Raw genomic sequence first — 227899 nt, 5'->3', positions numbered from 1 at the left:
GATTCGTGATGGGGCCGCTGGCCGAGATCGCGCCGGACTGGGAGCATCCGCACGGGGGCAGGGCGGTCGATCTGGCGACGGCTGCGACCGTCGGTCGGGACGCGCGAGCCGTTTGACGCCGTATTGCTGCCCATGTGGCGTTGCACAATCGAGCTCAACACTCTATTTTGTGCGGTTCTGATTGCCGCCCGAGGATTTTGAATGGCCCGCGTAACCGTCGAAGACTGCATCGAAAAGGTGCCGAACCGTTTCGGTCTGGTCCTGCTGGCCGGTCACCGCGCCCGCAACATCGCCAATGGCGCGCCGTTGATGCTGGACCGCGACAACGACAAGAACCCCGTCGTCGCCCTGCGTGAAATCGCCGAGGACAAGGTCGTTCCGGACGACATGACCGAGACCATCATCGTCACCCTGCAGCGTGTCGATGAGCGCACCGAAGCCGAGGACGAGGCCGAGATCGTCGGTCTGCTGGCCGAGCCTCAGCACATGAACATGGCCGAGGCAGAACTGATCCGTGCGCTGCAAAGCGACCGCGACGGTGGCCAGGAGGAACGCTACTGACGGCGGAACCCGCCAACGGTATCACCATCCTGCCGGCGCGGCAGTCCGCCCCGCCGCTGCAAGCTGCCAATCTGAACGACCCGGACGGCACCCGCCCGGTGAAGGAAGCATCCGAGCCCAAGGCCCGGGTGCTTCGTCAATTCGAGCTGGTGGAGGCGGTCCGCGCCTATGATCCCACAGCCGACGAGCAGCTTCTGAACCGCGCCTATGTCTACGCCATGAAGATGCATGGCTCGCAGTTGCGGGCGTCTGGCGACCCTTACTTTGCGCATCCGATTCAGGTCGCAGGTATCCTGACCGATTATCGGCTGGACACGGCCACCATCGTGACAGCCCTTCTGCACGACGTGGTCGAGGACACCTCGGCCACGCGCGACGACATCGCGGCTATGTTCGGCGAGGAGATCGCGGTTCTAGTTGAGGGCGTGACCAAGCTCAGCCGCCTCGAACTTCAGGCCGAGCACACGCGCCAGGCTGAGAACCTGCGCAAATTCATTCTTGCCATCTCTAAGGACGTCCGCGTCCTGCTGGTCAAGCTGGCCGACCGTCTGCACAACATGCGGACACTGAAATACGTCAAGCCTGAAAAGCGCGAGCGGATCAGCCGCGAGACGCTGGAAGTCTACGCGCCGCTGGGCCGGTCGATCGGCATCCACTCCATCGCGTCGGAGCTGGAAGAGCTGGCGTTCGAGCATCTGAACCCGACGGCCCGCACGGCGATCGAGCGGCGGCTCGAGGCGTTGAAGCTGGAGCATGGCCGCGCCATCGAGGGCGTGTCGCGCGAGGTCGAGCGGGTGCTGCAGGAGGGTGGGGTCAAGGCCAAGGTCTATGGCCGCCAGAAGACGCCCTATTCGATCTGGCGCAAGTTGCAGCGCAAGTCGGTGGGTTTTTCCTCCCTGTCCGACATCTATGGCTTCCGCGTGATCGTCGAGGCGGAAGACGACTGTTATCGCGCTCTCGGCATCATCCACCGCGCCTGGCCGATGGTGCCGGAGCGGTTCAAGGATTTCATCTCGACGCCCAAGTCCAACAACTATCGCAGCCTGCACACGACGGTCGTGGGACCGTCCGGCCTCCGGATCGAGATGCAACTGCGCACCGAGGCCATGGACCGGGTGGCCGAGGACGGCGTCGCCGCGCACTGGGCCTACAAGAACAAGTCCTATGGCTTCGACAAGGAGGCCATGGAGGCGGACGGCGGGCGCGACCCGCTGCAGAATCTGCGTCACCTCGTGCAAGTCATAGAGCACGGCGAGGGCGGCGAGGACTGGGTCGAACACGCCAAGCTGGAGATGTATCTCGAGCAGGTCTTCGTCTTCACGCCCAAAGGCTCGCTGATCACCCTGCCGCGTGGCGGGATGGCGCTGGATTTCGCCTATGCCGTCCACACCGAGGTCGGCGACACGGCGGTGGGCGTCAAGATCAACGGCGAGCTGAAGCCCATGCGGACGCAGTTGCAGAATGGCGATGTGGTCGAGATCGTGCGGGGGGCCAAGCGGGAGATCCCCGTCGACTGGCGCTCCCTGACCATCACGGGCCGGGCGCGCTCGGCCATCCGCCGTCATATCCGGACGTCAGAGCGCGGCGAGTTTCAGAAACTGGGCCGCAGTACCTTCGAGCAGACCCTGTCGCGTGCCGGCAAAACGGCGGCCGAGGTATCACTGGCCCCCGTGCGCGAGACATTGGGTTTTGCCAATGACGACGATCTGTTCGAGGCCATCGGTCGCGGACGGCTGTCGGCCGCCAAGGTCGGCGAAACCCTTTTCCCTGCGCTGAAGGGACGGCTGAAGGCCGGACCGGACCGCAGGCGGATCGCCGACGAGCAGGCGCGGTTGTTCGTGCGCGGCGGCGGACTGACGCCGGGCGTCAGCATCCATTTCGGCCACTGTTGCTCGCCCGTGCCCGGCGACCGCATTGTCGGCATTCTGGAGCCAGAAGCAGGACTGACGGTGCATACGATCGACTGCCAGAAACTGGCGGACTTTGCCGACGACGATTCGGTCTGGCAGGACCTGCAATGGACGCCTCAGGCCGAGCAGGGGGCTGTGGCATCGGCGCGCATCCGCGCCACCATCCAGAACGCACCGGGCGTGCTGGGCCAGGTCGCCACCCTGATCGGCGAGGCGGGTGGAAACATCCTGAATCTGGTCATGAGCCACCGCCAGCAGGACTTCTTCGACGTCGACATCGACGTGGAGGTCGAGGACGCCAAACACGCCACCCTGCTGATGGCCGCGCTGCGCGCCAATCCGGCGGTCGATACGGTCGAGCGGGCGCGGGGATAGGCTTGGACGGCGCGGCAACGCTCGCTATGACGATGCCATGAACACCGAAGATGTCCTGAACGAATTCCGCGATGCCGGTGCCCTGCGCGAGGGGCATTTTGTACTGTCATCGGGCCTGCACAGCCCGGTCTTCTTACAGAAGAACCTGGTCTTCATGGACACCGCCCGCTGTGAGCGGCTTTGTAAGGCGCTGGCGGAAAAGATCGTGGCCACAGTCGGCGCGGTCGATGTCGCCATATCTCCGGCCGTAGGCGGGATAATCCCCGGCTATGAGACCGCGCGACACCTGAAGGTGCGCTCGCTCTACGTCGAACGCGAAGGCGGCACGTTCAAACTGCGTCGCGGCTTCACGGTCGAACCGGGCGAGAAGGTGGTGATGGTCGAGGACATCGTCACCACGGGGCTGTCTTCGCGCGAATGTATCGCGGCCATCCAGGCGGCGGGCGGCGAAGTGGTCGCCGCAGCCTGTATCGTCGATCGCTCGGGCGGTCGGGCCGATGTCGGGGTGCCGCTGGTGGCGCTGGCGACGCTGGATGTGCCGGCCTACGCAGCGGATGCCCTGCCGCCCGAACTTGCGGCCTTGCCCATTGAAGATCCGGGTAGTCGGCGGTTGAGCCAATGACCCATACCCTGCGTCTGGGCGTCAATATCGACCATGTGGCCACGGTGCGGAATGCGCGTGGCGGTCTGAATCCCGATCCGGTCCGGGCGGCGCGTGAGGCCTTGGAAGCCGGTGCAGACGGCATTACGGCGCACCTGCGTGAGGATCGTCGCCATATCTCGGATGCCGATATCGACGGCCTGTCGGCCCTGCTCCGAGAACAGGCGCGGCCCCTGAACCTGGAGATGGCTGTCACCCAGGAGATGCTGGCCATCGCCCTGCATCATCGCCCCCACGCCGTCTGCCTGGTGCCGGAAAAGCGCGAGGAGCGCACGACCGAGGGCGGGCTGGACGTCGTCGGTGGCCACAACTGGATCACGCCCTTCGTCGGTCAGCTGAATGAAGCGGGGTGCCGGGTTTCGCTGTTCATCGGGGCCGATCCCGAACAGATTCATGCGGCCCAACGTACGGGAGCCGCCGTCGTCGAGCTGCATACCGGGGCCTTCTGCGACGCCGTGCGCGAGGGTAGGGTCGAGGAGGCACGGGTTGAACTAGAGGCTTTGCAGCATGGGGCAACCCTTGCTGTTCAGCTGGGACTGGAGGTGCATGCCGGGCACGGGATCGACTACGAAACGGTTACCGAGGTCGCGGCCATCCCCGAGATCGCCGAGTTGAACATCGGCCACTTCCTGATTGGAGAGGCGATTTTCGTCGGCTTGGGCCCGGCTATCGACAGGATGCGAGCCCTGATGGACGCCGCACGCGAGCCCGCTGCATGATCATCGGTGTTGGCGCAGACCTGTCGGACATTCGTCGCATCCAGGCGTCGCTGGACAGGTTTGGCGACCGGTTCAAGCAGCGCTGCTTTACCGAGCACGAACGCGCCAGATCGGACCGCAAGCCGGACCCGGCCTGGAGCTATGCCAAGCGGTTCGCGGCCAAGGAGGCCTGTGCCAAGGCGCTGGGCACCGGCATGCGGGCGGATGTTTACTGGCGCGACATGGGGGTGGTGAACCTGCGCTCGGGCCAGCCGACGCTGGCCCTGACCGGCCATGCCGCCGAGCACCTGCATCGCTTGATGCCCCCCGGGCATGAGCCGCGCATTCACCTGACGCTGAGTGACGAACACCCCTATGCACTCGCCTTCGTGGTGATCGAAGCCTTGCCCGTGGCGTAATCAGCCTATACCGACCGTTCGACTTTGATCCGCGTGCACGCGGCTGGGAATGACTTTCTGATGAGCGACGACACCACGTCCAATGCGCCGGTCACGGACATCAAGCGCACCCCCATCTTCGGCGGCGGCAAGCCGGAGAAGAAGAAGCCGCAGAACGAGGGTCTGGAGATCTTCAAGACCATCTTCTACGCTCTGCTGATCGCCCTGGTCCTGCGGGTCCTGCTGTTCCAGCCCTTCACGATCCCGTCGGCCTCGATGGAGCCCAATCTGTACGAGGGCGACTACATCGTCGTGTCGAAATGGTCCTATGGCTATTCGCGCCATTCGATGCCGTTCAGCCCGGAGATCTTCGAGGGGCGTATCTTCGGCTCGGCTCCGAAGCGAGGCGATATCGCCGTCTTCAAACTGCCGCGCGACAATCGCACCGACTACATCAAGCGCGTTATCGGCCTGCCCGGCGATAGAGTGCAGATGATCGACAACGTTCTGCATATCAACGGCGTGGCGGTTCGCGACGTGGTGGTGTCCGGCAACGAACTGTCGGGCATGTTCGGCCAGCAGGTCATTCAGGCGCGCGAAACCCTGCCCGGCGGCAAGACATTCACCATCCAGGATTTCGGCCCAGGCAACGATCTGGACAACACACCCGCCTTCGAGGTGCCCGCCGGCCACTACTTCATGATGGGCGACAACCGCGACAACTCGATCGACAGTCGGGTCGAACAGACCCAGGGCGTGGGCATGGTCCCGGAAGAGAATCTGGTCGGCAAGGCCGAGATCATCCTGCTGTCGTGGGAGCCCGGGGCCTCGCTGTGGAACCCGGTCAGCTGGTTCTCCAACATCCGCCCCAGCCGGTTCTTCCGCGTCCTCGACTGATGGCCGACCGTCGCGCAGAGGCGGTGCGCGCGCTGTTGGTGGCCTTGGGCCATAACTTTCGTGATCCGCGGCTGCTCGACCTCGCCCTGACCCACGCCAGCGTGGGGGAGGGGGCCGAGCGTGACGCGCGGGGTCGCCTGTTCGCCGACAATCAACGGCTGGAGTTCCTGGGGGACCGGGTGCTGGGCCTGCTGGTCGCCGACCGGCTGATGCGCGATTTCCCCAATGCAAACGAAGGCGAGATGTCGTCGCGTCTGCATGCGCTTGTCGACAAGGCCGCCTGTGCTCGCGCCGCGGACGCCCTCGGTGTCGGTCCCGCCATGCGACTGTCGCCGGGCGAGGCCAAGCAAGGCGGTCGGCGTCGCGAGGGCGTTCTGGGCGATGCGATGGAGGCCATTCTGGCGGCTGCCTGGCTGGATGGCGGCATGGAGGCCGCGCAGGCCGTGTTCGATCGCGCCTGGGCTGCCGAACTGGCGGCGCCGCCTGTGCGCTCGGTCAGCAATCCCAAATCGGCACTGCAGGAGTGGGCGCTGGGTCAGGCCAAGGCCCTGCCCACCTACCGTATCCTCGAACGGACAGGCTCCGACCACGCCCCGACCTTTACGGTCGAGGTGAACGTCGACGGCTATGCGCCCTTGACCGCACAGGGCCGTTCGCGTCAGGACGCAGAGAAGACGGCCGCCATCGGCCTGTTGCAACGTGAAGGCGTCATTTGACCGATCCCCAGGACACCCGTGTGAACACCCGTGCAGGCTTTGCCGCCATCATCGGCGCGCCCAATGCCGGCAAGTCCACTCTGGTCAATCGCCTGACCGGGACCAAGGTGTCGATTGTCACCCAAAAGGTCCAGACCACCCGCTTCCCTGTGCGCGGCATCGCCATTGAGGGCGACGCTCAGATCGTGCTGGTCGATACCCCTGGCATCTTCACGCCGCGCCGCAGGCTGGACCGGGCCATGGTCGCTTCGGCTTGGGGCGGGGCCTCGGACGCCGACGTGGTCATCCACCTGATCGATGCCGCCTCGCACATCGCTTCGGAAGGCAAGGAAGGCCAGGCGGCCGACCGGCGCTCGGCCGAGGACACCGAGACCATCATCGCCAATCTGAAGGCGTCCGACACCCAGGTCATTCTGGCCCTGAACAAGATCGACGGCATGCGCCGCGATACGCTGCTGGCGCTGTCACACCAGATGTTCGAGACTGGCGTCTATTCGGAGGTCTATATGATCTCGGCCCTGAGCGGCGACGGGGTCGATGACCTGAAGCAGCGGCTGGCCCGCGCCATGCCTGTAGGGCCGTGGCTCTATCCCGAGGACCAGTCCGCCGACGTGCCGATGCGCGTTCTGGCCGCCGAGATCACGCGCGAGAAGGTCTATCTACGCGTTCACGAGGAACTGCCCTATTCGGCGGCTGTCGAGACGACGTCCTTCGAGGACAAGGCGGACGGCTCGGCGCGGATCGAGCAGACCATCTATGTCGAGCGCGAGAGCCAGCGGCCCATCGTGCTGGGCAAGGGGGGGCAGACCCTGAAATGGATCGGCCAGAAGTCGCGCGAGGAGCTGACCGAGCTGCTGGATCGGCCGGTTCACCTGTTCCTGACCGTCAAGGTCGATCCGAAGTGGCAGGACAGCCGCGCCCTGTACGCCCAGTTCGGGCTGGATTTCGACGTCTGATCTCTTGTTCCATGTCCCCAGACATTCCGGTGGCCATCCGCGCCTGACCATTGCGGTCATCAGTGCCGTACTGATCGCCTCGGCAGGCCTGATCGGCTGGTTCAGCGTGCGTCCCAATGCCGAGGCTTCTGCGGTAGCCGAAGCATCTGCACTGTCGCGTCCGCCGCTGGTCGTGATCGAGAGCCTGCCGCAACTCAAGGCGCATCTGGATCGCTGGGGCGCGAACGAGCAGTTCACGGGCGCTGTCCTGGTGGCGCGAGGTGACGAAATCCTGTTTCGGCAAGCCTATGGCTTGGCCAATCGCGAAACGGGCGAGCCTTTGAAGCTGGATTCCCGCTACCGCCTCGCTTCGGTCAGCAAGCAGTTTACCGCTGCCGCCATCCTGCGTCTTCAGGACGAGGGCAAGTTGTCCGTCGATGATCCGCTGTGTCGCTGGATCGAGGACTGCCCTGCCGCGTGGGCTCCCATTCGGCTCAGCCATTTGCTGTCGCACACCTCCGGCATTCCCGACCTGATGGCCCGGCCCGGCTGGGGCAACCGACGTGTGACCCCGGCGACCACCCAGGAATTGACCGAGGACTCCAAGCGTTTCAGCCTCAGCTTCGCCCCCGGCACCAAGGTCGGCTACAACAATGCGGCCTATAACCTGCTGGGCGTCGTGGTCGAGAAGGCCAGTGGCCAACCCCTGCACGACTATTTGCGCACCGCCTTCTTCGACCCTCTGGGCATGGAGGACACGGGCTATGACGACGACCAGTCGGAAGTCGTCATGGGCTATGCCAACCTGGTCGGCGGAATCGCCCCCCAGCCCAATGCCAACCTCAGCATCATCTTCGCCGCTGGTGCGCTGTACTCGACGCTCGATGACCTGCTGGTCTGGGAGAAGGCGTTGCATCAGGGCGATCTGCTGACGCCTGCCAGCTATGCCCAGATGATCGCCGATCACGCCCCCGCCGATACGCCCGATGAGCGGGGACGCCCGCACCGTGCCTGGGGCTATGGCGTATTCTCGAACAGCATCGGCCGACGCGTCAGCCCGGGCTTTGCAGACCGCCAGATCTATCACACCGGCAGTTGGTCGGGCTTCCGCAACCTGATGACCCACCAGCCCGATCAGGACGTGACGGTGATCGTCCTGTCCAACAACTATCATCAGCGCGACGCCGTCTTCCTGATCTCCCAGAAGGCCATGGCCGAGGCCTTGGGCTACCCGTTTCCCACCGCGATGGCCCGTTAGCGGGAACGCGGCGGGTCCGCAGGGGTTGGATCAGGGCAAACCGGAGCCCTGCCATGAAAGCCGTCGTCCTAAACTGCACGCTGAAGCCGTCTCCCCAGACCTCCAGCACCGAGGCCTTGGCGAACGTCGTCATCGCCGAACTCGAAAAGGGCGGGGCCGAGGTCGAGATGATCCGGCTGGTCGATCTAGACATCAAGCCCGGCGTCAGCGCCGATGAAGGCAAGGGCGACGAATGGCCGTCCATCGACGAGAGGCTCAAGGCCGCAGATATCGTGATCTTTGCGACCCCGACCTGGCTGGGCCAGATGTCCAGTGTCTGCCTGCGTGCGCTGGAGCGGATGGATGCCTGGTTTGGCGAGACTGACGACAGTGGACGCCCCGTGGCCTTCGGCAAGGTCGCCGGCGTCGTGGTGACCGGCAATGAGGACGGGGCCCACAACATCGTTGCCACGGTCTGTCAGGGACTGATCGACATGGGTTTCACCATTCCGGGGCAGAGCTGGACTTACTGGCACCTGGGCCCCGGCCCCGGACCAGACTATGTCGAGACGGATCAGGGGCACGAATATTCTGACCGCGTAGGCCGCAACGCCGCACGCAATCTGCTGGCCGTGGCCAAGGTGCTAAAGCCGACGACCTATCCGGTTCCGGAAAGCGGGGAGCAGGGCTAGGCTGGTCGCTTCCTGCCGGAGCGCCACCCATGATGAACCTGTTCGCCGTCCTGTCGATCCTGTCCGCGTCGCCGGAGACGGATGTCGAGGCGGTCATCGACCGCATGCATCAAGCGGCATCTAGAGCCGACGGACAGGACTACTTCAATCAGTTCACCCCTGAGGCCCGCTTCATCGGCACCGACGCGACCGAGCGTTGGTCCCTGACCGCCTTCCGCGCCTATGCGGAGCCGTATTTCGCAAGGGGACGAGGCTGGACCTATGTGCCACGCGAGCGGACGGTGACTATAGCGCCCATCGGATGCCGCTGCGTCGCCTGGTTCGACGAGATTCTGGACAATGCGAGCTATGGCCAGGTGCGCGGTTCCGGGGTGTTGCGCCTTACGGACGACGGCTGGAAGATCGAGCAATATGTCCTTAGCTTCGCCGTACCGAATGACCGCGCCGACGCTGTCGTGGCGACGATCAAGGCTGAGGAATAGCTGCAGCGTACGAGAACGTATGGCCAACACCGGCACGACCGGCTAACGACCGGCATGGATTTCACCGACGATGCCTTCGTTCTGTCAGCGCGCGCGCATGGCGATACGGGTGTAGTCGTCGAACTGCTGACGCTGGATCATGGTCGCCGTGCGGCCTATGTCGCGGGCGGGGCGTCACGCAAGATGAAGCCGTTCCTGCAGCCCGGCGCGCGGGTTTCGGCCGATTACCGAGCCCGGACGTCCGACCACCTGGGCTCGGCGCGGCTGGAGCCGGTGGGAGAGGGGCCCAGCGCCCTGTTTGACGACCCGATGGCCCTGACGGGCCTCGCCGCCGCCGCATCTGTTGCGCAAGGAGCTCTGCCGGATAGAGAACCGCATCCAGGGGCCTTCATGGCGTTCGAGGCCCTGATGGGAGCGTTCGTCCTTCCCGATGTCTGGCCCGCCATTTTCGTCCGTTTCGAGGCCGGGTTGCTAGAGGACCTGGGCTTTGGGTTGGACCTGTCCCGATGCGCCGTCACCGGAGATATGGACGACCTGATCTGGGTCAGCCCGCGGACGGGTCGCGCCGTCAGCCGAAATGCCGGCGCACCCTATGCCGACAAACTACTGGTCTTGCCGCCCTTCATGCTGGGGGCGCAGGCCAGGCTGGGTGAAGGCGATGTCGGGGCGGGCCTGGCCCTGACCGGCCATTTCCTGGAACAGTTCGTCTTTCACCCCCAGAACCGGCCTATTCCGCCTGCACGGGTGTGGATGATCGACAAGCTGGGCGAGGCGGGACGACTTTAGGCGCTAGACTCAGGCGCTGGGATTACCGATTCGGACGCCATGACCATTCATACCCCGCCGCCTGAGGGCGGCCGCATCATCGACGAGCCGATGAGCGAGGCGCTGAGCCGTCGCTATTTGGCCTATGCGCTGTCGACCATTACCAACCGCGCCCTGCCGGACGTGCGGGACGGCTTCAAGCCTGTGCATCGGCGCATAATGTACGCCATGCAGCAGATGCGCCTGAACCCCCAGGCGGCTGCACGCAAATGCGCCAAGGTCGTCGGGGAGGTTATGGGCGGCTATCACCCCCATGGCGATGCCTCCATCTATGACGCCCTGGTGCGTCTGGCCCAGGATTTCTCTCAGCGCTACCCACTAGTCGATGGCCAGGGAAACTTCGGCAACATCGACGGCGATAACGCCGCAGCCATGCGCTACACCGAGTGCAAGCTGACGCCCGCCGCCGTCTTGCTTATGGAGGGGATCGAGCAGGACTCGGTCGACTTCAAGGCCACCTATGACGATCAGGACGAGGAGCCGGTCGTCCTGCCCGCGGGTTTCCCGAACCTGTTGGCCAACGGCTCGTCCGGCATCGCCGTCGGCATGGCGACGTCCATTCCGCCGCATAACGTCGGTGAGTTGATCGACGCCTGCCAGCTGTTGCTGGAGCGGCCGGACGCCACCACGGCGGAACTGGCGACCATCGTGCCGGGACCGGACTTTCCGACCGGGGGCGTCGCGGTCGAAGGGCATGCCTCAATCCTCGACGCCTATGAGACCGGTCGCGGCGGCGTGCGTTTGCGGGCGCGGTGGGAGCGGGTGCCGCTGGATCGTGGTGGCTATCAGATCGTGGTCACCGAGATGCCGTATCAAGTCGGCAAGTCCAAGCTGGTCGCCGATCTGGCCGATCTGATCGAGCACAAGAAGGCCCCTCTGCTGGGCGACGTGCGCGACGAGTCCGCCGAGGACATCCGCCTGGTGCTGGAGCCCAAGTCGCGGACGGTCGAGGCCGACGTCCTGATGGAGAGCCTCTTCAAGCTTTCCGATCTGGAGGTGCGCTTCCCGATCAACATGAATGTGCTGGACGCCACGGGCACGCCGGGCGTGCTGGGACTGAAGGCCTGTCTACAGGCGTTTCTGGAGCACAGGCGCGAGGTTCTGGTGCGCCGGGCCCACTGGCGCATTGAACGGGTCGAGAAGCGGCTGCATCTGCTGGAAGGCCTGCGGATCGTCTTCCTGAACCTGGACGAGGTCATCCGCATCGTCCGCGAGGAGGAGCAGCCCAAGGCCGTGCTGATCGCCCGGTTCGGCCTGACGGAGCTTCAGGCCGACTTCATCCTCGACACCCGTCTGCGACAGCTGGCGCGGATCGAAGAGATGACGATCGAGAATGAATTCAAGACTTTGATGGAAGAACTTGCGGCACTGAAGTCGCTGTCAACAACGCCTGCCAAGCAATGGAAGCAGGTCGGTAAGGACCTGGAGGCCGTGCGCAAGGCCATGGTCTCGCCACGCCGCACCACAATCGCCGAGGCCGTAGACAGTTCGGCCTTCGCCGCCGCGGTCGAGGCCTACATCCCGCGCGAGGCCATCACGGTCATCCTGTCCGAGCGCGGCTGGATCCGGGCCGCCAAGGGCAAGGTGGAGGATCCGTCGGAGCTGAAGTTCAAGGAGGGCGACAGTCTGGCCTGGCTGGTGCCTGCCTTCACGACCGACAAGCTGCTGGTCGCGGCGTCGGACGGGCGCATCTTCACGATCGGTGCCGACAAACTGGCGTCGGGGCGCGGGCATGGCGAGCCGCTACGCCTGATGATCGATCTGGACGAAAAGGCCGAGATCGTGGCCCTGTTAGCCCATCAACCGGGCGGCAAGCTGCTGGTCGCGTCGCGTGCGGGGTATGGGTTCATCGCCCCGGAAGACGAACTGCTGGCCCAGAAACGCGGCGGCAAACAGGTGCTGAACGGCGACCTGAAGGCCGTACTTCGCGTCACCGGAGATCACATCGCCACCATCGGTGACAACATCAAGGCGCTGATCTTCCCTGTCGCCGAACTTCCGGAAATGGGCCGGGGCAAGGGGGTCAAGCTGCAGTCCTACAAACAGGGCGGGCTGGTGGATGTGACCGTCTTCGACGGCGCACATGGCCCCGAATGGGTTGATGGCGGCGCTCGGCGCCGGAACTGGCCCGACTGGAAGGATTGGCTGGGCAAACGCGCTGGAGCAGGGCGGCAGGGACCGAGGGGGCTCAGGAAGTTCCGCTAGAGCGGCTTACGCCGATTTCATTTCCGATGGCGCGGGTCTGTTGACATACTCTGGCATGGCCCACTCCGGGCCGGGTTGGAGATGTCCATGCTCATCACCCTGATCGTCATCGCCGTCATCGTGGCCGTGGTGCTTTTCGTCGTCGTCGGCGCCTACAACAAGCTGGTCGCGCTGGATCAGCGCGCCGACCAGTCGTTCGCCGATATCGACGTGCAGCTGAAGCAGCGTCAGGACCTGATCCCCAATCTGGTGGAAACGGTGAAAGGTTATGCCACGCACGAGGCCGGGACCCTGGCGGCTGTGACCCAGGCCCGCGCCGCCGCCGCCGGGGCCACCTCGGTCAACGACAAGGTCCAGGCCGAGAACATGCTGACAGGCGCTCTGGGCCGTCTGTTCGCCGTGTCCGAGGCCTATCCCGACCTCAAGGCCAACGCCAACTTCCAGCAGTTGCAGGCCGAACTGTCGGACATCGAGAACAAGCTCGCCGCCGCTCGCCGGTTCTTCAACAATGCCGTGGCCGAGTTCAACGCCGTGCGCCGCCAGTTCCCGACCGTCCTGTTCGCGGGCATGGTCGGCTATGGAGCGGACAAGCCCTTTGTCGACGTGGGAGAGGCCGATCGTGCCGCCATGACTGCCGCGCCGCCGTCGGTGAAGTTCTAGGCCTCACCCCATGACCGCCGTCGGTCTTCAGACCCACATCTGGGCGAACAATACGCGCTCGGTGATCCTGCTGGCAGGCTTTCCCGTGCTGATGGTCGGCATCCTGTATGGGCTCCAGCTCATGCTGATGGGGTTTGGCATCCTCCCTAACTCCGGAGGCTCGCTGAGCGCGGACATGGCGTTGGCGGCGAGCTGGCTGACAACGACCATCCCGCTGGCCATCGTCTTCTCCGCCATCTGGTTCGCTATCGCCTGGTTCGGCAATCAGGCGATGATCGACGCCATGACAGGGGCCCGCAAGGTTGATCGGCGGTCTGAGCCTGAGCTCTATAACTTGCTGGAAAATCTGTCGATCTCTCGCGGTATGCAGACCCCGACGCTGCGCATCATCGAAGTGGACGGATTGAATGCCTACGCCAGCGGCCTGAACGAAGGCCGTTACAGTGTCACCGTCACGCGCGGGCTGATGCAGGCGCTGGACCGCGACGAACTGGAGGCCGTGCTGGCCCACGAGCTGACGCATGTCATCAACAAGGACGTGCGGACCATGGTGATCGCCTCGATCTTTGCCGGCATCATCAGCGTGGTGGCCGAACTGGTGCTGCGCAGTCTGTTTTATTCACGCGGAGGCGGGCGGCGCGACAACAAGAATGCCATGCCGCTGATCCTGATTGGTCTGGTCATAGCTGCGGTCGGCTATGGGCTGGCCATCGTCATTCGCATGAGCCTGTCACGCACTCGGGAATATGTGGCCGATGCCGGGGCGGTCGAGCTGACCAAAAACCCCGACGCCATGATCGGAGCGCTGCGCAAGATCGAGGGACGGTCGTCTCTGCCGGGCCCTGACGAGGTTCAGCAGATGTTTCTGGACAACCAGCCGAACGGCAAGGGTCTGGAGGGCCTGTTTGCCACCCATCCCCCCATCGCCAAGCGGATCGAGGCCTTGATCAGGTTTGGGGGAGGGCGCGATCCTGGCCCGTGGCGAGAGCCCGCCTCTGTACCGCTGATGCCGCCTTATCCAACGTCGGTACCCTCGGCAGGCTGAACGATCCGCTCCCAGCCCAGACGGGTCAGTTTCTCCATTGGACGGAAGTCGGCCTTGTAGTCCATCTTGCGCGACCCTTGGACCCAGTAGCCCAGATAGACGAAGGGCAGGTTGACCGCCGCCGCCTGACGCACATGATCCAGTATGGCGAACCGGCCCAGGCTGCGTGCTGCGAGAGCTGGGTCGAAGAAGCTGTAAACCATCGAAAGTCCATCACTCAGCAAGTCCGTCAGACAAACGCCGACGAGCTGCCCCGGGCCGTCATCCAACGAAGCCCGGCGATACTCGATCAGGTGGGTGCGGACAGCGGTGTCCTCGATCATGGCGACATAATCCAGCCAGCCCATACCAGCCATGCCGCCCTCGGGATGGCGATTGTTCAGGTAGCGGCGCAACAGATCGAACTGCTCCGTCGTCGCCTCGGCCTCGACCAGATCGCGTGATAGATCTTCGTTCCGACGCAGGATGCGCCTCTGGGAGCGGGAGAACGCGAACTCCGGCACGGGCAGCCGCACCGAGACGCAGGCATCGCAGGCCTCGCAAGCCGGTCGGTAGGCAATATTCTGACTGCGCCTGAAACCCGCCTGCGTCAGCTCGTCGTTGACGTGTGCCCCCTCGCTGAAGGGCAGATTGGCGAACACCTTCCGCTCCGTCTTGCCCGGCAGATAAGGGCAGGGCGCGACCGAGGTCATGTAGAACCGGAGTTGTCGCTGCGGGACGAACTGGGTCAACGGCTCAGGTCCGTGTTTGTCGGCACGTTGAAGATAGGCGACGCAACATGGTTGATATCTGGCCCCGCACGGTCGTTCTGCGCAAGGGTCATATCCGCCTACAGGCTGGTATCAGACGGCAAAACGGGTGCTTCGCGCAACAGAACAATGGCGATGCGCCGGTTGCCAGCCAGCGAAGGATCATCGGGATATAGCGGATCGGAACCGGCCTTGCCCGACACCTGGTACACGCGATCCGAATCGACACCCGCGCTCTGCAGGACCAGCCTTGATGCGTTGGCGCGCTCGGAAGACAGCGACCAGTCACCTGGTGCACTGGCCCGGCTGGAACCCGCCTGGGCCGACGTATGGCCGGTCACGGAGATGCGGTTCGGCAACTGGTTGATCACGCGCGACACGGCTCTCAGCAGGAGCTGGGCTCTGGCATTGGGCCGTGCCGAGTTGTTGTCGAACATGGATCGACCCTCCTGGTCGACCAGCTGGATGCGCAGTCCCTCAGGAGTCTGGTCGATGATCAGCTGTTTCGACAGCTCGGCCAGTTCAGGCATCGACTGCATGGCCTGGCGCAGCGATTCGGCGGCGGAGGCGAACTGGGCGGCTTCGCGGCGCGCGATCTCTTCGCGCAGAGCCTCTTCGCTGGCAGCGGCCAGGTTTGAACTCTGACCTGCGTCCTGCGGCGCGTTATCAGGAGCTTCAGGGGCCAGTTCGGTGATGACCGAGTTGCTGCCCGAGCTCTTGGCACCATCATCACCCAAGGCCGTGCCGCCCAAGATGCCGCCCGAGCCCGACGTTGTCTGGGACACGCTGGCAGGTGCGAAATATTCGGCAATACCGCGCTTCTGCTCCGGATCGGTCGTGTTGATCAGCCACATCAGCAGGAAGAAGGCCATCATCGCTGTCACAAAGTCGGCATAGGCGACCTTCCAGGCCCCGCCATGGTGACCTCCGGCGATCACCTTCTTGACCTTCTTGATCATGATTGGGCGGTCGTTCAGAGCCATCGAATCCGGTGCCTTAACGCTGTTCGTTAGCCACACCATCGCGGGCGCGCGTTAAGAACCGGTTTGCAAATGATACGGGCAAGCGACCATGCGGCACCAAAGTCATTGCCGACGCACTTTGGGTCGCCTAGTCGTCGAAGTGTGACCGACCTCATCAGCCCCACCTTCGATACGCCCGCCTATCGCAAGGCCCTGGGCGGCTTTGCCACCGGCGTCTGCGTCGTGACAGCCCATACGGGGGAGGGGCCCTATGGCATCACTGTCAACTCCTTTACCTCCGTTTCTTTGGCACCGCCGCTGATCCTGTGGTGTCTGGACCGGAAGTCGGAGCGGCACGACGCCTTTGCAGCGGCCGACCGTTTCGCGGTGCATGTACTGCCGATCGAGGATCGCGACATGTCCGACCGGTTCGCCTGGGGCGTTTGCCGTCTGTCGGCCGAGGAGTTCGACAGCTCCAGCAACGAGCCCCCACGCCTTCGAAATGCCCTGACGCGGCTGGACTGCGACGTCCACGCCCGCATCGTCATGGGCGATCACCTGACCATTGTTGGAGCCGTGCGAACCTTCGAGACCCGCCCAGGTGATGCGCTGACCTATTATCGGGGCCGGTATGGCGAAGCCCGGGAGCCGCTGGCGTGAAGATCGGATTTGCAGGACTAGGGGTTATGGGCGGGCCGATGGCACGCCATCTGGTTCATGCAGGACATAAGGTTTCGGCCTTCAACCGCTCGATTGATAAGGCATCGGCTTGGGCAAAGCTCGCAGGCGGCGCCGTCGCAAACACAGTCCAAGCTGCAGCGGAAGGTGCGGAGGTGTTCATCCTTTGCGTCGGCAACGACGACGACGTTCGTCAGGTCGTGTCACAGGCCTTGACGCATCTACAGCCGGGCGCGGTCATCATTGATCACACGACGACGTCCGCCGTCGTCGCGCGCGAGATGTCGGATGCGGCTTCGTCCTCTGGTCGTCACTTCATCGACGCTCCGGTTTCCGGTGGCCAGGCCGGTGCCGAAAATGGCCAGCTCAGTGTCATGGCGGGGGGCGATACCGAAGCCCTGGCGCGTGTCGAGCCAATCCTGAAAACCTATTCGAAAGCTATCAAGCGCATGGGCCCGCCTGGGTCCGGTCAGCTCGCCAAGATGGTCAACCAGATTGCCATCGCCGGCGTCGTCCAGGGCTTGGCAGAGGCTGTGCATTTTGCCCATTGCGCTGGCCTGGACACCGACGCGGTCTATGACGCCATTTCCAAGGGTGCGGCCCAGTCCTGGCAGATGGACAATCGCTGGAAGACGATGACGCGCGGCGAGTTCGATTTCGGCTTCGCGGTCGACTGGATGCGCAAGGATCTGGGGCTTGTGCTGGATGAAGCCCGGGCCAACGGTGCGCGGCTCGACATGACGTCTCTGGTCGATAGCTATTACGCAGAGGTTCAGGCCATGGGCGGCGCACGCTGGGATACGTCGAGCCTGGCGGCAAGGCTCCAAAAGCCCAGCAGCGATTAACGGCAGATCGAAAGCACCAACTCAATATTTCACATAATATATCTTAGGCGATAAACGCATCCCGCAGCAGAGTGGCGCTCAGCACCCTTCCGTTGCCCCTTCACGCTTGCGCCGGTCTACATGCGCCAGTCTAGATGTGGATCACGCGTCCATAGGCATCCAGCGCGGCTTCGTGCATGGCCTCCGACATCGTCGGGTGCGGATAGACGATGCCGTGGACGTCTTCCTCGGTCGCCTCCATAGCGATGGCCGTGACATAGCCCTGGATCATCTCGGTGACCTCTGCCCCGATCATGTGGGCCCCGATCAGCGCACCCGTCTTGGCATCGAAGATGGTTTTGACAAAGCCGTCGGTGTCGCCGGACGCGATCGCCTTGCCGTTAACCTTGAACGGAAACCGACCAATCTTGACCCCGCGCTTGGCTTCACGCGCGCCTTGCTCGGTGATCCCGACCGAGGCGACCTGCGGCTGGGCATAAGTGCACCCCGCGATGGGCGAGTTGACGTTCGGTGATTTGAATCCGGCAATGTGCTCGGCGGCATGGATGCCTTCGTGCGACGCCTTGTGCGCCAGCCAGGGGGCCCCGGCGCAGTCGCCGATGGCATACAGCCCCTTCACATTCGTCTGGCAGTGGCCGTCGATGGTGATGTGGCCGCGGTCCATGTTGACGCCCAGCGCCTCCAGACCGATGCCGTCAGTGTTGGCGGTGATGCCGACGGCAGAGATGCAGACCTCGGCCTCCAGCTTCTCGGCCTTGCCGCCCGCCTCAATGGCGACCTGGACGCTCTGCCCGCCCTTCGAGACCTTGGTAACCTTGCAGCCGGTACGGAACTTCATGCCGCGCTTCTCAAAGGACTTCTGCGCGGCCTTGGAAACCTCTTCGTCTTCGACCGGCATGATGCGGTCCACCGCCTCCACAACAGTAACGTCCGCACCCAAAGCTCTGTAGAAGCTGCCGAATTCAATGCCGATGGCGCCCGAGCCGATGACCACGATCGATTTGGGCATCGCCTTTGGGGCCATGGCTTCGCGGTAGGCCCAGATGCGGTCGCCGTCGGCTTCCAGGCCAATCTGCGGGATGGCCTTGGCGCGAGCGCCGACGGCCAGCATCACCGCCTTGGCCTCGACCGTTCGCGAACCGCCGGCCTTCAGGTCAATCACGACCTTGGGGGCCACAGTCCCCTTCTCAAGTTTGGCCGAGCCCTCGATGACCTCGATCTTGTTTTTCTTCATCAGGAAGCCGACACCGCTGTTCAGCTGCTTGGCCACGCCGCGCGACCGCGCGATGATGGCGTCGAAGTCAAAGCCAACCTTGTCAGCGGACAGGCCATAGTCCTTCAGATGGCTCAGGCTTTCGTATTTCTCGCCCGACTTGAGCAGCGCCTTGGTCGGGATACAGCCCCAGTTCAGGCAGATGCCGCCCAGGTTCTCGCGCTCGACGATGGCGACCTTCTGGCCCAACTGGCTGGCGCGGATGGCGGCTACATAGCCGCCGGGGCCGGAACCGATGACGATGAGGTCGAACTCTTGAGCCATAATCAGATCAGCTTTTCGATGTCGGCCGCGATGGCCGAAGGTTCAGTCTGCGGGGCATAGCGGGCGACCACCCTGCCCTCCCGGTCGGTCAGGAATTTCGTGAAGTTCCACTTGATGGCCTTCGAGCCCAGGAACCCCTTCTTCTGCTCGGTCAGCCAGGCATAAAGCGGGTGGCGGTTGGGGCCATTGACCTCGACCTTGTCGAACAGCGGAAACGACACGTCAAAGTTCGTCGAGCAGAAGGTGGCGATCTCGTCGGCCATGCCGGGCTCCTGCTGGCCGAACTGGTTGCAGGGAAAGCCCAGCACTTCAAAAGGCTGGTCCGCGAACTGCCGGTGCAGATTCTCCAGCCCCTTGTACTGGCCGGCGAAACCGCATTTCGAGGCTGTGTTGACGATCAACAGGGACTGGCCGCGGAATGTCTCGAGCGGCCGCTCGGTCCCGTCTATGGCAGTTGCGGCGAAGTCGTAGACCGAGGTCATACCCCCTCCCCTAGGCCAGCATGGTGACGGGGTCTTCGATCATCGGCTTGAAGGCCTGCAGGAAGCGCGCGCCGGTCGCACCGTCCACCACACGATGATCGCAGGTCAGGGTGACGGTCATGACCGTAGCGACGGCCAACTGGCCATTCTTGACGACGGGGCGCTGTTCCCCTGCCCCCACGCTCATGATCGCGCCCTGGGGCTCGTTGATGATCGAGCTGAAAGACTTGATGCCGAACATGCCTAGGTTGGAGACGCTGAACGTGCCGCCCTGGAACTCTTCGGGCTTTAGCTTGCGGTCGCGGGCGCGCTTGGCCAGGTCCTTGGACTCGGTCGCGATCTGCGACAGCGACTTGGTCTCGGCCTTGCGGATGATCGGGGTAATCAGGCCGCCGTCGATCGCCACCGCCATCGCCACATCGGCGTTGTGGTGCATGGCGATGCCCTCAGGCGAATAGCTGGCGTTTGCTTCCGGCACAGCCTTCAGGGCCATCGCGGCGGCCTTGATGACGAAGTCGTTGACCGAGACCTTGATGCCCTGCGGTTCCAGCATGGCGTTGACCCTGGCCCGGGCAGCCAGCAGGGCGTCGATCTCGACATCGATGAACAGCGGGAAATGCGGCACCTGCTGGATGCTGTCGACCATGCGCCGGGCGATAGCCTTCTTCATGCCGTCCAGCGGGATCAGGTCGTAGCTGCCGTCCGGAATGCCCATCTGGGCCAGAGGCTGGACCGGCCGCGAGGCAATGCCCGAACCTGTCGCAGCGGCGGCAGGAGCGGGTTTTGCCCCGCCCTTGCCCGCAGCCTCGACATCGCGCTTGACGATGCGGCCGTGGGGTCCGGTGCCCTTGATCGCCGACAGTTCGACACCCGCTTGGGCGGCCAGGCGACGGGCCAAAGGTGACGCAAACAGCCGTCCGCCGTCAGCTGCCTTGGCAGGTGCCGCTTTTGGTGATTCCGCAGCAGCGGCAGGCGATGCTTCTGACTTGGCTGTCGCAGGTTTCGGGGCTTCAGCGGCTTTCGGCGCTTCGGCCTTGGGTGCATCAGACTTCGCCGCCGGAGCCGCCGCGCCGTCTTCGTCCTTCAGCCGTGCGATCGGCGTATTGACCTTCACGCCTTCGGAGCCTTCGGCCACCAGGATCTCGGTGATCTCGCCCTCATCGACAGCCTCGACCTCCATGGTCGCCTTGTCTGTCTCGATCTCGGCGATGACGTCGCCGGCCTTGACCGTGTCGCCGACCTTGACGTGCCACTTGGCGAGTACGCCCTCTTCCATGGTGGGCGACAGGGCGGGCATCAGGATGTCGGTCATTGCACTGATCCCTTGGTCTCGGGCCCCTTGCTCACGGGTTCGGCGACGGTCTGGACATTGTCCGCCTTAACCACGTCGCTAAGGCCCTGGAGGATACGAGCATAGGCCTCGCGCTCGTTGTGGCCGTGTCGGACGGCATAGCCGTGGGCCATGTGGCGTGCCGCGATGGCCAGCATCTCGCCGAACTTGTGCGGATCGTTGAAGGCGGGCTTCACCGACATGACGGGCTCATTCTTCGACCACCACATGCGGATGATTTCGATGGCGTCCGGGTCACTGGCAACGCTGTCAGGCGTGGTCAGCAGGAACTCAGGGGCCTCGCTCATGCCATCACCGCCTTCACGGCCGCGACGATCTTGTCGGTGCCGGGCAGTGACAGGGCTTCCAGATTGGCGGCATAGGGCAGCGGCACATCCTCCTGATGCACCCTTAGCGGTGGCGCATCGAGGTAGTCGAAGGCGTGTTCGATCACCCGGGCCACGACCTCGGCGCCGACGCCCATGGGCCCCCAGCCTTCCTCGGCCGAGACCAGGCGGCTGGTTTTCTTCACGCTCTCGACGATGGTCTCGTGGTCCAGCGGCCGCAGGGTGCGCAGGTCGATGACCTCGCAGTCTACCCCCTCCTCAGCCAGCTTCTCGGCGGCGGCCAGCGCAAAACCGACCATGCGGGCGTGGGCGGTGATGGTGACGTCCTTGCCCTCGCGGCGGACCTTGGCCTTGCCGATGGGAACCAGGTAATCCTCGACGTCAGGCACATCGAACTCGATGCCGTACATCATCTCGTGTTCCAGGAAGACGACAGGGTTCGGATCGCGGATGGCCGATTTCAGCAACCCCTTGGCATCGGCGGCGTCATAGGGCGCGACGACCTTCAGGCCGGGGACATTGGCGTACCAGGCGGAGTAATCCTGGCTGTGCTGGGCACCCACGCGGCTGGCCGCACCGTTCGGCCCGCGGAAGACGATAGGCGCGCGGATCTGGCCGCCCGACATGTACAGCGTCTTGGCGGCCGAGTTGATGATGTGGTCGATGGCCTGCATGGCGAAGTTGAAGGTCATGAACTCGACGATCGGCTTCAAGCCCGCCATGGCCGCGCCGACGCCCAGACCGGCAAAGCCATGCTCGGTGATGGGGGTATCGACGACGCGCTGCTCGCCGAACTCCTGCAACAGTTCGCGGCTGACCTTGTAGGCACCTTGGTACTGAGCGACTTCCTCGCCGATCAGGAAGACCTTGTCGTCACGGCGCATTTCCTCGGCCATGGCGTCGCGCAGGGCGTCGCGCACGGTCGTCTTGACCAGCTTGGCACCCTGGGGAATTTCCGGGTCGCGCAGCTCGACCTTGGGCGTCGCGGTCTGGGGCGGAGCCTTTTCGGGATCGCCGGACTTGGCTTCGTCCGCCTCAGGCTTGGCGACAGGGGCCTGAGCCGAGGCAGCATCCTCTGCCGGTTTCGATGCCGGAGCCGCTGCACCGTCCTCGCCTGCCAGGCGCGCGATCGGGGTGTTGACCTTCACGTTCTCGGAGCCTTCGGCCACGAGGATTTCCAGCACTTCCCCCTCGTCGACGGCCTCGACCTCCATGGTCGCCTTGTCGGTTTCGATCTCGGCGATGACGTCACCGGCCTTGACCGTGTCGCCCGCCTTGATGTGCCACTTGGTCAGCGTGCCCTCTTCCATCGTGGGCGACAGCGCCGGCATGAGAATGTCGGTCACTGGGCGGTCTCCATGTAGACGTCGGTATATAGCTCGCTCGGGTCCGGCTCCGGGCTTTCCTGCGCGAACTGGACGGCCTCGGCGACGATGGCCTTGATCTCGGCGTCGATGGCCTTGATCTCGTCTTCAGTGGCCTTGGCGTCGGCCAGCAGCATCTTGATGTGGTCGATCGGGTCGCGGGTTTTCTTGACCTCATCGACCTCTTCCTTGGTGCGGTATTTGGCCGGATCGCTCATGGAGTGACCACGATAGCGATAGGTCTTCACCTCCAGGATGAAGGGGCCACCACCCTCGCGGGCACGTTTGACCGCCTTGGCCACAGCATCACGCACGGCCAGTACATCCATGCCGTCGACCTGCTCGCCGGGGATGCCGAAGCTGGCTCCGCGCTCGCTGAGCTGTGTTGTGGAGGACGAGCGTTCGATGCTGGTCCCCATGGCGTACTGGTTGTTCTCGATGATGTAGATGGCCGGCAGCTTCCACAGCTGGGCCATGTTGAAGCTTTCATAGACCTGGCCTTGGTTGGCCGCGCCGTCGCCGAAATAGATGAAGGCGACCGAGTCATCGCCTCGGTACTTGCCCGAGAAGGCCAGGCCGGTGCCCAGCGCGACCTGTGCCCCCACGATGCCATGCCCGCCATAGAAGCCGGTCGGCACGTCGAACATGTGCATCGAGCCGCCCTTGCCTTTGGAGGACCCACCGATGCGGCCGGTCAGCTCGGCCATGACCTCCTTCGGGTCCATGCCCGCTGCCAGCATGTGGCCGTGGTCACGGTAGCCGGTGATGATCTTGTCGTGGCCCTGTTTGACGCTTTCCTGAACGCCGACGGCCACGGCCTCCTGACCGATGTACAGGTGGCAGAAGCCGCCGATCAGACCCATGCCGTACAGCTGCCCGGCCCGCTCCTCGAAACGGCGGATCAGCACCATCTCGCGATAGAACCGAAGCAGGTCCTCCTTGGAGGCTGTCGGCGTGTTGGGCAGCGTCTTCGGCGCAGTCTTGGCCGCGGGGGCTTTCGCCATCCGATATCTCCCGGCTGGACCTCGCCCCACGGTGGGTGTGGAGGTCTCTTGTCGTTACGTTAAGGGGCTTTAGCAGCCTTCGTTCCCGTAACGCAAAGTCGCCCGGCGGCGCTGTAACAATAGTTCAAGTGGGCGTGACGGCGGGCTTGGAGGCGGCGTCCGCAGGCTGTGGCGCAGAGACGCGGATCACATAGTCGCGCGGGTCCGCAAACCCCAGAACCGCCCTCGCCCGCTCTTCCAGCAGGTCGCGCGACAGGGTGTCGGTGCGCAGGTACTGGACCCGCACCTCCAGGTCGCGACGCTGCTCCATCACCTCGGCCAGTTGCACCTGGCGCTGGCTCAGCAGAGCGTCCCGCTCATGTCCATTCAGCAAGCCGCGCGACCCGGTCAGGGCCTGAACACCCAGATAGGCGATCAGAAACAACAGGACGGCAGACGGCAGGTACGGCTTCATACGCTCTGGCATTCGGGCCGCTCCTTCTGAGCGTGGGCACACGGTTGATCGTGTGTGACCGAAAATGCCTAACAAACCGTAGCTTGGCCGTAACTTCTGCCTATCGATTCAGCAGCATGCCGTCGCCGAAATAGACGCCCTGGTCGCCTAGCATCTCTTCGATGCGCAGGAGTTGGTTGTACTTCGCCGTGCGGTCCGAGCGGGCCAGCGAGCCGGTCTTGATCTGCCCGCAGTTGGTAGCGACGGCCAGGTCGGCGATGGTCGAATCCTCGGTCTCACCCGAGCGGTGGCTCATCACCGCTGTGTACCCCGCGCGGTGGGCCATATCGACGGCATCCAGCGTCTCCGACAGGGTGCCGATCTGGTTGACCTTGACCAGGATGGAGTTGGCCAGGCCTTCGCCGATGCCTGCGGCCAAGCGCGCCGGATTGGTCACGAACAGGTCGTCGCCCACGATCTGGACGCGGTCGCCCAGACGATCCGTCAGCAGCTTCCAGCCGTCGAAGTCGTCCTCGGCACAGCCGTCCTCGATCGAAACGATCGGGAAGCGTTGGCACAGGTCGGCCAGGTAGTTGACCATGGCGTCGGCCTCGAAGGTCTTGCCTTCGCCCGCCATGACGTATTTGCCGTCCTTGAAGAATTCGGTGGCCGCGACATCCAGCGCCAGATGGAAGTCTTCGCCCGCCAGATAGCCGGCGGCCTGACCGGCGCGGGTGATGAAGCTCAGCGCCTCCTCGGCCGAGGCCAGGTTGGGCGCGAAACCGCCCTCATCCCCGACATTGGTATTGTGGCCTGCGTCTTTCAGCTGGGTTTTCAGGGCATGGAAGATTTCAGAGCCCATGCGCAGGGCCTCGGAAAAGCTCTCGGCTCCGGTCGGCAGGATCATGAACTCCTGGATGTCGATCGGATTGTCGGCATGGGCACCGCCGTTGATGATGTTCATCATCGGCGTCGGCAGGACGCGGGCCGAGACGCCGCCCAGATAGCGATACAGCGGCAGGCCCGAGGAGATGGCGCTGGCCTTGGCGCAGGCCAGGGACACGCCGAGGATGGCATTGGCCCCAAGCCGACCCTTGTTGTTTGTCCCGTCTAGAGCGATCAGGGCCTCGTCGATGCGGCGCTGGTCCTCGGCGTCCATGCCGGACAGGGCGTCGAAAATCTCGCCATTGACGGCATCCACGGCCTTGCCGACGCCCTTGCCGCCCCACAGCGACTTGTCGCCGTCACGCAGCTCGACCGCCTCGTGCGCACCCGTGGAGGCTCCAGAGGGCACGGCCGCACGGCCAAAGCTGCCGTCGTCCAGGATAACATCCACCTCCACCGTCGGATTGCCACGGCTGTCGAGGATTTGGCGGGCAACGATGTCGGCGATGTCAGTCATGGGTCAGGCTCTGCTGTCAGGAATGTCGCCGGGGTTTAGCGCAAGCCCCGGCGATACGCCAACCATCCCGGCATCAGGCCAGGGTCAGGCGCAACCCTCGACATACTGGATGCTCGGCCCACCCGCAGCGACGAAGTTCACTTTTCCGTCGTTGCCGACGTGATAGCTGATCCCGCGGGCGGCTGGATTTTGAATGTACCCCTCACCGCCTCCGCTGGCCCAGGCGGTGATGTATTCGGCGGGAGCGGCGCTGTATTTGTGCGGGCTGGCGGTTGCCGCATCCCCATAGGCCGTCTTGATCGCCGCCGCATCGTCGCCGATGCCGAATCCGCGGTCGGTCTTTACCGTCGCGCCGCGGTTCAGCCAGACGCTGGTCACCACATTATTTTCGACCATGACCATCATGCCGGTCGGGGCCTGTTCGGGGTGGAACAGGTCGCAGGCTGTAGGGTCCGGGCCCCCGACCGCATTGGGCGATGAGTCGGGTCCGACGGCGGCCTCGACCTCGGCGCGGGTCATGCCGACCCGGATGTTGCCCCAGCCTTCCGGCGTCAGGGCGTTGGCATCGACGACCGGCGCGGGCGCGTCAGGCGCAGCCACGGGCGACGGCACGATTTCGGTGGCGGCCTTCTCCGGCTCGGGTGAATTGCAGGCGGCCAGGGCCAGGACCGAGGCGGTCACCAGGATGGAACGGATCATAGGCGGTCTCCCGTGGAAGTTCAGAAGACATCAAAGCACGAAAACGGCGCGCGGATGACCGCGCGCCGTGAATTCCGTCTGCCGTCCCGCTGATTCGCCAGCAAGACGCCTGAACCGAAGACCTAGTCTTCCTTGGGCGTCAGAACCTGACGACCGCGATAGGTGCCGGTCTTCAGGTCGATGTGGTGCGAGCGACGCAGTTCGCCCGTGTCCTTGTCTTCCGTATAGGCATTGGTGCCCAGGGCGTCATGCGAGCGACGCATGTTGCGACGCGAGGGCGATACTTTGCGCTTCGGAACAGCCATGTCCGTCTCAATCTTCTAGGTCGGCGCTACAGGAGCGCGAAAACAACAGCGGCGGCCCGAGTGGAGCCGCCAGCGAGGGCGGGCTTATGCCTCAACCCGTCGGGGAGTTCAAGCCTTGCGATGCAATGCCCAGGCTGACCGCGTCAAGGCGTAGAACAGACTGTCGACCCAGACCCCGCCCACCTGCATCGTTCGCTCCGCGCTGCCCGTCCTGACGAACTCCATTCGCTCCAGCAGCCGGATTGACGCCGCATTGGCCGGATCGACATCGGCGGTAATCTGATCGAACGGATGGTGGGCGAACAGATGGTCGATCGCAGCCACCAGGGCCTCGCTGGCCAGACCCTGACCCCAGTGGGCAGGATGCAGGATGTAGCCGATCTCCGGCGGGGCCCAGAAGCCGACCTTGCCGATCACCTCGCCGTCGCGCTCGATGATGAAATCTGGGTGCTCGGGGCCGTTGGCAATCATCGCCGCCAGCCAGGCTTCGCTTTCTTCCAGCGTCTGGTGCGGAGGTGTGGCCCACCAGCGCATGGCGGCTGTATCGGACAGCACGGCGTGGATGCCAGCCAGATCGGTTGGCTGGGCGGTCCTCAGCTTCAGTCTGGGCGTGGCGATTTCCATCTGGCGCGGATTGCCTAGATTATATGTCCAAGGTCAAGCTTGTGGCGTCAGGTCTCGCGCCAAGACCACAAAAGCCAGATCGTCTCGCCTCGGCAGGCCAAAACGCGGATCAGTGGCCGGAAACGGTCGCGTCTCTCCCGTCGGCTGGTAGCCGCACCGCGCGTACCAGGCGATCAGTTCCGTCCGCTGAACGATGACGGTCATCTCCATGCGCGTCGCCTTGAAGGTCGAGCGGGCTTCTGCCTCCGCCGCCGTGATCAGCCTTCGGCCGATGCCACCCCCTTGCCGCTCCGGATCGACGGACAGCATCCCCAGATAGGCCAGGCTGTTTCCCTTACCGTTGACCTGGACACAGCCCACCAGTTCGCCCTGCTGTTCGGCGATCAGGACGACGTGGTCCGGCGCATCTATCATGGCTGACAGGGCTAGACCGTCGATCCGCTGTCCGTCCAGCAGGTCGGCTTCGTGCGTCCAACCCTTGCGCGCGCTGTCACCGCGATAGGCGGCATGCACAAAGGGTTGTAGACTCGCGACGTCGTCCTGTGTGGCGGTTCGGAAAACGAACTCGCTCATGCGTCCAGCATGTCCGCGACCGCCTCGCCTATGGCCAGCGAGCTGGTCAGGCCGGGGCTTTCGATACCGAACAGGGCCACCAGCCCGTCCAGCCCATGGTCGTCGCGCCCTCGCAGCTGAAAGTCCGGCTGCGGCTGGCCAGGCCCATGCAGCTTGGGACGGATGCCGGCATAGTCGGGCGTCAGCGCCCCCTCCGGCAGGCCGGGCCAGAAGCGGCGGATGTAATGCGCGAACTCGTCCGCCTTGGCCGGATCGACCGAATAGTCCTCGGTCTCGACATAGGCGAGATCGGGTCCGAAGACCGCCTGCCCGCCCAGATCCTTGCGATAGTGGGTGCCCAGAGCACCGGGGATCGGCGGCGGATAGATCAGTCGCCCGAAGGGGGCCTTGCCGGTCAGGCGGAAATAGACGCCCTTGCCGAAATGGCCCTTGGGGATCTTATCGGCGGGAAATCCGTCGATCCGAGAGGCTACGCCTTGCGCCTGCAACCCCGGCGCGGTGACCAGCAGGCGCGTCGTCAGGGTCGCCCCGGCCTCGCCTCCAGCGGTGATCGTGAAGCCACCGCCGGGCAGCGCCTCGGCGCGCTCGAACGGTGTGTTGACGACGACCGAGCCGCCCGCATCCTCGATCTCACCGACCAGGGCGAGCATATAGTCGTGGCTGGCGAACAGGCCGCTCTCGGGCGACAGAATGGCGGCATGGGCATTGAGCCCCGGCTCCAGCGCTCGTGCCTGAGCTCCAGTCAGATGTTCCAGACCCTCGACGCCATTGGCGGTGGCCTGCTGGAAGATGGCTTCGATCCGCTCAACCTCGGCCTCTTCAGTTGCCACGACCAGCTTGCCGCATTTTCGATAGTCGATCTTGCGGCTGTCCAGAAAGCCATAGAGCGCCCGCCTGCCCTCGACGCAGAACCGCGCCTTCAGCGTGCCGGTCGGATAGTAGAGCCCGCCGTGGATGACCTCGCTGTTTCGCGACGAAACCCCTTGGCCGATGTGGCCTTCCTTCTCCAGCACCAGAACCGCCAAGCCCCGCTTCGCCAGCGCGCGCCCGCAGGCCAGACCGACCGCACCGGCACCGACCACGGTGGCGTCGAAGTCAAAGCTCACGGCTTTGGCGCATAAAGCTGGGCGGCCCGCACCTCGAAACAGCGCATCAACGATCCGACCGCGCGGTCGAAGTTGGCGTGGAGCATGGCATCCAGCAGCCGGGTCTTGAAGGCGAAGTCGATCATGAACTCGACCCGCGTTCCTTCCGGATCAGGGTGAAAGCTCCAACGGTTGTTCAGATGCCTGAATGGCCCCCGGATCAGCCCGACCTCGACGACATGCGCACTGCGATCATGCCGAACCCAGGTCGAAAACCGCTCCCGCAGGAATGAGAACCCCACCGCCGCCTCGGCATCCAGCAGATCGACACCTGGGGTTTCCTCACGCGGGTTCCAGACCCGCATGCTGTTCACCCAGGGCACGAAGTCAGGATAGGCGCGCACGTCCGCCACCAGGGCCGCGAGTTGTTCGGGCGCATAGGGCAGGATGCGGGTGACGCGGTGGACGGCCAAGCGCGGCTCAGCGTCCGGTCTGGGCCAGGCGAGCCGCCCTTAACCGTGCGAAATCATCGCCCGCATGGTGCGAGCTGCGTGTCAGCGGACTGGACGATACCATCAGGAAGCCCTTGGCCCGGGCGATCGCCTCATAGGCCTTGAACTCTTCGGGCGTCACGAACCGGTCGATGGCGGCGTGCTTGCGCGTCGGCTGCAGGTACTGGCCGATGGTGATGAAGTCGACGCCGGCGGAGCGCATGTCGTCCATCACCTGCATGACCTCCTCCTTGGTCTCGCCCAGACCGACCATGATGCCGGACTTGGTGAACTGGTTGGGGTCGCGCTCCTTGACCATCTGCAGCAGGCGCAGGCTGTGGAAATAGCGGGCACCGGGCCGGATCTTCAGATAGAGCCGCGGCACGGTCTCCAGGTTGTGGTTGAACACGTCCGGGCTCGCATCGATCATGACCTCAGCCGCGCCATCCTTGCGCAGGAAGTCGGGGGTCAGGATCTCGATCGTCGTGTTCGGAGCCTGAATGCGGATCTGGCGCACCACTTCGGCGAAGTGGGCCGCACCGCCGTCGGAGACATCATCCCGGTCGACCGAGGTGATCACGACGTGGTTCAGGCCCAGCTGCGCCACCGCCAGCCCGACCTTGCCCGGTTCTTCCGGATCGAGCGGCTGGGGCAGGCCCGTCTTGACGTTGCAGAAGGCGCAGGCCCGCGTGCAAGTGTCGCCCATAATCATCAGGGTGGCGTGCTTCTGGCTCCAGCACTCGCCGATGTTGGGACAGGCCGCCTCCTCGCAGACTGTGACGAGGCCCTTGTCCTTCACGATGGCCTTGGTGGCATTGTATTGGCCCGAGCCGGGGGCCTTGACCCTAAGCCAGTCGGGCTTTTTCAGCACAGCCGTCTCCGGCCTGTTCTGCTTTTCCGGGTGACGCAGTTCAGACGGCGTTTTCCTGAGAGTGTCGATCAGGGTGACCAAGGGCGTCGCGGCTCCGTCGCTGGGCAAGACCGCTATGTCGTCGTTCCGGGCACGGAAGGCAAGGTCGGCTCAGGCCTCACGCTGGGTAACATATCTTTTCAAGCCCGCCTCTCCCCTCTAGTTTGCGCGGCTTGATACCAAGGCTGCGGGACCAACCGCATCCGCACGGAGGTTAGTTCTTGCGCGTACCCCTGGACCCCAAGCTTGCCGAACAGTCGCTGTTCGACGCCCTGATCGCCGCCCGCGACACCTATGGCGACAAGGAGATTCTGGAGGATCAGGACCGCAATCCCCTGACCTATACGGGCGTCATCCGCGCGGCCTTCGTGTTGGGGCGCAAGATTGCGGCGATGACCAACCCATCAGAACGGGTCGCTATCATGCTGCCGTCCAGCGTAGGCGGCGTGGTCACCTTCTTCGCCCTGCATGCCTATGGCCGCCAGCCGGTCATGCTGAACTTCACGGCCGGGGAGCTGAACCTGAAGGCCGCGCTGAAGGCCGCGGGCGTCAGAAAGATACTGACCGCCAAACGCTTCATCGATCAGGCCAAGCTGGACGATCTGGTCGCGGATCTGGGGACAGTGGCCGAGATCGTGTGGCTGGACGATGTGCGTAAATCCATCGGCCTGCCCGACAAGCTGTTCGGCCTGATGGCGGGGCTGATGCCGCGCCGGTTCCTGGTCAAGACCGCGCCGTCTTCGCCCGGCGTGGTGCTGTTTACCTCCGGCAGCTTCGGCGCGCCAAAGGGCGTAGTGCTGAGCCAGTGGAATCTGGTGGCCAACTCCCGCCAGGTGAACCAGCACATTCCGCTCGACCCGGATTGGGTCATGTTCAACCCCCTGCCGACATTCCACTGTTTCGGACTGACCGGAGGCGTGCTGCTGCCGCTGTTCCAAGGGCTCAAGGCGTTCCAGTATCCCTCGCCACTGCACGCCAAGCAGATCGTCGAACTGCTGCCGCAGGTGAAGGCCTCGATCCTGTTCGCCACCGACACCTTCCTGAACCAGTATGCCCGCGTGGCCGGGCCGGACGATTTCTCCACACTGAAGTTCATCGTCGCCGGGGCCGAACGGGTCCGCGACGAGACCCACCATCTTTTCAACACCCGCTTCCACGGCCTGAAACTGCTGGAAGGCTATGGCGCGACCGAGACCTCACCCGTGGCCGCCGTAAACCATCCCGATCGCAACCGCCCCGGCACCGTGGGTCAGATCATGCCGGGAATGAGCTGGCGTCTGGACCAGGTGCCCGGGATTACCGAGGGCGGTCGTCTGTATCTGCGCGGGCCAAACGTCATGAGCGGTTATCTGTCGGCCACTGACCCGCAGGTGATCGAACCACTGGACGGCGGATGGCATGACACCGGAGACATCGTCTCGCTGGACGACGAGGGCTATATTGCCATCCTCGGTCGGGTGAAGCGGTTTGCCAAGATCGGCGGGGAGATGGTGTCCCTGATGGCTGTCGAAGGCTTGGCCTCGGCTGTCTGGCCCGACAATCGGCACGCGGTCGTCTCCATTCCCGACAGCCGCAAGGGCGAGAAGCTGGTTCTGGTCACCGACCGGATGGACGCCGACGTTTCCCGCCTGACCGAATGGGCCCGCGAGCATGGTGCGCCGGAACTGGCCGTGCCCAAGAAGATCATGAGGGTGGCTGAAGTCCCCGTGCTGGGCACCGGCAAGACCGACTATGTCGCCATCCAGCAGATGGCCGAACTGGAAAAGGCTGCCTGAGGCTTCACCTCCGGAACACCCCGACGAGTTCTACATGGGTCGACCACAAGAACTGGTCGATCGGTGTGACGCGCTCCAGCCTGAACCCAGCTTCGATCAGCACCCGCGCATCGCGGGCAAAGGTTGCCGGATTGCAGGACACCCCTACGACGACGCAGGCATCGGTCCGTCCGATCTGACCGGTCTGTTCAAGCGCCCCCGCACGCGGGGGATCCATAACGATGGCTTCGATGCCTTTCAGATCGAAAGGCGACAGGGGGCGCCGGAACAAATCGCGGGCTTCGGCCCGGATGGTCTTCAGTCCTTGGGCAGTGCCGATTCCGGCCTTCAGGGCAGCGATGGAGGCCGCAGACGAATCCGCCGCGAATACGCTGGCCACTTCTGCCAGAGGGAAGGTGAAGGTGCCTGCGCCGCAAAACAGGTCCGCGACCTTCTTCGCGCCCTTCACCGCCTCAACGGCCCGCCGCACCATCTCGACCTCGGCCGACGGCGCGGCTTGCAGGAATCCGCCGGGCGGCAGCGGCACGCTGGCCCGGCCGAACGTCACGCGCGGCTGCCGCTCCATCATCAGCACCTCGCCATCCAGGCTCAGCCGCGCCAGACCCGCCCGCGACGCCGCGGCAATCGCCAGGGCGCGCGTGTCACCTGTCAGGCCGCCCGACTTCTTTTCGACCCCTGTCACATCGACATCCAGACCCGTGTCGGTCAGCGTCACATGCAGGGTCGGAGCCGATTTCGGGTGCCCCAGGAAGGGCGCGGCCACCTCGCGCAACGAAGGCAGGGCCATCGTCAGGCGCGGGTCCGACACCGGACAGTCCGTCAGTTCGACCAGCCGCCACGACCGCCGCGCCTTGAACCCCAGCAGCACCCGCCCGTCTTCGGCTCGCCGGGCATGCAGGGCCAGCCGCCGTCGACTGGCCGGAGGCACAGCGACCGTCGCCTCGACCTCGGTTTCGATTCCGTCACGCGCCAAGGTCGCCACAACCAGTTCGCGCTTCCACGCCAGATAGGGCGCATTGGCCCAGTGCTGCATCGGCGCGACGCCGCATTCGGCATAGGTCTCGGAATGGATCGGCTGGCGGTCCATGCTGGCCTGGATCAGGTCGAACCGATCCATCCGGCCGCCATGGACGGCACCGGTAACCACTTCGCCAGGCAAGGCCCCCGGCACGAAGACTGGACCATCCGTCGTCTCGGCAATGCCGTCGCCCTGATGGCCCACGCGTGCAATCGTCAAAGTCTGCGTCATGGACCGCTTCTAGCGGCTTATCGCAGCCTAGCGAAACATGAACGAAGATGAACGCCGCGCTCAATCGCCGTTCAGCTTCGCAGGGCTAAACCTCGATGCAACAGACAGCCGGTCCAGCCGTTGGGCCCGTTATCCGTTAACGATTTCAGGAATACGCCGATGTCCGCTCTGTCCGCCAAGACCGCCGTTGCCGCAGCCGCCGCTCTTGCCACCGTAGGCTTCAGCGCCCTGCCCGCTTCGGCCCAGAGCTACTATGCCCAGAACTACGGCACGGGCAGCTATAGCCAACCGTATGATTACAACAGCCGCTACTACGGCGACGATCGCTCCAGCTACGATTATTGCCGCAACGATCGCGGCCAGCGTCAGGGCGCGGGCACCTTCATCGGCGGTGCTGCCGGTGCCGTCGCCGGTTCCCAGCTGGCCGCCCGCGGTCGCCGCACCGAGGGCAGCATTCTGGGTGGCGTCGTCGGAGCCGTGATCGGCAATGTCGTCGGTCGCAACTCGGGCAAGAACTGCGAGACCTATCCGTCGAACTATTACGACGACCGGGCCTATTCTGCCCCGGTCTATGACGATCGCTATTCAGACGACCGGTACGAAGACCGCTATTCGGACAACCGCTATGTCCAGGTCTACCCGGCCCCGATGTCCAGCTATGGCTCCAGCTATGGCTACGGGGACGACTACTCCAGCCGCTATTCCACCAGCTACGGCTACGGCAATACCGACCGCGACGGTTGCCGCCTGGCCGAGAGCCGGATCCGCCTTCCTGACGGTCGTTCGGAGACCCGCTATGTGCGGACCTGCCCCGACCAGTCCGGCCGCTATCGCGTCGTCGATTAGTTTTCAGCCCCCCTGTCGATCGACGACGTGACGGGAGCCGCCGGTGGAGCAATCCGCCGGCGGCTTCTTATTTTTAGCGCGCTACCGCTCGGCTCGCGGAGCCTCGCTGCTTGAGCGAGGGCGAGCACCACGGCTGGACTCGGTCGCTTGCTGCGCGACCACTAATGCTTCTTCGCCCAGAGCAGGAACTCGACATTGCCGTCGCCGCCCGTGATCGGGCTTTCCGTCGTCGCCTGAACGGCCCAGCCGACACATTCCAGCCAGTCCGATACTGATGCGAGCGCTGCTGCGTGAGCGTCCGCATCCTTGACCACGCCTTTCTTGCCCCCACCCGGCCCTTCCGCCTCGAACTGCGGCTTGACCAGTGTGATCAGGTCCGCGCGGTCCGCCGCCAGATCCAATGCTGCTGGCAGCACCTTGGCCAGACCGATGAAGCTGGCGTCGCAAACGATCAACTGCGGCGCTTCCAGCACCAATGCGGGAGTCAGGTTACGTGCATCCGTCTGCTCCAAGTTAACGACGCGCGCGTCGGCTGACACACGCGGATGCATCTGGCCCTGCCCCACGTCCACGGCAAAGACTTGGGCGGCCCCCCGTTCCAGACATACCTCAGTGAAACCGCCCGTTGACGCGCCAACGTCCAGCACCACGCGTCCATCCACTGCGACGGGCCACAGGGTCAGCGCATGATCCAGCTTCAACGCCCCGCGGCCAACCCAGCGATGCGCAGGCACCGCCACGATCACCGCGCCATCGTTCACATTCTGAGATGCAGAGCGCGCGGGCACAGCATCGACCGTGACGCCGCCCGCTTCGATGGCAGCCCTGGCCTTGGCCCGGCTTTCGGCCAAGCCACGCGAGACCAGTTCGACGTCCAGACGCGGCATGTTCAGTCTCCTGTAACCCGGCAGCCCGCGCGGGCGTATGCCATCTCGAATGGCCCCGCAACGGTGGGCCGGGAGGGTGCCCCATGATGCTGCGTTTCGTTCTGGCCACGCTGATGGCCCTCGCGCTTACCCCGATCATCGGCAATGCGGAGGCCTGGGCACAGTCAAAGACCTATCCACCGGTCCATGCTGCCGCCGACCGTCTGGCCCTGGGCGGCCATGATCCCGTCGCCTATTTCACGAGAAACCAGCCCGTCGCAGGCGATGCCGCCATCACCCTGGACTGGAATGGGGCGACCTGGCGTTTCGCCACCGCCGAACACCGCGCAATGTTTGAGGCCAACCCTCAGGCCTATGCCCCTCAGTTTGGAGGCTACTGCGCCTGGGCGGCCAGTCAGGGCTATATCGCGCCGGGCGATCCGACAGTCTGGCGCATCGTTGACGGGCGTCTGTATCTGAACTTCAACGACCGCGCCCGCATGCTGTGGGAGCAGGACATTCCCGGGGCTATCGCCAGGGGCGAGGCGAACTGGCCCCGCATCCTGACCGACAACCAGGGCTGAACCGCCTCAGCCCACCGCATCCAGCCGCGCCAGAGCGGCCTGCAACCGCGCCCTGCCCGCCTCGGCCTCGGCCAGTTTCTCGCGCTGCTCGTCGACGACCTCGGGCGCGGCGCGGGCGACGAAGTTGGGGTTGCCCAGCTTCTTGTTGAAATGGCCGATGTCGCTTTCGAACGCCGCGATCTCCTTGTTCAGGCGAGTGCGTTCAGCCTCAAGGTCGATCAGCCCGGCCAGCGACAGCGCCGCGGTCGCCCCGCCAATGACGAAGGTCACGGCCCCTTCAGGTGCCGCCTCCACAGTCGCCACCTCCGACACCCGCGCCAGCGTCAGGATCAGGTCGCGGTGCCGCGCGATCCGCTCGGTCGTCGTCGAATCTGGCGCGACGAAGCTGAGCGGGGGTTTCACCGACGGCGCGATGTTCATCTCCGCTCGCAGTTGGCGCACCTCGGTGACCAGATCGACCAGCCAGCCGATCTCGCCTTGCGCCGCCGTGTCGATGAAGCTGTCCGGCAAATCCGGCCAGGCCGCGCCGATCAGGGTCGCTTCCGACCGCCCCGCGCCCTCGTCCGCCAGCTTGTCCCACAACTCCTCGGTGATGAAGGGCATGACCGGGTGCATCAGCTTCAGCGTCTGGTCCAGGGTCCAGGCCGTCATCGCCCGCGTCTCGGCCTTCGCGGCCTCATCGGTGCCCTGGAACACCGGCTTGGCCAGCTCCAGATACCAGTCGCAGAACACGTTCCAGACGAAGCGATACAGCGCCGAGGCCGCATCGTCGAAACGACCGCCCTCGACAGCCGACGACACCTCGCGCTCGGCCTTGGCCAGTTCGCCGCGAACCCAGCGGTTGATGGTCTGCGCGACCGTCGACGGGTCGAAGCCCTCGACACGGCGTGCTTCGTTCATCTGAGCAAAGCGCGCGGCGTTCCACAGCTTGGTGCCGAAGTTGCGATATCCTTCAATACGTTGGCGACTCAACTTGATGTCGCGCGTCCCCGACAGGATGGCCATGGTAAAGCGCAAGGGGTCGGCCCCCAGCTCGTCGATGATGGTCAGGGGGTCGATGACATTGCCCTTGGACTTGCTCATCTTCTGGCCCTTCTCGTCGCGGACAAGGCCGTTGATGATGACCCGCTTGAACGGCACCTCATCCATGAAGTGCAGGCCCATCATCATCATCCGGGCGACCCAGAAGAAGATGATGTCCGCCGCCGTCACCAGATCGCTGGTCGGGTAGAACCGCTTGAGGTCATTGGTATCCTCGGGCCAGCCCATGGTAGAGAACGGCCACAGGGCCGAACTGAACCATGTGTCCAGAACGTCCTCGTCCTGCGTCAGCACGACCTCGGAATCATAGTCCGACATCGCCTGCTCGCGGGCGTCCTCCTCCGTCTCGGCGACATAGATTTCACCGTTGGGCCCGTACCAGGCGGGGATGCGATGCCCCCACCAGAGCTGGCGTGACACGCACCAAGGCTCAATGTTGCGCATCCATTCGAAGTAGATCTTCTCATAAGACTTGGGCTCGAACACCGTCGCGCCGTTCTCCACCGCCTTGATCGCGGGCTGGGCCAAGGTGTGGGCGTCGACGTACCACTGGTCCGTCAGCCAAGGCTCGATGACCACACCGGACCGGTCGCCGTGCGGAACGACGTGTTTGGTCTTCTCGATCTCGCGTAGCCAGCCATCTTCCTCGGCGCGTGCGACGATGGCCTTGCGAGCGGCGAAACGGTCCAGGCCGACATATTCAGCCGGGACGTCGGTCGTATCGGCGTCGGTGATCCGCCCGAAGCCATCCATGACATTCAGAGCCGCCAGCCCCGCCCGCTTACCGACCCCGAAGTCATTGAAGTCATGCGCCGGCGTGATCTTCACCGCGCCCGAGCCCTTGGTCGGATCGGCGTAGTCGTCGGCCACGATCGGAATCCGCCGCCCGACGATCGGCAAGGTCACGAACTTCCCGACCAGCCCCGCATACCGCTCATCGTCCGGATGCACGGCCACGCCCGTGTCGCCCAGCATGGTCTCGGGCCTAGTCGTCGCCACGACGATGAAGTCGCGGGTCTCCCACTCCGTCGCCCTGCCGTCCTCGTCGAACGCGGCCGGATGCTCATAGGTCACGCCATCCGCCAGCGGATAGGCGAAGTGCCAGTAGTGGCCCTCGACCTCACGCTGTTCGACCTCCAGGTCGCTGATCGCCGTCTGGAAATGCGGGTCCCAGTTGACCAGCCGCTTGTCGCGATAGATCAGGCCTTCCTTGTGCAGTTGCACGAAGACCTTGCGCACCGCCGCGTTCAGCCCCTCGTCCAGGGTAAACCGCTCGCGGCTCCAGTCGCAGCTGGCGCCCAGACGGCGCAGCTGCTGGACTATGGTCCCGCCGCTCTCGGCCTTCCATTCCCAGATCTTCTCGACGAAGGCCTCGCGGCCCATGTCCCGCCGCCCGACATTGCCCGCCGCCGCCAGTTGCCGCTCGACCACCATCTGGGTGGCGATCCCGGCATGGTCCGTGCCGGGCAGCCACAGCACCGCCTTGCCCTTCATCCGGTGATAGCGGGCCAAAATGTCCTGCAGGGTGTTGTTCAGGGCGTGGCCGATGTGCAGCGACCCCGTCACGTTCGGCGGCGGAATGACGATCGAATAGGCCCCGGCGGCGGTGTCCATTCCCGTGGCGGGGCGCGGCGCGAACAGGCCGGACGCCTCCCACATCGCATACAGACGGGGTTCGGCGGCCTTGGGATCGAAGGTCTTATCGAGCATGGCGGATCGTTTCGTACGAAGGCGGGTCAGAAATGTGAAAAGGGCGGCCCCTGCCGGAGCCGCCCCATTCGGTTTAGTCGCGGGTGAGGCGAAGGGCTAGCCGGCGTTGCGCGCGATGCGCTCCACTTCCTTGCGTACCTCGGCCTCGACGATGCCCGGCAGATGGGCGTCGAGCCATTCCTTCAGCATCGGACGCAGCAGGCTGCGCGCCAGTTCGTCGATGGTCGGACCGGCCACGGCGGGCGCATCCTCGCTGGGACGACGGGCCGCATTGGCCAGACCCGCAAAGGCCGAGGCCGCGCTGGCGGCGGCACTGTCACCGACCAGGGTGTTGTAGGCAGGCGCAGGTGTCGGTGCGGGCGCAGGCGCGGGCTCGGGGAAGGCTTCGCTGAGCGGCGTGCTCGGGAACGGATCGGGCTCATCCTCGCCCGACGACACATCCAGATCGCCGATGCTCTCTTCGGCCGGGGCGTCATAGGTCTCGGTCAGCTCCAGCACGTCCTCCTCGACCGGTGCCGGCTCGGGCGCGGGTGCTGCCGCCGCCACCGGTTCGGGTTCGGGGGTGGGCTCAGCAGCCGCCTCGGCTTCCGCTTCCGGCTCGGCCGCCGCGACCGGCGCATCGTCTTCGGAGATGATCCGGCGAATCGACGCCAGGATTTCCTCCATAGTCGGTTCCTGGGCGGGCTGATCAGTCATGGCTTAACCCCAAGGCGCGGCACGGCGCAGTTTTATCGAACGGCGCGCGCATAAGCGTGACCACCGCATGACCTGTCGTCGCATCTCGCCGCGTCATAATCAACGGGCGTTTTTCGCCTGACAGGCGAAGCCTTCTTCTGTGTCCCGATCAGTTTTGCGGTGCGGTCGAGATGATTTCCGACTTCAGCTGGCGGTCGATCGGTGCGTCCTCCGCGTCGTTGGCAGGCACGACCGGCGGCGCGGCGATGCGATCGATCGTCTCGATGATGCCGTCCCACGGCAGAGCCCCGCGATTACGCACGCGGTTGTAGTTGATCTCGGCGTCATAGACTTCGATGGTCGGATCAAGATCCTGACCTTCCAGACGGCCCATGGCCGCCAGCAGCTGGGCCTGGGCGACGTATTCGTTGCGGCGAGCGCTGGCCAGGGTGACCTCTGCGTTGCGCAGCTCCAGCTCCTGGTTCAGCACATCCAGAGTGGTCCGCAGACCCACCTGGGCCTCCTGACGCACACCCTCGGCGGCGACGGTAGCGGCGCGAACCGCTTCGGTACCGGCTTGCAGGCTGGAGCGTGCCGACAGCGACTGGGCAAACGAGGAACTGACCGATTGCAGCACATTGCGGCGCTCGCCCTCGACCTGGATCTGGGCGACATTGGCCCGCTCCAGAGCGGCCGCAACGCGCGACTGGTTCAGGCCGCCGGTGAACAGAGGCACCGAGATCGAGGCCCCGGCCTGAAACGCCGTGCGGTCGGACAGGTTGAAACCCGACAGGTCGTCGGTCGTGCCGCCGTAGGACGCCGTCAGGCGTGCCGACGGCATGTATTCGGCGCGCGCTGCGGCCACATTGGCCTCTGCGGCCTGCAGATTATAGGTCGCAGCCCGGACCGACGGGTTGTCCAGAATGGCCACGTCCAGTGCAGCATCAAAATCTGCCGGGACGCCCGGCAGGACTGGCATGGCCTCAAGCGTGCCCGGAGCTTGCCCGACAACGGCGGCATAGGCTGCACGCGACACCGACAGCTGGGCCCGCGCATTGGCCAGGTCGGCATTGGACTGGGCCAGTCGCGCCTCGGCCTGGGCCACGTCGGTGCGAGTGATCTCGCCGACCTCGAACCGCGCCGAGGCCTCGTCCAGCTGGCGCTGCAGGACGGTCAGGTTCGATTCGCGGATACGCAGGATTTCGACATCGCGCAGCACATCGGCATAGGCCTGGATCACAGAGGTCAGCACCTGCTGCTCAATATCCCTCAGGTTCTCGCGCCCGGCCAGGATGTTGGCCTCTGCGGCGGTGATACCGTGGCCGATGCGCCCGCCTGAATAGATCGTCTGCCCCAGACCGATGCTCAGACCCGCAGTCGCGCTGTCGTCGTTGGACGTGGGCACATTGATGGTCGCGTCCGGAATGCCGTCATTGTTGGTATCGACCTCGCGCGGTCCGCCTCTTGTGCGGCTGAAGCTGTAGCCCGCGTCCGCGCTGACATCGACCGTGGGTCGCAGACCTGCCCTCGCCTGCACGACCGATTCGTCCAAGGCACGCTGACTGGCCCGCTGCGCCAGCAAAGACGGGTTGGTCCGGTAAGCCAGGGCGATGGCCTCCTGCAGCGTATCGGCCCAGGCGGGAGCGCTGATCCCGGTTACGATGGCCACGACGGCGACGGAGGCGAGCGCGCGAGCACGTTTCAACATGACTATTCCTGCCTGACGTCCACGAAACAGCGACGCCTGTGTATCCCACGGGTCTGATGCGAGAAGGATTGCGCCCGCGCCAGTTAAGTTTTTTTCACGCAGCCTCGCGTCAGGTCCGTCGCGTCGATCTCAGAGCGCGAAAGCAGGCTCGGGAATCAGCGCTGCCAGTATCGGCGGCGCGGCATCGAACAGCTCGCGCCTCGAGATGCCGCTTTCCGTCTTCACATAAAGTACCGCCTTGCCCGCAGGCCCCGTCCGCTCAACGACGGCCAGCCGACCGCCGATGCCGAGCGCTTTCAGCCAGGCCTCGGGCCGCCCCGGCACAGCCGCCTCGCAGACGATGACGTCGTAGCCTTCGCCTGACGCTTCCCCGAGCGGGGCCACAACTGCGGCGACACCAACTTCGGACAGGGCGGGTGCCACGACATCCAGTACAGCCTGATCCTCTTCTTGGGCCGAGACGGACAGCCCGACCTGCGCCAGCACGGCCGCCGCATAGGGGGCGGCGACAGCCAGGGCCTTCTCACCGGCTTGGGGAGCTAGCGCCATCAGCAGCTTGGACAGGTCCCTTGCCAGCATCAGCCGCCGACCATTGGCGATCTCGACCTCGACTTCGGCATAGGCGGAAAAGGCGCGGTCGGCGGGCACGAAGCGCTCGCGCGGCACGGCCAGCAGGGCGGCCTGCAAGGTCCGGTCGGTCACGTCGTTCACGCGCACCTGGCTGTCGACCATGATCTTGCGGGCAGAGGAAAAGTCCATGAGGCGTCCGTTCGTGCGCAGAGGGCGTAAATCTGCGGCGCTTATAGGTCTGTCCGTTGCGGCGGACAATCCGATCTGATAGCGAACGCCCCTCGCGATGGCGCGGTCGTTTTCAAACGACGCAATGGCCTGATGGCGGAGTGGTTACGCAGAGGACTGCAAATCCTTGCACCCGGGTTCGATTCCCGGTCAGGCCTCCATCGCGACTTCAAACCCACTCCTTTCCATCAGCGCTCAGCGCGTCAGGTGGTGCAGGGCTATCCCCGCCGCCGTCGCCACGTTCAGCGAATCAAAACCTGCCGCCATGCGGATGCCGACGGACCTGCACTGCGAGATAACGTCCGCAGGCAGCCCCGGCCCTTCCGCCCCCACGACCAGAGCCATGCGTCCTGTCCGCCTCACCTCCGACAGAGCCTCATTGGCCCCACCCGTCATGGCCAGCACTTCGAAACCTGCGGTCTTGAGCATTTCTACCGCAGCCAGCGTGTCCAGCCCCGTGACCATCGGCGTTCGCAGCACCGCGCCGACCGATACACGTATGGCCTTGCGATAGAAGGGATCGCAACAGGTTTGGTCCAGCAGAACGACCGACGCCCCGAAAGCCGCCGCATTCCTGAACAGCCCGCCCATGTTGTCGTGATTGCCGATTCCGCAGGCCATCAACACCACGGCGTCCGGGGCCATCGTCTCCAAAATCATCGGCAGATCTACGAAATCAGGCTTTCGCCCTAGGGCCAGAATACCGCGATGCAGATGGAACCCCGCTACCCCGTCCAGGACCGCCTGCTCCGCCACATAGACCGGCACGTCGCCGTCAATACCCGCCAGAACCTGCCCAAGAGCCTCCACCCGCTTCGAATCAATCAGCAAACTGACCGGCCGACAGAGCGACTGCGGCGATGTCAGCACATTCAGGACCACCTCCCCCTCGGCCACGAACAGTCCCTGCCGCCCTGTCAGGTCGCGTTCGCGTATGTCCAGGAACCCGGAAACACGGGGATCGGCGGGGTCTTCGATACGGATCAGTGCCAAGGTGCGATATTTCCATTGCGTCGTGCCGACGGCCGCTGCTATAGCGCCCGCCTTCCCGAAAGGAAGTTGTTCCGCGGTAGCTCAGTGGTAGAGCAGCCGACTGTTAATCGGCTGGTCGTAGGTTCGAATCCTACCCGCGGAGCCATTCCTTTCGCTTTCCCCAGACATCGCCGTCTTGCTGGATGGCCGGCCAGAAAAAAGCCCGACGCGAGCGCCGGGCTGAAAAAGTTCGGTGATGGTGGGTGTCTCACGAAAACCGGAAGACATTCACCGGTTGAAGGGAATTGGTTAGCCAAAGGTAAACGGCATCACTGCGTGTCAGGCAGCCAGGCGGTTTGCGTGGCACCGCCTTCGGCCCAGATCACGCGCCATCCTTCGCCTGCCCGCTCGCGCCTGGGCATCTGCCCCCCCGCATCGCCCTGCCCCGGCCAAACGAAGATCTGATCACCAATGACGATCTGATCCTCGCCCGCTTCGGGTCCAAGGACGACATTCCAGAAGCCCGCGCCGTCGGGAAAGGCCTGCACAGAAACCTCGCCGACTTTAACCAGCAGGGTCTGGGCCCCTTGCGCGGCCCTTCCGGCCAACCGTCTGGCCTGCCCATCGCTGTCGACAGCTCCAAGCGCGGGCGTACGGTCCAGACGCCGCGTGGGCCCGCCAGCGCGCAACACGGCGATCGGCCCCTGCCCTCCCGAGGGGATCAACAGGGTATCGGGCGAGGTGGCCGCATCTTGGCCGACCTGCGTCTCAGGTTTCAGCCACAGATCCCTCGTTGGAACCTCCATGCCTAAGTCGAACCGACCGTCGTCATTGGCCACCGCCGCATAGGCGGCCCCCGCCTCGCTGCGCAGCACGATTCGCGCGCGGGGCTGGGCCGATCCCGATAGCCTCACCTCGCGCCCTGTGACCTGCACCGTCTCGATCACAGGAGTCTGGTTCCACGCAGAGGTCGGTACGTCGTTCTGCTTTGGCCCGGCACCCCCGTCCGGCGAAGGTGTACAGGCGGTGCCCGAAGCCAGCATCAGGCCCGCCGCTGCCGCTATCGTCACATTCCGGTACATCGCCCGTTTCATCGTGCCGTCCGCGAGGATAGGAGTAGCGCCTCTGTTAGCGCGGCGCGGCCCGCGCTGTCTCCCATAGTTTGCCCGAGGCCCCATGTCGTCTTCCGTCACCATCCAGCCGTTTGACGGCCTCTCCGTCTGCCTGTTCTGCGGCTCGTCAGAGACAGTGCGCCCCGAATACCTCGAGGCGGCCCGGTCCGTCGGTCGCCAGACGGCCGAGGCGGGCTGGCGGCTGGTCTATGGCGGCGGCGGAGTCGGCCTGATGGGGGCTTCAGCCCGCGCCGCGCATGAGGCCGGCGGACGCGTTCTGGGGATCATGCCGGGTTTCCTGCGTAGCCGCGAGCGTCTGTTCGATGATGTGGAGACCCTGGTCGTTACCTCCATGCACGAGCGCAAGACCCTGATGTACGATCAGTCGGACGCCTTCATAGTGGCCCCTGGCGGGGTCGGCACGCTGGAAGAGGCGATCGAGATCCTGTCGTGGAAGCGTCTGGACCTGCACCACAAGCCCGTCATCTTCCTCAATCTGAACGGCTTCTGGGATCCGCTGATGGCCGTCATGCGCCACAGCGTCGAGGAGGGCATGACCCCTGCCTCCTTCCTCCAGGCCTGGGATATCTGCGATACGGTGGAGGCCGCGATGGCGGCGATTGAACAGGCGGGACGGGTCGGCGTCGACACGCCGCACTTGAAACATGATCGTCGATAAGTAATCGTCGATCATCAGAGTTGGTTCGTCCTGTTTCGAAACGCGACTTGACAGTTGCGATTAGAAACTGACACTGACTCCCAGATGGCGTTCATCGCGCCCATATTGTCGGAGAATTCCCATGCGTGCTCTGCTCATCGCCGCCGCCCTTCTGGTGGCCGCCCCTGCCGCTGCCCAGGCTCCCGTATCCAGCGCCGTCCTCGCTGACGCCGCCAAGGCTCCAGCCGGTCGTACCATCATCGACGGTGCCGCCTGGCGCTGCGAAGGCGCGACCTGCACGGCCACGGGCGGTGCCAACCAACCTGCCCCGCGCGCCTGCCGCCGCGTCGCCGCCCGTTTCGGGGCCGTGACGGCCTTTACCTACAAGGGCACCGCCCTGTCGGCCGAACAGATCGCAGCCTGCAACGCCTGATCCGTCGACGCCTCCGAATGCAGAAAGGCCGCCCTCGTCAGAGAGCGGCCTTTTTTACTGCCAGGAGCCCAGATCCTGAGATCAGGCCGTTTCGCCCCGCAGACGCTGGGCGATCCGCTCACGGCCGATAAGGGGAGCCAACGTCGCCATATCCGGCCCGTGCGACTGGCCCGTGATCATCAACCGCAGAGGCATGAACAGGGCCTTGCCTTTGGCTCCGGTCGCCTCCTTCACGGCCGCCGTCCAGGTGGACCATAGGGTCTCGTCCACCGTCTCGGGTAGAACGTTCAGAGCCGCCGCGGCAAAGGCCTCGTCCTCGATCACTGGCGTAACTGGCCCCCGCACGATCTTCGCCATTTCAACGACATCTGCGAAGGTCTGAAGGTTGCCTCTCACCGCGTTCCAGACCGTCTCACCCAGATCGGCATCGATCTCGGCCAGTCTTCGTTGCACCGTGGCATAGTCCATCACGTGCAGAGCCTGGGCGTTCAGCCTGTCCAGATCAGCGGTGTCATAGCGCGCCGGTGACCGGCCCATCTTGGCGAAAGCAAAGCTCTCCCCCAGAGCCTCGACCGAGGCCGCGACTTCCAGCGGGTCCGACGTACCGATCCGGCCCAGGTGGCTGGTGATGGCAATCGGCTCATACCCTTGGTCACGCATGTCGGCGATAGACAGCGAGCCCAGCCGCTTGGACAGGGCTTGGCCGTCAGACCCGACCAGCAAAGGCATGTGCGCAAACCCGGGCACTGGCCCACCCAGTGCCTCGAATATTTCGATCTGCGCGCCCGTATTGGTCACGTGATCCTCGCCTCGGATCACATGGGTAATGGCCATGTCGATATCGTCCACGACCGACGGCAAGGTATACAGGAACAACCCATCCTCACGGATCAGTACGGGGTCGGACATGGAGGCCGTGTCGACCTCCGCATGGCCACGCGAAAGATCTTCCCAGGCGACGCGCCGCCCTTCCAGCTTGAACCGCCAGTGCGGCTTGCGCCCCTCGGCTTCGTAAACGGCCTTTTCAGCCTCCGTCAGATCCAACGACGCCCGGTCGTAGATCGGCGGCAGGCCGCGCGACAGCTGTACCTTGCGCCGACGATCCAGCTCGTCCGAGGTCTCATAGCACGGGTACAGCCGCCCCGACGCCTTCAGCCGAGCTGCCGCCTCTTCATAGCGGTCGAACCGTTTCGACTGATTGTACCGCTCGTCCCAGACCAGCCCCAGCCAGGTCAGGTCGTCCTCGATCCCCTGCTCGAACGCGGGCGTGGACCGTGCCAGATCGGTATCATCGATGCGCAGTACGAACTTGCCACCCTGTCCCTTGGCGAACAGCCAGTTAACTAGCGCCGTGCGGACGTTACCCACATGCAGTTTTCCCGTCGGAGACGGCGCGAAACGGACTTTGACAGTCATGGAGTGGTAAACCTTGAATATGAGGCGCGTAGGTCGCGCCCCGCCCGAGCGAAGTCAAGGCATCGCCGGCGTCAATCACCCGGCCTGTCCTCCCCGAACAACCACAGTATCGCCGCCCGATAGGCGTCCGGCGCATTGGCGGCGTGTGTGCCGCCGGCGATGGGGATGAGGCGCACCTGCCACGGGCGCTCTGCCTTATCCCGGCTCGACCAGGTCTCAATCCAGAGAGCCGCTTCCGCGCGAAGATCTGCCCTGTCTTGCTCACCGCTGGTGACGACGACCCTTAGGTCGTCACGCCCGCCCGGTGCCGCCCTGCCGATGATCGAACCCATGCCGGGCGTCAGGGACGGGTTGCTGGCGATCCGACCCCAAAAGAAGTCGGGGTGAGCCACGGCGGAATAGAGCACCAGATTACCGCCCCGCGACTGGCCGAACAGGATGCGTCGCTTCGGATCGGCATTGAACCGCGCTTCGATGATCGGGATCAGCTCATCCGTCAGGACCGTGTGGAAGGCTTCGGCGCCCGCCTGATCCAGCGGAAGGCCTTCGTCCGGGGACTGGAAGTCTAGACCGCGGCGGTTCACCGAAGCGTCGAAGCCGCCATAGGCAATGCCGACCACCACAGCCTCCGGCAAGCCCTCGTCATAGGTCAGAAACAGGTGGTTTGCCGCCAGAATAGGAAACAGGCTGTCGCCATCCAGCAGATAGACGACCGGATAGGCCGGCCCATCGGGATCATAGTCGGCCGGCAGTCGAACGTAGATGTCGAATCCACGACCAAGGCTCACGGACTCCAGCCGAAAGGCGTCTCCGCGAAGGGCCGCCGGAAAGGCCACCTCTGAGACATGCTGCGCTCTGGCATGTGACGCGGTAGCCAACAGAAGAAGCCCGAACAGGATGCTGATGAGGCCCCGCATCCCGGTCATCGCTCTCAGTCGTCGCGGTGAACGCGCTCGCGGCGTTCGTGGCGTTCCTGGGCCTCGACGGACAGGGTCGCGGTCGGTCTGGCTTCCAGTCGGCCCAGGCTGATGGGCTCGCCGGTCTCCTCGCAATAGCCGTAGGAGCCGTCTTCGATCCGGCGCAGCGCTTCGTCGATCTTGGAGATCAGCTTGCGCTGGCGATCCCGCGTCCGCAGCTCCAGGGCCCGGTCGGAGGCCGACGAAGCCCGGTCCAGAAGGTCAGGATGGTTCTCGGTCTCGGCCTTCAGATTGATAACCGTGCCCTTGGATTCCCGCAGGATATCGTCCTTCCAGGCCAGCAACTTGCCCCGGAAATAGGCCAGCTGGCGATCATTCATGAATGGCTCGGCGTCGGAGGGCCGATACGCGACCTCATCCCCGGCCTTGATAGACGCTATTGCGTTCATCGACCCACGCTTTCAACAGACGCCCCCCTTGGCGCAGGTCTGCCTATAGGGATGCAGGCGAGTCTGGGCAACACGCCTGTTGAAGGCGTGAAGCGGCTACGCTTCAAGATTGCGCAAAGCGTGACAATTCTTCATCACCCGGCGATCGTTTACGCCAAATAGGCGAACAAATCCGGCGACTTATGCTGCGCTGCGGCGTAAATCGGCCTTGGCCAGTTCGACAGCGGCTCTCAGGTCGATCTGGTCCAACAGGCCGTTCAAGCTCTCATCGGCATCCTGCGGGCGATCCTCACGCACGGTACGCGCCAGCCTTTCGAGTGCACTCTCGCCCGCTTCACCTGACAGCATCGCCAGTTTCAGCTCTTCCAGACGATCTAGAATGCCGCTGCCACGCCTTACGGCCCGGCGCCGTCGCTCCATCACATCCTCGACCCCCTGAAGCGCCATCAGGGCCGAGACGTCTCCGACGCCGGCAGGTGCCGCAGTGGCTGCGGTCGCATGGGTCGATCCGGCAGCCCCTGACTGAGGCAGGCTAAACCCGCCGCTGGCGCGGGCGGATCGTGCGCCTTGCGGTGCGGACGGTCCTGACGGGCCGGTGACCTTCATGAAAATGGACTCCGTGACACCCGTGCACTTTCACGGCCCACCGTCACTGTTTGGTTAATGCCCCGGCAGAATCTGCCGCTACGACCCCCGTCTGGCTCGCACCAATCACTGTAATCGTTAGATTTTCATTGTGGCACGACCTTCGCAACACCGTTTACGACAGTTGTTCGCGGGACCTATCACGATGCAGAAAATGCTCGCCTCTCTCTTGGCCGTCGCCGCCGTGGCGGGATTCGCTACATCGGTGCAGGCGCAGTCGCGCATCAAGGACATAGCCGCAGTCGAAGGGGTGCGCTCCAACCAGCTGGTGGGCTACGGCCTTGTTGTCGGCCTGGCCGGCACGGGGGACAGCTTGCGCAACTGCCCCTTCACCCGCCAGTCGCTGGAAGGGATGACCGAGCGCTTGGGCGTCAACATTCGCGGGGCCAACTCCAACTCCAAGAACCTGGCGGCCATCATGGTCACCGCCGAACTGCCGCCCTTCTCCACCCCCGGTGCCCGGATCGACGTCAGCGTCTCGTCCATGTGCGACGCCAAGAGCCTGCTGGGCGGCACGCTTCTGGTCACCAGCCTGCAAGGCGCGGACGGCGAGGTCTATGCCGTCGCCCAAGGCTCCATCCAGACCGGGGCTGTGTCAGGCTCGGGCGCGTCCGGTTCATCAGTATCGCGCGGTGTGCCTACCGCAGGCCGTATCGCCTCCGGAGCCACCGTCGAGCGCGAGACGGGCTTCCAGATGGCCAATATGAATGAGGTCCGGCTGACGCTGCGCAACCCCGACTTCACCACGGCCCAGCGCGTCGCCGCCGCCATCAACGCCACATACCCGGGCACGGCCCTGGCCGAGAACGGCACCGTCATCGCCCTGCGCGCACCAGGCCAGATGGGCATGGCCGGCTTCATCAGCCAGGTTGAAAATCTGCCCATTACGGTCGACAGCCCGGCCAAGGTGATCATCGACGAGGTCAATGGCGTCATCGTCATGGGCGACGCCGTGCGCGTCTCCACTGTTGCGATCGCCCAGGGCAATCTGACCATCTCGGTCCAGGAAAACCCGCAGGTCAGCCAGCCCGACGCCTTCAGCCGCGGCCAGACCGTGGTCACGCCTCAGTCCGACGTCAGTGTCGAGGAAGAACTGGGCCGCGAAATGCGGATCGTCGGGGGCGGCACCTCTCTGGCGACCCTAGTCAACGGCCTGAACGCCCTGGGTGTCAGCCCGCGCGACATGATCAGCATTCTTCAGGCCATCAAGGCCGCCGGGGCGCTGCAAGCCGACATCGAGGTGATGTGAGCATGACCGACCTGACCGTCTCCCCTGCCCTTCTGAACGCCAGCGCGCCCCGCGTGGTCCCGGAGCGCATGCGCCAGACCGCCGAAGACTTCGAGGCCTCCTTCCTGACCCAGATGCTGAAGCCCATGTTCGACAGCCTGTCGACCGAGGCCCCGTTCGGCGGTGGCGAGGCCGAGGGCACCTGGCGCGGTTTTCTGGTCGAGGCCATGGCCAAACAGACGGTCAAGGCCGGCGGCATCGGCCTGACCGACACCATCGTCGCCGAAATGATCAAGATGCAGGAGCAGGCCCAGTGACCGCCGCCGAGACCGCCACGCTCAATGCCACCGCGCGCGTGCGCCAGATGATCGACCTGACGGAGCGCCTGACCGATCGCCTGGCCGAAGAGGCTGCCGCCTTCGAGACGCGCCGCCCGCAGGATGTCGCGGCCACGGTCGGTCAGACCCAGGACCTCGCCAATGCCTATCGTCGCGAGTCGGCACGCATCAAGGCCGTGCCCTCCGAACTGGCCCCTGCGCCCGTCGAAGAGCGCAAGCGATTGATCGCGGCGACCCAGACATTCGAAGCCGTCCTGTCCCGCCATGCCCTGGCGGTCGAGGCCGCTCGCATCGTGTCGGAGGGCCTGGTCAAGACCATCGCTGCCGAAGTCGCCAGTCAGCGCGGATCGCCCGCCGCCTACGGGGCTTCCGGCCGCGCCAGTGCCACCGATGGACGCGCCGTCGCCTACAACGCGCAAGCCTAGCCGCAAGTGGCTGGAAATAATCGGTTAAGCCTGTTCATGGACCATTGTTTTCAGCCCTTGTCCGGTATCTGACCGGTCATGAGTTTCCAATCCCGCCTTCTGGGCCTCGCCTTTGCCGCCGCCGATGTGCTGGTCGAGGTCGATGGCGACGCCAAGGTCACGCTCGCACTCGGGGCCGGCGTCACTGCGGGTGCCGACCCGGGACGGCTCTGGAGCGGCAAGCGCTTCACCGACATTCTGAGCGCCCCCAGCCGACAGCCGGTCGCCAAGGCCTTGCATGCCCTGCAGTCAGGCGGTCGCACATCCGAGCTTCAGATCGTCGTGACCGGGAATGACGGCATGGTCCGCCGCGCCCGCTTTCGGGCGTTCAGCCTTCCGGAACTGGCTCCCGCCGTCTCCTGTTCCCTCACCTGGGATGGCGAGGCCTTCAGTGAGGCCGAGGCTCCGCCAAAAGAGATGCTGACGTCTGAGGGTCTGGTCGATCACACCCGCCAGATCATGGCCGACGATCCCGCCGCCGACATGTCCTTCTCCTTCGTCGAAGTGTCGGGCCTGGATCGCAACAATGCCGAACACAGCCGGGCCGAGGCCCAGATCCAGTCGGTGCTACAGGCGTCGTCGGTCGATGGCGGCAGTGCCGCCCAACTGTCCGAAAAACGCTTCGCCGTTATCCGCCTGACCGGCGACAAGACCGATCTGGCCGCTGAAATCCGTCAGGCTGCCCTGGACGAAGGCGTCGAACTGATGGTGCGCAGCACCGAGGCGACGCTGGCCGGTGGTACCTCCCCCGGCATGGCCCTGCGGGCCCTGCGCATGGCGCTGGAGGACTGCCTCAAGGACGACGGGATTGACGCCGCGGGATCCGGGTTCAGTGAACGCCTCAAGAGCACGATGCGCGAGGCCGACGCCTTCAACACCGTCGTGGAAACCCGCGATTTCTCCCTGCACTACCAGCCCATCGTCGATCTGAAATCCGGGGCCGTCCATCACTTCGAGGCCCTGTCGCGGTTCCGCTCGGGCGGTCCGGCCGCGACCATCAAAATGGCCGAGGAAATGGCCCTGATCCAGGCGTTCGACCTGGCGGTCGCCGAAAAGGCTTTGGCCCAGATGCAGCGCTCGGGCTTCGGCCTGATCAAGGTCGCAATCAATGTGTCCGGCGCGTCCCTGGCCAGCGATTCCTATATTCAGGGCTTGCTCAGCCTGACCGCCAGCAAGCCGGAAATCCGCAAACGCCTGATGGTCGAGGTCACCGAAACAGCCGCCCTCGCCGATCTTGAAGCCGCCGACCGCAGGCTGAAGGCCCTGCGCAAGACCGGCATTCATATCTGCCTCGACGATTTCGGCGTCGGGGCGGCCTCCTTCGATTACCTGAGCCGACTGCCACTCGACACCGTCAAGATCGACGGCAGTTTCGTCCAGAAGGTCTGCGAAACCGAGCGGGCCCAGAAGCTGATCAGCCACCTTGTAGACCTGTGCAACGATCTGAAGATTTCGACCGTGGCCGAGATGATCGAGACCGAGGCCCAGTCCACCAAACTGCGGACCATGGGTGTCACCTATGGCCAGGGCTGGCTCTTCGGCAAGGCGACGGCGGAACCCGTCTTGCGCCTGCCGTCCGGCAAGGGCCCAGCCGCGGCCCGCCGTCAGGGCGAAGTCGTCGGCTGGGGCTGACCCAGGTCCAGTGTTCGGGTTACCCCGATCGCCTCCAGGAAATCCGGATCGTGGCTGACCACGACCAAGGCCCCGTCATAGCCTGACAGCGCCGCCTCGAAGGCCCGGATCGAGTCCAGGTCCAGGTGGTTGGTCGGTTCATCCAAGATCAACAACTGCGGCGGTCGAGGACCGATGACGCAGGCCAAGGCTGCTCGCAGCCGCTCGCCGCCAGACAGGACGCCGATCTGCTTTTGCGCCGTGACATTGCGGAACAGGAAACGGGCTAGCGCCGCCTGGGCTTCGTTTTGCGATGCACGGGGGTTCAGCCGCATCCAGGCCTCAAGCACGGTCTCATCAGAGCGTAGCATGGACGTGTCCTGATCCAGCCAAGCCGTGGGGACCGCTCGGGTGACTGCGCCCTGCGACGGCGGCACTTCGCCCGCCAGCATCTTCAGCAAGGTGGTCTTGCCCGCCCCATTCGGCCCGCTGACGGCCAGACGCTCAGGCCCCGTGATCCGCAGGTTGAGGCTATCCATTATCGGCACGCCGTCCGGCGAATGCCACGACACCCCCTCCAGCACGGCCACCGTCCTGTCGCTGGTCAGGCCCGACGACGGCATCGCAATCGTCAGTTCGCGCAATCGCTCGACCGCCTGCTCCGCCTCAGCCCGGGCAGCATTCGCCTCCGACACTTGCCGCTCGACCAGAAGGCTCAGCCGACCCCTGCTCCGCTCGGCTCGTTCGGCACGGGCATCCAGCAGGATCTTGGGGTCTGAACTGCCAGCCCTCGCCACCTTGTTTGCCCGGTCGCGTCTGGCCTTCCGTTCACGCGCCAGCTGACCCTCGCGCGCGGCACGATCCACATCCCGCGTCGCCGTCTCCAGGGCCTGCACCGCTGCTGCCCGTTCCGCCGCCTTGCGCTCGGCGTAAAGATCATAGTCGCCGCCATAGACGCGCGCTCCCAGCGATGACAGCTCCACGATCCGGTCCATCCGGCGCAGCAAATCGCGGTCATGACTGACCACCAGCACACCACCCGGCCACCGTTCCAGAACACCCGAGACCAAGGCCCGGCCTTCGGCGTCCAGATGATTGGTCGGCTCGTCCAGCACCAGCAGATCAGGCGCATCCAGCAGCAGGGCCGCAAGGCGCAACCGCGTCTGTTCGCCGCCACTCAGCGTCCCAACCCGTCGCGCCATGTCCAGATGTTCCAAGCCGACCTGCACCAAAGCCTCGGTGATCCGCGCCTCCAGACCCCAGTCCGCCGCGTCGAGGTCCTGCGCAGAACCGCGACCCGCCAGTATCCGCGAAAGCACCGCCATCGGCTCTGCGATCGCCAACGCTTCCGCCACCGTTTCTGTCGGGTCCGCCGTCGTGACCTGCGGCAGCCACCCCACGCGCCCCACATGCGAGACGCGCCCCTCGGCCGGATCATCCAGACCGACGACAAGTCGCAGCAGCGTGGTCTTGCCCACACCGTTGCGGCCCACCAGTCCGGTGCGCTCCCGGCCGAAGGCCAGGCTCAGATTGTCGAAAAGCGTATGCCCGTCAGGCGTTCGGGCGGCGACGCGATCCAGCGTCACGAACGCGGATGCGGACAGGCTTGGGTTTGGGCTGGAGCGAGACATAGGCGACCACGAGCGAGGCGACAACGGAAAGGGCGAGACCGATTTCCAAAGCGCTGATCATGATCGTCGAAGCTCCTGCAAAAACACTCAGGTGATGAGGATGGCGGTTCGCGCCGCGTCGCGCAACCCCTGCGTCAACCGCCCGCAGGGGCCATCTGCTCGGCCACCGTCTTGATGATGAAGGCCGACACCGCCTCCGCCCGCGCCGGAGGCTGGGCGACGACGGCGCTGTAAAAGGCGGCGGTCACATCGCACTGCGTCCGTGGCGGTGCGCTCATCAGGCCGGTGCCGAAGAACTGCTGGCCCAGCGCCTCGTCCACCCCACCCGCCACCATGGTCTCATAGATGGCGACGAAATCGGCCTGGCCGGGGTCTTCACGGGTCACGGGCGAGGCCCTCCCTGACTGTCCCGCGACCAGCCGCGCCGTCGCCGCTCGATCGATCAGGGGCTTGGTCCGGGCGTCGGCCTGATATCCGGCCGGCAGACCCGCCATGGCGAACTGGGCACAGGTGTCGACATCGGTCGCCTGCAGATGCTCGATCAGCGCCTTCTCGGCGTGAATCACCTCGACAACGGCACCGCCCGGTGCCGCCGCGACATACGGGGCCTGGCGCAGGCCATAGGCCCGCATTTCGGCCTGCATCGCCTCCAGCACCTCGGCCTCGCTCTCGCCCGCCGCAAGCCGCCCCGCCGCCCGGTCCCGAATCTGGTCGTAGAAGGTCGGATCGGTCTCCTGCAGCGTCTTCAGGACCACGTCCCGCTCGGCGTTGCGATCCACCTCGGCGGCATAGTCCTCTGTCGTCTTGGTGCAGGCCGAAATTGCCAACGCCAGGCTGGACGCAACACTCAACAGAAAAACCAACCTCACCGGTCTCATTCCGCAACCACGGTCAGCAATTCGTCGCCTTCTTTCGTACTGCCCCCAGTCGGCTTCATCCGGGCATTAATGTTGAAGCTCTCGATCTTCCATACCCCATCCTCTTTGAGAAAGACGGTCTGGGCCATCACACTTCGATCAGGGTATTCGTAAACTTGGCCCAGGGCGTAGCGCTGGCCCGACGTTGTCATGTTGGATTGCCATCCCGTCGTCGTCGGCGGGGGTGGCGTTCCCTCGGGAGCGAACGTTCTGAGCATCGGCAGTTGGGCTCTCACGTCTGCCTCCGAATTAGCCGACGACAGACGTGCCACAAGCGCGTCGTCACGACCCTCGACGAGGTCGGCATAGGCATCGCGCGCTTCGGTTGCCAACGCTTCATTGGCTGTCAGTACCGGGGCGGAGCAGGCTGCCGCCAAAAATGCCACCGGCACCATGGCAAGATAAGATAGATTCATCGGCGTCCTCCCATGGCTGAAGCCTAGCGCATTTGATGATCGTATTGGCAACAGCCCCCTCTTGTTCCTATATTGTTCTTGCTGAAATCCGCAAATCGATCCCCATATAGCGCTGTCGCCCTGGACCCAGGCACAGCCTCCCGCGTTCTCTCGGACCTCATGACTGAAAAGCACAATTTCATCCGCGTGCGCGGTGCCCGCGAGCACAATCTCAAGGGCGTGGACGTCGATATCCCGCGTGAGAAACTGGTCGTCATGACCGGCCTATCGGGGTCCGGCAAATCCTCGCTGGCGTTCGACACCATCTATGCCGAGGGTCAGCGGCGCTATGTCGAGAGCCTGTCGGCCTACGCCCGCCAGTTCCTGGAACTGATGGGTAAGCCGGACGTGGACCTGATCGAGGGCCTGTCGCCGGCCATTTCCATCGAACAGAAGACAACGTCCAAGAACCCGCGCTCGACCGTCGGCACGGTGACGGAAATCCACGACTATATGCGCCTGCTCTGGGCCCGCGTTGGTGTGCCCTTTTCCCCCGCCACCGGCCTGCCGATCGAGAGCCAGACCGTGTCGATGATGGTCGACAAGCTGTCGGCCCTGCCCGACGGCGAGCGCATCCTTCTGCTGGCCCCCGTCGTGAGGGGTCGCAAGGGCGAATACCGCAAGGAGATCGCCGAATGGCAACGCTCCGGCTATCAGCGGCTCAAGATCGACGGCGAATTCTACGCCATCGAGGACGCGCCTACGCTGGACAAGAAATTCAAGCACGACATCGACATCGTCGTGGACCGGATCGTCACCAAGGCCGGCCTCGAACTCCGCTATGCCGACAGCATCCAGACGGCCCTGAACCTGGCCGACGGCATCGCCGTGGCCGAATGGGCCACTCCAGCATCGGGCGCGCCCGAGGGCGAAGAACCGCGCCGCCTGCTGTTTTCCGAAAAGTTCGCCTGCCCGGTCTCCGGCTTCACCATCAGCGAGATCGAGCCCCGTCTGTTCTCGTTCAACAATCCGTTCGGGGCCTGTCCCACCTGCGACGGCCTGGGCGTCAAGCTGGCGTTCGACGCCGATCTGGTCATCCCCGACCGCGACAAGAGCCTGCACAAGGGGGCGGTTTCGCCCTGGTCGCGCGGCCCCTCGCCCCTCTACACCCAGACGCTGCAATCGCTGGCCCAGCATTTCGGCTTCTCGATGGACAAGCCCTGGCGCGACCTGCCGGAGAAGGCCCAGGCCGTCATCCTGCGTGGCTCGGGCGGCGAAAAGGTCAAATTCGTCTATGACGACAACGCCCGCAAATACGAGACGGTGAAGGCCTTCGAAGGCGTGCTTCCCAATCTGGAGCGTCGCTGGCGCGAGACCGACAGCGCCTGGGTGCGCGAGGAACTGGGCCGCTATCAGTCCGAAACCCCCTGCGACGCCTGCGGCGGCAAGCGCCTGAAGCCCGAGGCCCTGGCGGTCAAGGTCGGCGGCTCCGACATCGCCGAGATCAGCTGGCTATCGATCTCCAAGGCCTATCTGTGGTTCTCTACCCTTGAAGAAACCCTGACGGACAAGCAGCGCGAGATCGGTCGCCGCATCCTGAAGGAAATCACCGACCGGCTGCGGTTCCTCAACAATGTCGGCCTGGACTATCTCAGCCTGTCGCGCTCCTCCGGCACCCTGTCGGGCGGCGAGAGCCAGCGCATCCGCCTGGCGTCACAGATCGGCTCGGGCCTGACCGGCGTGCTCTACGTCCTCGACGAACCCTCGATCGGCCTGCATCAGCGCGACAACACGCGCCTGCTGGACAGCCTGCGGGGCCTGCGCGACCTGGGCAATTCCGTCCTGGTCGTCGAGCATGACGAGGAGGCGATCATGACCGCCGACTATGTCATCGACATGGGTCCCGCCGCCGGCGTCCACGGCGGCACCATCTGCGCCGAGGGCACGCCGGAAGAGGTTCTGGCCAATCCGAACTCGCTGACCGGCAAATACCTGTCCGGCGAGCGCGAGATCGAGATTCCGGCCGACGGTCGTCGTCCGATCAACCGCAAGAAGATGCTGAAGATCAGTGGCGCGACCGGCAACAATCTGAAGACCGTGACCGGCGAAATTCCCGTCGGCCTGTTCACCTGTGTCACCGGTGTCTCCGGCGGCGGCAAATCGACCTTCACCATCGAGACCCTCTACAAGGCCGCCGCACGCCGCCTGCACAATGCCTCGGACGCCCCCGCCCCCTTCGACCGGATCGAGGGACTGGAGCATTTCGACAAGGTCATCGACATCGACCAGTCGCCGATCGGCCGCACGCCCCGATCCAACCCCGCCACCTACACCGGCGCCTTCGGCCCCATCCGCGACTGGTATGCCGGTTTGCCGGAATCCAAGGCCCGCGGTTACGGCCCCGGCCGCTTCAGCTTCAACGTCAAGGGTGGGCGCTGCGAGGCCTGTCAGGGCGACGGCCTGATCAAGATCGAGATGCACTTCCTGCCCGACGTCTACGTCACCTGCGACGTGTGCAAGGGCAAGCGCTACAACCGCGAGACCTTGGAAATCGTCTTCAAGGGCAAGTCGATCTCCGACGTCCTGGACATGACGGTCGAGGAAGCCGCCCGCTTCTTCAACGCCGTGCCCTCGATCCGCGACAAGATGCTGACGCTGGAGCGGGTCGGCCTGGGCTATGTCCAGGTCGGCCAGTCGGCGACGACCCTGTCCGGCGGCGAGGCTCAGCGGGTCAAGCTGTCCAAGGAGCTCTCGAAACGCGCCACGGGCAAGACCCTGTACATCCTCGACGAACCCACGACCGGCCTGCACTTCGAGGACACGCGCAAGCTGCTGGAGGTGCTTCAGGAACTGGTCGAGAACGGCAACACCATCGTCGTCATCGAGCACAATCTGGATGTGATCAAGGTGGCCGACTACCTGCTCGACTTCGGTCCCGAAGGCGGCGACGGCGGCGGCGAGATCGTTGCGGTCGGCACGCCTGAACAGGTCGCGGCCAATGCCAAGAGCTGGACCGGCAAATACCTCAAGGAGGTGCTGGACCGCCACGAAACCCGCCGCAAGGCGCGCGTGGCGGCCCGCGGCGCTCCGGCTCCCAAGGCAGCGGCCAAAAAGCCGCGCACCAAGGCGAAAGCTGACGCCTAGTCGAAGGTCTCGGCTGTGGCGGGTTGACCCGCCACGCCATAATCCCGCGTCTTGCCGCGCAGCATCAGCACCACCGACCCGACCAGCAGCAGGGCGGTGACAACCACGCTGCCCTCAGGGCCGAAAGCGGCACCCGTGAACCACCACGGCACCTCGGTGCGCGTCGTCAGATCGACGATCAACGGCGGCGTATCGATGGCCTGGCCGGACACTTCCAGCCCGAAGCCCAGTCCCAGCAGCCAGTTCCACGCCGCATGCCAGCCGCACACGCCCCACAGCGAACCCTCGCGCGCGGCGTACAGGCTGATGAAGACGCCGAACAAGGCAATGTTCAGCAGCCCCATGAACAGTTCCTTGGACGGCGGAATGTTGGCCCCATGCATCAGGCCGAACAGCACGGAGTTGATCCCGATCGCCAGCCACAGCCCATGCCGCGACGCGATCAACTGCATCAGCCAGCCGCGAAAGAAGATTTCCTCCGTCGAGCCTTGCACCATGAAGCCCAGCAGCAGCACGACGATCGGCACCAGCGCCGCCCCGACCGCCGCGCTCTGGAACGCCCCGCCCGCCTCGACCGAATAGCCACCCAGGGCCCAGATGATCCCGACCGCCGCCAGCAGGAACCCCAGCCCGATCGCATAGCCGCGCCCGAACCGCTTCAGCCCGTCGGCATTGAACCCGATCGTCGCCAGCGGCCGCCGCTCGAAGAACCAGACCCACAGAAAGACCAGCACGGCCCCGCAGCCAAAGGTCGCGAACAGAATGTAGGCAAGCTGGTCCCAGCGATCCGTCGCCCCGTCAGAGCTGATGAAACCCGTCATCAGCGCCGGGATGATCCCCAGCAACTGCCCGCCGATGATGAACACCAGCGCCAGCACGATCGCAGCCAGCGTCCACGTCCGCCGATGATGCGGATCGCGCGGTGCGTAGAGTTCCAGTCCCTTCATGACGTCCCCCCTGTTCGTCCTGAACAATCAGCCGAAGGTCTCGGCCAGTCCCGTCCCCGTCCGCCCAGCAATGTCGCGGTAGGCCGCCGAGAACGGCGCATAGATCACCGCCACCTGCAGCGCCGAGATGATCGCATTGACGACCACATAGCTCAGGATCGCCGGCCAGGCCTGCTGCAGCATTCCGACCAGATTCAGCCCCTCAACTGTCGCCAGTCTCTCCATTCCGCCCGACATAAGCTGGATCGGCATGAGAACCAGAGAGCCCAGCATGCTGACGACGAAGCTCATCACCCCCGCGATGATCGCCATCCCGATCAGCGGCCAGAAATGACCTTTGGTCAGACTGAATGAGTCGAACAGCACGATCCGCTTCTCGGCCAGCGTCATCGGCACCGCCAGGCTGAGCCGCACGAGCAGCCAGATGAAGGCCGCCCAGGCCACAAGGAAGAAGACCACGACGATCAGCCACAAAACCGGCGTGTTCACGGCGGCGGCACCCAGGGCGAACGTCATGCCCCAGATCAGGCCCATCAGCACGATGAAGATGATGCCCAAGGCCACCGAGACGGCCAGCACCCGCAACTCATCCGCCCCGAACCTCAGATAACCCAGTGCCTTCTGCGTCGGGTAAAGCACCGACCGCGCGATGGCGGCAGACATCACTGCGCTGGACAGCAGACTGACAGGCAACAGGATGCTGAACACCAGGCCGAAGGAGTTCATGATCGGCATGAAGTCGTCGAGCGTCGGCGTGCCCACCGATTCAAGCCGCTCCGCCGCCGCCATCGCACTGGCCAGCGACGGTCCCATCATGGCGAAGGCAACCGCCATCACCGCAACGTAGAACAGCGCCCAGAAGACCAGGCTCATCGGCGCGCGCCTGACCACCCGAAAGCCCTCGAATGCCGCATCGGTCGCTGAAAATGCCATAGGTATCGTCCCCGTTGTCGCCCCAGCCTAGCGAACCCGACCCCGCACCGCTAGAAGCCGCTTCATGACGGTTTCTCCACAATCCATCCATGTCATCGGCGGCGGCCTGGCCGGGTCCGAGGCGGCCTGGCAGATCGCCCAGGCGGGCGTGCCCGTGATCCTGCACGAGATGCGTGGCGTGCCGGGCGTCAAGACCGACGCCCACCACACCGATGGCCTGGCCGAGTTGGTCTGTTCCAACTCCTTCCGCTCCGACGACTGGGAGCACAATGCCGTCGGCCTGCTGCATGCCGAGATGCGCGCCCTCGATTCCATCATCATGGCCTGCGGCGACATCAATCAGGTACCCGCAGGCGGGGCCTTGGCCGTTGACCGCGACGCCTTCTCCCGGGCCGTTACGACAAAACTTCAGGCCCACCCCCTGATCACCATTGTGCGGGAGGAGATCGCCGGCTTGCCGCCCGAGGACTGGGACAATGTCATCGTCGCCACCGGCCCCCTGACCTCCCCCGCCCTGGCCGACGCCATCCTCAAGGCGACCGGCGAGGAATCCCTCAGCTTCTTCGACGCCATCGCCCCAATCGTCCACGCCGACAGCATCGACTTCGACATCGCCTGGCGTCAGTCCCGCTATGACAAGGAAGGCCCGGGCGGAGACGCCGCCGCCTATGTCAACTGCCCGATGAACAAGGCCGAATACGACGCCTTCATCGACGCCCTGCTGAGTGGCCCCAAGGCCGAGTTCAAGGACTGGGAACACGTCCCCTATTTCGACGGCTGCCTGCCCATCGAGGTCATGGCCGAACGGGGCCGCGAGACCCTGCGCCACGGCCCAATGAAGCCCGTCGGCCTGACCAATCCGCGCGACCGGCTGGTCAAGGCCCACGCCATCGTACAACTGCGTCAGGACAATGCGCTGGGCACCCTGTTCAACATGGTCGGCTTCCAGACCAAGCTGAAGCACGGCGCCCAGGCCGAAATCTTCCGCATGATTCCGGGTCTTCAGAACGCCCAGTTCGCGCGGCTGGGCGGCCTGCACCGCAACACCTATCTGAACAGCCCGCACCTGCTGGACCGCCAGTTGCGGCTGAAGGCCATGCCCCGCCTGCGCTTCGCCGGTCAGGTCACGGGCGTGGAAGGCTACGTCGAAAGCGCCGCTATGGGCCTGCTGACCGGCCGCCTCGCCGCCGCCCAGGCCCTGGGCCGCGACCTCGCCCCTCCTCCCGCCGACACCGCCATGGGGGCGCTGGTCGAACACATCACCGGCGGCCATCTGGAGGGCTCGAAGTTCCAGCCCATGAACATCAACTACGGCCTGCTGCCCCCGCTGGAAGCCCCCAAGGTCGACGAGGCCGGCGTGAAGATCCCGCTCAAGGAACGCGGACGCGCCAAGAAGCGGTTGATGAGCATCCGCGCCATGAACAGCCTCAAGGCCTGGCGGGACGCCGCCGCATGACCGCGCCGGACACCGAACTGGATCGCCTGACCGCCCGCCGCGTCACCATTCTGTATCGTCTCGAGATGATCGCACAGGGGGCTCAGCTGACCTACGAAGACGGCACACCCATCGACATGGCGTCGGAGAAGGCGCGACTGGAAGACATCGTCGCCGATCTGGATCGCCGGATCGAGGCTCTGACCCGGACCGTGAACTGATGGCCCGCGTGGGCTCTTCAGGACCCCGCCTGTTCGACCCGGCCAAGGCCCTGATCCGCCGTCAGGTCACCGACCTGTTCAACGATGCGTCCAAGGGCGAGCGGCCGATCCTGCGGCGCGGCGACGCCCTGTTCGCGCCAGACTCGGTCGCCTGGCGCGTCAACGGCGACGTCGTGACCATGATGATCGGCGGCGTCTCGGGCCTGCTGCTGCAGATGCTGCATCCGGCGGTGCTGGCCGGCGTCTGGGACCATTCCAACTTCCGCGCCGACATGCACGGGCGGCTGAGGCGGACGGCCAAGTTCATCGCCGTGACGACCTATGATTCCGCCGAGAATGCCGTCTCCGCCATCGACCGGGTGCGGCGAACCCACGGCCAGGTGCGCGGCGTCCTGCCGTCGGGCGTGCCCTATGACGCCACCGATCCCGCCCTGCTGGCCTGGGTCCACGTCACAGAGGCGACCAGCTTCCTGAATGCCTGGATCCGCTATGCCGAACCGGGCATGACCCCCGCTGATCAGGACCAGTATTTCGTTGAGATGGCGATCGTCGCCGAGCGTCTGGGGGCCGATCCCGTGCCCCGCGACCGCGCCTCGGCCGAAGCCCTGATCCAGTCCATGCGCCCCGCCCTGCTAACCGATGACCGCACGCGCGAAGTGGCCCGGCTGGTGCTGAAGCAGACCATGGGATCGCGAACGACCGACAGCGCCTCGCGCATCATCATGCAGGCGGGCGTGGACCTGCTGCCCGACTGGGCGCGGCGCATGCATGGCCTGCACAGACCGCTGGATTTGCCGATGATTCGCGCCGGAGCCACCACCATGGCCCGCACCCTGCGCTGGGCCTTTGACCAGTCGCCGAACCGCCGCGTCTGGCCTGCAGATGTCATCCACTACCCGGACGCCGCGTCGCACGACCGCAGCCGGTAGACGGCAACCGCCCCCGTCCAGAGCCGTTACATCCTCATCTGAAAACCATGAGGATTCTCGCACCATGAAACTTCCCAAGGGCGCACTCGTCGCCGTCGTCGATGGCGAGAAGCTGGTTCTGTTCAAGAACACGGGTGACGCAGATCAGCCGACCCTGACGGCCCATCCGACCCCGGAAATCCCCGAGCGCCTGTCCGGCGCCCCCGGCCGCCAGTCCAGCGCCGCCAACCCTGACAATGACACCCAGGCCGAGGACGGCTTTGCCTTTGAGGTGGCCGAACTGCTGAACAAGAAGGCCCTCAACGGCCACTTCGACCATCTGGTGGTTATTGCCGCCCCCAAGACCCTAGGGGCCCTGCGCAAGAACTGGCACAAGGAACTGGAAGCCCGCCTGACCGGCGAGATCGCCAAGGATCTGACCAACCAGACGTCCGAACAGATCGCCGACGCCATAGCCAAGGCTTGATCGACCCGCAAACGCCCGGACCGACGGTCCGGGCGTCTTGCCGTCTAGAGACGCCCGCGCAGCATCGCCCAGGTGAGTCGTAACTTCTTCAACGGTTCGGCTTCCGATGGCCTGATGAGGGCGGCGTGGGCGACAGCCGGAAAGCCGTCGGACGGCAGACCCTTCAAGGCCGCGTTCGCGGCACCCAGAGCCGACCTGGCGTCGTCGAGCCTGCCCACCTGCGCCAGTCCCCAGACCCGACCGGCCCCCACGACCTTGTCGTCATGCCCCCACCCGGCCAGCACCCGCACCGCCACCTGCATCGGCCCGACGTAAAAGGCTTCCAGGTCGTGCGGCTCTCCGTGAACCCGGCCGATATGCGCCTCGATCAGAGCATTGAAAGGTTCGCGCTCCAGCCCGTGCCGCCGCACGATGTTCGTCAACGCCTCCAGCACCGGATGGCCCTTGCGCGGCTCGCCCGCAAAGACACCGTCCATCTGATCGGCCCACCAGCGATAGCGCATCTCGGCCAGCAGGGGTTGGGTCACCCGCGTGGGGATGCCCAACAGCTCGGCCTCGAAGGCATAGAGCGTAATCAGGTCCGAGCGTAGCTGAACATCGGCCACGAACCGGCTGGACAGCCAGCGGTCGAGATCGGCGTTGCGGACCTGGGTGTCCAGGTCGACCATCTACGGCCGGCTGGCCATGCCCAGCTTGACCGGCTTGGGCTCATCCAACGACCCGCGCTTGACGCCCCACAGGAGGATGATCGGCGCACCGACATAGATCGACGAATAGGTGCCGATGATGATGCCGGCCATCAGGGCGATGGAGAAGCCGAACAGCGCCTCGCCGCCGAAGAACGCCAGCGCCGCCAGCACCATGACCGCCGTCAGGCCGGTGATGATCGTCCGCGACAGCGTCTCGTTGATCGACAGGTCGATGACCTCGCGCAGCGGCATCGTCTTGTACTTACGCAGGTTCTCACGCAGGCGGTCGAACACCACGACGGTATCGTTCATCGAATAGCCGATGACGGTCAGGATGGCGGCCACCATGTTCAGGCTGAACTCCAGCTTGAACAGCACGATCAGTCCGAACACCAGGATGACGTCGTGGGCCAGGCCCGCGATGGCTCCGAACCCGAACTGCGGCTCGAATCGGAACCAGATGTAGGCGAACATCAGGACAATGGCGGCACCCAGGGCAAACAGGCCGGAGCGGAACAGCTCGCCCGACACCTTGGAGCCCACGACGCTGACGCCGGAATAGGTCACTTCACCCACGGAGGCCGTGATGGCGTTCTCGACGCGCTGAACGACGGCGCTCTGAGGCTCGTCGTCCGGCACCTGGAACCGCAGAATCGCGCTGGACGGATCGTCGATGCCCTGAACCTGGACATCACCCAGCCCCAGCTCGCCGACGGCACCCCGCACCCGCTCCAGATCCAGCACCTGGCTATCGGCGCGGGTCAGCTCCATCGAGGCCCCGCCCCGGAAGTCGATGCCCATGTTCAGGCCGGGGTAAAAGCAGGCAACGATCGAGGCTACGCAGAGCAGAACCGACAGAATGCCGGCTGGCCGCGCATATTTGACGAACTGCAGGTTCGTCTTGCTCGGTAGGAGTTTGATCAAAGGCCATCCACGCATCGCCATCACTCCGCGATCGGCAGTTTTTTGGGTTTGGCGACCTTCAGCCACCAGGCGAGCGCCACCTGCGACACCAGCACTGCCGACAGCATCGAGGTGAACACCCCGATGGTCAGGGTCCAGGCAAAGCCGCGCACGGGGCCGGCCCCGAAGATGAACATGATCAGCGCCGCGACCAGTGTGGTCAGGTTGGCGTCGATGATGGTCCCCATGGCCTTGTTGAAGCCCGCGTCCAGCGAGGCGATGACGGACCGTCCGGACCTCGCCTCGTCACGCATCCGCTCATAAATCAGAACGTTCGCATCCACGGCCACGGCGAAGGTCAGCACCAGACCCGCGATCCCCGGCAGGGTCAGCGTCGCCCCGACCAGCGACATGGCCGCGATGATCAGCAGGCCGTTCAGCAACAGACCCACAACGGAGATGCCGCCGAACAGAAGCCCGTAGGCCCCGATCATGAAGACGACGATGATGATGAAGCCGATCAGGGTGGACAGCCCACCCTTGGCCACGGCATCGGCCCCCAGCTCGGCAGTCACCGTGCGGCGTTCCTCGACGACGAGCGGTGCCGGCAGGGCCCCGCCGTTCAACAGGTTCACGAACAGCGAAGCACTCTCGATCGTATAGTTGCCGGTAATCTGGCCGGTACCGCCCGTGATCGGCGAAATGATCGTCGGGGCCGAGATCACCTGGCCGTCAAGGATGATGGCGAACGGCTTGCCCACATTGGCGGCCGTCGCCTCGCCGAAGCGGCGCGACCCCTGGGCGTCGAAGCGAAAGTCAATGGCGACCTGACGGTTCTGGTCAGAGCCCACCTCGGCCTTGGTCAGGTTCTCGCCCGAGACGAGGATGCGACGCTTGACCAGATAGGCTGCCGGCCCGCCGGGCTCGGCCGCCGGCAACAACTCGGAGTCGGGAGGAACAGCACCCGCCGCGGCTTCGGCCAGGGAGTTCTCGGTATCCACCATCTGGAACGTGAGCTGGGCAGTCTGGCCGACCAGACGTTCCAGCTCGGCTGGATCGCTCTCGCCCGGGGCCTGAACCACGATCCGATCCGCGCCCTGACGGGTGATGGAGATTTCCTTCGTGCCGGTGCTGTCCAGACGACGGCGCACGACCTCGATCGACTGTGACACGGCATCGGCAGCCATGGAGTTCATGGCGGCGTCAGTGAAGGCGTAGGCGATGCGATCGTTGCCCTGCCGCTGGACAGTACGATCCGCCACGGCATTCGGATTGCCGCCGATCAGGGTCCGCATCGCGGTCAGGGCGGCATCCATCTGGGCCGGATTGGTCAGGGTCACGACCACGCCCTGGTCGTTCCGCACCACGCCTGTGATGCCGATGTTGGCCTCACCCAAAACCATGCGCGCGTCCTCGACCATATTGGCCAGGCGCTTCTCGCGCATCGCCGGGACATCGACTTCCAGCAGCAGATACGAGCCGCCCTGAAGGTCCAGCCCCAGGTTCAGCCCGCTGGACGGCACCCAGCCCGGCAGGGCGTCGCGCTGTGCGGGGGTCAGCATGTTCGGATAGGCGAAGGCCAGGCCGAACAGCAGCGAGAGAGCGAGAAGAATGACCTTCCAGCGCGACAGATGGATCATGCGGGCGTTTCCGGCCTGGTCAGGACGATATCAGGACTTGGCGATGGTCTTGGTGTCGTTGGCGGCGATGGCGGTGCGGTTCTCGACCTGGGTGATCATTGAACGGACCACGCGCACGTTCACGCCCTGGGCGATTTCGACCATGACCTCTTCGTTCTCGACCCGGGTGATCTTGCCCTTCATGCCGTTCGACATGATCACGCTGTCACCGCGCTTCAGACCGGCGATCAGCTCGCGGTGCGCCTTCATCTGCTTCTGCTGCGGACGGATCAGCATGAAGTAGAACAGGATGATGACGGGGACGAAGAAGATCAGGGTCCCGAAAGGCCCTTCCAGAATGGCTTGCACGGCGGTCTCCACGAGCGAAAGCGCCGCTCGGGGCGCCTCCATAAAATGAGGCGCGGAACCTAGGGCGCGTCGTCACACTTTGCAACGCGCCACGCGGACCGACAGCCTTGGCGTGCGCTATCGCGGCAACACGGTCAGCGGATCGATGGCGATCGGCTCGTCACCACGCATGCGCCACGTCTCGAAATGAATGGAGGGTCGTCCGTCCCCGGCCGTCGTTCCGACCGTGCCGATCTGCTGACCCGCCCGCACTTGATCGCCCTGCCGCACCGTGGCCGAGCCCAGATGGCCATAGGCCGTGCGCCAGCCACCGGGGTGCGCGACCAGTATGGTCAGCCCCTGCCCTGCCAGATCGTCGCCGACATAGGCCACCTGACCGGCAGCGGAGGCTCCGACCTCGCGCCCGGCGGACGCTCCGATATTGATGCCGTTGTTGCGCTCGCCCATGCCCACAGGGCCGAAGCGCCGCAGGATGTCGCCCCGGACCGGCCAGTCCAGCGACACATCCGCTGTGGTCGAGACCGGCGGCAGGGCCACATTCCCCGACGGCGGCGGCGGCGGCGGCGGAACGCTGCCCGGGTTCGGCACATAGACGCCGCTGGGCGACGGCCCGGTCGCATAGGGATCGCCACCAATGTCGACGGCCGATTCCGGCAGGGTTAGTCGCTGACCCGGCGTGATGGCCGCGCGCGGCCCCAGGCTGTTCAGGTCGATCAGGCTCTGCACCGGCGTCTGGAAGCGCCGCCCGATGCCCGAAATCGTGTCGCCAGGCTGGATCACATACCTGGCTCCGGCCACGGTCGTTCCGCTGCGCGGCGGCGGCGGCGAGGTAAAGCCGCCGTCGGCAGGCCCCGCCGCGGGCTGGCCTGGACGCGGCACATAAACAGGTGCGTCCAGCGCCCCGCCTTCGATCGTCGCGACCGGGGCCGTCGCATTGGGTGCGGGGTCGTTATAGGGATTGCTCGGCCCCCGCACGCCCTCGCCGCTCGGCGCTGGAGCCGTGGGATAGGTCGGATAGGCCGGGCTGGTCGGATAGGGAGCCCGCGACGGCGGCGGCGCGGCGTCGGCATAGATCGAATAGCGCGGCCCGGCCGTCGTACAGGCCGCCAGCGCCAGCATGCCGCCCGCCACGATCAGGACCCGCAAGCCCGTCTTCAATCCCGTCATTCGCCATTTCCCGCTTACTGAAGGCCGATCACCGACCGGCTGCCCGCCACGTCACGGACCATAGCCACAATCCGCACCAAAGTTGGGCGTCGAGGTTAACGAGGGATTACCGCGCTCAAGGAGTGAGCCCCGCGCGGCGAACAATAGCGAGCGAATCGCGCTCAAGCAGTGAGCGACCGCGTCGCGAGCGCTAGCGCAAAAAGGACTGACTTACCCCTCCTTGGCCGTCCCCTCGACCAGAGGCACGAACCGCACCTCACTGAGGCTTTCGCGGCGAAACGAGCCATCTTCCTGGCCGACATAGCGATGCAGCATCTGCACCGAGGTCCGCCCGACCGGACAGACCAGAACTCCGCCCGGCTTCAACTGTTTCAGCAGCTCCGTCGGCTCCCCCGGCGAGGCCGCCGTCACCATGATCCGGTCGAACGGCGCCTGCTGGGGCCAGCCCAAACCGCCGTCGCCATGCAGGGTGATCACATTGTCGATGCCCAATTCCTTCAGCCGCCCCTCGGCCTCGACCAGCAAGCTCTTGTAGCGTTCGACCGAATAGACATAGCGCGCCAGCCGGCTCAGCACCGCGGCCTGATACCCACTGCCCGTGCCGATCTCCAGCACCCGGTGGCGCGGCTGCACGTCCAGCGCCTGGGTCATCAGGCCGACGATGAACGGCTGGCTGATCGTCTGGGCACAGTCGATCGGCAGGGCCTGATCCTCCCACGCCTGATCCAGAAACCGCTCGTGCACGAACACGGCCCGGTCCACCGATTCCATCGCCGCCAGCACGCGCGGGTCCGTCACCCCCTGCTGCCTCAGCCCCAGGATCAGCCGCCCGGCCCTGTCATCGTTCAGCTTCATCATTCCTCCCCCAACGGGGGAGGGGGACCATCCGAAGGATGGTGGAGGGGGGCAGCCACAGCCTTCGGCGGTGCCCCGCCCAGCACACCCTTCAGGTCATGCACGCTGGCCGGATGGGTCAGGTCGATATGAAGCGGCGTGACCGAAATCTTGCCCTCGTCCATGGCCCGCAGGTCGGTGCCCACCGGATGGTCGTGCTTCGTCCCGCGAAAGCTCATCCAGTAATAGTCGCGCCCACGCAGGTCGGTCCTTTTCACCGCATGCATCTCGCCGATGTCGCGGAAGCCCTGGCGCGTCACCTCGACCTCGGACACGGCCTCGGGTGGGCGCGCCGGAAAGTTCAGATTCATCACCACGCCACTGGCCCACGGCCGCTCCAGCAGGCGCGAGATGATGGCCGGCGCAAACGCCTCCGCCGTCTCCCAGTGCGCCGTCACCTCGTCATGGAACCGCTCCAGCGACTGGCTCAACGCGATCGACCGAATGCCGAACGCCATCCCCTGCAAGGCCCCGGCCACCGTCCCGGAATAGGAGCAATCCTCGCCGACGTTGTGCCCGCGATTGACCCCCGACAGCACCAGATCGGGTTTCTCAGGCATCAGGTCGTTGACCGCCAGCACGACACAGTCCGTCGGCGTCCCCGTCACCGCGAACCGCTTCTCGCCCAGTCGGTTGACCCGCAGCGGCTCGGTCAGGGTGATCCCCCGCCCCTTGCCCGACTGCTCGGTCTGCGGCGCACAGACCCACACATCGTCGGACAACATCTGTGCGATGCGCTCCAGACACTCCAGACCCTCGGCCTCGATCCCGTCGTCGTTGGTCAGCAGTATCCTCAAGCGCGCACCGTCGAACCCATCACCGCAGCACCTCGACCCGATCCGCCTGGATCACCACATCGCGGCGGCACAGGTTGGCCACGTCCGACCCCTGCAGGTCGATCAGGGCGCTGTCGCCCCGCTCGGACCAGGCCCGCGTGCGGCCAATGAACTTGACCTTCTGGCCCGAGATGTCGCCCGACGCCCGCTGCAGATTGCGCGGCAGGGCCCCGCTGATGCACGGCGTCGCCCCGCCCGCCAGCAAGCGCGGCTCGGTCTCGTACAGCTGGAACTCCTCGCCCCTGACCCGCACCCAGCCGGTGAACTCGGTCGCCGAGGCATCGACCCAGTTGGGCGGCGGCGCGACATTGTCAGGGCCGGTGGCACAGGCCCCCAGCGTCAAGGCTGAAACGGACAGAACGGCGGCGGCGATCATCGTCTTCATGGCTTACGCTCCCACATGGGTGATGCCACCCATATAGGGCAGCAGGGCCGACGGCACGGCGATCCGCCCGTCCTCCTGCTGATAGTTCTCCATGATGGCGACAAGAGTACGACCGACCGCCAGGCCCGAGCCGTTCAGGGTGTGGACGAACTCGGTCTTCTTCTCGCCCGCCCGCTTGAACCGCGCGTCCATGCGCCGCGCCTGGAAGTCCCCGCAGTTGGAGCAACTGCTGATCTCGCGATAGGTCCCCTGCGACGGCAGCCAGACCTCAAGATCAAAAGTCTTCCTCGCCGAAAAGCCCATATCGCCCTTGCACAGCAGCATGCGCCGATAGGGCAGCTCCAGCTTCTCCAGCACCACCTCGGCACAGCGCACCATCCGCTCGTGCTCGGCCTCGCTGTCCTCGGGCCTTGCGATGGAGACCATCTCCACCTTGTGGAACTGGTGCTGGCGGATCAGCCCGCGCGTATCCCGCCCCGCCGACCCCGCCTCGGCCCGGAAACAGGGCGTCAGGGCCGTCAGGCGCATCGGCTCGGTCAGCTCGTCCTCGGCCAGGATCTGCTCGCGCACGAGATTGGTCAGGGAGACTTCGGCGGTGGGGATGAGGAATGCGGTCTGACCCCCGACGTCCGCTTTCAACTGTCTGCGGGCGTTGATTTCGCGTGCCGTGACGACAAGGTTATCAACTTGGGTACGGACCGCCACCACCGCCGTCTCTGATTCCTCACCGGAAACAGGCCCGAGACTATCCAGCAGCGTGTTGGTCTTGGACGCGGTCTCCATCAGCTCATAAGTCACCTCAGCGACCCCGAGCAGCTCCGCACGAGCCAATTGTGCGGGAGTGACGATCTGGAACAGGTCCTCCTCGAACTTCGGCAACTGCCCCGTCCCGAACATCGCCTCGTCGCGCACCAGATACGGCGGATTGACCTCCAGATAGCCGTGCTCGACCGTCTGCACGTCCAGCATGAACTGGCCGATGGCGCGTTCCAGCCGCGCCAGCCCGCCCTTCAGCACCGCGAACCGCGCCCCCGACATCCGCGCAGCCGCCTCGAAATCCAGCAGGCCCATCGCCTCGCCCAGATCGGCGTGATCCTTGGCGGGGCCACCTTCGCGCGGTGTGCCCCAGCGCGAGATCTCGACATTGCCCGCCTCGTCCTCGCCGTCCGGCACATCGTCCGCCGCCAGCATCTTCTGCGCCGCCAGCAGGTCGCGCAGGGCCTTGCCCGTCTCGGCCTCCACCGCCTCGGACGCCGCGATCTCGCCCTTCAGGCTCTCGACCTCGGCCTTCAGCCGCTCGGCCTCGGCCATGTCCTTCTTCGCCATCGCCGCGCCGATCAGCTTGGACGCCGCATTGCGCTTCGCCAGCGCCTCCTGCCCCGCCGTCTGCGCCGCGCGCAGTTCCCGATCCAGCCGCAGCAGTTCCTCGACCAGCGCCTCCGCGCCCTCCACCCCACGCGACGACCAGCCGCTGACCCAGGCTTGCGGGTTCTCTCGAATGGCCTTGATGTCGTGCATGGTCGTTCAGTCAGTCTGGGGAAGGAGCCGATGCTCTAGCCCCGCAGACGGAGTCGGGCAAATCCGCGCATCATTTCCCGTCGTGCGGCCCTGACGATGGCTCAGATCAGATCACGAAGTCGTAGACGATGTCCGCCAGCGTATGATCCATCGTCCGCGCCGGGGCGTCGCCCGTCGGACAGTTGACCAGCCGCGCCGGAACGCCCGCCACCGTGCATCCCGCCGGAACGGGTTTCAGCACAACGGAGCCAGAAGCCACCTTGGCATGGTCGCCGATCTCGATATTGCCCAGCACCTTGGCCCCGGCCCCCAGCAAAACGCCGCGTCCGATCTTGGGATGGCGATCGCCGCGCTCGGCCCCCGTGCCGCCCAGGGTCACGCCATGCAGCATCGACACCTCGTCGCCGATCACGGCCGTCTCGCCGATGACGATGCCGGTCCCGTGGTCGAAGAACAGCCCGGACCCCAGGGTCGCCGCCGGGTGAATGTCCACCTGGAACAGCTCCGACATCCGGCTCTGCACATGAAAGGCCAGGGTCTCGCGGCCCTGCTGCCACAGCCAGTGCGCCACCCGGTGGGCCTGGATGGCCTGAAAGCCCTTGAAATACAGGAATGGCTGCAAGAGCGAGCGGATCGCGGGATCGCGTTCGGCCACGGCCTGCAGGTCCGCCGCCGCCGCCGCCACAATGGCCGGATCGCCCTCGAAGGCCTCGCGGCACACCTCGCGCACCGACATGGCTCCCATCTCGTCGTCGCCGATCTTGCGGGCAATCTGGAAGCTCAGGGCCGCGGCCAGATCGCCGTGCGCCAGGATGACGGCGTTCAGTTGCGACGCCAGCAGCGGCTCATCGCGCGCCGCCTGCTCGGCTGAGGCACGCAGCATGGCCCAGGTGTCGGGCGACGGGTCACTCGCGGTGACGACTTCCAGCCTGGTCATGTCCGGCTCCTTCAGTGCGCGATCATAGGCCCGACAGCATGGCCTTCGCCAGTTCGGGCGGCAGTTCGCCTTGTCGCGCCATATGGTAGGCTCGCAGGGCTGTCGCTACCGTAAACATATCGCGGACCGCTCCGTTGCCGATTTCGCGCAACAGATCAGCGAACGGCACGCGGGCTACGCGGATGATCTCTGTCGGATCCGGCGCGATCGGCACCGGCGTCAGGCCCCAGGCCAGCCAGGCCATAGCGCGCTCGTCGGTGACGGAGTTGCTCATCTCAGTTCTCAGTGCTTCGTGCCAGTGTGCGGCGTCCAGACCCGCCTCTTCGGCCAGCTCGCGTTTCGCCCCTTCCAGCGGATCCTCGTCGAACGGAGCCCCGCCCTCAGGCATCTCCCACGACCAGTTCATCAAGGCGAAGCGCTGCTGACCCACCAGGGTGATCGTCCCGTCCTCATGGATCGGCAGCACCCCGACCGACATATTCTGCGGCCGCATCACGACATAGTCGGCCTGCAAGCCCGTCGGCGCGGTCGCCTCGTGGCGGGTCAACCGCATCCAGGGGCTTTCGAACATCACGCTCGATCCCGCATCGCGCCACGGCGGCGGACGATCGGCGCCATCATCCCAGGACGGAGTCGGCCGGTCGGCATCGAAGGTTTTTCGGGAGTCGCTCATGAGGCGGGGTATGGCGCCGCCCCGTCCCCGTGCCTAGCTAGACCGCATGACCGATACCGACCTGGGCCACGCCCTGCCCCTCCCCGTCGCCTCCGCAGAGCTGGAGGACCGCCTCGCCCGTCGCCGCTCGGCACCGGCCCAGGCTCTGACGGTTCCCGGCCCGACGCAGGACCAGATCGCACGCATCCTCGAACTGGGGGCCCGCACCCCGGACCACGGCAAGCTGTTTCCCTGGCGGTTCGTCGTCCTGGGCCCGACCAGCCGCGCCACCCTGGCCACCGCCCTCGCCCCGCTCGCCCAGGCACAGCCCCAGCCGGACAAGGCTCGCGCCGTCCTGGGCAAGCTGACCGCCGCGCCCGTCACCATCCTCGTCGTCTCGACCCCGGTCCACAGCCAGAAAGTCCCCGTCTGGGAACAGCAGCTGTCCGCCGGTGCCGTCTGCATGAACCTGGAACACGCCGCCGGTGCCCTGGGCTTCTCCACCAGCTGGATCACCGACTGGTACAGCTATGACGCCGAAGCTCTTGCACTGCTGAGTCTGACCAAGGGCGAACAGGTCGCCGGCTTCATCCACATCGGCACCCTGGCCGAGCCGCCGTTTGAACGCCCCCGCCCCGACCTGTCGGCCAAGGTCGAATACCGCGACTAGGCCCGTACGCCCGCGACATAGCGCCGGTTCAACATCGGCTTGCCCAGCCAGTAACAAAGCTCCGCAGGGCGCTCGATGTCCCAGACGGCCAGATCGGCGACCTTGCCGACTTCGATCGTGCCGATGTCATTCTTCAATCCCAGCGCCTTGGCCGCGATACGCGTGGCACCCGCCAAAGCCTCTTCCGGCGTCAACCGGAACTGGACACAGGCCAGGTTCGGCGCCGCTGTCATCGACGCCACCGGCGACGTCCCCGGATTACAGTCCGTCGCCACGGCCATCTCCACCCCGTGCTGTCGAAACATATCGACCGGTGGCGGCGTCGTCTCGCGCAGCATCAGATAGGCTCCTGGCAGGAGCACCGCGACCACGCCTGCCTGCGCCATCGCCCTCACCCCCGCATCGGTCGTGTGCTCCACGTGGTCGGCGCTGAGTGCTCCGTACGTCGCCGCCAGCGCTGCCCCGCCACCATCCGAAAGCTGATCGGCATGCAGCTTGACCGGCAAACCGAGGGTCCGCGCCTTGTCGAATAGGCGACCGACCTCTCCTTGTGAAAAGGCGATGGGCTCGCAATAGGCATCGACCGCATCGACCAGACCCTCCGCATGGGCGGCGGGAAGTATGTCGTCTATGGCCAGATCGACATAGGCGGCGCGGTCTGCGCGATACTCCGGCGGTACCGCATGCAGGCCCAGATAGCTGGTGCGCACCCGCACCCCTGCCTCGCGCCCGATGCGCCGCGCGACCCGCAGCATCTTCAGCTCGCCCTCTCTGTCCAGCCCGTAGCCCGACTTGATCTCGACCGTCGTCACCCCGGTCGCCTTCAGCCCCTCCAGCCGCGTCAGGGCGCTGGCATAGAGGTCATCCTCCGACGCCGCGCGCGTCGCCGCCACCGACGAGACGATCCCGCCCCCGGCCCGAGCGATCTCCTCGTAGGTCGCGCCGCTCAATCGCTGTTCGAATTCGCCCGAGCGGTCACCGCCGAACACCAGATGCGTGTGGCAGTCGATCAGCCCCGGCGTGACCCAGCGACCGTCGAGGCGATCGATCTGCGCGGCCTGGTGATCCGGCAGATCAGCCCGCGCCCCGACCCAGACGATGCGCCCCTCGCGGATCAGAATGGCCCCGTCCTCAATGGCTCCGTAGGGCTCAGCGTCCGCGACCATCGTGGCAATGCGGCAGTCGGTGATGAGACGGTCCGCAATCATCGCTGCTCGAACCCCGCCAGCAGCTCACAGAACCAGCGCCCCACCGTCAACGATCCCAGATCGCCGATCTCCAGCGAGGGATCGTACTCCGTAAGGTCCACAGCCCTGACCTTGGCACAGGCCCCGATCACGCGCGCCGCCTCGAAGAAGTCCTGCACCGACACTCCGCCCGGCCTCGCCCCCGGTGAAGCCGGCCACTGACTGCGGTCGATCACATCAATGTCGAAATCCACATAGATCGCGTCGCACAGGCCGGACAGTCGCTCCAGTTCTTGAGCCACGATGGTCGCCAGACCCTGCGCCCGGCACTCGCGCACCGTGCGGACCGATATCCCCGCCGCCTTGGCCTTCTCATGCGCCCGACGCGTATTGGCGAAAGGAGCCAGCCCGACCTGGCTGATACCCCGCCCGTCCAGACCGTCCTCCAGCAAAGCCTGCACAGGATTGCCGTTGGTCAGTCCCTGATCCGTGTCCCGCAAGTCGAAATGTGCATCCAGGGTCAACAGGCCGGTCCGCTCCAGACCCAGCCCGTGCACGCCCGGCCGCGTGATGGCGTTGTTGCCGCCGATTATCACAGTCAGCGCCCGGTCCTTCTGAGCTGCCACGGCATCGCGCACGGGACCGAAGGCATCGGCGGGTGAGAGGGCCTTCATCGCCAGATCGCCGATGTCATGGACGTGGGTCGACAACGCCCGCTCCGTCTCGACATCATAGGTCGAGAACCTCGGCAATACCGCCCGAAGCGCCTTGGGGCCCAAGTCGCATCGCCCGGGCGTCAGCGACCGCTCGTTCACACCTGCGCCGATCAGGGCGACAGACGCATCCGGATGATCGCCGATCAGGTCGGCCACGCTGCGCCAGCCCAGCGCCTCTGAGTCTTCCAAGGTCATGGGCGGGCAGCGTAGAGAGACGGCCATGTCGACTCAACAGATGAACACTCGCGTCATCCGCAGCCCGCGCGGCCTCGAGATGACCGCAAAAACCTGGGCCGCAGAGGCTGCCCTGCGCATGCTTATGAACAACCTCGACCCCGAGGTCGCCGAACGGCCCGAGGACCTCGTCGTTTACGGCGGCATCGGCAAGGCGGCCCGCGACTGGGCCAGTTTCGACCGGATCGTGGCTTCTCTGCGCAACCTCGAACCCGACCAGACCCTGCTGGTACAATCCGGTAAGCCCGTCGGCGTCTTCCGCACCCACGCCGACGCCCCCCGCGTCCTGATCGCCAACTCCAATCTGGTGCCCAAATGGGCAACCTGGGAGCATTTCAACGACCTCGATCGCAAGGGGCTGATGATGTACGGCCAGATGACGGCCGGGTCGTGGATCTACATCGGCACCCAGGGCATCGTTCAGGGCACCTATGAGACCTTCATGGAGGCCGCGCGCCAACACTGGGACGGCGACACTTCGGGCAAATGGATCCTGACGGCCGGTCTGGGCGGCATGGGTGGGGCCCAGCCGCTGGCCGCGACCATGGCGGGGGCCTCCTGCCTGGCCATCGAATGCCAGCGCAGCCGGATCGAGATGCGACTGAAGACCCGCTACCTCGACGTCATGGTCGAGACGCTGGACGAGGCCCTGGGCTTGATTGAAGACGCCGGTCGCACGGGAAAACCCATATCCGTCGGTCTGTTGGCCAATGCGGCTGAAGTGCTGCCTGAAATGGTTCGACGCGGCGTCCGCCCCGATCTGGTCACCGATCAGACCAGCGCCCACGACCTGATCAACGGCTATCTGCCCGCTGGATGGACCGTGGCGGAATGGGAGTACAAGCGCGTGTCCGACCCCGCCGCTGTCGAGGCCGCCGCCCGAAAATCCTGCGCCGTCCATGTCCAGGCCATGCTGGATTTCCAGGCGGCGGACATTCCCGTCACCGACTATGGCAACAACATACGCCAAGTCGCCTTCGACGAAGGTGTGGCGGACGCCTTCAACTTCCCCGGCTTCGTCCCCGCCTATATCCGCCCGCTGTTCTGTCGCGGCATCGGCCCGTTCCGCTGGGCCGCCCTGACCGGCGATCCCGACGACATCAAGAAGACCGACGCGGCGATGAAAAAGCTGTTCCCCGACAACGCCGGCCTGCACCGCTGGCTCGACATGGCCGGAGAGCGTATCGCCTTCCAGGGCCTGCCCGCGCGAATCTGCTGGATCGGCTTGGGCGACCGGCACCGCGCGGGCCTGATGTTTAACGAGATGGTTGCCTCGGGCGAACTCAGCGGCCCCATCGTCATCGGCCGCGATCATCTGGACAGCGGTTCGGTCGCCAGCCCCAACCGCGAGACCGAAGCCATGATGGACGGCTCCGACGCCGTGTCCGACTGGCCCCTGCTCAATGCCCTGCTGAACACCGCCTCGGGAGCCAGCTGGGTATCCCTGCACCATGGCGGCGGCGTCGGCATGGGCTACAGCCAGCATTCCGGCGTCGTCATCGTCGCCGACGGCACCCCCGAAGCGGCCGCCCGCCTCGAGCGCGTGCTCTGGAATGACCCCGCCACCGGCGTCATGCGCCACGCCGATGCGGGCTATGAGATCGCCGCCGCCGCCGCCCGTGAACATGGGCTGAACCTGCCAAGCCTGAAAGCCTGATCATGACCGTCATTACCATCGGTTCTGAGCCGCTAACCCTCAGTCAGTTGCGCGCCGTGATTGAAAGCCCGGTCACGGTCGATCTGACCGAGGCTGCCTGGACGGCCGTCGACCGAGGGGCCGCCACAGTTGCCGCCATCCTCGCCGAGGGCCGCACCGTCTATGGCATCAACACCGGCTTTGGCCTGCTGGCCAACACCAGCATCGCGGCCGAAGACCTTGAAACCCTTCAGAAGAACCTGGTCCTCAGCCACGCCTGTGGCGTCGGGCCCCTGCTGGACGATGCTGTGGTTCGCCTGTTGGTGGTGCTCAAGATCGCCAGTCTATCCAAGGGCGCGTCCGGCATCCGGCGCGAGACGCTGGAAACGCTGATCGCCTTGGTCAATGCCGACATCCTGCCCTGCATCCCGTCCAAGGGATCGGTCGGGGCCTCGGGCGACCTGGCGCCGCTGGCCCATATGTCCTGCGTACTGATCGGGGTCGGCGAGGCGCGGGCGGGCGGCGAGACGCTGTTGGCCGAGGCTGCCTTGGCGCAGATCGGCCGCTCGCCCCTGACTCTGGGGCCCAAGGAAGGTCTGGCTCTGTTGAACGGAACGCAGTGTTCGACGGCTCTGGCTCTGACCGGGCTGTTCGCTGCCGAGGCCACCTTCGCCGCCGCCATCGCCGCTGGGGCCCTGTCGGTCGATGCGCTGAAGGGGTCGGACGCGCCGTTCGATGCTCGCATCCACGCCCTGCGTGGCCAGCCGGGCCAGATCGACGTTGCCGCCCGCCTGCGCGCTCTGATGACGGGTTCGGCCATCCGCGACAGCCACCGCGATGACTGTTCCAAGGTGCAGGACCCCTATTCCCTGCGCTGCCAGCCCCAGGTCATGGGGGCGACGCTCGACGTGCTGCGCAATGCCGCCGCGACGCTGGAGCGCGAGGCCAATGCGGTGACCGACAATCCGCTGGTCTTCATCGAGGACGGCGACGTCATATCCGGCGGCAACTTCCACGCCGAACCTATTGCTTATGCAGCGGATCAGATCGCCATGTGCCTGTGCGAGATCGGCAATATCTCGGAGCGTCGCACCGCCATCCTGGTCGACCCCAAGATGAGCGAACTGCCCGCCTTCCTCGTCAAGGAAAGCGGCCTGAACTCCGGCTTCATGATCGCTCAGGTCACCGCCGCCGCCCTGGTTGCCGAGAACCGCATGGTCGCCCATCCCTGCGTCATCGACACCGTCCCGACCAGCGCCAATCAGGAAGACCACGTCTCCATGGCCACCCATGGCGCACGCCGCCTGCTGGACATGGCTGAGAATACCGCCACCGTCGTCGGCATCGAACTTCTGGCGGCGGCGCAAGGGCTAGAGTTCCACCGCCCCCTGGCCTCCTCGCCCGCTCTGGAACAGGTCTTCGCCCTCGTGCGTGAGGCCGCCGCTCCCTATGCCAGCGACCACTATTTCGCGCCGGACATCGCCCGCGCGACCGACGGCGTGCGGGCGGGACGTTACCGGGCCTTCGCCGGCGACCTGCTGCCCTCAGCCTAGTCCTCCAGCGCCGCGGCCTTCAGGGCGGTCAGATTGGCCGACCCAGTGACGAAACAGGTCGTCCTCAACTGGCGGATCAGGATCTGGAAGTGCTCCACGACCGCCTCGGTCGAGACAGTGGCCGCGGCCAGCACGCCCGCCGCCTGACCGACCACATCGGCCCCCAGCCGGATCGCCTTGGCCGCCTCCACGCCGTCGCGGATGCCGCCTGAGCCGATCAGCACCAGGTCCGGACAGGCCGCGCGAACCTGGGCGATCGACCGCGCCGTCGGAATGCCCCAGTCCGCAAACGCCCGCGCATGCGCCTTGTCTGCCGCGTCAGTCGCCCGCTCACCCTCGACCGTCGCCCAGTTCGAGCCCCCAGCCCCAGCCACATCAATAGCCGCCACCCCCATATCGGCCAACCGCTTGGCCGTGGCACCTGAGATCCCCGCCCCCGTCTCCTTGACCACCACGGGCGCATCCAGCGCCTTGACCAGGGCCTCCAGCGCCGCCCCGACGCCCCACCAGTCGCGGTCTCCCTCGGGCTGACAGGCCTCCTGTAGCGGGTTCAGGTGCACGATCAGGGCGTCCGCCGCGATCATGTCCAGCACCCGCCTCGCCTCGTCGACGCCAAAGCCGCGTGTCAGTTGGGCCGCGCCGATATTCGCCAGGATCGGCGTATCCGGGGCCTTCAGCCTCAGGGCCATGTCCAGCCCCGCCCCCGCGCCCTCCAGCGCCGCGCGTTGCGACCCCACCGCCAAGGCGATGCCGAGATGCTGGGCCGCCTCGGCCAGTCGTGCATTGATCGCCTCGGCCCTCGCCGGCCCGCCGGTCATTGAACTGATCAGCAGCGGGGCCTTCAACCGGCGGCCCACGAAGTCGACACCGAGATCGATCTTGCCGTGATCGAGATCTGGCAGGGCCTCGTGCACGAAACGGATATCGCCGAACCCCGCGTCGCGCCCGTGCCGCGCTTTCCCGGCCAGGATCACATCCAGATGTTCGTCCTTGCGGGTGCGGATGGCGTCGTTCTGCATAAATGAACCCTAGCGACGAGCGGTCGCTGTTGGAACCGGAACCGAGCGGGCGTAGTGTCTCGCCATGATCCCCGTCTGGTTCACCCTTCTGACGCTGGCCGTCTTCTTCGCCATGGAGGGTGTGGCCTGGTGGACGCATCGCTACATCATGCACGGCCCGCTGGGCTGGGGCTGGCACCGCGATCACCATGAGCCGCACGACAAGGCCTTCGAGGTGAACGATCTTTATGGAGTGGTCGGCGCTCTGGTCGGGACGGGGCTGTTCGTCATCGCCTGGCTGACCGGCCTCTGGTGGGTCCGCGCCATCGCCCTGGGCGTGACCCTGTACGGCGTCGTCTATGCCTTCGTGCACGACGGCCTGGTGCATCAGCGCTGGCCGTTTCACTGGATGCCCAAGAATGGCTACGCCCGCCGCCTGGTCCAGGCGCACAAGCTGCATCATGCGGTCCAGACGCGTGAGGGGGCCGTTTCCTTCGGCTTCGTCTTCGCACCCGACCCGCACCGCCTCAGCGCCATACTGAAGGCCCGTCGCGCCGCGCGTGCGGCCGACCTGCCGGCCGAGTGATCCTGCCCTCCATTCCCAGAGCCCGGCAAACGGCAATCGGGCTTTCGCTGGCCGGACTGATCGTCTGCGGCTGGGTCGCCCTGCACGTCTGGGGCATCTTCTTGCAGCTCCTGACCTGGCCTGCGGTCATCGCCGCGCCGCTGCTGATCCTGACGCAGAGCTGGCTGGGGGCCGGCATGTTCATCGTCGCCCATGACGCCATGCACGGCTCGCTGGCCCCCGGTCGGCCCCGGCTGAACGCCGCCATCGGCCAGGTCTGCGTCGGGGCCTATGCCGCCTTCTCGTTCCGCCGTCTGAACGTCTGCCACCACCAGCATCACCGCAGCCCGGGCAGCACCGACGATCCCGACTTCCACGCCGGGGAACCCATGCGGTTCGGCCCCTGGTTCTATCGCTTCTTCACCCGCTATTTCGGCTGGCGCGAGTTCGGCATCGTGACGGCGGTTCTCATCGCCTATCTGTTCGTGTTTGGAGCCTCGCCCCTGAACGTCGCCCTGTTCTGGGGCCTGCCCGCCATACTCAGCGCCTTGCAGCTCTTCGTCTTCGGCACATGGCTGCCGCATCGGCATGAGGTGTCAGGCGCGGCTTTCGCCGATCACCACAACGCCCGGACAGTGCCCATGCCGTGGCTGGCCTCGCTGCTGACCTGCTTCCACTTCGGCATGCACCACGAGCATCACCTGTCGCCGAACACTCCCTGGTGGCGACTGCCCGAAGCCCGGCGCGAAGCCCTCAGACTCGCGTCCACAGGGCCGGCCGCGGCGGCGGGGCCTTTCCACGATCCAGCACCTGGGTCCAGATCGCGATAAGCGCACCGCGTCCGAACAGCCACAGCTTCATGGCCCGGCCGACCGATACCCGCTGTTTCCAGACGCCCGGCCCGCCGCGCGCCACCTTGCGGCCAATCTCGCGATAGACCCCGCGCGCCGCCGCGATCGCCATCGACGAGCGGAACGGCAGGCCCCGCAGCCCGTCACGCGCGCTGTCGTAATAGGGCTCGGCCGCCTCCAGCAGGCGGCGCGTGACGGCGTGGACCGCGTCCCGGTTGGCCGGATCGGCCACAGCCTCCGGTGTCGGCTCAACCCCTGCCTCGCGCAACCAGTCGGCCGGCAGATAGACCCGGCCGCCTTGCGCGTCCTCGATCACGTCGCGCGAGATGTTGGTCAGCTGGAACGCCAGCCCCAGATCCTGGGCCCGGCGCAGAACCTCGGCATCGGTCACTCCCATGACCCGCGCCATCATCACGCCCACGACCCCCGCGACATGCCAGCAATAGGCCATGACGTCGTCCATGGTGCGATAGTCGTGATGCTCCACATCCATGCGGAAGCCGTCGATCATGTCGATGGCCCAGCGCTCGGGCAGGCGATGGCGCAGGGCCACCCGCTGAAAGGCCGCAAAGGTCGGGTCCGACATCGGCTCGCCCGTCATGGCGCGGCGCGTCATGTCGTACAGCCGCTCCAGCCGCCGCTTCTGCTCATCGACCGTCAGCTCCTCGTGGCCAAAGCCATGGTCCTGACCGTCGATTTCGTCGTCGCAGGCCCGGCACCAGGCATAAAGCAGCCACGCGTCCTCGCGCACCTCCGGCTCGAACAGCCGCGAGGCGGAGCGGAAGCTCTTGGACCCCTTGACGATCGAGGCCTTGGAGGCGGCGAGGACGGCGTCGGTCATGCGATGGCTTTCGCATCCTCCAGCATCAGGCCCGCCGTCGCCTTGGCCGAGCCGACCACGCCGGGGATACCTGCGCCCGGATGAGTGCCGGCCCCGACGACATACAGATTCGGCACCTTGTCATCGCGGTTGTGCGTCCGGAACCAGGCGCTCTGCGTCAGGATCGGCTCCAGCGAGAAGGCCGAACCCAGATGGGCGTGCAGGTCCTCCTTGAAATCGTCGGGCGTATAGATGCGCGTCGTCACCAGATCGCGCCTCAGGTTTGGGATGTAGCGCTCTTCCAGATAGTCGATGATCTTCTCGCGATACTCCGGCCCCTTGACCGACCAGTCGATGTCGGCGGCGCCCAGATGCGGCACGGGCGACAGGACATAGTGGCTGCTCATGCCCTCCGGCGCCATCGACGTATCGGTCGCGCAAGGCGCGTGCAGATACAGGGAAAAGTCCTCCGGCAGTTTCGGCCCGGCGAAGATTTCGCTGATCAGCTCGCGGTAGCGCGCCCCGAAGCAGATGGTGTGATGCGCCAGCTGAGGCTGCGGCGTCTTCAAGCCGAAATGCAGCACGAACAAGGACATCGAAAACCGCTTGGACTTCAGCGACCTGGCCTTGGCCTTGCCGCGCGGCGTATGGCCCAGCATCTTGTCGTAGGTGTGCACGACATCGGCATTGGACGCGACCATGTCGGCAGGAATGACCTCGCCGCCTTCCAGCCGCACGCCGGTGGCGCGGTCGCCCAGCATCTCGATGCGCTCGACCGGCGCATTCAGGCGGAAGTCACCGCCCAGGTCCTGGAAGAACTTCACCAGCCCGGCGATCAGCGCTCCCGTGCCGCCCCGCGCGAACCAGACCCCGCCGCGTCGCTCCAGCGCATGGATAAGGGCATAGACGCTTGACGTCTTGAAGGGATCACCCCCGACCAGCAGCGTGTGGAAGCTGAACGCCTGACGCAGATGCGGGTCCTCGATATAGCGAGCCACCATGGCATGGACGCTGTTCCAGCTTTCCAGCCGCGCCAGCTCCGGTGCCGCCTTGATCATCGACCAGAAGGACTGGAACGGCACCGCGCCCAGCTTGATGTAGCCTTCCTGGTATAGTTCCTCGGAATACTGGTGAAACTTGTTGTAGCCCTCGACATCCTTCGGATTGAACGCCCCGATCTGGCGCTCCATCGCCGCCTGGTCGTCGTTGTAGTCGAACGACGCCCCGTCTTCCCAGCACAGGCGATAGAAGGGATCGACCGGCATCAGGTCGACATAGTCCTTCAGCTCAGACCCCGTCCCCTCGAACAGTTCCTTCAGGCAGTCCGGATCGGTGATGACGGTCGGACCGGCATCAAAGGTGAAGCCCTCTTCCTTCCAGACGTAGGCGCGGCCACCCGGCTTGTCGCGCTTCTCGACCAGGGTCGTCTGGATGCCCGCGCGTTGCAGCCGGATGGCCAGGGCGACGCCGCCGAAACCGGCTCCGATCACAACGGCCCGACGTGCGACTTGGTCTCTCATGGTCGTGATCCCTGCCCCGACTCGCGAAGCTGCTGCAACGCCTTGCCCACGGGGACAGGCGGTTTTCCCGCAAGCAGGCGCAACTTGTCGAGCGTGGTGTTATGCCCTGCGTAGAAGCGCCGCACGAGACTTTCGGGCAGGCCATAGAAGCGCTGGAAAACGCGCCACCGCTGTTCAGGCTCCGCGGCGCGGAACAGCATGCGGTTCAACAGGCGGTAGAAGGCGCGATCCGCCCAGGTCGCCTTGGAGTGCATTTCGGTCAGGCGACGCAGACCCTCGGAACTCAGATCGTCGCTGGCGGCCACCAGACGCGCCAGTCTGACCGCGTCCGGCAGGGAATAGCCGGTGACCGGATGGAACAGACCCGCCCACAGACCCGCTCGCGCCACGGTCATCTCCTCGGCCCAGAAGGCGTCGATGTCACCATCCAGGGCGATGGGCAGAATACCCTGCTCCTCGCCGACCACCGCCTCGACGGTCCAGCCGCGCGAGCGGATATAGGCGTCGATGCGCCCGCTCAGCGCCTCACGGTCCAGCGCCGGCGTATCGGCATAATAGGTGTCCTCGATCATCACCGTCCGCGCGTCGAACGGCAGCAGATAGACGAAGCGATAGGCCCCGTACTGCCGCACGGTCGCATCCATGATGGTCGGCCGGGTCAGGCCATGCGGTTCGGTCAGGCGAACCGTCCGCCCGACGAAATTCTGCCAGCCCAGATCCAGCGACCGGGTCGGCTTGGGCCCCCGCGCATCGATAACGCCCCGTGCCGTCACCCTGCGTTGATCGGCCAGGGTCACGCCCGTAGTCTCGACCACCACGGCCTCGCCGGTGATCAGCCGGTCCCCCAGCAGCGGAGCCAGGGCGTCATGCAGCCGCTCCGATGTCATGCTGTTGTAAGGCGTCTCCAGCGCGCGCGACCGCGCCGGAAAATAGACTTCATGCCCTTCAGACCAGCGATGCGCCACGGCAGGTGCCAGCCAGGCGCGGTCTTCATCCTCCAGATCGCTGTCGAAAAAGGACCAGGTGTGGTTGCCCCCGATCCGGCCTTCCTGCTCGACGATGGCGACGCGCAGGTCCGGCCGATCCAGCGCCAGCCGCCAGGCGATCAGACCTGCCGCCAGCCCGCCGCCGACCAGGATCAGATCATAGTCGTCGCTGGCATCACCCATGCAGTCGCTCTAGCACGTCATGCGGGGCGATAAAGCGTCAGGGCTTCTTCTCGACCGTCAGGGCATAGCTGCCGGTCTGACCCTGGGCGAACGATCCGGCGCGGATTTCATAGGTGCCGTCAGCAGGAGCCTTCCATTCCAGCTTGGCATGGGTGTCCGACAGGCTGTCGTCGTCAGACCCCAGAACCTCGAACTCGCCGTCCTCCTGATCGCGCCCGACGAAGACCACGCTGTCGAACTCGTTGGACACCATGGTCAGGACCAGCTCCTCGTCCTCCTTCAGCGTCACGCGATAGGCGTCGTAGAAGCTGTTGTCGGCGGCGGTGGCATCGGTCTCGGTCAGGGTGCCGCGCGCGGTCGAGCCGACCAGCAGGCTGCCCGGCTTGGGCTGCGGCCCGCGGTCGATCAGCTCCAGCGAATACAGACCCTTACCCTCCGACCCCAGCGGCGAGGCCCGCACGACATAGGTGCCATCCTCCGGGATGGCGAAGTCCAGCCGCGAATCGGTGCCCTCGCTCAGGCCGTCGTCGTCGGACGCCAGCATGGAGAAGTCGCCTTCCGCCTTGCCGATCTGCAGATAGGTGTCGAAGTCGCCCGAGCGCATGATGGCGCGGATGCGCTGGCCCTCGGAGGCGGTGAAGCTGTAGGCCTCGAAGTGGCGACCGTCGCCGTCCTCATTGTCGGTTTCGCCGATCTCGCCCTGGACCGTCGCGCCGAAGGCCAGCGGCTGGGGCGGCCTGTCCGGCTCGACCTCGGCGACCTTCAGGGTGTAGTCGCCCGTCGCGTCGGAGAACCCGCGCGCCTGGATCACATAGGAGCCCGTCCTGGGCAGGGTGAAGTTGATCCGGGCGTTCAGCCCCTCGGGCCCGCCGTCGTCGTCGGTGGCCAGGCTGGTCTCGTCCTCGTCGAACAGTTCCAGATAGCTGTCGAAATCCGAGGCCGTCATATCGATACGGATCCGCTGTCCCTCGCGCCCCTCGAACCGATACCGGTCGGCAGCATAGCCGTCGGCGCTGCGCCCGTCGCTCTCGCTGAGTTCGCCCTCGACCGTGTCGCCGATAGCGATGGCGGTCGCCGCGATGGGGGCCGGCCCCTCGGACAGGCTCAGCGTGTAGTCGCCGGCACCGCTGTCGGACAACGCCGTGGCCCGCACAACGTAGGTGCCGGCCTCCGGGGCCGTGAAGATCAGCCGGGAATTCAGCTCCGCGTCCGGCCCGTCGTCGTTCATGGCCAGTTCGTTAAAGGCCTCGCCCTCCATCCGTCCCACCCGAACCACGGGGTCGAAGGCGTCAGAGACCAGATCGAAGGTGAACCGCTGACCCGCCTCGGCGGTAAAGACATAGGCGTCATAGTGCCCGCCGTCATCCGTTTCCGCATCGTCATCGGCCAGGGTGCCATCCCGCGTCTGGCCCAGCGCGATCGTGCCCGGCTCCGGCACCGGCGCAGCCGGGGGACGCTCCGTCAGCGTCAGGGTGTAGTCGCCCCCCTCCAGCCCGGACAGCGTGCGGGCATGCAGCAGATAGTCGCCATCCTTGGTCGCCGTGAACCGCAGCCGCGAATCTGTGCCGTCGCCCAGACCGTCGTCATCGGCGGCCAGCGCCTCGTCCAGACCGTCCTCATAGACCGCCAGATAGGCGTCAAAATCCTCGGCCCGCAGCGTGAACTCCAGCCGCTGACCCACGGTCGCCCGGAAGCGATAGAGGTCGTAGCGATAGTCGTCCTCGACCCCCACGGCATCGTCGGCGGTCAGGGCACCCCGCACTTCAGTGCCGACCTCCAGCGTCGCGACCGGCGGCGCGTCCGTCGATTGCGCCAGGGCGGGCACCGCGCTGAACAGCGCAATCGCGCTGACGGCGGCGAGAATGGTCTGACGGCGCATGCAAATCCCTCGTGAAGTCGCGCCGATCATAGACGCCGAACCGGCCTGTCTGTAAATCGCTGGCACCGCACGATTCCTGACTCCGGAGCCGAAACCATGACGGCCGAACCCGCTCGCGCCTCCCTGATCGACGGCAAGGCGTTCGCCGCCGGCCTGGTGGAGCGCGTCGCCGCCGCCTCGGCCCGGCTGGAGGCTGCCCACGCCATCAAGCCCGGCCTGGCCGTGGTCATCGTGGGCGAAGACCCCGCCAGCCAGATCTACGTCCGCAACAAGGGCGAGACGACCCTTCGCGCCGGCATGCGCTCCGAAACGCACCGCATGGGCGAGACCACCGGTCAGCACGACCTGCTGGCCCTGATCGCCACCCTGAATGCCGACCCCGGCATCCACGGCATTCTGGTCCAGCTGCCCCTGCCCGCCCATATCGACAGCGCCGCCGTCCTGGGGGCCATCGACCCCGACAAGGACGTGGACGGCTTTCATGTGGTCAATGCCGGACGCCTCGCGGTCGGCCTGCCCGGCCTGGTGCCCTGCACGCCGCTGGGGTGCCTGATGGTGCTGAAGGCGGAACTGGGCGATCTGTCGGGGCTGAACGCCGTCATCGTCGGGCGCTCCAACATCGTAGGCAAGCCGATGGCACAACTGCTGCTGGGTGAAAGCTGCACCGTCACCATCGCCCATTCGCGCACCCGCGACCTGCCCGCCCTGTGCCGCACAGCCGACATCCTGGTCGCCGCAGTGGGTCGTCCGGAGATGATCCGGGGCGACTGGATCCGGCCCGGAGCCACCATCATCGATGTCGGCATCAACCGCGTCCCCTCGCGCGATCCGGACAAGGCGGCCCAGGGCAAGACCCGCGTCGTCGGCGACGTCGCCTTCGAAGAAGCGGCTGAGATCGCGGGGCGGATCACGCCCGTGCCCGGCGGCGTCGGCCCCATGACCATCGCCTGCCTTCTGGCCAATACCTATACCGCTGCCTGCCGGAGTGCCGGAATAGCCCCTGACGATCTGAGCGCTTGATCGCCATGGCGTGAGTGTCGATAGTCGGCGCATCGTTTGCCGGGAGACATCGATGATCCGCCCTCATCCTCGCCTGATGGCCCTGGCCGCCGTCGTCGCCCTGACCCCCGCCGCGGCCGGTTGCGGCATCAATGCGATTCCGACGAAGGAAGAGAATGCCAAGCGCGCCTGGGCCGACGTCCAGTCCGCCTATCAGCGCCGCGCCGACCTGGTCCCCAACCTGGTCGCCACCGTTCAGGGCGCAGCCATTCAGGAACGCACCACCCTGACCCAGGTGATCGAGGCCCGCGCCCGCGCCACCGGCGTGACGGTCAGCCCCGATACCTTCAGCGACCCCGCCGCCTTCCAGCAGTTCCAAGCCGCCCAGGGTCAGCTGTCACAGGCCCTGTCGCGTCTGCTTCTGGTGGTCGAGGCCTATCCGCAGCTGCAGTCCAATCAGAACTTCCTGGTCCTGCAAAGCCAGGTGGAGGGCACCGAGAACCGCATCAACGTCGCGCGCGGCGACTACAATGCCGCCGTCCAGGACTACAACACTACCTTGCGCACCTTCCCGACCGTAATCTGGGCCAAGACGGTGCATGGCGGCTCTCAGCCCATGCAGCCATTCACGGCGACAGAGGCGGCTCAGACCGCGCCCACAGTCAACTTCGACGCCCTGAACCCCGCCAGCGCCGCACCGCCGGGCGGCTCTGCCCCCGCCACCACGCCCGGTTCAGCCCCACCCGCCCAGTGATCTCCAGCTCCGTGTTCAAGGCCCCAACTTCGTTACGATGGTGCCGTCTGCTGGCCGTCGCTGGCCTGCTGTGCCTGGCGGGCCTGACGCCTGCTCTGGCGCAGACGCCGCTGACCTTCCCGCCTCTGGAGGGCCGCGTCGTCGATGGCGCGCGCCTGTTGTCGCCGGCCAAGGAGCAGGAAATCACGGCGAAGCTGGAGGCCCTGGAGCGCGAAACCACCGATCAGGTCGTCGTCGTCACCATCGAAAGCCTTCAGGGCCATGAGATCGAGGATTATGGCTATCAACTGGGCCGCGCCTGGGGCATCGGCCGTCAGGACAAGGACAACGGCGCCCTGTTGCTGATCGCGCCGGACGAGAAGAAGGTCCGGATCGAGGTCGGCTACGGCCTCGAGCCTGTCCTGACCGACGCCATGTCGGCTTTGATCATTCAGAACACCATTCTGCCCGCTTTTCGTCAGGGAAATTTCGAGCGAGGCATCACTCAGGGCGTGGATGCTATCGACGAACAGCTCCGCCTTGACCCGACCGAGGCTCGCGCATTGGCCGAAGCCGCCGAACGCCCCAGGGCCAAAGCGCCGATAGCCATCGCCGTCATCGTCGCCCTGGTCTTCGCCTTTCTGGTTCTGGCAATGATCGGCGGCGTAAACCGGGGCCGTAGACGACGAGGCGGTGACGGCCTGGCCCCCATTCTGATCTGGGCGGCGTCCGAGGCCATGCGTTCACGTGGACGCGGGGGCGGTGGCGGATTCGGCAGCGGCGGCTTTGGTGGTGGCGGCGGCTTCAGTGGCGGTGGAGGCAGCTTCGGCGGTGGCGGAGCATCCGGCGGATGGTGATCAAACTGGCTCCCGACACATATCAGCGCATCGCCATGGCTATTGCCGAGGCCGAGACCCGAACGTCTGGTGAAATCTTCTGCGTCATGGCGCGCGAAGTCTCTTCATACCGCGACGTCTCTCTGGGGTGGGCCGCGGCCGCGGCACTGATTCTGCCTTTGGCGCTCATTCCGCTCGGCATGGATCCCAGCTGGATCCCGGGATTGGCAGATGCCTGGCAAGCCGCCCATCTGGCCTTCGCCGACGTCGCCATTGCCCAGACCCTTTCAGCCTATGCGCTGATCCAGGCTGCGACCTTGGTGGTGGTCTATCTGTTGACGTCCATTCCCACCTTGCGTCGTCGGGTCACACCGCGCAGCGTGCGGCAGGCACGCGTTCGCCGTGCGGCCCTTCAACAGTTCCTTGCCCACGGCCTGCATGTGACTGAAGCTCGTACAGGTGTCCTGCTGTTTGCCTGCGCTGCCGACCATCAGGTCGAGGTCATCGCTGATGAGGGCATCCACAGCCGTGTCGATCCCGATGTCTGGGCCAAGGCCGTGCAAGCCCTGTCTCGCGGCCTGAAGGCCAATGATCCGGTCGATGGATTCGAGACCGCGATCGGCCTGTGCGGCGATGTGCTGGCTCAACACTTCCCGCCCAAGGTCTTCAATCGCAATGAAGTCGAGGACAAGCTGATCGTGATCTGATCACGCAACGCACCGTCGCTTTCACGTCGCAATCGGTGGCCATACGACGGCTGCCGTCTGCTCGCTCATCCGGACCCCCATGCCCCGTCTGCTGACCTACAATGTGCATCGCTGCGTCGGGACGGATCGGCGGCTGGATGTCGGCCGCATCGCCGCAGTGATCGCGGAACAGGAACCGGACATCGTCTGTCTGCAGGAACTGGACGTCGGCCGCGCGCGCACAGGCCATGTCGATCAGGCCGAGGCCATCGCGCGCGACCTGACCATGACCTTCCACTTCAACGCGGCCATGCGGATCGAGGCGGAAGAGTACGGCGATGCTATTCTGACCCTGCGGCCAGAACGGCTGGTCAAATCAGGTGCACTTCCGACCATTCGCGGCGTGCCCGGCCTGGAGCCGCGCGGAGCCGTTTGGGTCGAGATCGACTTCGACGGTGTGCCCCTGAATGTCATCAACACCCATCTGGGACTGGTTCCGCGAGAGCAGAGGCTTCAGGCTGCAGCTTTAATCGGTTCTGGCTGGTTGGCACATCCGGAACGGGTCGGGCCGACCATCCTGACAGGCGATTTCAACGCCACCTCCATCACACGGCCCTACCGCACCTTCACCAGCGGCCTTGCCGACGCACAGCGCCTGTTGGGACTCAAGCCGTCGGTGAAGACCTTCCCCTCGACCTTCCCGACCATCCGCATCGACCACGCCTTCGTCACGCCGGACATCGTACCCACACGAATCTGGGCTCCACGATCGCCCTTGGCACGCGCCGCTTCGGATCACCTGCCGCTGGTGATGGATTTCGAGATCAGGCCGACTGAAGCGGCAGCCGGCGCCGCGACCGAACCCGGCGACGCCACGGCCTGAAGGCATCTGCGGTCGAGGTAGGATCGCCGAGCTGGAACTCGGCAATCAACCGTTCGATGTTCGACGGAGCTGTTGCGCCCAGCACCTTCATCCGTCCGGTGTCGAAGCGCAAAACGGCTTCCCCCACCGACTGGCTCAGGGCTTCGGCGGCGGCAAAGGCATCGGTGTCTACACCGATCCAGTGGCCCAGCGTCCGGTGCCGGAACCTGGCGATGGCAGCACGTCCCTCCTCTGTGCCCGGTTCCGTCGCGATGTCGCATTCTGTATCGAACCCCAAGGAGCGATTGTTCAGATTGGTCGAGCCGATCCTCAGGATGTCGTCGTCATAGATCGACACCTTGGCATGGACGATGATCCGCTCGTCTCCTTTGGTCCAGGGCGTGAAGGCAAAGAAGCGGTTGTGCTGGTCGGCCTGCTCCAGCCGGTACAGCACCTCGGAACGTGCAGTATCCATTGTCATCCGGTCGAACCAGCTGGGGCTTGTACCTGTCGAGACCAGCACGATCTCCGGACCGTCCCACTCCTCAAGCCGCTCGGCCAGGGCGGCCGCGATCACGGGCGAGGTGAAATACTGGTTCTCAAGATAGATCAGCCGTCTGGCCTTCCTGATCAGATCCAGATGCAGAGCCTCATTCTCCCGCACCTCGACCTTGGAATGCCAGCGTGGCTCGGTCCGGGCGATGGCCACGGGCGTATCGCGCAAGTCGGGTTCTACCCCGTCCGGCCACGGATCGCTGGTCACCGTGTCCGGTACGGTCCTTTCCCACGTTGATTTGAACCACCGGTGCCGCGCCAGGTCGCCCAGAGCCTTGGCCGCCGGCCCGTCCATCACCGCCATGACCTCGTGCCGGGGCGAGCAGATCACGCCCGACGGCTGACACCGGCGCGGATCGCCGTCCAGATGCTCCGATGTGTCCCACCGGTCGGTGGCGATATCTCCACCCCCGACGAAGGCCACAGCGTCATCGATTATCACCACCTTCTGATGGTGACAGGCTCCCGGAATGCCGGGATCAAGCCGGAACTCCACCATTCGCTTGCGAAACCAGCGTTGCGACTTGTGTGGATAGAACCCCTGGGACGCCGCAATCAGCAAGGGTGATTTCCAGATCAGCATCCGCACGTCCAGGTCTGGCCTGGACCGCACCAGTCTGCGTAGCTGGTGACCGATCTGGGCCTGATGGTCGTGGCGGTGGCTTTCCGGGTCCAGTCGCGTGCGCGGATCAAACTGCCACCCCAGGATGACGATCGACTTCTGAGCCTTCGCGATCGATGACCGCAAGGCTTCGAAATAGGCGTCGTTCTCCATCAGCACGGCGAACCGGTGGGCTGTGTCGACCCTCCAGCAATTCCGTCCCGGATCGAAACCTGGTGCGCGCGTGTCCGTCATGCCGTGACCCTAGCCGATTTCCATGACGGCTGGTCCAGCAAGTATGCTTAAGCTGACACCCTTTCGACACGGATTGTCCAAACGCCAGTTTGCGAGCATAATGCACATCGTCATTTTGACAGGGGACGTCGCCGATGCAGGCGCTGATCGAGTTGATCGCGGGGTTTGTCGCCATGCTGGTGGCCGTCGCCCTGTCGCAATTCGGCCTGAACGTCGACATGCCGACCAAGACTGATCGTGAGATACATCGGGTCCGGGACTGCGGTGACCTGCAGAGCGCGGCTGTCATCGACGTCTCGCGTGATCGTCAGCAAAGCTGCTGATTCGCCCCCGTCTTTCGACCTGAATCGCCTTTTCCCCTGTCGATTGAACCGCTAGGGTTTTCCTCGTCCTCCCGGCGTCGCGCCTCGATGCCCCCTCGTGACGAGTTCGACGCATCATGAAGTCCCGCCAACGGCCCCCGCTGAACCTGTCATCACCGGATCCGGTCGAGGATCACAGCGACCCACGGCCTGCAGTCGAGGCTGAAGCCGAACTTTCGGAAGACGACCGTCCAATGTCAGAGCGCCGTCGCCGTCGTCTGGCCGAAGAACAGACCCGTCAGGCCCAGGCACGGGCTCAGGCCATGGCAGAGGCGGAACGCGCCGCGTCGGTTGATGCCGTCATACCGGTAGCGTCCGCCCCGATCCAGACATCAGGTGAGGGCTCCTTGGCCCCCTTCGAGACCCCACCCCCACCGACGACGATCCGATCGCGCAAGACCGCCACACCGTCCGAGGGTCGGCCCTATCTGATCGCCGGGCTGGCGTCTGCGGCCTGGGTCGCGGGAGTCGCAGCCTGGCTGACCTTCGAGGTCAGCGCGGGGACCGCCGAGTTGGAGCCGCTGCGTCTCGCCGTCTATGCCCTGATCGCCCTGGCCCCTGTAGGCCTGGCCATCATGCTGGCCCATGCGGTGCGTCAGGGGGCCGGACTGGCCGCCGAGACCCGCCGTGCCCGCGAACTGGCCGAAGCCCTGGTCGCTCCTACGGCCTTGGCAGCCCAGCAGACAGGCACTGTGCTTCAGTCGCTGCGCAACGACATCGACCTGGCCTCGGTCGCCGCCGAACGTGCGCGACACGACATGACCCTGTTGCGCGAGGCTCTGGTTCAGGAAACCACCCGCCTGACCGACGCGGCCGACGTCGCGGGCCGTACCGCCCGCCGTCTGGTTGAGCAGTTGGGGGCTGAACGCACCGAAATGCATGCTCTCGGCACCCGGCTCGACGCCCAGGCTACCGGTGTGGCCGAGGCCGTCGAGCGCCAGTCCCGGATGGTCATCGACGCTTCAGATCTGGCTCAGACGCAGCTGCGGGAGGCCGAGGCTGCGCTTGCCGCGCGTGCCGCCGATCTGGCCGCAGCGGCCGGTGAAGCCCAGGACGCGGCCCGTGTGGCCGCCGATGACCTGGCCCGCCAGACCCTGCGTCTGGAGAACGCCGGGGCCGGTGTGGCCGAACAGATCCAGTCCGTCGAAGAAGGACTGGGCCAGCAGCGCGCCGCACTGGTCACCGCTGCACTGGGGCTTCGCACCGATCAGGAAGACTTCTCGGCCCAGGTCGAGAGCCAGCGCGCCCAGTTGACCGAACAATTGTCGGCGACACGCTCGGTCACGCAGGATCTTGGCGACACCACCCAGCGCACGACGGAATCGATCAAGGACCTGGTGGAGGCCGCGACCGACCAGTTCCGTGCCCTGGTCGACATGTCCCAGCGCGAAGCCGATGGTTTCGACGCCGCCACGAAACTGGCACTCGACAAGTTCGAAGCCTTGGCGGCCGAGGCCCGCGACGCCTTGGTCGAGGAGACACGCCGCGCCTTGGCCGCACTTCAGGCTACCGCGGAGGGTTCGCGTCAGGCTGCGACCGAGGCTGCCGACCTGGCCCAGGTCCGCGTTGATCGCTTGGGCGAGGCCCTGTTCGAGGCCGCGCAGAAGGCCGATCACGCCGCCGACACTCGAATTGACGGGGCCCGCAAGATCGTCGCCGAGACCGCCGGCATGGTCGATGAGGCGGGCGAACGCGCCTTGATGCGTCTGGAATCGACGGTCGAGCGCATGAATGATGCCTTGGCTCGCATCGACAACACCATCGGCGAACTGGACGACCGCGCCGCACGCCTGCCCGAAGAAGCTCAAGCTCGCGTCGAAGCCGTCCGCGCCTCGGTCGAACAAGGCTTGGCCGCTCTGTCCGCCGCCTCCCAGAAGGCGGCATCTGATACCGAGGCCCTCGATCTCGGCTTTCAGGAGCGCGTGCGCCGCAACTATGACATGCTGACGGAGGCTGTCCGGCTCATGGGCGTCGTGTCCGGTGAACCTGCTGGGAGTCGCCGCCGTGACGCGACGGCTACACCGGCCACGGCTGTTCCAGAGGCCCCGGCCAAGCCGGAACCCGCCTTGCGTCCAGCCCTGCCCCACAAGGACGAGGCGCGCGGCTTCGGACTTCGCAGTCGTCTGAAGCTGGAGCCCGCTCCGGCCCCGATTTCCCCTCCCGCCAACCCCTCTGACTGGGCGGATCCGGACGGTTCCGCTGCCGACGAAGAGCCGCTCGATCTCGACACACCGGTCATGCCCGGTGTCGAGGCCGAGGCCCTGGGCGAGCGTATCACCGCCGCCATTCGACGCATGGGCGTGGACCCGAATGCCCTGCTGCCACGCTCCCGTGTCGAGGAGGCCGCCCAGGCCATCACCATCGGAGACCCCGATCGTGCTCGCCAGATCGTGCGAAGGGTCGCCCCTGCCGCTGTGCGCAGCGTGTCCCGTCGCGTGTTGACCGACACTGACATGCGCGCGGACGCCGAAGCCTATGTTCGATCCTTCTCGCGGGGTCTTACCGAACGGGCGGCGGCGCGTGATGGAGCCGCTGTGCTGGGCCAGCTAACGTCGGACGGCGGACGAGCCTACATGCTTCTGGATGCCGCCATCGGCGATCTGGGCTAAGCCATTGAACGATTGTGTATTGACGGAACCGGCCTGTTTCCCACACGGTCCCGGCTTCTGTCACAGTAGCGTCATGCACAGGCGGGGGCCATGCTCGACACCCGATCTCTAGAAGCGTCGGACACACGCCCGGCTATCGCCATCTGCGCCTATGAAATTGGCGAAACCGGCTGGGACCCGGTCGAAGATCTGTCAGGCGAGGCCTGGAACCCGACCGGTGCCCGGACCTTGGCCATCGACCCGGCTGAACCCACTGCCTTGGCAGTCACGCTGTCCGAAGCCCTGACCCTTCCTGCCTGCCGAGGACTTTTGCTGGTAGGCAGGACCCGTGAGGGTGCTGGTTTCAGGCTCCAGATCAGAACCGAAAACCGGTCCCTGGACGGCACACATCGCGGCAACAGCGACGGACCAGGTGTAGCCCGCGCCACGGCACCGGTGGCCGAAATGATCCGCGAGCTGAACGAGGCCGGCCTGAAAGCTGGCGTCAGCTCTGAGACTGAGGACGACGTCGGCAGCTACCTTCTGTATCGCGTTCTCGCCGCCCTGCCCGAGGGCATGGATACGCCCGCCATCGGCCTGTTGCGCGCGCCGGTAGACGAACCCGACGATCGCGTACAGCGTGCCGTCAAGGCTGCGGCCCAGGCCATGGCCCGGCATCTGGCACCCCTGCCCCGGCCCCGCGCCGCCTGAGGCCGGTCCGCAGCATCAAAGCCGCACAAAGCCCCAGGGCCGACAAAACCGCCATCGCCCAATAGCCCCCGGCCCCGAACCGGTCATACAGCGGCCCCGATACCATGGTGGCCAGCCCGATCAGTATTCCGGCCGACAATACCGAGCTCAGTGTCTGTGCCGCTGTGTGTCCGTCAGGTGGTGACAGGCGCTCCACCAACTGTAACCCGGCCAGGAAGGTCGCGGCGAACGTCAGGGCGTGCAAAGCCTGCACGGGCCATAGTGCCCAAAGTGGCGGAGCCATCGCCATTAATGACCAGCGCAGAATCGAGGCGATACAGCCGATCACCAGCAAGCTCCACGGCCCGATTCCGGCCCGCCTGCGCCACGGCTCGACGACCCACATCAGTGCGATCTCCACCACCACGCCGAACCCCCACAGCTGGCCCGTGACCGCGGCACTAATACCCTGCGTCTGCCACAGGATGGCGGAGAAGCCGTACTGGAAAGCGTGCGCCGCCTGAACCGCCCCGACTGCGAAGATGGCGAGCATGAAGACCGGATCGGCCAAAAGCCGACCCAGCCCCCTGAACCGCTCGCGACCGCGAACCGTCGCGCCATCCGTGACACGCTCGCTCGGCAGGACGACCGCGGCCACGAGCACAATGCCCAGGGCCGCGACCACACTGGCGACGATCACCGCGTCCACCGGCGTGCGCAGAAGCAGCGCCCCCATCCCCAGATTGGCCAGGACGAAGGCGGCCGAACCGGCTCCTCTAGGCAATGAGAAGGTAAACCCGTGTCGTGCCGCCAACCGCAGGGTCAGGACGTCACTCAGCGGGATCAACGCCGCCGCCGCCGTCGCGCCCACGAACCAGCCGATGGCCCAGCCCGCAAAGCCGCCCGCCACCCCCGCCCCGGCATAGCCTGCTGCCATCACGGCCCCCAGGATCGCGATCGGTGCCCGCCGCGTCTGGAACCCGTCGGCCCAGACGGCCAGCGCAGGCCCCGTCACCAGCCGCCCCAGCATGGGGGCCGCCAGCAGCACCCCGATCTCGGCCCCGCTCAGCCCCTGGGCGCTGAACCACAGTCCCGCAAACGGCAGGGTCACGCCGTTGGCCGCGAAAAGCAGAACATATTGCAGGGCCATGCGGGCGGCGGGTGACATAAGTCGGGGTCTAGCAGACCCGCCTGATTCCATGCTCTACCTAGTGTTCCATGATACTGTCACGCTTGCTCGCCCCCTTCGCCTGCCTGAACGGCGCCATGGCCGTCGCCCTGGGAGCCTTCGCCGCACACGGTGCCGGTCCTGCGGTCAAGACCCTGCTGACGACCGGGGCCCAGTATCAGATGGTCCATGCCCTGCTGGCTCTCGTCTGCGTCCTCTGGCCGTCGCGTGACCGCCTGATTCTGATTGCTGGAGGAATGGCCGCCGCAGGTGGCCTGATCTTCTCGCTGGCCCTGTCCGCCATCGCCCTGCTCAGCCTGAAGGCGATGGGGGCCGTCGCCCCGATCGGCGGCCTGCTGATGATCCTGGCCTGGCTTATGCTGGCCGTCTGCGCCCTGCGCGCTTCCTCAAAACCCGCCTGACCGGGCGAATACGAAAGACCGTTTACAGTATGGCTTTTCCCGCGCCCGCAACCCGCCGCGACCTCTATCCCGAGATCGAGGCCTATCAGACCGGCTTCATGGCGACCGACAGCGTCCATGAAATCTACTGGGAACAGAGCGGCAATCCGGACGGCATCCCGGTCATCGTGCTGCACGGCGGGCCCGGCGGCGCGGTCAATCCGGGCATGCGTCGCTATTTCGACCCCGCGAAATACCGCATCGTCATGCTGGACCAGCGCGGCTGTGGTCGCAGCCGTCCCAATGCCTCGCTGGAAGACAACACGACCTGGACCCTGATCGCCGATATCGAACGCCTGCGTGAGCAGCTGGGCATCGACAAATGGGTGGTCTTCGGCGGCAGCTGGGGCTCCACCCTGTCGCTGGCCTATGCCATCACCCATCCGGACCGCGCCCTGTCGCTGGTGCTGCGCGGCATCTTCCTGCTGACCAGGCCCGAACTGCACTGGTTCTATCAGGACGGAGCCTCCCACATCTTCCCCGACGCCTGGGAGCGGTTCCTGGAGCCCATCCCCGAAGATGAGCGCCACGACCTGATGGGGGCCTATTACAAACGCCTCACCGGAGACGACGCGGCAGAACGCGACCGCTGCGCCATCGCCTGGTCCAGCTGGGAGGGCGAAACCGTCAGCGTCCAGGGTCCGGACGCGCGCCCCGACCGATTCGCCGAGGCCGATTTCGCGGTCGCCTTCGCCCGTATCGAATGCTGGTACTTCATGAACGGCGGCTTCTTCCCCGAGGAGAACTGGCTGCTGAACAACGTCCACCGCATTCGCCACCTGCCCTGCTGGATCGCGCAAGGGCGCTTTGACGTCGTCACCCCCATGACCAGCGCCTGGGCCCTGCACCGTGCCTGGCCGGAGAGCAAACTGGACGTCGTCCCCGACGCCGGCCACGCCTCCAGCGAACCGGGCATCATCGACAGCCTGGTCCGCGGTACAGATTGGGCGGCAGGGCTTTAAAGCCCCAGCTTCGCCTTCAGGATGTCGTTGACGGCCGCCGGGTTGGCCTTCCCACCCGTCGCCTTCATGACCTGACCGACGAACCAGCCGAGCGCCTGAGGCTTCTCGGCGACGGCGGCAGCCTTGTCGGGATTGGCGGCAATGATGTCGTCGATGGCCTTTTCGATCGCGCCGGTGTCGGTGACCTGTTTGAGGCCGTGCTTTTCGACGACCTCGGACGGCGAGCCCTCGCCATTCCAGACGTGGTCGAAGACCTCCTTGGCGATCTTCGACGAGATGACGTTGGTCTCGATCAGTTCGACCAGCTGGGCGACGTGGGCGGCGGGCAGCGGGTTCTCGCTGAAGTCGCGGCCGTCGGCGGCCAGGCGGGCGGAAACCTCATTGGTCACCCAATTGGACACCAGCTTGGCGTCGCGACCCTTGGCGGCCGCTTCGAAATAGTCGGCCTTGGCCTGTTCGGAGATCAGCACCACGGCGTCGTATTGCGACAGGCCATAGTCGGCCATCAGGCGACGGCGCTTGGCGTCCGGCAGTTCGGGCAGGTCGGCCTTGATACCGTCGATCCAGGCCTGCTCCAGCTCCAGCGGCAGCAGGTCGGGGTCGGGGAAGTAGCGATAGTCCATCGCCTCTTCCTTGGACCGCATCGAACGGGTTTCGCCGGCTGTGGGATCGTACAGGCGCGTCTCCTGATCGATCTTGCCGCCGTCCTCCAGGATCTCGATCTGGCGACGGGCCTCGTAGTTGATGGCCTGCGAAATGAAGCGGAACGAGTTGACGTTCTTGATCTCGCAGCGCGTGCCCAGATGACTGAAGTCGCCGGTTTCCTTGAACTTGGCGTACTGGCCCTCGCGGCAGACGGACACGTTCACGTCGGCGCGCAGATTGCCCTTCTCCATGTCGCCGTCGCAGGTGCCGAGGTAGATCAGGATGGTGCGGATCTTCTTGACGTAGGCGACCGCCTCTTCCGGCGAGCGGATGTCGGGGCGGGAGACGATCTCCATCAGGGCCGTCCCGGCGCGGTTCAGGTCGACGTAGGATTCAGTCGGCGACAAGTCGTGGATCAGCTTGCCCGCGTCCTGCTCCAGATGCAGGCGCTCGATGCCGACATTGAAGAAGGAACCGTCCTCGGCCTCCACCTCGACGACGCCTTCGCCGACGATGGGGAAGTAAAGCTGGCTGATCTGATAGCCGGTCGGCAGGTCGGGGTAGAAATAGTTCTTGCGGTCGAACTGGCTGCGCTTGTTGATCTGCGCATTGAGGCCCAGGCCGGTGCGGACGGCCTGCTCGACGCAGTGGCCGTTCAGCGTCGGTAGCATGCCGGGGAAACCCGCATCGACCAGCGACACCTGCTCGTTCGGCCCCGCGCCAAAGCCGACGGCGGCACCAGAGAACAGCTTGGCCTTCGACGCCACCTGGGCGTGGATCTCCAGCCCCATGACGATTTCCCAGGCACCCGTGCGGCCCTGGATGAGTTTGTCAGTCACGCTCACCACCACTTCTCTGGCTTGGCCACAAAGCCCGCCGCATCTTCCAGCGCACTCGCCACCTGGAACACCGTCGCCTCGTCCAAGGCCTTACCAATGACCTGAAGACCCAGCGGCAGGCCGCCGCTGTCCAGGCCCGCAGGCACGGAAATGCCCGGCAGGCCCGCCAGGTTGGCGGTCACGGTGAAGATGTCGTTCAGATACATCTGCAGCGGATCGATCTGCTTGTCGCCCAGCGCAAAGGCCGCCGACGGCGTCGATGGGGTGACGATGGCGTCGACCTTGTCCCAGACGTTGTCGAAGTCCTCGGCTATGCGGCGGCGGACCTTCAAGGCGCGAACGTAATAGGCGTCATAGAATCCGGCCGACAGTACATAGGCCCCGATGGTCAGGCGGCGCTGGACCTCCTTGCCGAAGCCCTCGGCGCGGCTGGTTTCGTACAGGTCCGTCAGGCTGGTCGTGCCTTCGGCGCGGTGGCCGAAACGCATGCCGTCATAGCGGGCCAGGTTGGACGAGGCCTCGGCCGGGGCGATGATATAATAGGCCGGCAGGGCATATTTGGTGTGCGGCAGGCTGATCGGCACGATCTCGCAGCCCGCGGCCTTCAGCCAGGCAATCCCCTGATCCCACAACGCCTGGATCTCGGCGGGCATGCCGTCGACGACATATTCGGCGGGCACGCCGATGCGCAGGCCCTTGACCGACTTGCCCAGAGACTGGGTCCAGTCGGGCGTTTCAATGTCGAGACTCGTCGCGTCCTTGGCGTCAAACGAGCACATGGAGCGCAGCAGGATGGCGGCGTCCTCGACCGTCTTCGTGATCGGCCCGGCCTGGTCCAGCGAACTGGCGAAGGCCACCATGCCGAAGCGGCTGGCGCGGCCGTAGGTGGGCTTGATCCCGACGGTGCCGGTGAAGGCAGCGGGCTGGCGGATCGAGCCGCCGGTGTCCGACGCCGTGGCGGCCAGGCACAGGTCGCCCGCGACCGCCGAGGCCGAACCGCCGGACGAGCCGCCCGGTGTCAGTTCGGCATTGGAGGTCTTTGACTTCCACGGGTTCTTCACCGGACCGAAGGCCGAGGTTTCGTTGGACGAGCCCATGGCGAACTCGTCCATGTTCAGCTTGCCCAGCATGACCGCGCCGTCGGCCCACAGGTTGGACGTGACGGTCGATTCATACGGCGGCACGAAGCCGCGCAGCATGTTGGATCCGGCCGTCGTCTGGACGCCCTGGGTGCAGAACAGGTCCTTGATGCCCAGCGGCGCGCCTTCCAGCGCCCCGCCCTCGCCCTTGGCCAGGCGAGCATCGGAGGCCCGCGCCATCTCCAGCGCCTTGTCCGTGGTCTGGACCACGAAAGCGTTCAGCGTCGGATTGGCGGCGTCGATGTTGGCGACTAAGGCGCGGGTGATTTCCTCGGAGGAGAAGTCGCGGGCCTTGAGGCCGTCGAGGGCAGCCTTGAGGGTCAGTTTGGTCAGGTCGGACATACTATTCGACCACCTTGGGCACGACGAAGAAGCCGTCGGCGTACCGCGGCGCATTGGACAGGACAGCCTCGACCTTGCCGCCATCGGTGACGACGTCGTCGCGCAGGCGCATGGGCTGGGCCACATTGGAGGTCATGGGCTCGACGCCGTCGATATCGACCTCGTCCAGCTGTTCGATCCAGGCCAGGATGCCGTTCAGCTCCTTGGCCAGCGGCTCCAGCCGGTCTTCGGGGGTCTTGATGCGGGCGAGGTGGGCGACCTTGCGCACCGTCGCGGCGTCGATGGCCATGCGGCCCTCCAGAAACAGTTCCAAGCGGGCGGGATTAGCGGCCCCGACTGGATTTCACAAGGATTCAGACGCCGCAACGGCTTTGACAGCGGGGCCGTGTGCGCCTACCGCCGCGCGGTGAGTGAAATGACCCTTCAAGCCCTGTCCGAATCGACGCCTCCGGGAACCGCCTGGCTGGGGCTGGATCTGGGCGAAAAGACCATCGGCGTGGCGGTGTCCGACACCAGCCGCATGATCGCCAGCCCGCTGTCGCTGATCCGCAAGGTCAAGTTCACCCAGGATGCCGAGGCCCTGTTCAAGATCATGAACGGACGCAGCGTGTCGGGACTGGTCATCGGCCTGCCGCTGAACATGGACGGCACCGAAGGGCCACGCGCCCAGTCGTGCCGGGCCTTTGCGCGCAATCTGCAGCGGTTGCGACCCGTGCCCTACGCCTTCCAGGACGAGCGGCTGTCGACCAGTGCGGTGGAGCGGTTCCTGATCGAGGACCTGGACCTGAACCGCAAGCGCCGGGCCAATGTGGTAGACCGCACGGCCGCCGCCTGGATATTGCAGGGGGCGCTGGACCGGCTGCGCGCTTCCCCTCCCGCCTGACTGGCCCTATAGCCGGGCCTCGATGAGACAGCCCGACGCCCTCACCGATCTGATTCGCGAACGGCTGATGCCGTTTCCGAAGGCCCATTTCCTCGCCGCCGGCGACCTGAATGCCGCGACCGCCCCTGCACTGCTGGATCTGGCCGACGCCTTCGTCGATCTGAACCGGTCGAACGCCAAGGGCCTGGACCTGATGCGCGGGCGTACGGTGGTGAACCTGTTCTTCGAAAACTCGACCCGGACCAGCGCCTCGTTCGAGATCGCGGCCAAGCGGCTGGGGGCGGACGTGACGGCGCTGTCGCCCAAGACATCCTCCGTGGCCAAGGGCGAGACCCTGATCGATACAGCGGCGACGCTGAACGCCATGAAGCCGGACGTGCTGGTTATCCGCCATTCGGCCTCCGGTGCGGCTGACCTGTTGAGCCAGAAGGTCGGCTGTGCGGTCGTCAACGCCGGCGACGGGCGGCACGAACACCCGACCCAGGCCCTGCTGGACCTGCTGAGCCTGCGCCGGGCGTTCGGCGATGTCGGCGGTCTGACGGTCGCCATATGCGGCGACATCGCCCATAGCCGGGTGGCGAGGTCGAACGTGGCCCTGCTGTCCATGATGGGGGCGCGAGTGCGGCTGATCGGGCCGCCGACGTTGGTGCCGGGCGATGCCGACCGCTGGGGCTGCGAGGTGTTTCACGACATGAAGGACGGCCTGCAAGGCTGCGACGTCGTGATGATGCTGCGTCTTCAGCTGGAGCGGATGGAGGGCGCGCTGGTGCCCTCGACCCGCGAGTATTTCCGCTTCTGGGGCCTGGACCGCGAGAAGCTGGCCTGGGCCAAGCCGGGGGCGAAGGTCATGCATCCGGGGCCGATGAACCGGGGCGTGGAGATCGATTCCGACGTCGCCGACGACCTGTCGGTGTCCCTGATCCAGGATCAGGTCGAGATGGGCGTGGCGGCTCGCATGGCGGTGCTCGCGGCCTTGTCGGTGCGGCTGGATGGAGCGGCAACATGACCGCCGTATCATCCACGACACTTGCGATCTTGAACGCCCGCCTGATCGATCCGGCCTCAGACTATGACGGGCCCGGTGCGGTGCTGGTCGAGAACGGACGGATCGTCGAGGTGATCCGGGGCACTCATGCGGTCGCTCCCGCTGGCATCCGGGTCATCGATGCCGACGGCCGCTGCCTGGCACCCGGCCTGATCGACATCCGGGTCAAGACGGGCGAGCCGGGCGCCGAACCGAAGGAGACGCTGAAATCAGCGGCCCAGTCGGCCGCGGCCGGCGGCGTCACCACCATCGTCATCCAGCCCGATACCGACCCGGCCATCGACGACCCGGCCATGATCGACTTCATCCAGCGTCGCGGGGCCGCCTTGGGGCTGGTGAACGTGCGGGCAGCGGGTGCTGCCACGCGGACCTGCGACGGCCAGCGCATGGCCGAGATCGGTCTGATGGACGAAGCCGGCGCGCTGTATTTCACCGACGTCGACCGCGTGATCTCCAACACCCGCACACTGCAGCGGGTCATGAGCTACGCCGCCACCTTCAATGCCCTGATCTCCTGCCGCCCGGCCGATCCCTGGCTGTCGGAGGGTGCCGTGGCGACCAGTGGCGAACTGGCCACGCGGCTGGGCCTTTCGTCGGTGCCCGCCATCGCCGAACGCATCCAGCTGGAGCGCGACCTGGCCCTGGTCGAACAGACCGGCGCACGTTTCCTGATTGACCAGATTTCGACCGAGGGCGCGCTGGAGACCCTGGCCCGCGCGCGCGCCAAGGGGCTGGAGATCGCCGCCTCGGTGTCGGTCAACCACCTCTGCTTCAACGAGATCGACATCGGCGACTACCGTACCTTCTACCGGCTGGACCCGCCGTTGCGCAGTGAGACCGACCGCCAAGCCCTGATCGAGGCCGTGCGCGAAGGCCTGATCGACGTCATCACATCCGCCCACGCCCCTGCCCCCGCCGAGGACAAGCGCCGTCCGTTCAGCGAGGCGACGCCGGGGGCCATCGGCCTGGAAACCCTGGTGCCCGCCGCCCTGACCCTGCATCACGAGGCCGGGCTGGACCTGCTGGACGTGCTGCGTCCGTTGACGACCGGCCCCGCCAGTCTGCTCGGTCTTGATGCAGGACGCTTGGCCGAGGGCGCGCCCGCCGACCTCATCCTGTTCGACGCCAACGCCCCCGTCGTGATCGACGCGGCCACGCTGAAATCCAAATCCAAGAACTCGCCGTTCGACGGCCGCCGCCTGCAAGGCAAGGTCTTGCTCACCGTCGTCGGTGGCCGCATCGTCCACGGCGACGTCTGACAGGAGCGAATCAGTTGCCCGAACCCGCCATGCCTTTTGCGGCAGTGCTCGCCCTCATGGCGGTTGGCGGCTATCTGCTGGGCTCCATTCCGTTCGGCGTGATCCTGACGCGACTGGGCGGCGCGGGCGACGTGCGCAGCATCGGCTCCGGCAACATCGGCGCGACCAATGTGCTGCGGACCGGGCGCAAGGATCTGGCCATCGCCACCCTGTTGCTGGATGCGGGCAAGGGGGCGGCGGCTCTTCTGCTGGCCAAGGCTTTGATGGGCGGCGCCAGCCCGAATGCCGAAATCGCGGGTGCGGTGGCGGGTGGCGCGGCCTTTCTGGGCCACCTGTTTCCCGTCTGGCTTAAGTTCAAGGGCGGCAAGGGGGTGGCGACCTTCTTTGGCCTGATGCTGGCCGCGTGGTGGCCGCTGGGTCTGGTGGCGGCGGCGATCTGGCTGCTAACGGCGGCACTGCTAAGGATGTCGTCGCTGGCGGCGCTGGTCGCTTCGGCGGCGACCCCTCTGGTCGGGCTGATGCCGCTGGCTGTGCTCAAACTGCCAGCGCCACAGCCGATCGTCGCACTGTCGGTGTTCACGGCCGTACTGATTTGGGTACGGCATCATGAGAATATCGCCCGTCTGCTGAAGGGCGTGGAACCGCGCATCGGGGCCAAGTCGGCGTGAGCACAGGCCTGGGCGAGGCCGAGCGTTTCGCGCGGGTCCGTCTGGCCCGCACGGACAAGGTTGGGCCCGTCACCTTTTGCCAGTTGCTGGACCGGTTCGGCAGCGCGGAGCGCGCGGTCGAGGCCCTGCCCGACCTGATCCGCAAGGGCGGCGGCACGGGTCATACCCTGCCCACGGTCGCCTCCGTCGAGGCAGAACTGACGGCGGGCGAGCGGATCGGCGCACGGCTGATCGTGCTGGGCGAGGCCGACTATCCCGAAATGCTGGCCGCCCTAGACCCGCCGCCGCCACTGCTCTGGACGCGGGGCGATGTCGGGCTGATGGCCCGGCCCTGCATCGGCATCGTTGGCGCGCGCATCGCCTCGGCCGGTGGACAACGAATTGCGCGGGGTCTGGCCCAGCAACTGGGTCAGGCGGGCCATGTCGTCGTGTCGGGTCTGGCCCGCGGCATCGACGGGGCGGCCCATGCAGGGGCGCTGGGGACCGGTACCATCGCTGTGCTGGGCGGTGGGGTGGACGACATCTATCCGCCCGACAATGCTGACCTGTATGCCCAGATCGTAGAGCGCGGCTGCATCGTGTCTGAAAGCCCGGTGGGTGCGCGAGCCCAGGCGCGGGACTTTCCCCGCCGCAACCGCATCATCTCGGGCCTGTCGCGCGGCGTGATCGTGGTGGAGGCAGAGATCCGCTCCGGCTCGCTGATCACCGCCCGTCTGGCGGGTGAACAGGGGCGCGATGTCTTCGCCGTACCGGGCTCGCCCCTGGACCCGCGCTCGAAAGGACCGAACGAGCTTCTGCGTCAGGGAGCCATCCTGTGCGAGGGGCTGGAGGATGTGGAGCGGGCCTTCAACACCCTGCGGACCCTGCGCGAACCGGACCATACCAACCCGTTTGACGGCGCACCCTACGATCTGGACGACGCCCTGATCGAACAGGTTGCTGGTCTTCTGTCACCAACGCCTACGCCGCGCGACGAGCTGGCGCGGGCCCTGGGTGTGTCGATCGGCACGGTCGCGGCCGCCCTGCTGGAGCTCAGCCTGTCCGGACGTGCAACACTGCTGGCTGGAGGCTTGGTATCGCGTTAGCTGGCTCGCTTTCGACGCGGTGCCGGATCACGCACCGGTTCGGTCACCTTGGGCACACCCGCCATCCGAGCCACTGCTTCCAGAGCCTCGGCCAGTGTGGGGTCGCCATCCCACAAAGCCATTTGGGCCAGTTCCATCGACATGGCGCGCACATATTCGCGGACGGGATAGTCCTTGAGATCGACGACAGGTTCGGTCCTGATTTTCGAAGGGCTGGACAGGAAAGGTTCGGCTCGCATTGATCGGTATCCTTGCTAGACAGGGTTCCATCACCATACAACCACTACGTGCGTAGGTCATAGGCCGCAATCGTAAATAAGCTCCTTCATCTGGATGATTGACAGCGAGCCTCGCGCCAACCACGTTCCCGGCCCTCTGAAAGGCCCCCTCCCCGCATGAACCTTGTCGTCGTCGAGAGCCCCGCTAAGGCCAAGACCATCAATAAATATCTGGGTCCGGACTACACCGTCCTGGCCTCCTACGGTCACGTCCGCGACCTGCCGTCCAAGGATGGCTCGGTCCTGCCGGATGATGATTTCGCCATGTCGTGGGAGATCGACGCCAAGGCCTCCAAGCGCCTGAGCGAGATCGCCGAGGTCGCCAAACGCTCCGATCGCGTCATCCTGGCTACCGACCCCGACCGCGAGGGTGAGGCCATCAGCTGGCATGTGCTGGAGATCCTGACCAAGAAGAAGGTGCTTAAGGACACGCACGTCGAGCGGGTCACCTTCAACGCCATCACCAAGTCGGCCGTGCTCGAGGCCATGGCGGCCCCGCGCCAGATCGACATGGAGCTGGTCGAGGCCTATCTGGCCCGCCGCGCGCTGGACTATCTGGTCGGGTTCAACCTCTCGCCTGTGCTGTGGCGCAAGCTGCCGGGCGCGCGCTCTGCGGGCCGGGTGCAGTCGGTCGCACTGCGCATCGTCGTCGATCGCGAGATGGAGATCGAAAAGTTCAAGGCCCAGGAATACTGGTCCGTCGAGGCCGACCTGAACGCCGACAGCCCGCCGTTTACCGCCCGACTGGTCAAACATGCCGGCAAGCGCGTGCAGCGTCTGGATATCGTGTCCGAAGCCATGGCGACGGCGGCGCGCGACGCGATCAACGCCGGGACCTTCACCATCAACTCGGTGGAAAAGAAGCCGGTCAAACGCGCGCCCAGCCCACCCTTCATGACCTCGACCCTACAACAGGAAGCCAGCCGCAAGCTGGGCTTCACCGCCCAACGCACCATGCAGGCGGCGCAGAAGCTGTATGAAGGCGTCGACGATCAGGGCGGCCTGATCACCTATATGCGGACCGACGGCCTGTCGGTCAGTCCCGAAGGCATTGCCCAGGCCCGCGAGGTCATCGGCGACCGCTTTGGTCCCGCCTATGTCCCGGAACAACCGCGATACTACAAGACCAAGGCCAAGAACGCCCAGGAAGCGCACGAGGCCATCCGCCCGACCAATATGGCGCGTGCGCCAGAAACACTGCGTCTCGATGGCGACCTGCAGAAGCTGTACGAACTGATCTGGAAGCGGACGATCGCCAGCCAGATGGAGTCTGCCCGTCTGGACCGCACGACGGTCGAGATCGAGGAACCGTCGGGCCAGACCGCCCTGCGCGCTACCGGCCAGGTCGTAGCCTTCGACGGCTTCATGGCGGTGTACGAAGAGGGGCGCGACGACAAGCCCAAGGACGGAGCCGACGACGAGGACGACACCACCCGCCTGCCCGCGCTGAAGGAAGGCGCAGTCGCGAAGGTCGATGCCATCCGTACAGACCAGCATTTCACCGAACCGCCCCCGCGCTATTCGGAAGCGACCCTGGTCAAGAAGCTGGAAGAGCTGGGTATTGGCCGACCTTCGACCTACGCCTCCATCCTGACGACCCTGCGGGACCGTGAATACGTCCGGACCGACAAAAACCGCTTCTATCCCGAGGACAAGGGACGGCTGGTCACGGCCTTCCTGGAACAATTCTTCGCCAAATGGGTCGAGTACGACTTCACTGCAGCACTTGAGACCCGTCTGGACGAGGTATCGGCGGGCGACCTCAACTGGAAGGTGCTGCTGCGAGAGTTCTGGACGGACTTCCATGCGGCGACCAGCGCCGCGGGCGAACTGCGAACTACCGCCATCCTTGATGCGCTGAACGAATCCCTGGGGCCGCACATCTTCCCGCAGAAGGAAGATGGGTCCGATCCGCGTGAATGCCCGCTGTGCCATCAGGGTCAACTAAGCCTGAAGACCAGCCGGTTCGGAGCTTTCGTGGGCTGTTCGCGCTATCCCGACTGCAAATTCACCCGGCCCGTCGCGTCGCCGGATGCGGCAGACGGCGGCGCTGAGGGTGGCGACCGCGAACTGGGCATCGACCCGGCGACGGGTCAGCCGGTGCAGCTGAAGATCGGACGTTTCGGGCCCTATGTGGAAACCACACCGCCCGGTGAGGAGAAGCCGAAACGGTCATCCTTGCCCAAGGGCTGGTCGCCCGCATCCCTGGACCTGGATCAGGCCCTGCGCCTGCTGGCCTTGCCGCGCGAAGTCGGGGCACACCCAGAGGACGGCAAGATGATCACCGCCGGGCTGGGCCGCTATGGCCCGTTCGTGCTGCACGCCGGCACCTATGCCAATGTGGCGGACATCGACGAAGTCTTCGAGGTCGGGCTGAACCGCGCGGTCGTCCTGCTGGCCGAGAAGCGGGCGGGCAAGTTCGCCGGGCGTGGTGCCGCAGCCGCTCCGCTGAAGGACCTGGGCGCGCACCCGGAAACGGGCGAGCCGATCCACGTCATGGCCGGTCGCTTCGGCCCCTATGTGAAGTCGGGCAAGATCAATGCGACCCTGCCCAAGGGAACGGCACCCGAAGACCTGACGCTGGAAGAGGCCCTGCCCCTGCTGGCGGCACGCGCGGCGGCGGCACCGGCCAAGGGCAAGAAGGCTCCAGCCAAGAAGGCAGCCCCAAAGAAGGCGGCAGCGAAGAAGCCTGCGGCCAAGAAACCGGCGGCAAAGAAGAAGGCCCCCGTGAAGAAGGCGGTTGACAGCTGATTGCCGTCTCCCTCCCCTTCATGGGGAGGGATGTCGGTGCGAAGCGACGTCAGGGTAGGGTGCGTATGACCGTGCTAACGCCCTTTCGAACCCCACCCTGATCGCTGCGCGATCTGTCCCTCCCCATGAAGGGGAGGGAGAATCCTGAAGTCATTTCCCAAGCAGCCGATCCCTCGCCGCATTCAGCCGTGACGCCAGCCCCTCCGTGCCGCCCTGATCCGGATGAGCCCGGCCCATCAGGCGCTTCCAGGCGGCGTTGATCTGGGCAGGGGTGGCATCGGCTGCGACCCCCAGCAGGGAGCGCGCCTCGGCATCGGTCATCGCCTCGCCACGGGAAGGCAGAGGCCGGTGGCGTGAGGCGAACGTCAGCCACAGTCCCGCGCCGATCAGGCCGACGGCGGGCAGCCAGGCGCTACGAAAGGCCAGCAGGACGCCACAGCCGATCATGACCGCCGCGAACAGTGTCGCCGCGACCCGCCAGTGGGCCCGGCCCCGACGACCGCTGTCGCGTTCGGTCTGACGACCCAGCCGGATCAGGGCCCAGACGGCGACGGCCGCCAGGGCCAGCCAGGCCAGGCTCATGTCGTCACGGCGATCACGCCGCCGCGTCGAGTGGGGTCGACAGGGAGGCGTCTTCCAGACCTAGGGCCTGCATCAGGTTGCGCATCTCCTGACGCGCCGCGACATGGGCCAGCGATACGGCGACGGGCCGGATGTCGTTGTTCAGGTCCGCCACGGTCAGGCCGAACGGGAAGAGTTCGCGATAGATGACACGATCGCGCAGGCCCGGCCCCATGCGGAAACCGACACGCTTGGACAGCTTCTGCATCCGTTCTTCCAGACGGCGACGGTTGCGGGCCTCGGCCACGGCCAGGCGGTTGGCGACCACGATCCAGTCAATGGTGGCGTTGCGGCCGCGGGTGATCGCCCGCTGCTTGCGCGCTTCCCAGACGCTTTCGGAATAGATCGATGGCTTGATCAGATCCATGGTGCCGGGATCGACCTGACCCAGCAGGTCGAAGTCGACGAAACTGTCATTCATCGGTGTGACGATCTGGTCAGCCAGGCCGTGAGCCAGCCGCGACAGGACGGTGTCCCCGCCGGGCGTGTCGATCAGGATGACGTCGGAGTTGGTCTGCGCCTCGGCGAAGGCGGCCTGGAACGTCGCGGTCTGCTCGGCCTCGTCTGCGCGGGCCAGGGCCTTGCCGTCGCCCAGATCGGGCTCGGTCGGCATGGGAAGGGGTTGCTGGTTGGCGGCCGACCAAGCCACGCGGTTGGCGAAGAAATGCGACAGAGACCGCTGACGCAGGTCCAGGTCCATAATGGCCACCCGCTTGCCCGCATGCAGCAGGCCGGTGACGATATGGATGGCCAGGGTGGACTTGCCTGCCCCGCCCTTTTCATTGCCGACGACGATGACTGTGGGATCCGCCATGGATGCGCTTGCCTTCATGCGACCGCCGACTCAGACATGCGGTCATTGGCTTACAAGGTCGCGTCCGGCGCGCCGGACGTCAACGAGACCTTAACAGCATAACTGTGGATGCTCGACCATGAACGCCTTACGTGGCGCGATGGCACCAGGGGTCGTCGATCCCGACCGCCGCACAGACGGCGGGCGCACCGGCGGGCGGGGTCTGGACCTTCAGCCGAACCAGACGGCGGCCCTGAACCTCGACGGCTTCATAGACGGGCGTCAGGCCCTCCAGCGCCCAGGCGGCACTGCCTGACTTCAGGCGCGCCCAGGCCGCGCGTGCAGCGTCTTCGCTGGCATAGGCCCCGAGTTGGACCAGTCCTGAAGAGGGCCGCATGACCGTCTCGAGCGGCACGTCTTGAGGGTGGATGGCCGGGCGCAGTGTGACAACATCGGCGGTATCCTCAGCCTGCCGGACGACCGCGCGCGATACGACCGGCTTGACGGTATCGGCCACGCCATCGACGACGGCGTCGGTCGCGGTGGCGATGCCGTCCCGGGCGTCCCAGAATTCATGCACGTCCATGACGTCGACCTTCAACGCGGGACGCAGGCCGCTTTCACTCGAGGCGTGCCGAGCGGAGGGTTTGGACCGGGCCTCAGGTCGCACCTGGCCATCCAGCGGAATGTCGGCAACCTGCTGGGCCATCGTCTCGAAGCGGTGCGGGTCCTCGACGGCACCGCAGGCCCCAACCCCCGCAAGGGCGAGCAGGACCAGCACTGGACGGACGCAAGCGACGGAGGTCATAAGGCGCATCCTGACACAGCGATTTTGAAACCGGGTTAATGGACAACATGACCACCCCTGCCCTGCCGGTTGTCACAACCGTCATCGATCTGCGCGAGACCGTCGGCGCCTGGAAGAAGCAAGGTCTTACGGTGGGTTTCGTCCCCACCATGGGGGCACTGCACGAAGGTCATCTGACGCTGGTGCGCGAAGCGGGTCAGCAGGCGGATCGGGTCGTGGCCAGCGTGTTCGTCAATCCGACGCAGTTCGCGGCGCATGAGGATCTGGGCACCTACCCGCGTCAGGAGGTGCTCGACGCGGAACTGCTGGCCAGCGCCGGATGTCACCTGATGTTCGCGCCCACGACGGACGAGATGTATCCCGAGGGGTTCTCGACCGGTGTCAGTGTGGGCGGCCCTTCCGAGGGGCTGGAAACCGACTTCCGCCCACACTTCTTCAGCGGGGTCGCCGTAGTGGTGGCCAAGCTTCTGAACCAGGTCCAGGCCGATGTCGCCGTGTTCGGCGAGAAGGACTACCAGCAACTGATGGTCGTACGCCGTATGACGCTTGATCTGGATATCCCGACGCGGATTGTCGGAGCCCCGACGCAGCGGGACGGGCATGGCCTGGCCCTGTCGTCGCGCAACGCCTACCTGTCAGAGGACGAGATTGCCGTGGCGCGGCGGTTGAACGGGGTGCTGGCGCAGGCGGGAGCCAATGCGGCGGCGGGCGGGTCTGTGGCGGAGATCGAGGCCCAGGCTGCGCGATCCCTGCTGGAGGCCGGATTTGCCATGGTGGACTATGTCGCCATCCGTCAGGCCGGCAGCCTGGCTGTGTTCGAAGGCGATCAGGTCGATACGCCAGGACGCATTCTGGCCGCCGCCTGGCTGGGCAAAACGCGGCTCATCGACAACATGGCAGTGGCGGCGGTCGGCTGATCTTCAGGCCAGATTGAGGCTCATCTCTCCGCCGATCCATTCGACCCGCGATCGCCGGCGGGCGTCCTCTGCGGCAGCCGCATTGCCCAACGTCGCCTCGGCCTGCGCCAGGACGAAATAGCTGTAGGGATCGGACGGCCAGTCGGTCAGCAGCTCGAGGATTTTGGCCCGAGCGGCGGCGGCGTCCCCCTTCATCAGCAGGGCGGCGGCCAGGCTTCGCCGGGTCGGGTACCAGACGATCGGCGGGTCGCCGCCTTCGTCGTCCATACCCTGCACCTCTGCCGCCCGAGCGAAGGCGGCTATGGCGGCGTCGGCGTCCCCGGACAGCATGGCGGCGCGGCCTTCCAGGATGCGCTGGCTGATCTCGGTGAAGTGGACCCGCATCTCGGCCATCGGTCCGTTCGAGAAGGCCGGGACAGCGCGAATGGCAGCGATGGCTTCAGCCTCGGCACGGACGGCTGCGGCATCGCCAGCCCGCGCAGCAGCCTCGCCACGCGCATAATGCCAGCTGACCTGAAGCATGGGCAGGGATTCGTCTGGTCTCTTGAGGGCCGAAACCTGTGCCGGACTGCCATAGCGGCCATAGAGCGCATAGGCGTTATTGGTCATGGCCTGACGCCACAGGTTGTCAGGCGACACCTCCGGATAGGTGGTCAGAAACCCTTCGGCCAGCTTCAGCCCCTCCTCGGCCCCGCCGGCCATCAGCGCCCCGCCCATGCCGAAATGCAGGTTGTGGCCATGCAGCGGCATGCCGACGATCCCACCCGGAGGGGTCGCCAGTTCGTCGTATCGCTTGTCCAGCGCCACAGCGTTCACGTTGGACATCATGGCGTCCTTGTAGCGCCCCACGCGATAGAAGGTGTGCGACGGCATGTGCACCAGATGGCTGGCCGAAGGAGCCAGGCGCGCCAGCCGCTCGCCATAGGGTATGGCCTTGTGCGGATCGTCCGACCATTCGGTCAGATGGATATAGAGGTGGATGGTACCGGGGTCGTCCGGGGCCTTGGCCAGCGAGGTCTCCAGAATGCTCATGGCGCGGGTGATGGCCGGATCGGCGGCCTTGCCGTCGTCGTCCCACCACTTCTCGGCCTTCAGCATCCAGGCGTCGGCGGTCAGGGCGGCCAGGGTCACATCGTCCGGATGGCGCTGGGCGATCCGATCCATTCGGGTGGCATAGCGTTCGGCACGCGTGGCCTCGCGGCCTGAATAACGCTGGATCAGGGCGTCGATCATCTGGCGCTGCATCGGCGTGGCGCGCCGACCCAGACGACGGGCGTCACGCGCGGCCTTCAGCGCCGTGGCCTGGCTGTCAGGATCGTTGCCGCCGCCGTTCAGATTGGGACCCAGCGCCCAGGCCTCGCCCCAGGCGCACATGGCGCAGGTCGGGTCCAGAAGCCGGGCCTTGCGAAACGCACGGACAGATTCCGAATGCTCGAACGCCCAGCGCAGCCGGACGCCGTGGTTGAACCAGGCCTGGGCTTCGGGATGGGTCGTGTCGATCAGAAAGCCGCCATCGCCGAATCCATCGACCATGACCATGTCGGCGACCGGCGTGCCAAGATTCGCGTCTTGAGCGGGACCGCAGACCGCAGGACTTTCGATCAGATCGCGCAGAGCTCGGTCCGCCGTCGCGTCCGCCACCGCCGCCGGGGCGCATAGGATGCTGCCCAGGCAGACGCCTGCCAGTAGTATCGTGCGCATGATCGTCCCTCCTGCCCGGCCTGCATCATGGACCGGGACAGGCTTCAGGCCAAGATCAGCCGCAATCGACAGCCTTGATGACGCCCGTGGCCTGATCGAAACGGACGTTCAGGCGGTCGGGCCGCAGGTCGCGGGTCGTGGGACAGGTTGTGCAGACGACCCGGACATTGGCATCGGCCGCAAAGCTGACGGCACCGACATGACTGCCGATCAGGGATCGGGCACCGGCCGCGTCGCAGCGCTGTAGCGTGTCCGGTTCAACTCCGGCAGATGGCACGGATGCGACCGGTGCACAGGCTGAGGCAAGCATCATCACCAGACCGGCCAGACCGAGCGCCCTCATCCGCATTTGACGTCCCGGATCACGCCCGTCGCTTCTTCGTAGACAATGTTCAGGCGCGTCGGGTTGTAGTCCATCGTCACCGGGCATGTGGTGCAGGTCACGCGCCATGTCTCGTTGGCAGGCTTGGCGGGCAGGTCCGAGCGGTTGCGACCGACGAACCGCTGATACTGGTCGGCCTTGCACTGGGTTGGGCCATCGGCAGGCGGCATGGGCGTGGTGGTATCCTCCATCGGCGCACAGGCGGCGGCCATCAGGCCGGTGGCGGCGAGAACGACAGTCAAGGTCTTCATCGGCTTGGTCTCCCTAGGGTTCAGGCCTATCCGCAGCGGACCTGTTCGACGATCTCGGTGCGTTCGTTGAAGAAGATATTCAGGCGATAGGGGGAATAGTCCTCGGTGATCGCGCAGGTGGTGCAGGCGACCCGGCGATTGACGACCTGAACCGGCACGGGGATTTCGGTCTTCGGCTTGCCGACCAGCCATTGCAGTTCGCCGGCCTTGCAAAGGTCTGCGGCGGGGTCCTGAGGCACCCGGCTGCCGACCGGCTGGTTCATCTGGGCCTGCTCGACAGTGCGAGGCGCGACGGCGTCCGAGGTCGGTGTGGAACAGGCCGCCAGACCGGCCAGCGCGATCAGGCTGCCTTTTCCCAGCGCCCCTCGGGTGACTGTTTCCAGTAAGCCAGGGCTGCTCCGGCGTCCTTCAGCGTCTTCCACCGCACGCGTGCCCCCGCCAACGCTGCGTCGTCCCGACCGTCGAAAATAATGAAGCATCGCTCCAGACCCTCCGTTTCGCCCAAGTCTGAGCCGTCCACGATGAACAGCGCCTGAGCGCCGTTTGGGTTCTCTGATGATTCGGTCAGCAGTATGGGCTGACGCGCCGCCTCGGGCTGTTCCGTACGCCCGTGCGCCAGAAAGCTGTCGTCGCGATAGGTCCACAAGCGGGCATCGATGTCGTCCAGCACACGGCTGTCCGAGGCACGAACAAGCGCTTTCCAGCCCCGTTCGCGCGTCTTTTCCAGCAGGCCCGGCAGGACGTCATCCAGCGTGGATCGCTCCAGATGGTAGAACCAGATTTCCGGCTTGGAGTCAGACAGCGGGCTCTACCTTCCGAAACGTGATCAACCTTCGTAGGAGTCCGCCACCATGCGGTCCAGGGTGCGAACGCCCCAGCCGACCGCGCCGTCCGGAATGGTCGGATTGCGGCTGTCCTTGACCCAGGCGACCGGGGCAATGTCGATGTGAGCCCAGGGCGTACCGTTGGTGAAGCGCTGCAGGAACAGGGCGGCGGTGATCGAGCCACCGGCACGACCGTTGCCGGTGTTCTTCACATCGGCAATGGGGGTGTCGATGTGGCGCTCGTAGAAGGCCGGGATCGGCATGCGCCAGGCGTTCTCGCCGACCTTGGGCGCGGCGGCCAGGAAGTTGTCGGCCAGCTCGTCGGAGTTGGAGAACACCCCGGCGTACTCCAGACCCAGGGCCACGATCATGGCCCCGGTCAAGGTGGCCAGGTCCAGCATGAATTTCGGCTTGAACCGCTCCTGCGTGTACCAGAGGCAGTCGGCCAGGACGAGGCGACCCTCGGCGTCGGTATTCAACACCTCGACGGTTTGTCCGGACAGCGATTCCACGACGTCGCCCGGACGCTGCGCATTGCCGTCCGGCATGTTCTCGACCAGGCCGATGACGCCGACGGCATTGACCTTGGCCTTGCGACCGGCCAGCGCGTGCATCAGGCCGGTCACGGCGGCTGAACCGCCCATGTCCCACTTCATCTCTTCCATGCCGTCGGCGGGCTTCAGGCTGATGCCGCCGGTGTCGAAGGTGACGCCCTTACCGACGAAGGCGATGGGCTGATCGCCCTTGGCACCGCCGTTCCACTTCATGATGGCGACCTGGCTTTCGCGGCGGCTGCCCTGACCCACGGCCAGCAGTGTGCGGAAGCCCAGCTTCTCGAGCTCCTTCTCGCCCAGGATCTCGACCTCGAGGCCCAGCTTTTCCAGGCCCTTGACGCGCCTGGCGAATTCGACCGGATAAAGGACGTTGGCGGGCTCGGCGACCAGATCACGCGCGAACTCAATGGCGTCGGCGACCGGCGACAGAGCAGCATAAGCGGCCTGGGCAGCGGCGACATCGGCGGCCACGACCCGGATCGTCTCGATAGACGGCATCTTGGCGGGCTTCAGCGTCGTGCGGTATTTCAGGAAACGATAGGCCGCCAGACGGGCGGCAAACGCGGCGCGGCCGGCTTGGGCGACGGACAGATAAAAGGCGTCAATCGTTAGTGAGGTCGCGCCCGAGAGTTTGACCGCGTGATAGGCGGCACCGGCAGCGGCTTCCAGCGCCAGATCGTCGAACTTGTCGGCGTCTCCAGCCCCGGTCAGCACGATCGTCGAGGCGTCAACGCCCGCAGGCGCGGCAACAATAAGGGTGCTGTTGGAAGCGCCAGTAAACCGGCTGTGGGTCATGGCCTTGGTCAGGCCACCGCTGGTGGCCGTGTCCAGATGGGTCCCCATCCCGACAAAGGCGCGGCCTTCATGAACCAGAACAGCCAAGACCTCGGCGGCCTCGGCCGATGCGACGAACTCGATCTTCATTTACAGCTCCCGCCGGGTGGTAGGTCCCGGTCTGGTGACATATGGGATAGGACGCCGCCGGTTTCACCGTGGCATCGGGGTGTGTATTAGATGCGCTCCCTAGCCGCCACCCGCAACCGGGCGATTTCCACCGTTCATGACGCTGATCCAGAGATATCTCTTTCGCCAGATTGGCCGTCCGGTGGCAGCGGCATGCGCAGCTCTGGCTGGCATCGGGATTCTGAGCCAGAGTCTGGACCAGCTGGAGATCATCGTCGAGCGCGGCCAGAGCGTCTGGGTCATGATCAAGCTGACCCTGCTGGCCGTTCCGCAACTGCTGGCCGTTATCCTGCCGATCGGGCTGTTTGTGGGAGCCCTGATCGCCCTGACCCGGCTGCAACGCGAGCAAGAGCTGACGGCAGTGTTTGCCTCGGGCGTGACGCGCTGGGCCGCGATCCGCCCGGCAGTCCGTCTGGCCGTTATCGTGGCTGCGCTGACTCTGGCGATCACGACAGTGGCCCAGCCGTGGGCTCAGCGCACGGCGCGCGCGGAAGCCTTTGCAATTCGCTCCGACATCGCCGCCCTGCTCGTCGAGGAAGGCCAGTTCGTCGAGGGACCGGATGGGCTGACCGTCTATGTCCAGCAGATCGAACAGAATGGTCTGTTGAAGAACCTGTTTATCTACCTGCCCGGTGGCGATGAGGTGACCACCTGGGACGCTGCCGAGGCTCGGTTCGAGCGAATCGACGGCGCGCCGATGCTGACCATGCTGAATGGATCGACGACGCGGTATTCCAGTCGCGGCGTGCTGACCTACGGCTCATTCGACCGAAACGTTTTCGACCTGTCGCCTTATATCGATACGACGGAGCGGCCCCGGTTCAAGCCGGCGGACCTGTATTTGACCCAGTTGTTCGACCCATCACCCCAGGACGTTGACACCGTCGGCTCTCGTGGGGAGTTGGCGGCAGAGGGTCATTCGCGACTGTCGGCCCCCCTTTATGCCCTCATGGCCATGGCCATGGCCCTCACCGCCATCATGGGCGGTCAGTTCAGTCGTACGGGTTACTCCCTGCGCATTGCGAAGGCCGCCGCCGCCTTCCTCGTCGTGCGGGTCGTCGGCTATGGTATCGTGGCCGGCAGCGCCTGGAACAGCTGGTTGAACGTCCTTCAATATGTGCTGCCCATCGTCGCAACGGCCGTCGCGCTGCGGCTGCTGTTCAGGGCGCTCAAGCCGCGCCGCCGTCGCGTTCGCGCAGCACTGAAGGCACAGACCGCATGAGCAGCGCCGCACTGACTGCCCCTCTGTTCCGCCTTGGTCGCATCGAGCGCTATGTCCTGATCCAGCAAGCCCGGTCCTTGGCCGTCGCCCTCGGGGTGATCAGTGCGTTGATCATGCTGATCGACTTCGTGGAGATTTCACGAGGTGTGGGGTCGGACGTCGACCTTTCGGGGCCGCGCATATTGGGACTGATGCTGCTGAAGTCGCCGCAGGTGATTGTGCAACTGCTGCCCTTCGTCTTCCTGTTCGGCACCCTGGCGGCGTATGTCGGCCTCAACCGCCGCAGCGAATTGATCGCCATGAGAGCGGCCGGCCTGTCGGCCTGGCGGTTCGTTCTGCCGGCGGCGGGTGCGGCTTTTCTATTCGGCATCGTGACCGTCACGGTCCTCGGCCCGATGTCGGCATCGGCGGACGGTATGTTTCAGCGCGAGAGATCGCGCCTGTCCGGCTCGGTCGCGGGAGCAGACACAAATCAGGCCATCTGGATTCGAGAGGGCGACGACACTCGGCAAATGGTCATCCGTGCCGCACGGCAGGACCGGGCAAACGCACGCCTGCTGGATGTGACATTCTTCATCTACACCGCCGATGCAGACGGTCTGCGTCAGTTCTCCGAGCGGATCGACGCCCAGTCGGCTGCGCTTGCGGCGGGACGCTGGCGACTGACCGATGCATTGGGTGCACAAGCGGGCCAACGCGCAGTGCGTTATGCCACCCTCGACCTGCCCTCCAGCCTGGCCGACGACGAAGCGTTCGAGCGGTTTGCGCGGCCGCAATCCACTCCCTTCTGGTCCCTGCCCGCACAGATTTCGCGGATCGAAGCGGCGGGATTTTCCTCCACGGCCTATCAACTCAGGCTGGATCAGCTGTTGGCGACGCCCCTGATGTTCGCGGCCATGTCGATCCTGGCGGCGGCGTTTTCGCTCAGACTTATGCGGCTGGGCGATCTGGCCAAGATGAGTACGGCGGCGGTGGTGCTGGGGTTCGGCTTCTTCTTCGTCAATCAGGCGGCTTCGGCTTTTGGTTCCGCAGAAGTCATCCCCCCTTGGCTGGCAGCCTGGCTGCCGCCCTTGATGACGGCGCTCGCGGCCTTCACCTTGCTGTTCTATACCGAAGACGGCTAAGCGAACTCTCCGTCTCCTGCCCCTTTTTCGTCTATCCAGAGTATCTCGCATGCAGCGTGAGCGTCGCGCACCCGAAATGGCTGGATTGCGCCTTCGGCTGATGGCTGGCGCGGCCGCGCTGGCGTTGTGCGCTCTGGGCCTGCCGGCCATGGCACAGGAGGCCCCGCCGGCACCGCCCCAGCCCGGTCCGGACGGCCTGATTGATGGCGCGGCCTATATCGACGCTGATGCCGTGACGCGGGAGGGCGATGTCGTCTCGGCGCTGGGAACTCTGGATCGCCGCGCCTTGGGCCGTTTTAGCGGGACCACCCTGCGCGCTCGACAGTTCAACTATGACCTTGGTCTTGGCGTCGCCTCTGCCGACGGCAATGTCGAGCTGACGGATGACGAAGGCAACACAGTCTACGCCAGCTATCTGGAGACGGATTCGGACCTGAGGGCAGGCATCGCCGTCGATTTCGCCACACGGTTCTCGACCGGTGCCAGCCTGATGGCCGCAACGGCAGTCAGGCGTAGCGAAAACGTCAATCAGCTCAACTACGCGATTTTCACGCCTTGCCCGATCTGCGATGCCGACGGCAATCCGCAGGAACCCAGCATTTCGATCCAGGCCGAAACCGTGGTTCAGGACGAGGAACTGCGAGCGGTCCTGTACCGAAACGCGGTGTTCCGCGTCGGTGGGGTGCCGGTTTTCTACCTGCCCTATTTCGCCCACCCCGATCCCACCATCGATCGCGCTTCGGGTTTCCTGGTGCCGACGCCCAGCTACGACGAAGGTCGGGGCCTGAGCCTGGAAGTGCCGTATCTGCATGTCGTATCCCCGTCAGAGGACTGGCTGATCAGCCCCCAGCTCAACACGCGGGTTGCCCCGTTTCTGAACCTGCAGTGGCGCCGCCGATTTGCGGACGGGACGGTCGTGGTGCGCGGCGGCGGTACCTATGAGCGCAGCTTCGGCGACTTCGATCTGGATGGCGACGGCGATGCCGAAAGCAACGTCAATTTTGGCGACCGTACAGCCCGCAGCTATCTGCTGGCGCAAGGACGCTTCGACCCGGCCGGACCGTGGCGCTGGGGCTTCACCGCTGAGCGAACGTCCGACAAGACGCTGTTCGACCGCTATGACATTAGCGACCCCTATCAGGACAACGGCCTGTACTATGGCGACCAACGTCGCCTGATCAGCCAGATCTATCTGGAGCATCAGACCCCGCGTTCATATGTCTCCGTAGCCGCTTTCACGCTTCAGAGCCTGCGCGTCGCACAGTTCGATCCCGTAACGCCTGCACTCAACGTCTTCGAGACAGATGGATCATTGCCCGTCGTGGCACCGCTGATCGAGGCGCGCTGGGAGCCAGAGGGGCCCGTCTTCGGCGGTCGGCTGCGCCTTAAGGGATCGGCTGTATCCCTTTACCGCGAAGATTATGTGGGCGGCCCGGTACTGAGGCCTGAAATCATCCCCGCGGGTTCGACACTGGGACTGCCCGGCATCGACAGTCGCCGGGTTACCGGACAGCTTGAGTGGCGCCGGACCCTTATTTCTCCGATTGGCGTCCGCTGGGAACCGTTCGTCGATCTGCGCACGGATCTTTATTCGGTCAGCGACCTGCCGCCCATGATGGGAGTGGAAGAGGAAGCCATCAGCCGCACCAGGGCCACTGCCGGTGTCGATATCAGCTATCCCCTTATCCGGCAGATGGGACCGGGTGCGGATTTGATTCTCGAGCCGATGGCACAGCTTTCGATCTCGAACAGCGTCGACCTGGACCCGCGCGTGCCCATCGAAGACAGCCAGGCTGTCGAATTGGATGAGAGCTCGCTGTTCCGTATCGACCGCTTCCCCGGCTACGATCTGTATGAAGGCGGCATCCGCTTCACCGCCGGGGCCAAGGCGACGCTGCGATGGGACAATGGGCGTCAGGCCAGTCTGTTCGTCGGCCGCAGTTTCCGCGACGCCCAGGAAGACGCCTATCTGGTCCCCCTGCCCGACGATCCGGCGAACCTTTACGACCCCTCGGGTCTCGGGGCAGAAACGTCCGACTGGGTGGTTCAGGGCAGCTTTTCGCCATCCGATCGCATCCGCGGCTGGGGCCACACCACCATCGATTCCGCGGGGGAAATACGCAGGGCAGAAGCTGCGCTGGACGGCCGGTGGGGACGCAGGAACCTTGCCAGTGTCAGCTACATCATCGACCGCTCCAATCCGTTGGAAGGTCCGAACAATCGCAACTACGAATTCGTCCAGTTGACCGGGCAACAGTTCGTCTATGGGAACTGGGGTGTCGCCGTCACCGGTATCGCCGATCTCGAGCGAGACATCATCACCCGCTCCGAAGTGGGCATGTTGTTCGATGACGACTGCTTCCGCTTTGAACTGGGGTGGCGCCGGGACAACACACGTGTCCGACCAACTGGCCCGTCGGAGGGTGTCTATGTACGCCTAAACCTCGCCACTTTCGGCGGTACAGGGTATTGATCAAGCGAATGGCGCTGACCGCCGCGCGACTCGGGGATGCGCGAGACGCGATTCCCGGGTCGATCCGGGATCAGCGCCTCCACAGGAATCAGGACTGACATGCGTTTCGAGCGTTACATCACAGGCGTGGCCATCGCCGCCCTGCTGTCCGGCACAGCGCTGGCGCAGACTGCACCTCAGGCTCCGGTCCCCGCTGCTGCCGGAGTGCCGAATCCTGCCGGTCCCGCTGCATCGCCCCAGGCACCCACACCCGAGTTTCAGTTGGCTGATGGCGTTCTTGCCACGGTCAATGACAGCGTCATAACGGGTTTCGATCTGCGCCAGCGCATGTTGCTGGTGGTCGCCATGACCCAGGTTCAGCCTACGCCGGAAAATCTTCCCGCGATCCGGCAGCAGGCCTTGAACCTGATTATCGACGATCGCCTGCAAAACCAGGAGCTGGATCGCTACCCCGACCTGAAAGCCACTGACGCAGAGGTTGACGAAGAACTGACCGCAATGGCGTCAGAAGTTGGTGCAACACCCGAAGCCTACATAAACTCACTCGCCCAGTTCGGCATCCGTCCTGCGACATTGCGCGAACAGATGCGAACACAGATCGGATGGCAGCGGCTGGTGGGTGCTCGTTTCCAGAGCCGCGCTCGCGTTAGTAGCGGTGCCGTACAGGCCGCACTCAGACAAGCCACCGATGCTTCATTGAAGAAGCAATACCTGATCGGTGAAATCTATATCGAGTCCGCTCGCGTTGGTGGTCAGCAGGCCGCCCTGAACGGTGCAACCCAGTTGGTCCAGCAGATGGTTCAGGGGGCGCCCTTCCAGAACGTGGCCCAACAGTTTTCAGCAGCGCCTACCGCGACTCGCGGCGGAGACGCTGGCTGGGTCGTCGAGGGAACTGTCCAGCCCGTCCTTCAGCAGGCCATGGACCAGTTGTCGCCTGGCGAACTGTCACGCCCCATTCCAGTCGAAGGTGGAGTGTACATCCTCTACATGCGCGACAAACGCGATGGCTCTTCGTCCAGCCTGACGCAGATCAAGCAGATGATGGTCGAGTTGCCCGAAACGGCAACGGACGCTGAGGTTTCCGCAGCCACCCAGCGTCTGGAAGCGCTGCGTCCGCAACTGACATGCGACAACATCCTCACGCGTGCCACGTCCGAGCAAGGCCTTCTGGGTACAGACCTCGGCGAAGCAGATCCCGCCAATCTGCTTCCGCAGTTTCAGCAGGTCGCCAGGTCCAGCGAAGTCGGCTCGATCAGCACCCCGATACGCACCCAACTGGGCGTTCATCTGCTGGCCGTGTGCGGTCGGCGTGCTGGCGGGGCGGAGGCCCCCAACGAACGACAGATCGAAAATCGACTGTTCGGCCAGAACCTGCAAACCCTGGAGCGGCGCTACATCCGGGACCTGCGTCAGGACTCGGCGATCGAGATCAAGTCCTGATGTCCGCCACCCTGCCGCTGGCCCTGTCCATGGGCGAGCCGGCGGGTGTCGGGCCGGAGATCATCGCCAAGGCTTGGGACGCCCTTAAGGACGGGCCACAGTCGTTCGTCGTGATCGGTGACGCGGCCCTGATGCGTTCTCAGGGACGGCCAGTTCAGCCCGTGCTGTCAGCAGCCGAAGCGCCAGGCATCTTTGCCCGCGCCATACCGGTGATGGACCAGCCCCTGCCCGCGCCGGTGGTCTCCGGCCGCCCCGACAGCGCCAATGCCGGGGCCGTGGCCGACTGGATCGAGCAGGCCGTCAATCTGGCGTTGGCAGGAGAGGTCGGCGGCATCGTCACCGCTCCGATCGCCAAGGCTCCGTTGTATGCCGCCGGTTTCCGCTTCCCGGGTCACACGGAATTCATCGCCGAACTGACCTCAGACGTGCCGTTCACCGACACCCGCGGACCGGTGATGATGCTGACGGCCCTGGATCTACGCGCCTGTCTGGTCACAATCCATGCCTCTCTGGCCCAGGTTCCGGAACTGGTCACGACAGAGCGGGTCTGCCGAACGGCCCGGGTCGTGCACGAGGCCATGAAGCGCGACTTCGGCATTGCCCGGCCCCGCCTGGCATTGGCCGCCCTCAACCCTCACGCGGGCGAAGGCGGTGCGATGGGTCTCGAAGAAATCGAGGTGCTTGCGCCTGCGGTGGAAATCCTTCGTGCCGAGGGCATAGATATTTCCGATCCGCTCCCCGCCGACACGATGTTTCATGCGGAGGCTCGCGCGGGTTATGACGCCGCCGTCTGCCTGTATCACGACCAGGCCTTGATCCCGGTCAAGACGCTCGATTTCTGGGGTGGGGTCAATGTGACCTTGGGCCTCCCCGTCGTACGCACATCTCCCGATCACGGCACCGGCTTCGACATCGCCGGACAGGGGATCGCCCGCCCTGACAGCCTGATCTCCGCCATCCGCATCGCGGCCCGAATGGCGGCCGCCCGCAGCCGGACTAGTCAGGCTTCCTGAAGCGATAGACGAACCGGTCTGACCGGCCCCGGATGCTCTCGTCGAAGACGCTCAACGTGTGGTCGTCGCCCGGCATGCGCACGGCGTCACTCTCACCGTCAAAGACGAAGCCTGCCGCCTCCACCTGACGACGCAGTTCGGCGGCTTCGATGCGATGCAGCGTACCCGCCACATCGATACCGGCCCCATCCGCCGCCTGGTGGTCGAGGATGACGTAGAGCCCGCCTGGCTTCAGCGCCGCGAACACCGCCGCATTCATCGCCGCCACATCCACGCCAAAGCGCGGGATGGTGAAGTCGTGGTACTCCTCACCCATGAAGACGACGTCCAGCGGACGGTCGAAGCTCAGGGTCTCCAGCGCCCCGGTCACGCGGCTGACGTTCGGATAGGTGGAGGCCAAAGTATCAGCGAAGGCGTTCTCGCGCCCCGCCGTCTGGTTAGGCACAAAGGCATAGACCTTGCCGGTATCGCCCACAGCAGGCGCGAACAGGCGGGTGAAATAGCCTTCCTCGGGACGGATGTCGGCCACGGCATCGCCCGGCTGGATCCGGGCGAAGGCCAGCATCTCGGCGGGCTTGCGCAGCGGATCACGCGCGACCTCGGTCTCCAGCCGGCGCGGGTCGGCCAGGACGGAGGCATAATCAGACGCCGTCGGCGCGCTCATCGCAGCCGCTTCCTCCGCCGACACATAGACCGTCCGCGTCCCGCTATCGTTGGCGATGATCAGGCAGCCCGACAGGGCGACAGCACTGGCGGCCAGGGTGGCGGCGAGGATCGAGGACTTCAGCATGGGGGCTCTCCGGAACAGACCCGATCAAGGCAACGGTTCGCTCTCGGGCGCAAGCCCCCGCGCATTGCCTCAGTCGAGCGGCGTCCAAGCCTCACCTGCAGGCAGGGACGCGAACAGAGCGTCCAGCGCCGCGTCCGTGACCCCCTCCAGCGTCTCCGGCGACCATTTCGGCGCATTGTCCTTGTCCACGATCACGGCCCGCACGCCCTCCTGGAAATCGTGTGTGCGCACCACACGACCGCCCAGGGCGTATTCCATGGCCATGTTGTCGGCGAAGTCGGTCAGCGTCGCCCCGGTCCGGATCTGACGCAGCGAGACCTTCAGCGACTGCGGCGACTTGGTCTTCAGCGTGGCCAGCTGCGCCAGCGCCCAGTCCGACCCATCGGCCTCCAGGGCAGCGAAGATGTCCTCGACGGTGTCGAAGGCGAACAGCCGATCGATGGCCTCCAGATGCGCCTCGATCGGGGCCTCGCCCGCATCGTCCTCCAGCCCGTCCGCGACATCGACCGGGTGCGCAGGATCCGCCGACAGGATGGCGCGGAACGCCTCCAGCGCATCGCTGGGTAGATAATGGGTGTGGATACCCAGAAACACCGTATCCGCCGCCTTCAACCGCGCGCCCGTCAGCGCCAGCCAGACCCCTGTCTGACCGGGCAGCCGCGGCAGGAACCAGCCGCCGCCGACATCCGAGAACAGCCCGATGCCCGTCTCAGGCATGGCATAGGTCGTCCGCTCGGTGGCGATCCGCACCACGGCGGGCTCGGAAATGCCGACGCCTCCGCCCATGACGATGCCATCAACCAGGGCCGTAATGGGCTTGGGATAGTCGAACATCAGGTGGTTCAGCCGATACTCGGTCTTGAAGAAGGCCTTGGCCTCGGACGCATCCCCCGCCCCGCTCTCGGCGATCATCCGAATGTCGCCCCCGGCACAGAACCCCCGCACGCCCGCATGGTCGATCAGCACCGACTTGACCGCATCGTCCTCGCGCCAGTCCAGCAGCGCCCGCGTCATCGCCTCGCACATGCCCCGGTTTAGCGCATGCAGCGCCTTGGGCCGGTTCAAGGTGATGATCCCCACGCCAGAGGCGACGCGGGTCAGGATTTCGGGTTCAGAGGTCACGGACGGCCTTTCGTACGGGCGGCTTCAAAATCATCAAGCCCGGCAGTAGGGAGGTGCAGGATGTCGTCGGGTTCAAACAGGAATACTGCGGGCCTGGCGGTATACAGCTCTGCCGCCACATTCTGCAGCGCCAGATAGAGCGCCTGTACGGAGTCTACGCCATAAGCTCGCGCAATCCGGACTTCGCGTTGCGGCCACTCGATCTCATATTCACAGCTCCAACCGCCCCGTGGATCCGGTACCGGTATACGCCAACGGACCGGAACCGGATGGACCTCTCCGTCGCGATGGGTGTGGTAGGTTCGCTCGCAAACGACTGAAGATTTCACTGACGCATCATCTCGCGTGCCGTGATCACCCGCATGATCTCATTGGTGCCCTCAAGAATACGGTGCACCCGCAAATCCCGCACGATCCGCTCCAGTGGATAGTCCTTCAGATAGCCATAGCCGCCGTGCAGTTGCAGGGCCTCGTCCGCGATCTGGAAACAGACGTCGGTAGCGAACCGCTTGGCCATGGCGCACCATTTGGTCTTTTCCGGATGATCGGTGTCGATGGCCCATGCTCCGCGCAGGACCAGCAGCCGCGCCGCCTCCAGCTGCGTCGCCATGTCGGCCAGCTTGAACTGGGTGTTCTGGAACTCGGCCAGCGCCTTGCCGAACTGCTTGCGGCTGGCGACGTATTCCAGGGCCGTCTCCAACGCCAGACGCGCCCCGCCCAGCGAACATGCGGCGATATTCAGCCGCCCGCCGTCCAGCCCCATCATGGCATAGCGGAAACCGTCGCCTTCCTGGCCCAGCAGGTTGGCCGCCGGCACGCGGCAATCGTCGAACTGGACGATGGCTGTCGGCTGACTGTTCCAGCCCATCTTCTTTTCCTGGGCCCCGAACGATAGCCCGGGCGTGCCCAGATCGACGACAAAGGCCGAAATGCCCTTGGCCCCCGGCTCTCCGGTGCGGGCCATGACGACATAGACGTCCGACGTTCCAGCCCCCGAGATGAAGGCCTTGGAGCCGTTCAGCACATAATGATCGCCGTCCAGCCGGGCCTTCGTGCGCATGGCGGCCGCATCCGACCCCGAGCCGGGTTCGGTCAGGCAGTAGCTGGCGATCTTCTCCATCGACACCAGCGACGGCACATACCGGCCCCTCAGGTCGTCGGAGCCGAACCTGTCGATCATCCACGTCGCCATGTTGTGGATCGAGATAAAGGCCGCGGTCGACACATCGCCGCGCGACAGCTCCTCGAAGATCACCGCCGCCTCGACGCGGCCCAGCGCCATCCCGCCGTGCTCCTCGCCGGTATAGATGCCGCAGAACCCCATCTCGGCGGCCTGACGCATCGTGTCGACGGGGAAGGTCTTGGTCTCGTCCCACTCCGCGCTGTGCGGGGCCAGTTCGGCCTCGGCAAAGGCCCGCGCTGCATCCTGAATGGCGCGCTGATCGTCGTTGAGGGCGAAATCCATGAAGCGTTCCCTTGGTGTTTTCGAGCCTTCTAACGCCTTCCCTCTCCCGGCGGGAGAGGGCTTGAGCGCGCGGCGGCGCAGCCGTCGTCCTTGCGCGCCACCTTCTCCCAACGGGTGAAGGAAGCTAAGGGGAGGCATGACCCAGCCTTTCGCGCCCGCCGCCTTCCCCTACGCCCGTCCGCGCCGCCTGCGCTCGAGCCCTTGGGTGCGTCGTCTGGTCGCCGAGACAACCCTGACCCCCGCCGACCTGATCTGGCCCCTGATCGTCCATGACGGGGCTGACGACCGCATCCCCGTCGCCTCCATGCCCGGCGTCTTCCGCCTGTCGCCCGGGGCTGCGGCCGAGGCGGCCAAAGAGGCGCACGGCCTGGGCATCCCCATGGTCGCGCTGTTCCCCAATATCGACGGTGCGATCAAGGACGCGGTCGGCACCGGCGCGACCGATCCCGACGGCCTGATCCCCGACTGCATCAGGGCCATCAAGGATGCGGTGCCGGACATCGGCGTCATGACCGACGTGGCGCTGGACTGCTACACCGACCACGGCCACGACGGCGTGGTCGAGGACGGGCGGGTGCTGAACGACGCCTCGCTGGAGCGGCTGGCCGAGCAGGCCTTCATCCACGCCCATGCCGGGGCCGACGTCGTGGCCCCCTCCGACATGATGGATGGCCGCGTCCAGGCCATCCGCGAGGCGCTGGAGGCCAACGGCCTGCACGACACCATGATCCTGTCCTATGCGGCCAAATTCGCCTCGGCCTTCTACGGCCCCTACCGCGACGCCGTCGGCTCGGCCGCCATGCTGGTCGGCGACAAGAAGACCTATCAGATGGACTATGCCAACTCCGACGAGGCCCTGCGCGAAGTCGCCATGGACATCTCCGAGGGGGCCGACGCCGTCATGGTCAAGCCCGGCATGCCCTATCTGGACATCGTCCGCCGGGTCCACGAGACCTTCCGCGTCCCGACGTTCGCCTATCAGGTCAGCGGCGAATATTCGATGATGCAGGCTTCCATCGCCAACGGCTGGCTGGACCAGGACCGCGCCATCCTGGAAACCCTGCACGGCTTCAAGCGGGCGGGCTGTGCGGGGGTGCTGACGTACTTTGCCCCTCAGGCGGCGCGGCTGCTGGGTTAGAGCCTATCGATCATCAATCTTGAAGTCTGGGAGGTTGAGCCGATTTTTGGCGTCCTCGAACGCGCTCTTATTCAAAGGGCCTACGATGCGTTCGGGATTACGGCCGTAGGCGCCAGCCTCCTCTGGCACACGAGCGAAATAGAAGTACTCCAATCGCCCCTCAGATCGACGTGCAACAACGACATGGATTGCGTCGGCACCCGCCGCAACCAAGTCTGGACCGGGAAGGCCATCTATAGCGCAACCCCCATTCGGGCCTCCCGAACAGCGGTAAAGCGCACGTTCCACGGAATCAGGAAGTTCCTGCACATAGAAGGGATGACTGACTTCCTGGCTAGCTTGGCCGCACGCGGCAACCACGCAAGTAATGAGCGCCAGCATTTGTACAGGACAGCGGTCTCATATCGTTGCGCTCCACCCGTCGAACCCCACCTCCACATTGTCCGGCACCACGGCCTTCAGCGCCGCATAGTCCAGGTCCAGGTGCAGATTGGTCAGCACCGCCCGCTTGACCCCTGATCGCGCGATCCAGTCCAGGGACTTGTCCACGTGGGCGTGGGTCGGATGGGGCGTCCAGCGCAGGGCGTCGACGATCCACAGGTCGCAGCCGCGCACGGCCTCCAGCGCCGCCTCGTCCAGATCGGACACGTCGCTGGAATAGGCCACCGGCCCGACGCGATAGCCGACCGAGCGGATGGGCCCGTGCGCCTGATCGAAGGTCACGACCGGCACCTCGCCGCCTGCGCCGCCCAACGCCCAGTGCTGGCCATGCGGGGGGATCAGGTGCGCGTCCAGAATGGCCGGATAGCCCTCGACGCTCTCGAAGATATAGCCGAACCGGCTGGTCAGCGCGTCCATCGTCGCCTGGTCCATCCAGGCCGGAATACGCCGCCGGGTGCGCATGGCGAAGACCCTCAGGTCGTCGATGCCGTGGGTCTGGTCCGCGTGGTCGTGGGTATAGAGGACGGCATCCACATGCCGGATGCCCGCCGCCAAGGCCTGTTCCCTCAAATCCGGCGAGGTGTCGATCAGGACGCTGGTCACACCCTCCGGCCCGTGCCGCCGGATCAGGGCCGAGCAGCGGCTGCGGCGGTTCTTCGGCTCGGCTGGATTGCAGTCGCCCCAGTCGCCGTCCCCGCGCGGCACCCCGCCCGATGATCCGCTGCCCAGGATGACGACTTCCAGCTCGCTCATGTGCCGGCAGGCCTCGGAATGCGATCGAACAGGGTGAAGAAGGCGTCCGTCGTGCGCGCCTCGGCCTCCTCACGCGACCAGCCCCGGATCTCGGCCAGTTTATCCAGCACATGGCCGACGAAGGCCGGCTCATTGCGCCGCCCCCGATGCGGTATGGGGGCCAGATAGGGGCAGTCGGTCTCCACGATGATCCGGTCCGCCGGCATGGCCGCGATCACCGCGCGCACATCACCTGCCGCCTTGAACGTTGCGATGCCGGAGACGGAGAACCACGCCCCCAGTTCTGCTGCCTTTTCCGCCAGTTCTGCGCCGGACGTGTAGCAGTGCATCAGGAACCGGAACGGCCCGATGGCCATCTCCTCCTCCAGAATATCGCCCATCACCGAATCCGCCTCGCGCGTATGCACCACCAGCGGCAGGCCTGTCTGGCGCGCCGCGGCGATATGCTGGCGAAACACCGCCGCCTGCACATCTCGCGGGCTGAAGTCGTAGTAGAAATCCAGCCCGCACTCGCCGATCCCGACCACCCGGTCCCGCCTGGCCAGCTCGACCAGCCGTGCCGCCGTCAGGTCCGTATGATCCTTTGCCTCGTGCGGATGCGCCCCAACCGTGCACCAGATGTCCGGATGCGCCATCGCCAGGCCATGCGTCGCCTCGAAGGTCGACAGCTTATCGGAAATCTCGACCATCACCCCGACCCCCGCCACGCGCGCCCGCGCGATTACGTCGTCGCGGTCCTCGTCGAACTGCGGCGCATGCAGGTTCACATGGCTGTCGATCAGCATCAGCGCGCCCCTGCCTGTGTCTTCGTCCGCTGCAGGTCCGCCAGGGCACCCGCCAGCACATCGGCCCTGTCCAGATTGATCGCCGCCGTCCGGTCCGGCAGCTCGGATAGCCGCGTCCACAGCTCGGCCCAGCGCGCACCAGACGCGCCCTCGTTCAGCGCCCTGACCTTCACCGCCGCGATCAGCCGCTCCATCAGGGTCTCGAACCGCTCTTGCCCCTCCGCGCCCCGGAACTTGTCGGCCACCGCCATGGCCTCGGCCCGGTCCACGACGTCAGCATTGACCCAGTCCTGCGCCAGCTGATCGGCCTCCAGCGTCGCCCCGGACGCCAGGGCCAGCGCCTGTCCGGGCGATCCCGCCGCCATTCCCGCGATCCGCGCCGCTTCGGCCGAGGGCACGCCCGTTCGGTTGCGGACCAGCTCCTCCAGCGCATGTTCGGGCCAGACCGGAAAGGCCAGCCGGCGGCACCGCGAGCGGATGGTGGCCAGCAGTCGCCCCGGCGCATTGGTCACCAGAAACAGCACACCGCTCTCAGGCGGCTCCTCAAGAACCTTCAGCAAGGCATTGGCGGCATTCAGGTTCAGATCGTCTGCGGCGTCGATGATGGCCACCCGCGCCTGGGCCTGCGACGGGCTCTTGGAGAAGAACTCCGGCAGGTCCCGCGCCTGATCGACCGAGATCGACTTCTTGGTCTTGCCGCCCTCCACCGCCCGCTCCAGCACCAGCAGGTCGGGATGGGACTGGGCAGAGATCAGGCGCGCCACCGGATCGTCCGGCCGCGTTCCGAGCAGGCCCCGCGATGGATCGGGTGCCGCTCCCAGCAGCCGCCGCGCGGCGCGATAGGCAAACGTCGCCTTGCCCGATCCCTCGACCCCGCACAGCAGCCAGGCGTGATGCAACCGCCCACGCGACTGGGCATCCAGAAACGCGGCCTCCGCCGCCGCATCGGGGATCAGGTCGAACCGGTCGCGCGCATGCTCGCTCACAGCAGCCGCCCCTCGACAGCGGCCCAGACCCGTTCCGTCACCGTATCCATGTCGCCATCGGCGTCGATGACGACACAGCGATCATGCGTCCGGGCGATCTCCAGAAAGCCGCTGCGCAACCGCTCGTGAAACGCCAGTCCCTTGGATTCGAACCGCGTCTCGAACAGACCCCTGCCGAACGCCCGCTCCAGCCCCACCTCGACCGGCAGGTCGAACACCAGCGTCAGGTCCGGCTGGGTCGCGCCCACCACACTGGCGTCCAGCGCCTCGATGAAGTCGGCCGGCGTGCCGCCCCCCACCCCCTGATAGGCCCGACTGGAATCGGCGAACCGGTCACAGACCACCCACCGCCCGGCCTCCAGCGCGGGCCGCACGGTCCGCTCCAGATGGTCCGACCGCGCCGCGAACATCAGCAGCGTCTCGGTCATCGGCGACCAGCGCCCGGCGTCGCCGTTCAGGGCCAGGTTGCGGATTTCCTCTGCCCCTTGCGACCCACCCGGCTCGCGCGTCTGCACGACCTCCAGATCGCGCGCGCGCAGCCGTTCGACCAGGCGCGCGACCTGGGTCGACTTGCCGGTGCCTTCGCCGCCTTCGAATGTGATGAATCTGCCCTGGGTCACCGGCGCACAATGGCGACGCCGGGCGTCTTCGCAAGCTTTACTGCGCCGATATCAACAGGGCGTCGGGATAGCCGCGCGATATCACCGCCCGCCGCGACCGTTCCGCCGCACTGGCGTCGGGCCAGGGCCCCACCAGCACCCGCCAGGCCCCGCCCGCATCCTGCTCGACCCGGGCGCTGCCGCCCAGGGTTTCCGCCGCCCGCCGCGCCGCCCGCGCATCGGCCCAGGCCCCCGCCTGAACCCACTGGCCCGCCATTTGCGATGGCACTGTCGGGGCCCTGACTACAGGGGCCGGAGCCTCATACCGCACGGGTTCAGATACCGGGGCCGCAGTCACCGCACCCTCCCCGCCTGCGACCGACAGATAGGGCACCGGCCCGCGCAAGGCCGTCGGACCCGCCGCCACCGGCTCGGCCGCCGCATACTGCATCGTCGTGCCGCCACCCTCGCGCGGGGCCCGGCCCAGATAGCGCACCCGCACCTCGCCCACGCCGCGCTGCAACAGGTCCAGCGCCTCGGCCGCCCCGCGCGACAGATCGATGATCCGCCCTTCCGCGAACGGCCCGCGATCGTTGACCCGCACCACGATGCGCCTGCCATTGGCCAGGTTCGTCACCTCCACCAGCCCGGGCAGCGGCAGGGTCTTGTGGGCGGCGGTCAGAGCATGCATGTCGAACCGCTCGCCCGTCGCCGTCGGCCGCCCGTTGAACTGAGCCCCGTACCAGGACGCCAGCCCCGTCTCGTCATAGTTCGGCTGCTCCTCGGGCCGGTACCACCGCCCCCGGATCTGATAGGGGCGCATGGTCCCCGATACGATCGGCGCCGGATCGGTCACCACAGGCATCCGCCCCGCATCGGCCAGCCGACCGCCACCAATCCCGCCTGACGACGCCCCACTGGCGCACGCCGCCAGCAGCGACATCACCGCCGCCACGACCAGACCCTTCGCAATCCTCGCCGTCACCGCGCCGCTCCCGCATCACACTCAGGCGGTCAGTATCGGAGAACAGATTTCCGCTTTGGTTAACGCATCCTTCTGCGCTATGTCGCCGGTCCGCACGGTGCATGGCTCTGACAGGCCTGCCGTCGATCAGGAAGTGTGGCCGAGTGGTTTAAGGCACTGGTCTTGAAAACCAGCGACGGTGAGAGCCGTCCGTGGGTTCGAATCCCACCGCTTCCGCCAGTCACCCCGAACCCTTTGCCGCGACCGGCATTTAAAGGCTTCACGGGAGAGACGACATGGCCGCGCGACCCACTTGGCAGGGACATCTGAAGCTGTCGCTGGTCACCTGTCCGGTGGCGCTGTTCACCGCGACGACCAGCACGAACGACGTGCGCTTTCACCTGATCAATCCCGAGACCAACAACCGCATCCGCATGGTGCCGACCGATCCCGACACCGGCCCGGTCGAGCGCAGCGACCTGGTGCGCGGCTATGAGGTGTCCAAGGACGAATACGTCCTGTTCGACGACGCCGACTTCGACAAGGTGAAGCTGGAGAGTACCAAGACCATCTCCATCGACAAGTTCGTGGACGAGGCCGACATCGACCGGCTGTTCTGGGATTCCCCCTTCTTCGTCGTCCCCGAAAAGGGCGCAGGCGTCGAGGCCTTTGCCGTCATCCGCGACGCCATGAAGAAACAGGGCAAGGTGGCGCTGGGCTGTCTGGTGCTGCGCGGCAAGGAGCGCCAACTGGCCCTGGAGGTGCGGGGCAAGGGGCTGGTCGCCTACACCCTGCGGGCCCATGACGAGGTGCGCGACGCCGCCGACTATTTCGACGACATCCCGACGGTGAAGGCCGATGCCGACATGGTCGAGATCGCCGCCCGGATCATCGGCCAGAAGGAGGCCGACTTCGACGCCTCGGACTTCAAGGACCGCTACGACGACGCCCTGCGCGACATGATCGCGGCCAAGACCAAGGGCGGCAAGGGCACGGTCGATGTCGCCGAACCCGACGACACCAATGTCATCGACCTGATGGCGGCCCTGAAGAACAGCCTCAAGGGATCAGCCACCGGGACCCGGAAGGCCGCTCCGAAAAAGACGCCCGCCGGGAAGTCTCCAGCCAAAAAGACGGCGGCCCGCAAGAAGACCGCCGCCTGATCGCCTTCAGCAGGCCTCGACGACCGGCACGGCCCGCGTCTCGCGCCGCATCAGCAGCAGGATCAGTACAAGTCCGGATATCGCCATGGCGGCACCCGACAGTGCGACAGCTGGATAGCCCAGACCGGCGCTGATCACGGCACCGCCGAGGGCCGCGCCGATGGCGTTGCCCAGGTTGAAGGCGCCGATGTTCATCGCCGAGGCCAGGTTGGGCGCGTCGGAGGCCGCAGCCATCACGCGCATCTGCAGCGGCGGGACTAGGGCGAAGCTGGCGACACCCCACAGGAAGATCAGGGGCGCCGCGACAAACGCCCACGGCATCAGCGCGGCGAAGGCGATCAACAGCACCGCGAGTGCGACCAGGGTCACCACCAGGGTTCGATCCACCGACTTGTCCGCAAATCTCCCACCCAGCCAGTTGCCGAGCGTCAGACCCAGTCCGTAGACAACCAGCATGGCGGTCACGAAGGCCGTCGTCGCCTGGGTCTTCTCTGTCAGGATGGGGGCGATGTAGGTGAAGACCGTGAACATCGCGCTGGAACCCAGCACCGTCAGGGCCAGGGCCGCCAGGACGGGTCCCCGCGTCAACACCGCCAGTTCGGCCTTCATGGACCCGCCGTCGGTGGCGGCCGCGACCGCGCCCTTGGGCAGGGTCAGCGCCAGGGCGATCATGGCAAGTGCGCCCAGTCCCGCGATCCCCCAGAAGGACGCCCGCCAGCCCAGCACATCGCCGGCCCATGCCGCCAGCGGTACCCCGGTCACATTGGCAAGGGTCAGGCCCATGAACATGGCTGCGACGGCCCCCGCCCGCCGGTTCGGAGCCACGACACTGGCCGCCACGATGGCACCGACGCCGAAGAAGGCCCCATGGTTGAAGGAGGTCAGGACCCGCGCCGCCATCAGGGTCAAGTAGTCCGGTGCGATGGCCGACAGCAGATTCCCCAGGGTGAAGATACCCATCAGCCCGACCAGCAGCGTCCTTCGCGCGACCCTGCCCGTCGTCAATGTCATGAGCGGAGCGCCGATCAGCACCCCGAAGGCGTAGGCGCTGACCAACAGCCCTGCCGCCGGAATCGAGACGCCGAGATCCCCGGCCATGACCGGCAGAAGACCCATCGGCGCAAACTCTGTCACGCCGATGCCGAAGGCACCGACCGCCAGTGCCAGGAGAGGAGGATTGAGTTTCATGAGAGGCTCTGTGGAGAGGAATTTTGTCACCACCAGATGGAATGAAGACCTGATCGCTACTAGATGGCCCCAGGGACCAACATCTGTGATCTGGACGCAAAGATGAGGCATGGAGAGACCGACCGCACCGGCGAGCTGGAGATTTTCGCCATTGTTGCCGACACGGGCAGCTTCTCTGCTGCCGCCCGCAGTCTCGATCTGACTCCCTCGGCGGTCAGCCGCACCATCGCCCGCATCGAGGCCCGCCTGGGCGTCCGTCTGATCCTGCGCACCACCCGCAGCCTGGCCCTGACGGCGGAGGGCCAGAGCTATCTTTCGGCAGCAAGGCGGATCCTCGCCGACCTGAACGATGCCGAACAGGCGATCTCGGATCAGGGCGCACCGCGCGGGCGCGTTCGGGTCAGCGCCGCCCTGGGTCATGGCCGGCTCTGTATCGTGCCCCTTCTGGGTGAATTCGTCGCGCGGTACCCCGGCATTCTGGTGGACATCAATCTGACCGATGCGGTCGTGGATGTCGCCGCCGGCCAAGCCGATGTGGCGATCCGCTTCGGGCCGCTTGCCGACAGCCCGCTGACGGCCCGCCGTATCGGCGAAACCGGCCGCATGGTGGTGGCCTCCCCTGCCTATCTGGCCGCACGGGGCACGCCGCTGACGCCCGACGATCTGCATGACCACAACTGTCTGAATTTCAATTTCCGGCGCGCCGAACCGGTCTGGCCTTTTATCGAGAGCGGTCAGGCGCGCGCCCTGGCCGTGCAGGGCAATATCGAAGCCAACAACGGTGAGACCCTGGTCCAGCTGGCGCTTCAGGGCGTCGGCATCGCCCGGGTGGGCGCGTTCAATGTGGTCGCCGACGTGGCGTCGGGTCGGCTGGTGCCGCTTCTGGAGGCCTTCAATCCGGGAGATCGTGAGCCCATCCACGCCGTCTTTGCGGGCGGAGCCAATATGCCGGCCCGTGTCCGCGTCTTCATCGACTATCTGGTCGAACGGCTGCGCTGACGCCTCAATCGATGCTCATCCGCTTCAGGGCCGGCCTCAGGCTTGCAGCCTCTTCCCTGAAGCCCTTCCACGGATCGGCTTTCTTCAGCAGGCCCTCATATGTCCACAGATTGAAGGCCGACGGGTCCAGCCCGGCCCGGACCTGACCCCAGGACAGGGGATAGGCAATGCCCGCTCCCGGTCTGGCGCGCGGCGACCAGGGGGCCACGGCCGTCGCCATCCGGCCGTTCCTCAGATAGTCGATGAAGATCTTTCCGCCCCGTGCCTTCTTGGCCAGGGTGGTGGTGAAGCGGTCGGGAGCGTCGATCCTGATTGCCTCGGACACCGCCTTGGCGAAGGCCTTGTTCTGATCCCAGGTCACGCGGCTGCGGGCGTCCGTCTTGATCGGCACCACGACGTGCAGGCCCTTGCCGCCGGTGGTCTTCACGAACGGCTTGAGCCCCAGGTCTTCCAGCTTCGCCTTCACGACCTTCGACGCGACGATCACGTCGCCGAAGTCCAGCCCCTCGTCGGGGTCCAGATCGAACGTGATCTGGTCCGGCACTTCCGGCTGGCCCGGCGCACAGCCCCAGGGGTGAAGTTCCAACCCACCCGATTGTCCGATCGCCACCAGCCCGCCGACATCGACGGCGGCGACATAGGGCGTGCGCGCCTTGACATCGATCAGCTTCAGCCGGGGATTGGACCCGGCCATGGCGTGGCGCTGGAAGAAGGTCTCGCCCGTGATCCCGTCGGGCGCGCGGATGATCGAGGTCGGCCGGTCTGCCACGTGGGGCAGGATGCGATCGGCGGCCGCTTCGTAATAGCGTGCCAGGTCCGCCTTGGTGATCGCCGGTCGGTCGCCGACCGCGGGCCACAGCACCTTGTCCGGGCTGGAGATGGTCACGCCCGCCACGATCACCTTGCCCTTGCCCGCCTTGGGTGCGGCCTTGACCGTGGTGGTCGCCTTCTCCGTCCTTGGTGCGGACGCCTTCGCTAGGGTGATGGCCGGAGCCTGCGGGGCCTCCGTCACCTCGGCGGCGGTCTTGTCCTCGCGCAGCCCCTTGAATGCCGCCTGGCGCAGCGAGCCGCTCTCGGTATAGCCGCCGTGCTCGACCTCGGCGACCAGCACCGGCTTGACCCAGTGGATGTCCCTGGCCGCCTTGGGCGCGCCTGCGCCGGTGAAGGGGCTCTTGTTCGCCGACACCGCCTTCAAGGCGGGCACCAGCGTCTTCGTCACCGCCTCGCCATAGCCGGTGCCGACCCGGCCCAGGTAACGCAGTCCGCTCTTCTCACGCACCCCGACCAGAAGCGATCGGAACCGCGTCCCGCCTTCCGACGACCAGCCGCCGATGACCACCTCGTCACGGCCCCGGCATTTGGACTTCACCCAGCTGCTCGACCGCCCGGCATGATAGGGGGCGTCCAGCTTCTTGGAGATCACCCCTTCCAGATCCATCCGGCAGGCGCTTTCCAGCACCGCCTGGCCGGTCGAGGCGAAATGCTCGACATAGCGGAGCCGCGTTCCGGCAGTCTTGCCTACCCGGTCGACATAGGCCTGCAAACGCGCCTTGCGATGCGACAGTGGCAGCTTGCGCAAATCCTCCCCACCCTCGAACAACAGGTCAAAGGCGAAGTAGGTCAGGCCACCCGTCTTCCCGTCCGAGATCGCCGCCTGCAGGGCCGAGAAGTCCGGCATGTGATCGTCGTCCAGGGCGCACAGCTCCCCGTCGATCACCGCATCGGGCCACCCGGCCGCATCAGCCGCCAGGTCCTGAAAACGGTCGCTCCAGTCCAGACCCTTGCGTGTCCGCAGCACCGCCTTGCCGCCCCCGATTCCGACCTGAAGCCTATAGCCGTCGAACTTGATCTCATGTGCCCAGCCCGCCGCGCCGGGTGGGTGGTCCGCGACCTTGCATAGCTGGATCGGCACAAACGCAGGCGGCTTTGTCGCGCCGCTTGTCGCGGCCTTCGACGGCTTAGGCTTCGCAGGGCCCTTGCGGCCCGTCGGCTTCGACGACGTCCACTGTGCCTTGCCCTCGGCAATCTCCGCCAGCGATCGCCCCGTCGTCACCGAGGCGTCGATCTCGGCCAATGCGTCGCCCTCGCCCGCCACCGCATGCTCGTCCTTTTCCTTGAGCAGCAGCCAGTTGTTCCGTTTGGACGGCTTGCCCCGGTCGCTCTTCAGCCGGATCAGCGCCCATTTCCCTTTCAGCCGCTCGCCGTGCAGGACCATCTTGATCTGGCCCTTGGCCCAGGCCGCCTCCAGATCCGGCTCCTGCGGCTCCCAAATACCGGTGTCCCACATCTGCACCGTCCCGGCACCATAGTTGCCGTCCGGAATGGTGCCCTCGAACCCGCCATAGTCCAGCGGATGATCCTCCACCTCGACCGCCAGCCGCTTGACCGAGGTGTCCCGCGACGGAGCCTTGGTCACGGCCCAGGACTTCAGCACACCGTCCGCCTCGATGCGGAAATCATAGTGCAGCCGCGTCGCCGCATGCCGCTGGATCAGATAGGTCCGCCCCGCCTTCGCGCGCGCGGCCTTCTTGCCCTTCGGCTCCGGCGTCTCGCCGAACTTCCGCTTGGCCTGATAGGTCTTCAGTTCACCGCGCATCCCGCCGCCTCCGTCCAGTCCCAACCGTCTCAACGCGGTGGAGGAGCGAAGGCGCCACCGATCCAGAAGGGCAGTCTATGATCCCGCCTGTGCCTGTTGATCGGCATCGATCAGCCGCTGCCTGACCGCGTCAGGTGCCGCCTCGGCCCAGTTCAACAGCTTATCCAGCACAGGACACAGGGTCTGTCCCCACTCGGTCAGGTGATACTCGACCTTGGGCGGCACCTGGGGGTGGACGATACGCGCGACGACGCCGTCCAGCTCCAGTTGTCGAAGTTGCTGGATCAGCATCTTCTGCGACACACCGGGAATGGCCCGTTCCAGTTCCGAGAAGCGCCGGACGTTCGCCCCGAACAGCTGGAACAGGATGACCAGCTTCCACCGGCCCTCCAGAATCCGGATCACATTCTGGGCGCTCGAGGCGGCCGTCTGCGGGGTGTAGTCCACCGGCTTACCGTCGGGTGCGTACCTTACCTTTTCGTCCGTACTTGCCATCTCAACAGCTTATTTCCAGTTTGGTCGGGACACAACAGCCATGCCGGAGCGCCCGATGATCCCCGACCTGCCCAGACCCATCGCCGACTATGTCGCGGCCAATGCCCGCCTCGACCTCGAAGGCATGGTCCAGCCCTTCGCCCCTGATGCCGTCGTGGAGGACGACCGGCATCGTCATGTCGGCCATGCCGAGATCCGGTCGTGGATCCAGCAGGAAACTGTCGCCAGCAGGGCCATCTTCACCCCTGACACCCTGCATCACGAGGGCGACCACGTTGTGGTCGAGGGACCTACCGTGGGTGACTTCAAAGGCAGCCCGCTGCGGTTCACCTTTCGCTTCACCCTGGATGGCGATGTCATCCGCGCGCTGAGGATCACGCGGTGACTGCGCGTCCTGATCCCAGCGAGTTCGACGGACAGAGAGTGCTCGTCACGGCTGGCACCAAGGGCGCAGGCCGGGCAACAGTGGAGCGCTTCCTGGCCGGCGGGGCCCGCGTCATCACCGCCGCGCGGGAGCCTTCCCCGACGTCGAACGCGGCCGAATTCGTCAAGGCCGACCTCCTGACGCTGGACGGGTGCGAGGCCCTGGCCGAGGCGGCGATGACTCGTCTGGGCGGGATCGACATCATGGCCCATGTCGTCGGCGGCTCGTCGTCGCCCGCAGGCGGTTTCGCGGCCCTGAGCGAGGATCATTGGCGCACGGAGCTGGATCTGAACCTGATGCCCGCCGTCCGTCTGGATCGGCTGCTGGCACCCCAGATGATCGCGGGGGGACACGGGGCCATCGTCCATATGGCCTCCATCCAGCGCGCCCTGCCCCTGCCGGAGTCCACCATCGCCTATGCGGCGGCCAAGGCGGCCCTGACCACCTACAGCAAGGCCCTGTCGAAAGAGCTTGGGCCGAAGGGCGTTCGGGTCAATGTGGTGTCGCCCGGCTGGATCGCGACCGAGGCGGCCGACGCCCTGCTTCAGCGGATCGCGGCCGAGACCGGAGGGTCGGTGGAAGAGGCCCGGCAGACGGTCCTGGACGGGCTCGGCGGCATACCGCTGGGCCGCGCCGCCAGACCCGAGGAGGTCGCCGAACTGATCGTCTTCCTCGCTTCGACGCGGGCCTCCGCCATTCACGGTGCGGAATATGTGATCGACGGAGGCACCATCCCGACCATCTGAACCGGGCGGCAGGAGGGGGTCGGTTCATGGTGCCTTTCCGACCCCAATCCTTGCACCCCTCCCGACCCTGGAATGGAGACTCTCGACGCTCAGCGACCCCGACTTTCTTACTCCAGCACCCTTGCGATCATCCCGCACCCTCCCCTTGCCAGTCCAGGCGGTATCGGCGGCGATGCAGGCCGCGAAGGGGTCTTTCACATCGTCAGTATCATCGGAACGCGGGCCTCAATGGGGCCTCGACCCCGCCTCGCACCCGGCTGACACTCCGCGTTTCAAAACTGAAAAGGGCACCCCTATTTTTGGGGAGACACCAACCCTTCTGGACCCTGTCTCAGCCGGATCGTCGTGGCGGGTGCCCCCTTCCGGGAACCGGTTCGCCCCAGCCCTGTTGGCTCTGGACCACTCATTCAGGGATCAGGACCATGGCCGATAAACAGTCTCAGGGACGCCAGGACAACGCCGCCTCGCCGGGCGGCAAGCCGGATCCCGCCACCTCGGACGAGGCGGTACGCCGGACCGGGTTGAAGTCGCGCAAAGCCGCCGGGCCGGATGGGCCGGATGCCACGGTCGTCGGCGACACCTTCAAGGCCGCGCCGGGCCAGTCCTCCGACAAAGCCGACTGACCGTCGAAGGCCTTACTCGGCTGGATCAGCGCGCCGGCCCGTCCCCACCACCTCGCCGATGTGGGCCACGCCCCTCGCCTCGGCGATCTGCATCTGGCGCTTGCGTTCCGCATATCGGGCCTTCTGAGTCTCGGAGCGCTCGTCGTGGCAGCGCGGGCAGCAGACGCCTTCGACATAGTGGGGCGAGGCGCGGTCGGCCTCGCTGACCGGCATGCGGCAACCCCGGCACAGGCTGTGGGTACCGGGGGTCAGGCCATGACCCACCGCGACCCGCTCGTCGAACACGAAGCATTCGCCCGACCACAGGCTCTGGTCCTCGGGCACCGTCTCCAGATAGCGCAGGATGCCGCCTTCCAGATGGTGCACGTCCTGCACGCCCTGCGCCTTCAGATAGGCCGTCGATTTCTCGCAGCGGATGCCGCCGGTGCAGTACATGGCCACGCGAGGCGGCGTCGGTCGATCCAGCAGGGCGCGGCCCTCGCGATCGAACCAGTCGGCGAACTCTCGAAAGCTGCGGGTGTTGGGCTGGACGGCCCCGGCGAAGGCCCCGATTGCGCCCTCATAATCATTGCGTGTGTCGATCACGACGGTGTCCGGATCGGCGATCAGGGCGTTCCAGTCCTCGGGGGCCACATAGGTCCCGGCCTGGCGCACGGGGTCCAGCCCGACCTGGCCCATGGTCACGATCTCGGCCTTGATCTTCACCTTCAGCCGCAGGAACGGCGGCGTGGCGGCGGTCGAGTATTTCACGTCCAGTTCGCCGAACCCTGGCATGGCCCGGATGCCGTCGATCACCGCCTCTACGGCTGCGTACGGCCCCGCGATCGTCCCATTGATCCCCTCAGCCGCCACTAGCAGGATGCCGCGGACCTCGCTCCCGCACAGCGCCTTCAGCCGGTCGCGCACGGCGGCGCAGTCCGCGACGGGCGCAAAGCGGTACAGGGCAGCGACGCGAAATGGGGCGGACGGTTCGGTCATGGGGTGCGCCCCATGCCACATCCGCCCGCCTCTGGCGAGCGAGCGGGCTCTAGCCCTGCTTCTCCAGCGGCCCCAGGCCGCCGTCTGCCTGTGCCACACGATAGGTCGCCAGGACCCGCGCCTCGTACGGCTTGGCCAGGATGGTCGACACCGTGTGCAGTTCCGCCGTCAGAGCCTCGGGCGTGAACTTAAGCAGCACGAACCCCTTGGCCTTCTGGTCGCAGAACTCGACCTCCGGATTGGCCTGGGTCAGGGCCATGCCCAGAGGGAAGGCCCCCAGGAAGTCGCCCGGCGAGGGGCTGGAGATGGCGCTGGTGCCAAACTCCACCGCCCGCCGCTCTCCGGCATCGTCCTTCAGGTCGTTGACCCAGAAGGCGTGGCTATCGCCGGCGAGAACCACCGGGGTCACGCCCGCCGCCTTGAACGTCTGGTACAGACGCTCGCGCCCGACCGGATAGCCGTCCCAGGCATCGAGGTTGAACGGCAAGCCCGATTTGAACAGTTCGATCAGCTGGGCCACCTGGGGCCGCACCGCCTCGGGCAGGCTGCCGATCATGGTCGCGATCTGCTGCGGGCTCGCCATCTGGGACAGATTGGGTCCGGCCACGCGGGCGGTGACCACCTGATTGCCCAGCACCTGCCAAGGCCGACCCGCCGCCTTCGATGCGGCCAGTTCGCTGCCCAGCCAGTCGCGTTGCGGCGCATCCAGCAGATCTCGCGACGGATCCGCCAGCCGTGTCCGGAATGCCGCCACGTCCGGGGCAGGCTGGCCGTCCGGCCCGGCCGAGAAGGTCAGGTCCTTTTCATAGGTAAGCTGCTCGCCGCGCCCCGACAGCCGCGTCTCGACCATCATCAGGCTGGCCAGATTTCCGAAATGGAAGGTCCGGTTGATCGCCTCGCGCAAGGCACCCGGAGCCGCCTCCCGAATGGGCATCCATTCGTAATAGGCCCGCAGCGCCGTCGCCTTGCGGGTGGCATAGTCGCCCTCGGTCTCCGGCTGATGGTTCTCGGCCCCGGAGACCCAGCTGTCGTTGGTCACCTCATGGTCATCCCAGACGCAGATGAACGGGGCCCGCGCATGCGCCGCCTGCAGGTCCGGATCGGACTTATACTGGGCGTGACGCAGCCGATAGTCCTCCAGGCTGACGATCTCGTGCGGCGGCTGCGGCAGCCGGTTCAGGGCCGCGCCCGTGACCATGCCATAGTCGTCGGCCTCGGCCCCATATTCATAGATGTAGTCGCCCAGATGGACGACGGCATCCAGCCGCTCCAGCTTCGCAATGGCGTCATAGGCGTTGAACAGCCCGCCCGGATAGAGCTGACAGGAGACGACCGCCAGGCTCAGGTCCGGCGTCGCGCCCTCCGGGAGGGTCCTGACCCGACCGACGGGCGAAACGACATCCCCCGCCACGAAGCGGTAGAAATACCGCTGCCCCGGCTCCAGCCCCTGGCCGTCCAGGTCGTGCTTGACGGTGAAGTCCCGCTCGGCTCGCGCACGCAAACCGTTCGAGGTCCGCACGATGTCGACAAAGGCCTCGTCTCGCGCCACCTCCAGCCGCACCTCGATATCGCCAGAGTTGGCATCGGACGGCGTCACGCGCGTCCAGAATACGGCAGAGTGCCGGTCCGGATCGCCGCTGGCCACGCCGTGCAGGAAGGCGACCGTGCCGGGCGACTGTGCCCCCGCCTGATTGGTGGGCAGGGCCACGGCCCCGCCCCCGATCAGACCCAGAAGACTGCGGCGATCCATGTTCATGGTCATGTCCTCAATACCGGACCGTGAAGCCGACGCCGTAGCTGGCCCCGCGCCCTGCGATGAAGGTCGGCAGGCCCAAGGCGTCGCCTGTATTGCCCGCATCCTTGATGTATTCCTCGTCCAGGATGTTGTCCCCGAACGCTTCCACACCCCAGTTGCCCGAGTTCGGCGCATAGCGGATGCGCAGGTTCAGCAGGCCATAGCTGTCCTGAAACTCGTCCTGAACCAGGTCGGCCACAAAGTTGCGGGTCTGCAATGAAGGCAGGTCGTTGTTGTCGTCGAAAAAGGTCTTGGACTGCCAGGTATAGGTCGGCTGGACCTCGATCCGCCCATCCCCGGCCGTCACCCGCCAGGTCGCACCGATCGACGCCTTGTGGTCCGGCGACAGGCGGAAACGATTGCCGTCGAAGATGCCCGCCTCGAAACGCGAATGGTTGTAGGCATAGGTGGCAAAGACGTCGAAGGCGTCGGAGACCTCATACGTAGTCTGCCCCTCGAAGCCGTAGGAGGTAGCTTCGCCCGCATTGGTGGTGATGAAGGTGGTCCCGTTCTGGATCGTGGTCTGGAAGTTTTCGTAGGCGTAGTGGAAGATCGCGCCTTCCAGACGCAGGCGACGATCCATCAGGGCTGTTTTGGCCCCGACCTCGTAGCTGTCGACCGTCTCGGCGTCGATGACGTTGAAGGTGGGGGCACCCAGCGGTGCGGACGGTCCGCTGACGCTCAGCACCTGCGGACGGCGACCGCGCGCATAGTTGGCATAGACGCTGGCGTCATCGGACAGGGCGTAGCGAGCCGTCAGACGCCAGGTAAAACCGTCGTCCTCCAGATCCTGATAGACGAAATCGCCGTTGTTCGCCGTCGGCTGCGACGTCAGGCCGAACAGGGGCAAGACGTTGGCGGGCAGGTTCACGGCATTAGGGTTGGCAAGGCCGGCCAGTAGTCCTGGCACCTGCGCGGGCGGCACGGCACCGCTAAGGATGGCCAGCAGGCCGCCCGCGATCGAACGGCCATTGGCGACCGAGCTGGCATAGCCGGTGGTCTTGTCGTCGGTCGTGTAGCGCAGACCTGCCGCAAACTCGAGCCGCTCGGTCGCCTTGAACGTCACGTCGGCGAAGATGTCGTAGGAGGTCAGCTCGGCGCTGTTGATCGGGGTTTCAATGTGGCCCGATTTCAGATTGGCCGCGATCGGCGCGGCGAGAGCCCCGGCCCCCAATGGCGTCAGGGCGGCGGTCAGGAAACCTGCCGCCACGGTCGAATAGGCCGCCGACGGCAGGGTGTTGCGGCCCGCCGCCGTCGGCGACCCGTCCAAAAGGCCGCCAAGCTGAGCCAGGGCCATACGCTCGTCGAACTGGGTCGGCGTGCGCTGGAAGCCTTCCTCGCGGAACCAGCCTGCGCCGATGAAGCCGCTGAAACGCCCGCCATCGTCATAGGCCAAGCGGAACTCCTGGCTCCACTGTTCGCCCTGCGCATCCTCGGCCGCCGTCAGCAGCGGCAACGACAGGCCGTCAGCGTCGAACGTCTCATAAGAGTTGAACTCGCGATAGGCGGTGGTCGAATTCAGGCTGATCGACGGAGTCAAATCCCAGCGAACCAGGCCGGTCACGCCCCAGACATCGCGGTCCAGGCCGAGGGTCTTGCCGCCGTCGAAGTTGGCGAACGGCGTCAGGGCCGCGCCCTCCCAAGGTTCCGAGCTGCCCAGCACCGCTCCCGTCGTCGGATCAGACGGTAGGTAGAAGTTGGACTTGAACGATGTGCCCGACGCCTCGTCCTGCTGATAGTTGGCGATAAAGTCGATGCGCAGGGCCTCGGATGGATGCCAAGCACCCGACAGGCGGAAGGCTTCGGTTTCGATGCTGTTGTAGTCCTCGCCGCCCAGCAGGTTCTCGACCGAACCGTCCCGGCTTTTCAGGCGGGTCGCAAAACGCAGGGCCGCGTCATCGCCCAGCGGCACATTGATCATGCCGTCGTAGCGCCCATAAGCATAATCGCCGACCTCCAGCGAAGCGGCAGCGTCGAACACGCCTGGACGCGCGCGGTTCTGGACGATGTTGACGGCACCGATCAGAGCGCCACGGCCGTACAGGGTCGACTGCGGACCCTTGGCGATCTCGACCCGCTCCAGATCAAACAGCTCGACGTAGGAGCCGCGCGATTTCGAAATGGACACCCCGTCCTGAAACACCGACACGCGAGGCTCGGCGGTCGAAACGCCCGAATCGGAGGTGATGCCGCGCATCACGAAACCGGGGTTGTTGGGCGACTGGTTCTGCACCAGGAAGCCGGGCACGAAGGCCGACAGCTGATCGAACTCCTGAACGCCCAGTTTTTCCAGGAAGTCGCCCGTATAAGCGGTCAGGGCGAAGGGCACCTCGATCGGATCCTGAGCCCGCAACTGGGCGGTGACGACGATCTCATCCAGTTCTGTCGCGTCAGGTGCGTCCTGCGCAGCAGCAGTGTTTGCCAGCCCGGCGAAGGTCAGTCCTGCCGCCGCACAAAGAAGCCGTGTTCTGAAGCCGATCGAAGTGCGCATGGTGTCCCCCGCTGAAATGCAGGGTCCGGACGTAACCAGCGTTCATGCACGACAGACGACGGTCTGACGCATGAAAGGTGAAGCTATGCCGACGACTCAGTGACGGTCGTTCCGCCCAAGGAGCGAATGGTCAGACCAGTCGGCTCTGCACCACTGCCGCCTCGATGAAGCCGGCAAACAGGGGGTGCGGCGCAAACGGGCGGCTCTTCAGCTCGGGGTGATACTGCACCCCGACGAACCACGGGTGGTCCTCACGCTCGACCGTTTCGGGCAACACCCCGTCGGGCGACAGGCCGGCGAAGATCAGCCCGGCCTTGGCCTCGATGGCCTCGCGGTAGTTGATATTGACCTCATAGCGGTGACGGTGCCGCTCGCTGATGGTCGTCGAACCGTACATCTGGGCGATCTTGGAGCCAGGCTTCAGCGTCGAATCATAGGCCCCCAGCCGCATGGTGCCGCCCAGGTCGCCGCCTTGCTGGCGCAGCACGCGCTGGTTGCCCTGCGTCCATTCGGTCATCAGACCGACGACCGGTTCGGTCGTCGGGCCAAACTCGGTGGAGGAGGCCTTGGAATATCCGGCCAGATTCCGCGCGGCCTCGATGACCGCCATCTGCATGCCGAAACAGATGCCGAAATAGGGGATGTTGCGCTCGCGGGCGAACCGCGCCGCCTCGATCTTGCCCTCTGACCCGCGCTCGCCAAAGCCGCCGGGGACAAGCACCGCATGAGCCCCCTGCAGCCGCTGCTCGCAAGCCTCCGGATCGCCCTCAAAGGTGTCAGCCTCGACCCAGTCGATGTTGACCTTGACGTTGTTGGCGACGCCGCCGTGATGCAGGGCCTCGATCAGGGATTTGTAGGCGTCCTTCAGAACCGTGTACTTGCCGACCACGGCCACTGTGACCTCGCCGTCAGGGTGCAGGCGGCGTTGGGCGATGGTTTCCCAGCGCGACAGGTCCGGCGCGGGCGCGTCGGCCATGCCAAAATGCGCCAGCACCTCGGCGTCCAGGCCCTCGCGGTGATAGTCCAGCGGCACGGCGTAGATATCGTTGGAATCCATCGCCTGGATGACGCCGCTGGGCCGCACGTTGCAGAACAGGCCGATCTTGCGCTTCTCGTCCTCGGGAATCGGAAACTCGCAGCGGCACAGCAGGATGTCCGGCTGGATGCCGATCGAACGCAGCTCCTTGACCGAATGCTGCGTCGGCTTGGTCTTCATCTCCCCGGCCGTCTTGATGAATGGAAGCAGGGTCAGGTGGACGAAGCAGGACTGACCGCGCGGCAGGTCCTGGCCTAGCTGGCGGATCGCCTCGAAGAAAGGCAGGCCTTCGATGTCGCCGACCGTGCCGCCGATCTCGACCAGGACGAAATCGACGTCATCGCCGTCATCAGTCAGGGCCGGAGTCAGACAGAACTGTTTGATCTGGTCGGTAACGTGCGGAATGACCTGGACGGTCGCGCCCAGATAATCGCCGCGCCGCTCCTTCTCCAGAATTGTCGAATAGATACGGCCCGTGGTGATGTTGTCGGACTTGGCCGCCGATACGCCCGTGAACCGCTCATAGTGACCCAGGTCCAGATCGGTTTCGGCCCCGTCATCCGTGACGAAGACCTCGCCATGCTGATAGGGACTCATCGTGCCCGGATCGACGTTCAGATAGGGGTCGAGCTTTCGCAGACGGACCTTGTAACCACGCGCTTGCAAGAGCGCGCCGAGAGCGGCTGAGGCGAGGCCTTTTCCCAATGAGGAAACCACGCCGCCGGTGATGAACACGTAACGGGCCATGGGAAATCACCTTACCGCTGATTCGACGGCATTGCTGGACAGACTATTGGGACGGGAGCGGAAGGCGGGGATAAACTCCCCGCCCATCCTTATTGTGCCGGTGCGGGCTGGGCCGGAGCCGGGGTCGTCGCCGGGGCGGAGGGCTGCGACAGGCTATTCTCCAGGTCCTGCAATGACGGCGCGGCCGGTGCTGCTGGTGTCGGCGCGGCCGGCGTTCCCGCAGGAGCAGTTTGGCCCGACGGCGGCGTGGCCAGTTCCCCGATGGCATTGGGATCAACGATCGACTGGCTAGCCCGCTCGACATTGCCAAGAATGGTCAGGGCCACGGCCAGGACGAAGAAAATGCCCGCGAGCCACCAGGTCGTGACAGTCAGCAGGTTGCCCGCACCGCGCGCCGTCATCATGCCAGATGGGCCGCCGCCCATACCGAGCGCGCCCCCTTCGGAGCGCTGGATCAGGATCACGCCTGCAAGCGCGATCGAGACGAGAATCATGGCGACGAGGAGAATGGTCTGGAGCATGGCAGCCGATATGTGTGGCGCGAGGCCGCGCCGATCAAGCGGCGGCGTCTATCATTGTTGATGCGTGGGAGCAAACAGGCTTGAGCGATCAGGCGGCCCGGATAATGCCCAGGAAATCGGCGGCCTTGAGAGAGGCTCCACCGACGAGGGCTCCGCCCACTTCCGGAACGGCCAGGATGTCGGCCGCATTGTCCGGCTTGACCGATCCGCCATACAGGATCGGCACAGCCGCCACGCCAAGACCCAGCCGCTCGATCATGGCGCTGCGCACCGCGCAGTGAACCTCTTCGATCTGCCGAAGCGTCGGCGTCAGGCCCGTGCCGATGGCCCAGACCGGCTCATAGGCGATCGCGAACGATTGTCCGGTCAAAGCGGCTGGCAGGGATTGCATGACCTGACGGCGCACCACCTCTACCGCCTGCCCCGCCTCGCGCTGCGTGAGCGTTTCACCCACACAGACGATGGGAGCCAGGCCTGCGTTGAAAGCCGCCTGAGCCTTGGCGGCGACGACGGCGTCTGTCTCGCCATGCCCCTGACGACGTTCGGAGTGGCCGACGATGACCAGGCTCGCACCGGCATTGGCCAGCATCGCCGCAGACACATCGCCGGTGAAGGCCCCCTTGGGCTCCGGACTGCAATCCTGCCCTCCGATTTCGACGACACTGTCTCTCACACGCTCGACCATGCGATGCACCAAGGTCGCTGGCGGGCACAGGGCCACGCGGCAGGCAGCAGGGTCATTTGTCAGTTCGGAGACCAAGACATCGACCTCGGCCAGATCGGCGGCCAGGCCGTTCATCTTCCAATTTCCGGCGATCAACTTCACGGATTGTTTCATACGGGAATGTCTAGGTCGGGCCCGCCGTCGAATGCAAGATGCCTACCTGCGATCCGACTTGCGCCATCATCCCGTGGCGTCGTCTTGCCGATGGGGGGCGCAAGGCCCTATAGCCCCGGCAATACATTTGACGCCGATCCTTCAGGACCGATTCATGCTGACCCTGTTCCGCAACTTCGCCAAATCCAAATGGGCCGTTGGTCTGCTGGTTCTGATGGGCCTGGCCCTGGTCGTGACTGGCGGCACCCAGATGGATGTCCTGGGCAGCCTGGGCCCCAAACACATCGTCAGCGCTGGCGACCGCAGCATCGACGCGCCCCAGTTCCGGGCCGAAATGGACGCCATCCTTCGTCAACAGGGCGAACAGGCGGGTCGCGCGGTGACCTTCGAGGAACTGACCGCTGGCGGTGGCCTGACGCAATATCTGTCGCAGAAAGCCGAAACGATGGGCTTTCTCGCATGGGCCGCCAAGGCTGGCGTCCGCCCCAGCGCCGAACTGGTTCTGAGCCGCATCCGCCAGGAAAGCGCCTTCTTCGACACGCTGACCGGCAGGTTTAGTCAGGAGCAGTATGTCACCATGCTGCAGCAGAATAATCTGACCCCGGCCATGTTCGAGCAGGAACAGCGCGACGTTTACACCCAGCGCCACATCGGCGCTGCCATGGGGGCCGGGGCCCGCCTGCCCCGCGTCTATGCTGCCGTCCTGGCCAATCAGTCGTTGGCCACACGCGATGCCCGCTGGTTCACCGTCACCCAGGCCATGGCCGGGACAGCAGGGACGCCGACCGACGCCCAGCTGACCGCCTTCATGGCCGAGAATGCCGCCCAGATCCGTAATCCGGAGTTCCGCAGCGCCACCGTCATCCTGTTCGACAATGCCGCCGATGCCTCTGCCGGGGTGACCGAGGAACGCGTTGCCGAACGCTACCGCCTGCGGCAGGAGAGCCTGGCTCAGCCCGAGCGCCGGACGTTCACCACATTGACCGCTCCGAACCGCGAGACAGCGCAGCGCATCTCTGCAGCACTCAAGTCCGGACAGACGCCGCAATCCGTCGCCCAGGCCAACAATCTTCAGCCTGCCGACTATGCCGACACGCCGCGCAGCGCTGTGGGCGACCCGGCGGTTGCCGCCGCTGTCTTTGGCCTGGCCGTCGATCAGGCGTCCGACCCCGTCCAGGCTCGCGTCGGCTTTGTGGTTGCCAAAGTCACAGCCATAACCGAGGGCCGCCCGGTCACCCTGGCGGATGTCCGTCCCCAGATCGTCGAGGAGCTTCAGGCCGAAGCTGTACGCGCCGGCATCTTCCGCCGCGTCCAGGCCTATGAGGCAGCTCGAGGCGAGGGCACGTCGGTCGATGATGCTGTAACTCAGGTCGGCGCTCGCGCCCTGCCGGTTCAACTGGTGAGCCAGGACGGCCGGTTCCAGAACGGCTCCCAGTTTAATGGCCCGCCACGGATCCTCGAATCCATGTGGTCCCTGTCCAAAGGCGCAGCCAGCGAGGTCATCGACGCCGGCAACAGCCAGTATTTCGTCGTCCGCCTCGACGAGGTCGTGCCTGCGGCCTTGCCGCCTCTGGCTGAAATCCGCGAGCCCCTCGCCCAGCAATGGGTGCTGCGTGAGAACGCCCGCCTGCTGACTGACCGCTCCAACGCCCTCGCTGCCCGGGTTCGCGGAGGCGAGGACATCGCCGCCGTCGCCGCTTCGGTCGGGGCGCAGGTCCAGACGCGAACCGGCCTGTCGCGCGAATCCCAGGAAGAGGTAGGCCCCGGCGTCTTCCGCGGTGCCTTCACAACCGCCAAGGGCGAGGTGTTCACAGGCCAGCAGACCAACGACAGCTTCGTTATTGGCCGAACCGACGCAATCAATGCGCCGTCCGCGACCGTGGCCGCACCGCTGGCACAGCAGATTGGTCCGCAACTGGGCCAGGAGAACATGAACGGTGTCCTCCAGACTCTCCTGAAAGCGGCCGCAACCCGTACCGAAGTCGGATTCGATGAGCCTGCGGCCCGCGTCGCCCTGGGGCTGCCGGAAACCGCTCCCGCCACTCCGGCAGGCGCGACCCCGGGCGCAGCGACGGCCCCCTCCCCCGCCCCGGCGCAATGACGACAGGCTTCGCGGAGATCCGGTTCGACGATTTCGCGGCAGGCTGGGCCGATAGACGCCCGCAAGTCGTCACGCGTCGGCTGGTCGACGATCTGGAGACGCCGGTCTCGGCCTTTCTGAAGGTCGGGCATGGGCGAACCCACGCCTTTCTTCTAGAATCGGTCGAGGGCGGTGCCGTCAACGGCCGCTATTCGATCATCACGCGTGAGCCTGACGTCGTCTGGCGCTGTCGGGATGGTCAGGCTGAAGTGGCCCGAGGGGCCGCGATCGACACCGCGACCTTCTCGCCCGAAACGCAGGACGCCCTGACATCCCTACGCACACTGATGGGCGCATCACGATTCACCCTGCCCGACGGCCTCCCCCCCATGGCCGCCGGACTGTTCGGTGTCTTCGGCTATGACATGGTACGGCTGCTGGAGCCCTTGGGCGAGGCCAATCCCGACCCGCTGAACCTGCCCGACGCCGTCCTGACCCGCCCGACGCTGGTCGCGGTGTTCGATTCGGTCAGCCACGAGATTGTCCTGGTCGCCGCCGCCTATCCCGATGGCGGCGAGGATGTCGAAACGGCGTGGCAGCGCGCCACGGAACGTTTGAACGCCTTCGAGCGCGACTTGCGCGCCCCCCTACCCGCCATTCCCGCCGCCGTGCCCGCCGAGATCGCGTCGTTCGGCTCCCCCGTCGATGGATCAGGTTTCAGCGACCTGGTCGCCAGGGCCAAGGACTACATCGCGGCAGGCGACATCTTTCAGGTCGTGCTTAGCCACCGCTTCTCGGCCCCGTGGGACGGCGATCCGTTTGCCTTCTATCGGTCACTGCGTCGTCGGAACCCGTCGCCCTATCTGTTCTATCTGAACTTCGGTGACTTCCAGCTCGCCGGGTCCAGCCCGGAAATCCTTGTCCGGCTGAAGGATGGTCGCGTCACCATCCGCCCACTGGCCGGTACCCGCCCGCGCGGCGAAACTCCAGAGATCGACCGCGCGCTGGAAGCCGAACTGCTGGCTGATCCCAAGGAGCGCGCCGAACATCTGATGCTGCTGGATCTGGGTCGCAATGACGTGGGCCGCGTTTCGGCCCCCGGCACGGTCGAGGTCATCGAGAGCTTCCGCATCGAACGCTACAGCTCGGTCATGCACATCGTCTCGGAAGTTCAGGGCGCGGCCGACCCCTCGCTGGACGCCGTCGACACCCTGCTGGCCGCCCTGCCCGCAGGCACCCTGTCGGGTGCGCCAAAGGTGCGGGCCATGGAAATCATCGACGAGTTGGAAACGACCAAGCGCGGCGTCGGCTATGGCGGAGGCGTGGGCTACATCTCGGCGGGGGGCGAGGCGGACATCTGCATCGTCCTGCGCACCGCCCTGTTCACCGATGGCCAGATATTCGTGCAGGCAGGCGCGGGCGTCGTGGCCGACAGCGATCCGGCCGCCGAATATGCCGAGACCCGCGCCAAGGCCAACGCCCCGATGCGGGCCGCCGAGGACGCGTGGCGCTACCCGTTCGGCAATCGCTAGCGGGTCTGGCTGATCTCGTCGGGGGCAGGAAAGCTGACACCGGCGCCCAGCACCATCACCCCGGCCATGGCCACCGCCGACACCGCAGCCAAGGCGGCGGCGGCCAGGGTGGCGTAGGCGCTGCCCGTCGAGACAGGCTGGATCGTCAGCAGCAATCGCACCTTGTCGAAGTCTGTCGGCGTCACGGGCTCCTCCATCGAGTGTCCCGAAATCGGACAGAACCGGTTAATGCGCCCTTACTGTCGCGGCACCTTGGCCTCAGCGCCCTCAGCCCCTAGAACCGCCCGCATGATCCTGGTCGTCGATAACTACGACAGCTTTACCTACAACCTCGTCCACTACCTCGCGGAGTTGGGCGCGGAGACGCGCGTCGTGCGCAACGACGACCTGACGGCAGCCGAGGCCTGGGCCTTGAAGCCGGAGGCCGTCCTGCTGTCGCCTGGTCCCTGCACGCCTAACGAAGCCGGCATCTGCCTGGCTCTACTGGACACCGCGCCGCTGGACATGCCGATCTTTGGCGTCTGCCTGGGCCACCAGGCGATGGGCCAGGCGTTCGGCGGCGACGTGATCCGCGCCAAGGCCCTGATGCACGGCAAGACCTCGCCCATGCTGCATGAGGGCAAGAGCGTGTTCGCGGGCCTGCCCTCGCCATTCACCGCGACCCGCTACCACTCGCTGGCGGTGAAACGCGAGACCTTGCCCGATGTGCTGGAGGTCACCGCCTGGACCGCAGACGGCGAGATCATGGGCCTGGCCCACAGGACGCGCCCGATCCACGGCGTTCAGTTCCATCCCGAATCGATCGCTACCGAGCATGGCCACGACCTGCTGGCCAATTTCCTGGACCTGGCCAACGTCAAGCGCCGGGCGATGGTCTGAGCATGGCCGACAATGTGAAGGGCTTGCTAGCAAAGCTGGTCGACGGCCGTGTGCTGTCCAGTGAGGAGGCGCATGCCTTCTTCGCGGCCTGCCTGCGGGGCGAGCCGACCCCGGCCCAGGTCGCCGCGGCCGTCACCGCCCTGCGTATTCGCGGGGAGACGGTGGAGGAGATCGCGGCCTTCGCCACCGCCATGCGCGACGCGGCCCTGACGCTGGACCATCCCTACGACGTCATCGACACCTGCGGCACGGGCGGCGACGGCCAGCATACCTTCAACATCTCGACGGCCGCCGCCCTTGTGCTGGCGGGTGCAGGCCTGAAGGTCGCCAAGCACGGCAACCGGGCGCTCAGTTCCAAATCCGGTTCGTCTGACGTCCTGTCGATGCTGGGCGTTAACCTGGCCGCGACACCCGCCCAGCAACTGCGGGCGCTGGAGACGGCTGGCATCGCCTTCCTGTTCGCCCCGACCTACCATGGGGCCATGCGCCATGTCGGGCCCGTGCGCGCCGAGATCGGGTTCCGTACCGTCTTCAACCTGCTGGGACCGCTGTCCAATCCGGCTGGCGCCAAACGCCAGGTCATGGGCGTCTACGACCCACGCCTGCTGGAGCCGCTGGCTGAGGTACTGGGCCGACTGGGCGCCACCCGCGCCTGGACCGTGCACGGCCAGGGCCTCGACGAACTGACCACCACCGGTCCGACCGAGGTGGCGGAATGGAAGGACGGCACGGTCCGCCGTTTCACCGTCACGCCCCAGGACGCCGGCCTGCCGCTGGCGTCCATCGACGACATTCGCGGCGGCGACGCAGAGGTCAACGCCGCTGCCCTCACCGCCCTGCTGGCCGGAGAGCGGGGGGCCTACCGCGATATCGTCCTGCTGAACGCGGCTGCCGCTCTGGTGGTGGGCGAGCGCGCCGACGACCTGGCCCAGGGCGTGACCCTGGCCGCCCGCGTCATCGACGACGGCCATGCGGCACAGGCCCTCGCGGCCCTGGTCACGGCCACCAATACCCCGATCGAGGACGACCCGGCATGACCGACATTCTCAGCCAGATCGCCGCCTACAAGCGCGAGGAGGTCGCCGCCCGCAAGGCCCGCACCTCCCAGTCCGCGATGGAAGCCCTGGCTACGGCTGCCTCGGCCCCGCGTGGCTTTCGCGCTGCGCTGGAGCGGCATGTCGAGGACACAGGCCGTCCCGCCCTGATCGCCGAGATCAAGAAGGCCAGCCCGTCCAAGGGGCTGATCCGCTCCGACTTCGACCCACCCGCCCTCGCGCGCGCCTATGAACGTGGCGGTGCCAACTGCCTCTCCGTCCTGACCGACGGCCCCAGCTTTCAGGGTGACGACGCCTTCCTGGGCCAGGCGCGCGACGCCACCGCCCTGCCCTGCTTGCGCAAAGATTTCCTCGTCGATCCGTGGCAGGTGGCCGAGAGCCGGGCGCTGGGGGCCGACTGCATCCTGATCATCCTGGCCATGATCGATGACGCGCTGGCGGCCGAGCTACTGGCCGAGGCCGAACGGTTCGGCATGGACGCCCTGATCGAGACCCATGACGAGGCCGAAATGGCCCGCGCCTGCATGCTGGGCGGCGATCTGGTCGGCATCAATAACCGGTCGCTGCGCACCTTCGAGGTCGATCTGGAGACCACCGCCCGCCTGGCCATGCTCAGCCCGGTCCGCGCCCTGCTGGTCGCCGAAAGCGGCATCTTCACCGCCGACGACATGGCCACTGTTTCGGAGGCGCATGCGCAGGCCGCCCTGGTGGGCGAAAGCCTGATGCGTCAGCAGGACGTCGAGGCGGCGACGCGGACTTTGCTGGCGGCCTGAAACTCGCCTTCTGCCGTTAAGTTGACATTAGGCAAGAACACTTACAGAACATCGCCAACGGTTCACGCCTTGTTCTGGACGATTCGACGCCATGCTCACGCGCAAACAGCACGAACTTCTGATGTTCATTCATGAGCGGATTCAGGAAACGGGCGTCTCGCCCTCCTTCGACGAAATGAAGGAGGCGCTGGATCTGGCGTCCAAGTCGGGCATCCATCGCCTGATCACGGCGCTGGAAGAGCGGGGCTTCATCCGCCGCCTGGCGCACCGGGCGCGGGCTCTGGAAGTGACGAAACTGCCGGATCAGGCCGCGACCGGCGGTCGTGCCGTCCGCGCGCCCTTCCGTCCGGGCGTGATCGAGGGTGGTCGCACCTCGGCCGCCGAGCCTGCCAACGACACACGCGAACTGTCCCTGATGGGCAAGATCGCCGCCGGTACGCCCATCGCCGCCATCGAGCACGAAACCGCCCGCTATCCGGTGCCGGAATCCATGCTGGGAGCCGGAGAGCACTACATTCTGGAGATCGAGGGCGATTCCATGATCGAGGCCGGAATTCTGAACGGCGATATGGTCATCATCAAGAAGTCCGACAGCGCCAACTCCGGCGAGATCGTCGTCGCCTTGGTCGAGGGCGAGGAAGCCACGCTGAAGCGCCTTCGCAAGAAGGGCGGCTCCATCGCGCTGGAGCCGGCCAACCGCAACTATGAAACCCGCATATTCGGCCCCGATCAGGTCGAGGTGCAGGGCAAGCTGGTTGGCCTGCTGCGTCAGTATCACTAACCCGCGTCGGCGGTGTCCGCATCGCCGAACCGGCTCCACGGGCGGTCGCCCCTGACGTCTGACGTCCAGACCCCTCGCCAGCCACTGGCTGACGCCGCGTCACGCCACAACTCCACCGCTCCCCCCCGCGCATAATCGGTGCCGTCCAGGATAAGTGTGTCAGAGCATTCGGCTGGCAACGTCGGAACTGAGGAACGCACCGACACGACCTCAGCCGCAGCGCAAAGGCTGGACAACTGCCCGTCCGACGGAGCCTTCTTGCCCCACCAGACGGCGACCGGACCGGCTTTGGCCGTGTCGGGGGCACAGGAAAACCGCGTGCAGGTCCAGCCCTCGCCCTGTCGCTCGACCGGCTCGAGCCCGCGCCTGCGGCTCCAGACATCCACCGCGAACTGGCGGATACCGGGGCGAGTCACAACGGCCTGATCCTCTCGCACGAAGGCCGCCTGTGTGCCGCCGTCTCCGATCCAGAGGTCTGGCGTGGGCGCTCTTGGCCAGATCATGACGGCCATGGCCAGCGGCAGGCCCAACCATCGCATCGGCCCGCGCCAGAGACAGCAGAACAGTACACCGAGGAAGGCGATGGGCAGGACATAGTCCGGCGCGCTGGCCACGGTCTTCACTGCGCCGGGCAGACCCGCCGTCCACGCCCCGATCGCAAGCATCAGTCCAATCCCCTGCCCGGCCAGCCACAGGAAGGGCGCGCCCAGCCCCACCGGCTCCAGCAAGGCCCCCAGTGCCAGCGCCGGCATGATCAGGAAATCCGACAGCGGGGCGGTCGCCAGATTGGCCACCAGCCCGTACATAGCTGTGCGGTTGAAATGCTGCATGGCGAATGGGCCGGTCGCCGCCCCGGCTACCAGACTGGCCATGACCGCCGCCGCCACCCAGACGCCGGTCTGCTGAACGATCCGGATGGGCCAGGGCACCGAGATTTCATGTGGCCGTCGTGGCCAGACCTCCACCAGAGCGACCAGAGCGGCCGTTGCGGCGAACGACATCTGGAACCCCGGCGTGACGATGGCCTCGGGCTGCAGCAGCAGGACGACGAAGGCCGCCACCGCCAGCGCATGCATGGTGATCGCCTGTCGATCCAGCAGAATGGCGATGAAGGCGATGGAGGCCGTGATCGCGGCCCGCTCCGCCGGTGGCGGATGACCCGACACGACCAGATAGGTCCCCACCGCGATCAGCCCGCCCCAGGCCGCCACCTTCTTGCCGGAGACCCTCAGAGCCAGCCACGGCCAGCAGGCCACCAGAAACCGCACCAGAAAGAAGGCGAACCCGCCGACCACCGCCATGTGCAGGCCCGAGATCGACAGGATGTGCGCAAGTCCCGAATCCCTCATGATCTCGACCTCGGCGGGATCCAGCCAGGCCTCCTGCCCCGTGGTCATCGCGGCCGCCACGCCGCCGGTACGCGGCCCCAGCCGCTCCACGATCCGCCGCGCCAGATCGAACCGCATGGCATTCACCGCCATTGCTGCGCGCAGGCTCCAGGGCGGCGGGGCCAGATCGATCGCCCTCGGCTCGCCCAGGCCGAACGCCACGCCTCCGAGGCTCTGGAAGTAGGCGTTTCGTCCGAAATCGTACGCTCCCGGACTGGCCGGAGCCGGAGGCGGATTGATGATGGCGAACAGGCGGATGGCCGTGCCCGGCTCCGGGATCGACCCACGCACTGTCGCCCGCAGCCGCTCCGGCGTGTCCTCAGGGGCTAGACCCCGCACGCGCACCGGGGCGATGACCACACGCGGTCCGGCCGACCCTGGGCTGTCGACGTCGACGACCCAGCCCTCGACCACAGTCGGCTCGGCCATCGCAGGCGCGATGGGGGCCGCCACGGCATCGGTCCGCAGTTTCGAAACAGCCAGGCCCAGGGCGAAACAGGCCAACAGCATCAGAGGCAGGGTCCACAGCCTCGCCGCGCCTCGCCATCGCGAGATCAGCCAGACTCCCGCCGCTACCGCCGCGATCAGAAGAAGCGGCCACAGCGGCGGCTCGACCTTCAGGCCGAAATAGACGGCGCACCCGCCGCCGAATGCCACCGGGGCCCACATGCGCCAGCGCAGGGTCTGGGCCGCAACCTGGGCCGACAGGAAGGCAAGAATCCGCGACGCAGCCGTGGGCTTTGTCGCGGCGGGCGCTATAACGCCCCCCATGACCTCCACGCCCGTCCCCGCCACGTCCGAAGTCGTCACCCGCTTCGCCCCCTCACCGACCGGATATCTGCACATAGGAGGGGCAAGGACGGCGCTTTTCAACTACCTTTACGCGAAAGGCCAGGGCGGGAAGTTTCTGGTCCGCGTCGAGGATACCGATCGCGAGCGGTCGACCGACGATGCGGTCAAGGCCATCTTCGACGGCCTGAGCTGGCTGGAGCTGTTCGCGGACGAAGAGCCCGTCTTCCAGTTCAGCCGCGCCGATCGCCACCGCGAGGTCGCCAACATCCTGCTGGAAACGGGTCACGCCTACCGCGACTTCCTGACCGCCGAGGAAACCGGTGCCCTGCGCGACGAAGCGAAGGCCCAGGGCCGCATCTTCGAATCGCCATGGCGCGACCGTACGCCCAGCGTCGACGACCTTATGCAGCCGCACACCGTGCGGTTCCGACGTCCCGCCGGCGCTGCCGTGCTGGTCGAGGATGCCGTGCAAGGTGCTGTGCGATGGGACTCGGCCTCGCTCGACGACCTGGTGATCCTGCGGTCGGACGGCGCACCGACCTATAATCTGGCTGTGGTCGTGGACGATCACGACATGGGCGTAACCCACGTCATTCGCGGCGACGATCACCTGAACAACGCCGCGCGCCAGAGCCTGATTTACGACGCCCTGGGCTGGGCCCGCCCGACCTTTGCTCACATCCCGCTGATACACGGCCCCGACGGAGCCAAGCTGTCCAAGCGACACGGGGCCCAGGCGGTGCATGAATATGCCGAGATGGGCTATCTGCCCGAGGCCATGCGCAACTACCTGGCCCGGCTAGGCTGGGCGCACGGCGATGACGAGCTGTTCAGCGACGAACAGGCGCGGGAGTGGTTCGATCTGGACGGCGTGGGCAAGGCCCCGGCCCGACTGGACTTCGACAAACTGGCCCACGTCAATGCGCATTGGATCCGCCTGGCCGACGACGACCGCCTGGCCAAGATGACGCTGGATACGCATCTGGCCCGTGGCCACACGCTGGCACCGGATGACGAAGACCGGCTACTGCGGGCCATGCCCTTCCTGAAGGATAGGGCGAAGACCACACTGGAACTGGCGGACCAGTCGAACTTCGTGCTGCGTCAGCGACCGCTGGCGATTTTCGAAAAGGCCCTGCCGCTGCTGACCGGCGAGTCGGGTCAGCGTATCGCCCGCCTGCGGGATCGGTTGAAGCTATTCGCGAGTTGGGACGTCTTCGCCCTCGAAGCCGAGCTGAAAGCCTTTGCCGAGGAAGAAGCCGTGGGCTTTGGCAAGATCGGACCAGCGGTGCGCGCCGCCCTGACCGGCGACGGCGTTTCGCCCGATATCGCCAAGACCTTGGCCGCTTTGGGGCGAGAAGAAAGCCTCGGGCGCTTGGATGATGCGTTGCAACAGACTATCTAACTTTCAGACTGAAACGCGACGGCGCCTCCCCGCGCCAATCGCAAGGGTGCAAGGGGCCTAGATGACCGACACTGCCAAATCCGCCACGCTGACCTATGGCGACAAGTCCGTAGACCTGCCGGTCCTGACCGGCTCGACCGGCCCGGATGTCATCGACATTCGCAAACTGTATGGCGCGACCGACGCCTTCACCTTCGACCCCGGTTTCACATCCACTGCGGCCTGCGAAAGCGCTATCACCTTCATCGATGGTGACGCCGGCATCCTGCTGCACCGCGGTTATCCGATCGGTCAACTGGCGTCGAAGTCCAACTTCGTCGAGGTGTGTCACCTGCTGCTGCACGGCGAACTGCCCACCGCCGCCGAGTACGAGAAGTTCGAAAACAGCATCACGATGCATACGATGCTGCATTCCCAATTCGACCGCTTTTTCGAAGGGTTCCGTCGCGACGCCCACCCGATGTCGATCATGGTCGGGACGGTCGGGGCGCTGTCGGCCTTCTATCACGACAGCCTGGACATCCATGATGCCCGTCAGCGTGAGATTTCGGCGATCCGCCTGATCGCCAAGATGCCGACCATCGCCGCGCGGGCCTACAAATATCACATCGGCCAGCCCTTCGTGTCGCCGCGCAACGACCTGACCTATGCCGAGAACTTCCTGCGCATGTGTTTCGCCGTTCCGGCCGAGGACTATGAGGTCAATCCGGTGCTGGCCAAGGCCATGGACCGCATCTTCACCCTGCATGCCGACCACGAGCAGAATGCCTCGACCTCAACCGTGCGGCTGGCCGGATCGTCGGGTGCAAATCCGTTCGCCTGTATCGCTGCGGGCATCGCCTGCCTGTGGGGTCCCTCGCATGGCGGTGCCAACGAAGAAGCGCTGAATATGCTGAAGGAGATCGGCACCCCGGACAAGATTCCGGAGTTCATCGAGGGCGTGAAAGCCAAGAAATACAAGCTGATGGGCTTCGGCCACCGGGTCTACAAGAACTACGACCCGCGCGCGACGGTGATGAAGGAAAGCGCCGACGAAGTGTTGGCCGCCGTCGGCGATCCCAACGATCCGCTGTTCCAGGTCGCCAAGGAACTGGAGCGGATTGCGCTGAACGACGAATATTTCATCGAGCGCAAGCTGTTCCCGAACGTCGACTTCTATTCCGGCATCACCCTGTCGGCCATGGGCTTCCCGACCTCCATGTTCACCGTCCTGTTCGCCCTGGCCCGCACTGTGGGCTGGATCGCCCAGTGGCAGGAAATGATCGGCGATCCGTCGCAGAAGATCGGTCGTCCGCGCCAGCTCTATACCGGGCCCACCGAACGCGACTATGTCCCGATCCAGCAGCGGGGCTAGGGCTTAAAGCGCCTTGATACAGTTGGATATTCGAGCTGGATAAGTGCGATAGGTGCAAGATATCTGCACAACATAACGCCGGGGTGAAAGCTCCGGCGTTTTCGTTTGTGATCTCCATCTGGAAACGAGGGTTCCAGTTACGGTAATTCACATGCTACCCCGGATGAAACATCATTTGGGGAGTGATCATGTCGCGCAAAGCCAATCTGTCTGTCCGTAGGCTGCTGGGGTGCTCCGCCGCCGCCGGCGTTTTGATCCTGGCCACCGGCGCAATGGCGCAGCAGGCCCCGATCGTTCAACCGGGTGCTCCCGGCCAGGCATCACGAGCATTGGAAGGGCGCGAGGCCTCGCGCATCGCCGACAACCGTTATTCGGCGGATGATGTGAAGTTCATGCAGGACATGATCCTGCACCACGCTCAGGCTGTGGAAATGGCGGCCCTGGTGGACAGCCGGACGAATACCCAAGCAGTCAAGGACATCGCGGGCCGCATCGACGCCTCTCAAGCCGACGAGATCGAGTTCATGCAGGGCTGGCTGCGCGAACGCGGCGAGACCGCACCCGATCCGGCCCAAGGCCACTCGATGACCGGGATGGATCACTCCGCACATGCGGGAATGGATCACTCGGCGCACGGAAGCATGGCGCACGCCGGCATGCCTGGCATGGCCACAACGGAGCAGATGGCCGCCATGGCCGCTGCGAACGGTGAAGCCTTCGACGCCCTGTTTCTGCAGCGGATGATCGCTCACCACGAAGGCGCGGTTAAGATGGTCGCCGACCTTCTGGCGCGGCCCGGCTCGGCCTATGATCCGATCCTGTCGCGCTTCGCCAACGATGTGACGAACGAGCAGCAAGCCGAAATCAACCGCATGACAGCTCTGTTGCGCCAGGCTTCGCCCGACCCCCGAACCACCCTCAGTGCTGGTTTCCGCGATGCCGGTCAGGCGGCCAGCAACATGGAGCTGGTCGCCACCCTGCCCAAGCCGACTGGTTTCTTCGACCCATCGAACCCCGAGGGCAATCCGCCCCAACTCCCCGCCGCCAACGCCGATGGCGACGCCCGTCGCGGCACCGCAGACCAGGTCAGCCGTCGCGCGCCCTTCCTCAGCTTTGCCAACACCGACATGGCCTTTCAGGGCGACCTGCTGGCCGCCGGAAACTATCACGGCATCAACCTGTACCGGATCACCGAGGCCGCCGAGCCGGAGCTGATCAGCTCGATCGTTTGCCCCGGCGGCCAGGGCGACGTCTCAATCGTCGGCAATCTGATGCTGATGTCGGTCGAGTCCAACAGCGGCCGGGTGGACTGCGGTCGCGAAGGGGTGGGCTCCGAGCCCACGCCTGATCGTTTCCGCGGCGTCCGTATCTTCGACATCTCCGACCGCACCCGTCCGGTCCAGGTCGGCCAGGTCCAGACCTGCCGCGGGTCGCACACGCATTCGGTCGTGGCCGCCGATGAAAATCGTCTGATCGTCTACAACTCCGGAACGGCCAATGTGCGTTCCGAAGAAGAACTGGCCGGCTGCACCGTTGGGCAGCCCGGCGATGCTCGCTCGGCCCTGTTCAGCATCGACGTGATCGAAATCCCGCTGGCCGATCCGTCCCAGGCCCGCATCATCGACAGCCCTCGCGTGTTCGCGGATACCACGACGGGCGAGATCGGAGGCCTGTGGCGCGGCGGAGACCACGGCGACGGCACCCAGACCACGAACCGTACTGACCAGTGCCACGACATCACCCTGTTCCCGTCGCGCAACATTGCGGGCGGTGCCTGTTCGGGCAACGGCATCCTGTTCGACATCTCAGACCCGCGTGCACCCAAGCGGCTGGATGCGGTCGTCGACAACGGCTTCGCCTACTGGCACTCGGCCACCTTCAACAACGACGGCACCAAGGTCGTCTTCACCGACGAATGGGGAGGCGGCGGTCGTCCGCGTTGCCGGGTCCAGGACCCCAAGACCTGGGGTGCCAATGCCATTTATGACATCGTCGACAACAAGCTGGTGTTCCGCAGCTATTACAAGCTGCCCGCCGCCCAAACCGATCAGGAAAATTGCGTCGCCCACAACGGCTCGCTGATCCCGGTCCCCGGTCGCGATATCTTCGTCCAGGCCTGGTACCAGGGCGGACTGTCGATCAGCGACTTCACCGACTCGTCGAACGTGCGCGAGATCGCCTATTTCGACCGCGGCCCGATCAACGCCGAGCGTCAGAGCCAGGGCGGCTACTGGTCCGTCTACTGGTACAACGGCCGCATCTACGGCACCGAGATCGCGCGCGGGCTGGACGTCCTGACCCTGACGCCCAGCGAGCATCTGACCGCCAACGAGATCGCGGCGGCCCAGATGGCCGACGAAGGCGGCACGGTGAACCCACAGCAGCAGTTCCCGGTGAAGTGGCCGGCCCACCCCGTCGTAGCCAAGGCCTATCTGGACCAACTGGCCCGCGACAATGCCATGCCGGCAGAGACGATGGCCCAGATGACCGCAGCGCTCGATCAGGCAACACCGCTTGTGGACGGCGGCAGCCGGGACGCTGCAGTTGCGCGTTCGCTGACGGCCATGGCGCGCGATATTCGCGTCACGGGCACCGACCAGACCGCCAAGCGGATGGCGGGCCTGAAGGAAACACTGGAAGGCATTGCGGGTCGCATCGGCTGACGGCGCATCCCTGACGCAAACACGACGACGCAGTAACAAGAACGCCGGGGTTCAGGCCCCGGCGTTTTTCGTGGAGATGACCTTCAACACCGCCTCGGCCGCCAGCGCAGACGGGTCAGCGGCCTCACGCCCCATCAGGTCGAGCGCGGCGGTCTGTCGGCGCACCTGATCGGACCGCGCCGCAGGATCGGCCAGAAGCCGTGTCACCTCGGCCGCGACCTTGTCTGGCGTCGCATCATTCTGAATCAGCTCGCGCGCAATCTCGGCATCGGCGGCGTGATTGAACAGGGTCGCATATTTTCCGGTGAAGAACGGCTTCATCAGCGCGTAGCTGAGCGGCTGAAACCTGTAGCTGATGACCATCGGCGCACCCGCCAGGGCCAATTCAGTCGAGACTGTACCACTGGTCGCCAGGGCCACGGTCGCGGCGCGCATGGCGTCGTATTTCTCGGCCTCCGATACCATGTGAGCGCGGAACGGCCACGAGGCTACGCGGGCCGTGACGTCCTGCGCGACTGTGCCCGCAGCGACAACAGCGACTTCCAGCGAGGGATTGGAGGCCTTCAACCTCGCAACAGCTGCTTCATAGACGGGCGTCATCAGACGGATTTCAGACGGGCGGCTACCGGGCAGGACCAGCAGCAGGTTTGCATCCGGCGCTATGCTTCGCGACCGACGGAACTTGACCGGGTCTGCCGTCGACATATCCACGTGCAGGGCCTGAGACCCGACAACCGTGGTCGGCAAGCCTTCGCGCTCGAACCAGGGTGCGTCGAAAGCATAGAGCGCCAGCAGATGATCGACGGTGCTGGCCAGCGTCTTGGCTCTGCCTGGACGCGAGGCCCAGACCTGGGGGCCGACATATTTGATCAGAGGCACGCCAGGCAGTTGCGCGCGCAACGCCTTGGCGACGCGAATGGTGAAACCCCAGCTGTCGATCAGGACCACAGCATCGGGCCGCTCCGCCACGGCAAGAGCCGCGGTTTCGGCCACCCGCTGTTTGACCAGACCGTAGGCCTTGAGCCCCTCGATCCAGCCGAGGATCGACAGGGAGGCTATGTCGAAGGGACTGTCGATCCCCTGCTCGGCCATACGGGGCCCGCCGACCCCTACGAAGCGCGCATCCGGTCGCCTGGCCTTCAGGGCCGTGGCAAGGCCCGCACCGAGTGCATCGCCGGACGCCTCAGCGGCGACGAGCATGATCTTGAGTGGCTGGGTCACAGGCGGTCGTTGCCCGGTTCGCCCCAGACGAAGAGGCCGAGGCGATCCGCCGTAGCGACGATGGCGGAGCGATCGATCAGGATCAGCTTTCCTCCAATGCCTCCCACACCTGCCAGGCCGGCTGCAGCAGCCATCTCCAGGGTTCGCGTGCCGATGACCGGCATGTCCACCCGCAGGTCCTGGATGGGTTTGGGGGCCTTGCCCAGGGCGCCCTTGCGAGAAGGTTCAGACCCGCGCAGATCGGAGGGCAGGCCTGCGACACGGGCCAGCATGGAATCGGTGCCCTCCTGAGCCTCGACGGCCAAGACCAGGCCGTCGCAGACGACGGCCCCCTGCCCGATATCCAGTTCGCCTGCCTTCTCCGCAACATGCAGGGCCTTTCGCAGATCCGACAGCTGCTCCGGCGTCGGGTGGACAGCCCCCAGTGCGCCTGCGGTCAGCGTCTCGCCGCCCAGGATGTCGTCGGCCCCTTCGATCGCATAGCCTTCCTCCTCGAAGATCGACAGAATCTTGCGCAGCAAGGCGTCGTCGCCCTTCGTCGCGGCCGCCACAATTCCGGGCAGCAGAGTTGCGCCCTTAAAGTCAGGCTTCAACGCCTTGAAGTCCGGACGGTTGACTGTGCCGGCAAAACAGACCGCGTCGCACCCCGCCTTCTTCAACGCCGAGAGCGTCCGACCGATCTCGGCCATGCCCGCCTCGATGCCTGGGTATCGCGCCAGGTGCGGATCGGCGAACCCTGCCAGACGCACCACGAACACCGGTCGGCCCTCGGCCTCGCAGCGCGCAGCCACAGATACTGGAAGAGCCCCTCCCCCCGCGATCAGGCCCAGCTTGCCCCTCACAATCGCGTCCTCACCGTTCCGGCAAGGCGACGGGGCGCCGGGTGTCTTCACGGATGAAGGCGATAATCTCCTGAATTTCCGGCAGGTCGGCGTATGTCGCGGCGGCTGCGTCAAGCCTGTCAGAAAACAGCCCCTCGCCCTCGAAGATGTCGCGATAGGCGGCCAGAAGGCGGCGCACTGCATCCTTGCCATAGCCCTTGCGCTTCAGCCCGACCAGATTCAGCCCGTGCAGCCGCACGTGATTGCCCCAGGCCGAGCCGTAGGGGATGACGTCGCGCGTAACAGCCGACAGGCCGCCCACAATCGCGCCCTGCCCTATCCGCCCGAATTGATGCACCGCCGCCAGGCCACCCAGGAAGACCCGGTCGCCGACCCGCGCGTGCCCGCCCAGGGTGGCGTTGTTGGCAAAAGTGACATTGTCACCGACGACGCAATCATGGCCGACGTGGGCACCTGTCATGAACAGGCCGTTGGACCCGATCGTCGTCAGTTTCCGGTCCCCCGGCGTACCCCGATTGAAGGTTGAATGCTCGCGGATCGTATTGTTCTGGCCGATCTCCAGTGCCACGGGCTCGCCCTTGTAGCCACCATGCTGTGGGTCGCCGCCCATGACACAGAACGGGTGGATGGTTGTGCCAGCCCCTACCGTCGTATCTTGCTGGATCACCACATGGCTGGCGATATGGACACCTTCGGCCAGGACGACGTTCGGCCCGATGATCGTCCATGCCCCGATCTCGACACCATCGGCCAGTCGCGCACTGGCATCGACCTGGGCTGTCGGATGAATGCCCATCAGCTGGCGGGCTGATCGACAGTGACAACCATGGCCATGAATTCAGCCTCGGCGGCCAGCTTGCCGTCGATGAAGGTTTCACCCCGGAATTTGTAGGCATCGCCGCGGGCACGGGTCACCTTGACCTCCATGCGCAACTGGTCACCGGGGCGCGCGGGTTTGCGGAAGCGAACGCCGTCGATCGACATAAACATGATGACCTTGTCCGCCACGGCCACATCCATCGTCTTGGACATCAGGAGCGCGCCGGTCTGAGCCATCGCCTCAACGATCAGAACGCCGGGCATGACGGGATCGATGGGGAAATGGCCGGGGAAAAAGGGCTCGTTGTGGGTGACGTTCTTGATGCCCGTAATCGACGTCGCGGGAACGAAGTTCTCGGCCTTGTCGACCAACAGAAAGGGGTAACGGTGCGGCAGGCGGCGCATCACCTCGGCATAGTCTATGTTGATGCTGGTGGTCGTGTCGGTCATTCCTGGGCTCTCTGAGCGTGGGCGCCTACGAACGCGCCTTTCCCGAGACCTGTTTGGCGAGCCAGATCGCTTCGCGCAAGGATTGTCGCAGGGGTTTAGCCGGATATCCGGACCAGGTTTCGCCCGGCGGTATGTCAGCCAGAACGCCGGCTCCGCCCGCGACACGGGCACCGGTCCCAATGGTGATGTGGTCGCCGACCCCCGCCTGGCCGCCGAACATGACATTGTCACCGACGGTGACGGAGCCGGAGATTCCGGTGTGGGCGGCCATCAGGACATTGCGGCCGATCACACAATTATGGCCGATCATCACGAGATTATCGATCTTGGAGTTCTCGCCAATGACGGTGTCGTCGTAGGCTCCCCGATCGATGCAGGTGTTGGCACCGATGGTGACGCCATCCTGAATGATCACCCGACCCAGCTGGGGGATGTCGATAGGCCCGGAACTGGAACCCGCAGCGCCGAAACCGGCCTCGCCTATACGCGCGCCGGCGTAGAGACGAACCCGGTCGCCAATCAAGGCGAAACCGATGCTGACATTGGAGCCGATCTGACAATCCCGGCCAATCTGGACACCCGGGCCGATGACTGTATTCGCCCCGATGCGAGTACCCCGACCAATACGAACACCCGCGCCGAGGACGACTCCCGGCTCTAACATCACCGTGTCATCCTCTGCCACATCGGCAAGATCCGACTGTAGATCCAGGACCAAGGGCCGGTGGAACAACGAAGCGGCCCGCGCCCAGGCCGCCTGAGGCTCGCGAGAAACGATCACCCCTGCGTCGGCCGAAGCTTTCTCGATGGCAAAGTCTGGCAGGATCACGCACGCGGCCTGGCTGTCGGCGAGAGCAGGCAGGAAACGCTTGTCACTCAGGAAGGCGACATCAGTCGAGGAGGCACCGGCCAAAGGCGCTACGGCGGAGACCTTTCGATCTCCGCCGCGAAAAACCTCACCGCCGATCCGCTTCGCCAGTTCGTCGACACCGAGGCAATCGACAGCTTTCTGAAAGAAGCGCGGATCAGGCATTGCAGAGCGGCCTATTGCTGCGGTTGGGCCGGCGGCGTCATGCGATTAAAGGAGAGCGACGGAAGGGCTGCATTAAGGCGCTCGATGGCCGTTGGCGTAATATCCATTGCCGGATTAGCGCTATAGACGGCAGTACGATTCAGCAGAACACTGCAGCCACGTTCCTGATAGAGCGCGATTACGATTGGCTCGACAGCAGTTCCGATGGCTTGCAGTTGCATGCCCTGCGTATACTGGAGTTCATTGCGACGGGTCTGCTCCAGTTGTTGCGCCTCTTCGGCGCGCGTTTGAAGGGCGCGACGACGTGAACCGTCTGCATCTGCGGCTTCACCGCCCTGCTGAAGCGACTGTACCTCGGTCTGAATCGCCGAAGCATAAGGGGCCAGTTCGCCCTGCACTTCGGTCAGCAAACGTTGCATCCCTGTCTGGACGGACTGGCCAGCGGTGGAACGCGCCAGAACTTCTTCGTTGTCATAGACGCAGATGCCGGCAATCGGGGCACCATGCGTGATATTGGCAGTTTGGGCGGCGGCCGAACCTGCGGCCAGCGAAGCAAGGGCAAATGCCCCAATAGCGATCAGTTTCATGGTCTACCTTTAATAACGGCGGGAGCCGTATTCTAGAACTGTGTGGAAGTCGAGAAACGGAAGGTTTCGGTGCGATCGTATTCTTCGGAACCAATGATCTGGCTAAGATCGAAACGAATTGGCCCCATGGGCGATCTCCAGTGGATGCTGACACCTGCAGATGCACGCAATCTCAGCTCATCAACGATATTCGGATCAGTCACCCCTTGATCAGTTACCGTGTACCGGTCATCGAGCGCGCCCAGCGTTCCGACATCCACGAACAGTTCGGTGCGTATACCGTATTGTTCCGGAAGGAAGTTTGGCACCGTCAACTGGACTGTACCGATCGCATAAAAATTGCCACCCAGAGCATCCTGAGTTGTCAGGTCTCGCGGACCAAGACCGGCCGTTTCAAATCCGCGGAAGCTGTTGCCACCCTTGAAGAAGCGATCATTGATCCGAATTGGATCGCCACCCCATCCACTAATATATCCTGCCGAAGCGGTGGTCGACACGATCCAGGAAGGCGTGATGCCCCAATAGGCCGACACGTCAGCTTCGGTCTTGAGATAGTTTACGTCCCCACCAATACCAGCAAGATCCTGGCGCAGGGTTCCCGTCCAGCCCCGGGTCGGCCGTATCGGGTCATTCCTGCGGTCGACCAGTAGCGTGTAGCCCGCCGATGAGTTGAGGAACGACCCGATTTGGTCGCAAAGCGCGTTGGAACCTGCGCCATTCACTCCACAAAACCCATTAGGAACAATAACTTCGTCGCTTTTCAGGAAATAACGACCACTCAACAAAGTGTAGCCGTTGAGAGGATAGGATAGCCTCAGGCCACCACCTGTCGAACGGTAGTCGTAAGACGAGAACTCACTGAGGTCGTACCGTGAGTGGAATGCATCAAAGCCGGCGCGCAAGTCGCGCCCCAGGAATTTCGGTTCCGTAAAGCGGAAGTCGACTTGTTGGCGCAACGCCCCCCATTCGACGCGGGCCACGACGTTCTGACCCCGACCTCGAAAGTTGCGCTCCGTGATGCCCAGGTTGACCACGAAACTATCGACCGAGCTGAAACCGGCACCAACCGAGAGCTCGCCGGTGGGCTGTTCCTCGACCGTAACGTTGACAACCGAACGGTCAGGTGCCGAACCACGCGCCTCCTCGACCGTGACGTCCTTGAAGAAGCCCAGAGCCCGCAGATTATTACGAGACCGCTCCAGCAGGGTTCGATTGAAAGCGTCACCCTCGCTCAATGTCAGTTCGCGCCGGATGACGTTGTCCAGGGTGCGCGTGTTACCAACGATGTTGATGCGGTCGATGTAAACTCGCTGCCCCTCCTTCACATTGAAGGTGACATCGACGGTATCGGTTTCCGGATTGGCCCGGAAAGTGGGTTCGATTTCCACGAAGGCGTAGCCCGCCGACCCCGCCGCAAATGTCAGGGCGTCCACCGCCGTCTCGATCTTGTCGCTCTCATACAACTGACCGGAAGCGATGGGCAAAAGCAGCTTCAGAAAATCAGGATTAAGGCGGTCGTTTTCAGTGACGATGTCGATCTCGCCGAAATTGTACCGATCGCCTTCGTTGACAGTGATGGTTATGCCAAACGCGCTGTCGTCAGGCGCGAGCTCGCTGATCGCCGACAAAACTCGGAAGTCATAATAGCCACGATTGGTGTAGAACTTGCGCAATTGTTCGCGGTCGTAGTCCAAACGATTTGGATCATAGTTGTCGTTGGACGTGAACAGCTTGTACCAGGCCGACTGCTCGGTCACCATGACCTCACGAAGGTCATTGTCGGAAAAGGCGCTGTTGCCCAAGAAGGTTATAGACCGAACGCCTGTTTCAGGACCTTCATTGATCTCGAAAACCACATCTACACGGTTCTGATCCAGCTGGACCAGCTTGGGCGTCACGGTTGCCGAGATACGGCCCGACAAACGATAAAGTTCGACGATCTTTCCAACGTCTTCCTGTACGCGGGCCCGGGTATAGATACCGCGGGGTCGAATAGTGACCTCTTCCGTCAACTTGGTAGTGGCAATCGCGCTATTACCTTCGAAGGTCACCTGGTTGATGATCGGGTTCTCAACGATCTCGACAATCAGGTCACCGTTCTGAACGCCCAGTTGGACATCGGCAAACAGTTGCGTGCGGGTCAGGGTACGCACTGCAACGTCCAGAACCGCCGCATCGACCGTGTCGCCCGGCTGGATCGGCAGGTAGGACAGGATGGTTGTCTGGTCGATGCGCTGGGCCCCGCGCACCAGGATGCGGTTGATGACCAGCCGCTCCTCTTGCGGCTGTGGCGCAGCCTGAACCGCAGTGGCGTTCTCGACGGTGATCGGGCCGGTCGCTGGCGCGGTCTGGGCAAAGGCGGGACTGGCAAGCCCCGCCGCCAAGGCGATAGCCATCAGGCTGGGGCTGAGGCCGCGGGCGAAACGGAGGGTGGACGCATCGTGTCGGATCATACGGGAAACCATCGGGGGCTGGCGTCGGCTCATGCGAGCCCGCCGAGGAATTTGAACAGGCTCAGCTTCTGCAGGTCGTTCCAGGTGGCGAACAACATCAATCCCGCCAGCAAAGCAAGACCGACCCGGTAGCCGACCTCCTGAACGCGCGCGGGGACTGGCCTGCGTGCCACAGCTTCATAGCCGTAGAACAACAGATGGCCCCCGTCGAGGACGGGAATCGGCAGGAGGTTTAGAAAGCCCATTCCGATCGAAACTATGGCGCCGAAATAAATCAGCGTCAGGACGACCGCCTGAACCTGGGTACCGAGATCAGTCGAGACCGACGCCGCCTGCTGGGTGATGCCACCGGCGGCTTTGGCGATCCCAACCGGACCGTTCAGCAGGTCGCCTGATTCTTTGCCGGCAAAGATGCGGCCCAGATATGTGACGGTGCCATTCAGTGTGGAGCCAAAAATGTCGGCACCCTTTTCAGCAGCCTGGATCGGATTGAGGCGGCGAGAAGTGACGTCCTGCGGCAGCGCCCCAAGAGCCAAGCCAATTCGGGCCACACGGATGCGGCCAGCCACGGCATTATCTTCCATTTGACGTAAGGGCGTTGCGACCAGGGTCACAAGCTGGCCAGCCCGCTCAACAGTGAAAGTTACAGGATCATTGGCGCTGAGCACCACCGCCTGGGTGACCTCGGCTCCCTCCTGAACCGCACGGCCGTTGACCGTCAGAATCAGGTCACGAGGCTGGAATCCGGCACTCGCGGCCGGGCTGTTGGGTGCAACGGCCATGACGCGAGGCGCGGCGATCTGCTCGCCTACGACGCTGAACAACAAGGTCAGCAGCACCATGGCCAGAACGAAGTTGGCCGCAGGCCCCGCAGCCGTGATCAGGGCGCGCTGCCAGACTGGCTTGAAGTGGAAATAGTCGCGCTCGGCTCCGGCCCCTTGGTCGGTCACCAGGCGCTGACGCAGTTCAGCCAACCCAGCTGCATCGGGCACGCTGGCGGCGTCCAGATCCCCGGAAAACTTGACGTAACCCCCCAGTGGCAGCCAGGCGAAGCGCCATTCGGTGCCGTGTTTGTCCGTGCGGCTGAAGATCGCCTTGCCGAAGCCGATCGAAAACCGGTCGATTTTCACGCCGCATGCCCGGGCGACCCAGAAATGGCCCAGCTCATGGATCGTGACAATCGTCGTTAGCACAACCAAAAAGGCCGCGATCGAGATCAGTATCTGGCCGATGAAGGCGATCATTCGGTCGTCATCTCCCCGTGACGGCTCACGCCGCCTTGTTCAGCCTGAGAACGACCGCTTCGGCCGCCTGCCTGGCCATCTTGTCGATGGCCAGGGCAGAATCGCAGGCATCCCCATGATCAGGGAGCGTAACCGATCCCGTCATCTGTTCCACGGTGTCGGCGACGACTGCGGCAATATTGAGAAAGGCCAGTCGCCGATCCAGAAACGCCAGGGCCGCGACCTCATTGGCGGCGTTGAAGACGATGGGTGCTATGCCCCCGGCCGTCAGCGCCTGACGTGCCAGAGCCAGGGCCGGAAACCTGTCTTCGTCCGGGGCCTCGAACGTCAGCCGGCCAAGAGCGGCGAGGTCCAGCTTTGGCGCCTTCCAGGCCAGGCGGTCAGGCCAGGCCAGGGCGCAGGCGATCGGCGTCTTCATGTCTGGTGGCCCCATCTGGGCCAAGGTCGAACCATCGACGTATTCGACCAGGCTGTGGATGATCGATTCAGGATGGACGACCACGTCGATCCGCTCGGCGGGCATGTCGAACAGATAGGCCGCCTCGATCATTTCCAGGCCCTTGTTGGCCATGGTCGCGCTGTCGACCGAAATCTTGGCCCCCATGCTCCAGTTGGGATGCGCGACGGCCTGTTCGGGCGTGATGGCGGTCAGGGCAGAACGCGGCATGGTGCGGAACGGCCCACCCGACGCGGTCAGGATCAGTCGCGCGACCTGTTCCGGTGCCTGATTGGGAAACACTTGAAAGATTGCAGAATGTTCGGAATCGACCGGGATTAACCGACCGCCAGCCGCCCTCACCCGCTGGATCAGAGCCGGGCCGCAGCAGACAAGGCTTTCCTTGTTGGCCAGGGCCAGGGTCGCGCCGGTCGTGGCCGCCGCCCAAGCCGACCGCAGTCCCGCCGCGCCGACGATGGAGGCCATGATCCAGTCCGCAGGTCGGGTCGCAGCCTCGACTACGGAGTCGTCGCCTGCTGCGACCTCGATGCCGGTGCCCGCCAATGCGTCACGCAAATCGTTAAGCCGCGTAGGGTCGGCCGTCACGGCAATACGCGGCTTCCAGCGCCGGGCCTGTTCGGTCAGACGGGCGATATTGGCCCCGCCGGTCAGAGCCTCGACCTCGAACGCGCCCGTCCCTGACCGCTCGGCCTGATCCATCAACTCAAGCGTCGAACAGCCGACCGAGCCGGTGGAACCCAGGACTGTGACCCTTCGACGAATCATGCGCCGCCACACCAATGAATGGCGATCAGACGTCCACACGCGACCACGACGACTGCGAACATCAGACCATCCACCCGGTCCAGCAGACCTCCGTGCCCAGGGATCAGATTGCCGGCGTCCTTGACGCCATAACGGCGCTTCAGCGCCGATTCCCACAGGTCACCGGCCATGGTGGCGACGGCGGCGGTGAAGCCCAGCAGTGCTCCCCAGACCGCGCCTAGTCCCATGTCGGGCCAGAACGAGAACCACACCGGAAATCCGCCTGCCATGATTGCGCCGGCCATGGTTCCGGCTGCCAGCCCCCCGATGAAGCCGGACCAGGTCTTGTTGGGCGAAAACCGCGGCCACAGCTTGGGCCCGCCAATCAGACTGCCGGCCAGATAGGCCATGATGTCCGACGACCAAGCGATCACGAAGGCAAAAACTGTCCAGGCCAGGCCGATGGCTGTATCGCCGTCTCGCAACCAGATCAGCAGAACCGCAGGCCAGCCGAGATAAAGCACACCATAGGCGGCATCCAGCGCCTCCTGCCCCCGGCTGCGGGCATAGACGCCCGCCGCCATTGCGCCGAACACAAGCAGCACGAGCGCCAGCGACAGCTGGTTGGCATAGGCGGAAATGACACCCGCCATCAGACCGAAACCGACCGCTCCGGCCATGACCCGCCAGGCGCGTGAGGCACTCATGGTCGACCATTCGACGGCCAACAAGCCGCAAGCCAGCAGCATCAACCCCAGGAACCACAGCCCACCGAGCCAGATCGCCAGAACGGCGGCCGGGGCCAGCACGATCGCAGAGGCGGCTCTCAGCCCGATGTCACCGGCGCGAACCGCCATCAGCCGGTCGCGAGCGCCGGAGCGGTCGACGATGCTACGCCTCCGAACCGACGGTCCCGGTTCAGATACTGCTGCACCACATCGGCCAGAGCGGCTGGCCCATAATCGGGCCACAGCACATTCTGATAGACCAGTTCGGCATAGGCCGCTTCCCACAACAGAAAGTTCGAAAGCCTCTGCTCACCTGACGTGCGCACAATCACATCCACCGGGGGCGCGCCTGCACCGGACAAACCAAGGGCCAGTGCTTCCTCGTCCAGGGGACCAGTCGCCTCGCCAGCCAGCACGCGCTCGACATAGCGCTGGGCCGCATCGACGATGTCGGCGCGGCCGCCGTAGTTGAAGGCCACTTGCAGCAGGAATCTGTCGTTGTGCGCCGTCGTGGCCTCGGCTCGCTCGACGATGGCGGCGATGTCGGCGGGCAGGCCCGTGCGGCGACCCAGGACGCGCACGCGGACGCCTTCCTTCTCCAGCCGCTTGAGGTCGCTGGCCACATAGGAGCGGACCAGACCCATCAGATCGATGACTTCTTCCGCCGGACGCCGCCAGTTCTCGGTCGAGAAGCCGAACACCGTCAGGCAGCGGATGCCGAGCTCGGGCGCGGCCTGGACCGTGCGCTTCAAAGCCTGCACGCCCTCACGGTGCCCCATGGCGCGCGGCAGCCCACGCGCTTCGGCCCAGCGCCCGTTGCCGTCCATGATCAGGGCGACGTGGTGGGGGCCGGGTTTGCCGGACGGGACGGAATAGGCGGGACTGTCCATGGGCACAGACAGGTCGGACGTGGGCGTCAGAGACGGGGCGTCAGACCTGCATGATCTCCTGTTCCTTGATCTTCAGGGCCTCGTCGACGCGCTTGATGGCGGCATCGGTGTCCTTCTGGACGTCGGCTTCCATCTTCTTCTGCTCATCCTGGCTGATGTCACCAGCCTTTTCGGCCTTCTTGAGATCGTCATTGGCATCGCGGCGCACGTTGCGAACGGAAATCTTCTGCTGCTCGGCATATTTCCCGGCCAGCTTGGCCAGTTCCTTGCGGCGCTCCTCGGTCAGGGGCGGCACGGGAATGCGCAGGGTCTGACCGTCCACGATGGGGTTCAGGCCCAAGCCTGCGGCGCGAATCGCCTTCTCGACTGGGCCAACCATCGACTTGTCCCAGACGCTGACCGAAATCATGCGCGGCTCAGGCACGCTGATGGCCGCGACCGAGTTGAGCGGCGAGTTGGAGCCGTAGGCCTGCACCTGCACCGGATCCAGCAGGCCGACGTTGGCCCGACCGGTCCTCAGGCCATTGAACTCTTCTTTGAGCGCGGCGACTGCCTTGTCCATGCGGTCGCGGTAAGTCTTCAGGTCGGGCTTGGCCATGGTCGGTTTCTCTCGTCGTTTCTTGTCGTGCGCCAGCGGGCCGGTCAGGCGGCCTTGTCGGAGGACGATATCACGGTGAACGTGCCTTCGCCCGTCAGAGTGCGGCGGAGCGAATTATCTTCCCGGATCGAGAAGACCACGATCGGGATGCCGCTGTCACGCATCAGGGCGATCGCCGAGGCGTCCATGACCTTCAGGTCCCGCGCCAGCACATCGTGATAGGTCAGGGTCTCGTACCGGGTCGCCGATTTGTCCTTCTTGGGATCAGCCGTGTAAACGCCGTCCACGCTGGTGCCCTTCAGCAAGGCGTCGCAGCCCATTTCGGCGGCGCGCAGGGCGGCACCGGAATCGGTGGTGAAGAACGGCGCACCGACACCGGCGGCAAAGATCACCACCCGCCCCTTCTCGAGATGACGCAGGGCCCGGCGGCGCACATAGGGCTCGGCCACGGCATTCATGGTCAGGGCGCTCTGCACCCGGGTCTGGACGCCGATCTTCTCGAGCGCCGCCTGCATGGCCAAGGCATTCATGACCGTGGCCAGCATGCCCATATAGTCGGCCGTGGCACGTTCCATGTCGCCAGCCGCCTTGGACAGGCCCCGGAAGATGTTGCCACCGCCGATAACCAGGCAAATCTCGATGCCTTCACGCGCAACATCCGCCACGGCCTGGGCCACCGTCGCCACCGTCTTCTGATCGATGCCGTAAGCCTGATCGCCCATCAGCACCTCGCCCGACACCTTCAGCAGGACGCGCTTGTATCGGAACTCTGAGGGGGCGTCGGGCATACTGGACCTTGGGGCAAACGGATTCGGCTCCTTATAGGTAGGGCCGCGCCGGGATTCAAAGCCTACCAGCAGTCCGCGCCGATTCCCGGCGCCCTGATTGCCAGCAGAATACGGCTACGCTGCTCGGCCGTCATGGCCCCCGACCGCTCCAGGATGCATCCGACCACGGTGTTGGAGTTTGGGGCCAGCAGACCATAGCGCAGGCCGCTGGCGTCCAGCTCGGCCCTCGCCCGCGCCAGATCGGCGGACGCGGCGGCGACCGCCGCCGGGTCGTTCGTGATCAGCGTCATCTCATGCAGCGCCTGACCCGAGCTGGGAAAGTCGTAGGCGTCCGGATCATAGACGGCCACGCGCGCGCCCAGACGATCGCCATCCGGCAGATCCGGATCGAACTTGGCGTTCTGGCTGGCTGAAAAGGCGATGGCCGGCCCGCTCTCCGGCACCACCAGGATATAGGCGTGGCGCGGGAACATCAGATAATGCGCCGGCCATTTGGTCACGCGCACCCACGGATCACCGTCCGGCCCCAAGGCATGAGCCCCGACATAGACGCCCGACGGCAAAGTCCGACCGTCGATCCGGTCGAACTGCTTAAGAATGTAGTCGGCCATCACGTGGTCAAGCAGGAACACGCCCTGTTCGGCTTCGCGCACGAAATGACGGTGAATGTCGTCGGCAGACGGATCGGAGCCAAGCTCTTCGCCATGAACGGCCGCAAACGCCGTGGCCGACACGGCGCGTCCGTCCGCCGGGCTGAACCACAGGCCGCGCACCTCGTCGATCATGCGATCGGCGGGATTGCTGCCCCGGAACGTCGTCAGACTGAGCGTCAGATTCACCAGAGCGAACAGGACGATTAAGCCGACTACGGACTGGAACAGGATCAGCGCCCATTTGCGCCACCCATGCAGAGGGTGACGCGCATGGCGGACACGGTCCAGTGCCTTGGCCCCTGTCACCTTCAACCGCGCGCGCCCCCGACCCTGCATCTGCCTAGAGCCGCAGGATGACCGTCTCCACGATGGGGCGACGATCCCAGATCTGCTGGCTGGCCTTCTTGAGCGCACGCGACACAGCCTGTTCGATGACCATTTCGTCTTCCAGGGCTGGGCCCTTCAACTTGCCGACCGCGACCTCGACCCGTTCGGCCAGATCATCCAGCGCATCGCCCAGCGGACGCTCCGCATCACCGGGCAGGCCGATGGAGCGGACGTCGATGTCGCTGACGATCTTGCCGCGCTTGTCCATCGCAAAGCTCACGATCAACACGCCGTTGTTGGAGGCATGACGGCGCTCGTGCATGGCCTCGCCCTGTTCGGTGACCAGACGACCGCCGTCGACGTACAGGCGACCGTGCGGAACCTCGTCGATAATGGCGGCAGGCCCGGGGGCGAGGCGCACCATGTCACCATTACGGGGCGTCACCGTCTCGGCCACGCCCAGATCCTTGGCCATATTGGCGTGTTCGGCCAGGTGGCGGCGCATGCCGTGGGTGGGCACGGCGATCTTCGGTCGCGCCCAGGCGTACATCTGCTTCATCTCATCGCGGCACGGGTGGCCAGAGACGTGGACGTGCGGGTGATCCTTCTCGGTGTAGAGCCGCACCCCGCGGTCCGCGAGCCGGTCCTGCAGGGCCGCGATCGAGAGCTCGTTTCCGGGAATGACCCGCGACGAGAAGATGCAGTGGTCGCCCAGACCCAGCTTGATGACCGGGTGGGTTCCCTGCGAGGCACGAGACAGGGCGGCGCGGTCCTCGCCCTGGCTGCCGGTGCACAGGTACAGGATCTCATCCGCCGGCCAGACGCGAGCTTCTTCCTCTGACAGGATGCGCTGGCTGTCGCCGAACAGGCCGACATGTTTCGCCGCCGCCGTGATCTTGTGCATCGACCGGCCAGCCAGGGCCACGCGGCGTCCGGCCAGTTGCGCGGCCTTCATCACACTGACCATCCGCGCGACATTGGAGGCAAAGCAACCGACCGCGATCCGGCCCTTCTTCAGGCTGCCGATCAGTTCGATCAGACCGGCCTGCGCATCCAGTTCTGACCCCGCCTGCCCCTCGACGAAGACGTTGGTGGAATCGCACACCATGGCCAGCAGGCCTTCGTCGCCAAGCTTGGTGATGGCCGCAATGTCGATCGGCTGACCGATGACCGGCGTGGGGTCCAGCTTCCAGTCGCCGGTATGAAAGACCGTGCCCAGCGGCGTCTTGATGGCCAGGGCGTTCGGCTCGGCGATCGAGTGGGTCATGGTGATCATCGTCACCTGGAACGGGCCCAGATCGATGGTCCCCGACAGGGGCACCTCGACAATCTTCACCTGATCCAGCACCCCTGCCTCGCGCAGCTTCTCGCGGATCAGGAAGGCGGTGAAGGGCGTCGCATAGATCGGAGCCTTGATGCGCGTCCACAGCCAGCCCAGCGCGCCGATGTGGTCCTCATGCGCATGGGTCAGGACAATGCCACGAATGTTCTCGCCGTCCAGAAACTCTGGATCTGGCACGATCACGTCGACGCCGGGCGTCGACAGGTCGCCGAAGGTGACGCCCACGTCGACAATCAGATATTCGCGGTTCGTCTCCGGCCCGTAGCCGTAGACATTCAGGTTCATTCCGATTTCGCCCGAACCGCCGAGCGGTATGAAGACGAGTTCGTCGTTTGTGTTCTTTTTCATGTGTCCTTGGGGGGAGTGTTCCGCCGCCAGATTTCCAGCAGGCCGCGGATGGTCAGGTCCGGATCGAACCGGTCGATTGATGTCGTTGCGCCTTCGAACAGGCTGGCCACGCCGCCCGTTCCGATGACGGTCATGGGAGCGCCCCACTCGTTTTTCATGCGCGCCACCAGGCCTTCGATCAGGGCGATATAGCCCCAGAAGACGCCGGACTGCATGTTGGAGACGGTGTCCTTGCCGATGACTTTCGCAGGCTTTTGAATGGCGATGCGGGGCAACATTGCGGCGGCCTCGTGCAGAGCCTGCAGCGACAGGTTGACGCCGGGCGCGATAATGCCGCCCTCGAACGCCCCGTCGGCGGCTACGACATCGAAGGTGGTCGCTGTGCCGCTGTCGATCACAATCAGGTCGCCGGGATAGACCAGATGCGCCCCGATGGCGTTGACCAGCCGGTCGGCCCCGGCCTCGCTGGGCTTGTCGATGCGCGCGGCAATGCCCAGGTCGACGTTCTCGCCGATGACCATGGGTTCGACATTCAGATAGCGCCTCGCCAGGTTGCGCAGGTTGAAGATCGACTGCGGCACCACGCTGGAGATGATACAGCCATCCAGCTGGCTGATCGACAGGTCGCGCATGGTCAGCAGCTGATGCAGCCAGACGGCATATTCATCCGCTGTGCGGTTGGCATAGGTCGAGGTCCGCCACTGCGCGATCCATTCGGATCCGTCATGGATCGCGAACAGGGTGTTGGTATTGCCTTGCTCGATCGCCAGCAGCATCAGGCAGCTTCCCCAAAGAAGACATCGCCAGCCGAGATCAGCCGCAGCGATCCGTCGCCCAGTCGCAGTTTCAGGGCACCGTCGGCGGCCACGCCCTCGGCCCGGCCCTCGACCGTTTCATGCCCCAGACGCGCGACGGCAGGACCGTTGAGCCCCGGCGTGCGCGCGGCCCAGGCGTCGAGGATGGGCTGGAAGCCGAGCGTCTCCCAGCGGTGCAGCCAGACGGCAAAGGCCTCGGCCAACTGATGCGCGGCCACCTCGACCGTCGGCGGCGCGGCGACACCGGCAGCCAGATGATCGACCAGAGCCGTCGCGGGCCGCTCTGTTCCCTGCGGCGAATGGGCCAGATTGACGCCGATCCCGACCGCCAGCCACAGCCCACCGGACGCATGCGCTCCGGACTCGACCAGAATGCCCGAGGACTTCACGCCCGCCAGCATCACATCATTGGGCCATTTGCTCGTGACCAGCGACGGCGGCGCATACCGATCCAGCAAATCGGCGACAGCCAGGGCCGCGATGAAGGTGATTTGCGCCGCCTCGGCGGGCGAGTTGTTCACAATGTGGAGCAGGGTGGCGAACAGATTACCGTCCTGACTGGCCCAATCGCGGCCGCGCCGCCCACGGCCCTGCGTCTGACAACGGGCGGTGATCCACAGCGGCCCCGCCTCCCCTGCCTCGGCCCGACGCCGCGCCTCGGCATTGGTCGAGTCGAGCTGGTCGAACAGCAGGACGGGGGCCGCGTCCACCCTAGCCGGCGTTGAAGCTGGTCGCGGCGACGCGGCTCAGCGGCTCGATCCACGTCAGGCCGATGATGACCAGCGGAAAGGCGAAGGCGGCACCGGCAACGGCGATCGTCCTGGCCTCGACCGGGGCGGCATCGAACGGCACCTCATCCACCGGCGGATCGAACCACATCAGCTTGATGATCCGCAGATAGTAGAAGGCGGCCACGACCGAGGCGACCAGACCGGCGGTCGCCACCATCCAGTAGCCGGCATCCACGGCGGCACCGAAGACATAGTATTTGCCCCAGAAGCCCGATAACGGCGGCATGCCCAGCACCGACAGCGACAGCACCGTCAGGGCGATGGCCGTCACCGGCCGCGTCCGCCTCAGCCCCGCCAGATCGGCGATGGTCCGCACCGGCTTGCCGCCCTTGGACAGCGACAGCAGGATGGCGAAGAAGCCCAGCTGGTCCACGACATACAGGGTCATGAACATCAGCATGGCCTGCAGGCCCGCCTCCGTCCCCGCCGTGATACCCAGCAGGGCGTAGCCGATGTTGGCGATCGACGAATAGGCCAGCAGGCGCTGGATGTTCTTTTGCGCCAGACCGCCGAACGCACCGACGGCGAACGAAATCAGCGAGATCAGCACCAGCACCTGGGCCCACTGATCGTGCGAGCCGGCAAAGCCGTCGATCAGCACGCGCGCAACCAGAACCATGGCCGCCATCTTGGGAGCGGTGGCAAACAGGGCCACGACCGGGGTCGGCGCGCCCTCATAGACGTCGGGCGTCCACATATGGAACGGCGCGGCCGAGATCTTGAACGCCAGGCCGCAGATCACGAAGACCAGGCCGAAGACCAGACCGACGGACGGATTCTGGGCCGCATAGGCTGCGATCTCCTGGAAGTTCATCGAGCCGGTGAAACCGTAGACCAGGCTGGCCCCGTACAGCAGCAGGCCGGACGACAGGGCCCCCAGCACGAAATACTTCAGGCCCGCCTCGGACGCCTTCAGGTCGTCGCGGTGGAAGGCGGCCAGCACATACAGCGCCAGCGAATGCAGCTCGATCCCGACATACATGGAGATCAGGTCGCCCGAGGACGCCATCATGCCCATGCCCGCCGAGGCCAGGACGATCAGGATGGGATATTCAAACCGCGCGATCTTCGCCCGCTGCATCCAGCCGCCACCCAGCACGATACAGACCGCGCTGGACAGGAAGATGATCGCCTTGCCGTAGACGGCCAGCGGATCGGCCACATAGGCCCCGTTGAACGCCTGGCCCAATGGGCCGGTCACGGTCACGGCGGTAGCGGCGACCAGCAGGGCCACCGACAGGATCGAGACCAGGCGGGCGCTCTTCTCGCCCATGAAGGCTCCGAGCATCAGCAGCACCAGCCCACCGACGGCTAGCGTGCCTTCCGGCGCGGACAGTTGAAGGGCGGGAATCAGATCTTGCATGATGGTCTCACCCGCCGATCACAGCGCGATAGGTGGCGGTCAGCGCCTCGACCGAGGCGGCGGTATAGTTCAGCACCAGACCCGGCTGGACGCCCAGCCAGATGGTCCCGACGATCAGCGGCACGAACAGCGCCAGCTCGCGCTTGTCGATGTCGGCGATGGTCTTCAGCGCCGGATTGACGATCTCGCCGAACATGACGTTGCGATACAGCGTCAGGGCATAGATGGCCGACAGGATGACGCCCGAGGCCGCCACGAAGGCCGCCCAGGTCGAGACCTGATAGACGCCGGTCATCGTCAGGATTTCCCCGATGAAGCCCGAGGTGCCCGGCAGGCCGACATTGGCCATGGTGAACATCAGGAAGATGGCCGCGAACCATGGCATGCGATTGGTCAGGCCGCCGTAGAAGGCGATTTCTCGCGTGTGCATGCGGTCATAGACGACGCCGACGCACAGGAAGAGCGCGCCCGAGATCAGGCCGTGGCTCAGCATCTGGAACACCGCGCCCTGAACGCCCGTGTCGTTGCCCGCGAAGATGCCCATGGTCACGAAGCCCATGTGGGCCACCGATGAATAGGCGATCAGCTTCTTGATGTCCGTCTGACGGAAGGCGACCAGCGAGGTGTAGACGATGGCGATCACCGACAGGGCAAACACCAGCGGCGCGAACATCTGGGACGCCAACGGAAACATCGGGATGTTGAACAGAATGAAGCCGTAGCCGCCCAGCTTCAGCAGGATGCCGGCCAGGATGACCGAGCCTGCCGTCGGGGCCTGAACGTGGGCGTCCGGCAACCAGGTGTGCACCGGCCACATCGGCATCTTCACTGCAAACGAGGCGAAGAAGGCCAGCCACAGCAGCGGCTGATAGCGGGCGTCGAACACGTGTTCCTTCAGTGCCGGAATGCTGGTCGTGCCCGCATCCTGGGCCATCCACAGCATGGCCAGCAGCATGAGGACGGACCCCAGCAGGGTGTAGAGGAAAAATTTGTACGAGGCATAGATGCGGTTGGCCCCGCCCCAGATGCCGATGATCAGGAACATCGGCACCAGGGTGCCCTCGAAGAAGATGTAGAACAGGAACAGGTCCAGCGAGGTGAACACCCCGATGACCAGCGTCTCCAGCACCAGGAAGGCGATCATGTATTCGACCACGCGGTCGGTGATGGTCTTCCAGCTGGCCAGAATGCAGATCGGCATCAGGAAGGCCGTCAGCAGCACGAACAGGATCGAAATCCCGTCCACGCCCATGTGGTATTCCGCGCCGACGAACCAGACGTAGCGTTCCACGAATTGATAGGCCGCGCTGGACTGATCGAACGCACCGACCAGCACGACCGACAGAGCCAGGGTGACCAGGGTCGTGCCCATGGCAATCCAGCGCGCGGCATTGTCGGCCCCGGCCTTGTTGAACAGGCGCGACAGCAGGATCACACCCCCGCCGATCAGCGGCAGGAAGGTGATGATGCTGAGGATGAAGGGGATCTGGGGCAAGATCAGGCTCCCCACGAAGTGATGGCATAGGCCAGGAAACCGACCAGGCCGATCAGCATGACAAAGGCGTAGAAATAGACTTGGCCGGACTGGAAGCGGGCCAGACCGCCGGCGAACCGGCGCGACAGCCAGGCGACGCCATTGGGCCCGCCGCCGTCGATGATCCGCACATCGCCGACCTTCCAGAACAAATCACCCAGCCCCTTGGCCCCGCGGACGAAGACAAAGGCGTACAGCTCGTCGAAATACCACTTGTTGTACAGGAAGCCGTGGATGACCCCGCCCCTGTCGGCCATCCGCTTGGCCATGCCTTCCTTCAGCACATAGATCCAGAAGGCGAAGGCGGTGCCGATCAGCGTCAGGATCAACGGCGACCACTTCACCCAGGTCGGCACATAGTGGCTTTCGTGCAGCACGTGGTTGGCCTCGGCCACGAAGATCGCACCACGCCAGAAATGATGCTCGTGATCCCCGATGAAGCTGGGCGCGAAGACCAGACCGGCGGCCACGGCCCCGATGGACAGCACGATCAGCGGCACCAGCATGACCCACGGGCTCTCATGCGGCTTCAGCGGGCCGTGATGAGCATGGTCGTCGTGTGCGTGATCGTCATGCGCATGGGCGTCGTCGGCCAGCGGCTCTGAGTGAGTTTCCAGTTGGGCGTCGGTGGCATGATCGTCCTGATGATGCGCGCCTTCGTCCTTCCACACCGGCTTGTTGTGGAAGGTCATGAACACCAGACGCCAGGAATAATAGGCCGTCAGACCCGCCGCCACGATGCCGATGAAGAAGGCGAACAGGCCGAACGGGCTGTGCCCCGTCATCGCCGCCGCATAGGCGCTCTCGATGATCGAATCCTTGGAATAGAAGCCCGCAAAGCCGCCGACGCCGGGAATGCCCAGGCCGGTGATGGCGATGGTGCCGATGGTCATGACCGCATAGGTGACGGGCAGCAGCCTCCACAGCCCACCCATCTTCCGCATGTCCTGCTCGTGATGCATGCCGTGGATCACCGAGCCTGCGCCCAGGAACAGCAGGGCCTTGAAGAAGGCGTGGGTGAACAGGTGGAACATGGCGGCCTGATAGGCCCCGACACCCGCCGCGAAGAACATGTAGCCCAGCTGCGAACAGGTCGAATAGGCGATGACCCGCTTGATGTCGTTCTGCATCAGACCGACGGTCGCGGCGAACATGGCCGTTATGGCCCCGATGACGGCGATGATGCCGGCCGCGACGGGCGCATATTCGTAGATGGGGCTCAGCAGGCAGACCATATAGACGCCGGCCGTGACCATGGTCGCGGCGTGGATCAGGGCGGACACGGGCGTCGGGCCTTCCATGGCGTCAGGCAGCCAGGTGTGCAGGAAGAACTGCGCCGACTTGCCCATCGCGCCGATGAACAGCAGGAAGCCCGCCAGATCCAGCGCCGACCAGCGGTAACCGATGAAGTCCCAGCCGGTCCCGGCCTTCGACGCGATCATCGGGAACAGCTCGGCGAACTGGATTGTGCCGAACATCCAGAAGACGGTGATGATGCCAAGGGCAAAGCCGAAGTCGCCGACGCGGTTGACGACAAAGGCCTTGATCGCGGCGGCGCTGGCCGTGGGCTTCTTGAACCAGAAGCCGATCAGCAGATAGGACGCCAGCCCCACGCCTTCCCAGCCGAAGAACAGTTGCATGAAGTCGGCGGCGGTGACCAGCGCCAGCATGGCGAAGGTGAACAGCGACAGATAGGCAAAGAACCGCGGCTTATCCGGGTCCTCGGCCATATAGCCCCAGCTGTACAGGTGGACGAGCGAGGACACGGTGGTGACCACCACCAGCATGGTCGCCGACAGGGCGTCGATACGGATGGCCCAGTCCGACTGGAAATCACCGACATTGATGAAGGGTGCCAGGGTGACTGTGAACGGCTCCAGCTCGCCCCAGGTCCAGTTGCCAAAGACGATCCAGGCGACGATGCAGGACACGAACAGCAGGCCGGTCGTAACGGCCTGCGAGGCCGTATTGCCGATGCGACGACCGAAGAAGCCGGCGATCGCGGCACCGATCAGGGGGGCGAAGACGCCCAGGATGACGAGGGTCTGATAGTCCACGATCAGCCCTTCATCGCGCTGGCATCGTCAACCGCGATGTCGCCACGGTTGCGGAAGAAGGTCACCAGAATGGCCAGGCCAACGGCGGCCTCGGCCGCGGCGACGGTCAGGACGAACATGGCCATGATCTGCCCCTGGACATCGTTCAAATAGGCCGAAAAGGCGACGAAGTTGATGTTCACGGCCAGCAGGATCAGCTCGATCGACATCAGGATGATGATGACGTTCTTGCGGTTCACGAAGATGCCGAAGACACCGATGGTGAACAGGATGGCGGCGACCGCCAGATAATGTGCGAGCGAAACGGCCATCAGATCAGATCCTCCGGGGTGACGCCGGCCCCGGTGGTCACGGACTTGACCTCCATGGCGGTCTTGGCATCGCGGCCGACCTGGCGGGCGATGTTCTGGCGCTTGATGTTGGGCTTGTGGCGCAAGGTCAGGACGATGGCTCCGATCATGGCGATCAGCAGCACGATCCCCGCCGCCTGGAAGAAGTAGACGTAGTCGGTATAGAGCACCCGCCCGATGGCCTCGACGTTGCTCTGGTCCGCCGTCGCCGCGACCGGTCCGACCGCATCGGCCGCCGCGCCGCCGCTGGCCACCGTCAGCGAGATCACGATCATCTCGGCCAGCAGAACCGCCGCCACGATCGCCGCCAGCGGCAGATAGCGCGCATAGCCCTCGCGCAGCTTCACGAAGTCGACGTCCAGCATCATGACGACGAACAGGAACAGCACTGCCACCGCGCCGACGTAGACGACGACCAGCAGCATAGCCAGGAACTCCGCCCCCAGCAGGACGAACAGCCCGGCCGACGAAAAGAAGGCCAGAATCAGCCAAAGAACGCTGTGCACGGGGTTCTTCGCGGTGACGACCAGAAGGGCGCTCACCACGGCCACCGCCGCCAGCAGATAGAAGGCAATGCCTTGCAACATCGGAGGCCTTCGCCCCTTTCGACTATGGCGACGACTCCTTTGAAGGAATCGCGGCCCGTTTCAGCGAGTGCGCCTTACCGGTAAGGCGCGTCGAGTTCCAGATTCTTGGCGATCAATCGCTCCCAACGGTCACCGTTGGCCAGCAGTCGATCCTTGTCATACAGCAGTTCTTCGCGGGTCTCGGTCGTGAACTCCGAGTTCGGACCCTCCACGATCGCGTCCACCGGGCAGGCCTCCTGGCACAGGCCGCAGTAGATGCATTTGACCATGTCGATGTCATAGCGGGTCGTGCGGCGGCTGCCGTCGGCGCGCGGCTCGGCCTCGATGGTAATGGCCTGAGCTGGGCAGATAGCCTCGCACAGTTTGCAGGCGATGCAGCGTTCCTCGCCATTGGCATAGCGGCGCAGAGCATGCTCGCCCCGAAAACGCGGCGACTGCGGATTGCGCTCGAACGGATAGTTCACCGTCATCTTGGGACGGGCCATGTATTTCAGCGACAGGCCGACAGCACCGATCACATCGATCAGCAGCGCACCCTTCGCGGCCTGGACGATACGGTTCAACATCAGCGATCTCTCCTGACGCCACGGCAAAGCTCTTCCTTGCGCGGATCGTCATCCTTGGTGATCTGGCACAGCCGGGCCTTTTCGGCCTGCTGGCGCTCTATGGCCTGCTGTCGCCGCTCCCACTGGGTGGCCGAGACCGGGTCGGGTTCATAGGTCGGGATGGTGCAGGCCGTAAGCCCCAGCGCCATCGTCAGGATGAGGGCACGAGTCATGCGCCCACCGCGAACACGCGCCAAGCGGCGACAAAGACCACGCAGACCAAAGAGGTCGGCAGGAAGATCTTCCAACCCAGGCGCATCAGCTGGTCGTAGCGGTAGCGGGGCACGAAGGCCTTCACCAAGGCGATCATGCCGAACCAGAAGACGATCTTGGCGAAGAAGACCAGGAACAGGAGGACGTTCACCAGGAACTCCGGCCAGTCGGCCGCGAAGTCGATGGGGAAACCCGGGTTCCAGCCGCCAAAGAACAGCAGGCTGATCATGGCGCACATGAAGACGATGTTGGCGTATTCGCCAATCATGAACAGCAGATAGGGCGTGGAGGAATATTCGACCTGATAGCCAGCGACCAGTTCGGATTCCGCCTCGGGAAGGTCGAACGGAGGACGGTTGGTCTCGGCCAGGGCCGAAACGAAGAATATCACGGCCATCGGGATCATCACGATGATCGTCGGCCAGGTCCCTGCCCCGCCGCCGAAGGCAAACCAGTTCCAGATCCAGCCCTCTTGCTGAACCACGATCGAGGTCAGGTTCATCGTCCCGGCCAGCAGGATGACGTTGATGATCACCAGACCGATGGAGACTTCGTACGACACCATCTGAGCGGCGGACCGCAGCGAACCCAGGAACGGATACTTCGAGTTCGAAGCCCAGCCGCCCATGATGATGCCGTAGACGCCCAGGGAACTGATGGCGAAAATATACAGGATGCCGACGTTCAGGTCCGAGATGACCCAGCCCGGCGCGAACGGAATGGCCGCCCATGCAATGAAGGCCAGGATGAAGGTCAGCAGCGGGGCCAGCAGGAAGACCACCTTGTCGGCCCCTGCGGGTACGACGATTTCCTTCAGCACGAATTTGAAGAAGTCGGCGAACGACTGAAGCAGGCCGAACGGCCCCACGACGTTGGGCCCTTTGCGCATCTGCACGGCAGCCCAGATCTTGCGGTCGGCCAGCAGCAGGAACGCCAGCGAGATCAGGATCCCGACGGTGACCAGCAGAATGCCGCCTGCCGTCGCCAGCGTCCAGCCGAGGGGAGAAGTCCAGAAATCCATCGGGCCTTACTCCGCCGCCATCGCGACCGGGGCGATCCGCAGGGCGGACAGCTCGGCCATGGTCACGCTGGCGCGCGTGATCGGGTTGTTGAGATAGGGGTCGCGGACCGACGAGACGAAGGCCACGTCGCCCAAGTCGCCCTTTGCACCCAGCCCGGCCACGTCGAACGACGCGGGTGCGGGCAGATAGTCGATGCGGCCGAAGGTCGGATGGTCCGCCATCAGCTTGCTGCGCAAAGCCTCCAGCGTGTCGTAAGGCAGGGTCTGGCCCACCGCCGCCGACAGGGCGCGCAGGATGGCCCAGTCTTCCTTGGCCTGCCCCTTGGGGAAGACGACCCGTTCGGCCATCTGCACCCGGCCCTCGGTGTTCACATACAGGCCCGCCTTCTCGGTATAGGCCGCGCCGGGCAGGATGACGTCCGCCCCATGCGCGCCGCGGTCGCCGTGGCTGCCCAGATAGACGCGGAAGGCGTCCGAACCCGTCGGATCGACCTCGTCGGCGCCCAGCAGGAACAGCACGTCCAGCGCACCCGGCTTGACCATATCGGCCACGCCCAGCCCGCCTTCACCGGGCACGAAGCCCATGTCCAGCCCGCCGACACGCGCGGCGGCGGTGTGCAGGACGTTGAAGCCGTTCCAGCCTTCGGCGACCACGCCGACCTTCTGCGCCAGCGCGCCCAGGGCATTCAGCACGGCCGAGCCCTTGTCGCCTGACACGGCCCCTGCCCCCACGATGATGGCGGGACGCTCGGCCTTGGTCAGCATGTCCATCGCCGCCTTGGGCAGCTTGGCGAGAGTCTTGGCCCCCGCCCCCAGATAGGCATAGTCGAACGTCAGATTGGCCTGCTCGCCGATCAGGGCGATCTCGGTCTTTCCGCCCAGCCACGCCTTGCGCAGGCGGGCGTTCAGCAGCGGGGCCTCTGTACGCGGATTGGCCCCGACGATCAGGATGGCGTCAGCATTTTCGATACCGGCCAGGCCGCTGTTGAACAGCCAGCTCCCGCGCGGACCATAACCCAGGGCCGAGCCCTCCTGACGGCAGTCGGTGTTGGCCGATCCCAGGGCGCGGAACAGATCCATCGCCGCCTTCATCGATTCCGCGTCCTGCAGGTCACCCGCCACGACACCGATCCGGTCAGCCGGAGCGGCCTTCAGCTTATCGGCCACGACGGCCAGCGCCTCGTCCCACGACGCCGCACGCAGGCGACCGTTCTCGCGCACATAGGGCTTGTCCAGCCGCTGACGTTGCAGGCCGTCGACGGCATAGCGGCTGATGTCCGACAGCCACTCCTCGTTGATGCCCTCGTTGACGCGCGGCAGGATGCGCATCACCTCGGCCCCCTTGGCGTCGGCGCGGATGTTGGAGCCCAGGGCGTCCATCACATCGATGGTCTCGGTCTTCTTCAGCTCCCACGGACGATAGTGGAACTGCCACGGACGGTGCGTTAGGGCGCCGACGGGGCATAGGTCGTTGACGTTGCCCGACAGCTCTGAATCGACCGCCTTTTCCAGATAGGTGGTGATCTCGGCATCCTCGCCGCGCGAGATCATGCCGATGTCCGGCACGCCCGCCACTTCGGTGACGAAGCGGACGCAGCGCGTGCACTGGATGCAGCGGGTCATATAGGTCTTGATCGTCGGACCCATGTTCTTTTCTTCGACCGCGCGCTTGTTCTCGGCATAGCGAGAGCCGTCGCGGCCATAGCCCATGGCCTGGTCCTGCAGGTCGCATTCGCCGCCCTGGTCGCAGATCGGGCAGTCCAGCGGGTGGTTGATGAGCAGGAACTCCATCACCCCTTCGCGCGCCTTCTTGACCATCGGCGTGTCGGTGAAGATCTCCTGACCCTCGGCGGCCGGCAGCGCGCAGGACGCCTGCGGCTTGGGTGGCCCGGGCTTCACCTCGACCAGGCACATGCGGCAATTGCCGGCGATCGACAGCCGCTCGTGATAGCAGAAACGCGGAATCTCGTGGCCAGCCTTCTCGGCGACCTGAAGCACGGTCATCCCGGGCTCGAACTCGGTTTCAACGCCGTTGACCTTGGCGATCGGCATCAGCGGGCCTCTTCTTGAGCAGCCGGAGCCGCCGGTACTATGGATGCGTCGACGGACATCTGTCCGACGTCGGTAGCAAGCTCGACACCGTTCGCGCCGACGGTGCAGACCATGGTCTGGCGTCCGCCATCGACGGGCGCGCGCCAGGACATGGTGGCGGTGTTTGAACCCCTGGCGCGAAACTGGACGGTCTCGCCCTCTTGGCCGGCCAGACGGCGAACAGCCTCGCGGCAGGCAGCCTGCAGCTCGGCTGGGGTCGTGACGGTCGGGGCAGCCTTCATGACGGGAGGTGCAGGCGTCATCGGCGCTTCCCCCTTCGGCACAGCCTTGTCCGCGCCTTCACCGCAGGCGGCGAGGGCGACGACGGCCAGCGCTGATGCCAGGACCATCCGCATCCGGCTATTCCGCCGCGATCGCATGGCCGGCGAAGTTCGCGCGGCGGCTGCGGTATTGTGAGATGCGGTCTTCGATCTCGTGACGGAAATGGCGGATCAGGCCCTGGACCGGCCAGGCGGCGGCGTCGCCCAGGGCGCAGATCGTGTGCCCTTCGATCTGGGTCGAAACCTCCAGCAGCATGTCGATCTCGGACGGATCGGCCTCGCCGATCGCCATCCGCTCCAGCACGCGCCACATCCAGCCCGTGCCCTCACGGCAAGGGGTGCACTGGCCACAGCTCTCGTGCTTGTAGAAATAGCTGATGCGGGCGATGGCGCGGACCAGATCGGTCGACTGATCCATGACGATGACCGCCGCCGTGCCCAGGCCGGACTTCATCTCGCGCAAGCTGTCGAAGTCCATCAGGGCGACCTCGGACATCTCGCGCGTGATCAGCGGCACGGACGAGCCGCCCGGGATGATAGCCTTCAGATTGTCCCAGCCGCCGCGCACGCCACCACAGTGATCCTCAAGCAACTGCCGCAGGGGGATCGACATCACCTCCTCGACATTGCACGGGCGGTTCACGTGGCCCGAGATGCTCATGATCTTGGTGCCGGTGTTGTTCGGGCGACCAAAGCCCGCGAACCACTCGGCCCCGCGACGCAGGATGGTGCCCACAACCGCGATCGATTCAACGTTATTCACCGTGGTCGGGCAGCCGTAGAGGCCCGCACCAGCCGGGAAAGGCGGCTTAAGGCGCGGCTGACCCTTCTTGCCTTCCAACGACTCCAGAAGGGCCGTCTCTTCACCGCAGATATAGGCGCCTGCCCCGTGGTGAATGTAGACGTCGAAATCCCAGCCGTGGACGTTGTCCTTGCCGATCAGCCGGGCCTCATAGGCCTGCTTGACCGCCGCCTCCATGCGCTCGCGTTCCAGCACATATTCGCCACGCAGATAGATGTAGCAGGCGTGGGCCTGCATGGCGAAGCTGGCGATCAGACAGCCCTCGATCAGCAGCTGCGGATCGTGGCGCATGATCTCCCGGTCCTTGCAGGTCCCGGGCTCGGATTCGTCAGCGTTGACGACCAGATAGTGCGGCCGGTCCTTGACCTCTTTCGGCATGAAGGACCACTTCAGACCCGTGCCGAAGCCCGCCCCACCGCGCCCGCGCAGGCCCGAGTTCTTGACGTTGGTGATGATCCAGTCGCGCCCCAGGTCGAGCATGTCCTTGGTCGCATTCCATGCGCCACGCTTCTTCGCCCCCTCCAGCGTCCAGTCCTGGAAGCCGTAAAGGTTGGTGAAGATGCGATCCTTGTCTTCGAGGATTCCGACCATGGTTCAGTTCATCTCGCGCATGCGGCGGCGGTGATAGCGGGTACGAAGGAAAATGGCAGCAATCATCAGCGCCCAGCCGGCCGCCAGGGCCGCATAGCCGCCCATCTGAAGGGTCTGAGCCATGTCACCCGCACGGCTGGAGGCGAAGACCGCGATGGCCCCGACGATCACCAGGCCAAAGCCGGCCAGACGCTGGCTGCGTCCCACGGCCCGCAGCTCCGCGCGATAGCGGGCGATGGCTTCGTCGTTGGAAAGGTCAGGCTTGCTCACGCCGGCACCGGCTTGCTGTTCGGCAGCGACTTGATCGGCTTGGCGGCCGAGCCGTCATACAGTTTCGGATCCAGCAGGGTCTGGGCTCCGCCCTCGGGCTCCGAGCTGTGACGACCGACGCGCGAGCCGGGCTTGGGCTTTTTGCCGGCGGCAAAGTCGTCGATGACCTGGGCCATGGTCTCGGCGGTCAGGTCTTCGAAATAATAGTCGTTGATCTGAGCCATGGGCGCATTGGCGCAGGCCCCCAGGCATTCGACTTCCTGCCAGGTGAATCGGCCGTCAGCGCTCAGCGTATCCTTGGGGCCGATCTTCGACTTGCAGACGGCCATCAGCTCGCCCGCGCCGCGCAGCATGCAGGGCGTGGTGCCGCAGACCTGGATCAGCGCACTGGTGCCCACCGGCTCCAGCATGAACATGGTGTAGAAGGTCGCAACCTCCAGCACCCGGATATAGGGCATACCCAGCAGCTCGCCGATGGCGCGGATGGCGGGCTCGGACACCCAGCCCTCCTGCTTCTGGACCAGCCACAGGATCGGGATCACCGCCGACTGACGACGGTCCGCCGGATATTTGGCGATCCACCAGTCACACTTGGCCTTCGTCGCCTTGGAGAAGGCGAAGCTGTCAGGCTGAACTTTGGCGAGACGACGAACGCTCATCGGTCCACTTCTCCGAAAACGATGTCGAGCGAGCCAAGTATGGCGCTGACGTCGGCCAGCATGTGGCCACGGTTCATCCAGTCCATGGCCTGGAGCGAGCGGAAACCGGGGGCCGATATCTTGACGCGGTAGGGTTTGTTGGAGCCGTCGGACACCAGATAGATGCCGAACTCGCCCTTGGGCGCTTCCACCGAGGCATAGACCTCGCCCTCGGGCGTCTTGAAGCCTTCGGTATACAATTTGAAGTGATGGATCAGGGCTTCCATCGACCGCTTCATCTCACCGCGACGCGGCGGCACGACCTTGTTGTCCTCGGTCATGACGGGCTCGCCGGGGCAGTTGCGCAGGCGATGGATGCACTGCTCCATGATGTGCACCGACTGCTTCATCTCCTCGATGCGGCACAGATAGCGGTCCCAGCAGTCGCCGTTCTTGCCGACCGCGATGTCGAACTCCAGGTCGGCATAGCATTCATAAGGCTGCGACTTGCGCAGGTCCCACGGAATGTCCGAACCGCGCAGCATCACCCCGGTAAAGCCCCAGTCCAGCGCCTCCTGCTTGGACACCACGCCGATGTCGACGTTACGCTGCTTGAAGATGCGGTTCTCGGTGACCAGGCTTTCGATGTCCTTCAGCGCCGCCGGGAACTCCTGGCACCAGCGGGCGATGTCGTCGATCAGGGCGTTGGGCAGGTCCTGGTGAACGCCGCCGGGGCGGAAATAGTTGGCGTGCAGGCGAGCACCCGATGCCCGCTCATAGAAGACCATCAGCTTCTCGCGTTCCTCGAAGCCCCAGAGCGGCGGCGTCAGGGCCCCCACGTCCATGGCCTGGGTCGTCACGTTCAGCAGGTGCGAAAGAATTCGCCCGATTTCGGAATACAGCACCCGGATCAGCTGGGCCCGGTACGGCACGTCCATGCCCATCAGCTTTTCGATGGCCAGGCAGAAGGCGTGCTCCTGATTCATCGGCGCGACATAGTCGAGCCGGTCAAGATACGGAATGTTCTGAAGGTAGGTCCGCGCCTCCATCAGCTTTTCGGTGCCGCGGTGCAGCAGGCCGATGTGCGGATCGACCCGCGTGACCAACTCGCCGTCCAGTTCCAGCACCAGACGCAGCACGCCGTGCGCGGCCGGGTGTTGCGGGCCGAAGTTGATCGTGAACTTACGATCGTCCAGTGCGCGCGCGTGATCCGTGCGCCCGTCATGGGCGTCGTCGAAGATGTCGGTCGCGCCGATGGGCGGTGGCAGGGCGGTCTCGGTCATGCCTTGCCTCCGGACGGTGCATTGCCTGCGACCGCGGCGGCCTGAGCGGCCTTTTCGTCGCCGGGCAGGATGTCGGTCGGATATTCCGCACCCTCCCAGGGCGACAGGAAGTCGAAGTTGCGGAACTCCTGGGTCAGCTTAACGGGCTCATAGACCACCCGCTTCTGCTCCTCATCGTACCGGACTTCGACATAGCCGGTCATGGGGAAGTCCTTGCGCAGCGGATGCCCCTGAAAGCCGTAGTCGGTCAGAAGGCGGCGCAGGTCGGGGTGGCCCGAGAACAGCATGCCGTACATGTCGAACGCCTCGCGCTCGAACCAGTCGGCGCAGGGGAAGACGCCGACCACGCTGGGTACCGGCTGGACCTCGTCGGTCGTGACCTTGACCCGCACCCGCGCGTTTCGCGTCATCGACAGCAGGTGATAGACGACCTCAAACCGTTCCTCGCGATCCGGGAAGTCCACGCCGCAGACGTCCAGCAACTGCTGGAAGCCGAACCGGTCCCGCAGCACCGTCAGCACGTTCACGATCGCATCGCGTTCGGCGATCAGCGTCAGCTCGCCGAACGCCACCTGGGCCTGAACGCCCAGCTCGCCGACCATCTCCGCGCCCAGTGGCGTCAGAGCGGTTTCGATCTCCTGCAGTTTCGCCAGCGCGCTCATCGCTCGATCGTCCCCGTGCGCCGGATCTTCTTCTGCAGTTGCAGCAGGCCGTACAGCAGCGCCTCCGCCGTCGGCGGGCAGCCGGGCACATAGACGTCCACCGGAACGACCCGGTCGCAGCCGCGAACGACGCTGTAGCTGTAGTGATAATACCCGCCACCATTGGCGCAGCTGCCCATCGACAGCACATAGCGCGGGTCAGGCATCTGGTCGTAGACCTTGCGCAGGGCCGGGGCCATCTTGTTGGTCAGTGTACCAGCCACGATCATCAGATCGGACTGGCGCGGGCTGGCGCGCGGAGCCATGCCGAACCGCTCCATGTCGAAACGCGGCATCGATGCCTGCATCATCTCCACGGCGCAGCAGGCCAGGCCAAACGTCATCCACATCAGCGAACCGGTCCGGGCCCAGTTGATCACGTCGTCCAGAGAGGCAGTCAGGAAACCCTGCTCGCCAAGTTCGGCGTTCACGGCTTCGAAGAATTTGTCGTGGACGGCGGGGTCATAGCCCTCGACCGACGAACGCGCGCCGGTGCCATACAGGTTGGTCGGCAGCAGGCTGGTGGGGCCAGACGGCGGGGCGATCACTCCCATTCGAGAGCTCCCTTCTTCCATTCGTAGATGAAGCCCACCGTCAGCACGCCCAGGAAAACCATCATCGACCAGAAGGCGAAGATCATCTCGCCGCGCGCCAGATCGAACATCGAAACGGCCCACGGGAACAGGAAGGCGACTTCCAGGTCGAAGATGATGAACAGGATCGACACCAGGTAGAAGCGCACGTCGAACTTCATGCGCGCATCATCGAAGGCGTTGAAGCCGCACTCATAGGCCGACAGCTTTTCCGAATCCGGGTTCTTGGGGGCGAGCACCCAGGCCGCCAGCATGAAACCGAGACCGAGCACCGCCGCGATCCCGAGAAAGACCACGATCGGCAGATATTCGAGAAGATATGCATTCATCCGGAAGGGACCTCGTCCGCCACAGTGGGAGGGGCGGATTCGGCGCTTTCTAGACCCGGATGCGCCGAGGTTCAAACCCATGCGGCAAAAGGATTTTATTGAGAATGGTTCGCAGGCCTGATGGCGCATTTGTCAAGGTGAAGGTGCTTGCCATTCGCACCGCCCTGCCTCCCTATGCCCGACTGACTTTGACATCGCGCCGGAGCACCCGATGGCCCTTGGAAGCCGGATTCTGAATACCGTCGAGCGGATCGGCAACAAGCTGCCCGATCCAGTCTTTCTGTTCCTGTGGCTGATCCTGGGGCTGATCGCCCTCAGCCTGGTCGGGGCGGGGTTGGGATGGTCGGCAGTCAATCCGGTCACGGGCGACACCCTTCAGGCGCAGAGCCTGTTGTCGCCCGAGAACCTGGAGCGGCTGTTCATCGGCATGCCCAGCACTCTGGCAGACTTTCCGCCACTGGGAATCGTGATCACCATTATCTACGGGGCCTCGGTCGCGGAGCGGACAGGCCTGTTCAGCACAGCGATACGCGGCGCGTTGCTGAATGCACCCAAATCCATTCTGACCCCGGTCGTGGTGATCACCGGGATGGTCTCGCACCATGCGTCCGACGCCTCATACGTCGTCGTGATCCCCCTGGCGGCCGTCATCTTCGCCGCAGCAGGTCGCCACCCACTGGCCGGTCTGGCTGCCGGGTTCGCGGCGGTGTCAGGCGGTTATGCGGGCAATCTGTTCCCGGGAGCCTCCGACGCCCTGATCCTCGGCATCACAGAGCCGGCGGCACGGCTGATCGACCCGTCCTACTCGGTGAATATCGCAGGCAACTGGTTCTTTATCGTCGGCGTCGTGGTGGTCTTCACCCCCATCATCTGGTTCCTGACGGACCGGATCATCGAGCCGCGTCTTGGGGCCTGGACGCCGTCGGCCACTGCCCCCGTATCGGACGCCGAAGAGAAGAAGGGCTTGACGCGAGAAGAGAAGCGCGGCCTCGCCTGGGCCGGACTGGCCATTCTGGGAATGATCGGCCTGTGGACCCTGGTGACCTTTCTGCCTGGATCGCCCTTTGTCGATCCGGAAGCCGAACCGGCCCAGCGGTTCAATCCGCTCTACAAGTCTCTGGTCGCCTTCTTCGCCACCACCTTCTTTGTGGCGGGCGGGGCTTATGGCGCTGGCGCAGGGACGGTGAAGAGCCATCGCGACATGGTGCGAATGATGGTCGAGGGGATCGCGCAACTGGCTCCCTATATCGTGCTGGCCTTCTTCGCCGCCCACTTCGTGGCCATGTTCAACTGGTCCGGTCTGGGGCCAATCCTCGCAGTTAATGCGGCAGCGGGCCTGCAAACGCTCGACATCCCTGCCCCGCTACTGCTGATCGTTGTCCTGCTGGTATCGTGCTTCTTCGACCTCTTCATCGGGTCGGCTTCGGCCAAGTGGTCGGCGCTGGCCCCCGTCGTGGTGCCGATGTTCATGCTGCTGGGCATCAGCCCCGAGATGACCACCGCTGCCTATCGCATGGGCGATTCGGTGACCAACATCGCCACGCCCCTCATGAGCTATTTCCCGCTGATCCTGGCCTTCGCCCAAAGATGGGACCCGAAGTTCGGGCTTGGTTCGTTGATGTCGACCATGCTGCCCTATGCCGGATGCTTCCTGCTGGCGGGCGTGCTGATGATCGCCGCCTGGGTGACCTTCGATCTACCGCTGGGGCCGGGCGTGGGCGTCTACTACGAACTGCCTGAGTCCTCGGCAGCGCTGCAAGCCCCGGCGGACGGCGGTATCTCCGGCCCGGTCGCCCCGCCCGAAGCCGCCGCCGTGGCAGGTCCGGGGGTCGCATCGCGTTGATCGTGCGAATTCGGCGGAAGTGGCGCTTGACAGTGCGCCGCCCCCCCGCCTAAACGACGCCCCTCGCCGCGACGCAGACCAGCGCCGCGGCCGGGATACGCGGGTGTAGCTCAGTTGGTTAGAGTGCCGGCCTGTCACGCCGGAGGTCGCGGGTTCGAGTCCCGTCACTCGCGCCATTCCCTCTGAAATCTCTCAGGGAATGGCGCGTCTCCCCGCCTTAAAGACAATCACAAAAACCTAGGGTTCGCGTCCTGCGACCAGCACATTCTGCACGCGCCGCCCCAGCGGATCGCGCGATTGCCAGGTCTCGCCGACACCGGCATCGACCATCGTCGTACAGAAGCGCGGGATCAGCATATTGGGCCGGATGTTGGTCAGGCACACCTTCTCGCCATTCACCGACCAGCGAGCAGACAGACGCCGCCCGTCCGAGAACTGGGCTGCGTAGGTGCCGTCACGATTGAACCAGTGCTTGACCCAGCCCCCGTCCGGATAGCGGGACACCACCGTGTTAGTGAACACCGCATCCATATCGGCCTTGGCCGGTAAAGCCGTCAGACAGGCGAACGCCATCGTCGTCACGGCAAGCAAACGCTGCATGAAACCCCCCTCTCGAACCCATCCCCGACCCGAACATTACCGAACATTAACCGAATGCCAAGCGTGACTGCAGCGCAGCGGGAATAGTTGACTATTTCGCATGGACTTCTATATGCGGCCCACGTTCGGGACAGGACTGGCGAATCCGCGCCGCCCGCTCGCCCAGAGACAGGGCGGTTCCGCGACATCGCACGACGACCCTGATGCGCGGGGCGTCCTTCAATCCAGTCCCAAGGACCTATGACCGAATTTTCCCAACTGGGCCTCTCGCCCATGACCCTGCAAGCGGTCGCTGATACCGGCTATACGATCGCCACCCCCATTCAGGCGCAAGCCATTCCCGTCGCCCTCGCCGGACGTGATGTCCTGGGTATCGCCCAGACCGGCACCGGCAAGACCGCAGCCTTCACCCTGCCCCTGGTCGAGCGGCTGTCCACGGGCCGTGCCCGCGCGCGCATGCCTCGCGCCCTGGTGCTGGCCCCGACCCGCGAACTGGCCGACCAGGTGGCGGAGAGCTTTGCGAAATACGCCAAGGGCACAAAGCTGACCTGGGTGCTGCTGATCGGCGGCGTGTCGATGGGCGACCAGGTCGCGGCCCTGAACAAGGGCGTCGACGTGCTGATCGCCACGCCCGGTCGCCTGATCGACCTGTTCGAGCGTGGCAAGATGATGCTGAACGGCGTGGAGATCATGGTCGTCGATGAAGCCGACCGCATGCTGGACATGGGCTTCATCCCCGACATCGAAAAGATCTTCAAACTGACGCCGCCCAAGCGCCAGACCCTGTTCTTCTCGGCCACCATGCCGCCCGAAATCACGCGCCTGACCACCCAATTCCTGAAAGACCCCACCAGGATCGAGGCTTCGCGACCCGCTGCGACCGCCGACACCATCACCCAGTATCTGGTCCGTATCCCTTCCAGCGATCCCAAGATGAAGCGCGCCGCCCTGCGGACGCTGATTGGCCGGGCCGATGTGCGCAACGGAATCGTGTTCTGCAATCGCAAGTCCGAAGTCGACGTCGTCGCCAAGTCGCTGAAGCAGCACGGTTTCGACGCTGCCCCGATCCATGGTGACCTGGACCAGTCCCTACGCACCAAGACCCTGGCCGCCTTCCGCTCGGGCGAGTTGAAGCTGCTGGTGGCCTCCGACGTCGCCGCGCGCGGTCTGGACATTCCCGACGTCAGCCACGTCTTCAACTATGACGTCTCGCACCACGCCGACGACTATGTGCATCGCATCGGACGCACGGGCCGCGCGGGCAAGCTGGGCCAGACCTTCATGATCGTGACGCCGGGCGACGACAAGTCGCTCGACAAGGTCCTGAAGCTGATCAAGATGGATCCGCAGGAACTGGTTCTGGACCCCGCCGATCTGGGCGGTCCCGTCCGGTCGACCGCGCGAGCCGAGAAGCCCGCTGCCACGGATGACACGCCCAAACCCGCCCGCAGCCGCCGCAAGACCGCGTCGCCATCGCCGACCGTCGAAGCCGCTGCAGACGTTCCGGCCGTCGCCGAGCCCCGCGTTCAGCAAACCGCTGCCGAGGTCGCAGAACCCGCCGAAAAGGCCGTCGGTCGCAGCCGCAGTCGTCGCGGTCGCAAGGGATCGGAGCCGACGGAAGCCAAGCCGGTCGCGGCGACCACCAAGCGTGTCGAAGAAGCGCCCGCTGAAGCTTCCGGGCCACCTATCACCGAGCGACCGGCCCAGAAAGCTCATCTGCGTCAGTCCGACCGTCGCGGCGGGCAGGACGACGAGGCCCCACGCTCGTCTAACGGCCGCCCGTTCGGCGAGGGGGAAATTCCCGCCTTCCTGCGCCGGACGACCCTGCCAAAGGGCTGAGCGGCATCAAGCGTCACCTTGCGACTGCCATTTAACCCGGCGTTACAGAAAACCGCCTAGGCTTCGGCACAAGGTCGCTAGAAGGCGACGCGCCGGGACGTACTGAATGACAGCCAAGGTCGAAACTGCCCTCAGGGGTCCGCAAGCCTATGATCTGGCCAGGCGGATTATCGAGGCCATGGAATCGGCAAATGTCTGGCCCAGCGCTCTGAACTTTGAACTCTGGACCCACTATCTGGCCGAGCCGGATGGTGCATTGGGCACCGAGATTGCGCGGCTGCTGGCCGCTGGCGAGCGCTTCACCGAAGCCACCGCCGACATGCTGGCCGCCGAGTACCTGCCGCGCGGTCGCCTGACGGAAGAAATCCGCGACGCCGGACGCGTGCTGGATCGCGAACTGTCCAGCGTCGCCGCCGCCATTTCCCAGGCCCATCAGACCCAGTCCGCCTACGGCAAGACCCTGGAAGGGGCCGCGACCAGCATGGAGGGTGCGGACGGTGCACCTGCTTTGCAGACCATCGTCACCAGCCTGACGACCGCGACCCGGCGTGTACAGCGCGAGAATGTAACTCTGGAGAAGAAGCTGGAGACCTCGACCAAGGAGGTGGCCAAGCTGCGCGAACATCTGGAGCAGGTGCGCCGCGACGCCATGACGGACGCCCTGACCAATCTGGCGAACCGCAAGGCCTTCGACGACCATCTGGAAGCTGCCTGCCGACAATCGGAAGAAATGGGCACTGCTCTGACCCTTGCGGTCCTCGACATCGACAACTTCAAGGCCTTCAACGACACATGGGGTCACCAGACGGGTGATCAGGTGCTGCGCTATGTAGCCAGCGTTCTGGGCCGGGTTGCGAAAACGCCTCGCATCGCCGCCCGCTATGGCGGCGAGGAGTTCGCCATGATCTTCCCGATGGAAAGCATGTCCCAGGTCGAAAAGGCTCTGGAAGGCATCCGCAAGGAAATCGGGACCCGCGCCCTTCGCCGTCGCTCGACCAATGACGAACTCGGAACCGTCACCCTCTCGGCCGGATTTGCGCATCGCCATGTCGGGGAGAGCGCGGTCAATCTGCTGGAGCGGGCAGATGCCGCCCTTTACGTCTCCAAGCGCGAGGGCCGCGACCGCGTCACCTCGGCCGAACGACTTCAAACCGCAGCCTAGCCGCCACGCTCCGTTTCGGCTCTAGTCCCCTCATGCGCAGCCTTGCCTTTGCCTTCGCCTACTGGACCTTGTCGATCGGCTACGGGCTGGCCGCCGCGTTCGCCGCACTGGTTCCGGGTCGTGGCGCTACGGGCTGGATCATTCGTCGCTATGTGAAGCGCATGGTTCAGGCCATGCGGCTGCTGGCGGGGATCAAACTTCAGGTTCGCGGACGCGAACGTCTGCCCGACGGCGCCTTCATCATCGCCTCCAAACACCAGAGCTGGGGCGATGGCTTTGCCGTCTATGACCAGTTCGAGGATCTGGCCTTCGTCACCGGCGACCATCTGGAGAAGTTCCCGCTGCTGGGCACCGTGCTGCGCAAGCTGGGGGCCATTGTGGTCAACAACTGCGGGGGCCGTGAGGCCCGGGATGCCCTGAATCACCGTAGTGCCGACGCCCATGCGGCGGGCCGCAAGATTCTGATCTATCCCGAGGGCAATCTGGCCAAGGTGGGCGAGAAGTTCCGCTACCGCTCCGGCGTCTGGCACATGTACCGCGACTTCGACATGCCGGTCGTGCCGCTGGCCTCCAACCTGGGCCTGTTCTGGTCGCAGGAGGATTTCAGAAAGACGCCGGGCCTAGCAACGATCGAATTCCTGGACCCGATCCCGACCGGCCTCGGCAAGGAAGAGTTTCTGACGCGACTGGAAGCGGCCGTCGAGGACCGGACGGCAGAGCTGATCGCCGATGCCACCGGTCGCCCGGTGACGCCTGCTGTGCGGGTTCTGGCCCCGGATGAAGTCCGCAAGGCGAAGGCCGCGGCGCAGTCAGCGGCAGCCTAGGCCGCCGGGATCACCGCGCCGTCATACTTGCCCGTGATGTAATCCTTCACCGCCTGGCTGCGCAGCATGGCCGCCAGGGCCGCGATACGCGGGTCGTTCCGGTTGTCCGAGCGGGTCACCAGGTAGTTGATGTAGGGGCTATCGCCACCCTCCAGTGACAGGGCATCGGTACGCGGCTTCAGGCCCGCATCGAGCGCATAGTTGGTGTTGATCACGGCCAGATCGGCCTGGTCCAGAATACGCGGGATGGTAGCGGCCTCGACCTCGCGGAAGGTGAAGCGGCGCGGGTTGCCGGTGATGTCGCGCACCGTCTGCAACGGATTGGCGGGATCGCGCAGGGTGATCAGACCGGCGCTCTGCAGCAGCAGCAGCGAGCGCCCGGTATTGGACGCATCATTGGGCAGGATGATCAGCGCACCGGCAGGCACCGCCGCCAGGTCGCGATGCTTGCGCGAATAGACGCCGAGCGGCTCCACATGCACGCCTGCCACTGTTACCAGATCGGAGCCGCGCGCGGCGTTGAACTCGTCCAGATAGGGTTTGGTCTGGAAATAGTTGGCGTCCAGACGGCGCTCGGCCAGCTGGGTATTGGGCTGGACGTAGTCGTTGAAAACCTTGACCTCGATATTGGTGCCCTGGGCCGCCAGCAACGGCTTGATGTGTTCCAGAATTTCCGCGTGCGGCACGGCGGTGGCCCCGACGACCAGCGGCGCATCCGGCCCCGCGGCCTTGTCCGCCCCCTGCCCGCACGCGCTGAGCGTGACGGCGGCGAGCGCGAGAGTCAGGAGGGAGCGACGCAGCATGAGAATGGCCTTCTAAGCGGGATCAGCGGTGGGAAACGGCGGCGACCAGTCGGTCGCCCAGCATCTGCAAGCCCTGCACGAGGACAAGGAGCAGCAGGACGGTGACGACCATGACATCGGTCTGAAAGCGTTGGTAGCCGAAACGGATGGCCAGATCACCCAGTCCCCCGGCCCCGACGACCCCCGCCATCGCCGTATAGCTCACCAGGGCGATGGCGGTGACGGTCGCGCCCGCGATCACGCCGGGCATAGCTTCGGGCAACAAGGCCTTGGTGACGATCTGCCAGGTGGAGCCGCCCATGGCCTGGGTCGCCTCGACCACGCCCTTGTCCACTTCGCGCAAAGCCGTCTCGACCAGGCGTGCGTAGAAGGGCGCTGCCCCCACCACCAGCGGCGGAATGGCCCCGGCCACGCCCAACGACGTCCCGACCAGCAGCACCGTCACCGGCAGCATGACGATCAGCAGGATGATGAAGGGCACCGATCGCAGCACATTGACCACGAAGGACAGCAGGCCATTCAGAACCGGATTGGCCGCCAGTCGCCCCTTGCCCGACAGATACAGCAACACCCCCAGCGGAATCCCGAACACCACGGTCAGGGCCATCGCCCCGCCGAGCATCAGCAGGGTGTCGATGGTCGCACGAACGATCTCGGACCAGTCGATATTGACGAAGAAGGTCTCCATCAGGCCGCATCCCCCACCTGTTCAACGGTGACGCCGCGTGCCGTCAGCTGGGCCACCGCCGCCTCGGCATCGCCGCCGGTGAAGGCCACGACCAGCTGGCCATAGGGTTCGCCGCGAATACGGCTGATCCGGCCCGACAGGATGGAATAGTCCACGCCGACCGAGCGGGCGACGCGGCTCAGTTCGGGCTCATAGGTCGAGCTGCCCCTGAAGGTCAGTCTGGCCAGACGTCCGCCCGGCGGCACGGTCGTGGCGTCGAACGCCTCCTCGCCCTCGGCCAGCATGGCACGGGTCGCGGCATGGCGGGGATGCAGGAAGACATCGGCGGTCGCCCCCTCCTCCACCACACGGCCGTCCTTCAGCACCGCCACCCGGTCGCAGACCCGGCGCACCACCTCCATCTGGTGGGTGATCAAAACGATGGTCAAGTTCAGGTCGCGGTTCAGCTGATCCAGCAGAGTCAGGATTTCGTCCGTCGTCTCGGGATCCAGCGCACTGGTCGCCTCGTCGCACAGCAGGACGCCGGGTTCGCAGGCTAGTGCACGGGCGATTCCGACCCGCTGCTTCTGGCCGCCGGAGAGTTGCGCGGGATGTTTCTTGGCGTGTTCGGCGAGACCGAGCTGATCCAGCAGGCTTGCGACCCGACGATCCACGTCTGCCGACGGCCGCCCCTCCAGCCGCAACGGAAAGGCCACGTTCTCGGCGATCGTCTTGGCGTTCAGCAGGTTGAAATGCTGGAAGATCATGCCGATCCGGCGACGCGCGGCCCTCAGATCAGCGGGCGACAGGGCCGTCATGTCCTGGCCATCGACGACGACACGCCCGGCATTCGGGCGTTCCAGCAGATTGATCGTCCGGATCAGGGTCGATTTGCCCGCGCCCGAGCGCCCGACCACGCCGAACACCTGACCGGCCTCGACCGTCAGATCGACCGCGTCCAGCGCCACGCGCTCGCCCGCCGCGCTCTGGAAGCGCCGGGTCACCCCCTCGAGCTGGATCATCAGTCGGCTTGCTCTTCGGCTTCGACGGCCTTGACCGGAACGATGGTAACGCTCTCGCCACAGCCGCAGGCATCGGTCTGGTTCGGGTTCCGGAACACGAATTTGGACGCCAGTTTGGTGGTCTCGTAATCGATCTCCGACCCGATCAGGAACAGGATCGCCTTGGTGTCGACGACAACGGTGGCACCCTTGTCGGTCACGACCTCATCCAGCGGTCCGATCTCGTCCGCGAAGGCGAAGGTGTATTCCTGCCCCGCGCACCCCGCATTCTTCAGCCCGACGCGCAGCGCCTTGTGTCCGCCCGCCTCAGTCAAGGCGCACACCCGCTCAGCCGCGGCCTCGGTCAGGGTGACGACGGCGGGGCGCGGACGGCGCGGACGGGGCGTGGTCTGAAGTTCGCTCATGACATCCCTCAGAACATATTCAGGGCCATCTTGGCCTCGTCGCTCATCTTCGACGCATCCCATGGCGGGTCGAAAGTCAGGTCTGCGGTGGCGGACTTGATGCCCTCGACCTTCATCACCGCCTGCTCGACCCAGATGGGCATCTCACCCGCGACCGGACAGCCGGGGGCCGTAAGCGTCATCTCGATCCGCGCGTCGAAGTCGTCGGACAGATCGACCTTGTAGATCAGTCCCAGCTCATAGATGTCGACCGGGATCTCCGGGTCGAACACCGTCTTCAGCGCCGCGATGATGTCGTCGGTCAGCCGGTCCAGTTCAGCGGGCGTGATGGCTCCGCTGGCCACGGCCGCGCCGCGTCCACCGTCGTCATCCTTGCCCAGCAGGGTCGTGTCATCACTCATGCAAAGAACTCGCGGGCCTTGATCAGGGCGTCGGCAAAGGCGTCGACGTCCTCGAGGGTGTTATATAGGGCGAAGCTGGCGCGTGCGCTCGAGGTCAGGCCAAATCTGCGCGACAGGGGCTCGGCGCAATGCAGTCCGGCACGCACCGCCACGCCATAGCGGTCCATGATCTGGGCGATGTCGTGGGCGTGGGCCCCCTCGACCGTGAAGGTGAAGATCGCACCCTTGCCCGGCGCAGTCCCGACCTCCGTCAGCCAGTCGCGGCCTTCCAGGCGAGTGCGGACATGGGCCAGCAGGGCCTGCTCATGGGCCGAGACCGCCGCCGCATCGAAGCCCGACAGCCAGTCCAGCGCCGCCTCCAGGCCGATGGCCTCCAGGATCGGCGGCGTCCCCGCCTCGAACCGGTGCGGAATGCCGGCATAGGTCACCGCATCCTCGGTGACGGTGGCGATCATTTCGCCGCCACCCTGATAAGGGGGCAGAGCCTCTAGCGCAGCGCGCTTGCCATACAGCCCGCCGATGCCGGTCGGGCCGAACAGCTTGTGGCCCGTGAAGACGTAGAAATCGGCGTCAAGCGCCTGGACGTCGGGGCTGCAATGTACCGCCCCCTGGCAGCCATCGACCAGCGCCAGCGCACCCGCCGCATGGGCCAGATCGGCGATGGCCCGCACATCGTTCACCGTGCCCAGCACGTTCGACATGTGCGTGACGGCCACCAGCTTCGTGCGCGGCCCGATCAGCTCGGCCAGTGCCGCCATGTCCAGCGACCCGTCGTCCAGAACCGGTGCCCATTTCAGGACCATACCTTTGGCTTCCCGCAGCATGTGCCAGGGCACGATGTTGGCGTGATGCTCCATCTGGGTGACGACGATCTCGTCGCCCGGCTGCAACGACTGCCCCAGCCCCGCCGCGACCAGATTGATCGCCTCGGTCCCGCCCTTGGTCCAGACGATCTGCTCGGCGCTCTCGGCGTTCAGAAACCGGGCGACCGTCTCGCGCGCCGCCTCGAACGTCTCGGTCGTTTCATTCGCCAAGGTGTGCAGGCCGCGGTGGACGTTGGCATAGCTGCCCTCCATCGCCGCCGTCATCGCTTCGATCACCGCGCGCGGCTTCTGCGCCGAGGCGGCCGAGTCCAGATAGACCAGTGGCTTGCCGTTCACCGTCCGCGACAGGATCGGAAACTGGGCGCGTGCCGCATAGGCGTCGAAAGCACTCACTGCCCGCGTGCCTCACTGGCTCGCCGGAGCTCCGAGACCCGCTCAACTACAAATTCAGTGAAGCTGGTCCAACGACTGGCTTCCTCGCCTTTGGGGCTCCATTCCACAACATCTTTCCGAGAGAGGTCGATGCCGACCACGTACCCAGCCATATCATCCCCGATCGCCACAAGCCGCCCAGTTGGTGCATTGTGGCCATAGATCAGAGCAACGGATGTAGGGCCGGAATAGAACATGAAGCTCCCGTCCAGTTCACCCCATCCAATCTGTTGGAGCCAATCTACGTAGTCGGTCGGCAAACCTGCAGTTTCGACCTGCAGGTTGCCGCAGTCTGCTGCGGGGACCGGCTCAAGCCAATCTGCTGCAAACTTCCGGTCGTCAGGCGACATCAGACTGCCCCGCCTAGCCGACCAGTCAGCCATGACCTGACCACTTCCCGTGCCGCCTCGTGGTCGATGCGATCCACGACCTCGAACAGGAAGGCCTGGGTCAGCAGGGCCCGTGCCTCGTCGGCCGGAATCCCGCGCTGCTGCATGTAGAACAGGGCGCTCTCGTCCAGATTGCCGACCGTGTTGCCGTGCGCGCACTGCACGTCGTCGGCATAGATTTCCAGCTCCGGCTTGGCATCCACCTCGGCCCGCTCGCCCAGGATCAGGGCATGGTGACCCATGCGCGCATCGGTGCCGTCGGCGCCACGCTCGACGACGATCTTGCCCTGGAACACACCGCGCGCGGTGTCCCGCACGACGCCCTTGGTCAGTTGGGAGGTGACCCCATTCAGGCCGCCGTGGCGGACGACGCTGGTCAGGTCCGCATGGCGCTCGCCGGACAGGGCATAGAGACCGTCCAGCAGCACCTCGGCCCCCTCGCCGCCGTGGATCAGCCGTGTCTCCTGGCGCTGCAACCGCGCCCCGCCCGTGATAGTCGTCTGGCGATAGCGACCACCCGGTGCCACGCGGACATCGATCTCGGTCAGGGAGATGGCGTCATGCGGCTCATCGACCAGGACGATACGGGTCACCTCGGCACCGCTGGCGACGTCGATGTCCAGCCGATTGTGGGCGACATAGGCCGAGCCGGCGCCCTCGTGCGTTTCCAGCAGCAGCAGTTTGGCCCCCGGCCGCGCCACGACCCGGGCCGAGGCGGAATGTCCCGTCTCGGTGGCATTGGAGATGAACCGCAGGCGCAACGTCTGCTCGCCCGAAGCGAGGAAGTCCGTCACCCCGATCGCGCGCCCGTTGCCGAACACGATCGCATCCCCGCCCAGCTCATAGAAGGGTCCGGGCGGTCCGACCGTGGTGGTAGGCGACGGTGCAGGCGCGTCGCGCAGCACCCGGCGCAGGTCGGTGTATTTCCACGCCTCGACCCGCCGCGACGGGAAGGTCGAGGGGTCGCGAAGGTCGACCGCCGTCACGCGGCCTGCGGCAGATACTTGTCGTACCCTTCCGCCTCCAGTTGGTGCGCCAGCTCCGGCCCGCCCGAGGCGACGATGCGGCCGCCGGCCAGCACATGCACCCGGTCGGGTTTGATGTAGTCCAGCAGTCGCTGATAGTGGGTAATCACCAGCATGGCCCGGTCGGGGCTGCGCAGGGCATTCACCCCCTCCGACACGATCCTCAGGGCGTCGATGTCCAGGCCTGAATCGGTCTCGTCCAGGATCAGCAGCGACGGCTCCAGCAGGGCCACCTGCAGGATCTCCATCCGCTTCTTCTCGCCGCCGGAGAAGCCGACGTTCAGCGGCCGCTTCAGCATATCGAAATCCATCTTCAGCGCGCTGGAGGCCACCCGGACCATCTTCAGGAAGGCCGGTGCCGACACCTCCTCCTCGCCCCGCGCCCGCTTCTGGGCATTCAGCGCCGTGCGCACAAATGTAAGCGCCGGGACGCCGGGAATCTCGATCGGATACTGGAACGACAGGAACACGCCCTTCGCCGCCCGCTCGGCGGGTTCCAGGTCCAGCAGGTCCTGGCCCTGCCAGGACACGGTGCCTTCGGTCGCCTCATAGCCGGGCCGTCCCGACAGGGCATAGCCCAGCGTCGACTTGCCCGCCCCGTTCGGCCCCATGATGGCGTGCACCTCGCCTGCCGGAACGTCGAGCGTCAGGCCCTTGAGGATCGGCTTGTCGCCGACGGAAACGTGGAGGTTTTCAATCTTGAGCATTGTTTCTTCTTGTTATCCGACCGAGCCTTCAAGGCTGATCGCCACCAGCTTCTGCGCCTCGACGGCGAACTCCATCGGCAGTTTCTGCATCACGTCGCGGACGAAGCCGTTGACCAGCAGGGCCACCGCCTCCTCCTGCGACAGGCCGCGCTGCTGGGCATAGAACAGCTGGTCGTCCGACAGGCGCGTCGTCGTCGCCTCGTGCTCCAGCTGGGCCGAGCCGTTGCGGGCCTCGATATAGGGCACGGTGTGCGAGCCGCAGTCGCCGCCGATCAGCAGACTGTCGCACTGGGTGAAATTACGCACCCCCGTCGCCTTGGGATGCACCGACACCAGGCCGCGATAGGTCGAGTCCGACTTGCCCGCCGAGACCGCCTTGGCGATGATCCGCGACTTCGAGTTCTTGCCCAGGTGGATCATCTTGGTGCCGGTGTCGGCCTGCTGATGCCCGTTGGTGATGGCGATCGAATAGAACTCGCCCGAGCTCTCCTCGCCCTTGAGGATGCAGGACGGGTATTTCCAGGTCACGGCTGACCCGGTCTCGACCTGGGTCCAGCTGACCTTCGAACGGTCGCCGCGGCAGTCGGCACGTTTGGTGACGAAGTTGTAGATGCCGCCCTTGCCCTCGGCGTCGCCGGGGTACCAGTTCTGCACCGTCGAGTACTTGATCTCGGCGTCGTCCAGCGCGACCAGCTCGACCACCGCCGCATGCAGCTGGTTCTCGTCGCGCATCGGCGCCGTGCAGCCCTCCAGATAGGAGCAGTACGACCCCTTGTCGGCGATGATCAGGGTGCGTTCGAACTGGCCCGTCTGGCTGGCATTGATGCGGAAATAGGTCGACAGCTCCATCGGACAGCGCACGCCCGGCGGGATGTAGACGAACGATCCATCCGAAAAGACCGCGCTGTTCAGGGCCGCGAAATAGTTGTCCGAGACCGGCACCACCGAACCCAGATATTTGCGCACCAGCTCAGGATGTTCGCGCAAGGCCTCGGAAATCGGCATGAATATCACCCCGACCTTGGCCAGCTCGGCCTTGAAGGTGGTGACGACGCTGACGCTGTCGAACACGGCGTCCACCGCGTAGCGCGGCGCGCCCTCGACGCCGGCCAGCACCTCCTGCTCCTTCAGCGGGATGCCCAACTTCGCATAGATGGCCAGCAGTTCCGGATCGACCTCGTCCAGCGACTTGGGCCCCTCCTTCTTCTTGGGCGCGGCGTAGTAGAAAAGGTCCTGATAATCGACCGGCGTGTATTTCACCGACGACCAGGTCGGCTCCTCCATGGCCAGCCAGCGCTCATAGGCAGCGAGGCGCCATTCCAGCATCCACTGCGGCTCACCCTTCTTTTCGGAGATGAAGCGGACGATGTCGGCATTCAGCCCACGCGGGGCATATTCCGTATCGATGTCCGACGTGAACCCGTGCTCGTACTTCTCCAGTGCGGCGACGGCGTCGATGGTTTCCTGAACGGCTGCCATGATCTTACGCGACTTCCTTCACGCGCTGGCTCAGGCGTTCGGCCTGGCGGGCGCTGTGCTTCTCATATGCGGTCACCCAGGCGTCGGCGAAGCGTGACCAATCGTCCTGCGTCGTACCCCAGCCACCCGAGACGCGGACCCCGCCGGTCGCCAGCGCATGCAGCCCCATGGCCGAGATCGCCTTGGACGGCTTGACCTTGCCCGACGAACAGGCGCTGCCCGCCGAGACCATGATACCCGCCAGATCCAGCGTGATCAGCTGCTGCGGGCTGTCCCAGCCCTCGACGGCCATGAACAGGGTGTTGGGCAGGCGCCCGACCGTGCCGCCGATGACGGTGGCTCCCGCCGCCGCGACCCGCGCCTCGGCCGCATCGCGCCAGACGACATGCGCCATCGCCTGATCCAGATCACGCGCGGCACAGTCGGCGGCGGTGCCGAAGCCCGCGATGCCGGGAACATTCTCGGTCCCCGCCCGCAAACCCCGCTCCTGCCCGGCACCGTGCAGCATGCGCACGGCGGCGATGCCGTCCTTCAGCACCAAGGCTCCAACGCCCTGCGGCCCGCCCAGCTTGTGCGCCGACAGCGTCAGGGTGTCGGCATCCAGCGTCCGCATATCAACCGGCACCTTGCCCGCCGACTGGATCGCATCGACGTGAAGCCAGCCACCTGCGGCCCGCACCAACGCCGCCGCCTGCGCGATCGGCTGGATGACGCCGCTCTCGTTATTGGCATGGTGGATGGCCACGACGGCACGGCCCGGCCTTGCCAACGCATCGGCCAGCCAGACCAGATCGACCACGCCGTCCGCGTCGACCGGCAGCACCTCGACCGGCGCGCCAGACATAGCCGCTGCCTCGGCCACGCAGGGATGTTCCGTCGCCCCGACGATCAGCCGCTCGCAGCCTGCGGCCAGGGCACTCAGGATCGCCTGTGCGTTCGATTCGGTCCCGCCGGAGGAGAATACGATCGCCGTCGGATCGGCCCCGACCAGATCGGCCACCTGCGCCCGCGCCGTCTCGACCCGCGCCCTTGCGCGCCGTCCTGCGGCATGCACCGCCGATGGATTGCCGTTATCAGCCAGAGCCTTGGCCATGATCTCCTGAACTTCAGGGCGAACCAGGCTGGAGGCGTTGTAGTCTAGATAGACGGGGCTCATGCGGCCACCCCGATCTCGTCGGCCCCGGTTGCGTCAATGGGTGCCCGACGCCGCGCCCCGGTGCGGTTCATCACCACATCTTCCAGCGACACCCCGGCCAGGTAGCGATGGATTTCGTCGCCCAGATCTTCCCACAGATTGTGGGTGATGCAACGCTCGCCCGCCATCATGCAGCCCTTGGGCGAGGAATGGCCGACGCAGCGCGTGGCGCGGATGGGTTCATCGACCGCCAGAACGATTTCCGCGACCACCGTCTCATGCGGACCCTTGGCCAGCCGATAGCCGCCACCGGGGCCGCGTACGCTGCGAACCAGCCCGCCTTTTCTCAGGCGCGCAAACAGTTGCTCCAGATAACTCAATGAAATTTCTTGGCGCGTGGCGATTTCGGCCAGGGAAACAGCCCGGTCGCGGCCGTCGTCGGTCCGGCCATTCTTGGCCAGATCCGCCATGGCCATGACGGCATATCGTCCCTTGGTCGACAGTCGCATCGGACACCCGCTAAAAATCGCGCGCATTTTCGGGGTCCTGTGCTAGAACCCGCGGCTTCACAAAAGCGGCTGCGCGCCATGCGGACTTAGAAAGTCCTACCGCATCGGTCAAGTATTACGCACCTGCGAAACGACAGTTGAACACGGGAATCCGCTCCGCCCATGCCTGAAGTCATCCTGCCCGGCGCCTCTGGCCGCATCGAAGGTCGCTACTCCCCGGGCAAACGCCCCAATGCGCCGATCGCCCTGATCCTGCACCCCCACCCCAAGGCGGGCGGGCATATGAACAACCCGGTGGCGGTCACGCTGTACCAGCTGTTCGTGAAGCGCGGCTTTGCGACCCTGCGCTACAATTCGCGCGGCGTCGGCAAGTCCCAGGGCGAGTTCGACAGCGGCATCGGTGAACTAGCAGACGCGGCCACCGCTCTGGACTGGCTGCAGTCCAACAACCCCGGCGCGACCCAGACCTGGGTCGCCGGTTATCAGTTCGGGGCCTATATCGGCATGCAACTGCTGATGCGCCGGCCCGAGACGGACGGCTTCATCTCCGTGTCGCCGCCGTCGAACATGTACGATTTCAGCTTCCTGGCGCCCTGCCCGGCCTCGGGTCTGTTCCTGCACGGCACCAACGACACCGTCGTGCCGCCGGTCGAGGTCGAGCGCGTGGTCAACAAGCTGCGCACCCAGAAGGGCATCGTCATCGATTATGAGCTGGAAGACGGCGCCAGCCACTTCTGGCAGGACCACGTCGATGCCGTGGACCGCCGCGTCGGCCTGTATCTGGACAAGCGCCTGGAAGAAAAACCGGCCTGATCGGTTGGATAATTCGGGACGGCACTCTCCAGAGTGTCCAACCGATTTATCCATGGTTATCCAATCGACCTAGTACAGCAGATGAGGCCTGCGTAGCTCTTCCCACCTGCGCTCGTCCGGCCGTGCGACAGCATCCAGATCGTCCGGCGTCGAAGCAGTGTCGTCGACCCATTCCCGCAACGCAGGCCCGCCGTTGATCACGTCGATCGGCAGCTTGCCGAAGGCATACTCATACGGAAAATCGCGCCACAGGTCGTAGTCCGGATACAGCCGCCGGATGGCCTTGAAGCCCAGGGCCTGTACCCGCCACGGCTGAAACGCCTCATGGTCATAGGCCGGGTAGTCGACATGGATCTGGACCCCCGAGCACAGCTTGCCGACGTGTTTGTGGAAGGTCGGCTCAAACCACATGTCACGCAGCACGCAGCCCTTCAGCCACTGCGGCGCAAACGCCCGCATCTCGGCAATGACGGCGCGGGCGTCGAAGTCCGGCGCGCCGAACAACTCCAGCGGACGGGTCGTGCCCCGCCCCTCGGACAGGGTCGCCCCCTCCAGCATGACGGTGCCGGCATAGGCACGGGCCATGCAGACATTGGGCGCATTAGGGCTGGGGTTGATCCAGCTGCGCTGATGCAGCGGCCAGCCGTAGCCAGGGCCTTCGTCCGGCCTCCAGCCCTGCATCTCGATGACGCGATAGGCCACGTTCAGCTTGAAGTGATCGATAAACCACAGCCCCATCTCGCCCAGGGTCATGCCGTGGCGCATCGGCATGGGCCCGGCCCCGACGAAGCTCTCCCAGCCCGGCTGCAACAGCGTCCCCTCGACGGGCCGCCCTGCCGGATTGGGCCGGTCCAGCACCCAGACTTCCTTGCCGTGCTCGGCCGCCGCCTCCAGCATGTAGAGCAGGGTCGTCACGAAGGTGTAGATGCGGCACCCCACGTCCTGCAGGTCGATCAGGACGACGTCGAACGTGCTCATCATCTGGCCCGTCGGCCTGCGCACCTCGCCATACAGGCTGAAGACGGGGATGCCATGCACCGGATCGGTCTCGTCCGGCGTCTCCATCATATTGTCCTGAAGGTCGCCCTTCATCCCGTGCTGAGGGCCGAAGGCGGCGGTTAGCCGGATGTCCGCGCAGGCCATCAGGGCGTCCACCGAATGGGTGAGGTCCGCCGTCACCGACGCCGGATGCGCCACCAAAGCCACGCGGCGGCCTTTCAGACCAGCGCGCAGGTCCGCGTCGGACAGGAGACGGTCAATGCCGAATTTCATGGCAGTTCCAGCGTGAAAGAGTCGGGATGATGGAAATCCGGCTTGTCGGACGGATGAGCAAGCGCCCAGTAGGAGATGGTACCGTCCTTGGCCTCGACGACAGCCGACAAGCCTAGGTGAGAAGCGTCAGGCGGAAGCAGGACCGTGCCTTCCAGTGCCACCATATCGGCGGCCCCATCCAGTCCAGCGACAACCACGGCTTCCAGCGCGTTCGCCATGCCCTGCCGATAGCCGTCGAATCGATAGCTGGCCCAATGGCCTGAAGGCGAGAGGTTGAACTCGTGATAGCCTTTCGGGGTCTTCACGAAGGCCTCGAAACAGGTCGTCGTCCACAGTCGGTCCATACGTCCAGGTTCAACTAAAGGAGGCCACGTGATCGCATCTACATCGCCATCGACGACATAGCGTAGCCACAAACTGCCAACCCGCCGTTCGAAGAGAACAGTCACATCAATAGCTGGGCCGCCGACAGCCTCCGGATGCGGCAGCAAGACCGCCGTCTTCACATCCTCGTTGCCGGTTCGCGCTTCCATGACGCCGTGCTACACGCCCCCTCCTCTCCAAGCCAAGACTTGATGTTCCCATGACCGAGCCCGCCTTCCAGTCCGACTTCCTCAAGACCATGCAGGCGCGGGGCTACATCCATCAGATCACCCATCCGACGGAACTGGATGCGGCGGCAAGGGCGGGCGTCGTGACCGGCTACATCGGCTTCGACGCCACCGCGCCATCTCTGCACGTCGGTCACCTCATCCAGATCATGCTGCTGCGCCGTCTTCAGCAGGCCGGCCACAAGCCGATCGTCCTGATGGGCGGCGGTACGACCAAGGTTGGGGACCCCAGCTTCAAGGACACTCAGCGACCCCTGCTGACGCAGGAGCGGATTGCCGAGAACATCGCCGGCATCAAGGGCGTGTTCGAGAAATTCCTGACCTTTGGCGACGGTCCGACCGACGCCGTGATGCTCGACAACGACGAATGGCTGTCGAAACTCGGATACCTCGAATTCCTGCGTGATTACGGCACGCATTTCACGGTCAACCGCATGCTGAGCTTCGATTCGGTCAAGCTGCGGCTCGAAAGAGAGCAGCCGCTAACCTTCCTTGAGTTCAACTACATGCTGATGCAGGCGACAGACTTCCTGGAGCTGAACCGTCGCTACGGCTGCACGCTGCAGATGGGCGGCTCGGACCAGTGGGGCAATATCATCAACGGCGTCGAACTGACCCGAAAGGTCGACCAGAAAGCTGCCTTCGGCCTGACCACGCCGCTGCTGGCCACGGCCTCGGGCCAGAAGATGGGCAAGACCGTCGGCGGTGCCGTCTGGCTGAACGCCGACGCCCTGTCGCCCTATGACTACTGGCAGTACTGGCGCAATACGGAGGATGGCGACGTCGGCCGCTTCATGCGCCTGTTCACCGACCTGTCGGACGCCGAGATCGCGGGCTACGAGGCGCTGGAGGGAGCAGCGATCAACGATGCCAAAAAGGCCCTGGCGGATGCGACCACCACCATGCTGCACGGGGCGGATGAAGCCGCCAAGGCGCGGGCCGCCGCAGAGGGCGCGTTCGAGCGCGGCACCCTGTCGGCCGACCTGCCCACCGTCGAACTGCCATCGGCCGAAGTGATCGGGGCCATGATCGCCGCTGTAACAACACGCGCAGGCCTGACGGCGTCTAACGGCGAGGCACGACGCCTGGCCCAGGGCGGCGGACTGCGACTGAATGACGAGGCGATTTCCGATGGCGCGCGACTTATCGAGTCGTCGGACATCAACGCTGACGGCGTCCTGAAACTGGCCGCCGGCAAGAAGAAGATCGTCCTCGTCCGTCCCGTCTGAAGCGAGAAATCCATGACCGACATCACCGAAGGCACCCCAGCTCCCGCATTCGACCTGCCCACCGACGGCGACGCCAATGTCTCCCTCGACGCGCTGAAGGGCCGGACGGTCGTCCTGTATTTCTACCCCAAGGCCGATACGCCGGGCTGCACCAATGAAGGCAAGGATTTCACCGCCCTGGCCCACGACTTCGCCAGCCTGGGGGCTGTGGTGATCGGCGTCTCCAAGGACCCGGTCAAGAAGCTGCAGAAGTTCAAGGCCAAGTATGACCTGAACATCCAGCTGGCCTCTGACGAGACGGCAGGCGTGACTGAAGCCTATGGCGTCTGGGTCGAGAAGAGCATGTACGGCAAGACCTATATGGGCATCGAACGCGCGACCTTCCTGATCGACGGCGAGGGCATCGTGCGCCGCGTCTGGCGCAAGGTTTCGGTCAAGGGGCATGCCGACGAGGTCCTAAGCGCCGTCCGCGCCCTATAGGTTCGGTGAGCATTGGTCTGAACCAGTGCTTGCCACCAGACGACCGCTCGGCCTAACTGCCGCCGGGGCTTTTACATGACAGGCGGAGACAGCCATGTTCAACAAGAGCAAGTCGGACGACAACAGTTTGAACATCCCGTCGATGACGGAACGACCACCGGAGCCTTCGCGCGCGCTGGATACACCGCGCCCGGCCACGACGCCCGTCACGACGACAGCGTCCGCCCCGCGCTCGACCAATCTGTCGACCCTGTCCGCCGGGGTACGCTATGAAGGCAACATCTCCGGCGGCGGCGACGTGCAGGTCGACGGTGCGCTGAAGGGCGACGTACGTCTGGCTCGCGTCCTGATCGGCGAGAGCGGCTCGGTCGAGGGTGCCATCACCGCCGATATGATCGAGGTGCGCGGCAAGGTGAACGGTTCGATCACCGCCAAGTCGGTCCGCCTCCTGGCCACCGCCCGCGTCGAGGGCGACATTACCCAGGAACAGCTGGCCATTGAGCCGGGGGCCTGGTTCCAGGGCCGCTCCATCCAGGCCAAAAAGGAACTTCCCACTGCCGCTGCCATCGCCGAGGCCGAAGCGGCCAAGCCCGAACGCTATCAGCCGGAAACCCCCGTCGCACCTGCCATGCCGAACGTGACCGTGGCCGCCAGCAAGCCCTCAGTGGCGCAGGCGAAGTCGGCCTAGACACCGATTTCTCCCTCCCCTTCATGGGGAGGGAGAAGGTCCAGTTACTCGACCGTCGAGCCTCGGGTTTCGCCCACGCGCGCGGCCAGGGCGGCCCCCATGAAGGCGTCCAGATCGCCGTCCAGAACACCCTGCGTGTCAGACGTCTCGACGTTGGTGCGCAGGTCCTTGACCATCTGATACGGCTGCAGGACGTACGATCGGATCTGGTGACCCCAGCCAATATCGGTCTTGGCGTCAGCCATCGCCTGGGCGGCGGCCTCGCGCTTCTGCAACTCCAGCTCGTACAGCCGGGCCCGCAGCATCTTCCACGCCATCTCGCGGTTCTGATGCTGTGAGCGCCCGGCCTGGCAGGCCACGACGGTGTTGGTCGGGGTGTGGGTCAGGCGAACGGCCGAATCGGTCTTGTTGATGTGCTGACCGCCTGAGCCCGAGGCGCGATAGGTGTCGGTGCGCACATCAGCCGGATTGATGTCGATCTCGATCGTATCATCGACCACGGGCGAAACGCCGATTGAGGCAAAGCTGGTGTGCCGCTTGGCGGCGGCGTCATAGGGGCTGATGCGAACCAGGCGATGGACGCCCGATTCCGACTTCAGCCAGCCATAGGCATTCGGCCCACTGATCAGGATGGTGGACGACTTGATGCCCGCCTGCTCGCCCTCTTCCTGAGCCTCAATCTGAACCTCATAGCCGTGCGCCTTGGCCCAGCGGCTATACATGCGTAGCAACATCCCGGCCCAGTCATTGGACTCCGTCCCGCCGGCACCGGAATTCACTTCCAGATAGGCGTCATTGCCATCGGCTTCGCCGGACAGCAGGGCCTCCAGCTCGGCGCGCGTGGCGCGATCCTTGATCGCCTTCAGGCTGGCGCGCGCCTCTTCGAGCGTCGCCTCGTCGCCTTCCTCATCGGCCATTTCTGACAGCATGACGCCGTCTTCAAGCCCCTGCTCCATCTCGCGGACCGTGTCGATCTGAGCCGCCAATTTGGCGCGGTCGCGCGACACGGCCTGAGCCTGTTCGGCGTCATTCCACAGGGTCGGGTCTTCGACCCTCGCGTTCAGCTCATCTAGTTTTCGAAGCGCGACATCCCAGTCAAAGACGCCTCCTGAGCAGAGCGATGCTCTGCTCGATGTCGGCCTTCATGGCCTCGACATCCGGTCTCATCGCAATCTCCACGCGATACAATAGGGGGACGCGGGACATAGAGGGTGTCGCCGCACGTGGCTAGGGCCGATGGCTCAATACAGCCCGCTCAGGTCTTCGGCAGGGGGCGGAGTCGGCTGAGGCGTCGTCGGGGCCGGGGCGACCGGTCCCGGAGCAGGGCCCTGTGCCTCTTCCTGCTCTCGGCGGATAACTTCATTATAGTTTTGAGGCCCCGTAGGAACGGTCGGGCCCGTCGGTGCGCGTTCCTCGATCCGCCGTGTCGTTCCGGGGCGGAAGGCTTCCTCGATGCCGTTCACACTGCGGAAGATGGCGTTCTTGGGCCGCACGAACGGACGCGCCGGGCGCTCGCGCAGTGCCGTCTGCATGAAGTCGGCGAATACGGGCACAGCCGCCGTCGTGCCCGTCTCGCCATAGCCCAGCGAGCGGTTGTCGTCGAAGCCGATGAAGACACCAACGACGATGTCAGACGAAAAGCCTACGAACCAGGCAGAGCGATACTCATTGGTCGTGCCGGTCTTGCCCCCGACCCAGCGGCCCAGGCCGCGGGCGCTGGCCGCTGTGCCGCGTTGAACGACACCTTCCAACATCGAGCTCATCTGATAGGCGGTGATCGGATCGATGACCTGTTGGCCACGCGGGTCAAGCCTCGGCGATTCCTGACCGGTGAATGGGCGACCACAGTCACGGCAGCGGCGGTCGTCGGCGCGATAGATGGTCTCGCCGTCGCGATCCTGGACCATTTCGATGAGATAGGGGTTCACGCGGCGCCCCCCGTTGACGAAGGCGGCATAGGCTGCAGTCAGGCGATAGGGCGTGGTCTCCCCTGCTCCCAGCGACACCGACAGATTGGGCGTCAGGTTGTCGGCCACGCCCATCTTCTCGGACAGGGCCACGATGTTGTCCATGCCGACCGACTGGGCCAGCCGCACCGTCATGACGTTGCGCGACAGCTCCAGCCCACGGCGCAGGCTCTGGGGCCCATAGTACTGACGGCTGTAGTTCTCGGGCGTCCAGCGCCCGCCATTGGCCCCGCCCGCAAAACTGATCGGGGCGTCCAGCACGATCGATGCCGGCGTGAAGTCGCCCTCCAGAGCGGCGGCATAGACGAAGGGTTTGTAGGCCGAACCCGGCTGGCGCTCCGCCTGCGTCGCACGGTTGAAGCTGGACAAGGCATAGGAATAGCCCCCCACCATCGCCAGCACACGGCCGGACTGTGGCTCTATGGCGACCAGGGCTCCGTTGACGCGCGGTACCTGCTTCAAGGCGAACTGGCCGCCTGTGAGCTCCACGAAGATCAGATCGCCGCGCTTCAGCGGACGGTTGGCATTGGCCCAGGCGGCATCGGCGGCCAGCAGGCTGCCGGTCCGTCCGTCACGCGCGGTGATGATACGGACGTTATTGCCCGAGACGCTGTCGACAGCCGCCGCCTGCCAGGCCCTGCGCTCCGGCGGGCGTGTCTCTGCCAAGGCCACGTCCTGCCAGCCTTCAGCGAAGTCCGTCGTGCCCCAGGCCCCGCGCCAGCCGTGGCGACGGTCATAGTTCTCCAAACCCTTCATCAGCGCATCACGAGCGGCTGATTGCAACGACGGGTCCAGGGTCGTGCGCATGTAGTAGCCGCCGCGGTTCACATCGTCCCGCCCGAAGCGGGCAATGGCTTGACGCCGCGCCTCCTCGACGAAGAAGTCAGCATCGGCATACTGGGCACGCCGCGGCGCATCCTGGGTGGTCAACGGACGGGCGCGCGCCTCGACCAGCTGTGCATCCGTCAGCCAGCCATTCTGGTTCATCTCGCCCAGAACCCAGTCACGGCGGCCCGTCGCCCGGCCGGGGAAGCGTTTAGGATGATAGTTGGCCGGTCCCTTGGGCAGTGCCGCGAGAAACGCCGCCTCGTCCGGGCTGAGCTCACTCAGCGACTTGCCGAAATAATTGTAGGCCGCCGCCGCCACGCCGAAAGAGCGATAACCCAGGTAGATTTCGTTCAGATACAGTTCGAGGATCTGCTCCTTGGTCAGCGTCGCCTCGAGGCGGTTGGATAGAATGGCTTCCTTGACCTTGCGGTTTACGCCGGTCTGGCCGGCCAGCAGCACATTCTTGGCGACCTGCTGGGTGATCGTCGAGCCGCCTTCCAGGCGCCGACCCGAGGCGGCGTTGAAGACGTTCTTGAACATGGCCCGGCCCAGCCCCGACACGTCGATGCCGCCGTGATTGAAGAAGTCATTGTCCTCGGCCGACAGGAAGGCCTGAACGACTGGCTCGGGGATCTGTTCATAGGGCACATAGATTCGGCGTTCGTCCGAGAACTCGCCGATCAGGGTGCCGTCGCCGGCATAGACACGCGTCGCCGTCGCCGGGCGATAATCGGCCAGGTCGGAGGCGTCCGGCAGGTCGTGGAAAAGCCAGGCGGCGTAGATGGCCACGGCCAGGCCCACCACGGCAATGCCGCCAAGCAGGACGATACCCGCCCTTACGAACCAGCGTTCGGCAATCTTCACCTGAAACTCCGGGGCGCGCGCATTGATGTGGGTTTAGCTTGCGTCGCCGGGGTTCGCTATAGCGACAATGACACGACGAGCCAGATAGCGTCAGGGACGCCCCGGACCAACGGTTGCGGCCATCTGGATGTCGCCCTCAGCTTGGCGGAAATAGGCATCGATCCCGGCCGCCACAGCCCGGATCAACCGGCGGCGGGCGCGAGTGTCGGTCAGCAGACGCTCATCCTCCGGATTGGTCATATAGCCCATCTCCAGCAGTACAGCGGGCACATCGGGGGCCAGCAACACCGCCAGACCCGCGTCGCGGTGGCTCCGGCGCAGCAGGGGGTGATCCGCCTGCTCGATCTCGCCCAGCAGGGTCCGCGCTAGACGAGCCGAGCGGTTCTGGGTCGCGCGCTGGGTCATATCCAGCAGTATGCGATCCACCGAAGCATCGCGGCCCGGCAGGTTCAGGTTCTGCTGCCAGTTCTCATCGCGCGTGAACTCCCTGACCGCCCGCCCGGCCCCCTGTTCCGACAGGGTATAGACGCTGGCCCCGCGCGTGGCGGGATCGGCGATGGCGTCGGCGTGCAGCGAAATGAACAGATCCGCCCCGGCCCGGCGCGCGATCTCGACCCGGCGGTTCAGGCCGACATAGACGTCGGTGTCCCGGGTCAATTGCACGCGGTACCGACCCGTCCGCTCCAACTCCTGTTTCAGCAGTTGCGCGGCGGCCAGGGTGACGGCGCTTTCGTGCGTCGTGGTTCCGGCCGCGCCGGGATCACGCCCGCCATGACCCGGGTCGATGACCACAAGCGGCCGCTCGGTACGGCGCGTCGGCAGGCGCACGCTGCGATCCGGACGCGGGGTCGGTGCCCGCCCAGTCGCCTTCAGATCGATGACATAGCGATAGTGGTCGATGCCGTCGCCGGGCGGCAGCAGGAACCGGCGCTCGATCTCGGCGGTGCTGCTAAGGTCCAGTTCGACACGCGACGCCCCGCCCGCCCCGGCAATTCGCCAGTTGCGTACCAGACCGCTGCCCTGCCCTGTCCGCGTCTGCCCCGGAGCGATGCCAGACAGGGCAACCACAACGTGGCCATCATCGCCGGATTGAACGACTTCACCCCGCGACGTCCGGTCCAGGTCGACCACGACCCGCGTCCGCTGCGTATCGCCGCCGAAACGGACCCGCAGAACCTCGCCCATTGCTCCTGTGGCCAGGCCGCGCCCGGCCGCGAACACCGCAACCGCGAACGCCAACAATACGACAAGCGCCATCGCCCACTGGCGTGGGTTCCAACGCGTCGGATTGTTACGCCACAGCCCGCTCATTCTGACGAAGGCCTCGTTCATCAAGGTGAAACCATGATGGCGGCTGGGCGTCGCCAAGGGGTTAAGACGGCTGCGGCTTTTAATTCATGATTTTCATGACTATGATCTGTCTGCCTGCGAACCGATCGCGTTCCCTGACCTGTTCAGGAGCGGACGCGCCCTCCTCGCCAGGTGGACTTCCACTGATCCTAGGATCGACCGGCCTATTGCGGCCGAACGATTCGAAGACCCGGGTCCGCACCGCCCGCAGGGGCGCGACCGCGACCAGGACCGACTGAACTCATGGGCTTCATCGCCAGCGCTCCCCTCCGGTCTGAGTTGACCGACATCGCCTGCATCGACGGCATCATGCCGCGCTGTGGCGGAGGAACGACGCCTGCGCTCGCCCACCTCACCCCCATTCGGCGAGCCGCCACACTGACCGGTCACGTACCGGCGGTCATGGCCCGAGCGCGCCAGAGAGAGACCACCCATGTCAAAGACCATGCTTATCGATGCGGCACATGCGGAAGAAACCCGCGTCGCGATCGTCGAAGGGCGTCAAATCGAGGAATTCGACTTTGAATCCCGCACGAAGCGTCAGCTTCGTGGAAATATCTATCTGGCCAAGGTCACCCGCGTAGAGCCCAGCCTGCAGGCCGCCTTCATCGAATACGGCGGCAATCGCCACGGCTTCCTGGCCTTCAACGAAATCCACCCCGACTATTACCAGATCCCGGTCGCCGACCGCGAAGCCATCATGGCCGAAGCGCATTCGGACGAGGACGATCACGACGACCTGGGCCGCGAAAGCGACGACGGCGAGTCCGAAGGTGGCATGGCCGAGGAAGAGCGGCTGAAACGCCGCCTGATGCGCCGCTACAAGATCCAGGACGTCATCAAGCGCCGCCAGGTCATGCTGGTTCAGGTCGTCAAGGACGAGCGTGGTGGCAAGGGCGCGGCCCTGACCACCTGGCTGTCGCTGGCCGGTCGCTACTGCGTGCTGATGCCCAATACCGGCAAGGGCGGCGGCATCTCGCGCAAGATCACCCAGGCCACCGACCGCAAGCGCCTGAAGGCTGCGGCCGCCGCCCTGGACGTGCCGCGGGGCATGGGCCTGATCATTCGTACGGCCGGTGCCAAACGCACCAAGGCCGAGATCAAGCGCGACTATGAATATCTGCTGCGCCTGTGGGAAACGATCCGCGAAACGACACTGAAGTCCAACGCCCCTTCGATCATCTACGAAGAGGAAAACCTGGTCCGCCGCGCTGTTCGCGACATGTTCGACAAGGATTTCGACGGCATCCAGGTCGAGGGCGTCGAAGGCTTCAAGGAGGCCCGTGATTTCATGCGGGTGCTGATGCCCTCGCAGTCCAAGAAGGTGCATCTGTACCAGGGCGCGCGGCCCCTGTTCGCGACCAACGGCATCGAGGAGATGCTGACCCAGATCCATCAACCGGTCGTGCCCCTGCCGTCCGGCGGCTATCTGGTGATCAACCAGACCGAGGCCCTGGTCGCCATCGACGTCAACTCCGGTCGTTCGACCAAGGAGCGCAATGTCGAAGCCACGGCTACCAAGACCAATATCGAGGCCGCCATCGAGGCCGCGCGTCAGCTGCGCCTTCGCGACCTGGCCGGCCTGATCGTCATCGACTTCATCGACATGGATGAAGGCAAGAACAACCGCACCGTCGAGAAGGTGCTGAAGGACGCCCTGGCCAAGGACCGCGCCCGCATCCAGATGGGCCGCATCTCCGGCTTCGGCCTGATGGAAATCAGCCGCCAGCGTCGTCGTCTGGGCGTGATCGAGGGGGCCACCGAGGTCTGCCCGCACTGCCAGGGCGCGGGTCGTGTCCGCTCCGCCGAGAGCGCCGCCCTGATGACCCTGCGGGCCGTCGATATCGAGGCCGGAAAGAACGGCGCGGGTGTGGTCAATCTGCGCCTGTCGACCGCCGTTGCCCTGTATATCCTGAATCACAAGCGCGACTATCTGAACAGCCTGTTGGTCAAGCGGGGCCTGAACGTCGTCATCCTGATCGACGACAGCCTGGGTCAGGGCGAACATGGTCTGGAGCGCATCGAGACCAATGAGGACTTCGTGCCCGAACAGGCACCGGCCTTCATCGACCTGGACGACGACTTCGACGACAGCGCCTATGACGACGAGGACGAGGCGGACGACGAGATCATCGCGGATGATGACGACGCCCTTGACCGCGAAGACAGCGACGACGACGAGCCGCGCGAGCGGGCCGAACGTCACGAGGGCGAGCATGGCGGACGTGGACGTCGCCGCCGTCGTGGCGGACGTCGGGACGAGACCGAAGCCGCGCCACGTGACGACGAGCCCGCCCCTGCCCTGACCGCTGGCGACGACGATGATGACAGCGAGGCCGGCCGTCGCCGTCGTCGCGGTCGTCGCGGCGGTCGCCGCACTCGCGAGGAAGGTACCGAACGCGACGCCTTCTTCTGGGTGCGCGGTCGCACACCCTCGCTGGACGACCCCTATGTCTGGTTCGACCCGATCAATCCGGAACGGCCCCAGGCGAAAACTGAGCCCGCTGCCTCGACCCGGGTCGCCGACGATGTGGAAGAGCGCATCGGCGAACGCCCTGAAGGCGAGCGTGAAGGCCGCGAAGGTGGTCGCTCACGTCGTCGTCGCGGACGGGGACGCGGTCGTGACCGGGGCGGTGAACTGACCCACGAGGTCAAGGTCGAAGGCCGCGCCACCAACGAAGGCATGCCCGCCGACGGCTCGCCCGACACGCCGATGGCGGTTCAGGTCGAGACTGAGATCGAAGCTGCGCCTGCCGCGGTAATCGAAGAGCCCAAACGCCGTCGCGTCCGTCGCAAGACCTCGGCCAGCGCCACCGAAGCCTCCGAGCCCGAGGCGGTCACTGCACCGATCGAACCGAACGAAGCCGAGCCTGTAGCCTCTGAAGTCGCCGAACTGGACGTGTCACCGGCCCAGGCCGTCGAAGAGCGGGCTGAAGCACCGACCCCAGAGCCGAAGCCGGCCCCGGTTGCCGAGTTCGTCGCGCCTCAGCCGGAGATTGATGTCGCCGCCCTGATCGCCGATGATCCCGCCCAGATCGTCGCACCGCCCGAAAAGCCCAAACGCGGGTGGTGGCGCCGCTGAAAGGCCGCGATTAGATTGTGAGTTCGTGACGGACGGGGGCGTTCGAGGATTGAGGAGTTTGCCATGACCTGGCTGTCCCGACCTGTCCGCCGCCTGTTCGGGGCCGCGACCGCCGCCGGCATGCTGCTGGCGGCGGCCTCGCCCGCCTCGGCCCAGAGCGCCATCCGCGATACCGAGATCGAGGAGATCATCGACGAATGGTCCGCACCCGTCTTCGTCGCCATGGGGCTGGAACCCAGTGAAGTCGAGATACTGCTGGTCAATGACGACAGCCTGAACGCCTTCGCCACGCGCGGCCGGATTATGGGGCTGAACACCGGCTTGATCATGCGGACTCGCAATGCCAACGAACTGCTGGGCGTGGTCGCGCACGAGGCCGGTCACATCAAGAACCGCCATACCTTACGGGACGGGGCTCAGAACGCCGGCATGCAGCCCCTGCTGATGACCATGGCGCTCGGCGCCTTGGCTATCGCCGCAGGCGCACCCGACGCAGGCGCTGTCTTGCTGGGGAACAGCCAGTATTTCGGCACGCTGAGCGCTCTGCGCTACATCAGCCATCAGGAGGGCGAGGCCGACAATACGGCCGCTCGCGCCCTGGAGCGCTCCGGCGAGTCGGGTCGCGGACTGGTCAGCTTCTTCGAGCGCAATTTCCGCACGGAAGAAGTCTTCTCGGACGCACGCCGTTACCCCTATTTCCGCAGCCACCCGCTGTCGTCCGAGCGGATCGAGAACCTGCGCCGGATTGTGGGTGAAGGCACGCATAACAATGCTGTTGATCCGCCGGAACGCGCTGCCCAGCACGCCCTGGTCCTGGCCAAGATGCACGCCTTCATGGACCATCCGACCGATACCCTGCGGGCCTATCCCGAAACGGATGTCAGCCTGCCCGGGCGTTATGCCCGCGCCATCGCCTGGTATCGCCAAGGCGAGATCGACAAGGCGATCGCCGCCATCGACGTGTTACTGAGCGAACAGCCTGAGAACCCTTATTTCTGGGAGTTGCGGGGTCAGGTGCTGATGGAGGAAGGGCGCCCGGCCGATGCCCTCGCCTCGCACCAGCGCTCCGTCGAACTCAAGCCGGATGCCCCCCTGCTGCGCGTCAATCTGGGCCATGCCCTGATCGCCTCGCAGGATACGACCAAGCTGGACCCGGCCATCCTGGAGCTGAAGCGCGCCGTGGCGCTGGAGCCCGACAACACCCTGGCCTGGCGTCTGCTGTCACAGGCCTATTCCAGTCAGGGCAAGGAGGGCGAAGCCCGTCTGGCCACCGCTGAGATGTATTTCGCCATGCGGTCGGAAACCCAGGCCACCCAGTTCGCCCTGCGCGCCCGCGACATGCTGGATCGCGGCACACCGGAGTGGACGCGGGCCATGGACATCGTCTTCGCCTCGGGCGCGACCCAGGCCGATGTCGATGACGTCGACCGCCGCAACGCCCGCCGCCAGTCCACCATCATCCCAGCCGGCGGCTGAGCCCGATCTCTCCAGGATATACATGACCGACACGCCCGAACCCGCGCCCGATGTCGCGCCGAAACCTGCCCGCGCCTCGTGGTTCTCTGACGCCAAGGTGGGTCTGGCCGGACTGGTCGTCGGCCTGATCGCCCTGGTCATCGCCGTGGCACCCTATGCGACCGGCGGCGACTTC

The 227899-nt window shown here is 65.4% G+C and carries 225 protein-coding genes and 4 tRNA genes (2 of these 229 cut by a window edge); 89 read left to right on the top strand and 140 right to left on the bottom strand.

The window, feature by feature from the left end:
- From folK to WC585_RS09445, 16 genes are all read left to right on the top strand, one after another.
- Window positions 1-116 carry the 3' end of a 2-amino-4-hydroxy-6-hydroxymethyldihydropteridine diphosphokinase gene (gene folK / locus WC585_RS09520; RefSeq protein ID WP_373257633.1) on the top strand. 397 nt of this gene lie to the left of the window's left edge, so only the last 116 of its 513 coding nucleotides appear in the window; the start codon falls outside the window, past its left edge; it ends in the stop codon at window positions 114-116.
- 85 nt (window positions 117-201) lie between these two features.
- Window positions 202-561: a DNA-directed RNA polymerase subunit omega gene (rpoZ, locus tag WC585_RS09515; protein WP_373257632.1), complete on the top strand. Its 360-nt coding sequence runs from the start codon at window positions 202-204 to the stop codon at window positions 559-561.
- Between the two features lie 98 nt (window positions 562-659).
- Window positions 660-2846, top strand: coding sequence for a bifunctional (p)ppGpp synthetase/guanosine-3',5'-bis(diphosphate) 3'-pyrophosphohydrolase (locus tag WC585_RS09510; RefSeq protein ID WP_373257630.1), 2187 nt, complete (start codon window positions 660-662; stop codon window positions 2844-2846).
- Window positions 2847-2883: 37 nt separating this feature from the next.
- Window positions 2884-3468, top strand: coding sequence for an orotate phosphoribosyltransferase (gene pyrE, locus WC585_RS09505; protein ID WP_373257628.1), 585 nt, complete (start codon window positions 2884-2886; stop codon window positions 3466-3468).
- Window positions 3465-4226: a pyridoxine 5'-phosphate synthase gene (locus WC585_RS09500; RefSeq protein WP_373257627.1), complete on the top strand. Its 762-nt coding sequence runs from the start codon at window positions 3465-3467 to the stop codon at window positions 4224-4226. The genes pyrE and WC585_RS09500 overlap by 4 nt, the downstream gene beginning before the upstream one ends.
- Window positions 4223-4624, top strand: coding sequence for a holo-ACP synthase (gene acpS / locus WC585_RS09495; protein WP_373257626.1), 402 nt, complete (start codon window positions 4223-4225; stop codon window positions 4622-4624). Before WC585_RS09500 ends, acpS begins: the two co-directional genes overlap by 4 nt.
- Window positions 4625-4684: 60 nt before the next feature.
- Window positions 4685-5500: a signal peptidase I gene (lepB, locus tag WC585_RS09490; protein ID WP_373257624.1), complete on the top strand. Its 816-nt coding sequence runs from the start codon at window positions 4685-4687 to the stop codon at window positions 5498-5500.
- Window positions 5500-6216 carry a ribonuclease III gene (gene rnc, locus WC585_RS09485; RefSeq protein WP_373257622.1) on the top strand — a complete coding sequence of 239 codons (717 nt, stop codon included), beginning with the start codon at window positions 5500-5502 and terminating at the stop codon, window positions 6214-6216. Before lepB ends, rnc begins: the two co-directional genes overlap by 1 nt.
- Window positions 6213-7172 carry a GTPase Era gene (era, locus tag WC585_RS09480; RefSeq protein ID WP_373257621.1) on the top strand — a complete coding sequence of 320 codons (960 nt, stop codon included), beginning with the start codon at window positions 6213-6215 and terminating at the stop codon, window positions 7170-7172. Before rnc ends, era begins: the two co-directional genes overlap by 4 nt.
- Before the next feature lie 4 nt (window positions 7173-7176).
- On the top strand, window positions 7177-8409 hold the full coding sequence (locus WC585_RS09475) for a serine hydrolase domain-containing protein (RefSeq protein ID WP_373257619.1): 1233 nt from the start codon (window positions 7177-7179) through the stop codon (window positions 8407-8409).
- A 53-nt stretch (window positions 8410-8462) separates the two neighbouring features.
- Window positions 8463-9080: a flavodoxin family protein gene (locus tag WC585_RS09470; protein ID WP_373257617.1), complete on the top strand. Its 618-nt coding sequence runs from the start codon at window positions 8463-8465 to the stop codon at window positions 9078-9080.
- A 29-nt stretch (window positions 9081-9109) separates the two neighbouring features.
- Window positions 9110-9562 carry a nuclear transport factor 2 family protein gene (locus WC585_RS09465; RefSeq protein WP_373257615.1) on the top strand — a complete coding sequence of 151 codons (453 nt, stop codon included), beginning with the start codon at window positions 9110-9112 and terminating at the stop codon, window positions 9560-9562.
- Between the two features lie 54 nt (window positions 9563-9616).
- Window positions 9617-10348 (top strand): DNA repair protein RecO, encoded by a 732-nt coding sequence (recO, locus tag WC585_RS09460; RefSeq protein ID WP_373257613.1) that lies wholly within the window; start codon window positions 9617-9619, stop codon window positions 10346-10348.
- A 39-nt stretch (window positions 10349-10387) separates the two neighbouring features.
- Window positions 10388-12592 carry a DNA topoisomerase IV subunit A gene (gene parC, locus WC585_RS09455; RefSeq protein WP_373257611.1) on the top strand — a complete coding sequence of 735 codons (2205 nt, stop codon included), beginning with the start codon at window positions 10388-10390 and terminating at the stop codon, window positions 12590-12592.
- A gap of 87 nt (window positions 12593-12679) precedes the next feature.
- A complete protein-coding gene (locus WC585_RS09450) occupies window positions 12680-13252 on the top strand; it encodes a LemA family protein (protein WP_373257610.1) in 573 nt (190 codons plus the stop codon).
- A gap of 10 nt (window positions 13253-13262) precedes the next feature.
- Window positions 13263-14297, top strand: coding sequence for a M48 family metallopeptidase (locus WC585_RS09445; protein ID WP_373257608.1), 1035 nt, complete (start codon window positions 13263-13265; stop codon window positions 14295-14297).
- Here WC585_RS09445 and WC585_RS09440 read toward each other — a convergent pair.
- Together WC585_RS09440 and WC585_RS09435 are read right to left on the bottom strand one after the other, a co-directional pair.
- A complete protein-coding gene (locus WC585_RS09440; RefSeq protein WP_373257606.1) occupies window positions 14267-15028 on the bottom strand; it encodes an arginyltransferase in 762 nt (253 codons plus the stop codon). The two genes, WC585_RS09445 and WC585_RS09440, sit on opposite strands and share 31 nt — an antisense overlap.
- Window positions 15029-15126: 98 nt before the next feature.
- Complete coding sequence (locus WC585_RS09435; protein WP_373257605.1) at window positions 15127-16029, bottom strand: flagellar motor protein MotB; 903 nt, start codon at window positions 16027-16029, stop codon at window positions 15127-15129.
- Window positions 16030-16170: 141 nt separating this feature from the next.
- Between WC585_RS09435 and WC585_RS09430 the strand changes: the two genes are divergently transcribed.
- Both WC585_RS09430 and WC585_RS09425 read left to right on the top strand, forming a co-directional pair.
- The gene (locus WC585_RS09430; protein WP_373257603.1) at window positions 16171-16668 is read left to right on the top strand and encodes a flavin reductase family protein; all 498 of its coding nucleotides are present in this window, start codon (window positions 16171-16173) and stop codon (window positions 16666-16668) included.
- Window positions 16665-17531, top strand: coding sequence for an NAD(P)-dependent oxidoreductase (locus WC585_RS09425; RefSeq protein ID WP_373257601.1), 867 nt, complete (start codon window positions 16665-16667; stop codon window positions 17529-17531). The genes WC585_RS09430 and WC585_RS09425 overlap by 4 nt, the downstream gene beginning before the upstream one ends.
- Window positions 17532-17661: 130 nt before the next feature.
- On the opposite strand, the gene lpdA is transcribed toward WC585_RS09425, so the two are convergent.
- From lpdA to lipA, 15 genes are all read right to left on the bottom strand, one after another.
- A complete protein-coding gene (lpdA, locus tag WC585_RS09420) occupies window positions 17662-19068 on the bottom strand; it encodes a dihydrolipoyl dehydrogenase (protein ID WP_373257600.1) in 1407 nt (468 codons plus the stop codon).
- Window positions 19069-19070: 2 nt separating this feature from the next.
- Window positions 19071-19550, bottom strand: coding sequence for a glutathione peroxidase (locus WC585_RS09415; protein WP_373257598.1), 480 nt, complete (start codon window positions 19548-19550; stop codon window positions 19071-19073).
- A gap of 10 nt (window positions 19551-19560) precedes the next feature.
- Window positions 19561-20862 (bottom strand): pyruvate dehydrogenase complex dihydrolipoamide acetyltransferase, encoded by a 1302-nt coding sequence (locus WC585_RS09410; protein WP_373257597.1) that lies wholly within the window; start codon window positions 20860-20862, stop codon window positions 19561-19563.
- Window positions 20859-21188: a DUF5076 domain-containing protein gene (locus tag WC585_RS09405; protein WP_373257595.1), complete on the bottom strand. Its 330-nt coding sequence runs from the start codon at window positions 21186-21188 to the stop codon at window positions 20859-20861. The genes WC585_RS09410 and WC585_RS09405 overlap by 4 nt, the downstream gene beginning before the upstream one ends.
- On the bottom strand, window positions 21185-22573 hold the full coding sequence (locus WC585_RS09400) for a pyruvate dehydrogenase complex E1 component subunit beta (protein WP_373257593.1): 1389 nt from the start codon (window positions 22571-22573) through the stop codon (window positions 21185-21187). Before WC585_RS09400 ends, WC585_RS09405 begins: the two co-directional genes overlap by 4 nt.
- Window positions 22570-23595, bottom strand: a complete 1026-nt coding sequence (gene pdhA, locus WC585_RS09395; protein ID WP_373257592.1) for a pyruvate dehydrogenase (acetyl-transferring) E1 component subunit alpha — start codon at window positions 23593-23595, stop codon at window positions 22570-22572. The genes WC585_RS09400 and pdhA overlap by 4 nt, the downstream gene beginning before the upstream one ends.
- A gap of 124 nt (window positions 23596-23719) precedes the next feature.
- Window positions 23720-24061 (bottom strand): septum formation initiator family protein, encoded by a 342-nt coding sequence (locus tag WC585_RS09390; protein WP_373257590.1) that lies wholly within the window; start codon window positions 24059-24061, stop codon window positions 23720-23722.
- 88 nt (window positions 24062-24149) lie between these two features.
- Entirely contained in the window at window positions 24150-25430 is a 1281-nt protein-coding gene (gene eno / locus WC585_RS09385; RefSeq protein WP_373257589.1) for a phosphopyruvate hydratase, read from the bottom strand.
- 84 nt (window positions 25431-25514) lie between these two features.
- On the bottom strand, window positions 25515-26129 hold the full coding sequence (locus WC585_RS09380) for a hypothetical protein (RefSeq protein ID WP_373257588.1): 615 nt from the start codon (window positions 26127-26129) through the stop codon (window positions 25515-25517).
- Between the two features lie 122 nt (window positions 26130-26251).
- Window positions 26252-26434: a 50S ribosomal protein L32 gene (gene rpmF / locus WC585_RS09375; RefSeq protein WP_373257586.1), complete on the bottom strand. Its 183-nt coding sequence runs from the start codon at window positions 26432-26434 to the stop codon at window positions 26252-26254.
- A gap of 108 nt (window positions 26435-26542) precedes the next feature.
- Window positions 26543-27058 carry a GNAT family N-acetyltransferase gene (locus WC585_RS09370; RefSeq protein ID WP_373257585.1) on the bottom strand — a complete coding sequence of 172 codons (516 nt, stop codon included), beginning with the start codon at window positions 27056-27058 and terminating at the stop codon, window positions 26543-26545.
- Window positions 27059-27091: 33 nt separating this feature from the next.
- A complete protein-coding gene (locus tag WC585_RS09365) occupies window positions 27092-27631 on the bottom strand; it encodes a GNAT family N-acetyltransferase (protein ID WP_373257583.1) in 540 nt (179 codons plus the stop codon).
- Window positions 27628-28737: an NAD(P)/FAD-dependent oxidoreductase gene (locus tag WC585_RS09360; RefSeq protein ID WP_373257582.1), complete on the bottom strand. Its 1110-nt coding sequence runs from the start codon at window positions 28735-28737 to the stop codon at window positions 27628-27630. The genes WC585_RS09365 and WC585_RS09360 overlap by 4 nt, the downstream gene beginning before the upstream one ends.
- Window positions 28734-29189 carry a type II toxin-antitoxin system RatA family toxin gene (locus WC585_RS09355; protein ID WP_373257581.1) on the bottom strand — a complete coding sequence of 152 codons (456 nt, stop codon included), beginning with the start codon at window positions 29187-29189 and terminating at the stop codon, window positions 28734-28736. The genes WC585_RS09360 and WC585_RS09355 overlap by 4 nt, the downstream gene beginning before the upstream one ends.
- 7 nt (window positions 29190-29196) lie before the next feature.
- Entirely contained in the window at window positions 29197-30159 is a 963-nt protein-coding gene (gene lipA / locus WC585_RS09350; RefSeq protein ID WP_373257580.1) for a lipoyl synthase, read from the bottom strand.
- A 179-nt stretch (window positions 30160-30338) separates the two neighbouring features.
- Between lipA and WC585_RS09345 the strand changes: the two genes are divergently transcribed.
- Window positions 30339-31892, top strand: coding sequence for an AMP-binding protein (locus tag WC585_RS09345; protein WP_373257579.1), 1554 nt, complete (start codon window positions 30339-30341; stop codon window positions 31890-31892).
- A gap of 4 nt (window positions 31893-31896) precedes the next feature.
- Here WC585_RS09345 and WC585_RS09340 read toward each other — a convergent pair whose 3' ends face one another.
- Window positions 31897-33141, bottom strand: a complete 1245-nt coding sequence (locus WC585_RS09340) for a class I SAM-dependent RNA methyltransferase (protein ID WP_373257578.1) — start codon at window positions 33139-33141, stop codon at window positions 31897-31899.
- A 159-nt stretch (window positions 33142-33300) separates the two neighbouring features.
- On the opposite strand from WC585_RS09340, the gene WC585_RS09335 reads away from it, so the two are divergent.
- Entirely contained in the window at window positions 33301-33987 is a 687-nt protein-coding gene (locus WC585_RS09335) for a glycine zipper 2TM domain-containing protein (protein WP_373257577.1), read from the top strand.
- A gap of 161 nt (window positions 33988-34148) precedes the next feature.
- On the opposite strand, the gene WC585_RS09330 is transcribed toward WC585_RS09335, so the two are convergent.
- On the bottom strand, window positions 34149-34874 hold the full coding sequence (locus WC585_RS09330) for a TlyA family RNA methyltransferase (protein ID WP_373257576.1): 726 nt from the start codon (window positions 34872-34874) through the stop codon (window positions 34149-34151).
- 83 nt (window positions 34875-34957) lie between these two features.
- Here WC585_RS09330 and WC585_RS09325 point away from each other — a divergent pair, with 83 nt between their 5' ends.
- Window positions 34958-35437, top strand: coding sequence for a YHS domain-containing (seleno)protein (locus WC585_RS09325; RefSeq protein WP_373257575.1), 480 nt, complete (start codon window positions 34958-34960; stop codon window positions 35435-35437).
- A 6-nt stretch (window positions 35438-35443) separates the two neighbouring features.
- Here the strand turns inward: WC585_RS09325 and WC585_RS09320 are convergent, their stop codons facing one another.
- The 4 genes from WC585_RS09320 to WC585_RS09305 all read right to left on the bottom strand — a co-directional run bounded on the left by WC585_RS09320 (window position 35444) and on the right by WC585_RS09305 (window position 41330).
- Window positions 35444-38188 carry a valine--tRNA ligase gene (locus tag WC585_RS09320; protein ID WP_373257574.1) on the bottom strand — a complete coding sequence of 915 codons (2745 nt, stop codon included), beginning with the start codon at window positions 38186-38188 and terminating at the stop codon, window positions 35444-35446.
- Window positions 38189-38284: 96 nt separating this feature from the next.
- On the bottom strand, window positions 38285-38884 hold the full coding sequence (locus tag WC585_RS09315) for a DUF2497 domain-containing protein (protein WP_373257573.1): 600 nt from the start codon (window positions 38882-38884) through the stop codon (window positions 38285-38287).
- Between the two features lie 148 nt (window positions 38885-39032).
- A complete protein-coding gene (locus WC585_RS09310) occupies window positions 39033-40571 on the bottom strand; it encodes a TolC family outer membrane protein (RefSeq protein ID WP_373257572.1) in 1539 nt (512 codons plus the stop codon).
- A gap of 129 nt (window positions 40572-40700) precedes the next feature.
- On the bottom strand, window positions 40701-41330 hold the full coding sequence (locus WC585_RS09305) for a protein-L-isoaspartate O-methyltransferase (protein WP_373257571.1): 630 nt from the start codon (window positions 41328-41330) through the stop codon (window positions 40701-40703).
- Window positions 41331-41456: 126 nt separating this feature from the next.
- Between WC585_RS09305 and WC585_RS09300 the strand changes: the two genes are divergently transcribed.
- Window positions 41457-41530 (top strand) — tRNA-Cys (locus WC585_RS09300).
- A gap of 34 nt (window positions 41531-41564) precedes the next feature.
- Here the strand turns inward: WC585_RS09300 and WC585_RS09295 are convergent.
- A complete protein-coding gene (locus WC585_RS09295) occupies window positions 41565-42362 on the bottom strand; it encodes a TrmH family RNA methyltransferase (protein WP_373257570.1) in 798 nt (265 codons plus the stop codon).
- A gap of 70 nt (window positions 42363-42432) precedes the next feature.
- Between WC585_RS09295 and WC585_RS09290 the strand changes: the two genes are divergently transcribed.
- Window positions 42433-42507 (top strand) — tRNA-Asn (locus WC585_RS09290).
- 163 nt (window positions 42508-42670) lie between these two features.
- On the opposite strand, the gene WC585_RS09285 is transcribed toward WC585_RS09290, so the two are convergent.
- Window positions 42671-43435 carry a hypothetical protein gene (locus tag WC585_RS09285; protein WP_373257569.1) on the bottom strand — a complete coding sequence of 255 codons (765 nt, stop codon included), beginning with the start codon at window positions 43433-43435 and terminating at the stop codon, window positions 42671-42673.
- Between the two features lie 82 nt (window positions 43436-43517).
- Here WC585_RS09285 and WC585_RS09280 point away from each other — a divergent pair, with 82 nt between their 5' ends.
- Entirely contained in the window at window positions 43518-44132 is a 615-nt protein-coding gene (locus WC585_RS09280; protein WP_373257567.1) for a TIGR00730 family Rossman fold protein, read from the top strand.
- A gap of 121 nt (window positions 44133-44253) precedes the next feature.
- On the top strand, window positions 44254-44544 hold the full coding sequence (locus WC585_RS09275; RefSeq protein ID WP_373257565.1) for a hypothetical protein: 291 nt from the start codon (window positions 44254-44256) through the stop codon (window positions 44542-44544).
- Between the two features lie 81 nt (window positions 44545-44625).
- On the opposite strand, the gene gltX (WC585_RS09270) is transcribed toward WC585_RS09275, so the two are convergent.
- From gltX (WC585_RS09270) to WC585_RS09255, 4 genes are all read right to left on the bottom strand, one after another.
- On the bottom strand, window positions 44626-45960 hold the full coding sequence (gltX, locus tag WC585_RS09270) for a glutamate--tRNA ligase (RefSeq protein WP_373257563.1): 1335 nt from the start codon (window positions 45958-45960) through the stop codon (window positions 44626-44628).
- A gap of 71 nt (window positions 45961-46031) precedes the next feature.
- Window positions 46032-46748: an alpha/beta hydrolase gene (locus tag WC585_RS09265; RefSeq protein ID WP_373257561.1), complete on the bottom strand. Its 717-nt coding sequence runs from the start codon at window positions 46746-46748 to the stop codon at window positions 46032-46034.
- A gap of 143 nt (window positions 46749-46891) precedes the next feature.
- A complete protein-coding gene (gene dksA / locus WC585_RS09260; RefSeq protein WP_373257560.1) occupies window positions 46892-47326 on the bottom strand; it encodes an RNA polymerase-binding protein DksA in 435 nt (144 codons plus the stop codon).
- 180 nt (window positions 47327-47506) lie between these two features.
- Complete coding sequence (locus tag WC585_RS09255) at window positions 47507-47932, bottom strand: flagellar assembly protein FliX (protein ID WP_373257558.1); 426 nt, start codon at window positions 47930-47932, stop codon at window positions 47507-47509.
- Between the two features lie 184 nt (window positions 47933-48116).
- Here WC585_RS09255 and WC585_RS09250 point away from each other — a divergent pair, with 184 nt between their 5' ends.
- The 4 genes from WC585_RS09250 (at window position 48117) to WC585_RS09235 (ending at window position 51633) form a co-directional block, all read left to right on the top strand.
- Entirely contained in the window at window positions 48117-49220 is a 1104-nt protein-coding gene (locus WC585_RS09250) for a flagellar basal body P-ring protein FlgI (RefSeq protein ID WP_373257556.1), read from the top strand.
- 2 nt (window positions 49221-49222) lie between these two features.
- Entirely contained in the window at window positions 49223-49516 is a 294-nt protein-coding gene (locus WC585_RS09245) for a rod-binding protein (RefSeq protein WP_296170598.1), read from the top strand.
- The gene (locus WC585_RS09240; protein ID WP_373257554.1) at window positions 49513-49962 is read left to right on the top strand and encodes a flagellar basal-body protein FlbY; all 450 of its coding nucleotides are present in this window, start codon (window positions 49513-49515) and stop codon (window positions 49960-49962) included. The genes WC585_RS09245 and WC585_RS09240 overlap by 4 nt, the downstream gene beginning before the upstream one ends.
- Before the next feature lie 78 nt (window positions 49963-50040).
- Window positions 50041-51633: an EAL domain-containing protein gene (locus WC585_RS09235; RefSeq protein WP_373257552.1), complete on the top strand. Its 1593-nt coding sequence runs from the start codon at window positions 50041-50043 to the stop codon at window positions 51631-51633.
- Here the strand turns inward: WC585_RS09235 and WC585_RS09230 are convergent.
- From WC585_RS09230 to WC585_RS09215, 4 genes are all read right to left on the bottom strand, one after another.
- Complete coding sequence (locus tag WC585_RS09230; RefSeq protein ID WP_373257550.1) at window positions 51606-53198, bottom strand: ABC-F family ATP-binding cassette domain-containing protein; 1593 nt, start codon at window positions 53196-53198, stop codon at window positions 51606-51608. The two genes, WC585_RS09235 and WC585_RS09230, sit on opposite strands and share 28 nt — an antisense overlap.
- Complete coding sequence (locus WC585_RS09225) at window positions 53164-53304, bottom strand: hypothetical protein (protein ID WP_373257549.1); 141 nt, start codon at window positions 53302-53304, stop codon at window positions 53164-53166. Before WC585_RS09225 ends, WC585_RS09230 begins: the two co-directional genes overlap by 35 nt.
- Window positions 53305-53377: 73 nt before the next feature.
- Entirely contained in the window at window positions 53378-54106 is a 729-nt protein-coding gene (locus WC585_RS09220; RefSeq protein ID WP_373257548.1) for a hypothetical protein, read from the bottom strand.
- A gap of 11 nt (window positions 54107-54117) precedes the next feature.
- A complete protein-coding gene (locus WC585_RS09215; protein ID WP_373257546.1) occupies window positions 54118-54576 on the bottom strand; it encodes a hypothetical protein in 459 nt (152 codons plus the stop codon).
- Between the two features lie 159 nt (window positions 54577-54735).
- Between WC585_RS09215 and uvrA the strand changes: the two genes are divergently transcribed.
- The gene (gene uvrA, locus WC585_RS09210) at window positions 54736-57699 is read left to right on the top strand and encodes an excinuclease ABC subunit UvrA (protein ID WP_373257544.1); all 2964 of its coding nucleotides are present in this window, start codon (window positions 54736-54738) and stop codon (window positions 57697-57699) included.
- Here the strand turns inward: uvrA and WC585_RS09205 are convergent.
- The gene (locus WC585_RS09205; protein WP_373257543.1) at window positions 57696-58646 is read right to left on the bottom strand and encodes a lysostaphin resistance A-like protein; all 951 of its coding nucleotides are present in this window, start codon (window positions 58644-58646) and stop codon (window positions 57696-57698) included. The two genes, uvrA and WC585_RS09205, sit on opposite strands and share 4 nt — an antisense overlap.
- A gap of 27 nt (window positions 58647-58673) precedes the next feature.
- Window positions 58674-59579 carry a hypothetical protein gene (locus WC585_RS09200; RefSeq protein WP_373257541.1) on the bottom strand — a complete coding sequence of 302 codons (906 nt, stop codon included), beginning with the start codon at window positions 59577-59579 and terminating at the stop codon, window positions 58674-58676.
- A gap of 64 nt (window positions 59580-59643) precedes the next feature.
- Between WC585_RS09200 and trmFO the strand changes: the two genes are divergently transcribed.
- The 4 genes from trmFO to WC585_RS09180 all read left to right on the top strand — a co-directional run bounded on the left by trmFO (window position 59644) and on the right by WC585_RS09180 (window position 62630).
- Window positions 59644-61035 carry a methylenetetrahydrofolate--tRNA-(uracil(54)-C(5))-methyltransferase (FADH(2)-oxidizing) TrmFO gene (trmFO, locus tag WC585_RS09195; protein WP_373257539.1) on the top strand — a complete coding sequence of 464 codons (1392 nt, stop codon included), beginning with the start codon at window positions 59644-59646 and terminating at the stop codon, window positions 61033-61035.
- The gene (locus WC585_RS09190) at window positions 61032-61235 is read left to right on the top strand and encodes a hypothetical protein (RefSeq protein ID WP_373257537.1); all 204 of its coding nucleotides are present in this window, start codon (window positions 61032-61034) and stop codon (window positions 61233-61235) included. The genes trmFO and WC585_RS09190 overlap by 4 nt, the downstream gene beginning before the upstream one ends.
- A complete protein-coding gene (locus tag WC585_RS09185; RefSeq protein ID WP_373257536.1) occupies window positions 61235-62164 on the top strand; it encodes an oxygenase MpaB family protein in 930 nt (309 codons plus the stop codon). Before WC585_RS09190 ends, WC585_RS09185 begins: the two co-directional genes overlap by 1 nt.
- Before the next feature lie 64 nt (window positions 62165-62228).
- Entirely contained in the window at window positions 62229-62630 is a 402-nt protein-coding gene (locus WC585_RS09180) for a host attachment family protein (RefSeq protein WP_373257535.1), read from the top strand.
- Window positions 62631-62674: 44 nt separating this feature from the next.
- On the opposite strand, the gene WC585_RS09175 is transcribed toward WC585_RS09180, so the two are convergent.
- The 11 genes from WC585_RS09175 to WC585_RS09125 all read right to left on the bottom strand — a co-directional run bounded on the left by WC585_RS09175 (window position 62675) and on the right by WC585_RS09125 (window position 72518).
- Window positions 62675-63298, bottom strand: coding sequence for a squalene/phytoene synthase family protein (locus tag WC585_RS09175; protein WP_373257533.1), 624 nt, complete (start codon window positions 63296-63298; stop codon window positions 62675-62677).
- Window positions 63299-64264 (bottom strand): protein translocase subunit SecF, encoded by a 966-nt coding sequence (gene secF, locus WC585_RS09170; protein WP_373257531.1) that lies wholly within the window; start codon window positions 64262-64264, stop codon window positions 63299-63301.
- Window positions 64264-65862: a protein translocase subunit SecD gene (gene secD, locus WC585_RS09165; protein ID WP_373257529.1), complete on the bottom strand. Its 1599-nt coding sequence runs from the start codon at window positions 65860-65862 to the stop codon at window positions 64264-64266. Before secD ends, secF begins: the two co-directional genes overlap by 1 nt.
- A 30-nt stretch (window positions 65863-65892) precedes the next feature.
- Entirely contained in the window at window positions 65893-66210 is a 318-nt protein-coding gene (gene yajC, locus WC585_RS09160; RefSeq protein WP_373257527.1) for a preprotein translocase subunit YajC, read from the bottom strand.
- Between the two features lie 117 nt (window positions 66211-66327).
- Window positions 66328-67377, bottom strand: coding sequence for a peptidoglycan DD-metalloendopeptidase family protein (locus WC585_RS09155; RefSeq protein WP_373257525.1), 1050 nt, complete (start codon window positions 67375-67377; stop codon window positions 66328-66330).
- Window positions 67378-67587: 210 nt separating this feature from the next.
- Window positions 67588-68232 carry a protein-L-isoaspartate(D-aspartate) O-methyltransferase gene (locus WC585_RS09150; protein WP_373257689.1) on the bottom strand — a complete coding sequence of 215 codons (645 nt, stop codon included), beginning with the start codon at window positions 68230-68232 and terminating at the stop codon, window positions 67588-67590.
- Window positions 68232-69068 carry a 5'/3'-nucleotidase SurE gene (gene surE, locus WC585_RS09145; RefSeq protein ID WP_373257524.1) on the bottom strand — a complete coding sequence of 279 codons (837 nt, stop codon included), beginning with the start codon at window positions 69066-69068 and terminating at the stop codon, window positions 68232-68234. The genes WC585_RS09150 and surE overlap by 1 nt, the downstream gene beginning before the upstream one ends.
- A 19-nt stretch (window positions 69069-69087) precedes the next feature.
- A complete protein-coding gene (locus tag WC585_RS09140; RefSeq protein WP_373257522.1) occupies window positions 69088-69492 on the bottom strand; it encodes a hypothetical protein in 405 nt (134 codons plus the stop codon).
- A gap of 3 nt (window positions 69493-69495) precedes the next feature.
- On the bottom strand, window positions 69496-71010 hold the full coding sequence (serS, locus tag WC585_RS09135) for a serine--tRNA ligase (protein WP_373257521.1): 1515 nt from the start codon (window positions 71008-71010) through the stop codon (window positions 69496-69498).
- Window positions 71011-71116: 106 nt separating this feature from the next.
- On the bottom strand, window positions 71117-71947 hold the full coding sequence (gene cysE, locus WC585_RS09130) for a serine O-acetyltransferase (RefSeq protein ID WP_373257519.1): 831 nt from the start codon (window positions 71945-71947) through the stop codon (window positions 71117-71119).
- A 22-nt stretch (window positions 71948-71969) separates the two neighbouring features.
- On the bottom strand, window positions 71970-72518 hold the full coding sequence (locus WC585_RS09125) for an NUDIX domain-containing protein (protein WP_373257518.1): 549 nt from the start codon (window positions 72516-72518) through the stop codon (window positions 71970-71972).
- Between the two features lie 148 nt (window positions 72519-72666).
- On the opposite strand from WC585_RS09125, the gene WC585_RS09120 reads away from it, so the two are divergent.
- Entirely contained in the window at window positions 72667-73269 is a 603-nt protein-coding gene (locus tag WC585_RS09120; protein ID WP_373257517.1) for a nitroreductase, read from the top strand.
- Here WC585_RS09120 and hutI read toward each other — a convergent pair.
- The gene (hutI, locus tag WC585_RS09115) at window positions 73266-74477 is read right to left on the bottom strand and encodes an imidazolonepropionase (RefSeq protein ID WP_373257516.1); all 1212 of its coding nucleotides are present in this window, start codon (window positions 74475-74477) and stop codon (window positions 73266-73268) included. The genes WC585_RS09120 and hutI overlap by 4 nt on opposite strands.
- Window positions 74474-75367, bottom strand: coding sequence for an agmatinase family protein (locus tag WC585_RS09110; RefSeq protein WP_373257514.1), 894 nt, complete (start codon window positions 75365-75367; stop codon window positions 74474-74476). The genes hutI and WC585_RS09110 overlap by 4 nt, the downstream gene beginning before the upstream one ends.
- A gap of 25 nt (window positions 75368-75392) precedes the next feature.
- Here WC585_RS09110 and hutU point away from each other — a divergent pair, with 25 nt between their 5' ends.
- Together hutU and hutH are read left to right on the top strand one after the other, a co-directional pair.
- Window positions 75393-77063 carry a urocanate hydratase gene (gene hutU / locus WC585_RS09105; RefSeq protein WP_373257513.1) on the top strand — a complete coding sequence of 557 codons (1671 nt, stop codon included), beginning with the start codon at window positions 75393-75395 and terminating at the stop codon, window positions 77061-77063.
- 2 nt (window positions 77064-77065) lie between these two features.
- Entirely contained in the window at window positions 77066-78595 is a 1530-nt protein-coding gene (gene hutH / locus WC585_RS09100; protein WP_373257512.1) for a histidine ammonia-lyase, read from the top strand.
- Here the strand turns inward: hutH and fni are convergent.
- Window positions 78592-79614, bottom strand: coding sequence for a type 2 isopentenyl-diphosphate Delta-isomerase (fni, locus tag WC585_RS09095; RefSeq protein WP_373257510.1), 1023 nt, complete (start codon window positions 79612-79614; stop codon window positions 78592-78594). The genes hutH and fni overlap by 4 nt on opposite strands.
- Before the next feature lie 64 nt (window positions 79615-79678).
- On the opposite strand from fni, the gene WC585_RS09090 reads away from it, so the two are divergent.
- Both WC585_RS09090 and WC585_RS09085 read left to right on the top strand, forming a co-directional pair.
- Window positions 79679-80179, top strand: a complete 501-nt coding sequence (locus WC585_RS09090) for a sterol desaturase family protein (RefSeq protein ID WP_373257508.1) — start codon at window positions 79679-79681, stop codon at window positions 80177-80179.
- Complete coding sequence (locus WC585_RS09085; protein WP_373257507.1) at window positions 80176-80988, top strand: fatty acid desaturase; 813 nt, start codon at window positions 80176-80178, stop codon at window positions 80986-80988. The genes WC585_RS09090 and WC585_RS09085 overlap by 4 nt, the downstream gene beginning before the upstream one ends.
- Here the strand turns inward: WC585_RS09085 and WC585_RS09080 are convergent.
- Genes WC585_RS09080 through WC585_RS09065 form a run of 4 tightly spaced genes read right to left on the bottom strand, consistent with a single transcriptional unit; the run spans window position 80912 to window position 86397 of the window.
- Entirely contained in the window at window positions 80912-81850 is a 939-nt protein-coding gene (locus WC585_RS09080; protein ID WP_373257505.1) for a phytoene/squalene synthase family protein, read from the bottom strand. The genes WC585_RS09085 and WC585_RS09080 overlap by 77 nt on opposite strands.
- Window positions 81847-83349: a phytoene desaturase gene (locus WC585_RS09075; protein WP_373257504.1), complete on the bottom strand. Its 1503-nt coding sequence runs from the start codon at window positions 83347-83349 to the stop codon at window positions 81847-81849. Before WC585_RS09075 ends, WC585_RS09080 begins: the two co-directional genes overlap by 4 nt.
- Entirely contained in the window at window positions 83346-84518 is a 1173-nt protein-coding gene (gene crtY / locus WC585_RS09070; protein ID WP_373257503.1) for a lycopene beta-cyclase CrtY, read from the bottom strand. The genes WC585_RS09075 and crtY overlap by 4 nt, the downstream gene beginning before the upstream one ends.
- A 37-nt stretch (window positions 84519-84555) precedes the next feature.
- Window positions 84556-86397 (bottom strand): PPC domain-containing protein, encoded by a 1842-nt coding sequence (locus tag WC585_RS09065; protein WP_373257502.1) that lies wholly within the window; start codon window positions 86395-86397, stop codon window positions 84556-84558.
- Window positions 86398-86493: 96 nt separating this feature from the next.
- Here WC585_RS09065 and WC585_RS09060 point away from each other — a divergent pair, with 96 nt between their 5' ends.
- The 5 genes from WC585_RS09060 (at window position 86494) to WC585_RS09040 (ending at window position 90534) form a co-directional block, all read left to right on the top strand.
- Window positions 86494-87417, top strand: a complete 924-nt coding sequence (locus WC585_RS09060) for a bifunctional methylenetetrahydrofolate dehydrogenase/methenyltetrahydrofolate cyclohydrolase (protein WP_373257501.1) — start codon at window positions 86494-86496, stop codon at window positions 87415-87417.
- Window positions 87418-87469: 52 nt separating this feature from the next.
- Window positions 87470-88150, top strand: coding sequence for a LemA family protein (locus WC585_RS09055; protein ID WP_373257500.1), 681 nt, complete (start codon window positions 87470-87472; stop codon window positions 88148-88150).
- Window positions 88151-88161: 11 nt separating this feature from the next.
- A complete protein-coding gene (locus WC585_RS09050; protein WP_373257499.1) occupies window positions 88162-88986 on the top strand; it encodes a YgcG family protein in 825 nt (274 codons plus the stop codon).
- Complete coding sequence (locus WC585_RS09045) at window positions 88980-89672, top strand: TPM domain-containing protein (RefSeq protein WP_373257498.1); 693 nt, start codon at window positions 88980-88982, stop codon at window positions 89670-89672. Before WC585_RS09050 ends, WC585_RS09045 begins: the two co-directional genes overlap by 7 nt.
- Window positions 89673-89751: 79 nt before the next feature.
- On the top strand, window positions 89752-90534 hold the full coding sequence (locus WC585_RS09040; protein ID WP_373257497.1) for an endonuclease/exonuclease/phosphatase family protein: 783 nt from the start codon (window positions 89752-89754) through the stop codon (window positions 90532-90534).
- On the opposite strand, the gene WC585_RS09035 is transcribed toward WC585_RS09040, so the two are convergent.
- Complete coding sequence (locus WC585_RS09035) at window positions 90476-91924, bottom strand: phospholipase D-like domain-containing protein (RefSeq protein ID WP_373257496.1); 1449 nt, start codon at window positions 91922-91924, stop codon at window positions 90476-90478. The genes WC585_RS09040 and WC585_RS09035 overlap by 59 nt on opposite strands.
- A 134-nt stretch (window positions 91925-92058) precedes the next feature.
- Here WC585_RS09035 and WC585_RS09030 point away from each other — a divergent pair, with 134 nt between their 5' ends.
- From WC585_RS09030 to WC585_RS09020, 3 genes are all read left to right on the top strand, one after another.
- Window positions 92059-92247 (top strand): hypothetical protein, encoded by a 189-nt coding sequence (locus WC585_RS09030; protein ID WP_373257495.1) that lies wholly within the window; start codon window positions 92059-92061, stop codon window positions 92245-92247.
- 116 nt (window positions 92248-92363) lie between these two features.
- Entirely contained in the window at window positions 92364-94895 is a 2532-nt protein-coding gene (locus tag WC585_RS09025; protein WP_373257494.1) for a tipN, read from the top strand.
- 90 nt (window positions 94896-94985) lie between these two features.
- Entirely contained in the window at window positions 94986-95585 is a 600-nt protein-coding gene (locus tag WC585_RS09020; protein ID WP_373257493.1) for a hypothetical protein, read from the top strand.
- Here WC585_RS09020 and WC585_RS09015 read toward each other — a convergent pair.
- A complete protein-coding gene (locus tag WC585_RS09015; RefSeq protein ID WP_373257492.1) occupies window positions 95521-96732 on the bottom strand; it encodes an MFS transporter in 1212 nt (403 codons plus the stop codon). The genes WC585_RS09020 and WC585_RS09015 overlap by 65 nt on opposite strands.
- 50 nt (window positions 96733-96782) lie before the next feature.
- Here WC585_RS09015 and WC585_RS09010 point away from each other — a divergent pair, with 50 nt between their 5' ends.
- A complete protein-coding gene (locus tag WC585_RS09010; protein WP_373257491.1) occupies window positions 96783-97154 on the top strand; it encodes a DUF423 domain-containing protein in 372 nt (123 codons plus the stop codon).
- A 29-nt stretch (window positions 97155-97183) separates the two neighbouring features.
- Window positions 97184-98155, top strand: a complete 972-nt coding sequence (pip, locus tag WC585_RS09005; protein WP_373257490.1) for a prolyl aminopeptidase — start codon at window positions 97184-97186, stop codon at window positions 98153-98155.
- Here the strand turns inward: pip and gatB are convergent.
- The 3 genes from gatB to gatC are packed head-to-tail and all read right to left on the bottom strand — an operon-like array spanning window position 98152 to window position 101409.
- Window positions 98152-99645 (bottom strand): Asp-tRNA(Asn)/Glu-tRNA(Gln) amidotransferase subunit GatB, encoded by a 1494-nt coding sequence (gatB, locus tag WC585_RS09000; RefSeq protein WP_373257489.1) that lies wholly within the window; start codon window positions 99643-99645, stop codon window positions 98152-98154. The genes pip and gatB overlap by 4 nt on opposite strands.
- Window positions 99642-101120, bottom strand: coding sequence for an Asp-tRNA(Asn)/Glu-tRNA(Gln) amidotransferase subunit GatA (gene gatA, locus WC585_RS08995; protein ID WP_373257488.1), 1479 nt, complete (start codon window positions 101118-101120; stop codon window positions 99642-99644). The genes gatB and gatA overlap by 4 nt, the downstream gene beginning before the upstream one ends.
- A 1-nt stretch (window position 101121) precedes the next feature.
- Window positions 101122-101409, bottom strand: coding sequence for an Asp-tRNA(Asn)/Glu-tRNA(Gln) amidotransferase subunit GatC (gene gatC / locus WC585_RS08990; protein WP_373257486.1), 288 nt, complete (start codon window positions 101407-101409; stop codon window positions 101122-101124).
- Window positions 101410-101535: 126 nt separating this feature from the next.
- Here gatC and ruvX point away from each other — a divergent pair, with 126 nt between their 5' ends.
- The 5 genes from ruvX to dprA are packed head-to-tail and all read left to right on the top strand — an operon-like array spanning window position 101536 to window position 106060.
- On the top strand, window positions 101536-102003 hold the full coding sequence (gene ruvX, locus WC585_RS08985) for a Holliday junction resolvase RuvX (protein ID WP_373257484.1): 468 nt from the start codon (window positions 101536-101538) through the stop codon (window positions 102001-102003).
- 22 nt (window positions 102004-102025) lie between these two features.
- Entirely contained in the window at window positions 102026-103009 is a 984-nt protein-coding gene (locus WC585_RS08980; protein ID WP_373257483.1) for an aspartate carbamoyltransferase catalytic subunit, read from the top strand.
- The gene (pyrC, locus tag WC585_RS08975) at window positions 103006-104307 is read left to right on the top strand and encodes a dihydroorotase (protein ID WP_373257481.1); all 1302 of its coding nucleotides are present in this window, start codon (window positions 103006-103008) and stop codon (window positions 104305-104307) included. The genes WC585_RS08980 and pyrC overlap by 4 nt, the downstream gene beginning before the upstream one ends.
- 56 nt (window positions 104308-104363) lie before the next feature.
- A complete protein-coding gene (gene plsY / locus WC585_RS08970; protein WP_373257687.1) occupies window positions 104364-104975 on the top strand; it encodes a glycerol-3-phosphate 1-O-acyltransferase PlsY in 612 nt (203 codons plus the stop codon).
- Entirely contained in the window at window positions 104972-106060 is a 1089-nt protein-coding gene (gene dprA, locus WC585_RS08965) for a DNA-processing protein DprA (protein WP_373257479.1), read from the top strand. Before plsY ends, dprA begins: the two co-directional genes overlap by 4 nt.
- On the opposite strand, the gene WC585_RS08960 is transcribed toward dprA, so the two are convergent.
- Entirely contained in the window at window positions 106057-106299 is a 243-nt protein-coding gene (locus WC585_RS08960) for a hypothetical protein (protein ID WP_373257477.1), read from the bottom strand. The two genes, dprA and WC585_RS08960, sit on opposite strands and share 4 nt — an antisense overlap.
- Before the next feature lie 156 nt (window positions 106300-106455).
- On the opposite strand from WC585_RS08960, the gene topA reads away from it, so the two are divergent.
- A complete protein-coding gene (topA, locus tag WC585_RS08955; protein WP_373257476.1) occupies window positions 106456-109089 on the top strand; it encodes a type I DNA topoisomerase in 2634 nt (877 codons plus the stop codon).
- Between the two features lie 150 nt (window positions 109090-109239).
- On the opposite strand, the gene WC585_RS08950 is transcribed toward topA, so the two are convergent.
- From WC585_RS08950 to WC585_RS08940, 3 genes are all read right to left on the bottom strand, one after another.
- Window positions 109240-109671, bottom strand: coding sequence for a J domain-containing protein (locus tag WC585_RS08950; RefSeq protein ID WP_373257475.1), 432 nt, complete (start codon window positions 109669-109671; stop codon window positions 109240-109242).
- 13 nt (window positions 109672-109684) lie between these two features.
- Window positions 109685-110524 (bottom strand): division plane positioning ATPase MipZ, encoded by an 840-nt coding sequence (locus WC585_RS08945; RefSeq protein ID WP_373257474.1) that lies wholly within the window; start codon window positions 110522-110524, stop codon window positions 109685-109687.
- A 127-nt stretch (window positions 110525-110651) separates the two neighbouring features.
- On the bottom strand, window positions 110652-111311 hold the full coding sequence (locus tag WC585_RS08940; RefSeq protein ID WP_373257473.1) for an SPOR domain-containing protein: 660 nt from the start codon (window positions 111309-111311) through the stop codon (window positions 110652-110654).
- A 47-nt stretch (window positions 111312-111358) separates the two neighbouring features.
- On the opposite strand from WC585_RS08940, the gene panC reads away from it, so the two are divergent.
- Complete coding sequence (gene panC, locus WC585_RS08935; RefSeq protein WP_373257472.1) at window positions 111359-112228, top strand: pantoate--beta-alanine ligase; 870 nt, start codon at window positions 111359-111361, stop codon at window positions 112226-112228.
- 3 nt (window positions 112229-112231) lie between these two features.
- On the opposite strand, the gene WC585_RS08930 is transcribed toward panC, so the two are convergent.
- The 6 genes from WC585_RS08930 to WC585_RS08905 form a co-directional block, all read right to left on the bottom strand.
- Entirely contained in the window at window positions 112232-113929 is a 1698-nt protein-coding gene (locus WC585_RS08930) for a hypothetical protein (protein ID WP_373257471.1), read from the bottom strand.
- Window positions 113930-113984: 55 nt separating this feature from the next.
- A complete protein-coding gene (locus WC585_RS08925) occupies window positions 113985-114272 on the bottom strand; it encodes a hypothetical protein (protein WP_373257469.1) in 288 nt (95 codons plus the stop codon).
- On the bottom strand, window positions 114269-114562 hold the full coding sequence (locus WC585_RS08920) for an I78 family peptidase inhibitor (protein WP_373257468.1): 294 nt from the start codon (window positions 114560-114562) through the stop codon (window positions 114269-114271). The genes WC585_RS08925 and WC585_RS08920 overlap by 4 nt, the downstream gene beginning before the upstream one ends.
- Window positions 114563-114588: 26 nt before the next feature.
- Window positions 114589-114825, bottom strand: a complete 237-nt coding sequence (locus WC585_RS08915) for a hypothetical protein (protein ID WP_373257467.1) — start codon at window positions 114823-114825, stop codon at window positions 114589-114591.
- A 77-nt stretch (window positions 114826-114902) separates the two neighbouring features.
- On the bottom strand, window positions 114903-115364 hold the full coding sequence (locus tag WC585_RS08910) for a DNA polymerase III subunit chi (protein ID WP_373257686.1): 462 nt from the start codon (window positions 115362-115364) through the stop codon (window positions 114903-114905).
- Window positions 115365-115388: 24 nt separating this feature from the next.
- Window positions 115389-116864 carry a leucyl aminopeptidase gene (locus tag WC585_RS08905; RefSeq protein WP_373257466.1) on the bottom strand — a complete coding sequence of 492 codons (1476 nt, stop codon included), beginning with the start codon at window positions 116862-116864 and terminating at the stop codon, window positions 115389-115391.
- 136 nt (window positions 116865-117000) lie between these two features.
- Here WC585_RS08905 and WC585_RS08900 point away from each other — a divergent pair, with 136 nt between their 5' ends.
- The 5 genes from WC585_RS08900 to pdxA all read left to right on the top strand — a co-directional run bounded on the left by WC585_RS08900 (window position 117001) and on the right by pdxA (window position 124175).
- On the top strand, window positions 117001-118125 hold the full coding sequence (locus WC585_RS08900; protein WP_373257465.1) for an LptF/LptG family permease: 1125 nt from the start codon (window positions 117001-117003) through the stop codon (window positions 118123-118125).
- Window positions 118122-119249 carry an LptF/LptG family permease gene (locus WC585_RS08895; RefSeq protein ID WP_373257464.1) on the top strand — a complete coding sequence of 376 codons (1128 nt, stop codon included), beginning with the start codon at window positions 118122-118124 and terminating at the stop codon, window positions 119247-119249. The genes WC585_RS08900 and WC585_RS08895 overlap by 4 nt, the downstream gene beginning before the upstream one ends.
- A gap of 49 nt (window positions 119250-119298) precedes the next feature.
- A complete protein-coding gene (locus WC585_RS08890; RefSeq protein WP_373257462.1) occupies window positions 119299-121722 on the top strand; it encodes an LPS-assembly protein LptD in 2424 nt (807 codons plus the stop codon).
- A gap of 126 nt (window positions 121723-121848) precedes the next feature.
- Complete coding sequence (locus WC585_RS08885; protein WP_373257461.1) at window positions 121849-123162, top strand: peptidylprolyl isomerase; 1314 nt, start codon at window positions 121849-121851, stop codon at window positions 123160-123162.
- Window positions 123162-124175, top strand: coding sequence for a 4-hydroxythreonine-4-phosphate dehydrogenase PdxA (pdxA, locus tag WC585_RS08880; RefSeq protein WP_373257460.1), 1014 nt, complete (start codon window positions 123162-123164; stop codon window positions 124173-124175). Before WC585_RS08885 ends, pdxA begins: the two co-directional genes overlap by 1 nt.
- On the opposite strand, the gene WC585_RS08875 is transcribed toward pdxA, so the two are convergent.
- The 4 genes from WC585_RS08875 to WC585_RS08860 all read right to left on the bottom strand — a co-directional run bounded on the left by WC585_RS08875 (window position 124159) and on the right by WC585_RS08860 (window position 127552).
- Window positions 124159-124965 carry a class I SAM-dependent methyltransferase gene (locus WC585_RS08875; protein WP_373257459.1) on the bottom strand — a complete coding sequence of 269 codons (807 nt, stop codon included), beginning with the start codon at window positions 124963-124965 and terminating at the stop codon, window positions 124159-124161. The two genes, pdxA and WC585_RS08875, sit on opposite strands and share 17 nt — an antisense overlap.
- A gap of 69 nt (window positions 124966-125034) precedes the next feature.
- Window positions 125035-126087, bottom strand: a complete 1053-nt coding sequence (locus WC585_RS08870; RefSeq protein WP_373257457.1) for an enoyl-CoA hydratase/isomerase family protein — start codon at window positions 126085-126087, stop codon at window positions 125035-125037.
- Complete coding sequence (locus WC585_RS08865; RefSeq protein WP_373257456.1) at window positions 126084-126416, bottom strand: hypothetical protein; 333 nt, start codon at window positions 126414-126416, stop codon at window positions 126084-126086. Before WC585_RS08865 ends, WC585_RS08870 begins: the two co-directional genes overlap by 4 nt.
- On the bottom strand, window positions 126413-127552 hold the full coding sequence (locus WC585_RS08860) for an isobutyryl-CoA dehydrogenase (RefSeq protein ID WP_373257455.1): 1140 nt from the start codon (window positions 127550-127552) through the stop codon (window positions 126413-126415). Before WC585_RS08860 ends, WC585_RS08865 begins: the two co-directional genes overlap by 4 nt.
- A gap of 136 nt (window positions 127553-127688) precedes the next feature.
- Between WC585_RS08860 and hemB the strand changes: the two genes are divergently transcribed.
- Window positions 127689-128690 carry a porphobilinogen synthase gene (hemB, locus tag WC585_RS08855; RefSeq protein WP_373257454.1) on the top strand — a complete coding sequence of 334 codons (1002 nt, stop codon included), beginning with the start codon at window positions 127689-127691 and terminating at the stop codon, window positions 128688-128690.
- A gap of 399 nt (window positions 128691-129089) precedes the next feature.
- On the opposite strand, the gene WC585_RS08850 is transcribed toward hemB, so the two are convergent.
- The 5 genes from WC585_RS08850 to WC585_RS08830 are packed head-to-tail and all read right to left on the bottom strand — an operon-like array spanning window position 129090 to window position 133239.
- Window positions 129090-129884, bottom strand: a complete 795-nt coding sequence (locus WC585_RS08850) for an MBL fold metallo-hydrolase (protein ID WP_373257453.1) — start codon at window positions 129882-129884, stop codon at window positions 129090-129092.
- Complete coding sequence (locus tag WC585_RS08845; protein WP_373257452.1) at window positions 129881-130669, bottom strand: TatD family hydrolase; 789 nt, start codon at window positions 130667-130669, stop codon at window positions 129881-129883. The genes WC585_RS08850 and WC585_RS08845 overlap by 4 nt, the downstream gene beginning before the upstream one ends.
- On the bottom strand, window positions 130669-131655 hold the full coding sequence (locus WC585_RS08840; protein WP_373257451.1) for a DNA polymerase III subunit delta': 987 nt from the start codon (window positions 131653-131655) through the stop codon (window positions 130669-130671). Before WC585_RS08840 ends, WC585_RS08845 begins: the two co-directional genes overlap by 1 nt.
- On the bottom strand, window positions 131652-132275 hold the full coding sequence (tmk, locus tag WC585_RS08835) for a dTMP kinase (protein WP_373257449.1): 624 nt from the start codon (window positions 132273-132275) through the stop codon (window positions 131652-131654). Before tmk ends, WC585_RS08840 begins: the two co-directional genes overlap by 4 nt.
- 37 nt (window positions 132276-132312) lie before the next feature.
- Complete coding sequence (locus WC585_RS08830) at window positions 132313-133239, bottom strand: septal ring lytic transglycosylase RlpA family protein (protein WP_373257448.1); 927 nt, start codon at window positions 133237-133239, stop codon at window positions 132313-132315.
- A 129-nt stretch (window positions 133240-133368) separates the two neighbouring features.
- Here WC585_RS08830 and WC585_RS08825 point away from each other — a divergent pair.
- Both WC585_RS08825 and WC585_RS08820 read left to right on the top strand, forming a co-directional pair.
- Window positions 133369-133458, top strand: a tRNA-Ser gene (locus WC585_RS08825).
- A 56-nt stretch (window positions 133459-133514) separates the two neighbouring features.
- Complete coding sequence (locus WC585_RS08820) at window positions 133515-134381, top strand: Ku protein (RefSeq protein ID WP_373257447.1); 867 nt, start codon at window positions 133515-133517, stop codon at window positions 134379-134381.
- A 6-nt stretch (window positions 134382-134387) separates the two neighbouring features.
- On the opposite strand, the gene WC585_RS08815 is transcribed toward WC585_RS08820, so the two are convergent.
- Window positions 134388-135569 carry an MFS transporter gene (locus WC585_RS08815; RefSeq protein ID WP_373257446.1) on the bottom strand — a complete coding sequence of 394 codons (1182 nt, stop codon included), beginning with the start codon at window positions 135567-135569 and terminating at the stop codon, window positions 134388-134390.
- A gap of 63 nt (window positions 135570-135632) precedes the next feature.
- On the opposite strand from WC585_RS08815, the gene WC585_RS08810 reads away from it, so the two are divergent.
- Window positions 135633-136568, top strand: a complete 936-nt coding sequence (locus WC585_RS08810) for a LysR family transcriptional regulator (protein WP_373257444.1) — start codon at window positions 135633-135635, stop codon at window positions 136566-136568.
- 4 nt (window positions 136569-136572) lie between these two features.
- Here the strand turns inward: WC585_RS08810 and ligD are convergent, their stop codons facing one another.
- Window positions 136573-139164 (bottom strand): DNA ligase D, encoded by a 2592-nt coding sequence (gene ligD / locus WC585_RS08805; protein ID WP_373257442.1) that lies wholly within the window; start codon window positions 139162-139164, stop codon window positions 136573-136575.
- Between the two features lie 75 nt (window positions 139165-139239).
- The gene (locus WC585_RS08800) at window positions 139240-139659 is read right to left on the bottom strand and encodes a winged helix-turn-helix transcriptional regulator (protein ID WP_373257441.1); all 420 of its coding nucleotides are present in this window, start codon (window positions 139657-139659) and stop codon (window positions 139240-139242) included.
- A 55-nt stretch (window positions 139660-139714) separates the two neighbouring features.
- Here WC585_RS08800 and WC585_RS08795 point away from each other — a divergent pair, with 55 nt between their 5' ends.
- The 3 genes from WC585_RS08795 (at window position 139715) to WC585_RS08785 (ending at window position 141452) form a co-directional block, all read left to right on the top strand.
- The gene (locus WC585_RS08795; RefSeq protein ID WP_373257440.1) at window positions 139715-140044 is read left to right on the top strand and encodes a nuclear transport factor 2 family protein; all 330 of its coding nucleotides are present in this window, start codon (window positions 139715-139717) and stop codon (window positions 140042-140044) included.
- The gene (locus WC585_RS08790; RefSeq protein WP_373257439.1) at window positions 140041-140829 is read left to right on the top strand and encodes an SDR family oxidoreductase; all 789 of its coding nucleotides are present in this window, start codon (window positions 140041-140043) and stop codon (window positions 140827-140829) included. Before WC585_RS08795 ends, WC585_RS08790 begins: the two co-directional genes overlap by 4 nt.
- A 422-nt stretch (window positions 140830-141251) precedes the next feature.
- Window positions 141252-141452, top strand: a complete 201-nt coding sequence (locus WC585_RS08785; RefSeq protein WP_373257437.1) for a hypothetical protein — start codon at window positions 141252-141254, stop codon at window positions 141450-141452.
- Between the two features lie 12 nt (window positions 141453-141464).
- Here WC585_RS08785 and WC585_RS08780 read toward each other — a convergent pair whose 3' ends face one another.
- The 6 genes from WC585_RS08780 to tpiA all read right to left on the bottom strand — a co-directional run bounded on the left by WC585_RS08780 (window position 141465) and on the right by tpiA (window position 149858).
- A complete protein-coding gene (locus WC585_RS08780; protein WP_373257435.1) occupies window positions 141465-142430 on the bottom strand; it encodes a rhodanese-related sulfurtransferase in 966 nt (321 codons plus the stop codon).
- Between the two features lie 49 nt (window positions 142431-142479).
- On the bottom strand, window positions 142480-144186 hold the full coding sequence (locus tag WC585_RS08775; protein ID WP_373257434.1) for an alkaline phosphatase: 1707 nt from the start codon (window positions 144184-144186) through the stop codon (window positions 142480-142482).
- Window positions 144187-144196: 10 nt separating this feature from the next.
- Window positions 144197-146716, bottom strand: coding sequence for a TonB-dependent receptor (locus tag WC585_RS08770; protein WP_373257433.1), 2520 nt, complete (start codon window positions 146714-146716; stop codon window positions 144197-144199).
- A gap of 130 nt (window positions 146717-146846) precedes the next feature.
- A complete protein-coding gene (locus WC585_RS08765) occupies window positions 146847-148499 on the bottom strand; it encodes a CTP synthase (protein ID WP_373257432.1) in 1653 nt (550 codons plus the stop codon).
- 89 nt (window positions 148500-148588) lie between these two features.
- Window positions 148589-149020: a preprotein translocase subunit SecG gene (gene secG / locus WC585_RS08760; protein WP_373257431.1), complete on the bottom strand. Its 432-nt coding sequence runs from the start codon at window positions 149018-149020 to the stop codon at window positions 148589-148591.
- A gap of 88 nt (window positions 149021-149108) precedes the next feature.
- Window positions 149109-149858 carry a triose-phosphate isomerase gene (tpiA, locus tag WC585_RS08755; protein WP_373257430.1) on the bottom strand — a complete coding sequence of 250 codons (750 nt, stop codon included), beginning with the start codon at window positions 149856-149858 and terminating at the stop codon, window positions 149109-149111.
- Window positions 149859-150012: 154 nt separating this feature from the next.
- On the opposite strand from tpiA, the gene WC585_RS08750 reads away from it, so the two are divergent.
- On the top strand, window positions 150013-151959 hold the full coding sequence (locus tag WC585_RS08750) for a peptidyl-prolyl cis-trans isomerase (protein ID WP_373257429.1): 1947 nt from the start codon (window positions 150013-150015) through the stop codon (window positions 151957-151959).
- Entirely contained in the window at window positions 151956-153470 is a 1515-nt protein-coding gene (gene trpE / locus WC585_RS08745) for an anthranilate synthase component I (protein WP_373257428.1), read from the top strand. The genes WC585_RS08750 and trpE overlap by 4 nt, the downstream gene beginning before the upstream one ends.
- On the opposite strand, the gene WC585_RS08740 is transcribed toward trpE, so the two are convergent.
- A complete protein-coding gene (locus WC585_RS08740) occupies window positions 153467-153655 on the bottom strand; it encodes a hypothetical protein (RefSeq protein ID WP_373257427.1) in 189 nt (62 codons plus the stop codon). The genes trpE and WC585_RS08740 overlap by 4 nt on opposite strands.
- 103 nt (window positions 153656-153758) lie before the next feature.
- Here WC585_RS08740 and WC585_RS08735 point away from each other — a divergent pair, with 103 nt between their 5' ends.
- From WC585_RS08735 to lexA, 4 genes are all read left to right on the top strand, one after another.
- Complete coding sequence (locus WC585_RS08735) at window positions 153759-154349, top strand: aminodeoxychorismate/anthranilate synthase component II (RefSeq protein WP_373257426.1); 591 nt, start codon at window positions 153759-153761, stop codon at window positions 154347-154349.
- A gap of 2 nt (window positions 154350-154351) precedes the next feature.
- Window positions 154352-155386 carry an anthranilate phosphoribosyltransferase gene (trpD, locus tag WC585_RS08730; protein ID WP_373257425.1) on the top strand — a complete coding sequence of 345 codons (1035 nt, stop codon included), beginning with the start codon at window positions 154352-154354 and terminating at the stop codon, window positions 155384-155386.
- On the top strand, window positions 155383-156177 hold the full coding sequence (gene trpC, locus WC585_RS08725; RefSeq protein WP_373257423.1) for an indole-3-glycerol phosphate synthase TrpC: 795 nt from the start codon (window positions 155383-155385) through the stop codon (window positions 156175-156177). The genes trpD and trpC overlap by 4 nt, the downstream gene beginning before the upstream one ends.
- 91 nt (window positions 156178-156268) lie before the next feature.
- Window positions 156269-156958, top strand: a complete 690-nt coding sequence (gene lexA / locus WC585_RS08720) for a transcriptional repressor LexA (protein WP_373257422.1) — start codon at window positions 156269-156271, stop codon at window positions 156956-156958.
- On the opposite strand, the gene WC585_RS08715 is transcribed toward lexA, so the two are convergent.
- A complete protein-coding gene (locus WC585_RS08715) occupies window positions 156955-159117 on the bottom strand; it encodes a ComEC/Rec2 family competence protein (protein ID WP_373257685.1) in 2163 nt (720 codons plus the stop codon). The two genes, lexA and WC585_RS08715, sit on opposite strands and share 4 nt — an antisense overlap.
- Between WC585_RS08715 and gltX (WC585_RS08710) the strand changes: the two genes are divergently transcribed.
- The 3 genes from gltX (WC585_RS08710) to WC585_RS08700 all read left to right on the top strand — a co-directional run bounded on the left by gltX (WC585_RS08710) (window position 159116) and on the right by WC585_RS08700 (window position 164560).
- Window positions 159116-160543, top strand: a complete 1428-nt coding sequence (gltX, locus tag WC585_RS08710; protein WP_373257420.1) for a glutamate--tRNA ligase — start codon at window positions 159116-159118, stop codon at window positions 160541-160543. The genes WC585_RS08715 and gltX (WC585_RS08710) overlap by 2 nt on opposite strands.
- 61 nt (window positions 160544-160604) lie before the next feature.
- Window positions 160605-161897, top strand: coding sequence for a citrate synthase (gene gltA, locus WC585_RS08705; protein WP_373257418.1), 1293 nt, complete (start codon window positions 160605-160607; stop codon window positions 161895-161897).
- Between the two features lie 188 nt (window positions 161898-162085).
- Complete coding sequence (locus tag WC585_RS08700; RefSeq protein ID WP_373257417.1) at window positions 162086-164560, top strand: DUF305 domain-containing protein; 2475 nt, start codon at window positions 162086-162088, stop codon at window positions 164558-164560.
- A gap of 51 nt (window positions 164561-164611) precedes the next feature.
- On the opposite strand, the gene lpxB is transcribed toward WC585_RS08700, so the two are convergent.
- The 34 genes from lpxB to WC585_RS08530 form a co-directional block, all read right to left on the bottom strand.
- Complete coding sequence (lpxB, locus tag WC585_RS08695) at window positions 164612-165781, bottom strand: lipid-A-disaccharide synthase (RefSeq protein ID WP_373257416.1); 1170 nt, start codon at window positions 165779-165781, stop codon at window positions 164612-164614.
- A complete protein-coding gene (locus WC585_RS08690) occupies window positions 165778-166623 on the bottom strand; it encodes an LpxI family protein (RefSeq protein ID WP_373257414.1) in 846 nt (281 codons plus the stop codon). The genes lpxB and WC585_RS08690 overlap by 4 nt, the downstream gene beginning before the upstream one ends.
- Window positions 166624-166633: 10 nt before the next feature.
- Window positions 166634-167419 carry an acyl-ACP--UDP-N-acetylglucosamine O-acyltransferase gene (lpxA, locus tag WC585_RS08685; protein WP_373257412.1) on the bottom strand — a complete coding sequence of 262 codons (786 nt, stop codon included), beginning with the start codon at window positions 167417-167419 and terminating at the stop codon, window positions 166634-166636.
- The gene (gene fabZ / locus WC585_RS08680) at window positions 167419-167892 is read right to left on the bottom strand and encodes a 3-hydroxyacyl-ACP dehydratase FabZ (protein WP_373257410.1); all 474 of its coding nucleotides are present in this window, start codon (window positions 167890-167892) and stop codon (window positions 167419-167421) included. Before fabZ ends, lpxA begins: the two co-directional genes overlap by 1 nt.
- Before the next feature lie 25 nt (window positions 167893-167917).
- The gene (gene lpxD, locus WC585_RS08675) at window positions 167918-168925 is read right to left on the bottom strand and encodes a UDP-3-O-(3-hydroxymyristoyl)glucosamine N-acyltransferase (RefSeq protein WP_373257409.1); all 1008 of its coding nucleotides are present in this window, start codon (window positions 168923-168925) and stop codon (window positions 167918-167920) included.
- Between the two features lie 11 nt (window positions 168926-168936).
- The gene (locus WC585_RS08670) at window positions 168937-169512 is read right to left on the bottom strand and encodes an OmpH family outer membrane protein (RefSeq protein WP_373257407.1); all 576 of its coding nucleotides are present in this window, start codon (window positions 169510-169512) and stop codon (window positions 168937-168939) included.
- Between the two features lie 32 nt (window positions 169513-169544).
- Window positions 169545-171977, bottom strand: a complete 2433-nt coding sequence (gene bamA / locus WC585_RS08665; protein WP_373257684.1) for an outer membrane protein assembly factor BamA — start codon at window positions 171975-171977, stop codon at window positions 169545-169547.
- Window positions 171978-171994: 17 nt separating this feature from the next.
- Window positions 171995-173209, bottom strand: coding sequence for an RIP metalloprotease (locus WC585_RS08660; protein WP_373257405.1), 1215 nt, complete (start codon window positions 173207-173209; stop codon window positions 171995-171997).
- Window positions 173210-173234: 25 nt separating this feature from the next.
- Entirely contained in the window at window positions 173235-174431 is a 1197-nt protein-coding gene (dxr, locus tag WC585_RS08655) for a 1-deoxy-D-xylulose-5-phosphate reductoisomerase (protein WP_373257403.1), read from the bottom strand.
- The gene (locus WC585_RS08650) at window positions 174428-175267 is read right to left on the bottom strand and encodes a phosphatidate cytidylyltransferase (protein WP_373257402.1); all 840 of its coding nucleotides are present in this window, start codon (window positions 175265-175267) and stop codon (window positions 174428-174430) included. The genes dxr and WC585_RS08650 overlap by 4 nt, the downstream gene beginning before the upstream one ends.
- Complete coding sequence (uppS, locus tag WC585_RS08645; protein ID WP_373257400.1) at window positions 175267-176028, bottom strand: polyprenyl diphosphate synthase; 762 nt, start codon at window positions 176026-176028, stop codon at window positions 175267-175269. The genes WC585_RS08650 and uppS overlap by 1 nt, the downstream gene beginning before the upstream one ends.
- Window positions 176029-176068: 40 nt before the next feature.
- The gene (frr, locus tag WC585_RS08640; protein WP_373257398.1) at window positions 176069-176626 is read right to left on the bottom strand and encodes a ribosome recycling factor; all 558 of its coding nucleotides are present in this window, start codon (window positions 176624-176626) and stop codon (window positions 176069-176071) included.
- Window positions 176627-176670: 44 nt separating this feature from the next.
- Entirely contained in the window at window positions 176671-177414 is a 744-nt protein-coding gene (pyrH, locus tag WC585_RS08635; RefSeq protein WP_373257396.1) for a UMP kinase, read from the bottom strand.
- A gap of 62 nt (window positions 177415-177476) precedes the next feature.
- Window positions 177477-178403, bottom strand: coding sequence for a hypothetical protein (locus WC585_RS08630; protein WP_373257394.1), 927 nt, complete (start codon window positions 178401-178403; stop codon window positions 177477-177479).
- A gap of 4 nt (window positions 178404-178407) precedes the next feature.
- The gene (locus WC585_RS08625) at window positions 178408-180084 is read right to left on the bottom strand and encodes a ribonuclease J (RefSeq protein ID WP_373257392.1); all 1677 of its coding nucleotides are present in this window, start codon (window positions 180082-180084) and stop codon (window positions 178408-178410) included.
- The gene (locus WC585_RS08620; RefSeq protein WP_373257683.1) at window positions 180081-180863 is read right to left on the bottom strand and encodes a type III pantothenate kinase; all 783 of its coding nucleotides are present in this window, start codon (window positions 180861-180863) and stop codon (window positions 180081-180083) included. The genes WC585_RS08625 and WC585_RS08620 overlap by 4 nt, the downstream gene beginning before the upstream one ends.
- Window positions 180860-181609, bottom strand: coding sequence for a biotin--[acetyl-CoA-carboxylase] ligase (locus WC585_RS08615; protein ID WP_373257391.1), 750 nt, complete (start codon window positions 181607-181609; stop codon window positions 180860-180862). Before WC585_RS08615 ends, WC585_RS08620 begins: the two co-directional genes overlap by 4 nt.
- A 1-nt stretch (window position 181610) precedes the next feature.
- Window positions 181611-183053, bottom strand: a complete 1443-nt coding sequence (gene nuoN, locus WC585_RS08610) for an NADH-quinone oxidoreductase subunit NuoN (RefSeq protein ID WP_373257389.1) — start codon at window positions 183051-183053, stop codon at window positions 181611-181613.
- Between the two features lie 7 nt (window positions 183054-183060).
- Complete coding sequence (locus tag WC585_RS08605) at window positions 183061-184539, bottom strand: NADH-quinone oxidoreductase subunit M (protein WP_373257682.1); 1479 nt, start codon at window positions 184537-184539, stop codon at window positions 183061-183063.
- A gap of 11 nt (window positions 184540-184550) precedes the next feature.
- Window positions 184551-186644, bottom strand: coding sequence for an NADH-quinone oxidoreductase subunit L (gene nuoL / locus WC585_RS08600; protein WP_373257387.1), 2094 nt, complete (start codon window positions 186642-186644; stop codon window positions 184551-184553).
- 2 nt (window positions 186645-186646) lie between these two features.
- Window positions 186647-186955, bottom strand: a complete 309-nt coding sequence (gene nuoK, locus WC585_RS08595) for an NADH-quinone oxidoreductase subunit NuoK (RefSeq protein ID WP_373257385.1) — start codon at window positions 186953-186955, stop codon at window positions 186647-186649.
- On the bottom strand, window positions 186955-187581 hold the full coding sequence (locus WC585_RS08590) for an NADH-quinone oxidoreductase subunit J (protein ID WP_292172131.1): 627 nt from the start codon (window positions 187579-187581) through the stop codon (window positions 186955-186957). The genes nuoK and WC585_RS08590 overlap by 1 nt, the downstream gene beginning before the upstream one ends.
- A gap of 74 nt (window positions 187582-187655) precedes the next feature.
- Complete coding sequence (gene nuoI, locus WC585_RS08585; protein WP_296170376.1) at window positions 187656-188147, bottom strand: NADH-quinone oxidoreductase subunit NuoI; 492 nt, start codon at window positions 188145-188147, stop codon at window positions 187656-187658.
- Window positions 188147-188359, bottom strand: a complete 213-nt coding sequence (locus WC585_RS08580) for a hypothetical protein (protein WP_373257383.1) — start codon at window positions 188357-188359, stop codon at window positions 188147-188149. Before WC585_RS08580 ends, nuoI begins: the two co-directional genes overlap by 1 nt.
- Window positions 188356-189420, bottom strand: a complete 1065-nt coding sequence (gene nuoH, locus WC585_RS08575) for an NADH-quinone oxidoreductase subunit NuoH (protein ID WP_373257381.1) — start codon at window positions 189418-189420, stop codon at window positions 188356-188358. The genes WC585_RS08580 and nuoH overlap by 4 nt, the downstream gene beginning before the upstream one ends.
- A 6-nt stretch (window positions 189421-189426) precedes the next feature.
- The gene (gene nuoG / locus WC585_RS08570) at window positions 189427-191472 is read right to left on the bottom strand and encodes an NADH-quinone oxidoreductase subunit NuoG (protein WP_373257379.1); all 2046 of its coding nucleotides are present in this window, start codon (window positions 191470-191472) and stop codon (window positions 189427-189429) included.
- Window positions 191472-191861, bottom strand: coding sequence for a hypothetical protein (locus WC585_RS08565; RefSeq protein WP_373257377.1), 390 nt, complete (start codon window positions 191859-191861; stop codon window positions 191472-191474). The genes nuoG and WC585_RS08565 overlap by 1 nt, the downstream gene beginning before the upstream one ends.
- A 10-nt stretch (window positions 191862-191871) precedes the next feature.
- Window positions 191872-193185 (bottom strand): NADH-quinone oxidoreductase subunit NuoF, encoded by a 1314-nt coding sequence (gene nuoF / locus WC585_RS08560; protein ID WP_373257375.1) that lies wholly within the window; start codon window positions 193183-193185, stop codon window positions 191872-191874.
- Between the two features lie 3 nt (window positions 193186-193188).
- The gene (locus WC585_RS08555) at window positions 193189-193455 is read right to left on the bottom strand and encodes a hypothetical protein (protein ID WP_373257373.1); all 267 of its coding nucleotides are present in this window, start codon (window positions 193453-193455) and stop codon (window positions 193189-193191) included.
- The gene (gene nuoE / locus WC585_RS08550) at window positions 193452-194114 is read right to left on the bottom strand and encodes an NADH-quinone oxidoreductase subunit NuoE (protein ID WP_373257371.1); all 663 of its coding nucleotides are present in this window, start codon (window positions 194112-194114) and stop codon (window positions 193452-193454) included. Before nuoE ends, WC585_RS08555 begins: the two co-directional genes overlap by 4 nt.
- Complete coding sequence (locus WC585_RS08545; RefSeq protein ID WP_373257369.1) at window positions 194111-195376, bottom strand: NADH-quinone oxidoreductase subunit D; 1266 nt, start codon at window positions 195374-195376, stop codon at window positions 194111-194113. The genes nuoE and WC585_RS08545 overlap by 4 nt, the downstream gene beginning before the upstream one ends.
- Complete coding sequence (locus tag WC585_RS08540) at window positions 195373-196011, bottom strand: NADH-quinone oxidoreductase subunit C (RefSeq protein ID WP_373257681.1); 639 nt, start codon at window positions 196009-196011, stop codon at window positions 195373-195375. The genes WC585_RS08545 and WC585_RS08540 overlap by 4 nt, the downstream gene beginning before the upstream one ends.
- Window positions 196012-196034: 23 nt before the next feature.
- Window positions 196035-196652 carry an NADH-quinone oxidoreductase subunit B family protein gene (locus WC585_RS08535; protein ID WP_373257367.1) on the bottom strand — a complete coding sequence of 206 codons (618 nt, stop codon included), beginning with the start codon at window positions 196650-196652 and terminating at the stop codon, window positions 196035-196037.
- Entirely contained in the window at window positions 196622-196999 is a 378-nt protein-coding gene (locus WC585_RS08530) for an NADH-quinone oxidoreductase subunit A (protein ID WP_373257365.1), read from the bottom strand. Before WC585_RS08530 ends, WC585_RS08535 begins: the two co-directional genes overlap by 31 nt.
- Window positions 197000-197210: 211 nt before the next feature.
- Between WC585_RS08530 and WC585_RS08525 the strand changes: the two genes are divergently transcribed.
- Window positions 197211-198842, top strand: a complete 1632-nt coding sequence (locus WC585_RS08525; RefSeq protein WP_373257363.1) for an AbgT family transporter — start codon at window positions 197211-197213, stop codon at window positions 198840-198842.
- Between the two features lie 99 nt (window positions 198843-198941).
- Window positions 198942-199018: transfer RNA gene (locus WC585_RS08520), tRNA-Asp, on the top strand.
- 61 nt (window positions 199019-199079) lie between these two features.
- Here WC585_RS08520 and WC585_RS08515 read toward each other — a convergent pair.
- A complete protein-coding gene (locus WC585_RS08515) occupies window positions 199080-199442 on the bottom strand; it encodes a hypothetical protein (RefSeq protein ID WP_373257361.1) in 363 nt (120 codons plus the stop codon).
- Between the two features lie 240 nt (window positions 199443-199682).
- Between WC585_RS08515 and WC585_RS08510 the strand changes: the two genes are divergently transcribed.
- The 3 genes from WC585_RS08510 to WC585_RS08500 all read left to right on the top strand — a co-directional run bounded on the left by WC585_RS08510 (window position 199683) and on the right by WC585_RS08500 (window position 203267).
- Window positions 199683-201281, top strand: coding sequence for a DEAD/DEAH box helicase (locus WC585_RS08510; protein ID WP_373257359.1), 1599 nt, complete (start codon window positions 199683-199685; stop codon window positions 201279-201281).
- A 106-nt stretch (window positions 201282-201387) separates the two neighbouring features.
- The gene (locus tag WC585_RS08505; protein WP_373257357.1) at window positions 201388-202443 is read left to right on the top strand and encodes a GGDEF domain-containing protein; all 1056 of its coding nucleotides are present in this window, start codon (window positions 201388-201390) and stop codon (window positions 202441-202443) included.
- Window positions 202444-202475: 32 nt separating this feature from the next.
- Window positions 202476-203267, top strand: coding sequence for a lysophospholipid acyltransferase family protein (locus tag WC585_RS08500; RefSeq protein WP_373257355.1), 792 nt, complete (start codon window positions 202476-202478; stop codon window positions 203265-203267).
- On the opposite strand, the gene WC585_RS08495 is transcribed toward WC585_RS08500, so the two are convergent.
- Genes WC585_RS08495 through WC585_RS08440 form a run of 12 tightly spaced genes read right to left on the bottom strand, consistent with a single transcriptional unit; the run spans window position 203264 to window position 213064 of the window.
- Window positions 203264-204070 (bottom strand): MetQ/NlpA family ABC transporter substrate-binding protein, encoded by an 807-nt coding sequence (locus WC585_RS08495; RefSeq protein ID WP_373257353.1) that lies wholly within the window; start codon window positions 204068-204070, stop codon window positions 203264-203266. The genes WC585_RS08500 and WC585_RS08495 overlap by 4 nt on opposite strands.
- A 22-nt stretch (window positions 204071-204092) precedes the next feature.
- Window positions 204093-204758, bottom strand: a complete 666-nt coding sequence (locus WC585_RS08490) for a methionine ABC transporter permease (RefSeq protein WP_373257351.1) — start codon at window positions 204756-204758, stop codon at window positions 204093-204095.
- A complete protein-coding gene (locus tag WC585_RS08485; RefSeq protein WP_373257349.1) occupies window positions 204758-205759 on the bottom strand; it encodes a methionine ABC transporter ATP-binding protein in 1002 nt (333 codons plus the stop codon). The genes WC585_RS08490 and WC585_RS08485 overlap by 1 nt, the downstream gene beginning before the upstream one ends.
- Window positions 205759-206163, bottom strand: a complete 405-nt coding sequence (locus tag WC585_RS08480; RefSeq protein WP_373257347.1) for a HesB/IscA family protein — start codon at window positions 206161-206163, stop codon at window positions 205759-205761. Before WC585_RS08480 ends, WC585_RS08485 begins: the two co-directional genes overlap by 1 nt.
- Before the next feature lie 8 nt (window positions 206164-206171).
- Complete coding sequence (locus tag WC585_RS08475; protein ID WP_373257345.1) at window positions 206172-206564, bottom strand: SUF system Fe-S cluster assembly protein; 393 nt, start codon at window positions 206562-206564, stop codon at window positions 206172-206174.
- Window positions 206561-207781, bottom strand: coding sequence for an aminotransferase class V-fold PLP-dependent enzyme (locus tag WC585_RS08470; protein WP_373257343.1), 1221 nt, complete (start codon window positions 207779-207781; stop codon window positions 206561-206563). Before WC585_RS08470 ends, WC585_RS08475 begins: the two co-directional genes overlap by 4 nt.
- Window positions 207778-208170 carry an SMI1/KNR4 family protein gene (locus WC585_RS08465; RefSeq protein WP_373257341.1) on the bottom strand — a complete coding sequence of 131 codons (393 nt, stop codon included), beginning with the start codon at window positions 208168-208170 and terminating at the stop codon, window positions 207778-207780. The genes WC585_RS08470 and WC585_RS08465 overlap by 4 nt, the downstream gene beginning before the upstream one ends.
- The gene (gene sufD, locus WC585_RS08460; protein ID WP_373257338.1) at window positions 208170-209195 is read right to left on the bottom strand and encodes a Fe-S cluster assembly protein SufD; all 1026 of its coding nucleotides are present in this window, start codon (window positions 209193-209195) and stop codon (window positions 208170-208172) included. Before sufD ends, WC585_RS08465 begins: the two co-directional genes overlap by 1 nt.
- Window positions 209192-209941, bottom strand: a complete 750-nt coding sequence (sufC, locus tag WC585_RS08455; protein WP_373257336.1) for a Fe-S cluster assembly ATPase SufC — start codon at window positions 209939-209941, stop codon at window positions 209192-209194. The genes sufD and sufC overlap by 4 nt, the downstream gene beginning before the upstream one ends.
- Window positions 209942-209953: 12 nt before the next feature.
- The gene (gene sufB, locus WC585_RS08450; RefSeq protein ID WP_373257334.1) at window positions 209954-211420 is read right to left on the bottom strand and encodes a Fe-S cluster assembly protein SufB; all 1467 of its coding nucleotides are present in this window, start codon (window positions 211418-211420) and stop codon (window positions 209954-209956) included.
- A gap of 4 nt (window positions 211421-211424) precedes the next feature.
- The gene (locus tag WC585_RS08445; protein WP_373257332.1) at window positions 211425-212576 is read right to left on the bottom strand and encodes a cysteine desulfurase family protein; all 1152 of its coding nucleotides are present in this window, start codon (window positions 212574-212576) and stop codon (window positions 211425-211427) included.
- A complete protein-coding gene (locus WC585_RS08440) occupies window positions 212573-213064 on the bottom strand; it encodes an Rrf2 family transcriptional regulator (protein ID WP_292175787.1) in 492 nt (163 codons plus the stop codon). The genes WC585_RS08445 and WC585_RS08440 overlap by 4 nt, the downstream gene beginning before the upstream one ends.
- A 162-nt stretch (window positions 213065-213226) precedes the next feature.
- On the opposite strand from WC585_RS08440, the gene WC585_RS08435 reads away from it, so the two are divergent.
- A complete protein-coding gene (locus WC585_RS08435; protein WP_373257329.1) occupies window positions 213227-213877 on the top strand; it encodes an alpha/beta hydrolase in 651 nt (216 codons plus the stop codon).
- A 69-nt stretch (window positions 213878-213946) separates the two neighbouring features.
- On the opposite strand, the gene WC585_RS08430 is transcribed toward WC585_RS08435, so the two are convergent.
- Both WC585_RS08430 and WC585_RS08425 read right to left on the bottom strand, forming a co-directional pair.
- Entirely contained in the window at window positions 213947-215149 is a 1203-nt protein-coding gene (locus WC585_RS08430) for an exo-beta-N-acetylmuramidase NamZ domain-containing protein (RefSeq protein ID WP_373257327.1), read from the bottom strand.
- Window positions 215146-215682 carry a DOMON-like domain-containing protein gene (locus WC585_RS08425; RefSeq protein ID WP_373257325.1) on the bottom strand — a complete coding sequence of 179 codons (537 nt, stop codon included), beginning with the start codon at window positions 215680-215682 and terminating at the stop codon, window positions 215146-215148. The genes WC585_RS08430 and WC585_RS08425 overlap by 4 nt, the downstream gene beginning before the upstream one ends.
- 50 nt (window positions 215683-215732) lie before the next feature.
- On the opposite strand from WC585_RS08425, the gene tyrS reads away from it, so the two are divergent.
- The 3 genes from tyrS to WC585_RS08410 all read left to right on the top strand — a co-directional run bounded on the left by tyrS (window position 215733) and on the right by WC585_RS08410 (window position 218157).
- On the top strand, window positions 215733-216989 hold the full coding sequence (gene tyrS / locus WC585_RS08420; protein ID WP_373257323.1) for a tyrosine--tRNA ligase: 1257 nt from the start codon (window positions 215733-215735) through the stop codon (window positions 216987-216989).
- Between the two features lie 12 nt (window positions 216990-217001).
- Complete coding sequence (gene bcp / locus WC585_RS08415; protein ID WP_373257321.1) at window positions 217002-217469, top strand: thioredoxin-dependent thiol peroxidase; 468 nt, start codon at window positions 217002-217004, stop codon at window positions 217467-217469.
- A 94-nt stretch (window positions 217470-217563) separates the two neighbouring features.
- Window positions 217564-218157, top strand: a complete 594-nt coding sequence (locus tag WC585_RS08410; protein ID WP_373257319.1) for a polymer-forming cytoskeletal protein — start codon at window positions 217564-217566, stop codon at window positions 218155-218157.
- Between the two features lie 44 nt (window positions 218158-218201).
- Here the strand turns inward: WC585_RS08410 and prfB are convergent.
- From prfB to WC585_RS08395, 3 genes are all read right to left on the bottom strand, one after another.
- Window positions 218202-219324 (bottom strand): peptide chain release factor 2 gene (gene prfB / locus WC585_RS08405; protein WP_373257317.1). Its coding sequence is split into 2 segments (ribosomal slippage): window positions 218202-219254 and window positions 219256-219324, totalling 1122 coding nucleotides; the frame shifts between segments, so codons are not numbered across the junction.
- A 74-nt stretch (window positions 219325-219398) separates the two neighbouring features.
- A complete protein-coding gene (locus WC585_RS08400; protein ID WP_373257315.1) occupies window positions 219399-221816 on the bottom strand; it encodes a penicillin-binding protein 1A in 2418 nt (805 codons plus the stop codon).
- 90 nt (window positions 221817-221906) lie between these two features.
- On the bottom strand, window positions 221907-223127 hold the full coding sequence (locus tag WC585_RS08395) for an N-acetylmuramoyl-L-alanine amidase (RefSeq protein ID WP_373257680.1): 1221 nt from the start codon (window positions 223125-223127) through the stop codon (window positions 221907-221909).
- 472 nt (window positions 223128-223599) lie between these two features.
- Here WC585_RS08395 and WC585_RS08390 point away from each other — a divergent pair, with 472 nt between their 5' ends.
- The 3 genes from WC585_RS08390 to WC585_RS08380 all read left to right on the top strand — a co-directional run.
- On the top strand, window positions 223600-226248 hold the full coding sequence (locus tag WC585_RS08390) for an Rne/Rng family ribonuclease (RefSeq protein ID WP_373257313.1): 2649 nt from the start codon (window positions 223600-223602) through the stop codon (window positions 226246-226248).
- A gap of 63 nt (window positions 226249-226311) precedes the next feature.
- The gene (locus WC585_RS08385; RefSeq protein ID WP_373257311.1) at window positions 226312-227724 is read left to right on the top strand and encodes a M48 family metalloprotease; all 1413 of its coding nucleotides are present in this window, start codon (window positions 226312-226314) and stop codon (window positions 227722-227724) included.
- 22 nt (window positions 227725-227746) lie between these two features.
- Window positions 227747-227899, top strand: the beginning of a protein-coding gene (locus WC585_RS08380) for a thioredoxin domain-containing protein (protein ID WP_373257309.1). 663 nt of this gene lie beyond the right edge of the window; only the first 153 of its 816 coding nucleotides appear in the window; it begins with the start codon at window positions 227747-227749; its stop codon lies off the right edge, out of view.

Source organism: Brevundimonas sp., assembly GCF_041648055.1.
Lineage (GTDB): Bacteria > Pseudomonadota > Alphaproteobacteria > Caulobacterales > Caulobacteraceae > Brevundimonas.
This window is presented reverse-complemented; position numbering and strand designations above follow the sequence as displayed.

Coding starts and splice junctions, on each gene's coding strand:
- gatA (WP_373257488.1), bottom strand. CDS start 101,120: ATGTCCGACCTGACCAAACTGACCCTCAAGGCTGCCCTCGACGGCCTC.
- lexA (WP_373257422.1), top strand. CDS start 156,269: ATGCTCACGCGCAAACAGCACGAACTTCTGATGTTCATTCATGAGCGG.
- rpoZ (WP_373257632.1), top strand. CDS start 202: ATGGCCCGCGTAACCGTCGAAGACTGCATCGAAAAGGTGCCGAACCGT.
- pip (WP_373257490.1), top strand. CDS start 97,184: ATGGCTTTTCCCGCGCCCGCAACCCGCCGCGACCTCTATCCCGAGATC.
- WC585_RS08890 (WP_373257462.1), top strand. CDS start 119,299: ATGCAGCGTGAGCGTCGCGCACCCGAAATGGCTGGATTGCGCCTTCGG.
- WC585_RS08775 (WP_373257434.1), bottom strand. CDS start 144,186: ATGAACATGGATCGCCGCAGTCTTCTGGGTCTGATCGGGGGCGGGGCC.
- WC585_RS09255 (WP_373257558.1), bottom strand. CDS start 47,932: ATGAAGGTCACCGGCCCGTCAGGACCGTCCGCACCGCAAGGCGCACGA.
- WC585_RS08430 (WP_373257327.1), bottom strand. CDS start 215,149: ATGAAATTCGGCATTGACCGTCTCCTGTCCGACGCGGACCTGCGCGCT.
- WC585_RS08530 (WP_373257365.1), bottom strand. CDS start 196,999: ATGAATGCATATCTTCTCGAATATCTGCCGATCGTGGTCTTTCTCGGG.
- WC585_RS09065 (WP_373257502.1), bottom strand. CDS start 86,397: ATGCGCCGTCAGACCATTCTCGCCGCCGTCAGCGCGATTGCGCTGTTC.
- pyrE (WP_373257628.1), top strand. CDS start 2,884: ATGAACACCGAAGATGTCCTGAACGAATTCCGCGATGCCGGTGCCCTG.
- WC585_RS08630 (WP_373257394.1), bottom strand. CDS start 178,403: ATGCAGGGTCGGGGGCGCGCGCGGTTGAAGGTGACAGGGGCCAAGGCA.
- lpxD (WP_373257409.1), bottom strand. CDS start 168,925: ATGCCTGATCCGCGCTTCTTTCAGAAAGCTGTCGATTGCCTCGGTGTC.
- WC585_RS08475 (WP_373257345.1), bottom strand. CDS start 206,564: ATGAGTGATGACACGACCCTGCTGGGCAAGGATGACGACGGTGGACGC.
- WC585_RS09365 (WP_373257583.1), bottom strand. CDS start 27,631: ATGAGCGAGTTCGTTTTCCGAACCGCCACACAGGACGACGTCGCGAGT.
- WC585_RS09275 (WP_373257565.1), top strand. CDS start 44,254: ATGCGTGCTCTGCTCATCGCCGCCGCCCTTCTGGTGGCCGCCCCTGCC.
- secG (WP_373257431.1), bottom strand. CDS start 149,020: ATGCTCCAGACCATTCTCCTCGTCGCCATGATTCTCGTCTCGATCGCG.
- WC585_RS08750 (WP_373257429.1), top strand. CDS start 150,013: ATGCTGACCCTGTTCCGCAACTTCGCCAAATCCAAATGGGCCGTTGGT.
- bcp (WP_373257321.1), top strand. CDS start 217,002: ATGACCGACATCACCGAAGGCACCCCAGCTCCCGCATTCGACCTGCCC.
- WC585_RS08940 (WP_373257473.1), bottom strand. CDS start 111,311: ATGACCTCCGTCGCTTGCGTCCGTCCAGTGCTGGTCCTGCTCGCCCTT.
- nuoK (WP_373257385.1), bottom strand. CDS start 186,955: ATGGCCGTTTCGCTCGCACATTATCTGGCGGTCGCCGCCATCCTGTTC.
- nuoN (WP_373257389.1), bottom strand. CDS start 183,053: ATGCAAGATCTGATTCCCGCCCTTCAACTGTCCGCGCCGGAAGGCACG.
- cysE (WP_373257519.1), bottom strand. CDS start 71,947: ATGACCAGGCTGGAAGTCGTCACCGCGAGTGACCCGTCGCCCGACACC.
- parC (WP_373257611.1), top strand. CDS start 10,388: ATGACCATTCATACCCCGCCGCCTGAGGGCGGCCGCATCATCGACGAG.
- uvrA (WP_373257544.1), top strand. CDS start 54,736: ATGACTGAAAAGCACAATTTCATCCGCGTGCGCGGTGCCCGCGAGCAC.
- WC585_RS09155 (WP_373257525.1), bottom strand. CDS start 67,377: ATGACGGGATTGAAGACGGGCTTGCGGGTCCTGATCGTGGCGGGCGGC.
- WC585_RS09415 (WP_373257598.1), bottom strand. CDS start 19,550: ATGACCTCGGTCTACGACTTCGCCGCAACTGCCATAGACGGGACCGAG.
- WC585_RS08545 (WP_373257369.1), bottom strand. CDS start 195,376: ATGACCGAGACCGCCCTGCCACCGCCCATCGGCGCGACCGACATCTTC.
- serS (WP_373257521.1), bottom strand. CDS start 71,010: ATGCACGACATCAAGGCCATTCGAGAGAACCCGCAAGCCTGGGTCAGC.
- WC585_RS09180 (WP_373257535.1), top strand. CDS start 62,229: ATGAAACTTCCCAAGGGCGCACTCGTCGCCGTCGTCGATGGCGAGAAG.
- WC585_RS09340 (WP_373257578.1), bottom strand. CDS start 33,141: ATGACGCAGACTTTGACGATTGCACGCGTGGGCCATCAGGGCGACGGC.
- gltX (WP_373257563.1), bottom strand. CDS start 45,960: ATGACTGTCAAAGTCCGTTTCGCGCCGTCTCCGACGGGAAAACTGCAT.
- WC585_RS08660 (WP_373257405.1), bottom strand. CDS start 173,209: ATGATCGCCTTCATCGGCCAGATACTGATCTCGATCGCGGCCTTTTTG.
- hemB (WP_373257454.1), top strand. CDS start 127,689: ATGACCCAGCCTTTCGCGCCCGCCGCCTTCCCCTACGCCCGTCCGCGC.
- gltA (WP_373257418.1), top strand. CDS start 160,605: ATGACCGACACTGCCAAATCCGCCACGCTGACCTATGGCGACAAGTCC.
- rpmF (WP_373257586.1), bottom strand. CDS start 26,434: ATGGCTGTTCCGAAGCGCAAAGTATCGCCCTCGCGTCGCAACATGCGT.
- WC585_RS08485 (WP_373257349.1), bottom strand. CDS start 205,759: ATGATCCAGCTCGAGGGGGTGACCCGGCGCTTCCAGAGCGCGGCGGGC.
- WC585_RS09245 (WP_296170598.1), top strand. CDS start 49,223: ATGACCGACCTGACCGTCTCCCCTGCCCTTCTGAACGCCAGCGCGCCC.
- WC585_RS08915 (WP_373257467.1), bottom strand. CDS start 114,825: ATGAACCAGCCGGTCGGCAGCCGGGTGCCTCAGGACCCCGCCGCAGAC.
- WC585_RS08465 (WP_373257341.1), bottom strand. CDS start 208,170: ATGTCGCCTGACGACCGGAAGTTTGCAGCAGATTGGCTTGAGCCGGTC.
- nuoG (WP_373257379.1), bottom strand. CDS start 191,472: ATGCCGATCGCCAAGGTCAACGGCGTTGAAACCGAGTTCGAGCCCGGG.
- WC585_RS09215 (WP_373257546.1), bottom strand. CDS start 54,576: ATGAATCTATCTTATCTTGCCATGGTGCCGGTGGCATTTTTGGCGGCA.
- recO (WP_373257613.1), top strand. CDS start 9,617: ATGGATTTCACCGACGATGCCTTCGTTCTGTCAGCGCGCGCGCATGGC.
- pyrH (WP_373257396.1), bottom strand. CDS start 177,414: ATGCCCGACGCCCCCTCAGAGTTCCGATACAAGCGCGTCCTGCTGAAG.
- WC585_RS09250 (WP_373257556.1), top strand. CDS start 48,117: ATGCAGAAAATGCTCGCCTCTCTCTTGGCCGTCGCCGCCGTGGCGGGA.
- WC585_RS09435 (WP_373257605.1), bottom strand. CDS start 16,029: ATGGCTCTGAACGACCGCCCAATCATGATCAAGAAGGTCAAGAAGGTG.
- WC585_RS08800 (WP_373257441.1), bottom strand. CDS start 139,659: ATGGCAAGTACGGACGAAAAGGTAAGGTACGCACCCGACGGTAAGCCG.
- topA (WP_373257476.1), top strand. CDS start 106,456: ATGAACCTTGTCGTCGTCGAGAGCCCCGCTAAGGCCAAGACCATCAAT.
- WC585_RS09040 (WP_373257497.1), top strand. CDS start 89,752: ATGCCCCGTCTGCTGACCTACAATGTGCATCGCTGCGTCGGGACGGAT.
- WC585_RS09175 (WP_373257533.1), bottom strand. CDS start 63,298: ATGGTCGACCTGGACACCCAGGTCCGCAACGCCGATCTCGACCGCTGG.
- acpS (WP_373257626.1), top strand. CDS start 4,223: ATGATCATCGGTGTTGGCGCAGACCTGTCGGACATTCGTCGCATCCAG.
- dxr (WP_373257403.1), bottom strand. CDS start 174,431: ATGATTCGTCGAAGGGTCACAGTCCTGGGTTCCACCGGCTCGGTCGGC.
- secD (WP_373257529.1), bottom strand. CDS start 65,862: ATGATCCATCTGTCGCGCTGGAAGGTCATTCTTCTCGCTCTCTCGCTG.
- WC585_RS09390 (WP_373257590.1), bottom strand. CDS start 24,061: ATGCCAGAGCGTATGAAGCCGTACCTGCCGTCTGCCGTCCTGTTGTTT.
- WC585_RS09025 (WP_373257494.1), top strand. CDS start 92,364: ATGAAGTCCCGCCAACGGCCCCCGCTGAACCTGTCATCACCGGATCCG.
- WC585_RS08895 (WP_373257464.1), top strand. CDS start 118,122: ATGAGCAGCGCCGCACTGACTGCCCCTCTGTTCCGCCTTGGTCGCATC.
- WC585_RS08845 (WP_373257452.1), bottom strand. CDS start 130,669: ATGCTGATCGACAGCCATGTGAACCTGCATGCGCCGCAGTTCGACGAG.
- WC585_RS09015 (WP_373257492.1), bottom strand. CDS start 96,732: ATGTCACCCGCCGCCCGCATGGCCCTGCAATATGTTCTGCTTTTCGCG.
- WC585_RS08395 (WP_373257680.1), bottom strand. CDS start 223,127: ATGAGCGGGCTGTGGCGTAACAATCCGACGCGTTGGAACCCACGCCAG.
- WC585_RS08785 (WP_373257437.1), top strand. CDS start 141,252: ATGGCCGATAAACAGTCTCAGGGACGCCAGGACAACGCCGCCTCGCCG.
- WC585_RS09125 (WP_373257518.1), bottom strand. CDS start 72,518: ATGTTCGAAAGCCCCTGGATGCGGTTGACCCGCCACGAGGCGACCGCG.
- WC585_RS08490 (WP_373257351.1), bottom strand. CDS start 204,758: ATGGAGACCTTCTTCGTCAATATCGACTGGTCCGAGATCGTTCGTGCG.
- WC585_RS09320 (WP_373257574.1), bottom strand. CDS start 38,188: ATGCTCGATAAGACCTTCGATCCCAAGGCCGCCGAACCCCGTCTGTAT.
- WC585_RS08815 (WP_373257446.1), bottom strand. CDS start 135,569: ATGAAACTCAATCCTCCTCTCCTGGCACTGGCGGTCGGTGCCTTCGGC.
- dksA (WP_373257560.1), bottom strand. CDS start 47,326: ATGAACGCAATAGCGTCTATCAAGGCCGGGGATGAGGTCGCGTATCGG.
- WC585_RS08860 (WP_373257455.1), bottom strand. CDS start 127,552: ATGGATTTCGCCCTCAACGACGATCAGCGCGCCATTCAGGATGCAGCG.
- gatC (WP_373257486.1), bottom strand. CDS start 101,409: ATGGCCATCGACGCCGCGACGGTGCGCAAGGTCGCCCACCTCGCCCGC.
- fni (WP_373257510.1), bottom strand. CDS start 79,614: ATGCAGAACGACGCCATCCGCACCCGCAAGGACGAACATCTGGATGTG.
- WC585_RS09225 (WP_373257549.1), bottom strand. CDS start 53,304: ATGATCAGCGCTTTGGAAATCGGTCTCGCCCTTTCCGTTGTCGCCTCG.
- tyrS (WP_373257323.1), top strand. CDS start 215,733: ATGACCGAGCCCGCCTTCCAGTCCGACTTCCTCAAGACCATGCAGGCG.
- WC585_RS09120 (WP_373257517.1), top strand. CDS start 72,667: ATGACCGATACCGACCTGGGCCACGCCCTGCCCCTCCCCGTCGCCTCC.
- bamA (WP_373257684.1), bottom strand. CDS start 171,977: ATGGTTTCCCGTATGATCCGACACGATGCGTCCACCCTCCGTTTCGCC.
- WC585_RS09020 (WP_373257493.1), top strand. CDS start 94,986: ATGCTCGACACCCGATCTCTAGAAGCGTCGGACACACGCCCGGCTATC.
- WC585_RS08765 (WP_373257432.1), bottom strand. CDS start 148,499: ATGGCCCGTTACGTGTTCATCACCGGCGGCGTGGTTTCCTCATTGGGA.
- lpdA (WP_373257600.1), bottom strand. CDS start 19,068: ATGGCTCAAGAGTTCGACCTCATCGTCATCGGTTCCGGCCCCGGCGGC.
- WC585_RS09150 (WP_373257689.1), bottom strand. CDS start 68,232: ATGAAGCTGAACGATGACAGGGCCGGGCGGCTGATCCTGGGGCTGAGG.
- WC585_RS08495 (WP_373257353.1), bottom strand. CDS start 204,070: ATGCTGCGTCGCTCCCTCCTGACTCTCGCGCTCGCCGCCGTCACGCTC.
- WC585_RS09110 (WP_373257514.1), bottom strand. CDS start 75,367: ATGACCTTGGAAGACTCAGAGGCGCTGGGCTGGCGCAGCGTGGCCGAC.
- panC (WP_373257472.1), top strand. CDS start 111,359: ATGACCACCCCTGCCCTGCCGGTTGTCACAACCGTCATCGATCTGCGC.
- WC585_RS09500 (WP_373257627.1), top strand. CDS start 3,465: ATGACCCATACCCTGCGTCTGGGCGTCAATATCGACCATGTGGCCACG.
- WC585_RS09410 (WP_373257597.1), bottom strand. CDS start 20,862: ATGACCGACATCCTGATGCCCGCCCTGTCGCCCACCATGGAAGAGGGC.
- uppS (WP_373257400.1), bottom strand. CDS start 176,028: ATGGACAGTCCCGCCTATTCCGTCCCGTCCGGCAAACCCGGCCCCCAC.
- WC585_RS08980 (WP_373257483.1), top strand. CDS start 102,026: ATGAGACAGCCCGACGCCCTCACCGATCTGATTCGCGAACGGCTGATG.
- WC585_RS09380 (WP_373257588.1), bottom strand. CDS start 26,129: ATGATCCGTTCCATCCTGGTGACCGCCTCGGTCCTGGCCCTGGCCGCC.
- crtY (WP_373257503.1), bottom strand. CDS start 84,518: ATGGGTGATGCCAGCGACGACTATGATCTGATCCTGGTCGGCGGCGGG.
- WC585_RS09235 (WP_373257552.1), top strand. CDS start 50,041: ATGAGTTTCCAATCCCGCCTTCTGGGCCTCGCCTTTGCCGCCGCCGAT.
- WC585_RS08905 (WP_373257466.1), bottom strand. CDS start 116,864: ATGAAGATCGAGTTCGTCGCATCGGCCGAGGCCGCCGAGGTCTTGGCT.
- WC585_RS09055 (WP_373257500.1), top strand. CDS start 87,470: ATGATCCGCCCTCATCCTCGCCTGATGGCCCTGGCCGCCGTCGTCGCC.
- WC585_RS08950 (WP_373257475.1), bottom strand. CDS start 109,671: ATGAGCCTGGCCTGGCTGGCCCTGGCGGCCGTCGCCGTCTGGGCCCTG.
- WC585_RS09190 (WP_373257537.1), top strand. CDS start 61,032: ATGACCGCGCCGGACACCGAACTGGATCGCCTGACCGCCCGCCGCGTC.
- frr (WP_373257398.1), bottom strand. CDS start 176,626: ATGGCCAAGCCCGACCTGAAGACTTACCGCGACCGCATGGACAAGGCA.
- plsY (WP_373257687.1), top strand. CDS start 104,364: ATGGCGGTTGGCGGCTATCTGCTGGGCTCCATTCCGTTCGGCGTGATC.
- WC585_RS08535 (WP_373257367.1), bottom strand. CDS start 196,652: ATGGAAGAAGGGAGCTCTCGAATGGGAGTGATCGCCCCGCCGTCTGGC.
- hutH (WP_373257512.1), top strand. CDS start 77,066: ATGACCGTCATTACCATCGGTTCTGAGCCGCTAACCCTCAGTCAGTTG.
- WC585_RS08945 (WP_373257474.1), bottom strand. CDS start 110,524: ATGGCGGATCCCACAGTCATCGTCGTCGGCAATGAAAAGGGCGGGGCA.
- WC585_RS09450 (WP_373257610.1), top strand. CDS start 12,680: ATGCTCATCACCCTGATCGTCATCGCCGTCATCGTGGCCGTGGTGCTT.
- WC585_RS09080 (WP_373257505.1), bottom strand. CDS start 81,850: ATGACCGACGCCGTCCTCGCCGCCTCCAAGGCCTCGATCGTCAAGGGG.
- WC585_RS08445 (WP_373257332.1), bottom strand. CDS start 212,576: ATGAGCCCCGTCTATCTAGACTACAACGCCTCCAGCCTGGTTCGCCCT.
- WC585_RS09060 (WP_373257501.1), top strand. CDS start 86,494: ATGACGGCCGAACCCGCTCGCGCCTCCCTGATCGACGGCAAGGCGTTC.
- WC585_RS08770 (WP_373257433.1), bottom strand. CDS start 146,716: ATGCGCACTTCGATCGGCTTCAGAACACGGCTTCTTTGTGCGGCGGCA.
- lpxA (WP_373257412.1), bottom strand. CDS start 167,419: ATGGGCATTCATCCGACAGCCCAGGTCGATGCCAGTGCGCGACTGGCC.
- trmFO (WP_373257539.1), top strand. CDS start 59,644: ATGACGGTTTCTCCACAATCCATCCATGTCATCGGCGGCGGCCTGGCC.
- WC585_RS08780 (WP_373257435.1), bottom strand. CDS start 142,430: ATGACCGAACCGTCCGCCCCATTTCGCGTCGCTGCCCTGTACCGCTTT.
- WC585_RS08900 (WP_373257465.1), top strand. CDS start 117,001: ATGACGCTGATCCAGAGATATCTCTTTCGCCAGATTGGCCGTCCGGTG.
- trpE (WP_373257428.1), top strand. CDS start 151,956: ATGACGACAGGCTTCGCGGAGATCCGGTTCGACGATTTCGCGGCAGGC.
- nuoH (WP_373257381.1), bottom strand. CDS start 189,420: ATGGATTTCTGGACTTCTCCCCTCGGCTGGACGCTGGCGACGGCAGGC.
- WC585_RS09045 (WP_373257498.1), top strand. CDS start 88,980: ATGGTGATCAAACTGGCTCCCGACACATATCAGCGCATCGCCATGGCT.
- WC585_RS09200 (WP_373257541.1), bottom strand. CDS start 59,579: ATGGCATTTTCAGCGACCGATGCGGCATTCGAGGGCTTTCGGGTGGTC.
- WC585_RS08650 (WP_373257402.1), bottom strand. CDS start 175,267: ATGGCGGTTCGCGCCGGTGACATCGGGCTGAGAGCCGCCTCTGCGATC.
- WC585_RS08480 (WP_373257347.1), bottom strand. CDS start 206,163: ATGAGCGAACTTCAGACCACGCCCCGTCCGCGCCGTCCGCGCCCCGCC.
- WC585_RS09010 (WP_373257491.1), top strand. CDS start 96,783: ATGATACTGTCACGCTTGCTCGCCCCCTTCGCCTGCCTGAACGGCGCC.
- WC585_RS08925 (WP_373257469.1), bottom strand. CDS start 114,272: ATGAGGGCGCTCGGTCTGGCCGGTCTGGTGATGATGCTTGCCTCAGCC.
- WC585_RS08850 (WP_373257453.1), bottom strand. CDS start 129,884: ATGAGCGAGCTGGAAGTCGTCATCCTGGGCAGCGGATCATCGGGCGGG.
- WC585_RS09285 (WP_373257569.1), bottom strand. CDS start 43,435: ATGAAACGGGCGATGTACCGGAATGTGACGATAGCGGCAGCGGCGGGC.
- gltX (WP_373257420.1), top strand. CDS start 159,116: ATGACCTCCACGCCCGTCCCCGCCACGTCCGAAGTCGTCACCCGCTTC.
- WC585_RS09075 (WP_373257504.1), bottom strand. CDS start 83,349: ATGAGAGACCAAGTCGCACGTCGGGCCGTTGTGATCGGAGCCGGTTTC.
- WC585_RS08820 (WP_373257447.1), top strand. CDS start 133,515: ATGGCCGCGCGACCCACTTGGCAGGGACATCTGAAGCTGTCGCTGGTC.
- WC585_RS08565 (WP_373257377.1), bottom strand. CDS start 191,861: ATGGTCCTGGCATCAGCGCTGGCCGTCGTCGCCCTCGCCGCCTGCGGT.
- sufC (WP_373257336.1), bottom strand. CDS start 209,941: ATGCTCAAGATTGAAAACCTCCACGTTTCCGTCGGCGACAAGCCGATC.
- ligD (WP_373257442.1), bottom strand. CDS start 139,164: ATGCGCGGTGAACTGAAGACCTATCAGGCCAAGCGGAAGTTCGGCGAG.
- WC585_RS08385 (WP_373257311.1), top strand. CDS start 226,312: ATGACCTGGCTGTCCCGACCTGTCCGCCGCCTGTTCGGGGCCGCGACC.
- WC585_RS08670 (WP_373257407.1), bottom strand. CDS start 169,512: ATGAAACTGATCGCTATTGGGGCATTTGCCCTTGCTTCGCTGGCCGCA.
- WC585_RS09370 (WP_373257585.1), bottom strand. CDS start 27,058: ATGGAAATCGCCACGCCCAGACTGAAGCTGAGGACCGCCCAGCCAACC.
- WC585_RS08440 (WP_292175787.1), bottom strand. CDS start 213,064: ATGCGACTGTCGACCAAGGGACGATATGCCGTCATGGCCATGGCGGAT.
- WC585_RS09090 (WP_373257508.1), top strand. CDS start 79,679: ATGATCCCCGTCTGGTTCACCCTTCTGACGCTGGCCGTCTTCTTCGCC.
- WC585_RS08920 (WP_373257468.1), bottom strand. CDS start 114,562: ATGAAGACCTTGACTGTCGTTCTCGCCGCCACCGGCCTGATGGCCGCC.
- WC585_RS09315 (WP_373257573.1), bottom strand. CDS start 38,884: ATGACTGATCAGCCCGCCCAGGAACCGACTATGGAGGAAATCCTGGCG.
- WC585_RS09280 (WP_373257567.1), top strand. CDS start 43,518: ATGTCGTCTTCCGTCACCATCCAGCCGTTTGACGGCCTCTCCGTCTGC.
- trpD (WP_373257425.1), top strand. CDS start 154,352: ATGGCCGACAATGTGAAGGGCTTGCTAGCAAAGCTGGTCGACGGCCGT.
- tpiA (WP_373257430.1), bottom strand. CDS start 149,858: ATGAAACAATCCGTGAAGTTGATCGCCGGAAATTGGAAGATGAACGGC.
- WC585_RS08390 (WP_373257313.1), top strand. CDS start 223,600: ATGTCAAAGACCATGCTTATCGATGCGGCACATGCGGAAGAAACCCGC.
- WC585_RS09335 (WP_373257577.1), top strand. CDS start 33,301: ATGTCCGCTCTGTCCGCCAAGACCGCCGTTGCCGCAGCCGCCGCTCTT.
- WC585_RS09465 (WP_373257615.1), top strand. CDS start 9,110: ATGATGAACCTGTTCGCCGTCCTGTCGATCCTGTCCGCGTCGCCGGAG.
- WC585_RS09405 (WP_373257595.1), bottom strand. CDS start 21,188: ATGAGCGAGGCCCCTGAGTTCCTGCTGACCACGCCTGACAGCGTTGCC.
- pdhA (WP_373257592.1), bottom strand. CDS start 23,595: ATGGCGAAAGCCCCCGCGGCCAAGACTGCGCCGAAGACGCTGCCCAAC.
- WC585_RS09330 (WP_373257576.1), bottom strand. CDS start 34,874: ATGCCGCGTCTGGACGTCGAACTGGTCTCGCGTGGCTTGGCCGAAAGC.
- pyrC (WP_373257481.1), top strand. CDS start 103,006: ATGACCGCCGTATCATCCACGACACTTGCGATCTTGAACGCCCGCCTG.
- rnc (WP_373257622.1), top strand. CDS start 5,500: ATGGCCGACCGTCGCGCAGAGGCGGTGCGCGCGCTGTTGGTGGCCTTG.
- sufB (WP_373257334.1), bottom strand. CDS start 211,420: ATGGCAGCCGTTCAGGAAACCATCGACGCCGTCGCCGCACTGGAGAAG.
- WC585_RS08410 (WP_373257319.1), top strand. CDS start 217,564: ATGTTCAACAAGAGCAAGTCGGACGACAACAGTTTGAACATCCCGTCG.
- lepB (WP_373257624.1), top strand. CDS start 4,685: ATGAGCGACGACACCACGTCCAATGCGCCGGTCACGGACATCAAGCGC.
- WC585_RS08510 (WP_373257359.1), top strand. CDS start 199,683: ATGACCGAATTTTCCCAACTGGGCCTCTCGCCCATGACCCTGCAAGCG.
- hutI (WP_373257516.1), bottom strand. CDS start 74,477: ATGATTGCGGACCGTCTCATCACCGACTGCCGCATTGCCACGATGGTC.
- WC585_RS09035 (WP_373257496.1), bottom strand. CDS start 91,924: ATGACGGACACGCGCGCACCAGGTTTCGATCCGGGACGGAATTGCTGG.
- WC585_RS08715 (WP_373257685.1), bottom strand. CDS start 159,117: ATGGGGGGCGTTATAGCGCCCGCCGCGACAAAGCCCACGGCTGCGTCG.
- ruvX (WP_373257484.1), top strand. CDS start 101,536: ATGACCCTTCAAGCCCTGTCCGAATCGACGCCTCCGGGAACCGCCTGG.
- WC585_RS08580 (WP_373257383.1), bottom strand. CDS start 188,359: ATGACTCGTGCCCTCATCCTGACGATGGCGCTGGGGCTTACGGCCTGC.
- WC585_RS08515 (WP_373257361.1), bottom strand. CDS start 199,442: ATGCAGCGTTTGCTTGCCGTGACGACGATGGCGTTCGCCTGTCTGACG.
- WC585_RS09445 (WP_373257608.1), top strand. CDS start 13,263: ATGACCGCCGTCGGTCTTCAGACCCACATCTGGGCGAACAATACGCGC.
- nuoE (WP_373257371.1), bottom strand. CDS start 194,114: ATGAGCGTTCGTCGTCTCGCCAAAGTTCAGCCTGACAGCTTCGCCTTC.
- WC585_RS09470 (WP_373257617.1), top strand. CDS start 8,463: ATGAAAGCCGTCGTCCTAAACTGCACGCTGAAGCCGTCTCCCCAGACC.
- WC585_RS09305 (WP_373257571.1), bottom strand. CDS start 41,330: ATGGACTTTTCCTCTGCCCGCAAGATCATGGTCGACAGCCAGGTGCGC.
- WC585_RS08505 (WP_373257357.1), top strand. CDS start 201,388: ATGACAGCCAAGGTCGAAACTGCCCTCAGGGGTCCGCAAGCCTATGAT.
- WC585_RS08435 (WP_373257329.1), top strand. CDS start 213,227: ATGCCTGAAGTCATCCTGCCCGGCGCCTCTGGCCGCATCGAAGGTCGC.
- hutU (WP_373257513.1), top strand. CDS start 75,393: ATGTCGACTCAACAGATGAACACTCGCGTCATCCGCAGCCCGCGCGGC.
- pdxA (WP_373257460.1), top strand. CDS start 123,162: ATGTCCGCCACCCTGCCGCTGGCCCTGTCCATGGGCGAGCCGGCGGGT.
- WC585_RS08930 (WP_373257471.1), bottom strand. CDS start 113,929: ATGCGCACGATACTACTGGCAGGCGTCTGCCTGGGCAGCATCCTATGC.
- nuoI (WP_296170376.1), bottom strand. CDS start 188,147: ATGTTGAACCGTATCGTCCAGGCCGCGAAGGGTGCGCTGCTGATCGAT.
- WC585_RS08500 (WP_373257355.1), top strand. CDS start 202,476: ATGCGCAGCCTTGCCTTTGCCTTCGCCTACTGGACCTTGTCGATCGGC.
- WC585_RS09185 (WP_373257536.1), top strand. CDS start 61,235: ATGGCCCGCGTGGGCTCTTCAGGACCCCGCCTGTTCGACCCGGCCAAG.
- fabZ (WP_373257410.1), bottom strand. CDS start 167,892: ATGACCGACACGACCACCAGCATCAACATAGACTATGCCGAGGTGATG.
- WC585_RS09030 (WP_373257495.1), top strand. CDS start 92,059: ATGCAGGCGCTGATCGAGTTGATCGCGGGGTTTGTCGCCATGCTGGTG.
- WC585_RS08960 (WP_373257477.1), bottom strand. CDS start 106,299: ATGCGAGCCGAACCTTTCCTGTCCAGCCCTTCGAAAATCAGGACCGAA.
- WC585_RS09140 (WP_373257522.1), bottom strand. CDS start 69,492: ATGAAGACGATGATCGCCGCCGCCGTTCTGTCCGTTTCAGCCTTGACG.
- WC585_RS08810 (WP_373257444.1), top strand. CDS start 135,633: ATGGCCCCAGGGACCAACATCTGTGATCTGGACGCAAAGATGAGGCAT.
- eno (WP_373257589.1), bottom strand. CDS start 25,430: ATGACTGACATCGCCGACATCGTTGCCCGCCAAATCCTCGACAGCCGT.
- trpC (WP_373257423.1), top strand. CDS start 155,383: ATGACCGACATTCTCAGCCAGATCGCCGCCTACAAGCGCGAGGAGGTC.
- WC585_RS08875 (WP_373257459.1), bottom strand. CDS start 124,965: ATGCTGAAGTCCTCGATCCTCGCCGCCACCCTGGCCGCCAGTGCTGTC.
- WC585_RS08625 (WP_373257392.1), bottom strand. CDS start 180,084: ATGAAAAAGAACACAAACGACGAACTCGTCTTCATACCGCTCGGCGGT.
- WC585_RS08425 (WP_373257325.1), bottom strand. CDS start 215,682: ATGGAAGCGCGAACCGGCAACGAGGATGTGAAGACGGCGGTCTTGCTG.
- WC585_RS08700 (WP_373257417.1), top strand. CDS start 162,086: ATGTCGCGCAAAGCCAATCTGTCTGTCCGTAGGCTGCTGGGGTGCTCC.
- WC585_RS08590 (WP_292172131.1), bottom strand. CDS start 187,581: ATGTTGCAAGGCATTGCCTTCTATCTGCTGGCGGCGGTGGCCGTGGTG.
- WC585_RS09325 (WP_373257575.1), top strand. CDS start 34,958: ATGATGCTGCGTTTCGTTCTGGCCACGCTGATGGCCCTCGCGCTTACC.
- WC585_RS08795 (WP_373257440.1), top strand. CDS start 139,715: ATGATCCCCGACCTGCCCAGACCCATCGCCGACTATGTCGCGGCCAAT.
- nuoF (WP_373257375.1), bottom strand. CDS start 193,185: ATGGTCGGAATCCTCGAAGACAAGGATCGCATCTTCACCAACCTTTAC.
- WC585_RS08735 (WP_373257426.1), top strand. CDS start 153,759: ATGATCCTGGTCGTCGATAACTACGACAGCTTTACCTACAACCTCGTC.
- secF (WP_373257531.1), bottom strand. CDS start 64,264: ATGGCGATGCGTGGATGGCCTTTGATCAAACTCCTACCGAGCAAGACG.
- WC585_RS09310 (WP_373257572.1), bottom strand. CDS start 40,571: ATGTTGAAACGTGCTCGCGCGCTCGCCTCCGTCGCCGTCGTGGCCATC.
- WC585_RS08525 (WP_373257363.1), top strand. CDS start 197,211: ATGGCCCTTGGAAGCCGGATTCTGAATACCGTCGAGCGGATCGGCAAC.
- WC585_RS09205 (WP_373257543.1), bottom strand. CDS start 58,646: ATGAAGGGACTGGAACTCTACGCACCGCGCGATCCGCATCATCGGCGG.